At 29.4% G+C, this 228513-nt stretch carries 277 protein-coding genes and 5 tRNA genes (2 of these 282 running past the window's edge); 145 read left to right on the top strand and 137 right to left on the bottom strand.

Annotated features, from left to right (window positions below; genetic code table 11):
- Positions 1-3090, bottom strand: partial view of a transcription-repair coupling factor gene (mfd, locus tag TX50_RS04490; RefSeq protein ID WP_011132473.1) — the 5' portion only. It extends 426 nt beyond the left edge of the window; only the first 3090 of its 3516 coding nucleotides appear in the window; it begins with the start codon at positions 3088-3090; its stop codon lies off the left edge, out of view.
- Between the two features lie 74 nt (positions 3091-3164).
- On the opposite strand from mfd, the gene TX50_RS04495 reads away from it, so the two are divergent.
- Complete coding sequence (locus TX50_RS04495) at positions 3165-3875, top strand: TerC family protein (protein WP_011132474.1); 711 nt, start codon at positions 3165-3167, stop codon at positions 3873-3875.
- Here TX50_RS04495 and fmt read toward each other — a convergent pair.
- The 10 genes from fmt to TX50_RS04545 form a co-directional block, all read right to left on the bottom strand.
- A complete protein-coding gene (gene fmt / locus TX50_RS04500; RefSeq protein WP_011132475.1) occupies positions 3872-4858 on the bottom strand; it encodes a methionyl-tRNA formyltransferase in 987 nt (328 codons plus the stop codon). The two genes, TX50_RS04495 and fmt, sit on opposite strands and share 4 nt — an antisense overlap.
- Positions 4855-6207: a TldD/PmbA family protein gene (locus tag TX50_RS04505; RefSeq protein ID WP_011132476.1), complete on the bottom strand. Its 1353-nt coding sequence runs from the start codon at positions 6205-6207 to the stop codon at positions 4855-4857. The genes fmt and TX50_RS04505 overlap by 4 nt, the downstream gene beginning before the upstream one ends.
- Before the next feature lie 2 nt (positions 6208-6209).
- Positions 6210-7634: a TldD/PmbA family protein gene (locus TX50_RS04510; protein ID WP_011132477.1), complete on the bottom strand. Its 1425-nt coding sequence runs from the start codon at positions 7632-7634 to the stop codon at positions 6210-6212.
- A gap of 37 nt (positions 7635-7671) precedes the next feature.
- On the bottom strand, positions 7672-8844 hold the full coding sequence (gene acsF / locus TX50_RS04515; protein WP_011132478.1) for a magnesium-protoporphyrin IX monomethyl ester (oxidative) cyclase: 1173 nt from the start codon (positions 8842-8844) through the stop codon (positions 7672-7674).
- Between the two features lie 83 nt (positions 8845-8927).
- Positions 8928-9479 (bottom strand): DUF2996 domain-containing protein, encoded by a 552-nt coding sequence (locus TX50_RS04520; RefSeq protein ID WP_011132479.1) that lies wholly within the window; start codon positions 9477-9479, stop codon positions 8928-8930.
- Positions 9480-9555: 76 nt separating this feature from the next.
- Positions 9556-10011, bottom strand: a complete 456-nt coding sequence (locus TX50_RS04525; protein ID WP_011132480.1) for a hypothetical protein — start codon at positions 10009-10011, stop codon at positions 9556-9558.
- Positions 10012-10073: 62 nt separating this feature from the next.
- Positions 10074-12293, bottom strand: coding sequence for an RNB domain-containing ribonuclease (locus tag TX50_RS04530; RefSeq protein ID WP_011132481.1), 2220 nt, complete (start codon positions 12291-12293; stop codon positions 10074-10076).
- A gap of 73 nt (positions 12294-12366) precedes the next feature.
- Entirely contained in the window at positions 12367-12666 is a 300-nt protein-coding gene (locus TX50_RS04535; protein WP_011132482.1) for a TMEM165/GDT1 family protein, read from the bottom strand.
- A gap of 1 nt (position 12667) precedes the next feature.
- Positions 12668-12994 (bottom strand): TMEM165/GDT1 family protein, encoded by a 327-nt coding sequence (locus TX50_RS04540; RefSeq protein WP_011132483.1) that lies wholly within the window; start codon positions 12992-12994, stop codon positions 12668-12670.
- The gene (locus tag TX50_RS04545) at positions 12991-13338 is read right to left on the bottom strand and encodes a YkgJ family cysteine cluster protein (RefSeq protein ID WP_011132484.1); all 348 of its coding nucleotides are present in this window, start codon (positions 13336-13338) and stop codon (positions 12991-12993) included. The genes TX50_RS04540 and TX50_RS04545 overlap by 4 nt, the downstream gene beginning before the upstream one ends.
- A 180-nt stretch (positions 13339-13518) precedes the next feature.
- Between TX50_RS04545 and TX50_RS04550 the strand changes: the two genes are divergently transcribed.
- Entirely contained in the window at positions 13519-14268 is a 750-nt protein-coding gene (locus TX50_RS04550; protein ID WP_011132485.1) for an HAD-IA family hydrolase, read from the top strand.
- A gap of 1 nt (position 14269) precedes the next feature.
- Positions 14270-14596 carry a DUF565 domain-containing protein gene (locus TX50_RS04555; RefSeq protein WP_011132486.1) on the top strand — a complete coding sequence of 109 codons (327 nt, stop codon included), beginning with the start codon at positions 14270-14272 and terminating at the stop codon, positions 14594-14596.
- 5 nt (positions 14597-14601) lie between these two features.
- Here the strand turns inward: TX50_RS04555 and rpmF are convergent, their stop codons facing one another.
- Complete coding sequence (rpmF, locus tag TX50_RS04560) at positions 14602-14778, bottom strand: 50S ribosomal protein L32 (protein WP_011132487.1); 177 nt, start codon at positions 14776-14778, stop codon at positions 14602-14604.
- Between the two features lie 135 nt (positions 14779-14913).
- On the opposite strand from rpmF, the gene ftsH reads away from it, so the two are divergent.
- Positions 14914-16668 (top strand): ATP-dependent zinc metalloprotease FtsH, encoded by a 1755-nt coding sequence (ftsH, locus tag TX50_RS04565; RefSeq protein ID WP_011132488.1) that lies wholly within the window; start codon positions 14914-14916, stop codon positions 16666-16668.
- 834 nt (positions 16669-17502) lie between these two features.
- On the opposite strand, the gene TX50_RS04575 is transcribed toward ftsH, so the two are convergent.
- The gene (locus tag TX50_RS04575; RefSeq protein WP_011132490.1) at positions 17503-18087 is read right to left on the bottom strand and encodes a peroxiredoxin; all 585 of its coding nucleotides are present in this window, start codon (positions 18085-18087) and stop codon (positions 17503-17505) included.
- Positions 18088-18403: 316 nt separating this feature from the next.
- On the opposite strand from TX50_RS04575, the gene TX50_RS09670 reads away from it, so the two are divergent.
- Positions 18404-18562, top strand: a complete 159-nt coding sequence (locus TX50_RS09670; RefSeq protein ID WP_173027990.1) for a hypothetical protein — start codon at positions 18404-18406, stop codon at positions 18560-18562.
- Between the two features lie 6 nt (positions 18563-18568).
- On the opposite strand, the gene TX50_RS04580 is transcribed toward TX50_RS09670, so the two are convergent.
- Together TX50_RS04580 and TX50_RS09675 are read right to left on the bottom strand one after the other, a co-directional pair.
- Positions 18569-18787 (bottom strand): hypothetical protein, encoded by a 219-nt coding sequence (locus tag TX50_RS04580; protein WP_011132491.1) that lies wholly within the window; start codon positions 18785-18787, stop codon positions 18569-18571.
- 62 nt (positions 18788-18849) lie between these two features.
- Positions 18850-19020, bottom strand: coding sequence for a hypothetical protein (locus TX50_RS09675; protein WP_173027992.1), 171 nt, complete (start codon positions 19018-19020; stop codon positions 18850-18852).
- A 232-nt stretch (positions 19021-19252) separates the two neighbouring features.
- Here TX50_RS09675 and TX50_RS09680 point away from each other — a divergent pair, with 232 nt between their 5' ends.
- Complete coding sequence (locus TX50_RS09680; RefSeq protein ID WP_173027993.1) at positions 19253-19420, top strand: hypothetical protein; 168 nt, start codon at positions 19253-19255, stop codon at positions 19418-19420.
- Between the two features lie 68 nt (positions 19421-19488).
- The gene (locus tag TX50_RS09450; protein ID WP_157859389.1) at positions 19489-19644 is read left to right on the top strand and encodes a hypothetical protein; all 156 of its coding nucleotides are present in this window, start codon (positions 19489-19491) and stop codon (positions 19642-19644) included.
- 399 nt (positions 19645-20043) lie between these two features.
- Here the strand turns inward: TX50_RS09450 and TX50_RS09685 are convergent, their stop codons facing one another.
- A complete protein-coding gene (locus TX50_RS09685; RefSeq protein WP_173027995.1) occupies positions 20044-20196 on the bottom strand; it encodes a hypothetical protein in 153 nt (50 codons plus the stop codon).
- 72 nt (positions 20197-20268) lie between these two features.
- Here TX50_RS09685 and TX50_RS04585 point away from each other — a divergent pair, with 72 nt between their 5' ends.
- The 5 genes from TX50_RS04585 (at position 20269) to TX50_RS09510 (ending at position 22480) form a co-directional block, all read left to right on the top strand.
- The gene (locus TX50_RS04585; RefSeq protein ID WP_011132492.1) at positions 20269-20637 is read left to right on the top strand and encodes a hypothetical protein; all 369 of its coding nucleotides are present in this window, start codon (positions 20269-20271) and stop codon (positions 20635-20637) included.
- A 509-nt stretch (positions 20638-21146) separates the two neighbouring features.
- The gene (locus tag TX50_RS04590; protein ID WP_011132493.1) at positions 21147-21383 is read left to right on the top strand and encodes a DUF1651 domain-containing protein; all 237 of its coding nucleotides are present in this window, start codon (positions 21147-21149) and stop codon (positions 21381-21383) included.
- A gap of 218 nt (positions 21384-21601) precedes the next feature.
- Positions 21602-21751, top strand: coding sequence for a hypothetical protein (locus TX50_RS09690; RefSeq protein ID WP_173027997.1), 150 nt, complete (start codon positions 21602-21604; stop codon positions 21749-21751).
- 212 nt (positions 21752-21963) lie between these two features.
- Entirely contained in the window at positions 21964-22128 is a 165-nt protein-coding gene (locus tag TX50_RS09695) for a hypothetical protein (protein ID WP_173027999.1), read from the top strand.
- A 178-nt stretch (positions 22129-22306) separates the two neighbouring features.
- Positions 22307-22480 (top strand): hypothetical protein, encoded by a 174-nt coding sequence (locus TX50_RS09510; protein WP_162009310.1) that lies wholly within the window; start codon positions 22307-22309, stop codon positions 22478-22480.
- A gap of 3 nt (positions 22481-22483) precedes the next feature.
- Here the strand turns inward: TX50_RS09510 and TX50_RS09515 are convergent, their stop codons facing one another.
- The gene (locus tag TX50_RS09515; protein WP_162009311.1) at positions 22484-22621 is read right to left on the bottom strand and encodes a hypothetical protein; all 138 of its coding nucleotides are present in this window, start codon (positions 22619-22621) and stop codon (positions 22484-22486) included.
- 110 nt (positions 22622-22731) lie between these two features.
- Here TX50_RS09515 and TX50_RS04595 point away from each other — a divergent pair.
- A tRNA-Thr gene (locus tag TX50_RS04595) sits at positions 22732-22803 on the top strand.
- Between the two features lie 234 nt (positions 22804-23037).
- On the opposite strand, the gene TX50_RS04600 is transcribed toward TX50_RS04595, so the two are convergent.
- Positions 23038-23286 (bottom strand): DUF1651 domain-containing protein, encoded by a 249-nt coding sequence (locus TX50_RS04600; RefSeq protein WP_011132494.1) that lies wholly within the window; start codon positions 23284-23286, stop codon positions 23038-23040.
- 264 nt (positions 23287-23550) lie between these two features.
- Between TX50_RS04600 and TX50_RS09290 the strand changes: the two genes are divergently transcribed.
- From TX50_RS09290 to TX50_RS09700, 3 genes are all read left to right on the top strand, one after another.
- Positions 23551-23736 (top strand): hypothetical protein, encoded by a 186-nt coding sequence (locus tag TX50_RS09290; protein ID WP_071812976.1) that lies wholly within the window; start codon positions 23551-23553, stop codon positions 23734-23736.
- A gap of 7 nt (positions 23737-23743) precedes the next feature.
- Entirely contained in the window at positions 23744-23932 is a 189-nt protein-coding gene (locus TX50_RS04605; protein ID WP_036930458.1) for a hypothetical protein, read from the top strand.
- Between the two features lie 116 nt (positions 23933-24048).
- Positions 24049-24192 carry a hypothetical protein gene (locus tag TX50_RS09700; protein ID WP_173028001.1) on the top strand — a complete coding sequence of 48 codons (144 nt, stop codon included), beginning with the start codon at positions 24049-24051 and terminating at the stop codon, positions 24190-24192.
- Between the two features lie 107 nt (positions 24193-24299).
- On the opposite strand, the gene TX50_RS04610 is transcribed toward TX50_RS09700, so the two are convergent.
- The 4 genes from TX50_RS04610 to TX50_RS04625 all read right to left on the bottom strand — a co-directional run bounded on the left by TX50_RS04610 (position 24300) and on the right by TX50_RS04625 (position 26246).
- A tRNA-Met gene (locus TX50_RS04610) sits at positions 24300-24373 on the bottom strand.
- A gap of 514 nt (positions 24374-24887) precedes the next feature.
- Positions 24888-25370, bottom strand: a complete 483-nt coding sequence (locus TX50_RS04615) for a tRNA (cytidine(34)-2'-O)-methyltransferase (RefSeq protein WP_011132496.1) — start codon at positions 25368-25370, stop codon at positions 24888-24890.
- 3 nt (positions 25371-25373) lie between these two features.
- Positions 25374-25922 (bottom strand): bifunctional adenosylcobinamide kinase/adenosylcobinamide-phosphate guanylyltransferase, encoded by a 549-nt coding sequence (locus TX50_RS04620; RefSeq protein ID WP_011132497.1) that lies wholly within the window; start codon positions 25920-25922, stop codon positions 25374-25376.
- A gap of 9 nt (positions 25923-25931) precedes the next feature.
- The gene (locus TX50_RS04625) at positions 25932-26246 is read right to left on the bottom strand and encodes a hypothetical protein (protein ID WP_011132498.1); all 315 of its coding nucleotides are present in this window, start codon (positions 26244-26246) and stop codon (positions 25932-25934) included.
- Positions 26247-26357: 111 nt separating this feature from the next.
- On the opposite strand from TX50_RS04625, the gene TX50_RS04630 reads away from it, so the two are divergent.
- Positions 26358-26984: a cofactor assembly of complex C subunit B gene (locus TX50_RS04630; RefSeq protein ID WP_011132499.1), complete on the top strand. Its 627-nt coding sequence runs from the start codon at positions 26358-26360 to the stop codon at positions 26982-26984.
- On the opposite strand, the gene lptC is transcribed toward TX50_RS04630, so the two are convergent.
- The 5 genes from lptC to rpmG are packed head-to-tail and all read right to left on the bottom strand — an operon-like array spanning position 26981 to position 30843.
- A complete protein-coding gene (gene lptC, locus TX50_RS04635) occupies positions 26981-27607 on the bottom strand; it encodes an LPS export ABC transporter periplasmic protein LptC (RefSeq protein ID WP_080503708.1) in 627 nt (208 codons plus the stop codon). The genes TX50_RS04630 and lptC overlap by 4 nt on opposite strands.
- Positions 27600-29135: a methionine--tRNA ligase gene (metG, locus tag TX50_RS04640; RefSeq protein ID WP_011132501.1), complete on the bottom strand. Its 1536-nt coding sequence runs from the start codon at positions 29133-29135 to the stop codon at positions 27600-27602. Before metG ends, lptC begins: the two co-directional genes overlap by 8 nt.
- Before the next feature lie 59 nt (positions 29136-29194).
- Positions 29195-30379, bottom strand: a complete 1185-nt coding sequence (locus TX50_RS04645; RefSeq protein WP_011132502.1) for a ribonuclease catalytic domain-containing protein — start codon at positions 30377-30379, stop codon at positions 29195-29197.
- Positions 30380-30418: 39 nt separating this feature from the next.
- Entirely contained in the window at positions 30419-30640 is a 222-nt protein-coding gene (rpsR, locus tag TX50_RS04650) for a 30S ribosomal protein S18 (protein ID WP_002806014.1), read from the bottom strand.
- 8 nt (positions 30641-30648) lie between these two features.
- Entirely contained in the window at positions 30649-30843 is a 195-nt protein-coding gene (rpmG, locus tag TX50_RS04655; protein WP_011132503.1) for a 50S ribosomal protein L33, read from the bottom strand.
- 101 nt (positions 30844-30944) lie between these two features.
- On the opposite strand from rpmG, the gene pheT reads away from it, so the two are divergent.
- Together pheT and TX50_RS04665 are read left to right on the top strand one after the other, a co-directional pair.
- On the top strand, positions 30945-33410 hold the full coding sequence (gene pheT / locus TX50_RS04660; RefSeq protein ID WP_011132504.1) for a phenylalanine--tRNA ligase subunit beta: 2466 nt from the start codon (positions 30945-30947) through the stop codon (positions 33408-33410).
- Between the two features lie 105 nt (positions 33411-33515).
- Entirely contained in the window at positions 33516-33764 is a 249-nt protein-coding gene (locus TX50_RS04665; protein ID WP_011132505.1) for a hypothetical protein, read from the top strand.
- Positions 33765-34180: 416 nt separating this feature from the next.
- Here the strand turns inward: TX50_RS04665 and TX50_RS04670 are convergent, their stop codons facing one another.
- Entirely contained in the window at positions 34181-35194 is a 1014-nt protein-coding gene (locus tag TX50_RS04670) for a molecular chaperone DnaJ (RefSeq protein ID WP_011132506.1), read from the bottom strand.
- A gap of 143 nt (positions 35195-35337) precedes the next feature.
- Between TX50_RS04670 and TX50_RS09705 the strand changes: the two genes are divergently transcribed.
- Positions 35338-35514 (top strand): hypothetical protein, encoded by a 177-nt coding sequence (locus TX50_RS09705; RefSeq protein WP_173028003.1) that lies wholly within the window; start codon positions 35338-35340, stop codon positions 35512-35514.
- A gap of 3 nt (positions 35515-35517) precedes the next feature.
- Here the strand turns inward: TX50_RS09705 and TX50_RS04675 are convergent, their stop codons facing one another.
- Both TX50_RS04675 and TX50_RS04680 read right to left on the bottom strand, forming a co-directional pair.
- Positions 35518-36348 carry an ATP adenylyltransferase gene (locus tag TX50_RS04675; RefSeq protein ID WP_011132507.1) on the bottom strand — a complete coding sequence of 277 codons (831 nt, stop codon included), beginning with the start codon at positions 36346-36348 and terminating at the stop codon, positions 35518-35520.
- Positions 36349-36405: 57 nt separating this feature from the next.
- On the bottom strand, positions 36406-36798 hold the full coding sequence (locus TX50_RS04680; RefSeq protein WP_011132508.1) for a DUF2237 family protein: 393 nt from the start codon (positions 36796-36798) through the stop codon (positions 36406-36408).
- Positions 36799-36906: 108 nt separating this feature from the next.
- Between TX50_RS04680 and TX50_RS04685 the strand changes: the two genes are divergently transcribed.
- The gene (locus tag TX50_RS04685) at positions 36907-37128 is read left to right on the top strand and encodes a hypothetical protein (RefSeq protein ID WP_011132509.1); all 222 of its coding nucleotides are present in this window, start codon (positions 36907-36909) and stop codon (positions 37126-37128) included.
- Between the two features lie 40 nt (positions 37129-37168).
- Here the strand turns inward: TX50_RS04685 and metH are convergent, their stop codons facing one another.
- Positions 37169-40729 carry a methionine synthase gene (gene metH, locus TX50_RS04690; RefSeq protein WP_011132510.1) on the bottom strand — a complete coding sequence of 1187 codons (3561 nt, stop codon included), beginning with the start codon at positions 40727-40729 and terminating at the stop codon, positions 37169-37171.
- Between the two features lie 24 nt (positions 40730-40753).
- Positions 40754-41668, bottom strand: a complete 915-nt coding sequence (locus TX50_RS04695) for a branched-chain amino acid transaminase (RefSeq protein WP_011132511.1) — start codon at positions 41666-41668, stop codon at positions 40754-40756.
- Positions 41669-41739: 71 nt separating this feature from the next.
- Here TX50_RS04695 and cobN point away from each other — a divergent pair, with 71 nt between their 5' ends.
- Positions 41740-45477, top strand: coding sequence for a cobaltochelatase subunit CobN (cobN, locus tag TX50_RS04700; protein ID WP_011132512.1), 3738 nt, complete (start codon positions 41740-41742; stop codon positions 45475-45477).
- Between the two features lies 1 nt (position 45478).
- Here cobN and TX50_RS04705 read toward each other — a convergent pair whose 3' ends face one another.
- The 4 genes from TX50_RS04705 to TX50_RS04720 all read right to left on the bottom strand — a co-directional run bounded on the left by TX50_RS04705 (position 45479) and on the right by TX50_RS04720 (position 49242).
- Positions 45479-46126: a PHP domain-containing protein gene (locus TX50_RS04705; RefSeq protein WP_011132513.1), complete on the bottom strand. Its 648-nt coding sequence runs from the start codon at positions 46124-46126 to the stop codon at positions 45479-45481.
- Positions 46119-46685: a protoporphyrinogen oxidase HemJ gene (hemJ, locus tag TX50_RS04710; protein ID WP_036930471.1), complete on the bottom strand. Its 567-nt coding sequence runs from the start codon at positions 46683-46685 to the stop codon at positions 46119-46121. Before hemJ ends, TX50_RS04705 begins: the two co-directional genes overlap by 8 nt.
- An 88-nt stretch (positions 46686-46773) precedes the next feature.
- Positions 46774-48744, bottom strand: a complete 1971-nt coding sequence (gene uvrC / locus TX50_RS04715) for an excinuclease ABC subunit UvrC (RefSeq protein WP_011132515.1) — start codon at positions 48742-48744, stop codon at positions 46774-46776.
- Between the two features lie 9 nt (positions 48745-48753).
- Positions 48754-49242: a flavin reductase family protein gene (locus tag TX50_RS04720; protein ID WP_011132516.1), complete on the bottom strand. Its 489-nt coding sequence runs from the start codon at positions 49240-49242 to the stop codon at positions 48754-48756.
- Between the two features lie 59 nt (positions 49243-49301).
- Here TX50_RS04720 and coaD point away from each other — a divergent pair, with 59 nt between their 5' ends.
- A complete protein-coding gene (gene coaD / locus TX50_RS04725) occupies positions 49302-49781 on the top strand; it encodes a pantetheine-phosphate adenylyltransferase (RefSeq protein WP_011132517.1) in 480 nt (159 codons plus the stop codon).
- Here coaD and TX50_RS04730 read toward each other — a convergent pair.
- The 4 genes from TX50_RS04730 to dapF are packed head-to-tail and all read right to left on the bottom strand — an operon-like array spanning position 49778 to position 53690.
- Positions 49778-51007: a D-alanyl-D-alanine carboxypeptidase gene (locus TX50_RS04730; protein ID WP_036930451.1), complete on the bottom strand. Its 1230-nt coding sequence runs from the start codon at positions 51005-51007 to the stop codon at positions 49778-49780. The genes coaD and TX50_RS04730 overlap by 4 nt on opposite strands.
- 2 nt (positions 51008-51009) lie before the next feature.
- Entirely contained in the window at positions 51010-51657 is a 648-nt protein-coding gene (locus TX50_RS04735; RefSeq protein WP_011132519.1) for a DUF1995 family protein, read from the bottom strand.
- Positions 51657-52829 (bottom strand): cysteine desulfurase family protein, encoded by a 1173-nt coding sequence (locus TX50_RS04740; RefSeq protein ID WP_011132520.1) that lies wholly within the window; start codon positions 52827-52829, stop codon positions 51657-51659. Before TX50_RS04740 ends, TX50_RS04735 begins: the two co-directional genes overlap by 1 nt.
- Complete coding sequence (gene dapF / locus TX50_RS04745) at positions 52830-53690, bottom strand: diaminopimelate epimerase (protein ID WP_011132521.1); 861 nt, start codon at positions 53688-53690, stop codon at positions 52830-52832. It abuts the gene before it with no gap.
- A gap of 107 nt (positions 53691-53797) precedes the next feature.
- Between dapF and leuS the strand changes: the two genes are divergently transcribed.
- Positions 53798-56374, top strand: a complete 2577-nt coding sequence (gene leuS, locus TX50_RS04750) for a leucine--tRNA ligase (protein ID WP_011132522.1) — start codon at positions 53798-53800, stop codon at positions 56372-56374.
- A 2-nt stretch (positions 56375-56376) separates the two neighbouring features.
- Here the strand turns inward: leuS and TX50_RS04755 are convergent, their stop codons facing one another.
- A complete protein-coding gene (locus tag TX50_RS04755) occupies positions 56377-57957 on the bottom strand; it encodes a glucose-6-phosphate isomerase (RefSeq protein ID WP_011132523.1) in 1581 nt (526 codons plus the stop codon).
- A gap of 182 nt (positions 57958-58139) precedes the next feature.
- Between TX50_RS04755 and purN the strand changes: the two genes are divergently transcribed.
- The gene (purN, locus tag TX50_RS04760) at positions 58140-58796 is read left to right on the top strand and encodes a phosphoribosylglycinamide formyltransferase (protein WP_011132524.1); all 657 of its coding nucleotides are present in this window, start codon (positions 58140-58142) and stop codon (positions 58794-58796) included.
- Here the strand turns inward: purN and argC are convergent.
- A complete protein-coding gene (gene argC, locus TX50_RS04765; protein ID WP_011132525.1) occupies positions 58780-59835 on the bottom strand; it encodes an N-acetyl-gamma-glutamyl-phosphate reductase in 1056 nt (351 codons plus the stop codon). The two genes, purN and argC, sit on opposite strands and share 17 nt — an antisense overlap.
- 88 nt (positions 59836-59923) lie before the next feature.
- On the opposite strand from argC, the gene ribBA reads away from it, so the two are divergent.
- Entirely contained in the window at positions 59924-61657 is a 1734-nt protein-coding gene (ribBA, locus tag TX50_RS04770; protein ID WP_011132526.1) for a bifunctional 3,4-dihydroxy-2-butanone-4-phosphate synthase/GTP cyclohydrolase II, read from the top strand.
- On the opposite strand, the gene TX50_RS04775 is transcribed toward ribBA, so the two are convergent.
- From TX50_RS04775 to TX50_RS04795, 5 genes are all read right to left on the bottom strand, one after another.
- Positions 61654-62091, bottom strand: a complete 438-nt coding sequence (locus TX50_RS04775; protein ID WP_011132527.1) for a peptidylprolyl isomerase — start codon at positions 62089-62091, stop codon at positions 61654-61656. The two genes, ribBA and TX50_RS04775, sit on opposite strands and share 4 nt — an antisense overlap.
- A 36-nt stretch (positions 62092-62127) precedes the next feature.
- Positions 62128-62520 carry a DUF3110 domain-containing protein gene (locus TX50_RS04780; protein WP_011132528.1) on the bottom strand — a complete coding sequence of 131 codons (393 nt, stop codon included), beginning with the start codon at positions 62518-62520 and terminating at the stop codon, positions 62128-62130.
- A 34-nt stretch (positions 62521-62554) separates the two neighbouring features.
- Positions 62555-63529 carry a DnaJ C-terminal domain-containing protein gene (locus TX50_RS04785; RefSeq protein WP_036930448.1) on the bottom strand — a complete coding sequence of 325 codons (975 nt, stop codon included), beginning with the start codon at positions 63527-63529 and terminating at the stop codon, positions 62555-62557.
- A complete protein-coding gene (gene dnaK, locus TX50_RS04790) occupies positions 63480-65477 on the bottom strand; it encodes a molecular chaperone DnaK (RefSeq protein ID WP_011132530.1) in 1998 nt (665 codons plus the stop codon). Before dnaK ends, TX50_RS04785 begins: the two co-directional genes overlap by 50 nt.
- Before the next feature lie 226 nt (positions 65478-65703).
- Positions 65704-65790 (bottom strand) — tRNA-Ser (locus tag TX50_RS04795).
- A 50-nt stretch (positions 65791-65840) separates the two neighbouring features.
- On the opposite strand from TX50_RS04795, the gene TX50_RS04800 reads away from it, so the two are divergent.
- From TX50_RS04800 to psaK, 9 genes are all read left to right on the top strand, one after another.
- Positions 65841-66215 carry a 2Fe-2S iron-sulfur cluster-binding protein gene (locus tag TX50_RS04800; RefSeq protein ID WP_011132531.1) on the top strand — a complete coding sequence of 125 codons (375 nt, stop codon included), beginning with the start codon at positions 65841-65843 and terminating at the stop codon, positions 66213-66215.
- Positions 66216-66220: 5 nt separating this feature from the next.
- On the top strand, positions 66221-67069 hold the full coding sequence (locus TX50_RS04805; RefSeq protein WP_011132532.1) for an inositol monophosphatase family protein: 849 nt from the start codon (positions 66221-66223) through the stop codon (positions 67067-67069).
- A gap of 21 nt (positions 67070-67090) precedes the next feature.
- Positions 67091-68242, top strand: a complete 1152-nt coding sequence (locus TX50_RS04810; RefSeq protein WP_011132533.1) for an ATP phosphoribosyltransferase regulatory subunit — start codon at positions 67091-67093, stop codon at positions 68240-68242.
- A 149-nt stretch (positions 68243-68391) separates the two neighbouring features.
- Positions 68392-70296 carry a molecular chaperone HtpG gene (gene htpG / locus TX50_RS04815; RefSeq protein WP_011132534.1) on the top strand — a complete coding sequence of 635 codons (1905 nt, stop codon included), beginning with the start codon at positions 68392-68394 and terminating at the stop codon, positions 70294-70296.
- Positions 70297-70335: 39 nt separating this feature from the next.
- Positions 70336-70572 carry a 50S ribosomal protein L28 gene (gene rpmB / locus TX50_RS04820; protein ID WP_011132535.1) on the top strand — a complete coding sequence of 79 codons (237 nt, stop codon included), beginning with the start codon at positions 70336-70338 and terminating at the stop codon, positions 70570-70572.
- Positions 70573-70577: 5 nt separating this feature from the next.
- Positions 70578-71111 carry a peroxiredoxin gene (locus tag TX50_RS04825; protein ID WP_011132536.1) on the top strand — a complete coding sequence of 178 codons (534 nt, stop codon included), beginning with the start codon at positions 70578-70580 and terminating at the stop codon, positions 71109-71111.
- 5 nt (positions 71112-71116) lie between these two features.
- Entirely contained in the window at positions 71117-71419 is a 303-nt protein-coding gene (locus TX50_RS04830; protein ID WP_011132537.1) for a DUF2499 domain-containing protein, read from the top strand.
- Positions 71412-71747 carry a DUF3593 domain-containing protein gene (locus TX50_RS04835; protein ID WP_011132538.1) on the top strand — a complete coding sequence of 112 codons (336 nt, stop codon included), beginning with the start codon at positions 71412-71414 and terminating at the stop codon, positions 71745-71747. The genes TX50_RS04830 and TX50_RS04835 overlap by 8 nt, the downstream gene beginning before the upstream one ends.
- 64 nt (positions 71748-71811) lie before the next feature.
- Positions 71812-72075, top strand: coding sequence for a photosystem I reaction center subunit PsaK (gene psaK / locus TX50_RS04840; RefSeq protein ID WP_011132539.1), 264 nt, complete (start codon positions 71812-71814; stop codon positions 72073-72075).
- Between the two features lie 2 nt (positions 72076-72077).
- Here psaK and dxs read toward each other — a convergent pair whose 3' ends face one another.
- A complete protein-coding gene (gene dxs, locus TX50_RS04845) occupies positions 72078-73991 on the bottom strand; it encodes a 1-deoxy-D-xylulose-5-phosphate synthase (protein WP_011132540.1) in 1914 nt (637 codons plus the stop codon).
- A gap of 116 nt (positions 73992-74107) precedes the next feature.
- Here dxs and ilvA point away from each other — a divergent pair, with 116 nt between their 5' ends.
- The 3 genes from ilvA (at position 74108) to TX50_RS04860 (ending at position 76523) form a co-directional block, all read left to right on the top strand.
- Entirely contained in the window at positions 74108-75649 is a 1542-nt protein-coding gene (ilvA, locus tag TX50_RS04850) for a threonine ammonia-lyase, biosynthetic (RefSeq protein ID WP_011132541.1), read from the top strand.
- Positions 75650-75730: 81 nt separating this feature from the next.
- A complete protein-coding gene (scpB, locus tag TX50_RS04855) occupies positions 75731-76213 on the top strand; it encodes an SMC-Scp complex subunit ScpB (protein WP_011132542.1) in 483 nt (160 codons plus the stop codon).
- Between the two features lie 31 nt (positions 76214-76244).
- On the top strand, positions 76245-76523 hold the full coding sequence (locus tag TX50_RS04860; protein WP_011132543.1) for a YggT family protein: 279 nt from the start codon (positions 76245-76247) through the stop codon (positions 76521-76523).
- Between the two features lie 3 nt (positions 76524-76526).
- Here the strand turns inward: TX50_RS04860 and TX50_RS04865 are convergent, their stop codons facing one another.
- Entirely contained in the window at positions 76527-76856 is a 330-nt protein-coding gene (locus TX50_RS04865; protein ID WP_011132544.1) for a nucleoside triphosphate pyrophosphohydrolase family protein, read from the bottom strand.
- Between the two features lie 61 nt (positions 76857-76917).
- On the opposite strand from TX50_RS04865, the gene pyk reads away from it, so the two are divergent.
- The 5 genes from pyk to TX50_RS04890 are packed head-to-tail and all read left to right on the top strand — an operon-like array spanning position 76918 to position 82480.
- The gene (gene pyk, locus TX50_RS04870; RefSeq protein ID WP_011132545.1) at positions 76918-78708 is read left to right on the top strand and encodes a pyruvate kinase; all 1791 of its coding nucleotides are present in this window, start codon (positions 76918-76920) and stop codon (positions 78706-78708) included.
- On the top strand, positions 78701-79930 hold the full coding sequence (locus TX50_RS04875; RefSeq protein WP_011132546.1) for an ABC transporter permease: 1230 nt from the start codon (positions 78701-78703) through the stop codon (positions 79928-79930). The genes pyk and TX50_RS04875 overlap by 8 nt, the downstream gene beginning before the upstream one ends.
- 14 nt (positions 79931-79944) lie before the next feature.
- A complete protein-coding gene (locus tag TX50_RS04880; RefSeq protein WP_011132547.1) occupies positions 79945-80517 on the top strand; it encodes a biotin transporter BioY in 573 nt (190 codons plus the stop codon).
- The gene (gene lspA, locus TX50_RS04885; RefSeq protein WP_011132548.1) at positions 80514-80975 is read left to right on the top strand and encodes a signal peptidase II; all 462 of its coding nucleotides are present in this window, start codon (positions 80514-80516) and stop codon (positions 80973-80975) included. The genes TX50_RS04880 and lspA overlap by 4 nt, the downstream gene beginning before the upstream one ends.
- Before the next feature lie 2 nt (positions 80976-80977).
- Positions 80978-82480, top strand: a complete 1503-nt coding sequence (locus TX50_RS04890) for a GTP-binding protein (protein ID WP_011132549.1) — start codon at positions 80978-80980, stop codon at positions 82478-82480.
- 129 nt (positions 82481-82609) lie between these two features.
- Here TX50_RS04890 and TX50_RS04895 read toward each other — a convergent pair whose 3' ends face one another.
- The gene (locus TX50_RS04895) at positions 82610-83992 is read right to left on the bottom strand and encodes a pyridoxal phosphate-dependent decarboxylase family protein (RefSeq protein ID WP_011132550.1); all 1383 of its coding nucleotides are present in this window, start codon (positions 83990-83992) and stop codon (positions 82610-82612) included.
- 63 nt (positions 83993-84055) lie between these two features.
- Here TX50_RS04895 and TX50_RS04900 point away from each other — a divergent pair, with 63 nt between their 5' ends.
- Complete coding sequence (locus TX50_RS04900) at positions 84056-84553, top strand: nucleoside deaminase (RefSeq protein WP_011132551.1); 498 nt, start codon at positions 84056-84058, stop codon at positions 84551-84553.
- Here the strand turns inward: TX50_RS04900 and TX50_RS04905 are convergent.
- On the bottom strand, positions 84528-85712 hold the full coding sequence (locus TX50_RS04905; protein WP_011132552.1) for a pyridoxal-phosphate-dependent aminotransferase family protein: 1185 nt from the start codon (positions 85710-85712) through the stop codon (positions 84528-84530). The two genes, TX50_RS04900 and TX50_RS04905, sit on opposite strands and share 26 nt — an antisense overlap.
- Before the next feature lie 214 nt (positions 85713-85926).
- Between TX50_RS04905 and glnA the strand changes: the two genes are divergently transcribed.
- The 3 genes from glnA (at position 85927) to TX50_RS04920 (ending at position 88787) form a co-directional block, all read left to right on the top strand.
- Positions 85927-87348, top strand: coding sequence for a type I glutamate--ammonia ligase (gene glnA, locus TX50_RS04910; protein WP_011132553.1), 1422 nt, complete (start codon positions 85927-85929; stop codon positions 87346-87348).
- A 108-nt stretch (positions 87349-87456) separates the two neighbouring features.
- On the top strand, positions 87457-88512 hold the full coding sequence (locus TX50_RS04915; RefSeq protein ID WP_011132554.1) for a class I SAM-dependent methyltransferase: 1056 nt from the start codon (positions 87457-87459) through the stop codon (positions 88510-88512).
- Between the two features lie 20 nt (positions 88513-88532).
- Complete coding sequence (locus tag TX50_RS04920) at positions 88533-88787, top strand: DUF6439 family protein (RefSeq protein ID WP_011132555.1); 255 nt, start codon at positions 88533-88535, stop codon at positions 88785-88787.
- On the opposite strand, the gene TX50_RS04925 is transcribed toward TX50_RS04920, so the two are convergent.
- Both TX50_RS04925 and TX50_RS04930 read right to left on the bottom strand, forming a co-directional pair.
- On the bottom strand, positions 88776-89219 hold the full coding sequence (locus TX50_RS04925; RefSeq protein ID WP_011132556.1) for an ATP-binding protein: 444 nt from the start codon (positions 89217-89219) through the stop codon (positions 88776-88778). The two genes, TX50_RS04920 and TX50_RS04925, sit on opposite strands and share 12 nt — an antisense overlap.
- A 49-nt stretch (positions 89220-89268) precedes the next feature.
- The gene (locus TX50_RS04930; RefSeq protein WP_036930468.1) at positions 89269-89988 is read right to left on the bottom strand and encodes a GUN4 domain-containing protein; all 720 of its coding nucleotides are present in this window, start codon (positions 89986-89988) and stop codon (positions 89269-89271) included.
- A gap of 34 nt (positions 89989-90022) precedes the next feature.
- Between TX50_RS04930 and mnmH the strand changes: the two genes are divergently transcribed.
- Genes mnmH through TX50_RS04945 form a run of 3 tightly spaced genes read left to right on the top strand, consistent with a single transcriptional unit; the run spans position 90023 to position 92542 of the window.
- A complete protein-coding gene (gene mnmH / locus TX50_RS04935) occupies positions 90023-91075 on the top strand; it encodes a tRNA 2-selenouridine(34) synthase MnmH (RefSeq protein WP_011132558.1) in 1053 nt (350 codons plus the stop codon).
- A gap of 55 nt (positions 91076-91130) precedes the next feature.
- Positions 91131-91484, top strand: a complete 354-nt coding sequence (gene psb28 / locus TX50_RS04940) for a photosystem II reaction center protein Psb28 (protein ID WP_011132559.1) — start codon at positions 91131-91133, stop codon at positions 91482-91484.
- A 14-nt stretch (positions 91485-91498) separates the two neighbouring features.
- The gene (locus TX50_RS04945) at positions 91499-92542 is read left to right on the top strand and encodes an AI-2E family transporter (protein ID WP_011132560.1); all 1044 of its coding nucleotides are present in this window, start codon (positions 91499-91501) and stop codon (positions 92540-92542) included.
- Positions 92543-92747: 205 nt separating this feature from the next.
- Here TX50_RS04945 and secF read toward each other — a convergent pair whose 3' ends face one another.
- The 6 genes from secF to rsmA all read right to left on the bottom strand — a co-directional run bounded on the left by secF (position 92748) and on the right by rsmA (position 98434).
- Positions 92748-93665, bottom strand: a complete 918-nt coding sequence (gene secF / locus TX50_RS04950) for a protein translocase subunit SecF (RefSeq protein WP_011132561.1) — start codon at positions 93663-93665, stop codon at positions 92748-92750.
- A gap of 25 nt (positions 93666-93690) precedes the next feature.
- On the bottom strand, positions 93691-95151 hold the full coding sequence (gene secD, locus TX50_RS04955) for a protein translocase subunit SecD (protein ID WP_011132562.1): 1461 nt from the start codon (positions 95149-95151) through the stop codon (positions 93691-93693).
- A gap of 3 nt (positions 95152-95154) precedes the next feature.
- Complete coding sequence (locus tag TX50_RS04960; RefSeq protein ID WP_011132563.1) at positions 95155-96138, bottom strand: pyruvate dehydrogenase complex E1 component subunit beta; 984 nt, start codon at positions 96136-96138, stop codon at positions 95155-95157.
- A gap of 183 nt (positions 96139-96321) precedes the next feature.
- Positions 96322-96639 carry a DUF3082 domain-containing protein gene (locus tag TX50_RS04965; RefSeq protein WP_011132564.1) on the bottom strand — a complete coding sequence of 106 codons (318 nt, stop codon included), beginning with the start codon at positions 96637-96639 and terminating at the stop codon, positions 96322-96324.
- A 21-nt stretch (positions 96640-96660) separates the two neighbouring features.
- The gene (ispE, locus tag TX50_RS04970; RefSeq protein WP_011132565.1) at positions 96661-97599 is read right to left on the bottom strand and encodes a 4-(cytidine 5'-diphospho)-2-C-methyl-D-erythritol kinase; all 939 of its coding nucleotides are present in this window, start codon (positions 97597-97599) and stop codon (positions 96661-96663) included.
- 1 nt (position 97600) lies between these two features.
- Positions 97601-98434 (bottom strand): 16S rRNA (adenine(1518)-N(6)/adenine(1519)-N(6))-dimethyltransferase RsmA, encoded by an 834-nt coding sequence (rsmA, locus tag TX50_RS04975; RefSeq protein WP_011132566.1) that lies wholly within the window; start codon positions 98432-98434, stop codon positions 97601-97603.
- Positions 98435-98450: 16 nt separating this feature from the next.
- On the opposite strand from rsmA, the gene TX50_RS04980 reads away from it, so the two are divergent.
- The 5 genes from TX50_RS04980 to TX50_RS05000 all read left to right on the top strand — a co-directional run bounded on the left by TX50_RS04980 (position 98451) and on the right by TX50_RS05000 (position 101499).
- Complete coding sequence (locus TX50_RS04980; protein ID WP_011132567.1) at positions 98451-98804, top strand: hypothetical protein; 354 nt, start codon at positions 98451-98453, stop codon at positions 98802-98804.
- Between the two features lie 20 nt (positions 98805-98824).
- Entirely contained in the window at positions 98825-99238 is a 414-nt protein-coding gene (locus TX50_RS04985; RefSeq protein WP_011132568.1) for a 23S rRNA (pseudouridine(1915)-N(3))-methyltransferase RlmH, read from the top strand.
- A 120-nt stretch (positions 99239-99358) separates the two neighbouring features.
- Positions 99359-99745 (top strand): LexA family protein, encoded by a 387-nt coding sequence (locus tag TX50_RS04990; protein ID WP_011132569.1) that lies wholly within the window; start codon positions 99359-99361, stop codon positions 99743-99745.
- A complete protein-coding gene (locus TX50_RS04995; RefSeq protein ID WP_011132570.1) occupies positions 99742-101034 on the top strand; it encodes a Y-family DNA polymerase in 1293 nt (430 codons plus the stop codon). The genes TX50_RS04990 and TX50_RS04995 overlap by 4 nt, the downstream gene beginning before the upstream one ends.
- Positions 101035-101043: 9 nt before the next feature.
- Entirely contained in the window at positions 101044-101499 is a 456-nt protein-coding gene (locus tag TX50_RS05000; protein WP_011132571.1) for a hypothetical protein, read from the top strand.
- 13 nt (positions 101500-101512) lie between these two features.
- On the opposite strand, the gene dnaG is transcribed toward TX50_RS05000, so the two are convergent.
- Positions 101513-103549: a DNA primase gene (dnaG, locus tag TX50_RS05005; RefSeq protein WP_011132572.1), complete on the bottom strand. Its 2037-nt coding sequence runs from the start codon at positions 103547-103549 to the stop codon at positions 101513-101515.
- Positions 103550-103647: 98 nt separating this feature from the next.
- On the opposite strand from dnaG, the gene TX50_RS05010 reads away from it, so the two are divergent.
- Genes TX50_RS05010 through TX50_RS05030 form a run of 5 tightly spaced genes read left to right on the top strand, consistent with a single transcriptional unit; the run spans position 103648 to position 106346 of the window.
- On the top strand, positions 103648-104535 hold the full coding sequence (locus TX50_RS05010) for a DMT family transporter (protein WP_011132573.1): 888 nt from the start codon (positions 103648-103650) through the stop codon (positions 104533-104535).
- Positions 104536-104558: 23 nt separating this feature from the next.
- Positions 104559-104909: a glycine zipper 2TM domain-containing protein gene (locus TX50_RS05015; protein WP_036930434.1), complete on the top strand. Its 351-nt coding sequence runs from the start codon at positions 104559-104561 to the stop codon at positions 104907-104909.
- Positions 104910-105569, top strand: coding sequence for a Holliday junction branch migration protein RuvA (gene ruvA, locus TX50_RS05020; protein WP_011132575.1), 660 nt, complete (start codon positions 104910-104912; stop codon positions 105567-105569).
- A 51-nt stretch (positions 105570-105620) separates the two neighbouring features.
- Positions 105621-105890 (top strand): 30S ribosomal protein S15, encoded by a 270-nt coding sequence (rpsO, locus tag TX50_RS05025; RefSeq protein ID WP_011132576.1) that lies wholly within the window; start codon positions 105621-105623, stop codon positions 105888-105890.
- 9 nt (positions 105891-105899) lie between these two features.
- Entirely contained in the window at positions 105900-106346 is a 447-nt protein-coding gene (locus tag TX50_RS05030; protein WP_011132577.1) for a PAM68 family protein, read from the top strand.
- 1 nt (position 106347) lies between these two features.
- Here the strand turns inward: TX50_RS05030 and TX50_RS05035 are convergent, their stop codons facing one another.
- The 9 genes from TX50_RS05035 to TX50_RS05070 form a co-directional block, all read right to left on the bottom strand.
- The gene (locus TX50_RS05035) at positions 106348-109845 is read right to left on the bottom strand and encodes a DNA polymerase III subunit alpha (protein WP_011132578.1); all 3498 of its coding nucleotides are present in this window, start codon (positions 109843-109845) and stop codon (positions 106348-106350) included.
- A gap of 78 nt (positions 109846-109923) precedes the next feature.
- Positions 109924-111378 carry an Asp-tRNA(Asn)/Glu-tRNA(Gln) amidotransferase subunit GatA gene (gene gatA / locus TX50_RS05040; protein WP_011132579.1) on the bottom strand — a complete coding sequence of 485 codons (1455 nt, stop codon included), beginning with the start codon at positions 111376-111378 and terminating at the stop codon, positions 109924-109926.
- A 32-nt stretch (positions 111379-111410) separates the two neighbouring features.
- Positions 111411-111626, bottom strand: a complete 216-nt coding sequence (locus tag TX50_RS05045; protein ID WP_036930465.1) for a DUF1816 domain-containing protein — start codon at positions 111624-111626, stop codon at positions 111411-111413.
- A gap of 130 nt (positions 111627-111756) precedes the next feature.
- On the bottom strand, positions 111757-113043 hold the full coding sequence (rlmB, locus tag TX50_RS05050) for a 23S rRNA (guanosine(2251)-2'-O)-methyltransferase RlmB (protein ID WP_011132581.1): 1287 nt from the start codon (positions 113041-113043) through the stop codon (positions 111757-111759).
- Positions 113044-113055: 12 nt separating this feature from the next.
- The gene (locus TX50_RS05055) at positions 113056-113448 is read right to left on the bottom strand and encodes a ribonuclease III domain-containing protein (RefSeq protein ID WP_011132582.1); all 393 of its coding nucleotides are present in this window, start codon (positions 113446-113448) and stop codon (positions 113056-113058) included.
- The gene (locus tag TX50_RS09300) at positions 113445-113837 is read right to left on the bottom strand and encodes an STAS domain-containing protein (RefSeq protein WP_011132583.1); all 393 of its coding nucleotides are present in this window, start codon (positions 113835-113837) and stop codon (positions 113445-113447) included. The genes TX50_RS05055 and TX50_RS09300 overlap by 4 nt, the downstream gene beginning before the upstream one ends.
- A 39-nt stretch (positions 113838-113876) precedes the next feature.
- Complete coding sequence (gene carA / locus TX50_RS05060; protein WP_011132584.1) at positions 113877-115019, bottom strand: glutamine-hydrolyzing carbamoyl-phosphate synthase small subunit; 1143 nt, start codon at positions 115017-115019, stop codon at positions 113877-113879.
- A 12-nt stretch (positions 115020-115031) separates the two neighbouring features.
- Entirely contained in the window at positions 115032-116063 is a 1032-nt protein-coding gene (gene trpD, locus TX50_RS05065) for an anthranilate phosphoribosyltransferase (protein WP_011132585.1), read from the bottom strand.
- A 29-nt stretch (positions 116064-116092) separates the two neighbouring features.
- Positions 116093-116389 (bottom strand): DUF3288 family protein, encoded by a 297-nt coding sequence (locus TX50_RS05070; protein ID WP_011132586.1) that lies wholly within the window; start codon positions 116387-116389, stop codon positions 116093-116095.
- A 79-nt stretch (positions 116390-116468) separates the two neighbouring features.
- On the opposite strand from TX50_RS05070, the gene TX50_RS05075 reads away from it, so the two are divergent.
- From TX50_RS05075 to TX50_RS05085, 3 genes are all read left to right on the top strand, one after another.
- The gene (locus tag TX50_RS05075) at positions 116469-118214 is read left to right on the top strand and encodes an ABC transporter ATP-binding protein (RefSeq protein ID WP_011132587.1); all 1746 of its coding nucleotides are present in this window, start codon (positions 116469-116471) and stop codon (positions 118212-118214) included.
- Positions 118215-118245: 31 nt separating this feature from the next.
- Positions 118246-118974, top strand: coding sequence for a peptide-methionine (S)-S-oxide reductase MsrA (gene msrA, locus TX50_RS05080; protein WP_011132588.1), 729 nt, complete (start codon positions 118246-118248; stop codon positions 118972-118974).
- Between the two features lie 27 nt (positions 118975-119001).
- A tRNA-Pro gene (locus TX50_RS05085) sits at positions 119002-119075 on the top strand.
- Here TX50_RS05085 and TX50_RS09710 read toward each other — a convergent pair.
- Positions 119076-119234: a hypothetical protein gene (locus TX50_RS09710; protein WP_173028005.1), complete on the bottom strand. Its 159-nt coding sequence runs from the start codon at positions 119232-119234 to the stop codon at positions 119076-119078.
- 61 nt (positions 119235-119295) lie between these two features.
- Positions 119296-120096 (bottom strand): undecaprenyl-diphosphate phosphatase, encoded by an 801-nt coding sequence (locus tag TX50_RS05090; RefSeq protein ID WP_011132589.1) that lies wholly within the window; start codon positions 120094-120096, stop codon positions 119296-119298.
- Positions 120097-120185: 89 nt separating this feature from the next.
- Here TX50_RS05090 and TX50_RS05095 point away from each other — a divergent pair, with 89 nt between their 5' ends.
- Positions 120186-120464, top strand: a complete 279-nt coding sequence (locus TX50_RS05095; protein ID WP_011132590.1) for a hypothetical protein — start codon at positions 120186-120188, stop codon at positions 120462-120464.
- A 166-nt stretch (positions 120465-120630) separates the two neighbouring features.
- Here the strand turns inward: TX50_RS05095 and TX50_RS09935 are convergent, their stop codons facing one another.
- From TX50_RS09935 to TX50_RS05115, 5 genes are all read right to left on the bottom strand, one after another.
- A complete protein-coding gene (locus TX50_RS09935; protein WP_268741249.1) occupies positions 120631-120756 on the bottom strand; it encodes a hypothetical protein in 126 nt (41 codons plus the stop codon).
- 90 nt (positions 120757-120846) lie between these two features.
- Complete coding sequence (locus TX50_RS05100; RefSeq protein ID WP_011132591.1) at positions 120847-121074, bottom strand: DUF1830 domain-containing protein; 228 nt, start codon at positions 121072-121074, stop codon at positions 120847-120849.
- 78 nt (positions 121075-121152) lie between these two features.
- Positions 121153-122109 (bottom strand): kinase, encoded by a 957-nt coding sequence (locus TX50_RS05105; protein WP_011132592.1) that lies wholly within the window; start codon positions 122107-122109, stop codon positions 121153-121155.
- Positions 122106-122909 (bottom strand): mannosyl-3-phosphoglycerate phosphatase-related protein YedP, encoded by an 804-nt coding sequence (gene yedP / locus TX50_RS05110; protein ID WP_011132593.1) that lies wholly within the window; start codon positions 122907-122909, stop codon positions 122106-122108. Before yedP ends, TX50_RS05105 begins: the two co-directional genes overlap by 4 nt.
- Before the next feature lie 3 nt (positions 122910-122912).
- A complete protein-coding gene (locus tag TX50_RS05115; protein ID WP_011132594.1) occupies positions 122913-124670 on the bottom strand; it encodes a sugar phosphorylase in 1758 nt (585 codons plus the stop codon).
- A 50-nt stretch (positions 124671-124720) separates the two neighbouring features.
- Here TX50_RS05115 and TX50_RS05120 point away from each other — a divergent pair, with 50 nt between their 5' ends.
- Complete coding sequence (locus TX50_RS05120; RefSeq protein WP_011132595.1) at positions 124721-125947, top strand: glycosyl transferase; 1227 nt, start codon at positions 124721-124723, stop codon at positions 125945-125947.
- Here TX50_RS05120 and ureC read toward each other — a convergent pair.
- The 4 genes from ureC to TX50_RS05140 are packed head-to-tail and all read right to left on the bottom strand — an operon-like array spanning position 125944 to position 129238.
- Positions 125944-127653 carry an urease subunit alpha gene (gene ureC, locus TX50_RS05125; protein WP_011132596.1) on the bottom strand — a complete coding sequence of 570 codons (1710 nt, stop codon included), beginning with the start codon at positions 127651-127653 and terminating at the stop codon, positions 125944-125946. The two genes, TX50_RS05120 and ureC, sit on opposite strands and share 4 nt — an antisense overlap.
- A 5-nt stretch (positions 127654-127658) precedes the next feature.
- Positions 127659-127979 (bottom strand): urease subunit beta, encoded by a 321-nt coding sequence (locus tag TX50_RS05130; protein ID WP_011132597.1) that lies wholly within the window; start codon positions 127977-127979, stop codon positions 127659-127661.
- A gap of 2 nt (positions 127980-127981) precedes the next feature.
- Positions 127982-128284 carry an urease subunit gamma gene (locus TX50_RS05135; protein ID WP_011132598.1) on the bottom strand — a complete coding sequence of 101 codons (303 nt, stop codon included), beginning with the start codon at positions 128282-128284 and terminating at the stop codon, positions 127982-127984.
- 60 nt (positions 128285-128344) lie between these two features.
- Positions 128345-129238, bottom strand: coding sequence for an urease accessory protein UreD (locus TX50_RS05140; RefSeq protein WP_011132599.1), 894 nt, complete (start codon positions 129236-129238; stop codon positions 128345-128347).
- Between the two features lie 47 nt (positions 129239-129285).
- Here TX50_RS05140 and ureE point away from each other — a divergent pair, with 47 nt between their 5' ends.
- From ureE to urtE, 8 genes are all read left to right on the top strand, one after another.
- Entirely contained in the window at positions 129286-129750 is a 465-nt protein-coding gene (gene ureE / locus TX50_RS05145; RefSeq protein ID WP_011132600.1) for an urease accessory protein UreE, read from the top strand.
- Positions 129728-130414 carry an urease accessory protein UreF gene (locus TX50_RS05150; protein WP_011132601.1) on the top strand — a complete coding sequence of 229 codons (687 nt, stop codon included), beginning with the start codon at positions 129728-129730 and terminating at the stop codon, positions 130412-130414. The genes ureE and TX50_RS05150 overlap by 23 nt, the downstream gene beginning before the upstream one ends.
- Positions 130415-130417: 3 nt before the next feature.
- Positions 130418-131023 (top strand): urease accessory protein UreG, encoded by a 606-nt coding sequence (gene ureG / locus TX50_RS05155; RefSeq protein WP_011132602.1) that lies wholly within the window; start codon positions 130418-130420, stop codon positions 131021-131023.
- A 134-nt stretch (positions 131024-131157) separates the two neighbouring features.
- Complete coding sequence (gene urtA / locus TX50_RS05160; protein ID WP_036930312.1) at positions 131158-132447, top strand: urea ABC transporter substrate-binding protein; 1290 nt, start codon at positions 131158-131160, stop codon at positions 132445-132447.
- Positions 132448-132528: 81 nt separating this feature from the next.
- Positions 132529-133683 (top strand): ABC transporter permease subunit, encoded by a 1155-nt coding sequence (locus TX50_RS05165; protein ID WP_011132604.1) that lies wholly within the window; start codon positions 132529-132531, stop codon positions 133681-133683.
- The gene (urtC, locus tag TX50_RS05170; RefSeq protein ID WP_011132605.1) at positions 133683-134819 is read left to right on the top strand and encodes an urea ABC transporter permease subunit UrtC; all 1137 of its coding nucleotides are present in this window, start codon (positions 133683-133685) and stop codon (positions 134817-134819) included. Before TX50_RS05165 ends, urtC begins: the two co-directional genes overlap by 1 nt.
- Positions 134812-135567 carry an urea ABC transporter ATP-binding protein UrtD gene (gene urtD, locus TX50_RS05175; protein WP_011132606.1) on the top strand — a complete coding sequence of 252 codons (756 nt, stop codon included), beginning with the start codon at positions 134812-134814 and terminating at the stop codon, positions 135565-135567. Before urtC ends, urtD begins: the two co-directional genes overlap by 8 nt.
- 2 nt (positions 135568-135569) lie before the next feature.
- Entirely contained in the window at positions 135570-136280 is a 711-nt protein-coding gene (gene urtE / locus TX50_RS05180) for an urea ABC transporter ATP-binding subunit UrtE (RefSeq protein WP_011132607.1), read from the top strand.
- Between the two features lie 29 nt (positions 136281-136309).
- Here urtE and TX50_RS05185 read toward each other — a convergent pair whose 3' ends face one another.
- Positions 136310-136489 carry a hypothetical protein gene (locus TX50_RS05185; RefSeq protein WP_036930310.1) on the bottom strand — a complete coding sequence of 60 codons (180 nt, stop codon included), beginning with the start codon at positions 136487-136489 and terminating at the stop codon, positions 136310-136312.
- Positions 136490-136743: 254 nt separating this feature from the next.
- On the bottom strand, positions 136744-136914 hold the full coding sequence (locus TX50_RS09715; RefSeq protein WP_173028007.1) for a hypothetical protein: 171 nt from the start codon (positions 136912-136914) through the stop codon (positions 136744-136746).
- Positions 136915-137313: 399 nt separating this feature from the next.
- On the opposite strand from TX50_RS09715, the gene TX50_RS09460 reads away from it, so the two are divergent.
- From TX50_RS09460 to TX50_RS05205, 5 genes are all read left to right on the top strand, one after another.
- Complete coding sequence (locus TX50_RS09460) at positions 137314-137487, top strand: hypothetical protein (protein ID WP_157859390.1); 174 nt, start codon at positions 137314-137316, stop codon at positions 137485-137487.
- A gap of 62 nt (positions 137488-137549) precedes the next feature.
- Positions 137550-137945 (top strand): cytochrome b6-f complex subunit PetP, encoded by a 396-nt coding sequence (locus TX50_RS05190; RefSeq protein ID WP_011132608.1) that lies wholly within the window; start codon positions 137550-137552, stop codon positions 137943-137945.
- 84 nt (positions 137946-138029) lie between these two features.
- Complete coding sequence (locus tag TX50_RS05195; protein ID WP_011132609.1) at positions 138030-139019, top strand: ABC transporter ATP-binding protein; 990 nt, start codon at positions 138030-138032, stop codon at positions 139017-139019.
- On the top strand, positions 139020-139811 hold the full coding sequence (locus tag TX50_RS05200; RefSeq protein WP_011132610.1) for an ABC transporter permease: 792 nt from the start codon (positions 139020-139022) through the stop codon (positions 139809-139811).
- Positions 139808-140602: an ABC transporter permease gene (locus TX50_RS05205; protein ID WP_011132611.1), complete on the top strand. Its 795-nt coding sequence runs from the start codon at positions 139808-139810 to the stop codon at positions 140600-140602. Before TX50_RS05200 ends, TX50_RS05205 begins: the two co-directional genes overlap by 4 nt.
- A 3-nt stretch (positions 140603-140605) precedes the next feature.
- Here TX50_RS05205 and TX50_RS05210 read toward each other — a convergent pair whose 3' ends face one another.
- The 3 genes from TX50_RS05210 to TX50_RS05220 form a co-directional block, all read right to left on the bottom strand.
- Positions 140606-140896, bottom strand: coding sequence for a hypothetical protein (locus TX50_RS05210; protein WP_011132612.1), 291 nt, complete (start codon positions 140894-140896; stop codon positions 140606-140608).
- Positions 140872-141099, bottom strand: a complete 228-nt coding sequence (locus TX50_RS05215) for a hypothetical protein (protein ID WP_011132613.1) — start codon at positions 141097-141099, stop codon at positions 140872-140874. The genes TX50_RS05210 and TX50_RS05215 overlap by 25 nt, the downstream gene beginning before the upstream one ends.
- Before the next feature lie 488 nt (positions 141100-141587).
- The gene (locus TX50_RS05220; RefSeq protein WP_011132614.1) at positions 141588-142400 is read right to left on the bottom strand and encodes a sulfite exporter TauE/SafE family protein; all 813 of its coding nucleotides are present in this window, start codon (positions 142398-142400) and stop codon (positions 141588-141590) included.
- A gap of 137 nt (positions 142401-142537) precedes the next feature.
- Here TX50_RS05220 and TX50_RS05225 point away from each other — a divergent pair, with 137 nt between their 5' ends.
- A complete protein-coding gene (locus TX50_RS05225) occupies positions 142538-142879 on the top strand; it encodes an HNH endonuclease (RefSeq protein WP_011132615.1) in 342 nt (113 codons plus the stop codon).
- A 290-nt stretch (positions 142880-143169) separates the two neighbouring features.
- Here TX50_RS05225 and TX50_RS05230 read toward each other — a convergent pair whose 3' ends face one another.
- Positions 143170-143571, bottom strand: a complete 402-nt coding sequence (locus tag TX50_RS05230; RefSeq protein ID WP_011132616.1) for a hypothetical protein — start codon at positions 143569-143571, stop codon at positions 143170-143172.
- 176 nt (positions 143572-143747) lie between these two features.
- Here TX50_RS05230 and TX50_RS05235 point away from each other — a divergent pair, with 176 nt between their 5' ends.
- From TX50_RS05235 to rpsU, 7 genes are all read left to right on the top strand, one after another.
- The gene (locus TX50_RS05235; protein WP_036930302.1) at positions 143748-143969 is read left to right on the top strand and encodes a hypothetical protein; all 222 of its coding nucleotides are present in this window, start codon (positions 143748-143750) and stop codon (positions 143967-143969) included.
- A 34-nt stretch (positions 143970-144003) separates the two neighbouring features.
- The gene (locus tag TX50_RS05240; protein WP_036930301.1) at positions 144004-144228 is read left to right on the top strand and encodes a hypothetical protein; all 225 of its coding nucleotides are present in this window, start codon (positions 144004-144006) and stop codon (positions 144226-144228) included.
- Positions 144229-144451: 223 nt separating this feature from the next.
- Positions 144452-144955 carry a hypothetical protein gene (locus tag TX50_RS05245; protein WP_011132617.1) on the top strand — a complete coding sequence of 168 codons (504 nt, stop codon included), beginning with the start codon at positions 144452-144454 and terminating at the stop codon, positions 144953-144955.
- 75 nt (positions 144956-145030) lie between these two features.
- Positions 145031-145216 (top strand): hypothetical protein, encoded by a 186-nt coding sequence (locus TX50_RS05250; RefSeq protein ID WP_036930300.1) that lies wholly within the window; start codon positions 145031-145033, stop codon positions 145214-145216.
- A 1-nt stretch (position 145217) separates the two neighbouring features.
- Positions 145218-145613: a phosphoribosyltransferase gene (locus TX50_RS05255; protein WP_011132618.1), complete on the top strand. Its 396-nt coding sequence runs from the start codon at positions 145218-145220 to the stop codon at positions 145611-145613.
- On the top strand, positions 145610-146074 hold the full coding sequence (locus TX50_RS05260; protein ID WP_011132619.1) for a nucleoside 2-deoxyribosyltransferase: 465 nt from the start codon (positions 145610-145612) through the stop codon (positions 146072-146074). Before TX50_RS05255 ends, TX50_RS05260 begins: the two co-directional genes overlap by 4 nt.
- Before the next feature lie 89 nt (positions 146075-146163).
- Positions 146164-146340 carry a 30S ribosomal protein S21 gene (gene rpsU, locus TX50_RS05265; protein WP_002806486.1) on the top strand — a complete coding sequence of 59 codons (177 nt, stop codon included), beginning with the start codon at positions 146164-146166 and terminating at the stop codon, positions 146338-146340.
- A 138-nt stretch (positions 146341-146478) separates the two neighbouring features.
- Here rpsU and TX50_RS05270 read toward each other — a convergent pair whose 3' ends face one another.
- Positions 146479-146811 (bottom strand): helix-hairpin-helix domain-containing protein, encoded by a 333-nt coding sequence (locus TX50_RS05270; RefSeq protein WP_011132620.1) that lies wholly within the window; start codon positions 146809-146811, stop codon positions 146479-146481.
- 520 nt (positions 146812-147331) lie between these two features.
- On the opposite strand from TX50_RS05270, the gene TX50_RS05275 reads away from it, so the two are divergent.
- Positions 147332-147937: an AAA family ATPase gene (locus TX50_RS05275; RefSeq protein ID WP_011132621.1), complete on the top strand. Its 606-nt coding sequence runs from the start codon at positions 147332-147334 to the stop codon at positions 147935-147937.
- Here TX50_RS05275 and TX50_RS05280 read toward each other — a convergent pair.
- Positions 147921-149084 carry an NAD(P)-binding protein gene (locus TX50_RS05280; protein WP_011132622.1) on the bottom strand — a complete coding sequence of 388 codons (1164 nt, stop codon included), beginning with the start codon at positions 149082-149084 and terminating at the stop codon, positions 147921-147923. The genes TX50_RS05275 and TX50_RS05280 overlap by 17 nt on opposite strands.
- A 5-nt stretch (positions 149085-149089) precedes the next feature.
- Complete coding sequence (locus TX50_RS05285) at positions 149090-149917, bottom strand: hypothetical protein (RefSeq protein WP_011132623.1); 828 nt, start codon at positions 149915-149917, stop codon at positions 149090-149092.
- A 446-nt stretch (positions 149918-150363) separates the two neighbouring features.
- Between TX50_RS05285 and TX50_RS05295 the strand changes: the two genes are divergently transcribed.
- On the top strand, positions 150364-150768 hold the full coding sequence (locus TX50_RS05295) for a hypothetical protein (protein ID WP_011132624.1): 405 nt from the start codon (positions 150364-150366) through the stop codon (positions 150766-150768).
- A gap of 4 nt (positions 150769-150772) precedes the next feature.
- Here the strand turns inward: TX50_RS05295 and TX50_RS05300 are convergent, their stop codons facing one another.
- Positions 150773-151471 carry a peptidase E gene (locus TX50_RS05300; RefSeq protein ID WP_011132625.1) on the bottom strand — a complete coding sequence of 233 codons (699 nt, stop codon included), beginning with the start codon at positions 151469-151471 and terminating at the stop codon, positions 150773-150775.
- Positions 151472-151491: 20 nt separating this feature from the next.
- Between TX50_RS05300 and TX50_RS05305 the strand changes: the two genes are divergently transcribed.
- The 3 genes from TX50_RS05305 to TX50_RS05315 all read left to right on the top strand — a co-directional run bounded on the left by TX50_RS05305 (position 151492) and on the right by TX50_RS05315 (position 152942).
- Positions 151492-151953 carry a GNAT family N-acetyltransferase gene (locus TX50_RS05305; RefSeq protein ID WP_011132626.1) on the top strand — a complete coding sequence of 154 codons (462 nt, stop codon included), beginning with the start codon at positions 151492-151494 and terminating at the stop codon, positions 151951-151953.
- 427 nt (positions 151954-152380) lie between these two features.
- Positions 152381-152536 carry a hypothetical protein gene (locus tag TX50_RS09720; protein WP_173028009.1) on the top strand — a complete coding sequence of 52 codons (156 nt, stop codon included), beginning with the start codon at positions 152381-152383 and terminating at the stop codon, positions 152534-152536.
- 88 nt (positions 152537-152624) lie between these two features.
- A complete protein-coding gene (locus tag TX50_RS05315; RefSeq protein WP_011132628.1) occupies positions 152625-152942 on the top strand; it encodes a DUF3303 domain-containing protein in 318 nt (105 codons plus the stop codon).
- A 415-nt stretch (positions 152943-153357) separates the two neighbouring features.
- Here the strand turns inward: TX50_RS05315 and TX50_RS05320 are convergent, their stop codons facing one another.
- Positions 153358-153624 carry a hypothetical protein gene (locus TX50_RS05320; protein ID WP_011132629.1) on the bottom strand — a complete coding sequence of 89 codons (267 nt, stop codon included), beginning with the start codon at positions 153622-153624 and terminating at the stop codon, positions 153358-153360.
- A 105-nt stretch (positions 153625-153729) separates the two neighbouring features.
- Positions 153730-153867, bottom strand: coding sequence for a hypothetical protein (locus TX50_RS09725; RefSeq protein WP_173028011.1), 138 nt, complete (start codon positions 153865-153867; stop codon positions 153730-153732).
- A gap of 220 nt (positions 153868-154087) precedes the next feature.
- On the opposite strand from TX50_RS09725, the gene TX50_RS05325 reads away from it, so the two are divergent.
- The 7 genes from TX50_RS05325 to TX50_RS05360 all read left to right on the top strand — a co-directional run bounded on the left by TX50_RS05325 (position 154088) and on the right by TX50_RS05360 (position 159691).
- Complete coding sequence (locus TX50_RS05325) at positions 154088-154468, top strand: DCC1-like thiol-disulfide oxidoreductase family protein (RefSeq protein WP_036930349.1); 381 nt, start codon at positions 154088-154090, stop codon at positions 154466-154468.
- A gap of 108 nt (positions 154469-154576) precedes the next feature.
- Entirely contained in the window at positions 154577-154762 is a 186-nt protein-coding gene (locus tag TX50_RS05330) for a hypothetical protein (RefSeq protein ID WP_011132631.1), read from the top strand.
- 43 nt (positions 154763-154805) lie between these two features.
- Entirely contained in the window at positions 154806-155111 is a 306-nt protein-coding gene (locus tag TX50_RS05335) for a hypothetical protein (protein WP_011132632.1), read from the top strand.
- A gap of 144 nt (positions 155112-155255) precedes the next feature.
- On the top strand, positions 155256-155972 hold the full coding sequence (locus TX50_RS05340) for an MBL fold metallo-hydrolase (RefSeq protein ID WP_011132633.1): 717 nt from the start codon (positions 155256-155258) through the stop codon (positions 155970-155972).
- 265 nt (positions 155973-156237) lie between these two features.
- A complete protein-coding gene (locus TX50_RS09870) occupies positions 156238-156408 on the top strand; it encodes a hypothetical protein (protein WP_225866747.1) in 171 nt (56 codons plus the stop codon).
- Between the two features lie 70 nt (positions 156409-156478).
- A complete protein-coding gene (pepN, locus tag TX50_RS05350) occupies positions 156479-159088 on the top strand; it encodes an aminopeptidase N (protein ID WP_011132634.1) in 2610 nt (869 codons plus the stop codon).
- Between the two features lie 441 nt (positions 159089-159529).
- Positions 159530-159691 (top strand): photosystem II reaction centre N prot, encoded by a 162-nt coding sequence (locus TX50_RS05360; protein ID WP_173028013.1) that lies wholly within the window; start codon positions 159530-159532, stop codon positions 159689-159691.
- A gap of 16 nt (positions 159692-159707) precedes the next feature.
- Here TX50_RS05360 and TX50_RS05365 read toward each other — a convergent pair whose 3' ends face one another.
- The 3 genes from TX50_RS05365 to TX50_RS09315 form a co-directional block, all read right to left on the bottom strand.
- Positions 159708-159905, bottom strand: coding sequence for a hypothetical protein (locus tag TX50_RS05365; RefSeq protein ID WP_036930293.1), 198 nt, complete (start codon positions 159903-159905; stop codon positions 159708-159710).
- A gap of 102 nt (positions 159906-160007) precedes the next feature.
- Positions 160008-161180 carry a formate-dependent phosphoribosylglycinamide formyltransferase gene (gene purT / locus TX50_RS05370; protein WP_011132636.1) on the bottom strand — a complete coding sequence of 391 codons (1173 nt, stop codon included), beginning with the start codon at positions 161178-161180 and terminating at the stop codon, positions 160008-160010.
- A gap of 17 nt (positions 161181-161197) precedes the next feature.
- Positions 161198-161440 carry a hypothetical protein gene (locus TX50_RS09315; RefSeq protein WP_011132637.1) on the bottom strand — a complete coding sequence of 81 codons (243 nt, stop codon included), beginning with the start codon at positions 161438-161440 and terminating at the stop codon, positions 161198-161200.
- A gap of 150 nt (positions 161441-161590) precedes the next feature.
- Between TX50_RS09315 and TX50_RS05380 the strand changes: the two genes are divergently transcribed.
- The gene (locus tag TX50_RS05380) at positions 161591-162070 is read left to right on the top strand and encodes a glutathione peroxidase (RefSeq protein ID WP_036930346.1); all 480 of its coding nucleotides are present in this window, start codon (positions 161591-161593) and stop codon (positions 162068-162070) included.
- A gap of 117 nt (positions 162071-162187) precedes the next feature.
- On the opposite strand, the gene TX50_RS05385 is transcribed toward TX50_RS05380, so the two are convergent.
- Complete coding sequence (locus tag TX50_RS05385) at positions 162188-162859, bottom strand: hypothetical protein (protein ID WP_011132639.1); 672 nt, start codon at positions 162857-162859, stop codon at positions 162188-162190.
- 48 nt (positions 162860-162907) lie between these two features.
- A complete protein-coding gene (locus tag TX50_RS05390) occupies positions 162908-163300 on the bottom strand; it encodes a hypothetical protein (protein WP_011132640.1) in 393 nt (130 codons plus the stop codon).
- Between the two features lie 167 nt (positions 163301-163467).
- Here TX50_RS05390 and dusB point away from each other — a divergent pair, with 167 nt between their 5' ends.
- The gene (gene dusB, locus TX50_RS05395; protein ID WP_036930291.1) at positions 163468-164475 is read left to right on the top strand and encodes a tRNA dihydrouridine synthase DusB; all 1008 of its coding nucleotides are present in this window, start codon (positions 163468-163470) and stop codon (positions 164473-164475) included.
- Between the two features lie 18 nt (positions 164476-164493).
- A complete protein-coding gene (locus TX50_RS05400; RefSeq protein WP_011132642.1) occupies positions 164494-164748 on the top strand; it encodes a DUF2470 domain-containing protein in 255 nt (84 codons plus the stop codon).
- A 242-nt stretch (positions 164749-164990) separates the two neighbouring features.
- Here the strand turns inward: TX50_RS05400 and TX50_RS05405 are convergent, their stop codons facing one another.
- Positions 164991-165236, bottom strand: a complete 246-nt coding sequence (locus TX50_RS05405; protein WP_011132643.1) for a hypothetical protein — start codon at positions 165234-165236, stop codon at positions 164991-164993.
- Positions 165237-165683: 447 nt separating this feature from the next.
- On the opposite strand from TX50_RS05405, the gene TX50_RS05415 reads away from it, so the two are divergent.
- Genes TX50_RS05415 through TX50_RS05430 form a run of 4 tightly spaced genes read left to right on the top strand, consistent with a single transcriptional unit; the run spans position 165684 to position 167533 of the window.
- The gene (locus TX50_RS05415) at positions 165684-166097 is read left to right on the top strand and encodes an acyl-CoA thioesterase (RefSeq protein ID WP_011132644.1); all 414 of its coding nucleotides are present in this window, start codon (positions 165684-165686) and stop codon (positions 166095-166097) included.
- 54 nt (positions 166098-166151) lie between these two features.
- A complete protein-coding gene (locus TX50_RS05420) occupies positions 166152-166352 on the top strand; it encodes a hypothetical protein (protein WP_036930289.1) in 201 nt (66 codons plus the stop codon).
- A 39-nt stretch (positions 166353-166391) separates the two neighbouring features.
- Complete coding sequence (locus TX50_RS05425; RefSeq protein WP_011132645.1) at positions 166392-166643, top strand: hypothetical protein; 252 nt, start codon at positions 166392-166394, stop codon at positions 166641-166643.
- Positions 166644-166660: 17 nt separating this feature from the next.
- Complete coding sequence (locus TX50_RS05430) at positions 166661-167533, top strand: restriction endonuclease (protein WP_011132646.1); 873 nt, start codon at positions 166661-166663, stop codon at positions 167531-167533.
- A 5-nt stretch (positions 167534-167538) separates the two neighbouring features.
- On the opposite strand, the gene TX50_RS05435 is transcribed toward TX50_RS05430, so the two are convergent.
- Both TX50_RS05435 and TX50_RS05445 read right to left on the bottom strand, forming a co-directional pair.
- Positions 167539-167943 (bottom strand): MAPEG family protein, encoded by a 405-nt coding sequence (locus tag TX50_RS05435; protein WP_011132647.1) that lies wholly within the window; start codon positions 167941-167943, stop codon positions 167539-167541.
- Between the two features lie 669 nt (positions 167944-168612).
- On the bottom strand, positions 168613-169155 hold the full coding sequence (locus tag TX50_RS05445) for a PAP/fibrillin family protein (RefSeq protein WP_011132649.1): 543 nt from the start codon (positions 169153-169155) through the stop codon (positions 168613-168615).
- A 77-nt stretch (positions 169156-169232) separates the two neighbouring features.
- Here TX50_RS05445 and TX50_RS05450 point away from each other — a divergent pair, with 77 nt between their 5' ends.
- Entirely contained in the window at positions 169233-169517 is a 285-nt protein-coding gene (locus tag TX50_RS05450; protein ID WP_011132650.1) for a DUF1330 domain-containing protein, read from the top strand.
- 166 nt (positions 169518-169683) lie between these two features.
- Entirely contained in the window at positions 169684-169863 is a 180-nt protein-coding gene (locus TX50_RS05455) for a hypothetical protein (protein ID WP_036930287.1), read from the top strand.
- Positions 169864-169876: 13 nt separating this feature from the next.
- Here the strand turns inward: TX50_RS05455 and TX50_RS09730 are convergent, their stop codons facing one another.
- The 4 genes from TX50_RS09730 to TX50_RS05465 all read right to left on the bottom strand — a co-directional run bounded on the left by TX50_RS09730 (position 169877) and on the right by TX50_RS05465 (position 170969).
- Positions 169877-170047 (bottom strand): hypothetical protein, encoded by a 171-nt coding sequence (locus TX50_RS09730; RefSeq protein ID WP_011132651.1) that lies wholly within the window; start codon positions 170045-170047, stop codon positions 169877-169879.
- A gap of 91 nt (positions 170048-170138) precedes the next feature.
- Entirely contained in the window at positions 170139-170270 is a 132-nt protein-coding gene (locus TX50_RS09940) for a hypothetical protein (protein ID WP_268741250.1), read from the bottom strand.
- 92 nt (positions 170271-170362) lie between these two features.
- Positions 170363-170665 (bottom strand): hypothetical protein, encoded by a 303-nt coding sequence (locus tag TX50_RS05460; RefSeq protein ID WP_011132652.1) that lies wholly within the window; start codon positions 170663-170665, stop codon positions 170363-170365.
- A gap of 124 nt (positions 170666-170789) precedes the next feature.
- On the bottom strand, positions 170790-170969 hold the full coding sequence (locus TX50_RS05465; protein ID WP_036930285.1) for a hypothetical protein: 180 nt from the start codon (positions 170967-170969) through the stop codon (positions 170790-170792).
- 246 nt (positions 170970-171215) lie between these two features.
- Here TX50_RS05465 and TX50_RS05470 point away from each other — a divergent pair, with 246 nt between their 5' ends.
- From TX50_RS05470 to TX50_RS05480, 3 genes are all read left to right on the top strand, one after another.
- The gene (locus TX50_RS05470) at positions 171216-171398 is read left to right on the top strand and encodes a Nif11 family protein (protein WP_011132653.1); all 183 of its coding nucleotides are present in this window, start codon (positions 171216-171218) and stop codon (positions 171396-171398) included.
- Positions 171399-171486: 88 nt separating this feature from the next.
- A complete protein-coding gene (locus TX50_RS05475) occupies positions 171487-172242 on the top strand; it encodes a PAP/fibrillin family protein (protein ID WP_011132654.1) in 756 nt (251 codons plus the stop codon).
- A gap of 135 nt (positions 172243-172377) precedes the next feature.
- Positions 172378-172692: a hypothetical protein gene (locus tag TX50_RS05480; RefSeq protein ID WP_036930282.1), complete on the top strand. Its 315-nt coding sequence runs from the start codon at positions 172378-172380 to the stop codon at positions 172690-172692.
- A gap of 272 nt (positions 172693-172964) precedes the next feature.
- Here TX50_RS05480 and TX50_RS05485 read toward each other — a convergent pair whose 3' ends face one another.
- Positions 172965-173318, bottom strand: coding sequence for a hypothetical protein (locus tag TX50_RS05485; protein ID WP_036930280.1), 354 nt, complete (start codon positions 173316-173318; stop codon positions 172965-172967).
- 178 nt (positions 173319-173496) lie between these two features.
- On the opposite strand from TX50_RS05485, the gene TX50_RS05490 reads away from it, so the two are divergent.
- The 4 genes from TX50_RS05490 to TX50_RS05505 all read left to right on the top strand — a co-directional run bounded on the left by TX50_RS05490 (position 173497) and on the right by TX50_RS05505 (position 174921).
- Positions 173497-173700, top strand: a complete 204-nt coding sequence (locus TX50_RS05490; RefSeq protein WP_036930278.1) for a hypothetical protein — start codon at positions 173497-173499, stop codon at positions 173698-173700.
- A 281-nt stretch (positions 173701-173981) separates the two neighbouring features.
- Positions 173982-174233, top strand: a complete 252-nt coding sequence (locus TX50_RS05495) for a hypothetical protein (protein ID WP_011132656.1) — start codon at positions 173982-173984, stop codon at positions 174231-174233.
- Positions 174234-174293: 60 nt separating this feature from the next.
- The gene (locus TX50_RS05500; RefSeq protein WP_036930277.1) at positions 174294-174506 is read left to right on the top strand and encodes a hypothetical protein; all 213 of its coding nucleotides are present in this window, start codon (positions 174294-174296) and stop codon (positions 174504-174506) included.
- 7 nt (positions 174507-174513) lie between these two features.
- Positions 174514-174921, top strand: a complete 408-nt coding sequence (locus tag TX50_RS05505; protein WP_011132658.1) for an OsmC family protein — start codon at positions 174514-174516, stop codon at positions 174919-174921.
- A gap of 195 nt (positions 174922-175116) precedes the next feature.
- Here TX50_RS05505 and TX50_RS05510 read toward each other — a convergent pair whose 3' ends face one another.
- Positions 175117-175323 carry a hypothetical protein gene (locus TX50_RS05510; protein ID WP_036930275.1) on the bottom strand — a complete coding sequence of 69 codons (207 nt, stop codon included), beginning with the start codon at positions 175321-175323 and terminating at the stop codon, positions 175117-175119.
- 132 nt (positions 175324-175455) lie between these two features.
- Between TX50_RS05510 and TX50_RS09470 the strand changes: the two genes are divergently transcribed.
- On the top strand, positions 175456-175641 hold the full coding sequence (locus TX50_RS09470; protein ID WP_157859391.1) for a hypothetical protein: 186 nt from the start codon (positions 175456-175458) through the stop codon (positions 175639-175641).
- Between the two features lie 195 nt (positions 175642-175836).
- On the opposite strand, the gene TX50_RS05520 is transcribed toward TX50_RS09470, so the two are convergent.
- Positions 175837-176220, bottom strand: a complete 384-nt coding sequence (locus tag TX50_RS05520; protein ID WP_036930333.1) for a DUF1499 domain-containing protein — start codon at positions 176218-176220, stop codon at positions 175837-175839.
- Positions 176221-176358: 138 nt separating this feature from the next.
- Between TX50_RS05520 and TX50_RS05525 the strand changes: the two genes are divergently transcribed.
- The 5 genes from TX50_RS05525 to TX50_RS09745 all read left to right on the top strand — a co-directional run bounded on the left by TX50_RS05525 (position 176359) and on the right by TX50_RS09745 (position 177954).
- Positions 176359-176649, top strand: a complete 291-nt coding sequence (locus TX50_RS05525) for a hypothetical protein (protein WP_011132660.1) — start codon at positions 176359-176361, stop codon at positions 176647-176649.
- Positions 176650-176997: 348 nt separating this feature from the next.
- Complete coding sequence (locus TX50_RS09735; protein WP_173028016.1) at positions 176998-177144, top strand: hypothetical protein; 147 nt, start codon at positions 176998-177000, stop codon at positions 177142-177144.
- Between the two features lie 171 nt (positions 177145-177315).
- Positions 177316-177456, top strand: a complete 141-nt coding sequence (locus TX50_RS09740) for a hypothetical protein (RefSeq protein ID WP_173028018.1) — start codon at positions 177316-177318, stop codon at positions 177454-177456.
- A 9-nt stretch (positions 177457-177465) separates the two neighbouring features.
- A complete protein-coding gene (locus TX50_RS05530) occupies positions 177466-177714 on the top strand; it encodes a hypothetical protein (RefSeq protein WP_011132661.1) in 249 nt (82 codons plus the stop codon).
- Between the two features lie 93 nt (positions 177715-177807).
- Entirely contained in the window at positions 177808-177954 is a 147-nt protein-coding gene (locus tag TX50_RS09745) for a hypothetical protein (RefSeq protein WP_173028020.1), read from the top strand.
- An 8-nt stretch (positions 177955-177962) separates the two neighbouring features.
- On the opposite strand, the gene TX50_RS05535 is transcribed toward TX50_RS09745, so the two are convergent.
- Positions 177963-178751, bottom strand: a complete 789-nt coding sequence (locus tag TX50_RS05535; RefSeq protein WP_011132662.1) for a metal ABC transporter permease — start codon at positions 178749-178751, stop codon at positions 177963-177965.
- Between the two features lie 56 nt (positions 178752-178807).
- Here TX50_RS05535 and TX50_RS05540 point away from each other — a divergent pair, with 56 nt between their 5' ends.
- Positions 178808-179203, top strand: coding sequence for a Fur family transcriptional regulator (locus TX50_RS05540; RefSeq protein WP_011132663.1), 396 nt, complete (start codon positions 178808-178810; stop codon positions 179201-179203).
- A 35-nt stretch (positions 179204-179238) separates the two neighbouring features.
- On the opposite strand, the gene TX50_RS05545 is transcribed toward TX50_RS05540, so the two are convergent.
- The gene (locus TX50_RS05545) at positions 179239-179988 is read right to left on the bottom strand and encodes an ABC transporter ATP-binding protein (protein WP_011132664.1); all 750 of its coding nucleotides are present in this window, start codon (positions 179986-179988) and stop codon (positions 179239-179241) included.
- 138 nt (positions 179989-180126) lie between these two features.
- Here TX50_RS05545 and TX50_RS05550 point away from each other — a divergent pair, with 138 nt between their 5' ends.
- The 3 genes from TX50_RS05550 to TX50_RS05560 all read left to right on the top strand — a co-directional run bounded on the left by TX50_RS05550 (position 180127) and on the right by TX50_RS05560 (position 184054).
- Entirely contained in the window at positions 180127-181548 is a 1422-nt protein-coding gene (locus TX50_RS05550; RefSeq protein ID WP_011132665.1) for a metal ABC transporter substrate-binding protein, read from the top strand.
- Positions 181549-181634: 86 nt separating this feature from the next.
- The gene (locus TX50_RS05555; RefSeq protein WP_011132666.1) at positions 181635-182993 is read left to right on the top strand and encodes a CobW family GTP-binding protein; all 1359 of its coding nucleotides are present in this window, start codon (positions 181635-181637) and stop codon (positions 182991-182993) included.
- Positions 182981-184054, top strand: coding sequence for a WD40 repeat domain-containing protein (locus TX50_RS05560; RefSeq protein WP_011132667.1), 1074 nt, complete (start codon positions 182981-182983; stop codon positions 184052-184054). The genes TX50_RS05555 and TX50_RS05560 overlap by 13 nt, the downstream gene beginning before the upstream one ends.
- Before the next feature lie 16 nt (positions 184055-184070).
- On the opposite strand, the gene TX50_RS09750 is transcribed toward TX50_RS05560, so the two are convergent.
- Positions 184071-184244: a hypothetical protein gene (locus TX50_RS09750; protein WP_173028022.1), complete on the bottom strand. Its 174-nt coding sequence runs from the start codon at positions 184242-184244 to the stop codon at positions 184071-184073.
- Positions 184245-184860: 616 nt separating this feature from the next.
- Between TX50_RS09750 and TX50_RS09475 the strand changes: the two genes are divergently transcribed.
- Both TX50_RS09475 and TX50_RS05565 read left to right on the top strand, forming a co-directional pair.
- Positions 184861-185004, top strand: a complete 144-nt coding sequence (locus TX50_RS09475; RefSeq protein WP_157859392.1) for a hypothetical protein — start codon at positions 184861-184863, stop codon at positions 185002-185004.
- 128 nt (positions 185005-185132) lie between these two features.
- Positions 185133-185459, top strand: coding sequence for a hypothetical protein (locus TX50_RS05565; RefSeq protein WP_011132668.1), 327 nt, complete (start codon positions 185133-185135; stop codon positions 185457-185459).
- A 211-nt stretch (positions 185460-185670) separates the two neighbouring features.
- Here TX50_RS05565 and TX50_RS05575 read toward each other — a convergent pair whose 3' ends face one another.
- Positions 185671-185907, bottom strand: a complete 237-nt coding sequence (locus TX50_RS05575) for a hypothetical protein (protein WP_011132670.1) — start codon at positions 185905-185907, stop codon at positions 185671-185673.
- 126 nt (positions 185908-186033) lie between these two features.
- Between TX50_RS05575 and TX50_RS05580 the strand changes: the two genes are divergently transcribed.
- The 5 genes from TX50_RS05580 (at position 186034) to TX50_RS05600 (ending at position 190567) form a co-directional block, all read left to right on the top strand.
- Positions 186034-187479, top strand: coding sequence for a circularly permuted type 2 ATP-grasp protein (locus TX50_RS05580; protein ID WP_011132671.1), 1446 nt, complete (start codon positions 186034-186036; stop codon positions 187477-187479).
- Position 187480: 1 nt separating this feature from the next.
- Positions 187481-188437: an alpha-E domain-containing protein gene (locus tag TX50_RS05585; protein WP_011132672.1), complete on the top strand. Its 957-nt coding sequence runs from the start codon at positions 187481-187483 to the stop codon at positions 188435-188437.
- Positions 188434-189294 carry a transglutaminase family protein gene (locus TX50_RS05590; RefSeq protein WP_011132673.1) on the top strand — a complete coding sequence of 287 codons (861 nt, stop codon included), beginning with the start codon at positions 188434-188436 and terminating at the stop codon, positions 189292-189294. Before TX50_RS05585 ends, TX50_RS05590 begins: the two co-directional genes overlap by 4 nt.
- A gap of 197 nt (positions 189295-189491) precedes the next feature.
- Positions 189492-189965 carry a hypothetical protein gene (locus tag TX50_RS05595; RefSeq protein ID WP_036930329.1) on the top strand — a complete coding sequence of 158 codons (474 nt, stop codon included), beginning with the start codon at positions 189492-189494 and terminating at the stop codon, positions 189963-189965.
- Positions 189966-190048: 83 nt separating this feature from the next.
- The gene (locus TX50_RS05600; RefSeq protein WP_011132675.1) at positions 190049-190567 is read left to right on the top strand and encodes a pentapeptide repeat-containing protein; all 519 of its coding nucleotides are present in this window, start codon (positions 190049-190051) and stop codon (positions 190565-190567) included.
- A gap of 11 nt (positions 190568-190578) precedes the next feature.
- Here the strand turns inward: TX50_RS05600 and TX50_RS05605 are convergent, their stop codons facing one another.
- The gene (locus TX50_RS05605; RefSeq protein ID WP_011132676.1) at positions 190579-190938 is read right to left on the bottom strand and encodes a hypothetical protein; all 360 of its coding nucleotides are present in this window, start codon (positions 190936-190938) and stop codon (positions 190579-190581) included.
- 203 nt (positions 190939-191141) lie between these two features.
- A complete protein-coding gene (locus TX50_RS05615) occupies positions 191142-192011 on the bottom strand; it encodes a carbohydrate kinase family protein (RefSeq protein ID WP_036930325.1) in 870 nt (289 codons plus the stop codon).
- A gap of 41 nt (positions 192012-192052) precedes the next feature.
- On the opposite strand from TX50_RS05615, the gene TX50_RS05620 reads away from it, so the two are divergent.
- Positions 192053-192421, top strand: coding sequence for a DUF2834 domain-containing protein (locus TX50_RS05620; protein ID WP_036930268.1), 369 nt, complete (start codon positions 192053-192055; stop codon positions 192419-192421).
- Between the two features lie 20 nt (positions 192422-192441).
- Here TX50_RS05620 and TX50_RS05625 read toward each other — a convergent pair whose 3' ends face one another.
- A complete protein-coding gene (locus tag TX50_RS05625; RefSeq protein ID WP_011132679.1) occupies positions 192442-193671 on the bottom strand; it encodes an MFS transporter in 1230 nt (409 codons plus the stop codon).
- A 2-nt stretch (positions 193672-193673) separates the two neighbouring features.
- Between TX50_RS05625 and TX50_RS05630 the strand changes: the two genes are divergently transcribed.
- The gene (locus TX50_RS05630; RefSeq protein ID WP_011132680.1) at positions 193674-195236 is read left to right on the top strand and encodes an alpha/beta hydrolase family protein; all 1563 of its coding nucleotides are present in this window, start codon (positions 193674-193676) and stop codon (positions 195234-195236) included.
- On the opposite strand, the gene TX50_RS05635 is transcribed toward TX50_RS05630, so the two are convergent.
- The 10 genes from TX50_RS05635 to TX50_RS05680 form a co-directional block, all read right to left on the bottom strand.
- Positions 195233-196255, bottom strand: coding sequence for an ABC transporter permease (locus TX50_RS05635; protein WP_011132681.1), 1023 nt, complete (start codon positions 196253-196255; stop codon positions 195233-195235). The genes TX50_RS05630 and TX50_RS05635 overlap by 4 nt on opposite strands.
- Positions 196248-197819, bottom strand: a complete 1572-nt coding sequence (locus tag TX50_RS05640) for an ABC transporter substrate-binding protein (RefSeq protein WP_011132682.1) — start codon at positions 197817-197819, stop codon at positions 196248-196250. Before TX50_RS05640 ends, TX50_RS05635 begins: the two co-directional genes overlap by 8 nt.
- A gap of 21 nt (positions 197820-197840) precedes the next feature.
- A complete protein-coding gene (locus tag TX50_RS05645) occupies positions 197841-198101 on the bottom strand; it encodes a hypothetical protein (protein WP_011132683.1) in 261 nt (86 codons plus the stop codon).
- 62 nt (positions 198102-198163) lie between these two features.
- Positions 198164-199465 (bottom strand): homoserine dehydrogenase, encoded by a 1302-nt coding sequence (locus tag TX50_RS05650; protein ID WP_011132684.1) that lies wholly within the window; start codon positions 199463-199465, stop codon positions 198164-198166.
- Between the two features lie 35 nt (positions 199466-199500).
- Entirely contained in the window at positions 199501-199926 is a 426-nt protein-coding gene (locus TX50_RS05655) for a SufE family protein (RefSeq protein WP_011132685.1), read from the bottom strand.
- A 37-nt stretch (positions 199927-199963) separates the two neighbouring features.
- Positions 199964-200521, bottom strand: coding sequence for a 5-formyltetrahydrofolate cyclo-ligase (locus TX50_RS05660; protein ID WP_011132686.1), 558 nt, complete (start codon positions 200519-200521; stop codon positions 199964-199966).
- Between the two features lie 9 nt (positions 200522-200530).
- On the bottom strand, positions 200531-201004 hold the full coding sequence (ruvC, locus tag TX50_RS05665; RefSeq protein ID WP_011132687.1) for a crossover junction endodeoxyribonuclease RuvC: 474 nt from the start codon (positions 201002-201004) through the stop codon (positions 200531-200533).
- 4 nt (positions 201005-201008) lie between these two features.
- Positions 201009-202097 carry a magnesium chelatase ATPase subunit I gene (gene bchI / locus TX50_RS05670; RefSeq protein ID WP_011132688.1) on the bottom strand — a complete coding sequence of 363 codons (1089 nt, stop codon included), beginning with the start codon at positions 202095-202097 and terminating at the stop codon, positions 201009-201011.
- 263 nt (positions 202098-202360) lie between these two features.
- Complete coding sequence (locus tag TX50_RS05675; protein WP_152556133.1) at positions 202361-203110, bottom strand: RNA methyltransferase; 750 nt, start codon at positions 203108-203110, stop codon at positions 202361-202363.
- Entirely contained in the window at positions 203110-203493 is a 384-nt protein-coding gene (locus TX50_RS05680; RefSeq protein WP_036930265.1) for a c-type cytochrome, read from the bottom strand. Before TX50_RS05680 ends, TX50_RS05675 begins: the two co-directional genes overlap by 1 nt.
- Positions 203494-203548: 55 nt before the next feature.
- Here TX50_RS05680 and petG point away from each other — a divergent pair, with 55 nt between their 5' ends.
- On the top strand, positions 203549-203668 hold the full coding sequence (gene petG, locus TX50_RS05685) for a cytochrome b6-f complex subunit V (protein WP_011132691.1): 120 nt from the start codon (positions 203549-203551) through the stop codon (positions 203666-203668).
- Here the strand turns inward: petG and rsmD are convergent.
- The 4 genes from rsmD to TX50_RS05705 all read right to left on the bottom strand — a co-directional run bounded on the left by rsmD (position 203654) and on the right by TX50_RS05705 (position 206579).
- Positions 203654-204241, bottom strand: a complete 588-nt coding sequence (gene rsmD, locus TX50_RS05690) for a 16S rRNA (guanine(966)-N(2))-methyltransferase RsmD (RefSeq protein WP_011132692.1) — start codon at positions 204239-204241, stop codon at positions 203654-203656. The genes petG and rsmD overlap by 15 nt on opposite strands.
- 15 nt (positions 204242-204256) lie before the next feature.
- Positions 204257-204874: an imidazole glycerol phosphate synthase subunit HisH gene (hisH, locus tag TX50_RS05695; protein ID WP_011132693.1), complete on the bottom strand. Its 618-nt coding sequence runs from the start codon at positions 204872-204874 to the stop codon at positions 204257-204259.
- A 9-nt stretch (positions 204875-204883) separates the two neighbouring features.
- On the bottom strand, positions 204884-205207 hold the full coding sequence (trxA, locus tag TX50_RS05700; protein ID WP_011132694.1) for a thioredoxin: 324 nt from the start codon (positions 205205-205207) through the stop codon (positions 204884-204886).
- Between the two features lie 208 nt (positions 205208-205415).
- Positions 205416-206579 carry a GuaB3 family IMP dehydrogenase-related protein gene (locus TX50_RS05705; protein ID WP_011132695.1) on the bottom strand — a complete coding sequence of 388 codons (1164 nt, stop codon included), beginning with the start codon at positions 206577-206579 and terminating at the stop codon, positions 205416-205418.
- 179 nt (positions 206580-206758) lie between these two features.
- Between TX50_RS05705 and gyrA the strand changes: the two genes are divergently transcribed.
- The gene (gene gyrA / locus TX50_RS05710) at positions 206759-209362 is read left to right on the top strand and encodes a DNA gyrase subunit A (protein ID WP_011132696.1); all 2604 of its coding nucleotides are present in this window, start codon (positions 206759-206761) and stop codon (positions 209360-209362) included.
- A 24-nt stretch (positions 209363-209386) separates the two neighbouring features.
- On the top strand, positions 209387-210598 hold the full coding sequence (crtL, locus tag TX50_RS05715) for a lycopene beta cyclase (protein WP_011132697.1): 1212 nt from the start codon (positions 209387-209389) through the stop codon (positions 210596-210598).
- Positions 210599-210603: 5 nt separating this feature from the next.
- Here the strand turns inward: crtL and TX50_RS05720 are convergent, their stop codons facing one another.
- Complete coding sequence (locus TX50_RS05720) at positions 210604-212187, bottom strand: glycoside hydrolase family 57 protein (protein ID WP_011132698.1); 1584 nt, start codon at positions 212185-212187, stop codon at positions 210604-210606.
- A gap of 236 nt (positions 212188-212423) precedes the next feature.
- On the opposite strand from TX50_RS05720, the gene TX50_RS05725 reads away from it, so the two are divergent.
- Together TX50_RS05725 and TX50_RS05730 are read left to right on the top strand one after the other, a co-directional pair.
- Complete coding sequence (locus tag TX50_RS05725) at positions 212424-214064, top strand: 2-isopropylmalate synthase (RefSeq protein WP_011132699.1); 1641 nt, start codon at positions 212424-212426, stop codon at positions 214062-214064.
- 90 nt (positions 214065-214154) lie between these two features.
- Complete coding sequence (locus tag TX50_RS05730) at positions 214155-214547, top strand: hypothetical protein (protein ID WP_011132700.1); 393 nt, start codon at positions 214155-214157, stop codon at positions 214545-214547.
- Between the two features lie 11 nt (positions 214548-214558).
- Here the strand turns inward: TX50_RS05730 and TX50_RS05735 are convergent, their stop codons facing one another.
- Complete coding sequence (locus tag TX50_RS05735) at positions 214559-216031, bottom strand: HDIG domain-containing metalloprotein (protein ID WP_011132701.1); 1473 nt, start codon at positions 216029-216031, stop codon at positions 214559-214561.
- A 74-nt stretch (positions 216032-216105) separates the two neighbouring features.
- Between TX50_RS05735 and folD the strand changes: the two genes are divergently transcribed.
- From folD to TX50_RS05750, 3 genes are read left to right on the top strand one after another with little or no spacing between them, the layout of a single operon-like run.
- Positions 216106-217002, top strand: a complete 897-nt coding sequence (gene folD / locus TX50_RS05740) for a bifunctional methylenetetrahydrofolate dehydrogenase/methenyltetrahydrofolate cyclohydrolase FolD (protein WP_011132702.1) — start codon at positions 216106-216108, stop codon at positions 217000-217002.
- A 37-nt stretch (positions 217003-217039) separates the two neighbouring features.
- Positions 217040-217942 (top strand): polyprenyl synthetase family protein, encoded by a 903-nt coding sequence (locus TX50_RS05745; protein ID WP_011132703.1) that lies wholly within the window; start codon positions 217040-217042, stop codon positions 217940-217942.
- 14 nt (positions 217943-217956) lie between these two features.
- Entirely contained in the window at positions 217957-218436 is a 480-nt protein-coding gene (locus TX50_RS05750; protein WP_011132704.1) for a divergent PAP2 family protein, read from the top strand.
- Here the strand turns inward: TX50_RS05750 and TX50_RS05755 are convergent.
- From TX50_RS05755 to TX50_RS05770, 4 genes are all read right to left on the bottom strand, one after another.
- Positions 218433-219827 (bottom strand): cobyrinate a,c-diamide synthase, encoded by a 1395-nt coding sequence (locus tag TX50_RS05755; protein ID WP_011132705.1) that lies wholly within the window; start codon positions 219825-219827, stop codon positions 218433-218435. The genes TX50_RS05750 and TX50_RS05755 overlap by 4 nt on opposite strands.
- A 10-nt stretch (positions 219828-219837) precedes the next feature.
- A complete protein-coding gene (locus tag TX50_RS05760) occupies positions 219838-221139 on the bottom strand; it encodes a glucose-6-phosphate dehydrogenase assembly protein OpcA (RefSeq protein WP_011132706.1) in 1302 nt (433 codons plus the stop codon).
- A 7-nt stretch (positions 221140-221146) separates the two neighbouring features.
- Complete coding sequence (gene zwf / locus TX50_RS05765) at positions 221147-222670, bottom strand: glucose-6-phosphate dehydrogenase (protein WP_011132707.1); 1524 nt, start codon at positions 222668-222670, stop codon at positions 221147-221149.
- 113 nt (positions 222671-222783) lie between these two features.
- Positions 222784-223896 carry an FAD-binding oxidoreductase gene (locus TX50_RS05770; protein WP_011132708.1) on the bottom strand — a complete coding sequence of 371 codons (1113 nt, stop codon included), beginning with the start codon at positions 223894-223896 and terminating at the stop codon, positions 222784-222786.
- Positions 223897-224078: 182 nt separating this feature from the next.
- Here TX50_RS05770 and TX50_RS05775 point away from each other — a divergent pair, with 182 nt between their 5' ends.
- Positions 224079-224615, top strand: coding sequence for an SRPBCC family protein (locus TX50_RS05775; protein WP_011132709.1), 537 nt, complete (start codon positions 224079-224081; stop codon positions 224613-224615).
- Positions 224616-224642: 27 nt separating this feature from the next.
- Here TX50_RS05775 and TX50_RS05780 read toward each other — a convergent pair.
- Both TX50_RS05780 and TX50_RS05785 read right to left on the bottom strand, forming a co-directional pair.
- Positions 224643-224715: transfer RNA gene (locus tag TX50_RS05780), tRNA-Glu, on the bottom strand.
- 41 nt (positions 224716-224756) lie between these two features.
- Positions 224757-225875, bottom strand: a complete 1119-nt coding sequence (locus TX50_RS05785; RefSeq protein ID WP_011132710.1) for a histidine kinase — start codon at positions 225873-225875, stop codon at positions 224757-224759.
- A 106-nt stretch (positions 225876-225981) separates the two neighbouring features.
- Here TX50_RS05785 and TX50_RS05790 point away from each other — a divergent pair, with 106 nt between their 5' ends.
- Positions 225982-226524 (top strand): hypothetical protein, encoded by a 543-nt coding sequence (locus TX50_RS05790; RefSeq protein WP_011132711.1) that lies wholly within the window; start codon positions 225982-225984, stop codon positions 226522-226524.
- Between the two features lie 68 nt (positions 226525-226592).
- A complete protein-coding gene (locus TX50_RS05795) occupies positions 226593-227033 on the top strand; it encodes a hypothetical protein (RefSeq protein ID WP_011132712.1) in 441 nt (146 codons plus the stop codon).
- Between the two features lie 5 nt (positions 227034-227038).
- Here TX50_RS05795 and TX50_RS05800 read toward each other — a convergent pair whose 3' ends face one another.
- Positions 227039-228034, bottom strand: a complete 996-nt coding sequence (locus TX50_RS05800) for a ribose-phosphate pyrophosphokinase (RefSeq protein WP_011132713.1) — start codon at positions 228032-228034, stop codon at positions 227039-227041.
- A 249-nt stretch (positions 228035-228283) separates the two neighbouring features.
- On the opposite strand from TX50_RS05800, the gene malQ reads away from it, so the two are divergent.
- Positions 228284-228513, top strand: partial view of a 4-alpha-glucanotransferase gene (gene malQ / locus TX50_RS05805; protein ID WP_011132714.1) — the beginning only. Its footprint extends 1291 nt past the window's final position; 230 of the gene's 1521 nt are visible here — the first part of the coding sequence; its start codon is at positions 228284-228286; its stop codon lies beyond the right edge, outside the window.

Genomic DNA, 228513 nt, shown 5'->3' on the forward strand with positions numbered 1-228513 from the left:
TTCTCGGTTTAATATCCATGTTCCTGGTATAAAAGCATTAATTGGCAAATCAACTTGCGTATCATTGACTTCTGGTACTTCTTGACCATTTATTTCTGAGATTGCTTCATGAAGCATTTCAATATATAAGTCATATCCTATGGCATTAACTTTTCCACTTTGCTCTTCGCCTAATAAGCTCCCAACACCTCTTATTTCCATATCTTTCATGGCTAGTTGATATCCACTTCCTAGTTCAGAGAAATCTTTTATAGCCTTTAACCTTTGCTTAGAGGCTTCATTAATTTTGTTTATATTTGGATAAAATAGCCATGCATGAGCTTGTATTCCACTTCTTCCGACTCTTCCACGTAATTGATAAAGTTGTGAAAGACCAAATTTATGTGAATCTTCGATTACGATTGTGTTTACTCTAGGTATATCTAATCCGCTTTCAATAATTGTAGTGCAAATCATTAGATCAACCTCGCCATTATTAAATGCAATCATTGCATTTTCAAGATCTATTTCATTCATCTGTCCATGAGCGACAATGTACTTTAAATCTTTAAACATATTTTTTAATTTATTAACCGCTTGATCAATATCAGATATTCTTGGAAGAACATAGAAAATTTGACCACCTCTATCAAGTTCTTGACTTATCGCAGTTCTGATTACATCCATATCAATTTCAGATAAATACGTTTTAATCGATCTTCTAGATGGCGGTGGAGTATTTAATAAACTCATTTGTCTAAGGCCAGACAAACTCATATACAGAGTTCTTGGGATTGGTGTGGCTGAAAGAGTTAAAACGTCAATATTTGTTTTTATATTTTTTATTTTTTCTTTTTGCCTAACTCCAAATCTTTGTTCTTCGTCAATAACAAGTAATCCTAAGTTTTTAATTTCGATCTCTTTTCCTAAAATTTGATGAGTAGCTACAACTAAGTCAATTTTATTATTTTTTAAACCATTATAAATATCTTTTTTCTCAGTATTTGTTTTAAATCTGTTCAGTAGAGAAACTTTTATTGGGTAAGGAGAAAATCTATTATAAAAAGTTCTCCAGTGTTGTTGAGCTAAAATTGTTGTTGGAGCAAGTAAGATTACCTGCTTACCAGATGTAATTGCTTTAAAAATTGCTCTTACGGCTACTTCTGTTTTTCCGAACCCGACGTCTCCACAAACTAATCTATCCATTGGCTTATCGCTTTCCATATCAATTTTTACTTCTTTAACAGCTGTTATTTGATCTGGAGTAGCTTGATAAGGGAATGACTCTTCTAACTCTTTTTGCCAAGGCCCATCTTCTGGGAATATATGACCTTTAAGTTTTTCCCTTTTTGCGTAAAGTTTTAAAATGTCTAAGGCAACTTTTTTTATTATTTTTCTATTTTTATCTTTTATTTTTAACCATTCTGTGCCTCCTAATTTATTTATTCTAGGCTTTATTTTTCCACTAGATCTATATCTGTTTATACTCCCAAGTTGATCAGCTGCAACGCTTATTTTTCCATCAAGATAACGAATGACTAAGTAGTCTCTTGATTCACCGGTAATGTTTATTTTTTCTATTTTTAAAAATTGTCCAATACCATGGTTTTTATGAACTATATAATCTCCTGGATTTATTTTATTTACATTTATATTTGAATTTACACTCCTTTTTCTTTTTCTTATAAATACATTATTAAATAAAGCTTGCTGAGAAAATAATTCTTTGTCTGTTATTAGAATTACTTTCCATATCGGCAAATAAAATCCTTCTATTTCATAATTATTTTTATTTTTAATAATTACTGGTGTCGAATTTTCAATTAACTTATGCGCGCTTTCAAGATCGTTGGGTTTGTCTAAGTAAGTTGTATTACATTCATGCTCAAAAAATAAACTTTTTGTTCGTAGTGGCTGCGCTGATAATATCCAGACTTTATCTTTATTTAATATAAATTTATTTATTTCTTTTGAAAGTTTGCCAATATGTTTAGAAGAGGTATTAATGCGTTTATCTGACAAAAGAAATCTATTATCTAAATTTCTTTTTGACTCGAATTCATATAAATTTATTACATTATAATTACTAAAAGTTTTTATAATTGATTCAAATTTTTCGTGAAGATTAGATTTAACTTTTATATTTATATTATTAGATTTTAAGTTGTTGGCGATTTCATCTTTATGTAGTTCAAAATTATTATCTGATTCAAGACACCAATTATTAGAAAATTTATTACATTCCTCTTTTTCGTCGATGACAATTAATGTTTCTTTATTTATGTAATCTAATAGGTTTGATGGATGTTCCTCAATTACCCCCAAGTATCTATCAAGATTATTCTTAGTTGTTATTTCTTCTGAATTAAATGTACCTTGTTCTGATAAATTTTCTAAGCTTTTTCTTATTAATAAATTAAAGCCGACTTGTACAATTTCAACCTTATTAACACTATCTAATGTTCTTTGTGATACTGGATCATATTCTCGTATTTTATCAATAATATTATCAAAGTATTCTATTCTTACAGGCAGTTCATTATTAACTGGATAAATATCAATAATTTCTCCTCTTCTACTCCATGACCCTTCTTGCGAAGTTAAATTTTCTTTATTATAGCCGAGTAAAACTAACTTTTTTGTTAACTCTTTTATGTCTAGTTCATTTCCCTTAATTAGTGTAAATATATTTTCCTTAAATTGATTAATTTTAATTAAATGAGGTTGTAGGGATCGTTCAGTTGTTATTATTATGTTTAATTCTTTTCTTTCTTTTTTAATAATTTTAGAGATAACTGATAACTGTGAATATTCAGTCTCCTTTGACCTGTTAATTGAAGCATATGGCAAATTTTCACTTGGAGGATAATATAATACATTTCTATTATCTATACTATCGAAATATCCATACCATTTGTAGGCAATTTCCTCGTTAGGACTTATAAGTAAGATATCTTTATTTTCTTTATTAGCAATACTATTTATAATAATTGATTTTGCATATCTACTGGAGCCAATGATGTTTAGTTCATTATTATGTTTAATTCTTTTTACTAACTCTATTATTATTTGTGAATTTGAAATATAACTAATTAATGAATTTAAACTCATTTATATTTAATTAACTTGATTACTACTTAAGGTTATATTATATTATATTTTACAAAGATTGTGAATAATAATTAATGGATTCTGCTGCAATAAATTCCTTTATACCAACGCTTGATCAAGTTGATAGTTGGTCAGAAATTTTTACACTTTTACCTATCTTGATTATTTTAGAATTATTGCTATCGGCAGATAACGCGATTGCTTTGGCATCGCTTACTAAATCTCTTGATAGTCCTTTATTAAGATCTAAAGCTTTAAATATAGGCATAACTATTTCTTTATTATTCAGAATATTTCTTATTCTCCTATCAAATATTCTTCTGAAATTTATAATAATTCGCATATTTGCAGGTTTATATCTTATTTATTTATTTATATCAAATGTGTTTTTTAATAGCGAGTCCGACACTCAAGAAACAGACAATGATAAAAAGAATAATAATTTTAAATTTCTAAAGATTGTTGCTTTGCTTTCTTTGACTGATTTCGCCTTTTCAATTGACAGCATTACAACAGCTGTTGCTATAAGTGATCAATATATTCTTATTATTTTTGGAGCAATTATAGGTGTATTAGCATTACGATTTACTTCAGGTATATTTCTTAATCTTTTAGAGAAATTTGTAAGATTAGAAACTGCTGGTTACATTGCTATATTAATTGTTGGGATAAAGCTTCTTCTAAATACATTAATTACTGAGACAATTCTTCCAGATTATTATTTTTATATTTTGATATTAATTTCTTTCATTTGGGGTTTATCCAAAAGGGATCAAATAATTTAGTCAGAAAAATTTTCTCCAATTACAGGATTTAATTGTTGTATCAATTGATTTTGACTTGATACTTTTTTACCTTCTAGTTTTGCTTCTAATAAAAGAATTGGATCAGTTTTTGTTGTTATGATAATTCCTACATTTTTTATAAGTCCAATTATTAATCCAGGTTTAAATACATTACTTAAAATTTTATAATTTTTATTGTGTATTTCATGAGTTGTTAGGATCTTTATTTTTATTATTTTGAGGTTTTTCCTTTTATAAGTTGTATTGGCTCTTGGGTATAAGGCATTTATTTTTCTATAAATATCAGTTGCAGAATTTTCCCAATTTATTATGTAATCTAATTTGTTAATCATTCGTGCATATTTTAATTCTCGTTTAAAATCTGTTTGTTTTTTAAGTAAAAGATTAATATCTCTATTTTTATTTTGTTCTATATCTGATATCGCTCTCAAAAATAACTCTGATGATAAATCACTTAATTTTTTAGTTAAGGTTTTAAGATTATCATTATTCTCAATTTTAATTTGTTTTTCAACTAATACGTCCCCAGTATCTAATCCTTCTTCCATTCTCATTATTCCTACACCAGTTATTTTGTCTCCCTCTAATATTGACCATTGAATTGGTGCAGCACCCCTCCATCTTGGAAGTAGTGATGCATGTGCATTCCATGATTTGTATTTAGGAATATCCAATATCGCCTTGGGTAATATCTTTCCATATGCAATTACAATAAAAAGATCACAAGATAAATCGTTAAGTATGCTAATAAATTGAATATTTTCCTTTATTGTTTCTGGTGTAAATACTGGAATATTTTCCTTAGTAGCATATTCCTTCACTGGTGATGATATTAACTTATTACCTCTAGATCTTTTTTTATCTGGTTGGGTAATTACAGCAACAATATCATGATCTGATTTCTTTAATACTTCAAGACTTTTAACTGAATATTCAGGCGTACCCCAAAATATAATTCTCACTCGTCACCGGTTATAGATAATTCATTAATCCATACATGTGGAGAAATTCCACTTGTAGTTAATTCTTTTTCATTTTCAATATTTATTATATTTTTTAGAAGATACTTTATATCTCCTGCTACAGTTGCTGATTCAATTGAACGTTTTTCCCCATTTCTATAAAGCCATCCTTCAAAAGGAAGAGAGAAGGAACCTTGACTAGCTTTAACTCCTGCATGAATTGCGTTTAATTCTTCAATATATACAAAATCTCCTTGATAATTTGTGTGTACCAAAAACTTGTTTAAGTTCGAACATTCATTAGATTTTTCAATTACTAACCAATCTGGAGAAACTGATACTTTTGAACCAAGTCCAGCATGCCCTGTGGGTATGGTATTAAAAATTTTTGCAGTTGATTCCGAATGAAGAAAGTTTTCTAATTTACCTTTATTAATTAACATCAGTTTTTTTGTTGGAGTCCCTTCACCATCGAATGGTGCAGAAGATATATTTTTATCATTAAGCCCATCATCATAGATATTCAAAGCTGGAATTGAAATCAATTCACCAATCGAGTTTTTATCTGAAAGACTTACACCGTCAATAATACTTCTAGCATTGAAGATAGAACTAAATGCATTCATTAACGTTAGAAATGCTTCAGGTGATAGACAGATTAAATACTTATCTGTTTTTATTGATGAGTAATCTAAATGTGCAATTGTTTTCTTTGCTGCTTCTTTGATACAGGATTCAATATCAATGTCTTCAACACCGTATCCTAGTTTCACTGAACCTGAACTACGAGGTTTTTTATCTTGTTCTTCTGCTCTCGCATATAAATATATAGCAGCTTGACTTTTACTATAATTTCGAAATGCTCCATCACTATTGGCATAAATTCTTTCATAAAAACTTTCTGACAATCCGTTGTAAGGAATAGATTTAATAGCCTCATGACTATCGATTAGCTTCGATTCAGCCTCTCTGAGAATTTTAAGCAGCTTTTTTATTCCTAACGGATTTTTTTTATCAACTTCTTTTACATGTATAGGATCTTTGGCTAAGGGAGAAAAATCAGTAAATTCATTTTTGTTCCCAAATTCTGAAGCAATATTTGCTTGTCTTAAAGCTTTTTTAATACCTGTTTCACTTAGATCACTTGTGGTAGTGATACCAACTAAGTTGTCTTTATTCCAAACTCTTAAAGTTATGACCTGTTTTTGAGATGCTTTTAACTGTTTCGCTGCTCCTCTATCAACTTGAACAGAATAATCATTAGAAAAACTAGCACCGTAATCCCATTTATCAATGTTTAATAAATTTGCAGCCTTTGATATTTGAGTTGTTATTTCTGTAGGATTCACTTTTATCTCCCACCTACTGTTATGGAATCGACTTTAATATGTGGCTGACCTACTGTTACATTAACGCTTCCGCTGACTGAACCACAAAAACCAGGAGCTAACTCTAAATCATTTCCACACATAGATATTTTTGGCATTACTTCTTTCGCGTCACCTATTAATGTTGCTCCTTTTACTGGTTTAGTTAGTTTACCGTTCTTTATTAAATAACCTTCCTCAACAGCGAAATTAAATTGGCCTGTCGCTCCTACACTTCCACCACCCATTGACTTACAGTAAAGACCATCGCTAATACTATTTATTAATTCTTCTTTAGTGAATTCACCTTTAGCTATATAAGTGTTTCTCATTCTTGATGCAGCAGCGAATGAATAATTTTGCCTTCTACCACTACCAGTTCTTTTGTGACCAGTCCTTAATTCACCAGCCCTGTCAGAAAGAAATTTCTTTAATATACCATCTTTAATAAGTATTGATTTTTCTGGTTCCATTCCTTCATCATCAATTGATAATGATCCGTAAGACCCTTCAGAAATGCCCTCATCTATTGCCGTCACAGATTCGTGAGCTATTTTTTCATTCAACTTATCACTAAATGGAGTTGTTCCACGTTCAATCTGAGTTGTTTCAAGTAAGTGCCCACAAGCCTCATGAAATATAACACCACCGAATTTATTAGCTAATACAACTGGCATTTGTCCAGCCTGAACATAATCTGCATACAACATATTCATTGAACTTTCATAAACTTCATTTGAAGCTTTTTCATGATCCCATAATCTAAATTCATTAGGGATTCCATGCGATCCAAATCTTCTACTACCGTTCGATCTATATTGAGCGTCATTAGCAATTATGTTAAGTCCTACCGTTTGATGCAGTCTTATATCAGTAGCGTAAGTTCCATCACTTGAAGCTATTATTACTTCCTGCCAATTTCTTGCATAACTACCTTTTCTAACAACTACTTTCTTATCCTTTTTTAATGATTTAGTGCTAAGTAATAATTTTTCGCTTACTTCATTTATTGTTGGCACTTCATTCAGATAATTAATTTTTGATTTACTATAGTCTTTTAGTTTTTCAAGTCCATTAAAAATTAATTTATTAGTTTTTTTAGAGATATCTAACATTTCGATTGCTTGAGAAATAGATCTCATTAATCCATGTTTCGACAAGTCATTAGTACTCACAAACCCATCTCTCTTGTCTTTAAATATTCTTATTCCAGCTCCTCTGCTGAATGATGGACTAACATTTGTAATAAAATCTTCTTCTGCGAGAACACTTGAATTATCAGAGTTTTCAATAAATAATTCTACAAAATCAGCACCTAGAGATATGCCATAGAAAATGACTTCTTCAAGAAGTTTTTTATTACATTCACCAAATCTAATTTCGGAAGATTTAATACTCGCAGATACCATTTGAATCTTATAACTTTAGCTCTTTGTTAAGATCAGATTATCTAATTGATGGTTGAAAATCATCACTTTCAAGAGGTTTTAATAAGTATAGTCTTATCAGTTGATAACCGTTTGAAATAAAGATGGGTAATTTAGATAATACTTTAATTACATTTGGATTTTCTTTCTTATCTATCTCTGATAAGCGAGTACCATTCTCAACTATTCTGTCTAATCTTTTGTAAAAAGATTTATCATATACATTTAAAACAACAGGAAATACTTTGGCGGAAGTTTCATTTGTTTTGTTAATGACAAATTGGTCATACTCTCTAGCGTTTAAACCTAGTGCTCCATAAAAATTTCTCTTGGTCCCAAGATCTCTTATGTACATAGTTGCAAAAACAGCTAGTAGAAAAAACCTAGACCATAATTTAGAAACTATAGGATGATTATTTAAAAAATATCTAAATCTATGGTAATAATCAAAAATTGGATGTTTCAGGGTATAACCAAAGATCTCAATTTTCTGGCTTAAACTTTTAACCGTTCGAGGTTGTGCTTTCATTAATGCATCAAAGAAATCACCATGCCTATTTTCATCTTGACACCAATTTTCAAAGAAATTAAATAATGGAAAAATTTTACCACTAGGATTTTTTTCAAGGTGCCTATAAATTGCTATATATCTCCAATATCCAATTTTTTCAGATATATAAGTAGCATAAAAAATTGCTCTTGGAGCAAAATAAGTATAATCCTTGTTGGCTGTTAGAAATCCTAAATCTAACTGTAATCCGAAGTCATTCATTGACTTATTCAAAAATCCCGCATGCCTTGCTTCATCCCTCGCCATATGAGCAAAACATTCAGCAAGAAGTGGATTTTTGTCTTTTATCCTTTTACTTAATTCTTTGTATAAGAGAAAGCCTGAAAATTCTGAAGTACAACTTCCTTCCAGAAAATCTACAAAAAGTTCCCTGGTTTCAGCATCTATTTTATCTGCCGCCCCCTCAAATTCTTTATTTCGTACAAAGTGATGCCTATTATAATCTTTTCTAAATTCTTCACATATTGCCTCCAATTCATCTTCATTAATTGATAAATCCATTTTTTCCATAGCTTCAAAATCAGTCGTGTAAAAATTTGGAGTTAATATCGTATCTTTTGCAATATCCTTCCCTCTATTAACAGATTTTTTATTATTTGATTCAATAGTTTGTTGTGCCATTTTCTCTATTTCACTTCTACTATTATTTACTATTTATTGTATTTTTGAGTAAAAAGTTAACTAGGTGTTATTCTTTCATTTTTTTAATTAATACCAATTAATTTTTGTCCATTTAATCTTTGCAGAATTCTAGAGATAATTAATTTAAGGGTTATTCTTTTTTCATCTATTAAAAACGATTCAATTACACTTGGTTTCTGATCAGATTTGCATAATGAAATACTTTTTAACGAGCTTATATCGTCTTTTTCAAATGATAACCAAAAGTTGCAAATGTCTTTTATTTCGCAAAAAATAACCCAGCATTTATCGCCAGCAATTGGTCTTGATGTGTTTTTTAAATTTATATCTGCAACTTCTAATCCTCTTACTTTAAATTCCTGAATTATGGAAGGTAATAAATGATCATTAATAAATTCATTAAAAGGTTTTTTTTCAATTGGAAGTTCCTTTTTTGGTTTTATTTTTAACGGTATTGAATTTTCGCCCCCAACTTTTTGTTTATTAGAATCTTGTGAATTTGCATTAATTAATGTAGATGTTTCTTTTGGACTATCAATATCAATAATATCCTTTTTTAAAGGATCATCTTCCCTTTTAATACTTTCTTCTATCGATTCTACATTTTCTTCCATATCAACAATTTAATATTATGTTAATTATAAATATAATCTAACCTGTTTTTATCAATATTTAAATTTAACCATATTTTTACCACTCAGATTCATTATTGTTCCAATCATCATCATATTGTGAATTATTAATTTTCTGGTTTCTATCTTTTAATTCATTCTCACCATTATTTTTAATAACACGATAATTAACAGAAATTGTGGGTTGAGGCTCTCGTAAATCTCTCTCAGGAGCAACCTCTAATAGTTCATCATCTTCTCTTTTTTCTGAATAATCATTATCATCGGTTCTTTTATCATAACTTTCAGATATAGTTTTAGTTCTAATGTTATCGCTTAGTGTTGTGTTTAATATAGAACTCATAAATAAACCTGAAATAAAGGAAATAAATATTAATCTACCTATTGTTACTTCTTGAATATTCCAAATGAAATATCTAAACGAAGTTTTTTGTCTGTTATTTATTAATAATAAAATTTGAATACTAACAATTAAAAAAATAATTAATATTAAACTCTTTTTTTTATTATTCATTTTTAAAGTAAGTTATCTTTGATATCTGAATAGAAATTTGATAACTAATAGATTTTCGATCACTAAACTATTTCAAGGTCAATTTGATATTTTAGAATATCTACTTTAATAATTTTGATATCTATTACATCACCTATCTTGTATGAGTTTTTGGACTTTCTTCCAATTAATAGATTTTGCCTAGATCTATATTCGTACCAATCATTACTAAGAGTACTTACATGTACTAAACCTTCAACATATAATTCTGGAATCTCTACAAAAAATCCATAACTTTGAACTGCCATTATTAAACCACTATATTTATTTCCTATAAACTTTTCGGCTTTTCTTACTTTTTTTATAGTTATCATATTAGATTTAAACTGTCTAACTTTATTCTTATACTCATTAATTTTATCGATCATTACACTATTAAATAATAAATCTAATGATTTTAATGTTGATGAATTATACAAACGCCAAGTAACATTTTCCCAAGATTCTTTTTCCATAATATTTATCAAATTACCACCACTACTTTTATTTCTTTTCCCATTAATTATCATATTATAAATATTATATTGATTCATTAAATTAGTAAAATCAAATGAGGGTAATGTCCAAGGTGAAATAATATTTTTAGAATCATCTATAGTATTATCATTAGAAATTAATGTTACTTCATTATCCCTAACAACATTAAATAATATTTTATGCAAGATTCTTTTTTTATTATCATCAGTGCATAACTCAACTAATTTCTTAAATGATAGAGTGCCATTATCATTAAGTTCTATATTACTATCAATTAATTCTGAATTTTTTATAATTTCAGTGACATTTATATAATCTAATTCTTGAGAAATATATGATGCATTATTCAATCCATAATTATTTGAATGATTGAACCATATTGAATTCGCCTCGTACAACAAAGGTGAAAGATATGTTTGGATGTCATTATTATTTAATGGTTCAAAATATTCCTTTGAGAACTCAGCTGGGTTGTGAACTAATATTTCTTTTAATGATTCAATATTATTATTCGACTTCGGTAATTCAATTTTCCCATCCAATAATTGATTCTTTCTAAATTCATTTGAGATTTCTATTATTTTATCTAAATCTTCTATGTAGTCTTTAATTGGTTTAAGTATTCTTGAGGTGATTCGAGCTTTACTTTTTCTAGTTAGAAGAGCATCTATATGTTGATTTTCCACTAACAGTGAACATTTTACTTTTGTTAAGTGGAACGACCAATTAATTATTTCATTCTCACTATTCATTTCTATACACAAACTAATAGCATCATTAATTTCGTTTATATTAAATTTTGCAGCATTACATATTTCATCACTAAGATAGTTTTGCCATTTTTCTAGTAAGGGAAATGACTCAAATCTATCAAAAAATATTTGTAAGGATTTTTTATTAATTAGATCTAATCTTTCTGCAATTGTATTGGTATGTATCCAAAGTTTATAGGAATTGTTTTTAATTTTATCTATTTGAAAAATTGGCAGTATTGGCGAATTTTCAGTTTCCCAACTTTTGAACATATAAGAATTTTTACTTGATAGATCTAGTCTTTGCTGTTGATTGCTAACAGTAAGCTTTGGATTTTGAACGTTAGCAATTCTATGAATATTGCTTTTGGATAATACGAAATCTGTATCAAGCTTTTCGTTGTTATTTAATGTTAATTCCTTTATGACATGACCATTACCTTCTTGTTGGGCAATTGGAAATAAATCAATTTCAATTTTTACTATATTTTTATTAATAGGATTATATTTATATTTTTCATCTTTTTTGGGAAGCTTGATTTTAGCTAAAATTCTGTCATCAATAGGTATTCCATAAACTTCGTCTTTAATTATTTCGACTTTTGCTAATAGTATTTGATTAGTTCTTTCAAGTATGCAATCAACAACCCCTTCAGGTGATCTTCTTCTTACACCATCTTTGATTATTCTTACTAAAACTTTATCTCCATTCCATGCATAGTTTAGTAAATTTTCTTTTATATAAATATCTTCATTGTTATTTTCTCTAACTGCAAAGCAATAACCCTTGCTACTGCATCTAATTTTAGCAACTAAGTGATTACTCTCTTTGACGTTGAAATATTCATTATCTTTGTTTTTATTTATTATTTCAAGTTCTTCTAATGCTCGCAATGCTATATCTAATTTGGCCTTGTCAGTTTTTTTTGATAAATTTAATAATCTGCATAATTTCTTATATTCCAAACCTTCTTCCTGGTTTAAATTTTCAATTATTGAAGAAGTTGAAAACATAATATCTTTTAATTAGCTGATAACATATATTCATATTATATCTTGCTTTTTAATCAAAAAACGATTTAATATTTCATTGATTATTATCATTTTCTTTTGATGTAAATGAATTTACGAATAGTCTAATACCAATAATAAAAAAGGTTATAGATGCTATCGATTTTAAAATGATTTCTGGTAAAAAATTTGATATTGATCCGCCTGCTAGCGCTCCTACTAAACTTGCTAAAACTAGAGCTGATGAGGAACCTAAAAATACCGCTAGAGGTTTATTGGATGTCCCACTCATCGTTAACGTAGCTAATTGCGTTTTGTCACCTAGTTCGGCAATAAATATTGTTATGAATGTTGATAGTAGTAAACTTAAAATCATTTTAAAATACGGGTTTTAAAATGTCATAAGCTAAAAATATACTTATGATCATCATTAATAAACCTGTAAAAAACGCAAATTTGTTTGGAGATATTTTATTTGACAACCATTTTCCAATTAATACACCTACTAGGCTAGAACTTATTAAAGCTATTGAACTTCCGATAAAAACAATAATTGGTTTTCCAGACTCTGCAGATAACATTAGAGTCGCTATTTGAGTTTTATCTCCCAATTCAGCGATAAAAATAGTAGTAAAAGTTGTTATAAAAATAGATGAAAAATTCTTTTCAACATTTTTGCCTTCTTTTTCTAGGTTAATATTCATTTTCTTGAAATAGCAGATTTAAAGTCCTTCATTTGTTCACTTTTGCTTCCATAAATAGAAGATATATGTTGTGTACAACAATCAATTAGGAATTTATCACCATTTATTAAATACTTTTTGAATGCTGAAGAAAATTCATTTACACGGCAGAAATGTGGTCTTGATTCATAAATCATGCATTTTCTGCTTGATCTATCAAGATATTTACACCATCCGTCTTTGCTTTTCATGGAATTTATTAATGCTATATCTTTGTTACTAAGTACACCTGATAAGTTATCTCTATCATTTAAATCTAAATGGCAACAAGCTCCACAATTTTCTATACAACTCCATGACTTCATAATTTAATTCAATCTTGTAACGTATTGGTACAGTTGAAAGGTTTATTTGTAAAAATAGTATCACATCATATAATTATTCACATGGCAACCCTTATTCCTTTAGCCGTAGTTGCGTTAGCTGGACCTGCAATAATTGCGCTTGTTTTTTTTCGCAAATAAAAATATATTCTTTAACTCTTAGTGACTTACCTTGAGGGTGTTTATTGGGATTTAGATGGAACAATTGCTAATACTGAATTAGAAGCTCATTTGCCAGCTTTCAATTTTGCTTTTAAGGATTTCAATCTTAATTGGAATTGGGATAGATCTACATATTTAGACCTTTTAAAAATAAATGGAGGTAAAAATAGAATTTCTTATTATTCAAAGTTAATAAATAAATCTTTGAATAATAAAGAAGTAAAAGAAATTCATGAACGAAAACAATATCATTATATTAATTATGTAAAAAAAAATAATGTGGTATCACTTAAAACCGGTGTATATAGATTAATTAAGGAATTAAAGAAAAAAAAAGTAAGACAATTTGTGGTTACTTCTAGCTCTAAGAATCAAGCCAAACTTATAATTAATCAATTATTTATAGAATTTAATCCATTTGAATTTATTATTTCAAGTGATGATGTTCACTTTCATAAACCAAACCCTCTACCTTATTTAAAAGCGATGAAATTAAGCGGTATAAAATTTAATAAATCTATAGTTTTTGAAGATTCTATTCCTGGGCTTAAATCATCTTTAGCAGCTAAATTACCCACTATTTACGTTCCTTCAAATATACCTGCGGTTATGGAGAAGGATATGAATTTAGACTGTTATGTAGATAGTCTTGGAAATGAAAGTTGTAAGGCTAATGTTATTAAGGGACCTGAACTTAATAATAATTATGTTGATTGCGCTTATTTGGAAAAATATTTGATGACATTTTAAAATGCAAAAAACAAAATTTTCAAAAATTAATGATCAATTTAATAATTTATTGTTTGGTTTTTTAAGCTCTTCTTGGAAATCAAAATCTATTAATGTTATTTCTGTATTGACAGGTTATTTTTTATTTGCAAATTTTGCTACAAAATTCATATCTGAAGGTAAAAATGAATTAATAATGGTTCCTATAATAATATTAATTATTGAACTTATAATTAGAATTAGGCCACCTGCTGGTTCTAGTTTCTTTAACTTGTGGTCAATAATTGATAAGGCTCGAATTGGAGCAACTTATGCTGTGATACTTGAGGCTTTTAAACTAGGTTCTTAGCAAAATTATTCTTCACTTTCCTCTTCTTCGTCAATAGGATATACAAATCCTTGTGCTTTACCTGTTAAAACAGATTTACCTAGTGACATTGCTTTTTGAGCAGCTAATGCTGCTTTACCTTTCCAAACAGCATGTCGATGATTTCTCTTGCTCTTTGATTTTTTCTTCTTTGGAACAGCCATACTAATTTCTTATATCCTTCTATTAATATAACCTTTCAATGGTTATCTCTCAAATATTTGAGTATATTTGTTTTAAATAATGCAATTCTTAATCTGAGCTTTTAAGCTTTAGTTATTATATTTTATTGAAGATTAGTGTTCTTTAAATCAAATTTCTCATATTCAGATTCTAATAAGAGTTATTCTGATCTCTTATTAGAATTAGATTCGGGGAATATACAATCTATATATTTCTATCCTAGAAAAAGGGAAATAGATGTTTTGTATAAGAATGGGAACAAAGAAAAAATACCTATACTTTATAACGACCAACTTATTCTTGAAAAAGCATCAGAAAATAATGTTGACCTAACCATTAATAACAGTCGTAAAGAATCTTCAGCGGCCAATTCGTTTGCATCAGTGGGCCTTTTTTTGATTTTTATAATAGCCATTGTTTTAATATTGAAAAGTACTTCAAAACTAGCCTCAAAAGCTTTAGGTTTTGGTAAAAATAAATCAAAATTTGTCACCATTGATGATGTAGAAACACGATTTGATGATGTTGCTGGTGTTCCTGAAGCCGCGGAAGAATTAAAAGAGGTTATTAAATTTCTTAATGAACCAAAAAAATTTACTGATCTTGGAGCAAAAGTTCCTAAGGGTGTTCTTTTAATTGGTCCTCCTGGAACTGGTAAAACATTATTAGCTAAAGCTATTGCAGGTGAGTCCGGTGTTCCTTTTCTCTCTATTGCCGCATCAGAATTTGTTGAACTATTTGTTGGTGTTGGTGCAAGTAGAGTTAGAGACTTATTTGAAAAAGCAAAAGAAAAGTCTCCTTGCATAATATTTATAGATGAAATTGATTCTATTGGTAGACAAAGAGGTTCGGGGATCGGAGGAGGTAATGATGAAAGAGAACAAACCCTTAATCAGCTTTTAACAGAATTAGATGGATTTGCAGATAATTCTGGAATAATTGTTATTGCCGCCACAAATAGACCAGATATCTTAGATTCAGCTCTTTTAAGACCGGGACGATTCGACAGAAAAATTGAAGTCATGTTGCCTGATCTAGATGGCAGAAAAAAAATACTCTCAGTTCATTCTTTATCTAAACCTCTTGCAAAAGATGTGGATTTGTCATATTGGGCTACAAGAACAGTAGGTTTTTCTGGCGCTGACTTAGCAAATTTAATGAATGAAAGTGCTATACATTGTGCTAGAGAAGATTCTAAATTAATTACTTATTCTCATATAGAAAATGCTTTAGATAAAGTTACTCTTGGTCTTCGTACTTCTATTATTTCTTCTCAAAATATGAAAAAGATTATTGCATATAACGAAGTTGGACGTGCCATTGTTTCCGCGGTTAAAAATGGTGTTGATTCAGTAGATAAAATAACAATTCTTCCGAGATCTGGATATTTAGGAGGATATACAAAAATTAATCCAGACGAAGATATCGTATCAAGTGGATTAATTTCAAAGAAACTATTGTTATCTAAAATTGAAATAGCATTGGCAGGAAGAGCTGCTGAAATAATTGTATACGGTAAAAATGAAATTACTCAATGTTCATTTAATGATATATCTTATGCAACAAGCATTATTAGAGAGATGGTAACTAAATATGGATTTTCTATAATAGGACCTCTATCTCTTGAAGATGGAGGAGAAATGTCAATTGGAGATGGTTTTGTTAGGAATAAATCTACAATAGCTGATAACACTTACTCCAGAATTGATAATGAAATTATAAATATTTCTAAAATTTCTTTAAATAATGCCATAAAAATTATCAGTAATAATCGCATTTTATTAGAAAAACTAGTTGAACTTTTATTGATCAAAGAAACTGTTGAGAATAATACTTTTAAAAAAATAACTTTTGATTTATTAAAAGTGTGATTAAATATATTTAATTTATATAAAACATTTTTCCTTGATAATAAAATTTAGTCTATTAAGACTATCCATAATAATTTTATTAGTAATACTTTTTCCATTAGCTCAAAAACAATGGTTAAATTTATACTTGTTTGATATTAATAATTTATCTATTTATAAACTTTTATATTATTTAAGTGGATTAATTGTCCCTATTCTTGTAATAATAAATTCATTAAATAAGTTTACTTATTATAAATTTAATTTTCATAAAAAAAATAATAATTATTCTGATATTAGTGGTAAATCTTTATTCATAATAACTCTAGTAATATTAAGTCTACTATCAATCCTTATATCAAATTATATTTTTATAAATTTAAAAATTATTTTGAATTTATTAATGATTAATAATGAATATTTAGTTCAATATGATATTGATAAACAAATCTTATTTATTGTTATTACTTCTATTTTCTTAATATTTAAAAAAACTAAGTTTCTTCTAAAAAAAATAATATTAACAAATTTTTTTATATTTTCTATTATTAATTGGTATTCACAAATTAATAATTCTTCTTTAAATAATGTGATTCCATTTAATATTTTTAAATTTGAAAATATAAACTTTGTAAATATAAACTTTGTAAATATAATCTTTCTTCTAGCTATTGAAACGATGTTTTATCTATGGTCATACATCTCATATAACTCCTATCTAAGTGATTGGAACGTCCCAAGACCATATAAGAAGGAGGTCACACCAATCTTTAATGTTATTATTTTTTATTTATTAGTTATTTTATATTATTCAATACTCTTTAAATAGAAAAGGTACTAAATTATATTTTTGACTTAAAGGGCAGAGAAATATTCTTTACTTCCTTTTGGATCTTCTAGCATTGTTTTCTCCCCTGGAGTCCAATTTGCAGGACAGACCTCATCAGGATTGGCTGCTACATATTGATAACCCTGAAGTATTCTCAGTGTTTCATCAACATTTCTCCCTACAGGAGCTTTATTCACTGTCGTGTGCATTACAATTCCTTCTGGATTAATAAGAAATAAACCTCTATCAGCTTCACCATCATCATTAAGTACGTTGTAAGCTTGGCAAATTTCTCTTTTCAAATCTGATACCAAAGGATAGTTAATATCACCAATACCTCCTTCATTTCTTGGTGTTTGTATCCAAGCTAAATGGCAATGTTTGCTATCAACAGATACTCCAAGAACTTCAGTGTTTAAGTCAGAGAATTTATTAAATTCATCACTGAATGCGGTAATTTCTGTTGGACAAACAAAAGTAAAGTCTAATGGATAGAAAAACAAGACAACCCATTTACCTTTATAACTTGAAAGCGTAATGTCTTTAAATTCTTGATCATAAACTGCCGTTGCAGTGAAATCTGGGGCTTCTTGACCAACTCTTAAACTCATGAATTTCTATTCCTTTTTTGAAAAAATTAAGGTCTTAATACACCTTAAATTTATTATAATTTTAATGTTTATAATATAGCAAGTAAATCTCTAATATGAATTCATGAAATGGCATCATTCCTTAACAAGGAAATTTACAATAATGAACTATTCTAAATTAATAAAAAATCTTAAAAGAGAATTTATCAAATACCCCATTAATAGAGATATTGATAAAAGGAGTAATTAATAATTAAATCTTCCTCTTTAAAACATCAATAGATATAAAAAACATCATTAAGCTTTTTTGCTTAAACTTCTAAGACATTTTAAAAATATGACAAATTACATAGATAGGCTTAAAGCAAAACTCAAAATTAAAAAATTTGATCCTGACCAACCAATAAATGCCTGGTTATTTGTCTTGATATTAAATATTGTCGGTTTTGCCGGTTACTTTTATTTAAAAATAAATGATATTCACTTAGGAGACTGACTATTTTTATCTAATCTCTTTTTTAATTGATCTACAAAAATTTTTATATCTATCGATTCTTGTTAAGTCAGGTAAAGTCCAAATTAACTCTTTATCAAATAAAGGACCATTCCATTCTTTAAACTCCTCTCTAATTGAATCACTATTTAGTTTGGAAAGTTTTTTTGTTCTTTTCTTTAAATCTTTCTTAATTACTCTAATGTTTACATTTATATATTCCCTCATAATAAATATATGACTTTTTTTAATTTAACATTAAATGTGTCAATTAAACTTATCAGTAACTATTAAACGTTTTGAACTGCTTGGAATAATCCAAATGAATATCCTCCTATTAAAATCCAACCTAAAACACTTGATATTATAGTGGACCTCCTATTATGTCTTCGTAACGCATTCTCAATCATCTCGTTTACTTCATCTCTGCTTATGGAATCAGAATTTGAATTTTTATTCATTAATTTTATTTTCTAGTATAAGGGAAATAAATATGCAGTGAGTTTAACCCCTTTGATTTGTGTTTAATATTAGCTAATGGACTTTGTTATTGATATCTCTAAAACTAATAATAGATGAATTTTTATTCATTTAATTAATTATTTCATTGAAGATTTAATTTCAAATGTACATACACGCAAATAAATAACTAAAATGAAGTTTTAAATGTTTTATTAAATTTGGTACCAAAATATGAATGTTAATGATGCATCTGTTCTTGAAATGATAAACAGACTTATTGCTTCCGATAGATTAAATAAAAACCAAATTCTCCAATTAGTAAACCTAGCAGCAATTTCAAATAATATTAATGAATTAGAAGAAAATATGAAATGGGAAACTTTAAAATCTAAATATTAAAAAAATATAAAAAATAATATAATTAGTTCTCAAAATAAATATTATTTAATCAGAAGTAAAGCTTGAAAATGAATTCTAAAAATATACAAAAAAAAATATCTCGGAACGAATATCTTGACGTATTGAAGGGTTTAAATTCTTGTGAAGTAAGCAAAGCTAGCGCTGAAATAATGCTCGAACGATTTTGTAACGGAAAAGAAATTGATTTTCCTTTTTCTCAATAATTAGGATTTATTAGTAGTCAAGATTTCTTTCGGAGCTATTTGAAAATAAGATTGTTTATCGCTGACTTTAACTTTATTAATAATAAAAACTGTTGATATTACAAAAATTATAATTATAACTAGATCCCCTACAGTTAATCCTCTCTCCTTTAAATTCATAACATTAATTTTAATTATTTTTATTATAACTGAGTTGTTTATCTAATTTTACTTGAATTATCGATAGTTTACTTAATATAAATAATCAATATAAGATGAACTATAAATATATAACTTATTTACTGATTAATATTTAACCGAGCACGCACTTTAAATAACATATGGATGATATTTAATTTCTAATTGAGACTGCAGAAACAATTCGTGATTTAAAAATTTGAATTTTGTTTAAATAACTTTTTAAAAACTTTCTTTCAGAATATTTAATAACTTTGTCCGTTTAACGTAGTTTTCTTTTTCCCATAAACTAGTTACTTCATCATTATTAATTGGTTTTGATTCATAAGCAAAATACCAGAGTATAAATCCAATTGGTATTATTAATATTTGCATTTAATTTAAGTTGACTTAGATTTAATATAGTGCAACACTAATAATATGCAAGTGTTACAATAAATTTTTTATATGCCCACGCAAAGAAGAAGAATTGGTTTTTTACCAAGATCGGAAGTTCAGAATATAATAGACAAAATTTGTATTATTAATAAATTAAGTCAATCAAAAGTAACTGGGATATTGGTTGAAGAAGCACTAAGGTCTAGAGGGGTATTAAATACCTCTATTAAAAAGCTATCATACGAATTTTATAGTAATAACGGTGATGCATTATCAATTCCTAATAAAAAATATAACAACGAAATACCAATGGTTGAAGATAACAATCATTTAGATGATGAATCTATAAATGATGAAGTTCAAATGATTAACGACTATATTGAATTTAAGTTTTTTAAAAATATAATGAATAGAAATAAAAGCAGGATAAAGGAATAGTGTTACACTTTATTAGAAAAACTTGAGCATTAATTGAACATGGGACTTGGGGCCTAAGAACCCTCAACCACTTGGAACAATTTAGCTATAGCCAATAAAGAAGGTAAGTAAAAAAATAAGTTCGTTGAATTCGTGATGTTTTATTCTTTGGATGATTGACAGTAGATCTAAAATAAAAAAGTAATTAAGATCTTTTTATGGATAAAAGATTTTTAGCTGAAAAGATAATGACTCTTCTCATTTCATTAATCTTCTAATGAATATTTCTCCCCACTTATTAATAGATGTTGGAATACTAAGTACTGCATTGACTATAACTCTTGTATTGAGAGCTAAAGGTAACGCAGCAAGAAAAGAGCGAGAAACTAAATGATTACTAAAAAAGAGGAAACCGAATACGAAAAACCTAAATTATTTAGGTTTTGGAATTTTCTAATCTATGGAAGTTTTTTTGCTATTGGTGCTTTCTTAGTTTATTTATATTCGGCTTATATTTTTATAAATAAATAATGGAACATTGGCTGATAAATTCAAGTAGATCAGAAGTTAAGAGATTTATAAAGAACGATAAGAGTATTGATAAAGTATTCGAGTATATGTTCATTGATTCTGGAAAAATAGTTGGAGTATTAGGGAAAGAACCTCCAGTTATTACTACAACAGTTTCTGTAGATATAGATTTAGCTAGAGAAATTTATGAAAGATTACTTTCTCAAGGTTGGCGTAAAACAAAAGTAGTTTGGTAATAAATAATCATTTACCTCCTTTAATAATTGTTCATAAGTGTGAGTTTATAGATTTGTGAATTGAACTTTGTACGGGTTAAGGAACGACAAGGTTCGGGAGTAGGTACGTATAAATACTTAGTGAATAATTAAGACTTTCTAGAGTAATTGCATGGTTGTCATGAGACTGCCGCGGAAGCTGTAGAAATCAACCATACTTTTTACATAAAGGAATAAATATGACAGACCCAATTCTCTATCTTTCAATGATTTTAGGACTTACTGGAGTGTATGTTTTAATCTCATCTTTTGGAGATGATGACGATGATAGTAATGATGATGGTGAAAGATATATCTACAACCTTGAATACGTAAAAGTAGGAAAGTAGATTGTACTAATTAATGATTGATACATTAATTAAGGCATAACTTATCTATCATTGAGCTGACATAAATAGCTAAGAAGAGGTAGTGATATTTAGAGATTTCTGCTCTCACGGCTAGATAGACCTAGTGTTATTATAAATTAACGTTCATCCTAGTAATATCTGGACGCATGACATGGAAATAGGGAACGGGATTTCCATTAACTGCAAAGGTCATGAATAACCTCGTACTCATTAGAGAAAAAATCAAAAGAGCTGCAAGGCTTAATAAAGCCAAACTTCTTGCTACAAAAAATGGAGAGATTACTCCTTATAATCCTACTATTTTTGAGCTAAGACAAAAGCAAGCTTGCAAAGATATTGAAGCGTTAAATTCTTAATTTGAATTTATTACTTTCATTCGACTGGAAGGGGTTTTATAACCCCTTTTTTATTAGTAATTTTGCTTGATAATAAAGCAAATATTGTAAAGCTTATTACGTGCAACACTTTTCCTATTAAAATAAATTCTAGAAAATTACAATTAATTAGAGAATAATCTTAAGATTGCTATCCTTATTGGAAGATGGCACTACTTTACTAATGAAGGAATTACAAGAAAATACTATTGATCAAATAAGAACCCTTCTGAGGTATTTGAGTGAAACAGATCTATTAAAAAACAAAGATATTCTTATGTGTTTAGATGTAATAGCGAGAGAGTATGGAGGAGAAGTCGTAGATAAAAATTAAATATTAATATCCGATTTTATTTTTTGGATCAGTTATGAAAATAATAAGATTAAGAACTAGATTGGCAGGAAAATTAAGTGGCTTTAGAAGAAGTAAAACCATTCCCTGAGTTACATTAAAATCCATACCTTCTTTGGTCATATTTGTATGATGCCAAAAACTATAAATTGTATCTAGCTGTTCTTATTAAAACTATAGATTTATATTATGGTTGTATAACATAGTGCAATAAAGTATTAGTTATGTTCGATGCCGATATAGCTCAGCGGTAGAGCAACTGTCTCGTAAACAGTAGGTCATCGGTTCAATTCCGATTATCGGCATTTAAATTTCAGGTATTAGTAGTAATTGATTTTCGATATAAAGTAATACTTAATTATCTCTTTTTTTTTTAATTTTCAAAAGCTAAATCTTTTATCAGCAATATGAAAAATAAAATAATCCATAAACGGGAGCAGTCTAAATACACTTAGAGCTACTTAAGCTCATGCCATTTTAGGAGCTTATGTTGTTATGACTGCCAACTTTTGGAGTAATGCAAGTAGTACTAAAAATTTTTAAAAATAGCTCTTAAATATACTGGTCTTCCTCCATCCGTCCTCCAATAACTGCTTATATTCCTTTCTTGCATCTTCAATGGATTCTACTCTTGAACCTTTGATAACTGGTTTACTTGATCTTTTATATACACAAGCATATTTAATTTCCATTGCATTAATAGTGGGAGAAGGTTTACTAACATCCTCGAATGGCTTAAATATTTTTATTCGATCTCTCTTCTTATTTATTAAAGTAAATTCCTCCATATGAAGTTTGCTGAAATTAGCCCTCTTTATTTTTATAGCGATAGACTTTTAGAGTGGCAAGACAAGTCTCGTTTGAGATAGTCAAGAGACTCAAAAATAATAATTTTTTCTTGCTTTCTCGCGATCAGCATTTATTTTATCCATTTAAAAATTCAGTTGTTGATCCTCAATCCGTATATGGGAGTACCTCAAACCGTACATTTATTTTAGTCTGATGATTAGTCTTCCTAGTTAGAACATAGTAGTAGCAGTCATGAGTTCAAAATGTCCTCAACACCAATCAAATCTTGTAAAAAATATGTACTAAGTTACAAAGATTCATCAAACAGTACACATCAATTAGGATTCTATGCTCGCGATGCTTACGATTGCCTGATTCTTGCAAGAGAATTTAATTCTTACGTTCATGATCATCCACGATCGGTGGTCAGAATCCAACAAAAATTTTGAGATTATTATGAATTTAAAAACATCACCATCCGCAATTCAAGATAAGAAATTAAGGGATCTTGATCTTGCAAAAGAATATCCGACTCTTAAAGATTTAATGAAAGAACAGGGAGTTTCAAATGACTTATCAGATTACTGGGATAATGAATGTGAATTGAATCCATCCAACCCACATTGCTTGGAATACGACGATTAGCTCAATAGCGATCAGCCTCTTACTTAGTTCATATCAATTATTTTAGTATTTTCTACTTATTGAAACTAATAATTTTTCTAACTAGAATTCTAAAAATTATAAATTTGGGGAAATTTATGAGTGGAGATTATGAGACATTAGAAAAGAATCAACCTAAGATTTCTTATTTTAAAAAAAGATCAGAAGATACTACTTTATGGTTAAATGAAATGATTAATAAGATTGAAGATATGAAGAACAAAGTATCTGATGCTGCTTAATAAATGACGAATAAAGTCTAATCTCTTTTATATCTTTTCTTTTCCTTCAAATAAATGTAAGAAAAAATCTAAGATTAAAACTATTAACATCAAAAAGTTCATTAAAATGTCAATGGGCGGATTTGAACCGCCGACCGCGACGATATGAATGTCGTGCTCTAACCAACTGAGCTACATTGACGTGAATTATATCTTACTATTTCATTGCATTATTGAGCAATTATTTATTTAATTTCGACTGAATCAAAAAGTATATTTTTAAATTATTTTTTTTCAATCTTTGATATTTCTTTAAATATACGTCCATATCATTTCTAATATTATTCGCTGCTTTTACATTGTTTAGATGTTTCCATTCTTTTTCTGTAGCTTATCCCATAGCCCATGTATGACATAAATACATACTGACTGCTAATGAGTACCGTCTTCGTACTCTCTCAGTTTATCTCAGGTTCAGAAGCAATCTAATCTTGAATATAACTTCTATTCCTTTCATTTAACAATCCACCAATTGTAGTCTTTTTACGCAAATTCCTAAATAAGTTTGTCTGTTATCAAGATCCCATTGAATTGTATTATTTAATTAGCATATTAGTATTGCCTAGAATTCTAAAGTAATACTTATGATATTGATGAAATTATTCTAGTAAATGATATTTATCTATCCAACCTAAAAAGTTCAAGCATGAGTTGCCTTAGTTAGCATTTTTAGAATTTATCTGTTTATAAGCTTCATATATAGCTATTCCACACGCTACGGATAAATTTAGACTCCTTACACCTTTGGGATCATTATTCGATAACGCCACTTTGGGCATAAATATTGATATTAATGAATTACTAGCGTTAATAATATTATTAGGTAATCCAGTGTCTTCCCTACCAAATAATAATATATCGTCTTCGTGAAATCTAAAGTCTTTCAAGTAAACCCCATTTTTTTTGCTAAAGGCAATAATTCTTTTATTTTTTTTTGAATCTTTAAAGTTATTAAAGTTAGAATAATTTTTTAATTTTACTAACGGCCAATAATCTAGACCAGCTCTTTTTAAATATTTATCTTCTAATTTAAAACCTAAAGGCTCGATTAAATTTAATGTGATATCAAAAGCAGCACAAGTTCTGGCTATACTCCCTGTATTTTGAGGAATCCTTGGTTCAAAAAGTGAAATTTCCAATTTCTAAGTAGGTATTTCAATACTTATGTTATCTAGTTTTATAGCTCTACCATTCAAAGTAAGCCAATTCTCTAGAGAAATCTTAGTAATTCTTTTTTGAAGATCTCCAAGCCTCTCTATATATTTATTACCAATTTCATATTCTGAAACCAGACTCCAGCCTACTTGCTCTCCAACAATTAATGTTGTTTTAACCCTCATTACTAAAAGATCTAAAAGTGAATTAATCATTTTTTCCCATTCCTCATCATTTTTATTGATGCTCTCCATTATAAAACCGCCAATAGAATCAATCAGAATTGGACCGTTTTCATTTTTTAATGTATTAATTAGGTTATTTGTCTCAACTAATCCCCACTCCTTTGGCCTTCGTTTACGATGATTATTGATCTTTTTTTGCCAATTAATATCTTCGGGTCTTGATTCAGATAATGCTATGTATGTTATTTTACTAATTTTTTTACCCAAATATTCAGCAAATTGGCTCTTCCCACTCTTTGTACCACCGGTTATAAATATGATATTAGACGAAATATTATCCTTGACTTCCATAAAAAAATGTTATTTAGAGAAATACCACCATGTTGCAAGTGGTATTAATGTAGCCGCTACTAATAAGCCAATAACAATATAAATTGATGTTGATGAACTCTCGGCGTCAACATCCCTCATTGCATTAAAATTTGGATCCACTACTGGGTTATCAATAGAAGAAGGTTGACTTTTTTCGTAATTAATAATTGTTTTTTGTTGACCCACTATAAATAAATCACCAACGTTATTAAAACTTTCTGCATAAGTACTTATTGGTAGTGCAATGAAAAGAAAACCTATCATTACAATTGAAAAAAAAGGTTTATAAATAATTTTTTTCATTTTAGTTTTAGATTAATTATATAATAATAAACTATAAGCCTGAATTTCTTTGATATAAAAATCAAATATAATTATTAGAACTGATTTTTAAATTTACTATATTATATTTTCATGAATTTTAATGGTAAAACGTTAATCATTATTGGTTCTATTCTCTTTTTCTTTCAATTAGGGAATTTTTTTTCAATAGATTCAATTTCCCCAGCATTAGAAAGAGCACAAGTATTATCCGCTATATCATCTGTAATTATTGTATTAATAGGTTTTTTATTTAAGCAATTTAATCCAAATTTAGGAGATAAAGTTAAATTAAAAGGTGAAAATAAATTTATATTCGAGCCTGATATACCTCGGGATATTTTAGATGAATTGGCATGGGGCACAGAAGCAATATTAACTTCAACAGCCGCGGCTACGGTATTAATTCATAATGATGGTAAAAACATCTTAAAAAGAGGTATCACAACGAATAATGTTTTTAAACCTGGTGAAACTTGTAATAGATCTTTAAAAGATATGAAATTAATTTCATTAGCAAATACAAAATTTTATCCAGGAAGAGATGAATTTTTCAGTTTCTGCCCAAACGTACCTTCCATCTTAATAATTCCAATAAATAGTAAATCTTTCATTTTAATAGGAGGATGGAGTTATAGATGTTTTACTAAGTCAGATGAAAAATGGATTAATAATTGGTCTAAAAAAGTAAATAATATATTTATAAAAAATAGTTTTTAATAATATATTTTAGAACGAACTCTTGCTTCTTTTGATTTGAAATTTACAGATTTATTATCAATATTATAGTAAGCATTCTCAGAGTTGATTTCATATCCACTATCTTTGATATTGTCTTTAAATTTATATTTTACAGGATTAAAAAATTCAATAATATTGGTATTTTTTTTTAAAATTGCTTTATTCGAGCTTAATGTTACTAGACTATTTTCAAATTTAACATTTCCTATTAATAAATACTCAGAACTTTGAATATTCCAGGTAAAACTATTAGCTGTTAATTTATCCCCTTCTTGAATAATAGTTTTGACTAATACATTACCATCTAATTCTAATATTTTATTATTATTAGATAATTTTGAATTATCTGAATTTATTATATATTCAAGATTATTATCTTTGAATAAATTTATTGTTGTTTCTTTAAGATCAAATGAATTTCTCTCTTTATCGTAGTTAGAATGTGGACTTTTAATTGAAATCAATTTTTCTCCCTCTTTAGAGAATATATTCATATTCAAAGTATTAATACTTTGACTTAAATATTTCTCGTCTATTTCCTTATTCTTACATCCAATAATTATTATTGGTAATATCAGAAAAAGTTTATACCATTTATTCATATTCGAGCTTTTCTATTACTGGATTTGGTGCTGGTAAAATTGATTCATGTATTAATTTACCCCAATCTAATTGCTTTTTCCAAGATCCTTTTTCGTTATATAATAAACCGAGTTGCTGATCAATTTTTGAAGATAAATTAGGTAATATAGGTAATAATAATAAGCCAACTATTCTAGTACTTTCTAAAACATTATAAATAATATTGCTTACAAGAGGTATATTTTTTTCATCTTTAATTAATGTCCAAGGTTGTTTTTCATTAAGATACAAATTTGTATTAATTGCAAGACTAAGGATTACATTAGCTGCTAAATCTAATTCATAAGAATTAAAATGTCTAAAATAATTCTCAACTGTCTTTTTTGCATATAATTCCAGAGAATTATCTTTACTTAACATCTCATTACTTGGAACTCTATTATCAAACCATTTTCTAGACATCGAAGAGGTTCTATTTAATAAATTTCCAATTGTATTTGCCAAATCGTTATTGATGATATCCACGAATCTTTTATTTTGAAAATCACCATCTTGCCCCAATGTAATATCTTTTAGTAGATACCATCTAACAGCTTCTTTACCGTATTTTGATAATAAAATATCTGGATCTAATACATTTCCTAAGCTTTTACCCATTTTTTGTCCTTCTCTAGTAAGAAAACCATGACCATAAACCTTTTTAGGCACTTTCATACCGGCGGAAATTAGCATTGCAGGCCAATAGACTGCATGAAACCTGAGAATATCTTTACCTATTAAATGAATATCAGCAGGCCAACCATTATCAATTGATTCATCTAATGACGGTTCTTTCATATCAAGGCTTATCGCACTGACATAACCCAGCAAAGCATCAAACCAAACATAAAAAGTATGGTTATCAATATCTGGGACTGATATACCCCAAGATACATTTGTTCTTGATATTGAAAAATCTTTTAAACCTTTAGATACGAAATTGATAATTTCATTTCTTCTTTCTTTTGGCTGGATAAATGCAGGCTCTTTAATAAGTTCCTCTATTTGTGATTGATATTTTGACAACTTAAAAAAAAGATTTTCCTCATTTTTCCATTCCAAAGTTTTTTGATGAATAGGACATTTATGGGTTGGTGAATTATCTGGATTATCTTTAAATTCTTCACAACCAACGCAATACCAACCTTTTTGGACTCCCATGTAAATATCGTCTGATTTTTTTACTCTGTTGTAAAATTCTTTAACTATATATTCATGTTTTTGGGAACTTGTTCTTACGAATTTATTGTGTGTTATGTCCCAATTCTTCCAGTTTTGCTTAAATATATCTGAAATTTCATCACAATGAAATTGAGGTTCAACTCCTTTATTTTTTGCTGTTCTTTGAATCTTTAGACCATGTTCATCTACTCCGGTAATAAATATCACATCTGCTCCTGTAAGCCTCTTATACCTTGCTATTGAATCACAAATCAAAGTAGTATATATACTACCCAAATGAGGTTTATCGTTTACATAATATAACGGTGTAGTAATTACAAAACTCATAATATTTTTTCCTTATAATAACAATTATAAATTGTACAATAGGTCAGTAAAATTTTTATCTAGTGAATAAACTCTAATAAATTATTATTACTTATATTATATTTAACTTTATATATTTTATTAGTATAAGTTTCTACAGAAATAAAGAGTACAATCAATAGTTCCAATGAATATTCTGGAAAGTATACTAAAGCAATACCTTTTTTATTATTTATCCATTTTATAAAGATTATTTTATGGGATGTTTTTATTTCATTCTTAAAGAATATATTTAAATATTTTAATTTATCATTTTTGTAAATATTATTATTTTCTAATTGTTTAATTTTTGTGATATCTATTAATTCATTAATCTTATTATGACTTAATCTCTCAATATTATTTATATTATTAAAAACTTGTCTTTGAACAATTAAATCTAAATATCTTCTTAGTGGAGACGTACATTGAGTATACTTAAGTAGACCTAACGATTCATGTTTATTAGCCTTAGTAGTTATATAACTTTTACCCATATATTGCTTTAATATTGAATATTTTATATCACTATCTTTGTATCTTTCTAATATCTCTTCTGCATCACAATTGATTTTATGAGTTCTGTAGGGAGTAGCTATATTATTTTCAAATAAATATAAACTAGTGACATAACCCATTAGTATCATGGATTCAGATACAATGGAATGAGAAATACTTTTTTGTATATTAATAATTTCTACATTACCATTTTTAATATTAATTTTATAACCTGGAGTATCAAAAATAATTGCTCCTTGTTTCTTTCGATAATTAATACTATTAAGTAGTAAATTCTTAATTTCAACTATCTCAAATTCTTCTTTAGGTTCTAATTCAATAATTTCTTCTGCATCTTCATATAATAATTGATATTTTGGTTTTATTTTTGCCTCTACTATTTCATATTTATTAATTGAACCATCATCATTAAAGATAATTGAGGCACTTATTGTATCTGAAATTTTATTTTGATTTAAATTTGCTTTTTCTATAATTTCAGTTGGCAGCATAGGAATATATTGATTAATTAAGTAGAGGCTGCTACTTTTACTTCTTGCATCAATATCAATTTTTGAATCTGTTAAAAATAATTTGCATGGATTGCTAATATGTATCCATAATTTTTTTTTGTTTCCTTCAAATAATTCCAGGGAAAAAGCATCATCAACTTCTTTTGGATCCTTGGAATCAATTATAAAAGTTTTTAAATTAGTTAAATCTCTCAAATATTTAAAATATTATTCAAATAACTATTATTTATAAAATTATCCTTCAGGATTCACAAATGGCAATAAAGCAACAATTCTTGCTCTTTTTACTGCCAATGTTAAATCTCTTTGTTGTTTGGAGGTCAATCCAGTCATTCTTCTTGGTAATATCTTTCCTCTTTCAGTTATGAATTTTTTAAGAAGCTCAACGTCTTTATAATCGATTGGGTCACCAGGTTTAATTGGGGATAATTGTTTTTTAAAAATGGAATTTGGCATTGTTTTTCTTATTTAATTTCTTTGTGAATTGTCATTTTGTTTAGATGTGGATTGAATTTTTTAAGTTCTAATCTTTCAGTAGTATTCCTTTTGTTTTTTTCAGTTGTATATCTGGAAACACCATTAGATCTCCTTGGTTCTGAACTTGTTCTAGCTTCAGTACATTCTAAGGTTACGACAACTCTTGTACCTTTTTTCGCCATTTTGATTAATACGTTGTTGTATAATTTTCTATTGTACAACTTCAAGAAACTATTTTGCATATATTTGCTTTTCTTTTAGTATCATTAGACAAAAATAATAAATGAAGGTCTCTCAGAATTGGTTGAAATCTCTTGTAGAAATAAATACTACAGCACACGATTTATCGGAAAAATTATCAATAGGTGGTTTCGAAGTTGAGTCACTTGTTGATTGTTCAGAAAATGTAAAAGGTATAGTTCTTGGAAAGGTTTTGTCAGTAGTTAAGCATGAGAATTCAGATAAGTTATCTATATGCATTGTTGACATCGGAAGGTCTAATCCTTTACAAATTGTTTGTGGAGCAAAAAATGTAAAACAAAATATATATGTTTATGTAGCTACTGTTGGTACACATTTAAGTGCGATAAATTTAACTATTAAAAAGAGTGAAATAAGAGGTGTTTCTAGTGAAGGAATGATTTGTTCGCTAGAAGAATTAGGAATTGAAGATACTAGTGAGGGTATCGCCATTATTGATGAGGATATAGCTTTAAATCATAATTTAGGGACATCAGGAGCTGAATTACTTGATCTCAACGACTACATCTACGATTTAGCGATTACTGCAAATAGACCTGATGGCATGTCTGTAGTTGGAATTGCAAGAGAAATATCTGCTCTTTTGGAAACTAAGTTAAACTTTCCAGGTTTAAAAACTAGGTATAAAACAAATGTTTATAAAAATTTTAATCTCTGCCCTGAGGCAATCTCAAAAAATTGTCTTTATTCAATAAGCAATATTGAGTCTGTCAATGGGAAGCAATTATCTCCGGGATGGCTCAAAGATCGTTTAGATAAATCAGGGATTAAATCTATTAATCTTTTGGTAGACATAACTAACTACATTCTTTTAGAACAAGGACAACCATTACATGCATTTGATAAAGACAAATTATCTAATTTAATTGGCCGAAAGGTTTCATATGAGGATTTCTCGGTTAGAAAGGCAAATAATAATGAAAGTCTTTTGTGTTTGAATGGCGAGAATTATAAATTAAATGAAAATATAACTATCATCGCTTGTGACGATAAACCAGTCGCTATAGCAGGTGTAATTGGTGGTTTGGAAACAGCTGTAAATGAGGACACTTCTTCAATTTATCTTGAAGGAGCAGTTTTTAATCCTGTTATTATTAGAAAATCATCTAAAGTAATAGGAATTAGAACAGAATCAAGTAGCAGATATGAAAAAGGAATTTCCTATAAAAATACTTTAGATTCAGTTACCCGCGCTATTAATATCTTAGAAGAATACTTTAATATTACGAGTCCAATAATTAATACTTCCACTGAGCTGGATTTAAAAAAAATATTAATACCTTTGAGAAGGGAAAGAATTAAAAAAATACTTGGTCCAATTGTAATTAGAAATGAAAATTACGAGAATAATAGTAAATTGGAAAAAAGATATTTAACAGATACAGAAATAACAGAGAAATTAAAGCTAATAGGATGCACTTTAAACATAAAGGAATATGGATGGGATGTAGAAATTATTCCCAACAGGTCCCAAGATTTATTACGAGAAATTGATTTAATAGAGGAAATTGCAAGGTTAATCGGTTATGACATGTTTGATTTGAATTTACCAAATCCCATAAAACCAGGAAAGCTTTCTTCATTTCAAATAGCATTAAGGAAATTAAAAACCGGATTAATAGTTAATGGATTTAACGAAGTATTGTCTTATTCTCTCGTTCCAGAAAGTAAGAATAATTTAATAAAGATTTCAAATCCATTACTGTTGGAAACAAGTTGTTTAAGAGATAATATTTGGAAAGAGCATATTAATATATGTAATCAAAATATCAAGTCAGGACATGAATATTGTTGGATATTTGAAGTTGGAAATATTTTTCATAAAAAACCTGATTTTTCACAAGAGGAAATTTTAAATGGAGCTATTTATGGAAATAATAAATTTGAACAATGGTTAGGCTCAAATAAAGATAATAATATGACTTATTACGAGGCCAGAGGAAAGTTAAAGGAAGCATTATCAATATTAAATTTAAATATAGAAGATAAACCAACTGATACTATAGATTTTCTTCATCCAGGCAGATCATCTAGATTATTTACTGAAGGTAATGAAGTTGGATATTTTGGTGAAATCCATCCAAATTTAATTTCTAATAAAATAGCATTAAAAAAAATGTATTTATTTAGTTTAAAAATAAACAGTATCTTACAAGCAAGCACTAGAAAAAATAAATGGATAACAGTTTATAAACAATTCCCAACAGTTCCCAAAATGGAGCGTGATATTAATTTTATATTCAATAAAAAATACTTAGTAAGTGAGATAATTTCACAAATAAAAAAATCTGGTACAAAATTATTGGAAAATGTTAATTTAATTGATGTTTATGATGATGATAGTTTTGGTAAAGAATTTATAAGCTACACATTTAGATTGTCTTATAGAGATTCTGAAAAAACATTATTAGATTCTGACATAGGATATCTTCACGATAGTGTTGTTGAAATAATTGAAAAAAAATTCAGCACTAAATTAAGAGATTAATTGTATTGCTATTCTCGTATTAGACTTATTATTAGTCTGCATATAAGTCTTAAATGAGACGTATAGTATTCGTGTAAATCTAAACCATCATATATAATAGTACTCATGATTAATATTATCTCATTTTTGTTATCCTCTGTGCTTTGGGTACAAGTTCCTCAATGGTCGGATGATTGGTCCAAATGTGCTGTCGATGTCCCTGATTCTTCATGTCATTGGTACATAACAGCCCCAGATAATACATTTGGAGATGGATTTGACTGGGCAAGCGCCCCTTGGTTTGACGCTAACGGCTTGAGCGATGTTCCTAGCATCGAAAAGGAAACAGCTCTTCAAAAGCTGCAAATAAAGTAGTACTGTCTTTAAGGCAGCACATCATAACTTAAACTTAAGTTATATCAAGGTCTTTTGAATAAAAAATTAGGACTGGACAAACAAAGGACAATAAATAATAGAATTAGTATGTATATATTGTCTTATATAAGATTCATCAATAGACTATTCATAAGTCCAGGATAAGATTAGTAATACTTTAAAAAATTTTTATTCAACTCTTCTACATAGGAAGGGGTTGGGAACTGTGTTTTATTAAGTCTTATATAAGAATTTTAATACAGCCTTTTTTTAATAAATATGCATCATTTGATATGCATTTCTCATAAAAGCAAGAATTACTTAGCCAGAAATATTTTATTTAATATTAAATCTTTTAAGTCTTATTTAAGACTTTTATTTAGACCTGCTTCAAGTCTTATGTAAGATTATTAATACTATTGTCTATACATATTTTTAAGTAATTGATATGCATCATTTAATTTCCTCATCTCATCAGTAGATCCACCAGAATCTGGATGGGTTTCTAAAGCTTTAATTTTATATGCTTCTCGTATTTTATTTAATGTATGTGCTGACCCCGCGGCGGTGGATAACTTTAATAATTTTAGAGCTCCATGAACAGTCATTGTTGAATCAAGTGCTTCAAATGAATTTCCTTTATTTTTTCTTTTAAACCTACTTATAAATCTTCTTACTAATGTTGGGACCCTATTTATTAAATCAGATGTTGCAAATGGATCTTCTAATACACCTATCATTAAAATAACTAACTCTAAGGAAGGAGTTTGTTTTATCCAAAAAGGGCATAAATCCGACATTAATTTATTTGCAGCACTCCAAGTGAATGGCAACTGCTCGGTTCCATCAATATTTGGCCAAATATCTATACAAAACCAATCAATAGATGCTTCTACTACTTGTTCATTTGGAATTGATCCATATAGGTTTTTCCAATGGCTTATAATTTCAATCCGACATTTAATTAAATCATTTTCCTTAATTGTATTAATTTGAATATCATTAATTTTTTGTTTTGTCTTTTCAATATTTATACTTCTTCTCAGATTTTTAACTTTTTTTCCAACAAAATTAGGTAGGTTGATGTTTAAGTTTGGTTTTTCAATAACTTCTTTATTATTTAAAAGAAGTTTTTCTTCGGATTCTTTACTATTACTCTCATCCTTATCAGATTTAATAAGGACTAAAGCACTCTTTTCATCAAAGTTAGAGTATTCATTAATATCCCCCTTTTCGCTGTAATCAATTGTCTGTTGTTGACTTTTAGGTAATAATTCTTCTTCTTGAAGAATTTCTGTAAGCAACTTTTCTATTACAGGACCTCTTGCTCTAAAACCCCATTCTTTTCGTAATTGATCAAACCTAGAAACTAACTCTTCTGGCAAATCAATTGAAATTCTTTTTGTATTTGAATTCTCAGAATTACTCAATTAATCTTTTTTTTTATAATAGAACAAAAATATTAATTGTATTCATATTATGAAAGTCTAAATAATTATATTGTCTTTAAATCAAAATCTTGCTTTTTATAAGTCACGTCTCAACAAGATAAATTTTTATAATAAAAATAAAAATGTTTTACTGTAACTTTAAATCCTCAGAAGAAAAAAAGTCTTTTTATCAAAAAAAGAAATTAGAAATGCTTAACTATATCAAGGATTCACTTGAAAGAAAAATTGCATCAGTAAGTGCTTCAATAGAAGTTCTAGAAAATCAAATTTCCAGAGACAAAGTTGAAGTTAGTAATTAATTTTCAGACAAAATTTTCAAGAAGTTTCTCTGGTCCATATTTCTTTAAATAATTAATATTAGATTTTTCTGTGACTAGTAAGTATCCTGCAAAACCCAACCCATTAACACTAAAGCCATGGACGTGATCATATTTTCTTTTAATTATGGCTATCCAATTATTTGTAATTAAAATATTGTAAGGAAATCTTGGTTTTTCATCATCAATTGGATTTCCTAAACCAATTTTGTTTGAAAGTTCTAAGTATAAATTATAAATATTTATTGAATTATTTAAAAAGTTAAATTTTGAGACAACAGTATTTTTCTTAAGCTTGCTATCTTGATCATTATTATTTTCAAAATCTAAAAACCACTTCTCTCTTGGACAAATAATTTCACCATGATCTCTTCTTAAAAGCTGAAAATGCCTATGAGGTTGACTTGCTCCTGCTATGGGAGAACTATTAAAAAACCATAGGCCACTTGTATCTTCATTTACCATTTGTATAGCTATCCAATCATTAATATCTAACCATCCATCTTGAGGTCTCCAAGTATTTGTTATTAGTAAAATATGACCTTTTTGTACAGGATATTTATTTAGTATTAGTTGATGATTAGTTCCAACTTTGTCAACTTCAAGTATCTTATCCCATGGGTTAAATGGATTCTGATTTGGACCATAATTATTTTTTTTCGTAAATCTTGAAGTATCAAGTTCTCTAATTATAAAATCATTTTTATTGTAATATTCCCTAGTTACAACAGTCGTTTTTAAAGGAAATAAGCCGTTATTGGTAATAGATAAATGAGTTTGATCTAATGCTTTAACCCAATATTTTTCATTTCTCATTTATATAAATAGAAATAAAATCTCATAATCATTTTAAAAAACATAATTAATTTGGAATTATTTTTTATTAAATTGATATTCTTTTAATTTTTCTAACGATACAGATTCTAAAACTTTTATATTTGTTGCTTCTAAAATAACCATAGGTGCTAAGCCATCAAGCAATGCCTGTCTCCACCTATCTAAACAAATACACCAATGATCTCCATCCTTCAAGCCTGGGAATGAATACATTGGCATAGGTGTTATTAAATCATTACCTTGAGACTTACTATATTTAAGGAAATTATCATCCATTATGCAGCAAATTGAATGATTTCCTCCATCATTTGAATCGTATTTGCAATATCCATCTCGAAACCAACCTGTAAGAGGTTTGCAACTGCATACCTCGAGCTTTTGTCCTAAAACATTTAAATGTTCATTATTTTTTTGACTTTCTTTATTCATTTTTAGATAATTTATTTAAATAATAATAAATACTCATACATTTCTTAAAAAAGGGTTGACGAATATGGGGGGTAAAGAGGTAATAATTTTAATAAGGTTTTTTTCATTATGGATTGGGACTTCACTGAAAACATAGCATTTAAATCCCTAATTGAAGCTTTTAAAGAATGTGATGAAACATCAGCAACTGAATTCTTGGCGAGTGATGGGGCATCATATTATTTAGAATTAATTCAAGACGCTGCGGGTGATGGCATCGATATAAGTGATTCTGAAATTATGGAAGAACTTCAAGAAGAAATTATAGATTATCTTGAAAATAATCTATAATCTATTATCTATAATCTATAATGTATAATTTATAATTTATTTAGGCACTAAAATATTTTGCTTTTGAATGAAGTGAAATTATAGCAGTAGTACTTTGTTCAGGATGTAATTGCTCTGATTCATCCATTGTTAAATTAATCCTTTTTGTATCCAATAATGATAACTGTATATTTGAATCAGAAACTTTAGGACAAGCTGGATAACCAAATGAGTATCTAGCTCCTCTATATTTTTGAGCTAATATATCACGGTTATTGTTTGGCTCATATGATTTAAATCCGCATTCAATTCTTACTATTGAATGAACATATTCTGCAAGAGCTTCTGCTAATTGAACGGTTAAACCATGAAATATTAAATAATCACTATATTTATCAGCTTTAAATAATTCTTGGGAATATTCGCTAGCTATTTCCCCCATTGTTACTGCTTGCATTGGAAATATATCTACTGGATCATTATTTTTAAGATCACAGTAAAAATCTGCAATACAAAGATTATTTCCCGATTTTTGTCTAGGAAAGTTAAATTCAGAAATTCTTTTATTTGATACATTATCAAAGAGATAAATACTATTATCATTCCTCCCGCAACGGAAGTAGCCATAGACTACTTTTGGTGAAATTAAGCCTTTATCTAAAATAATATTAATCCATTTTTCAAGTAATGGATTTGCATATGAATCTAAATAATTATTGTATTCTTCTACTGATTGACCTTTATTTTTTTTAATTTGCCATTGACCACTAAATAATGCTTTTTTATCTAGATAAAAAATTAGTTTGTCAAAGTCTATTTCAATATCTTGAAGAACTCTAGTTCCCAAAAATGGAGCCTTTATAGGTTCCTCTTCCTCTACAAAATTAGATCTATTAAAATTCTCAATTAATTGAATACTTTTGGTTTTTTCAAAATTTTTATTTAAATTTTTATCTTTAGCGGAAGACCTTGGGGAAGCTAATTTAATTTGAATATCATCAGTATTAGTAAAACCATTTTCATTAGACCAATTGCCCTTCTTTTTACTATCCATATAGTCATTCATAAATTGTAAATCTGTAAAAGCATCTTTCCCATACAAAATTTTACCTTTATATATCTGACTACAATCTTCATTCACAAATTTTGGAGTTAATGCTGCACCTCCAAGAATAACTGGAACATTAATTTCAGCATTGTTAAATGCTTCTAAATTATCCTTCATAAATGCTGTAGATTTAACAAGTAAACCACTCATAGCAATACAGTCTGCTTTATGTTTTTTTTGTGCATCAATAATCGCTGAAACATCTTGCTTAATTCCAAGGTTGATTACATCAAAACCATTATTTGAGAGAATTATATCAACTAAATTTTTACCTATATCATGAACATCTCCTTTAACAGTTGCTATTAGTAATTTTCCGTTAGATATTTTTTCATCTACTGTTTCCATATGAGGTTCAAGCACTGAAACAGCAAATTTCATTGTTTCCGCTGATTGCAATACAAAAGGTAATTGCATTTGGCCGGATCCAAATAGTTCACCGACTACTTTCATTCCATCTAATAAATAAGTATTAATTATTTCAAGTGGTTTGTACTTTTTAAGCGCATTATTTAATTGTTCTTCTAAACCTATTTTTTCCCCATCTACAATATGGTTTTTAAGTTTTTCTTCTAAGGTGAGGTTTTTGTTTGAAGTAGATCCTTTTTTAAAGTCACTGATTGTTATATCTTGGAATGCTTTTGTTAGTTCAACTAATGGATCATATATACATATTTCATTTTCGAAATTTCTTCTGTCATAAATTAAATCTAAACATAATTTTTTTGTTTCCGCAGATATTTTTGAAAGAGGCAATATTTTATTTGGTGCAATAATCGCTGAATCTAATCCTGCCTTTATACATTCATCGAGAAATATTGAATTTAGATTAATTCTTGATAATGGTGAAAGCCCGAAACTAATATTAGATATCCCTAAAATAATATGAATATCTGGAAAGCTTTTTCTTATTTTTGATATAGCTTCAATAGTTGCTTTAGCATTTAATCTATCTTCTTCAATTCCAGTAGATATTGGCAATGCTAGAGGATCAAAAAATATCTCATAATCAGCGAGGCCACTTGATCTAGTTTTAATTAATGCTCTTTTTGCAATGTCATATTTTTTCTGTGATGTTCTTGCCATTCCATCTTCATCAATAGTTCCAATTACTATTCCAGCACCATAATCTAATGCAAGTCTTAAGACCTGATTAAATCTGTCATCTCCATCTTCGTAGTTTGTTGAATTTATAATGCATTTTCCTCCTACAGTCTTTAATCCACTTTCCATTTTATCTGCTTCTGTTGAATCTATCATTAATGGAAGATTTATATTTGTAACTAATCTTGAGGTAATTTCTTTCATATCTTTAACTCCATCTCTTCCTACATAATCAACATTGACATCTAGTATGTGAGCATTTTCTTTTTGCTGTTGTTTAGCAATTGATAGCAGGCCGTCCCAATCATCTTCATTTAGTAATTCCCTTACTTTTTTTGATCCACTAGCATTTAAACGTTCTCCAACTATTAATATTGAGTTATCTTGTTTATATGGAACTGCGTTATATATAGAAGCTGCTGAAGGAACAAAATTTGTTTTTACAGTAGGAAGTCTTTTATTTATTTTTTTATCAACTATTTCCTCAATGATTGATGATAAATGCTTGATATGTTCAGGAGTAGTACCACAACATCCGCCAATAAGTTGTACGTTAAAATCATAAATAAAGTTCATTAACTGCATTTTCAACTCCAATGGAGTTAATTTATAGTGAGCAACACCTCCTATATTTTCAGGTAATCCTGCATTAGGTATACAACTAATTGCAAAAGGTGAATTTTCAGCTAAATACTTAATATGTTCTTTCATTTGAACTGGACCAGTTGCACAATTCAGTCCCAGAATATCAATATTGTATGGCTCTAATATTGTTAATGCAGAAGCTATATCTGACCCGACAAGCATCGTTCCTGTGGTTTCCATAGTTATGGATATCATTATTGGTAATTCAATATTCCTGTTTTTAATAACTTCTTGAGAAGCAGATAATGCTGATTTTATTTGTAAAACATCTTGGCATGTTTCAATCAATAGAAGGTCAATACCTCCGTCAATTAGACCATTTATTTGTTCTTCATATGAATCTTTAAGCTTATCAAAACTAATATGACCTAATGTTGGTAATTTTGTAGTTGGCCCAATTGATCCAGCGACAAATCTAGGAGTATTAATAGATGAAAATAAATTTGCACATTTTTTAGCTATCTGAGCTGCTTTTTTATTGATTTCATAAGCTTTATTAGAAATACTATATTCGTCTAAAACAATAGATGAAGCACCAAATGTATTGGTTTCAATTACATGACAACCTGCTTCAAGAAATGAATTATGTACTTGTTCAACAGTATTAGGAGAGGATAGAACTAAGTTTTCATTGCAACCCTCTAAATCATCTCCACCAAAATCATGTGATGATAAATTTAAATTTTGAAAAGAAGTACCTGTCCCACCATCGAAAATAATAATTGGTTTATCATCTCTATTTAAATAATTTCTAAATGAAACCATAATTTAAAAGAAAAAAAATAAAAATTAACTAATATCAATGCGTGTTATCCAATCATCATAGTCTTGTGAACGGCCTTCCGTTATTTCGATAAGCTTATTTTTCAATTTTGTCATTATGGGACGATAATTATTAATATTTGTTGATTCTATTTGCTTTACAGGTGTAATTTTAGCTGCTGTACCAGTTAGAAATACTTCATCAGCAATAAGTAATTCTGTTTTATCAACAGGTCTTTCAATAACATTTATACCAAACGATTTCGCCAATTCAATAACACTAGCTCTAGTAATTCCTTCTAGGATGTCTTGATCAACTCCTGGAGTAATCAGTTCACCATTTCTTACTATAAATAAGTTCATTCCACTAGCTTCACTTACTTTACCACTAGAATTTAACAGCAATGCTTCGTCAAATCCTGATAAACTAGCCTCTGTTTTGGCTAATGAACTGGTAATGTAAGCACCGCTTATCTTACCTCTTAAAGGTAGAGATCTATCTTCTTGTCTTGTCCAACTACTCATCCTACAAGACACACCATCGGGAGATAAATAGTCTCCTAGTTCAATACAATAAATGAAGAAATCAGTTTCTATATTATGTAATCTTGGAGCAATACCTAAATCACTTGTATAAACAAAAGGCCTTATGTAGATCGGTTTTGAAGGTTTATTTTTTTTTAATATTGTTTTTAGTGCATTAAATATATATTCTTCAGATATTTCTGTTAAAAGCAATCTTGCACTTTGAGATAACCTTTTTACGTGTTTATCTGTTCTAAATAAAAGAAATTCATCCTTATTAGATGGATTTGGAATAGCTCTCATTCCTCCAAAGGCTGCTGTTCCATAATGAAGTGCATGAGTTGCTATTGACACTTTTGCATCTTTAAAGGGTATACACTTACCTTCAAACCAGGCATATGGAAGAAATTCTTGCATATTTTATTTTAGAAATGAGTTAAAATTGTTCTAACTTACTTAAGTATTCTAAACCTAATTGTTATATATAAATGCATAGGATATTAAATATTGCTGGAAATGAAAATAATAACGTTGATTTAATTGAACATCCTAAAGCTGATTTTATATTTATCACAAGCGTAAAAGCTGATATTAATATAATTTCTGATTTAATTGAAGATAAAGAATTTCTTTTATTCCAGGATAATTTTAGAGCATTAGAAATTTCAAACCTAAATACATTCGCACAAATAGATAATTATTTTTTAAAAACAATAAATTATGCAAAAATAGTTGTTTTAAGATTGTTTGGTGATAAAGGGACATGGAGTTATGGACTTGAACAATTAATAAAATGGAAAGAAGTAAATCTTAATAAGACTCTTTTAATTCTTTCTGGAACTGATGAAGAGGATTTATCACTAAATGAATTAAGTAGCGTAGATTTAGATACTTCATTAAAAATTAGTAAACTTCTTAAGTCAGGAGGAAAGGAGAATTATCGAAGATTTCTTTATTGTTTAAGTTATCTATCATCTAATGAAACTAATATTCCACAAAAATATATCTCTAACGTCAGTTATCCAGATCCTTATCAATATGATTGGAAAAATGAAAAAGGATTAAAGGTTGGAATAATTTCTTATAAATCATTGTTTTTAGCTAATGAAATTGAATTATCAAATGAATTAATATCTCAACTAAGGTGTAATGGTTTGTCACCTAAAACAGTATTTATTTCAACTTTAAAAAATTATGATGTTCAGAAGGAATTGATTAATCTTTTTAAAAAAGAAGATATAAGACTGCTAATAACAACTACCTCTTTTTCTTCCTCGCTTAATAGTTCTAATGAAAATATAGATAATAATTTGAATATCTTTAAATCACTTAATCTTCCAATCCTTCAAATACTCTCTTCTAATAAATCCAGAAATAATTGGTTGCACTCATCAACTGGAATGAATCCAACAGATTTGTTAATGCAAATAATTATTCCAGAATTTGATGGACGAATTACAACAAAACCTTGTGCTTTTAAAGAGGTTATTTCTGTAAATAGAACCTTATGTAGCAAAATTACAAGTTACAAAGTTGATTTTGGAAATATTAAATGGATAACAAAACTTACAAATAATTATCTAAGACTAAATAATTTAAATAATTTTGATAAAAAGATATCATTAGTAATTGCAAATTATCCTGTAAAAAATGGAAGAATTGGAAATGGAGTCGGTTTAAATACTCCGCAGTCTGTCCTTAATATTCTTTATTGGTTAAAAAATGAAGGTTATGATCTTGGTTCTGGAGAATTACCTAAAAATTCATCAGAACTAATTTCGTTACTTATAAAAACTAGAACAAATGATATTGAATCTCAAAATAATAAACCTCTTGATTTTTTATCATTAAATGAATACTTAGAATTTTGGAACAAACTATCCCTTAAACCTAAAAATCTTATCGTTGATAGATGGGGTATTCCATCTAATTCTCAAGATTTAGAAAAACAAGGTTTTTCGATTAATGGTCTTTTATTTGGAAAAATATGTTTACTAATTCAACCTCAAAGAGGTTACGATATTGAATCTAATAAAGATATACATTCTCCAGATCTACCACCACCCCATAGATATCTAGCCCAATATTATTGGATTGAAAGTAAATTTGATTCGAATGCTATTTGTCATATAGGTAAACATGGCACTATTGAATGGTTACCAGGAAAATCTATAGGACTTAGTGATGAATGCTTCCCGAGTATTATTTGTCCACCAATTCCAAATATATATCCATTTATTGTTAATGACCCAGGAGAAGGATCGCAAGCAAAAAGGCGAACTCATGCAACAATAATTGATCATCTAACACCTCCTTTAGATAGATCTGATTTGTATGGAAAACTCTCGATTTTAGAAGAATGTTTAGACGAATACTATGAGGCTAAGTTATTAAATTCTAAGCGAATAAACATTATCGAAAAATCTATATTAGAAATTATAAAAAATGATTTTAAAGATATTATATTTTTTGACGAATCAAATAAAATTGAAAAGATTGACTCATATCTATGTGAACTAAAAGAATCACAAATAAGAACTGGTCTTCACATTTTTGGAACTAGACAAAAATTTATAAATGAAATTAATTTAATCATAAGTATTGCAAGAGTTCCAACTTCAAAACGTAGTGGGATAATCCAATACATCGCTTCAAATCTTAATTTAGATTTAGATCCATGGACTAATAACTATGATCAAGTTCTTAGTGATAACGATAAAGAAATTATTAGTAATTATTCAAAAGATAATATCAATAGCTTTAGAAGAGCATTAGAATTTATAGAAAATCAAGCAAAATATTTAATTTATCATTATTTTTACAAAGACCAAATAACTCTAAATGAATTAGAAATATTAGAAAATAAAAATATATTATTATTATTTAATGTAGGTAAAAAACATAAAGATTTTTTTAATCTAATTCATAAAGAAATATTAGAACCTATAGTTAAATCGACCATAAATGAGAAGGCATCATTTATAAATGCTTTAAATGGAATATATGTAAGTAGCGGACCATCAGGAGCTCCAACACGAGGTAAAACTGAAGTTCTACCTACAGGTAAAAATTTTTTTTCGATTGACTCCAGAGGCTTACCAACAGAATCGGCATGGATTGTTGGATGTGAATCAGCTTCTCAAATAATTGATTTATATAAACAGGATCATGGACAAGACCTTAAAAAATTAGCAATTTCTGTATGGGCTACATCTACAATGAGAAACGGAGGGGAGGATGTTTGTCAAATATTGTATTTACTTGGCGTAAAACCCATTTGGGATGGTCCTTCTAGAAGAGTCATTGATTTAGAAATAATTCCTTTAAGTATTCTTAATAGACCAAGAGTTGATGTTACTTTAAGAATCTCGGGTATGTTTAGGGATGCATTTCCTCAATTAATATCTTTAGTTTACAAAGCTGTAAAATTAGTTTCTCAACTTGACGAAGATAAAAAATTAAATCCAATTTCAGCATCTTATAAAGACGGAGATTCTTTAAATCGAATTTTTGGTTCTGCACCTGGATCATATGGAGCTGGATTGCAAGAACTTATATCTAATTCTAGTTGGGAAAATAAAAATGATTTTGCTGATTCTTATTTAAACTGGAGTAAGTGGATATATTCTGATGGAAATGAACCTATCGAAAACAAAAAAGAATTAGAAAAAGCGCTTAAAAATATTCAAGTAGTTATTCATAATCAAGATAACAGAGAACATGATATTTTGGATTCTGATGATTATTATCAATTTCAAGGAGGAATATCATCAGCAATAAATAAACTACAAGGCAAATTTCCCGAAATATATCATGGTGATTTATCAAAATATCGTTTATCTAAAATAAATAAATTAAGCTATGAAATAAATAAGGTTATTAGGACAAGAGTGCTTAATCCAAAATGGATTGATGGAATGAAGGAAAACGGATATAAAGGTGCCTTTGAGTTTTCTGCAACGCTCGATTATTTATATGCTTATGATGCCACAACGGAAATCGTATCTGATTGGTGTTATACCCAAATATATAATTCTTGGATATGTAATGAGAAACTTAAAAAGTTTTTTATCGAGAATAATCCATGGGCCTTAAGAGATCTATCCCAAAGATTTCTTGAGATTATTAATAGAGAAATGTGGAATGACCATACTCCAGAAATATTAGAAAATTTAAAAAAGATTGTTAATATGGCTGATGCCAACATTGAGAAAAACGAATACTAGTTTATCTGCCCAATAATGAATATCCATGACTATCTGTTCCGCAGGTTTTAAGCATATTAAGGCTTTCTGTTATTTTATTTATCTCTGAACATACAAAATTACTTGGTTGCCATCTTTCTCTTAAATCATAATCGTACCAAACCTCAATCCCATCAACTCCCTGCTTATTAGCTTCAGGGATAAGTTTATAAAAGGGAATTCTGTACCTCGCTGGATGTGCAAGAAAAGATAACCCTCCTGATAATCTGATTGCTTTTGTTACCGAATTGATGTGTAAATCATTCCCAATTGGGGACTCACCTTGAATATAAGGTGTTAGATTTGTACTTTTTATATTAATTCCTAATCCAATAACGTGAACTAAGCATCCAAGAAGTAAACAATTTATTTCAATTCCTGAAATTAGTTTAAAAGAATCAGTTGGATATTTTTCAAGTATATTATTTTGTTCAATAAAATCATGTGCTTTAACAGTGTGATGATCTGTTATGGATATAAATTTTATTTTATTAATAAAGGCTTGATCTAATAATTGTTCTGGATCAAAGCTCCCATCACTAAATTTCGTATGACAATGAAAATTAACTAAGCCTGGACAGCTTTCTTTATTTATATTTGCTGTTATTTTTATTAAATCTTGCTTATCCATTCTTTAGAGATTCTTCATTTTTTTTTCTGATCTTTGCATATAACTGAATAGATAAAAGCATAAATATTATTAGTCCAAATACACTCCATGTCGCAATACTGGTGGGGAAATTATTTTTAAAAATAACTAATAGGACAATTACAAATAACAATAATGTAGGAAGTTCATTTAGTAATCTAAGGTTTTTTGCAGATATTTTTGAAGTACCATTCTGTAAAGAGTTCATTATTTTATAACAGTAAACATGATATATGACTAAGCCCAAAACAAAAGAAATTTTTATCTGAAGCCATTTTTCGCTGAGCCATCCAGGTTGCATAATTACTAAACAGATAGCCATACTTAAAGCCAGTATCATTCCTGGAGTAGTAATAATATTTGCAAGCCTTTTTTCCATCAAGGAATATTGATCATTAAACGCAATCTTCAAATCATCTTGCATGGTTCTTGACTCTTCATGATATATAAAAAGCCTAACTAAATAAAAAAGGCCAGAAAACCATACAATTACACCAATGATGTGAAGAGACTTAAACCATAAATATGCTTCTGATGACAAATTAATAAAATATAATTCATAAACTATTACCAATATAAATACTTATTTAATAGTGAATAATTTTAAATTTATAAAAATTAATCAATATTTATAACTCATTAAAGTAATTATAAATATCATTTGCTGAATGCATACCAAGACCTTTAACTTTTGAAAGTTCTTCTCTGCTTGCAATTCTAATTGCATCAATTGAATTGAAATGCTCAAGCAAATCTTTAATACGTGAAGGTCCTAAACCTGGTATTTGGGATAATTGAGATCTATTCATTCGAGCAGATCTTTTATTTCTATGAAATGATAATGCAAATCTATGTGCTTCATCTCTTACTCTTCGAAGTAATAGAAGTCCTTTTTGATTTTGATCAGTATCAAGAGATTTTGAAAAACCTGGTATGAATATCTCTTCATTTTTTTTGGCTAAAGAACATATATTAACTTCTTCATGTAAATCTAATTGTGTTAATGCCTTCAATGCTGCATTTAATTGTCCTTTTCCGCCATCTATCATAATCAAATCTGGCCAATCCGTTAGAAGATCATTTTCTAATGTACTTTTTTTCTTATCTTGTAAGGAACTAATGTCTCCACCATCAATTTTAAATTTTGACCATTTTTTAAATCTTCTGTATATAACCTCATAAATTGAGGCAAAATCATCACTATGCCCAATAAATATATTCGGATCTTTAATCTTATATTTTCTATAATTTTGTTTGGATGGAATACCATCTATAAAGACTACTTGTGATGCTACAGGATCTGTTCCTTGTATATGACTAATATCATATCCTTCAATTCTTCTAGGCTGGTTAGTTAATTCAAGTATTTGAGTCAAGTCTTCTATTGAAGATTCATTATCTTGAATTCCATTTAATATCCTCTCTAATTCTAATTTTGCATTTTTTAAAACCATTTCAACAGTTTCAAACTTTTTATTTCTTTTTGGGATAATTAACTTAACCTTTTTCTGCCTTAATTCACTTAACCATTCTTCAATTGTATTATGTTTTGGAAGATTAAATTGCAATAAAATTTCTGATGGTATTTCAACTCCTTCAACATTAATGTAGTGCTCTTCTAATACTCTTTGTAGTATCTCTGTCTCATCACTATTATCAATTTTTTGAGTATATCCAATTCTTCCTATTAATTTACCAGACCTCATTTGAAAAATTTGAATACTAGAGATGTTATTTTCAGAAACAATGCCAAAAATATCTCTATTAATTGATGAGTCTGGTATCGATATTTTTTGAGATTCAGTTAATAATTTTAAACCTGAAATTTGATCTCTTATTTTAGCAGCATTTTCAAATTCTAAATCATTGGAATATTGATTCATTTTTCGTTCTAGAAAAACCTCTAGATCATCGTTCCTTCCTTGGAAAATCATAGATACTTGCTTCATAGTTTTTTTATAATCTTCTGAGGATATTATTTCTTGACAAACACCTGGACATCTCCCAATTGAATAATTTAAGCAAGTTCTATCTTTATAAACAGGACGAGGTCTTTGTCTTAACGGAAATATTTTTTTTATTATGAATAATGTTTTTCTTAATAATCCAACATCAACATAAGGTCCATAATATCTATCAAAATTATTTCTATTTCTCCTTTTTCTTGTTATAAAAATTCTTGGATATTGTTCGCTCCATGTAATGCAAAGATATGGATATTTTTTATCATCTTTTAATAGAATATTAAAATAAGGTTTATTAGTTTTAATTAAATTTGATTCTAAATTTAAAGCTTCATACTCGCTATCTGTAACTATAATTTCTATTTCAGTTATTTGTCTAACCATTAGACTTAATCTGGGTGACAGTTCAGCATAATTATTAAAGTAACTACTGACCCTATTTCTTAGTGTTTTAGATTTGCCTATATAAAGTAAATTATTATCAATATCTTTAAAAAGATAACAACCAGATGACTTTGGTATTTCAGATAATCTTGATTTTAATAAGTCCTTATTTTTAATAAGTTTATATTCAATTTTAAAATTATATTTTTTATCCAATACTTTAGTAGAAACTTTTGTTGAAGGATTAATCATCTATAATTTCTAACCTCCGTAGTTCCATCCCGTAGAATTTAAATTTAACGAATCAACATCATTATTTAAATAAGCAGATAAAACTTCACCAACAAAAACTGTATGATCACCATACATAACATTTCCTACAACCTTACATTCGACACCACCAACACTATCAACTAATATTGGTAATCCAAATTCTCCCAAATTAAATTCGACAGATTCAAATCTTCCTCCAAGGGCTTTTTGTGGTTTAAAAAAGACGGCTGCTAAATCCTTTTGATCACTTTTCAGAACATTTAAAGAAAACGTTCCAGTATTTTTAATTATTTCATGACTGGATCCTTCAGCTCTTACTGCCATAACAACTAGGGGAGGGGTAAAGGAACCTTGTGTAACCCAGCTAGCAGTAAAGCCATTTACTTCATTAGTCTCATCATCTTTCACTCCGCAAATAAACAATCCATGTGGAATTTTTCTTAATAAGATTTTTTTTGCTTCAAGATTTAATGTCATAATTGATTTAACTAATATACATATTTTAACCAAATATTATTTCTAATCATAATTAAATTATGAAAATACTTTACCCAGGTACATTTGATCCTTTAACAAATGGACATCTAGATTTAATACAAAGAGCTGAAAAATTATTTGGAAATGTAGTTGTTGCTGTTCTAGAAAATACTAGTAAAAAACCAACCTTTAATCTTAATAAAAGATTAGTACAAATAAAAAATGCTGTATCTCATCTATCAAATATCAGTGTTATTTCCTATGAGGGTCTCACAGTCGATTGTGCAAAAGAAGTTAACGCAAATTTAATATTAAGAGGGCTAAGAGCTATGAGTGATTTTGAATATGAACTTCAAATAGCACATACAAATAAATCTCTTAATACTGAAATAGAAACCATTTTTCTTTCTACTAATACAAACTATAGTTTTTTAAGTAGTTCCTTGGTTAAAGAGGTTGCTAAATTTGGAGGTGAAATAGATCACATGGTACCTGATTCCGTAGAAAGAGATCTAAAGAATTATTTTAAAAAAGATTAAACACATTCTTCCAATTTATATATGTTTTTTAACAGGGTAAATGTCTTATCCCTATCTATATTTTCTGAGTTTTGGATAATACTTATAACTATAGGTTTCTCATCCTTATATAGATATCCTGATAACGCAAATACATTTGATAGAGTACCTGTTTTCCCAAAAAACTTACCTTGTAATTCTGAGTTTATAAATCTCTTAGCTAAAGTTCCTCTAACCCCAACAATTGATAGTGAAGACTTGAAGGTACTAAAGTTTTTTGCATATTTCATCTTATTCAAAAATTCTGATATTAATTTTGTTGTCACTCTATTGTTTCTAGAAAGACCACTTGCATCTGAAAAAGTCAAATTATCAACTTTTAAACCTCTGTTTTTCAACCAATATTTTAATGTAATATACTCATTCTCATTCCAAGAATTTGATGCATTTTTAAAAAGTGATTCTGCCGTGAAGTTATGACTTTCGGAATTTGCTAATGTTATCAACGACAATAGTGGATTAGAAGTAATTGTATCCAATTCAATATATGAATTCAAATAATATTTTTCAGAATTATCTACAATGTCTATATTTATTGATGCATATGGGAATTTTTTAAAAATATAATTTTCTATAGTCTTTTTTAAGTATTCAATATTTTCATATTTACTCTCATTGCTATTTAATGCCAAGGTTGTAATAGGAGCTCCGTAATCGTATTGCTTATCAATATTTGTCCAACCTTTTGGCCAATAATATTTAGAATCTATTTCTAAGATATTTAAATTGATTTTATTACTGTAAGTGATATTAGATAGTAATTTATAAATATCAGAATAGTTAAGATCTGGATCTCCTTGACCTAATAAATAATATTTATCATTACCCTTTCTAAATATTGACGTTTGAAAACTTCTTGAGGGTTTGAATTTATTTAATACATATGCTGTGCTAAATAACTTTAAATTTGAAGCTGGTATTCTTAACATATCATCATTATATGAACTTATAAGAACACCATTCTCATTAATAATGGATACGCTAAAAGTCTTATCAAGCGATTTAAATAATAATTCATCATACTTTATACACTTTTTGTTATTCCTAATTATTGCTGGAGAATTAAAATATATGTTATTTAATAATTTACTTTTTTGAGTATTTAATAAATTCCATATTAAAAGGGGAAAACTTAATAAGCCAAAAATTAAAATTATATAAAAATAAAATTTTCTAAAAACTTTCAAAACTATAAATTTACAAAAATAGTTTCATTATCAGGTCTCTCTTCAAATTCTTTTTTAAATAAATATCTTTTATTAATTTCTTTAAAAAGTAACCAATTATTTGGATAAGAATGCATTAATGCACCATTATCAATTGGTTGAAGAAAGTAAACGTTATACCAAGTTTTTACAAAGTTTTTTCTTCTTTCTCTTATTACACTTCCTATCCCAATATTTGCATCTTCAAATTTTGGATTTAAAGAATAATGCAAACCTTTAAAGTTATCACACATTGGTTCGAATGTATCAAAATCGTAAGGTTGAGGAAGTATCGATATCAAGATTGATTCATCTTTATCGACATAAATGGATTCATTAAAACCTTTAAATGTAAAAATATTTTCTTTAATATCTGGATAATCCCTCTGAGCCAAAGCTACAGCTCCTGGATCAGAATAAGTAATAAAAACATTTTTTTTTATTTTTTTATTATTATAATAATTTGCAAGAATCTTATAAATAGTTATACCTATTTTATTAAATTTCAATCCCTCGAAATTAAATTCAACAGTAAATCGAAAACTTGATAGTTTTAAACTAGAGATTATTGAATTTTCAAGATTTTTTAAGGCATCATTAAGATCCTTAGGTAACACATAAATAGTATTCATTAGAATTTTTTTATACAAATTTGAATTAGTTTAAATAATCTATCTATATCAGACTTCTTATTCATAGATCCTAAACTAACACGAATGTTTGAATAAAGTTGATTACTATCATATCCCATATTTTCAAGAGTAAGACTATGTTTTCCTGAGGAGCTAGAACATGCACTACCACTACTTATAGCTACATTATTATCAGACATATAATTAATAACTTTATAAGCTTTTATTGGTTCTAATTTCTTATTAAATAAAAGAAATGATATGTGATTTGGAAGTCTTTCAGTACTACTACCTGTAATTTTAATATTTGGATTATTAGTTATTTTATTTATAAAATATTTACTAAGCAGTACTTTTTTATTATTTTCGAACTCGGCATTATACGAATTGAATTTAATTCTTCCCTTAATATTTTTTATTGACTGATACATTCCGGCTATTAATGGCAAAGGAGTTGTTCCTTGTCTTATTGAATATTCTTGAGAAAGTGAAATATCATTATTTTTTAATAACAATCTAGATTTTGAATTCGTCAATAGCAATCCTATGCCTTTAGGACCCCCAAATTTATGTGCGGATAAACTTAATAGATCACAGTTAAGTTCTTTCCAATTAAAAATACCGTTATTTAATATCTGTGTCCCATCGATATGAAATAAAATATCAAATTCCTTGCATTTAGTTCCAACTAATTGGACAGGTTGTAAAGTGCCTACTTCACTCTGACCCCAAATAAGCGAAACAAGATTTGTGTTATTTTTAATTACTTCATTAATGTTTGATATATTTATAATTCCATCTCTATTAACTGGCCATTTATAGATTTCCCACCCTTTTCTTTTTAGCTTATTTGCTGAAATTATTGTGGCTTGATGTTCAACATTAGAGATAACAACTCTTCCACACTTATATTTATCACTAAGATTACTAAATACTAATGATGTCGATTCTGAAGAGCCTGATGTAAAAACAATATCTTCGGTATTTGCATTTAAAATCTTTGCTATTTTAAGTCTTATTTTCTCTAAGTATGTCGCACATCTAATTCCATATTTATAAGTTGAGGATGAATTACTCCAATAGTTTTTGTATGTAGAATTTATTTTATTTAATACATTCTTAGATAATGGAGTAGTAGATGCATTATCAAGATAAATATACTTATTGTCCATCTACTTTAGAATATATGTTCCAGAAAAAACTTTTTTTGCATTACCAGTCATCAAAATTTCATCTTCTGATCTAGACCAATTAATTATAAGATTACCTCCTGGTAGATTTATTACTGTTTTTGAATTACATAAACCTAGTTTGTATGCTGCCACATGTACAGCACAAGCTCCTGTTCCACAAGCTAATGTTGCTCCTGCTCCTCTTTCCCATACACGTACGTTAATATTATCTCTATTTATTATTTGGGAAAAATGAACATTTGTTTTTTCAGGAAATAATTCATGTTTTTCAAACACTGGACCTAATAGTGAAAGTGATATTTTAGTGATATCTTGAAGAAAAAATATCAAATGTGGATTTCCCATCCCCACGGCATATCCCTGTTGTTCAAAATTCTTTTCTTTAAAGAGGCATGAAGGAATTGAATTGATTTTTGTATCTATTTTTGTTGGAATGGATTTAGTTTCTAATATTGGTTTTCCCATTTTTACAGTAATTTCGCCATTATTATATTGAGCAATTTTTATACCAGCTTTTGTTTCGATCCTATATTCAGAAACGCTATAAGAACCTTTATTGAAATTGTGTAGATATTGAACTAAACACCTGATACCATTTCCACACATTTGTGCCTCCGAACCATCTGAATTATAGATAATCATCTTTGCGTAATTATTTCTATCAGGTTCCAATATGAAAATTACGCCATCACCACCTATACCAAATTGTCGATCACATAAATTTTTTATATCGATTTTTTTATCAGATAGAAATTTTTTGTAAATATTACTATTTCTGGAATCAATTATTATAAAATCATTGCCATTACCATGATATTTTTCAAATATTATATTGTTCATTTAATAATATCTATCTAATAAATTTTAATTATAAAATAAAGCTTTTAACAATCTATTTCTTTTTATAGAATCAATATTAAAATAAAATTTTACTAAATCTAAAATAAGTGATTACTTCTGAAAATACAGATAACAGAGCAACTAATTTATATAAACCATCTGATATAGAGGGTAAATGGCAGAAAATCTGGGAAGACGACAACTTATATAATACAGATGAGCAAGCAAGTAATAAAGAAAAATTTTATGCCTTATCCATGTTTCCCTACCCTTCAGGAAACCTTCATATGGGTCATGTGCGAAATTATGTAATAACAGACTTAATTGCACGATTTCAAAGATTTCAGGGCAAAGTAGTGTTACATCCGATGGGTTGGGACGCATTTGGTTTACCTGCTGAGAACGCGGCGATAGAAAGAGGAATAAATCCTGATAAGTGGACTAAACAAAATATCGCTCATATGAAATCACAATTAAAATTATTAGGTCTTTCTGTTGATTGGGATAGAGAATTTGCCACTTGTGATGAAAATTATTATGTATGGACTCAATTTTTATTTTTGGAATTACATAAAGCTGGTCTTGTTTATCAAAAGGAGTCTGAAGTAAATTGGGATCCGATTGATAATACTGTTTTAGCCAATGAGCAGGTTGATTCAGAAGGCAAATCATGGAGATCTGGAGCGATAGTTGAAAAGAAACTTTTAACTCAATGGTTTTTAAAAATTACTGATTATGCAGAAGAGTTATTGCAAGATTTAGAAAAATTAAATGAGTGGCCTGAAAGAGTTAAGATAATGCAGGAAAATTGGATTGGTAAATCAATAGGTACAAATATAAATTTTAAAATAAAAGAATTTAAAAAGGAAAAAATACAAGTATTCACAACAAGACCTGATACTTTATTTGGGGTAACTTATTTAGCAATATCAGTTAATCATCCATTAATTAAAAAAATATCTGATAATAAAATTTTAAGTAAACTAGAAAATTTAAAAATCTATTTACAAGAAAGTAAAGATAAAGATCAAAAAAAAATTGGTATTCCAACAAATTTAATAGCTATAAATCCAATAAATTCAAAGGAAATTCCTATCTTGATAGCAAGTTATGTTCTTGATGAATATGGAACTGGAGCTGTTATGGGAGTCCCAGCACATGATGAAAGGGATTTTGAATTTGCCAAAATCAATTCTATTGATATTAAACAAGTAATTATTAAGGAAAAAGATAAAATTACCAGCCAATTAACTAATGCTTTTACGGATAATGGTTTTTTAATCAACTCAAATAATTTTGATGGCTTAAATAATAGTGATGCCAAAAAACATATTTCAGAACATGGTGAACGAAATGGATGGGCTGAAAATAAAATTCAATTTCGTTTGAGAGATTGGTTAATTTCTAGGCAAAGATATTGGGGATGTCCAATTCCAATTATTAAGTGTACTAATTGTGGTTCTGTTCCAGTAAATAAAAAGGATATTCCAGTTAGATTACCAAATGAGATTAAAATATCCTCTAATAAAATTAATTCTCTAGGTAGTAATCAAAGTTGGATTAATACTACATGTCCAAAATGCGGTAATTTGGCGAGTAGAGAAACGGATACTATGGACACCTTCATGTGTTCATCATGGTATTTTTTAAGATATCCTTCATCAAAATCTTTAACAAAGCCTTTCGAAAAAGAAAAAATTAATAAATGGTTACCTGTTGATCAATATGTTGGAGGTGTAGAGCATGCAATTTTACATTTGCTTTATGCAAGATTTCTTACCAAAGCCTTAAGGGACAATAATCTTTTTGATATTGATGAACCATTTAAAAGGCTCTTGACACAAGGTATGGTTCAATCTGCAGCTTATAAAAATTCAATAACTGGAAAATATATCTCTCCAACTGATATTAAAGATATAACTAATCCAAAAGATCCAAAAGACAATTCAAAACTTGAAGTTCTTTTTGAAAAAATGTCAAAGTCAAAATATAACGGTATAGATCCTGAATCTGTAATAAAAAAATATGGAGCAGATACAGCAAGAATGTTTATTTTATTTAAAGCCCCTCCTGAAAAAGACCTCGAATGGGGAGATTCTGATGTAGAAGGTCAATATAGATTTCTATGTAGAATATGGAAACTTTTCTTAGATTACAGTAATAATGATATTACCCATGAAGCAGATAAACTTAAAAAAGAAAATGAAAGTTCATTATTAAAGTCTATAAATATTGCTATAAAAGAAATTTCTAATGATATAAAAAACAATCAATTTAATACAGCAATATCAGAATTAATGAAGTTTTATAATTCAATATCCTCGAACTTAAATTATGTAAATAAAGACTTAAGAAGAGAATCTCTTATGAAATTTTGTATATTATTAGCACCATTTGCTCCTCATATTTCCGATGAAATCTGGCATTTAATTGGTAATTCAAAATCTGTACACCTAGAAAAATGGCCAGTATTCGATGAAGATGCTCTAAAGGAAAATAGCTTTGAATTAGTAATTCAAATAAATGGAAAAGTAAGAGATAAAATTAATGTAGAAATTAATATTTCTGATGATGAAATTAAGGAAAAAACATTAATTAGACCTAATGTAAAAAAATGGATTGATAATAAAACAATCAGAAAAATAATAATTGTAAAAGGCAGAATTATAAATATTGTCGTTTAGTATTAACTAATTTTTTTAATTCTTATTGTACTTGGCTTAGACCAGTCTCCATTTATAAGATAGTCATCATTACCAAAACACATCTGACGAATTATAAAAAATATTGGCTCAGCTGATGAATTCCTTAGAAGAGAAGTAATTTCTTTGATTGACAATTCTTCGCCATTATTAAATATTTCTGTTACTTGTTTTTGATAATCAATTATTTCCGCGGCTGCTTTTTTACCAGCTTCTACACCAGGTTGATCATAAGCATTTATATCAACTAATTCTGCGTAAAAAGAAACAGCTCGCTCAAATAGAGCAATTAAGGCACCTAGTGTTAAACAACTCAACTTATCCAAGGTGATTGTTATGCTTTGCCTATTTTCGTTTGATAGTGCAGATCTTGTACCTTGTAAAAATCCTGATAAAAATTCTTTAGGATTTTCAGAGTCAAAATAGAAATTACTATTAGGTGTATCAAGTAACTCTATAAAAACACAAAAGAAATTATCAATACCATCTCTTAACTGCTGAACATATGCATGTTGATCAGTAGAGCCTTTATTACCAAAAACAGATATTCCTTGATGTACGATTTCACCCTTCCTATTAAACTTTTTACCTAGAGATTCCATAACTAATTGTTGAAGATATTTACTAAATACTTGCAACCTGTCTCTATAAGGTAATACAACCATATCTCTCTTACCTATTCCATCACCAGAAAAAAACCATGCTGATGATAGTAAAGCAGCAGGATTGTCTTTAATATTAGGTATCCGTGTTAAGTCATCCATTATTGCTGCACCTTTAATAAATTCAGAAACATCTCTATTAATAAGAGCTAAAGGAAGTAGGCCAACTGAGCTAGTAATACTGGTTCTGCCGCCAACCCAATCAGGAAGATTAAATATTTTCAGCCAATTCTCAAGTTGTGCTTTTTTATATAATTGACTATCTTTCATTGTTATTGCTATTGCGTTTGAGTTCCAGTCTAAATTTTTATTTTCTACATGCTTTTTAATTATATTCATTGCTATTTTTGGTTCAGGTGTTCCACCTGACTTACTTACAACAACAAATAATGTAGTAGCCAATTTATCAGATAATTCATCTAATTTCTCACTTATTAAAAATGGATCAATATTATCAATGTATGAAAAATTCAATCCACAAGAATTCTCTTGCAAGGCTTCAGTTATTAATAATGGACCTAAACCGCTTCCTCCAATACCTATCCATAAAACGTTAGTAAATTTTTGATTTTTATTATTTGTGATTTTACCCTCTAATATCTTTTCTCCAAATTCTGAAATATCTCTAATCTCATTATTGATTGCATCCTTTATAAGATTACTTGGAGCAACAGATGGATTTCTTAACCAATAATGTCCAACTTGTCTTTTCTCATCAATATTTGAAATCGCGCCAGCTTCTAATTCTTTAAGGGCTGAAAAAACCTTTTTAAATTTATTTTCTAAAGATGATATTTGGTCGAGAGTAAAATTTATTTTACTGATATCTAACCATATATTTACTTGTTTATCAAACCAAAGGTAGTTGCAATATTTATCCCATGAATTAAAGTCATTATTCATTTTATATTTTGACTATTTTCTTATTTTGTTTATTATATCTAGTTTATTCTTCGTAAATACTAATCATTTCAATTTATTTAGTTATATTATTTTTAGATCATAATGTTTGTGAATTTTAATAAATACTATTAGGGGTTTTTTTTATTTATATCTCATTTATTATTCAATAAAAATATCAGCTTTTGGATAAATCATTCAATTATTTAATTTCACCTGAAATTTCACAACTTAGAGAATTTTCACCAAAATTAAAAATAGCAATTTTAGCTTCAGGTGAAGGATCAAATTTTCAAGAATTAATTGATCTCTCCAATTCAAATAAATTTGATATCGATATTAAGATTTTAATTACAAACAAATCAGAGGCTGGCTGTATATCAAGAGCTAAAAACTCTAATATCTCTTATAAAGTAATTAAAAGTTCTGATTATGAAAATAAGGATTATTTTGAGAATGAAATTATTAATACAATAAAAAAACAGGATATAGAACTTGTTGTTATGGCGGGTTGGATGAAAATTATGTCATCAAAATTTGTTAATGAATTTAAGAATAAAATAATAAATATTCATCCTTCATTACTTCCTTCTTTTAAAGGAAGTAATGCAATTAAAGAAGCTATAACAAATGATGCCAAGATCACAGGTTGTTCAGTACATTTTGTAGAACCAGAGGTTGATAGTGGTCCCTTAATTATGCAAGCAGCATTAGCCATTTCGGATAAGGATAATTTAGAGACAATAACTCAGAAATTACATATATTGGAACATAAAGTATTACCACTCTCAATTTCTCAGGCTGGATATATTATCCGGAATAAATTTATGGGTAATGATTAATCATTTCTAACCCATTATTTATTGGCAATCCAGATATTAGATTAAGATTTTGTATAGCTTGCCCTGTTTGTCCTTTTATTAAATTATCTATTACTGATAAAATAATTACTCTTCCATTTCTAGTATCAACTTTGACAGAGAGATGGATTTCATTTGTATTCTTAACCCACTTGGTGGAAGGATAAATATCAACTGGTAATACTCGAATATGCGAGTAGTTTCTATAATAATTTTCTAATATAATCCTACAATCAGAAGAAGTTAAGCCTGGATCCCGTAATCTTCCATATATTGTCGAATGCATACCTCTTGTCATTGGTATTAAATGAGGAGTGAATAGTAGTTCAATATCATTACCAGAAATAAAACTTGCAATTTGTTCTATTTCTGAAGTATGTCTATGATTTATTAGTCCATAGGCAGATAGACCATCTCCACATTCAGAGAATAATGATTTTTGATTTGGTTCTCTGCCTCCACCTGATGTACCACTTTTTGAATCTATTACTATACCTTCATTATCAATAATCCCTTGGGATAAGAATGGATTAAGAGGAATAAGAGCAGATGTTGGGTAACATCCAGGGGAGGCGATTAATCTTGCTTTAGATATGTCATTGAAATTAATTTCAGGAAGACCATAAACTGCTTCCTTACATAGATCATCGTCATCTCTCTTATATTTTTTCGCTTCATTAGAGTATATATTTTTCCATTGATCAAGAGACTTATACCTATAATCGGCTGATAAATCAATTACTTTTACTCCTTTCTCTAATAAACCTCTTGTTAATGTAGATGAAATTCCATTAGGCAAGCAAAGTAAAGCCACATTAGCTTTATCGGCGATTCTATCTATTGATATTTTTTCAATTAAATTGTCAGACTCTAAATTTATGAATGGAAAATTATCGCTCCATTTTGTTCCGGAAGATTTATTACCTCCTAAATAAGAAATTTTATAATTTTTATTACTCTTTAATAGATTTACTGCTTGTATCCCCCCGTAACCAGTGGCACCAACTATTGCAACATTCATTTCTCTTGATTGGCAGACTTTAAGATAGGATTATAAGTGTTGACAAAAATAATAATTTAAACACTTTTTTCTATATTGAATAGTAATAATGAAAGAAACAAGTCCCAAATCAAATAATGGAACAATTGTGGATAATAACGAAAATTTTAATATAGAATTTGATCCCATAAGCGATGCATTAGCTGCCATAAGAAATGGAGAATGCATAATTGTTGTTGATGATGAGAGAAGAGAAAATGAAGGCGATTTAATTTGTGCCGCTCAGTTTGCAACTCCTCAACAAATTAATTTTATGGCAACAGAGGGTAGAGGTTTAATATGTTTAGCAATGCAAGGAGAGAAGTTAGATGCCTTAGATCTTCCTTTAATGGTTGATAGGAATACAGATGAAAATCAAACTGCATTTACTATTTCAATAGATGCAGGTCCTGAGAATAATGTAACTACTGGAATATCAGCAGAGGATAGAGCTAAAACTATCCAAGTTGCAATAAATCCTTCAACTAAGCCAGAAGATTTAAGAAGACCAGGACATATATTTCCACTAAGAGCAAAAAAAGGAGGAGTATTAAAAAGAGCTGGACATACCGAAGCAGCTGTAGACATTGCTGCTATGTCTGGTCTTTATCCTGCTGGTGTGATTTGTGAAATTCAAAATCCAGATGGTTCAATGTCAAGACTTCCACAACTTAAGCAATATGCAAAAGAATGGGGCATGAAGCTAATATCCATTGCAGACCTAATCAGTTATAGATTTCAAAACGAAAGATTTGTTTATAGAAAATCTGACGCAATCCTCCCTAGTATTTTCGGTAATTTTAAGGCATATGGATACATAAATGAACTTGACGGTTCTGAACATATTGCACTAGTAAAGCAAAAGTCAAATAAATTGAGTGAACCAGTATTAGTAAGGATGCATTCAGAATGTTTAACCGGTGATGCTTTTGGATCACTACGTTGTGATTGTAGACCCCAGTTAGAGGCCGCGTTAGCAAGGATTGAAAAAGAAGAAGAGGGTGTGGTTGTTTATTTAAGACAAGAAGGAAGAGGTATTGGTTTGATTAATAAATTAAAAGCATACAGTTTACAAGATGGTGGTTTGGATACTGTAGAAGCAAATGAAAAATTGGGTTTTCCTGCAGACCTAAGAAATTATGGAGTTGGAGCACAAATATTAACTGACCTTGGGATCAAAAAGTTAAAACTACTTACAAATAATCCTAGGAAAATTGCTGGATTAGGTGGATATGGAATAGAAGTTACAGAGAGAGTCCCATTAGTGATATGTCCTGGAGAGCATAATTCTGAATATCTAAATGTTAAGAGACAAAAACTTGGACATATGTTGGAAGAAGAAAAATTAAATTCAATAGATATAGATCCTTATATTGCTATTTTCCTAGATGGTGACTATAAATCAATAGATTTAGTTCCTATCAAAAATAAAATAATTGAATTCTGCGAAAAAAATAAAATAAATATTATGTTAGAAAGCTCTCCTAGACTATTAGCATTTTGGAATAGACCTAAATTAGTATGGAAAATATTGCATGACAAAAACAGAGAAGATTTCACTATTAACGATAATGAAATTAATAAGATTGAAATTTTTATTAAATTTTTATCAGAATATAATAAAAGTTCAAAAGTAGGAATTATCGTATCAAAAAATATTCAACAGGCTTTACATCCAAAAAACAGTATTAAATTAAAAAATACCAAGTTTTCAATAAAGAATGAAGAATTACACTCATCCACTAGGAAATTTAATCTCGATAAAGAAACGTTCAGTATTATATTTGATAAAAAATTATCTTAAACTAAACTGGCTTTAATAATTTTTGAGCCGTTTGTTAGTTTTAAAACAATATCCATATCGTCTGTTTTTCCAAAAACAGTATGTACTCCATCCAAATGAGGTTGTGCCTCATAAACTATAAAAAATTGACTCCCACCTGTATTTTTTCCTGCATGAGCCATTGATAGCGAACCTTTTAGATGTTTATTAGAATTGATTTCACAATTAATTTTATATCCTGGTCCACCTGTTCCAGGCATGCCTGAAGATCCTGCACGTGTGTTAGGGCAACCACCTTGAGCCATGAAACCTGGGATAACACGATGAAAGGCTAATCCGTCATAAAAACCTTCACTAATTAGTTTTGTGAAATTATTAACTGTATTAGGCGCGTCATTAGAAAATAATTCAATATTTATATTACCAGCATCAGTTTCAAATAAAGCTTTTGTCATTGTGAGTTTAATTATCTATAACTTTTATTTTAAACGTTAGAGAAGCTTTTCAAGATTCTCCTTAATGGAATTTAAATCTATATTTTTATCTATATTTTCTTCTCTACATTCTTCTTCGTTCCAAGTCTCCACTTCTAAATTTTTTTGAGGAGGAGAAATTAGTAATCTATCCTCTGCTGTTTTTGGCACAAAATTTTTCTCAACCAATTTACATTCATAATCTAGTTTTGTACAAAAATCTCTAATTTCATCTATCGAAATCATTTCTACTGTAGGCAATGGGAAATCCTGAGCCTCTAAAAGTCCACAGTAACGTTCAGCATCATCTTTTTCTTCAAACATTAGAACTATAGTCCTACCTTTTAACTCTATTGAATGTATTCCTTCTTTCTCTGTACCGAAGTTATAAAGTAAAACATAAATATTCATAAAAACTTTTTTAAAATTATTATATATTATTTAACTATTCATCTGATAGTGATAATTCTTGAAGTCTGGTATATAAAGCTATTTCCTCATCATTTATATCAGCAGGAATAACAACCAGAATTTCTACAAACTGATCTCCAATATTATCTCCAAAACTCAATCCTCTGCCCTTAAGTCTTAACAATCTTCCAGTTGAAGACTTTGGAGGTACTTGAAGAGTTACATTTCCATCAAGAGTAGGAACTTCTACTGCACATCCAAGAAGGGCGTCGGGGGGAAATAACTCTAATTTATAAAGAACACGTAGACCATCTATACGAAGTCCATTTTCAGTTTGGACTTTTAATTGTAAATAATGATCTTTTCCACCTTTTGCAATATTTTCTAATCTCAATCTCCAACCATCTCCAGCGAATGGGGGAGTATCAACTTCTACAACAGTTTGATCTTCTAATTCTATTAATATGGATGCACCACTCAGAGCTTCATCCGGGGTTAATTCGATAATAGTTTCGATATCTTGATGAAGCTTTACAGGTGGTGGTTCTTCTGGAGATCTTGCTGGATAGTCGTAACTATTAAACTCTTCTTCATTAAAAATTGCATTAGGCTTTTCATCTTCATAAAAATCAGAGGTTTGATCATAGCTTTCATTATCTAATTCAGATTCGTATTCAAATCCAAATAGAGAATTAAGATAATCTTTAAATTCAGGAAAACCTGTGCTGTATTTATTATAAATTTCTTCATTAGAAGAATTAGAATCTATAGATTTAACTCGTCTGACAGGATCACGTAAGAATTCGTAAGCTTCATTAATTAATTTAAATCTATCCTCAGCATTTATATCATTTTTATTTAAATCAGGATGCCATTTTCTCGCTTCCCTTCGAAAAGCTTTTTTTAGTTCAATATCGTCGAATTTAGAAGATAAACCTAAAATCGACAAATAGTCTTTTTTAGAGGAAGTAGTCATTGTCCCATGGATCGTCATCCCTAGAGTTACCATACCTTGAATTTCTAGAATTACTATTCATTTGATTGTCCCAAGGATCATCATCCCAATAATCATCTGAAAATAATTCATCTTTTAAAGAGCCAAAGGTATTTTTAATTCCTTGTAATGGATTACTATCAACTTTCTTCTCCGCAGCAAATCTTCTATTTAAACCAAAAAGGGCTTCTTGCAAAGAACTTACAGAAATTTCTAATTCTTGAGGATCATCATCATCTATAAATTCTTCAACATCTTGAATTGCAAGCTCTACCGCCCTCTGTTGTCGCTCTGCTCCATATGGTCCAAATTCTAAGGAAGCGTCTCTTAATCTTCTCTCTGCTTGAGCAATTAGTGTAAGTGCATTATTTTTTCTATCAATTACTGATCTTTTTATCCTGTCTTCTGTTGATTTTGACTTTGCCTCAGCGATCATCATATTAATTTCTTGTTCATTTAAATTCGAACCTCCGGAAATACTTACTGTTTGTTTTCTACCTGTAGTTCTATCAGTTGCACTGACTTCTAACAATCCATTTGCGTCAATATCGAAAGCTACTTGTACTTGGGGAATCCCTCTAGGTGCGGGAGGTATACCTGACAATCTGAATTTTCCTAACGATTTGTTTTCTGAAGCCAGTGGCCTCTCGCCTTGTCTAACTTGCACAACTACTGATGATTGATTAGATTCCGAAGTACTAAAAACATCTGATTGCCTTACTGGTATAGGGGTATTACGTGGAATAAGAACCTTCATAAGTCCTCCAATAGTCTCTAATCCTAGGGACAAAGGAGTTACATCATTTAAAAGTAAATCACGTAAATCTCCACTAATTATTCCAGATTGTATTGCAGCACCAATTGCAACAACTTCATCAGGGTTTACAGATTGACATGGCTCATTAGGAACAAGAGTTTTAACTAATTGTTGTACCATTGGTATACGAGTACTTCCACCAACAAGGACGACTTCATCAATTTGTTCAGCATCCCAACCAGAATCTTCTAAAGCAATTTGAACAGGTTCAAGCAATCTATCGAGAAGATCATCAGATAACGATTCAAATAATTTCCTATCGAATTCCTCTTCAATATGTAATGGTCCATCATCACTTGTAGTAATAAAAGGTAAAGAAATTTTAGTTTTTTGTAGTCCTGACAATTCACATTTAGCCTTCTCAGCAGCTTCTGTAAGTCTTTGAAGAGCTTGCCTATCTCGTCTTAAATCAATCTTATGTTTCTCAAGAAATCGTTCAGCAATCCAATCTACTATTTTGGAATCAAAATTATTACCTCCGAGTTGAGTATCTCCACAGGTCGCTTTTACATCAAAAACACCATTAGATATCCTTAACAATGAAACATCAAAAGTCCCTCCACCTAAATCAAAAACTAGTACGTTATTAGAAGAGCTTTTTTCAAAACCATAGGCTAATGCTGCTGCTGTTGGTTCATTTAAAATTCTATCAACCTTTATCCCCGCTAACACGGCAGAATCCTTTGTAGCTTGCCTCTGAGACTCATTAAAATAGGCAGGTACAGTAATTACGGCAGAATCAATCGTGTCTCCTAAATAAGTTTCTGCATCATTAATTAATTTTCTTATTATCGAACTTATTAACTCTTCAGGGGCATACTCACGCTCTGTAAATGGACTTAGTATTCTAACACTACCTTTATCATTAGATTTTACATTATACGGAACAGAAATACTTGTTTCATCAAGTTCATCCCAATCTCGTCCAATGAATCTTTTTAAGTTATAAAATGTATTTTTAGGATTTAAAACAAGTTGCCTTCGAGCCTGATCACCAATAACAATTTCGGAGTTTTTAGTGAATCCAACTATTGAAGGGGTTGTTCTTGTACCCTCTGAATTTGCAATTACAACGGGGCGGCCAGCTTCTATAACTCCTACAACGGAGTTAGTAGTACCTAAATCAATCCCAACTATTTGCCCCATAGTATTACTTGATTAATTAAAAGTTATCCTTAACTAATAATTTAATCAATTTAAATTCTCTGTTATCTACATATAATAATAAAAATCTATTAATTTCAACTTTATTTAAATAAATAAATTCATTTACTTATTTTTTTTCTACTTTTAAAAAATACATATAATTTATAAAGTATTGATTAGTTAAAATTCTAATTGTTATTTTATATCTCTATCAATTAAAATGAAACGGAGAGAGAGGGATTCGAACCCTCGATAAAGTTGCCCCTATACAGCATTTCCAGTGCTGCGCCTTCAACCACTCGGCCACCTCTCCTTAAGATTTATATTTTAGCCTTTTAATATCCCATTATTGAGGAAAGTTACTTGAAAAAGACTTTTAAAGTCACTATTACGAATAAAGAAACTGGTAAAATTTATCAGGAAAATATTAGTGATCAAGAATATATACTAAAAGAGTTTGAAAAAAAAGGTTTAAGACTTCCATTTTCCTGTAGGAATGGATGTTGTACAAGTTGTGCGGTAAAAATCATTTCGGGTAAGCTTGATCAACCAGAAGCAATGGGAGTATCTCAAGATTTAAAAGATAAGGGTTATGCTCTTCTTTGTGTTGCGAAAGTAATAGAAGATATTGAAGTCGAGACTACCTATTATGATGAGGTTTATGATTTACAATTTGGCCAATATTTTGGTAAAGGAAAAACGAGAAAAGCTCCTCCCTGGGAATTTGAGGAAGATTAATTATTATGCTTGAAATTCAAGAATTTGAAGAAATCAATTCAGAAAATGATTTAATTTTTCTTACTAATATAGCTAAAGAGAGTGCTCTTATAGGTAATGAAATTCTAATTAAAAATTATAATAAAATTCAAACAATCACTTCAAAGGGGAGAAAAGGTGATTTAGTTACCAACGTAGATTTAGAAGTAGAAGAGAAAATTAAGGAGTACTTAACAATTAAAACTCCCGAAATTTCTATTCATGCGGAAGAATCAGGAAAATTAATAAAGACTTCTCAATTAACTTGGTGTATTGATCCATTAGATGGAACAACTAACTATTCTCACGGTTATCCATTCTTTGGAACTTCAATAGGTCTCTTATATAAAAATAATCCTATCTTAGGTGCTATATCAGTACCATATTTAAACGAACTTTATTCTGCATGCATAGGGAAAGGTTCATATTGCAACGATAAAAAACTGATGGTATCAAATGCTAATTCTCTTATCGATAGTCTTCTCGTAACAGGTTTTGCATATGATAGGTTTGATACTGAAGATAATAATTATGCAGAATTTTGTTACTTAACACATAAAACTAGAGGAGTAAGGAGAGGAGGTGCAGCGGCTGTTGATTTAGCATTTGTTGCCTCAGGGAAAGTAGATGGATATTGGGAAAGAGGTCTAGAAATATGGGATTTAGCTGCTGGTGCTATTATTGTTAAAGAAGCCGGTGGTTCCGTATCTGATTACCCTAACGGTGAATTTAATCTTAGCTCTGGAAGAATATTGGCTTGCAGTCCAAGACTTGAAGAAGAGCTAAAAATGGAATTAAGCAAAGTCACTCCTCTTAATAAACAACTTTACACTTAAGAATGAAATTATCGTTTTAAAATGAGTGATATTAAAGAATTTAATTTAATAGATGTAAGGAATAATTCCTCAATTGTTAATGATTTAAATAATGTATATAAGTTGTGGGGTTATGAAGAAATTTCACCTTCATTTATTAATAATCTTGAGACAATCAAAGGTAGAGAAGTAATTGATGGGGATGAACTTATTGGAATAGTAAGTAATAGTTCATTATGTTTAAGACCAGAAATGACAACATCAATTGTTAAATTAACATCCACAAGATTATTAAATAAGAAGAGACCAATAAGACTTTTTAATAGTGGTATTGTATTTAATAAAAAACAAAGTTATAAAAATACTTATAAATTTCAAGAAAATTTACAAAGCGGGATAGAACTAATTAGTTATGACACTCAATACCCTGAGATTGAGGTGATTAATATATTATTTGATGCAATTGATAATATCAATTTAATTGATAGTTGTAATCTAACACTTCTTGTTAGTACAACAAAAATAATGGATTTAATATTATTCAATTATAAAAATAATAATTATGAGGAGATTAAAAAATGCATGGTAAATTTAGATCATGAATCACTGGATAAATTAAATATTGACAACAATGATAAAGCAATATTGAAGGAATTATTATTTACCAGAGGGGAACCTGCAATCATACTTAAAAAGCTTAAAAATATTTATGGTAATAATAATGTGATTGAGGAACTTGACTGTTTATTTAATACTTTATCAAAAATTTCAAAAAAATATAATATAAAAATACAACTTGATCCTACTTATCAACCTCATCTTAATTTATATGCAGGTATAGTTTTTCAACTTATTTGCGATAATAAAAATGTTAAAACCATAATTGCAAAAGGTGGTAGATATGACGAATTAGTAAGATATTTTAATCCTAATGAAAAAATAATTAATGGAATTGGATTCACAATTTCTATAGATAATTTAAGAGAATTGATAGTTGAAAAATCTCAAACTAAAAAGAAAGTGTTGCTGTTATTTAAAAATTCTTATTTATTAGATAAAGGTATAAATGAGCAAAAAGCATTACAAAAAAAAGGGATAATTACAATACTATATTTGAATCCATGTAATGATAATTCTAAAGCCAACATTCTTATGAAAGAACATAATTGTACTGAAATTCAATGGATTAAATAATTTTTCGCTTTGAGATTTATAAAAAAAAATGAAATTTGAATAAGCAACGACAATATAAATTTTTAGTACGGACAATACTCCTAATTAAACTTGATTAACCTTAAAATAGGAAATAAAATCTAATAGTTCAAAAAAAAAAAGAAATTAAAATGGAAAAAGGTGAAATTAGAATAAATACCGAAAATATTTTTCCAATAATAAAAAAAGCTGTATATTCTGATCACGAAATTTTTTTAAGAGAACTCGTTAGTAATGCTGTAGATGCAATTAGTAAAAGAAGAATGGCCTCAATGGCTGGAGATTGTGAAAATTGTGATGAACCTCAAGTAAAAATTACTATTGATAGGGAAAAAAATATCTTAAAAATTTCTGATAATGGTATTGGAATGAATGATGAAGAAATAAAAAAATATATAAACCAAGTTGCTTTTTCTAGTGCTGAAGAGTTTCTAACGAAATATAAAAAAGATAATGACGAATTTATAGGACATTTTGGATTGGGTTTTTATTCTAGTTTTATGGTCGCAGATAAAGTCAATATTTTAACTAAATCAGCCATAGGTAATAGTAAAACTTTTAATTGGTCATGTGATGGCTCACCTAACTTCACATTAGAAGAATCTGAAAGAGATTCAGTCGGAACAGATGTAATCCTTCATTTAATGGATGAAGAAAAAGAATTTATAGAACCAGAGAGAATTAAATCGCTTATTAAAAAATATTGTGACTTTATGCCTATAGATGTTCTATTAGAGGGTGAAACAATTAATAAGAAAAATCCTCCATGGAGAAAACAACCTAGTGAACTAAAGGATGAGGATTATATTGAACTATATAAATATTTATATCCTTTTCAAGGAGATCCTCTTTTATGGATTCATTTAAACACAGATTATCCATACGACATACAAGGTATTTTGTATTTCCCTAAATTATCTGGAAGAGCCGATTGGGAAAAAGGCGAAATTAAACTATTTTGCAACCAAGTATTTGTAAGTGACTCAATAAAGGAAATTGTACCTAAATATCTATTACCCTTGAGAGGTGTAATTGACTCTACAGATATACCATTAAATGTAAGTAGAAGTGCATTGCAAACTGATAGAAAAGTCAGATCTATTTCATCATTCATTTCAAAAAAGATTGCTAATAAGTTAAAAGACTTAATAAAAAATTCGCCTGAATTTTATACGGAAATTTGGGATTCAATTTCTGCCTTTATTAAGATTGGAGCCATCGAGGACGAAAAGTTTGCTGATCTTGTAGAAAATAGTATTATTTTTGAGACAATTATAAATTCTGATAAAGACGTAAAAAAATATCTCGATGATAAATCTCTTATTAAATCTAAAGAAAAGTTTTACACAACATTATCAAATTATAAGGAGAGAAATAACATAGTCGATTCCAAAAAAATTATTTATTGTTCTGATGTAATTGGGCAATCTAGTGCTTTAAAAATTTGTTTATCCGACAACAAAGAAGTAATCAAATCTGATCCTTTAATAGATGCACAATTTCTTCCATGGATAGAAAATAAAAATGAAAATTATCAATTTCAAAGAGTTGATTCTGAAATAAATGAGCTTGAAGATAAAGATTCAAAAGAAATAGTTGATAAAGATGGCAAATCAAACACAGATAATTTAAAGGATATTATTTCTAAAGCATTAAATAACGATAAAGTTACAGTAAAAGTTCAATCTCTTAATAGTAAAGAGGCTCCTCCAGCAATGATATTGTTACCTGAACAAATGAGAAGAATTAACGATATGGGGGCATATATGGAACAAAAAATGCCAGGATTACCTGAATATCACGTCTTATTAATTAATAAAGAACATCCACTCATTGCAGGATTAAATAAAATAACTGGTAATAAAATTATTCTTGATAAAAAAGACCCAGTTGAAAATCCATTAGCATCAAAAATTGCTAATCATGTTTATGACATGGCGAAATTAAGTGTAGGAGGATTAGATCAAGAACAAATTATAAATTTGCAAAATAATAATGCTGATTTAATTTCAGATTTACTTAAAACATCAAAATAAGTATTGTGTTAAAATTAATAAATATATTCTCCAAATAATATGTCTAGGGTTTGTGAACTGACAGGTGCAAAAGCTAATAATGGAATGGCTGTTAGTCATTCGCATATACGTACTAAGAAATTACAACAAGTAAATCTTCAAAAAAGGAGACTTTGGTGGCAAGAAGGTAAAAAGTGGGTAAACATAAAAATTAGTACTAAGGCATTAAAATCAATACAAAAGGTTGGTTTAGATAAGGTTGCCAAAACAAATGGAGTGGATCTCAATAAGTTCTGATTTTGATGAAGAGTTTGTTTGGCCTTTTTGTAATATTAATATCGTTAATTTTTAATCTTAAATCTGCAATTGCTTTTGATTATGCTCCTGAGATAGGAGATTCAGCTCCTAGTTTCCATTTAGAGGGAATAAACAAAAGTATTAAATCAAAAAAAATATGGGATTCGAATGAATTAATAGGTAAATGGATAGTTTTATATTTTTATCCTAAGGATTTTACCGCTGGTTGTACTCTAGAAGCTAAAGGATTTTCTCAATTAAAAAACGACTTTTCTAAATATAATGCTGAAATAATAGGAATAAGTGCTGACAATCAAGATTCACACGACAGTTTTTGCAGTGAAAAATCAATAAATTACACATTATTATCCGACCCCAATGGTACTATTAGTGCAAAATATGGTTCCTGGATTCCTCCTTATTCCGATAGGAATACTTTTTTGATTTCACCAGAGGGAAAAATAACATACAGATGGATAAGTGTTTTACCAATCAATCATGCAAAAGAAGTACTTAATATATTAAAGAAAAATATATAAATATTTTGCACGAACTTTCATTTGGTACTTGGTTAATTCATATCAGCTCAGTAATAGAATGGATTTATGCAATTTTTATAATAAACAAAATAAGTAGCTATAAAAAACTAGAGCTTTATTACTGGTTAAGTCTCGCGATGATACCTAATTTAATTGGAGCTATGTGTGCAATTACTTGGCATATTTTTGATAATCAACCTGAATTATATGGCTTAGTTACCCTTCAAGGGATTTTCACCTTTATAGGGAACTCAACATTAGCTATCGCTACTATTGCAATTTATAAAAGAACAGAATCCTATGAATGATTTTTTTTTAAGATTTCTAAATTACTTATCAAGATTTGATAATACAGCCTTATTTGCAGCATCTATAATTCCATATTCGATTTTCTTATATTATTTATACAAGATAAAGTCATTAAATAAATTAATCAAAGTTGGTTTTTCTTTAACTGTATTATTTGTATTTATAACCATAGTAATTTCGATATATTCTCTTACTTACTATCAAAGAACTCTTGTTGAAGTTGACTTACTTCATGGTTCAGCAGAATTTTTCTTAACTTTAAGCGATTTTGTTATTTTACTTGGCTTTATAAAGATGTTAAATCGTCTAGAAGTAAATAACTCTTAAGACCTTTTACAATTATGTGATTTATTGCTCGAAATAAAGGAGAATATAGAAAATAACATTTTTTATGCTTACTACATTATTTGCAGCAGCGGCTGCTCCCGCAACATTTGAATGGTCACCAAAATGTGCCATCGTAATGATTGCATGTAATGTTTTTGCTTATGCAATTGCAAGAGCCACAATAAGAAAACCTAATGAAGGTTTTGAAATTCCTAATTCACAATTCTTTGGTGGTTTAAGTCATGCTTCTGTCGTAGGAGCTAATTGCCTAGGACATATCTTCGGAATAGGGGCAATACTAGGATTAGCTTCTAGAGGTGTATTGTAAAATTATTCAACGGTAATTTTAGAATTTAATTTTGCTAAATTAAATTTGTTAATAATTTTTTCTGCCATCTGATCAGGTGTAAGTCCTAATTTTTCTTTACTCTGATCAGGTGATGCATGATCTACAAGTACATCAGGAATACCAATTCTTAAAACTGGTATATTTATATCATTATCGTTTAACATTTCAACAATAGCCGAGCCAAATCCTCCAACTAATGTACCTTCTTCCATTGTTACTACCTTTTTAAGTTTTCTTACTAACGGTATTATTAAATCTTGATCAAGAGGTCTAACAAATCTAGCATTAATAATACAAGCACTAATGCCTCTATTTTTTAGTAAGTTTGCAGTTTCAGTAGCGGATTGAACCATTGAACCATAAGCAATAATTAAAACATCATCACCTTCTTCTAAAATTTCTCCTTCGCCTATCTTCAAAGGCTCCCATCCCTCATCCATTACTGCTACACCTAAACCTGAACCTCTTGGAATGCGAAGTGCTGTAGGTCCCTTGTAATTAATAGATGTAATTAACATTCTTTGAAGTTCAGCTTCATCTTTTGGAGCCATTAAAACAAAATTAGGAATAGCTCTCATATAGCTAATATCATATTGACCCTGATGAGTTGGACCATCGGCACCAACTATTCCTGCTCTATCTAAAACAAAGGATACAGGTAGATTCTGAATACCTACATCATGAATTAGCTGATCAAAAGCCCGTTGCAAGAATGTACTGTAAATAGCAACTACAGGTTTAAGACCATCGCAAGACATTCCAGCTGCTAATGTAACTGCATGTTGTTCAGCTATTCCTACATCTATATATTGTTCTGGAATATTTTTTTGTAATAAATCTAGTCCAGTTCCAGTAGCCATCGCTGCTGTAATTCCTATAACCTTACTGTCTTGCTCGCAAATTTTTAAAAGCGTTTGACCAAATATTTTACTATAACTGACTGGTTTAGGCTTACTTGATGGAATTGATTTACCAGTCGTAAGATCGAATGATGATTGAGCATGGTACCCTACTTGATCTGCTTCTGCATATGGATATCCTTTCCCTTTTGTTGTAACAACATGAACCATTACTGGTTTTTTAAGTCTATGAGCAGCATTGAAAGTATTTATAAGATTAGAAATATCATGTCCATCAATTGGTCCCATATACGTAAAACCAAGTTCTTCAAAAACTGCTCCAACTTTTGGTACAGCTAAACGTCTAACACTTCCTTTTATATTTTTTAATTCTTCAGGTATATCTTTACCTATAAGAGGAATATTTTTAACACTTTCCTGAACACTATCTGACAAAAATTGTAATGGTGGACTTAGTCTTACTCTATTTAGATATGTAGAAAGAGCTCCAACAGGAGGAGATATTGACATATCATTATCATTCAGAACAACAACTAAGGGAGTATTTGGCAAATGCCCCGCATGATTTATCGCTTCTAAAGCCATTCCCCCAGTTAATGCTCCATCACCTATAACTGCAACGCATTTATGATCTTCCCCTTTTCTATCTCTTGCAATTGCCATTCCTAGCGCAGCTGATATTGATGTACTTGCGTGACCTGCTCCAAAGTGATCAAAATGACTTTCACTACGTTTTAGATAACCAGCAATACCTTTTTGTTGACGTAAAGAGTCAAACTCATTGAAACGTCCAGTAATTAATTTATGAGGATAAGCCTGATGACCAACATCCCATACAACTTTATCAAAATCAAGATCTAATGTTTGATATAAAGCAAGTGTTAATTCAACAACGCCTAGTCCAGGCCCTAGATGTCCTCCACTTGTTGAAACCACCTCCAAATGTCTCTCTCTAATCTGACAGGCAATTTCCTCTAATTGTGATACCGTTAAACCATGTAATTGATTTGGATGGCTTAACTCACTTAAAAGCATTATTTAAAAATATTTACTTACCTAATCTAAAACGTTAAGGTGCAAATTGAGTAATTTTTTTGAAATAGATTATGTAATGTTTTATTAGGTTAATATTTAATGCTAAAAATATAAATATGGAAGATTATTTAAAAAAAATACTTCAGGCTAAAGTTTATGAAGTAGCTAAAGAAACACCTTTAGAAAAAGCAAATAATTTAAGTAAAGCACTTAAAAATAATATTTATTTGAAAAGAGAAGATCTTCAAGATGTATTTTCTTTTAAAATAAGAGGTGCCTTTAATAAAATGAGACAATTACCACAATCACAACTTGCTAATGGAGTCATAACATCAAGTGCTGGTAATCATGCACAAGGAGTAGCACTAAGTGCATTGAAATTAAATTGTAGCGCAACTATATTAATGCCAATAACTACTCCTTTAGTAAAAGTAAATGCTGTTAGAAATTTAAAAGCAAAAGTTATATTATTCGGTGATAATTATGATGAAACCTATAAGGAAGCATTACGCCTTAGTGAAGAAAATAATTTATGCTTTATTCATCCATTCGATGATCCTGAAGTAATAGCTGGCCAAGGAACAATTGCCATTGAAATAGAAAAACAAGTCAAAGAACCACCAGAAGCAATATATGTTGCGGTTGGAGGAGGAGGTTTAATAGCTGGTATTTCTTTATACATAAAAAATATTTGGCCACAAGTAAAAATAATTGGTGTAGAGCCTGAAGATGCTGATGCGATGACTAAATCCCTAAATAACTCAAAATTAATAGAATTAGCATCAGTTGGTCAATTTGCTGATGGCGTAGCAGTAAAAAAAGTTGGAGAAAAAACCTTTGAAATCGGAAGAAAATATATCGACAAAATGATAACTGTAAATACTGATGAAATATGTGCCGCTATTAAGGATGTTTTTGAAGATACCAGATCAATCCTAGAACCAGCTGGAGCTCTATCTATTGCAGGAATGAAAAAGGATATATTCGAATCTAAATACGCAAACAAAAATATGATTGCCATCGCATGTGGTGCAAATATGAATTTCGAAAGACTACGATTTATAGCAGAAAGATCTGCACTTGGAGAGTACAAAGAAGCAATGTTTGCCGTTGAAATACCAGAAAAAGCGGGCAGCTTAATTAATTTCTGTAGTTTGTTAAATAATAGAAATTTAACAGAATTTAGCTATAGGATGTCCAATTCAGTTAATGCTCAAATATTTGTAGGAATCGAGGTTAATGGAGTAATCGATAAAGATGAACTATTACAAGAATTTAGGAAATCAAATTATCCTTTTATAGATATAAGTAATGATGAATTATCTAAAAATCATCTAAGACATATGGTAGGTGGTCGTTTGCCTCAAAAATTCACCGTACTTGAAAAATCAAAATATATTGAATTGCTATATAGATTTGAGTTTCCAGAAAGGCCAGGAGCATTAATAAATTTTCTAAAAAATATGAAATCAAATTGGACAATAAGCATCTTTCATTATAGAAATCATGGTTCTGATGTAGGAAAAATTGTTATAGGAGTATTAATAGATCGTGCTGAAATTAATTACTGGAATAAATTTGTTGAATTCTTAGGATATAAATACTGGGACGAAACTAATAATCAAACATATAAATTATTCCTTGGTGCATCTGATTAAAATAAGGTAACTTGGGAAAGAATTAGGTATTAAAAAATTAATAAAGTTGATCTAATTACAAAAAAATTAACCGATATAAGTTTGGTTACAAGAGTTGAGGCTGTTCTTTATCTTAAAGGTAGACCAATATCAAAAAAAAATCTTTCAGAAATTACTAATGCGGATATTAATTCTATTGACAAGGCATTAAGGGAATTAAAGGAAAAATACTCAAACACAAAATCTGCAATAGAATTAAATGAAATTAATAGTTGTTATTGTCTAGAGTTAAAATCAATTCTAAATGAATTTGTGGAAGATTTATTACCATCTGAATTAAGAACATCAGAATTAAGGACACTTGCAACAATTGCAATTAAGAAAAAAATACTGCAATCAGATCTTATAGTTTTAAGAGGGTCAGGAGCCTACGACCATATAAAGGAATTAACAAATAAAAAATTTATTATTAAACGTAAGCAAAAAGATGGTAGATCTTATTGGCTATCATTGTCTGAAAAATTTTTTCAAACTTTTGCTGTAAGCAATGAATATTTATCGCAAATAGGCGGCAATAAAAAGTAAATGTTACAATTAGCTAAACTACTTGAAAATAATGTTGTCTGAGATTTTTGCGGTTTTAGGTCAAACCTTATCAATTTATTCATTTATTTTGATCATTAGGATATTACTTACATGGTTTCCTGGAATAGATTGGAGTAATGGAATATTATCAGCATTAACGTCAATAACAGACCCATATTTGAATATATTTAGAGGAATAATTCCTCCAATTGGTGGCTTTGATATTTCATCGTTGTTAGCTTTTCTACTTCTTAATGTTATCCAAAACCTTATTACTAATCTTCAATATGCCAGCTTAGGATATGGTTAAAATTTAACGATCATCTCCGGAACCAGAAATTTTACCCTTAGCTGCTCTTAACTTCAATTTTTCTAAATTTTGTAAAGCAACTTCTTCTAATTCGAAATTGAATTCATTGCAAAGATTAGATATATACCATAGAACATCACCTAACTCTTTTTTTATCCCTTTTTTAGATTCTTCATCAAAAATACCTTTTTTATCTCTAATTACTTTTTTTACTTTTTCTGCAACTTCACCAGCTTCTCCAACTAATCCTAGTGTTGGATAAATATTGTTTGAGCCTAAATTTGGATATTGGGCTGTTAAGCGAGCTTGCTTCTGATAAGTTTTAAAATCCATAGATTAAATAACTAACTTTATGTATGTTAAATTTACTTATATCTAGCAATATTATTTATATATGTCGAATATTGATTTAAAAAGGAGAACCAAGATTGTTGCAACAATTGGACCAGCTACTCAATCAGAAGAAATTATTACTGATCTTATTAAGGCTGGAGTCACAACATTTCGATTAAATTTTTCTCATGGCGATCATAAAGATCATCAAGAAAGAATACAAACCATAAGAAAAGTTTCTGAAAAGCTAGATCTAGATATTGGAATACTTCAGGATCTTCAGGGTCCTAAAATAAGATTAGGAAGATTTAAAGATGGTCCTGTAAAAGTAAAAAAAGGAGATAAATTCTCATTAACTTCCAATGAAGTTGAATGTACAAAAAGTATAGCTAATGTTACCTACAACAAACTTGCCCAGGAAGTAACTTCAGGTAAAAGAATATTGTTAGATGATGGAAAAATTGAAATGATTGTTGAAAAGGTTGATATAGGAAATAATTTATTAGAGTGTAAAGTAACTGTTGGAGGAGTCCTTTCTAACAACAAAGGTGTAAATTTTCCAGATGTACAATTATCTGTTAAAGCTTTAACTGATAAAGATATAGAAGATCTTGAATTTGGATTAACTGCTGGTGTTGATTGGATAGCTCTGAGTTTTGTAAGAAATCCGTCTGATATTAATGAAATAAAAAATTTAATAAATAAGAATGGACATTCAATTCCTGTTGTAGCCAAGATTGAAAAATTTGAAGCAATAGATCAAATAGATTCAATATTACCTTTGTGTGATGGGGTTATGGTTGCACGAGGAGACTTAGGAGTTGAAATGCCAGCAGAAGAAGTCCCTCTTTTACAAAAAGAGTTAATTAGAAAAGCAAATACACTAGGGATCCCCATTATTACCGCCACACAAATGCTTGACTCAATGGCATCAAATCCAAGGCCAACTCGCGCTGAAGTAAGTGATGTAGCTAATGCAATTCTTGATGGTACAGATGCTGTAATGCTTTCAAATGAAACAGCTGTGGGTGATTATCCAGTAGAAGCTGTTGAGACCATGGCGACAATTGCTAGAAGAATTGAACGTGATTATCCACTAAAAGCAATTGAGAGTCACCTTCCTAGTACTATTCCAAATGCAATAAGCGCCGCAGTCAGCAACATTGCTAGACAACTTGATGCTGGGGCAATAATCCCTTTAACCAAATCCGGTTCAACAGCCCGTAATGTGAGTAAATTCAGACCTCCTACTCCTATTCTTGCTACCACTACAGAGCGATGTGTCGCGAGAAGATTGCAATTAGTATGGGGAGTGACTCCTTTATTAGTCAAGAATGACGATAGGACTGCAAAAACATTCAGTATTGCAATGCAAATAGCACAAGAACTAGGGATTCTTAAGCAAGGAGACCTGGTAGTTCAGACTGCAGGGACACTAACAGGTATAAGTGGTTCGACTGATCTAATAAAGGTTGGGTTAGTAAGAAAAGTGGTAACTCGAGGAATATCAGTAGGGGAGATAGGTGTAACTGGCAAAGCAAGAAATATAAAGACTAATCTTGATTTATCATTGATTTCTCCAGGTGAAATTTTATTTGTACCAAAAAATATCTTAATGGATTTACCTTTCACCAAAATAATTACTGGAATAGTTACGGATGAAAATATAGATGAATGCTATAAAGTATTCAAAAAAAATAATATTAAGATATCCACTATTTGTAATTTATCTGCTATTGACAATCTTGTATCGAACGGGGATTTAATAACGTTACAACTCAATGAAGGGGTTGTTTATATGGGGCAGATAGAAGACGATGAGGATGCACTAGATAAATATAAGTATGTCTAGGAATATATCTCTTAAAGAAGCCTTTAATATGGCTGGTAAAACTTTAGTTTCAAACAAATTAAGAAGTTCTCTTACTATGCTTGGAATAATAATAGGTAATGCATCAGTAATAACACTTGTAGGATTAGGGAGAGGAGCTCAAACTCTTGCCAAAAATCAATTAAGTAATTTAGGTGCAAATGTTTTATTTATTGTTCCAGGCAATAACGATACCCGAAGAAGAGGTATATCATTTCCAAAAAATCTTGTTTTAGAAGATTCAATTGCAATTAACAATCAAGTCCCGAGTGTTAAAAAAGTTGCACCACAAATCTCTGCAAATGAAATTGTTCAATCAAATTCAAAAAGCCTAAATATTTCAATTGCTGGTGTTACTCCTGAATTTCTTGACGTAAGAAGTTTTGAGGTAGATGAAGGAAGATTTATCTCCCAAAGTGACGTAAATTCAGCTAGAAGTTTTGTTGTAATTGGACCTGATCTAAAGGAAGACTTTTTTAAGGGAAACACTGTAATTGGAGAAAAAATAAGAATTAAAGATCACACCTACGAAATAATTGGAATTTTGAAACCTAAAGGTGCTGTTTTTGGTAGCAATCAAGATAAAAACGCATATATACCTCTTACTACAATGGTTAATAGAATAAGTGGAAAAGATCCTACCTATGGAGTTAGCTTAAGTTTTATAAGTGTGGAGGCTACTAGTAAAAACAAAACTAGTGCTGCAAAGTTCCAAATTACAAATTTATTGCGTCAAAGACATAACATCGTAAGGGACGATGATTTTGCAGTTAGATCTCAAGAAGATGCATTAAATATCGTAACAAACATTACAAGTGGTCTTACATTTTTATTGGCAGGTATAGGTGCTGTCTCTCTTATTGTTGGAGGTATAGGAATAATGAATATAATGCTTGTTTCTGTAAGTGAAAGAACAGAGGAGATTGGTTTAAGAAAAGCAATAGGAGCGAAACAATCAGATATTCTTATACAATTTTTATTTGAGGCTTTAATTTTATCTACTATTGGAGGTTTGGTTGGAACAACAACCGGTTTGACAGGGGTATTTCTTCTAGGAGTAATAACTCCGTTGCCAGCTTCGGTAGGAATAACAACAACGTTGTCAACAATGATTATTTCAGGTTCAATAGGATTAATCTTTGGAGTGTTACCAGCCAAAAGAGCCTCACAATTAGATCCAATTGTTGCTCTAAGAAGTTTGTAAATTTTTATTAGTAAATGCTAAATGTTAGTAAAATTATTGAGGTATTTATAAGTCTCCAAATAATTATAATTTCTACATTTATTCCTGTTTTTTTCTATATTCCTTTTACTAATAAACTTATTGGGTCATTTGAAATGCCTATTACATGGCAATTACCTTCAATCGTAATAATTACCTTAATATTTACCGGTAAAATAGTAATAAAAGCATTTAGTATCTATTTAATAATTGGTTTGTTTTTTATTCCAGTATTTGACCAGGGAGGTTCATTAGGATATTTATTAACTCCAAATTTTGGTTATTTATTAGGAATGTATCCATTAATCAAAATAATAGATATTTTAAATAAAAGAAAGCAAATGATTAAATATTATGACCTTTTAAAATACGGAATATTAGGAATATGTAGTATGCATCTTATAGGTATAATTTATAACTGCATTCTATTTTTAAATTATAAACAATCGGAAATACTCTTATACAATATTTCAAAATACTCATTAGGAAAACTTGGATATCATTTGTTAATGCTCACACCTATAACTGTACTGTTTAAGATTTTCAATAAGAACAGATATCAAAGATGATGTTAAATATAAAAAAAAATAGATTTTATTATATTTTATTATCTATTTTAATTATTCTATCTGATCAATTTACAAAACATATTATCGAATTAAATCATACATCTTATATAAATAAAGATCTTGTATTTTTTAGTATTGAGTACGTAAAAAATTATGGAGCAGCATTTAATATTTTAAACGGTAACAGAATTTTTTTATCCACACTAAGTACAATAATAACGTTATGTTTAATATATTTTATTTTATATAAAAAAAAATTAGATAATTTAGCTTTATTAAGCTATAGCTTTATTTTGGCAGGTACGATAGGAAACGGAATTGAAAGAATTACAAAGGGTTACGTTATAGATTTTATTAATTTAAAATTTATAGATTTTCCAGTATTTAATATTGCCGATATATCTATAAATATTGGTCTAATTATTATTATATATGGACTTATTAAAAATAAACGATAATAATGTACCATTTTCTTATTAAGAACTATAGATATTTATTAATTATATTATTTCTTTATTTATTATTGACGTTATTTAGAAATATTTTAAATATTTATTCTATTTTAATCATTGTTGTTATTTTACTAATTTTTTATTATAAAAACAAAAGATTATTCAAAAAGATTGCTTATAAAATAATATTTAAGCAACAAAATAGTTTTTCTTTTAGAAATAAATATGGAGCTGCAAAAAATAGTCTTGAAGCAATAGATGAAATTAATAAAAAAATATCCAATAAAATATATGGAGATTTATTGAAATATGAAAAGATAAAGCTTGAGAAACAGTTCAAGCATGGAGACTATAACGTAATATTATTTGGTGCGGGATCCTCTGGAAAAACTTCTATAGCAAGAGCACTATTGAAAAATTTAATTGGAAAGATTTCCCCAACAATTGGGACTACAAAAGATATAACAAGTTATAAAATTAGAATTCCAATCTTAAAAAGAAATATAAATATAATTGATACGCCTGGATTATTTGAAGCTTCTAAAGAAGGTCAAGAAAGGGAGGACTCTACAATAATGGAGGCATCAAAATCAGATCTCATTCTTTTTGTAATTGATCAAGATATCAATAAATATGAACTCTATCTAATTAGAGAATTACTAAATTTGAAGAAGAAAATAATTATTGTTTTAAATAAATGCGACTTAAGATCAGAAAAACAAAATAATTTTATTAGAGAAAACATTATCTCAATTACATCTACAAAATATATTAAATTATCAGTCATAAAAACTATTGCTACATCAAAAGTCTTCTCAAGCAATTTAGTAGACTCATTAAAAATAACTCCTGATGTAAGTAATCTATTTAAAGAGATAATAGAAACACTTGATGCTAATGGAGAAGAATTACTAGCTGATAATATTCTTTTTAGATGTAATAAATTAGGCCAAATCAGCAAAAATGTAATATCGGAGCAAAGAAATTTAAGTGCTAATAAAATAATAAATAAATATACTTTGATTACAGGAGGAGTAATACTGTTAAATCCTTTGCCCGTTGTAGATTTTATAACAACAACATCTGTAAATGTTCAAATGATACTTGAAATTTCGAAAACATATGATTTCAAGATAACAAAAAATGAAGCAGTCGAATTATCAAAATCATTATTAACAACTCTTGCAAAACTTGGCATTTTGAAAGGTGGACTTAGTGTTATTACAAACGCATTAGCTTCAAATTTTACAACAATATTTATTTCAAAATCATTACAGTCCATAACCGCATGTTGGTTAATAAAAATAGTAGGTTTATCAATAAAAAAATATTTTAATAATGGAAAAAATTGGGGAGATGGTGGGATGCAAGAAGTAATTGAGGATATTTACAAATTAAATAAAAGGGAAGATATCCTAAATAATTTCATTAGAGAAGCAATAAATAATATAAGAGTTTACGATGATTCAAAATCTCAAAGAAAATTGCCGCCATATTTGCAGAGTGACTAATTATTTGATTGTTTAAGAAAGATCTAAAGTCAAAAACAGTAATTAATAGTAAATATAAAATACAAATTAATATTGATATAAAACCCGTTATTACCGCTATTAATTTTGATCTACTAATTTTCATAAGAATTAATTTAATAATTTCAAAAGATCATTAATATGAGATTCACTTGTATTGTAATTCCCAAAAACTGCTCTTAGGTAATATCTATTTTTAAATAGAGGCCTAGAAATCATAAAGTTCTTTTTAAGAAGATTTGTTCTTTTATTTAAAGTCCAGGAATCTGATTCGTTTTTATTCATACCCTTTGGTAAAAAGGAAATTATATGCAAAGGACCAGAATATAAATCATATTTGTATGTATCTAAATTATTCTCGAAGAATATTCTTCTCTTAATTGATGAATTTAATACATCCTCTATTCCTCGCATTCCCAGAAATCGCAAACCTAACCATAGTTTGATAATTTCAGCGGGTCTAGAACCTTGTATTCCTAGTTCACCTCTATTAAAGAAATTGTTTTCATTAGAAACGTAAGGTAACCCTGTAGAAAATGTATTTTTAAGAATTTCAATATTTGAAACTATTAAAAGGGATGAAGTTTTTGTAATTCCAAGTATTTTTTGTGGATTAATAGTTATTGAATTCGCGAGATGAACATTAATAATTCCATTGATCGGTATATTAGTAATTGAAAAAATGCCTCCTATGGATCCGTCAATGTGTAGCCAAATATTTCTTTCATTACAAAATTTACTGATTTTATCAATTGGGTCTATTGCTCCACGAACTGTTGTACCAAGAGTGGCGATAATAGCAAATATTCTTTTACCTTCAATAGAACATTTATCAACAGTCTTTTTAAGGTCAATCATATCCATACATCCATTTTTATCTGTTTTGACTTTAATTAAATTATTTTTTTCAAGACCCATAATTCTAGTACATTTTTCAAATGATGAATGAGCATCTTCGCTAATTAAATAAACGGCCTTTGGATTAGTTTCAAGTCCGGCATAGTTTCTTGCTGTGACCAACGCATTTAAATTACTTAAAGTCCCGCCACTGGCTGCAACGCCACCTGCTAAATCCGAAAAACCTAGTTTTATTGAAAACCACTTGCAAATTGATTCCTCAAGAAGAGAAATACTTGGTGATAATTCATGTGCGAGAAGATTATTATTTAAGCCAGCAGCAATTAAATCCCCCAAAATAGAAATAATTAATGGTGGAGGGTCTAGATGAGCAAGGGAACCTGGATGTACTGGATTAAAAGAATTATAAATAAGACTTTCAATCTCAGAGAATAAAACATCAAAAGACTTTCCCTGTTCTCCTGGAACTGAACATACAAAGTTACTATCGATGGGTATAGGACCTAATTTATCTGAATCTGAAAACCATTTGCATATGATCTCAGAAGTTCGGTTGAGAAGTATAAGCAAACTTTCGTTACTTCCAGAAGATGTTGGAAATAGATTGTTTTGATTATTAATTGAATCAGAAGTCATTCTTTAAAATAAATATTAATTAGGTTATTTATAATGCTTATAAAAAAAAACGTAATTGATAAAATGAACCAAAAAACTATAAATCGGCATAGAAAAATTGAGCACTTAGATTATCTTAAATGGATGAAATTCATTTTACGAAGATCAGAGGAAGTAGGTAAGGTTGAATTACCAATTACAGCAGTAATAATAGATGAGAATGGAAGATGTATTGGTAGAGGAAGTAATAAAAGAGAAATTAACAATGACCCTTTAGGACATGCAGAATTAATAGCTCTTAGACAAGCTTCATGGATTAAAAATGATTGGCGATTCAATGAATGCAGCATAATTGTAAATTTAGAGCCTTGTACAATGTGTGCTGCGGCATTAGTTCAAGCAAGAATGGGTCAAGTTATATATGGTACAAAAGATGATAAAAGAGGCGGATTCGGAGGCACTATTGATTTATCTAAGCATGAAAGCGCACATCATAAAATGAAAGTAGTAGGAGGAGTTTTAAATCAGGATTGTAAAAATAATATTAAGTTATGGTTTAAAAAGATGAGGAATCAAAAATAGAAAACTTCTTTAATTCTGTATCAAATAAATTTAATAATCGATCAACATTCTCTTCATTAGAGTTAAACCCCATTAATCCAATACGCCAAACCTTACCAGACAATGCACCTAGTCCATTTCCTATTTCAATACCAAAATTTTTCAAAAGATGATTTCTATATGCGTCTCCATCTACTGCGGGAGGAATTTTCACTGTTGTCAGAGTAGGTAACCTAAATTCACTGGAAACATGTAGGTCCATTCCTAAACTTTCTAATCCCTTCCATAATTTGATTGCATTAGAATTATGTCTTCTCCAAATATTTTCTAAGCCTTCATTAGCGATTAAGCGCAAACCCTCTCTTATTGCAAAATTCATATTCACTGGAGCAGTATGATGGTAAACACGATCAGATCCCCAATATCTATTCAATAAGGATAAATCTAAGTACCAATTTGGAACTTTAGAAGTTCTTGCACTAAGTTTATCTTCTGCACGTTTGTTCATTGTGAAAGGACTAAGTCCAGGAGGGCAACTTAGACCTTTTTGGCTACAACTATAAGCAAGATCAATTTTCCAATCATCAATAAAAAGTTCTAGAGCACCTAATGATGTGACAGCATCAACTAAAAACAAACAATTATTCTTTCTGCATAAATCACCTATCCCTTCAAGAGGTTGTAATACCCCAGTTGATGTCTCAGCGTGGACAATAGCAAATATTACAGGTTTTTTAGTTTCTATTTCATATTTTATTTCTTCAAAAGTAAACGCTTCTCCCCATTCTTTTTCAATTACTGAAACGTCCGCATTATATCTCGATGCCATATCAACCAAACGATCCCCAAAATATCCTTTTTTTGCGATTAGAATTTTTTCTCCAGGCTCTATAAAATTAGCAATAGATGCTTCCATAGCTGCGCTACCTGTACCACTCATAGGTAGAGTTATTCGATTATTACATTGCCATGTATATCTAAGTAATTTTTGTACCTCGGACATTAACTCTATATATGCCTCATCTAAATGCCCAATTGGATTAAGTGCTAAAGCCTTAAGGACTTCGGGATTAGCATTTGAAGGACCAGGTCCTAATAAAAGTCTTGAAGGAACATAAGTTTTATCGAGATGAGGTAGATTCTCTTTATTTAAAGTTGAAATGAGTTTTGTTTCGGTCAAAAACTTTTAAAGCATTACTTTTAAATTAAACTAATTTACCTACTAAAGCGAAGAATGTTTAAAGAAATTCATCCAATTTAAATATTTAAGTTAACAATTGGTAAACATATAACTTGAAATACTCAAAGAACCCAGCAAGTGTTGAAAAAAGTTACCTTTGATACATAATTAGATTCGTCAAGTTATTAATTTTATTGGAGGTATAAATAAAGTAATGGCCAAGTCTCCCCAAGACGTTTTAAGTCAGATTAAGGATGAAGGAATTGAACTCATCGATCTAAAATTCACTGACATTCATGGTAAATGGCAACATCTAACCTTGACATCTGACATGATTGAGGAAGAATCATTCACTGAAGGTCTTGCCTTTGATGGATCATCTATAAGAGGTTGGAAAGCGATTAACGCATCTGACATGTCTATGGTTCCAGATTCAAGTACCGCATGGATAGATCCTTTTTATAAACATAAAACCTTAAGCATGATTTGCTCTATTCAAGAGCCAAGAAGTGGAGAACCCTATAATAGGTGCCCAAGATCATTAGCTCAAAAGGCATTAAAATATTTAGATTCCACAGGTATAGCGGATACTGCATTTTTTGGACCAGAGCCAGAATTCTTCTTATTCGATGATGTTAGATATGACTCTAAAGAAGGAAGTTGTTTTTATAGTGTAGATACTATTGAAGCTCCCTGGAATACTGGTCGAACAGAAGAAGGTGGAAACCTAGGTTATAAAATTCAATACAAAGAGGGCTATTTCCCTGTTGCTCCTAATGACACCGCACAAGACATAAGGTCTGAAATGTTATTGCAAATGGCTGAATTAGGAATTCCAACTGAGAAGCATCATCATGAAGTCGCTGGAGCAGGACAACATGAACTTGGTATAAAATTTGATTCCTTAATTAGCTCCGCTGATAGTGTTATGACATACAAATATGTTGTAAGAAACGTAGCCAAAAAATATGGGAAAACAGCAACATTTATGCCTAAACCTGTATTTAACGATAATGGAACAGGCATGCATGTTCATCAGAGTTTATGGGAAAGTGGTCAACCTCTATTCTATGGCGAAGGATCATATGCAAATCTATCTCAGACAGCAAGGTGGTATATCGGAGGTATTTTAAAACACGCTCCATCATTCCTAGCATTTACTAATCCAACAACTAATAGCTATAAAAGATTAATTCCAGGTTTTGAAGCTCCGGTAAATCTAGTTTACTCAGAGGGTAATAGATCAGCAGCTGTAAGAATCCCTTTAACTGGACCTAATCCAAAAGCTAAAAGATTAGAATTTAGATCAGGTGATGCACTTGCTAACCCTTATTTAGCATTTTCTGTAATGATGCTAGCTGGTATTGATGGTATTAAGAATCAAATTGATCCTGGTGATGGAGTTGATGTTGACTTATTTGAATTACCAGCAGAAGAGCTATCAAAAATAGATACAGTTCCGTCATCTCTTAACGATTCACTAAATGCACTTAAAGCAGATAAAGATTATTTATTAGCTGGAGGGGTATTCACAGAAGATTTTATTGATAATTTTATCGATATGAAGTACGAAGAGGTTCAACAATTAAGGCAGAGGCCCCACCCTCATGAATTTTTTATGTACTATGACGCTTAAGTCAAAGTAAGAAATTTAAAAATTTTAAAAGATCTTTTTGAGATTTATCACAAATAATTCTCAAATTGATTTTTTTTTTGTTGGAATATATTTAATTAACAATAAAAAATGGTAAAAGAACAAATTTCAAAAATTGCATATAAAACACTTCAACAAGGAAAAAGTATCGCTGGATTAGCTCATAAAGAATTAAGTACAAGAATCATGAATTTCGTACTACCGGATAATAAGCTTGGTAATCTTACAATAGATAAAAAACTTTTGGTCGATATCCAAAATTCAATGGATCGTCTCAGAGAAGAAGATTGGAATGATGCAGAAAAAAATATATATCCTCAGAAATTATTATTTGATGAACCTTGGCTGAGATATTTAACCCAATATCCAAAAATTTGGCTGGATATGCCAAACACATGGGACCGAAGAAGAAAACAAAATTATAAAGATCTTCCTAAAAATATAGAGAATGAAAACTACCCAAAGTATTACTTAAGAAATTTTCACCATCAGACAGACGGTTATCTTTCTGATTTTTCGGCGAGTATTTATGATTTACAAGTAGAAATTCTTTTTAATGGAAGTGCCGATGCCATGAGAAGAAGAATAATTAAACCCCTTAAGGAAGGATTAAATAATTTTGGTAATAGAAAAAAAAGTTCATTAAAAATTCTTGATGTTGCTACAGGTTCTGGTAGAACACTTAAACAGCTAAGAGGTGCATTCCCTAAAGAAAAAATTATAGGGCTTGATTTGTCTGGATCATACTTAAAAGAAGCTAGTAGATTTATTTCAAATCTAAATGGTGATTTAATAGAATTGATTAAAGGTAATGCTGAAAATTTACCATTTGAAGATAATAGTATTCAAGGAATTACATGTGTTTATTTATTCCATGAATTACCTAGAACAGTAAGAGAAAATGTCTTAAAAGAATTCTTCAGAGTACTTGAACCGGATGGAATATTAATTCTTGCTGATTCAATACAAGAGAATGATTCACCTGATTTTATTCAGATAATGGAAAATTTTTATAAATCATTCCATGAACCCTTTTATTGTGATTACATCAAAGAAGATATAACTTCTAAAATAAAAGATATAGGTTTTAATAACATAAAATCAAATTCATTTTTCATGACTAAAGTATGGTCTGCTATAAAATGAAGAAATAATAAATAACTACTATGGATAATCTGGATGAAGATACTATTCAACTTGCCCAAAAACTTAATAATAAGTTAAAAATAGATCACCTAGATTGGCACAAACTAAAGGGGAAAAAATTAAATAGATCAGCAGAACTTATATCAGCCGCATTATGCCAATTACTAATTTCAGAGAATGAGAAGGATACCATAAAATATTTGGAAGAAAGTTTAAAATGGTTAAAAGGAATTAATGTAGACAGTCCATGTCCAAGTAAACATTCATCTTTTTAAGGCTAATTGGAGCCGATTACCCTTATTACTCCATCTAATATCATCGAAACATTCATTTATTATATAAAGACCCCGCCCATTAAATGAAGTAAATTTTTTAGGTAATTTATATAATCTTTTTTTTATTTCTAAACCATTACCTTGATCTTGAATTTGCCATACACACCAGTTAGGAGTAATGATTCTTCGAACTCTAATCGATTTATTAGGATCTAGTTTGTTGCCATGCGTAACCGCATTTATAAGTGCTTCATGTAAACCTAGTTTTATGTTGTAGCTGTATTGAGAAGTATTTAAAGGTTCTAACAATAAATCAACAAAATCATTTAATTGTAGTGAAGAATTTAATTCAAAATTAGACCAGTTAATTGCTGGTTTATTAAGTAAATCAATAATAAAATTTAAAAGAATTTTGCCCTGAAAAAAGGACATAACTTTATATCTATATTAAGAATATTTTAGCTTATCAAATAGCTCTAGATCAAAGAATATTATTATGCCTCAATGAAATTGCTGGATGTCTGAGAATTGAATCCATAAGTCTTACTCCCCTAAGTTGATTAATTAATGGCATATGTCCTTCAGGAGCTTCTAATGACCAACTAAATGAACTTGGATATCTAGTCCAATATCCATCTTTTTTCCATCCTATCTTTGGCCATAACAATTCATATTTTTTTCCAACTGACTTAAGAAGTTTAGCTTGTATAGAAAAACCAAACCTGCCATTTGAATAAATTGTCCATAATCTATCAATCGTTTGAAGATCAGTGCCTGACATATTATTGACCTCACTATAAAAAACATAACCACGATTTTCAGCAAGCTTACCAGCTAGTTTTCTTAAATATGAACTGGTTAATCTATCAGCATCCTCAAAGTTTTGTTCTAATAACCTCAACTGTAGTTCTTCATAGTTAATATCTTTATCTGAAGAAGTAAAAAACCAATTATTGTATTTTTTATCATTAAAAAAAATTGGTTTATGTTTTTTTAATACTTGAAGTAACCAACCAGCAGCCCAATCATCTCCTTTCTGATCAAAATCATCAAATATTTTCTTTCCAATCAAAAATATGTTTTCGACATCTGATTCAATATCAGATAATAAATTTATTCTTTTCCGTTGATTTGATTTTACAAAAATATTAACTAAATTTAATGTACTCTTATAATGGTCTTCTTGATCTTTGTTTGTCATTTCTAATAAATCCATTTAATTTTTAAAACTATCCATGAACTCCAGAAAAGAAGAACTAGAGAAATTCAGGAAGTTAAATGGCCCACTTATTGATGTTAGGAGTCCAGGAGAATATTATAAAGGACATATGCCAAATTCTATAAATATTCCGTTATTTGATAATGAAGAGAGATCGATAGTAGGAACTGTATATAAAAATTACGGTAGACAAGAGGCAGTAATAAAAGGTTTGGAATTTTTAGCCGTAAAAATTGAAAATATTATTAATAAGTTATTTGAAGTTATAAATGATCATCAATTGACAAGTCATAATTCACAATTTAGTGATCCCACCTTAAAAATCTACTGTGCCAGGGGTGGAATGAGATCTCAAAGTTTATGCTGGCTTTTAGAAAAATACAATCATAGAAGTGTTACTTTAAAAAATGGCTATAAAAGCTACAGAAAATGGACTTTAGATAGCTTTAATAAAAAATGGGAAATAGTTGTTATGGGAGGAAAAACTGGAACTGGTAAAACTAAAATATTAAAATTACTTCGTGATAATAATTATCAGATCATTGATTTAGAAGGGTTAGCTGGCCATAGAGGAAGTACTTTTGGCGGACTAGGCATGAAAGCACAACCTTCAAATGAACAATTTGAAAATACCATCGCAGAGGAATTAAAAGGTTTTATAAAAAATAAGAAAATATTCGTCGAAGCTGAAAGTGCAAATATTGGAAAATGTAAAATACCTCATGAGTTTTTTAGTCAAATGAAATCAGCAGAGAGAATTGAAATAAAAAAAAGTGAATCAAATCGTTTAGAGGAATTAATTAAAACATATAGTATTTTTGAAGAAAAAGATCTTATAGAAGCTGTTTTAAGAATAAAGAAAAGATTAGGTCCACAAAGAACAACAATTGCAATCGAGTCAATTAAAAATAAAGATTGGAAATCGGTTTGTAAGTCTGTTTTAGAATATTATGATAAGTGCTATGACTATGAAAAAACAGGGGCAAGTAATATTAAAATATTAGATATGACAGATATCTTTGACGATCAAACAACATTGAGATTAATAAATGAATATATGAAATCATAAATTTTAACGAAATATGCTTTTATTATCTACAATATAAATTAACTTTTAAACTATTATGGCAGAAAATAACTTAGCAAAAATTCAATTTTATGAAGGAACTGATGAACCAGTTGTTCCAGAAATTAGATTAACGAGAGGTAATGATGGAACTACTGGACAAGCAATATTTATATTTGAAAAACCTCAAGCATTATCTTCAGTTGCAGATGGTGAGATTACAGGAATGAGAATGATTGATGCCGAAGGAGAAATATTAACCAGAGAAGTTAAAGTCAAATTTGTTGATGGTGAACCAATGTTTTTAGAGGGAACCTATATATGGAAAACCAAATCTGATTTTGATAGATTTATGAGGTTTGCTAATAGTTATGCCAAATCAAATGGATTAGGATACTCTGAGAAGAAGTAAATAGATTATGAAAATTGAATCGTTCCTTCTATTTTAAATTTTCTGTTGTAATAATAAGCTTTTTATTAGTATGGACCTTGAGGGATTTCATTCTTTTAATTATTTGTTCATTAGTAATATCGAATGTAGTTAGTAATTTATGTTACCAAATACAAACCATTTTAAAATTACCAAGATTTGTTTCCTTATTGATTGTTTTAGTTGGAATATCATTCATGATATTTGCTATTTCTATCATTGTATTACCCCCATTCATAAGAGAATTTAATGAAATATTAATAGATATTCCAAATGGATTATCAAGAGTTAATGAATTGGTCAACTCTAACCTAAATAAATTTAACGATCTAATTTATGGTAAAGAATCTGAGAGGATAGTAAACATTTTCGACCTTGTTAATGATGTAGTTCCAATTCCAGATGGCGCTACTATTGCCAAAGCAATTCAAGAAAGTTTTATAAATATAATTAATTTAGCTGGAAACCTCGGATCTGGATTTATAAGAGTAATCTTTGTATTAGTTGTAAGTTTTATGATATCCATTGAACCAAAAGCTTATAAAGAGGGAGTGCTCTTTATGATTCCTAAAGTTTATCGAAATAAATTCAGGATTATATTAGATAAGTGTAATATTGCATTAACAAATTGGACTTTTTCTATAGTGATAAGTTCAATATCAGTAGGTTTATTATCTTTAATAGTTTTATCAATTTTAGATGTTAAATATGTAGTTTCAAATGCAATTATAGCAATGATCTTAAACATAATTCCTAACATAGGACCAGTTTTAAGTGGAATATTTCCTATCTCAATCGCACTTTTAGATAACTTTTGGAAACCAGTAGCTGTTTTTGGGGCTTATATTGTAATTCAAAATATAGAGAGTTATATAATAATGCCCTCTATATTGAAGAAGAAAACAAATTTACTTCCAGGATTAACATTAATATCTCAATTTGGATTTACTTTCATCTTTGGTCCTTTAGGATTAGTATTATCTTTGCCAATTGTAGTAGTAACACAAGTATTAATTAAAGAGCTAATTAATGATAATTAAAGACTTTTATTTAGTTAATTTCCTATACAAATATGGATAAGAAAAAAGTACAAAGAAGGAAAGAGGATGTTTAGATAATGCAAAATATAAGGAATTAAATGTAAAATGATCTATTAGTATTCTTAATTCTGTAGATAAATCAATTAACACTAAAGAAAATAGAAGAATTAGATAGTAATTTATTTTCATTAAATTACTCCTTAGTTTAATCTTTAATTAGAAATGAAGGTGCTAGTAATATACTTGAATAACTACCTATTAAAATTCCTAGGGTCAAAGATACAGAAAACCAAAATAGCGAATATGAACCAAAAATTATTAGTGTTAGTAGAGGTATTAATGTTGTAATACTAGTAAAAAATGTTCTTCGAAAGGATTCATTAACAGAAATTTGGATTATTTTATTATAGTTATCTGAATCTTTCTTTAAATTTTCTCTAATCCTATCGAAAATTACAACTGTATCATTTACTGAATAACCAGCAATTGTTAATAAAGAAACGGCAAACAAACTATTTACCTCAATAGACAATAGGACACCTAACCAAGAAAAAATTCCAAAAACAATAAATAAATCATGGAATAAAGCTAATAAAGCAAACAACGCATATTTCTTGTCAAATCGAATAGATATGTATAAAGATATTGCAAATAAAGAAACTAATAAAGAGGTGGCACAATTTGTAAGAAGTTTTTTGCCAAGTTTTGGACCTATTATTCTAGAGTTTTTACTGTCATAATCTAAAGGACCTAAAATTTTATCAACATTAGATATCAAATCATTTGATTCTTCAATAGTTAAATAAGGAGTCCTAATAGAAATTAAACTATTATTATTTTGAATTTGTAATTTAATATTATTTAGAAGATTTTTATTATTTGAAAAACTTCTCAGTTTTTCAATAACTAAATCAGGGGAAATATTTTCACATACTTCTTTACAACTCCTCTCAATTCTTAATTCATTACCACCAATAAAGTCCATTCCAAGATTAATAGGTTTTTTGAATGAAGTGTTAAAAGTTGAATATAAGATTCCTATTAAACTTAACAAAATAAGAAAAGATGAAAATCCAAATATTTTATTTTTATTTTTAATTAAATTAAAACTAAATGATGTCATGAATTAGATAATTAATAAATTAAATTTAAAGGGGATTAGATTTACTTAAATAAAGATTTTTTTGTCTTAAAGATTGATAAGTAGTTAAAAATCTTAAAATAGTTTTGGAACAATTTAATGAGGTAAATAAACTTATAACAACACCTAGACCAAGAGTTGCAGCAAAGCCCTTTACAAAATTAGTTCCTAATAAAAACAACACAAAACAACTTACAAAGGTTGTAATATGTCCATCGATAATAGACGAATTAGCTCTTTGAAACCCACTATCAATTGATCTTATAAGAGTATTTCCATTTATAAGTTCCTCTCTAATTCTCTCAAAAATTAAAACATTTGCATCCACAGCCATACCAATGCTTAAAATTAATCCAGCAATTCCAGGTAAAGTTAATGTCACTGGTATTAAAGAATAAAGAGCCAAATTAAAAAAACCATAAAAAATCAAGGAAATAACAGAAACAAAACCTAGAATTCTATAGTTAAAGATCATAAATATTCCAACAAATATCAATCCACAAATAGCAGCATAAAGACTCTTAACAATATTTTTTGAACCAAGTAAAGGACCAATAGTATTAGTTTCAACAATTTCAATAGGTAAAGGTAAGGAACCACCCTTAAGTTGAACTTCTAATTCTCTGGCGTTTTCAGCTGTAAAATTTCCACTTATCGTTGCTGATCCCCCCGTAATACCAGTATTTATGAATTGACTTCCAACACTAGCTTCACTAATAGATTCTCCATCAAGAACAATAGACAAAAGTTTATCTGTGCCTGCAATGGATTTTGTAATTTCAGCAAATTTTTCACCACCATCATTACTAAAGGATAATGATACCTCCCAATTATTATTAGTTTGCTCTTGCCTTCTGCCAGCATTTATTAAATCCTTGCCTGATAAGTCAGTTTTATTGAATAGATTAGCAATTTCATTACTTATAAATTTTTTAGTTTCGACCAATCTCTCAAATAATTGCTGATTATTAGAAGAATAATTTATATCATTTTCAATTTCAGTAAGATTGTCTATAAGAAGTAAAGACTTCTCTTCCTTTCGTTTATCACCAATTTTGAATTGTTCAATTAAATCATTAATTTTAAATCTCTGCAATTGCAGATTTTTTAATTGAGAATTTGTATTTTCTTTTTGAGTTCTAAATTCTAATAAAGCAGTTTTACCTAATATCCTTGATGCAGACAAAGGGTTTTGTTCACCTGGTAACTCCAAAATTAATTGATCACGTCCTAATGTTTGTAAATTAGACTCTGCTACTCCTAAATTATTCACACGTTTATCTAAAACTGCATTGACAGCATCTAATTCATCTTTTGAAACTTTCCCCTCTTCTTTAATCAATTGAAGAGTTAGTTGAGAACCTCCTTTTAAATCAAGACCTAATTGTAGTGGGAAATTAATTAATAAATAAATAGAAAAAGTCAGTAGAAAAATAATAAAAAAAAGCCAACCTTGCCTTCTTTTCATTTCTTAAATACTCCCATTGATTACTTCTTCGACTTTTTCAACTATTTGATGTGGTTGAATTATTGTTAAATTTTCTAAATTTCCATTATAAGGAGTAGGAATATCCTGACTAGATAATCTTATAGGTCTAGTATCAAGATCATCAAAACACTCTTCGGTAATCAAAGCAATTAATTCTGCTCCAATACCTCCAGTCTTCATACACTCCTCAACAATAATTACATTATTAGTTTTTTTGATTGATTTTGAAATTGTTTTCATATCAAAAGGTTTTAAACTTATCAGATCAATTAATTCCACGTCAATATTTTTCTTATCTAATTCCTCAACAGCCTTTAAGCAATGATGTCTCATTCTTGAATAAGTTAATATAGTAATATCTTTACCCTCTTTGACTAAATCAGCTTGATCTAAAGAACATATATAATCTCCTTCAGGCAATTCCTCAGATAAATTATATAAAAGGACATGTTCAAAAAATAGAACTGGGTTATTGTCCCTTATAGCAGCTTTCATTAATCCCTTTGCATTAGTAGGAGTGCTACAAGCAACAATCTTAATCCCAGGAACTGCGTGAAAGTATGCCTCTAATCTTTGACTATGTTCAGCGCCTAATTGTCTACCTACACCACCAGGACCACGAACAACTGCGGGTATTTTATAGTTACCGCCACTGGTATATCTGAGCATACCCATGTTGTTGGAAATTTGATTAAAGGCTAATAGTAAAAATCCCATATTCATACCTTCAACTATCGGTCTTAATCCTGTCATGGCTGCACCAACTGCCATACCAGTAAAACTATTTTCGGCAATTGGAGTATCTAAAACTCTTAATTCTCCATATTTTTCGTATAGATCCTTAGTGACCTTATAAGAACCACCATATTGACCTACATCTTCTCCCATAATGCAAACGTTTACATCATTTGCCATCTCTTCATCAATTGCTTCTTTCAAAGCAGTAAATAATAAAGTACTAGCCACGAGTAATTTCCTAATTAATCATATATATAAATTTATACCATCAAGGTTGAATTAGCCTCCTTCGGCAAAAGTTATGAGTAGTAATATTGACAAAATCATTCCTGGAGAGAGCAAAAGTATTAAAAGGCCTAAGTCATGTAAAGACATTAAAAAATAACAATATTATTTAATAATATTAGGATTTCAATTTTTTTTAATCAAAAAACTTCGAATAAATACAATAAAAAGACCTAATCCTATAAACGCAAAAGAAAAAGTTAATAAGAAGGACAATCCAATAATTAATGTATTAATACTAGAAGATATACTTTGAACAATTTCAGATGAGTTTGATGGTTTATGGAGTGAAAAGTAAATTGCAATTTTATTACTTATAAAATAAGAAGATATACAAAGGAGGAAACTTGTTAATGAGCCAGTTAAAAAACTTAGGGGACCTTTTTCAGGAGTATTTTGATTTTCAATATTGACTTTATTAATTGATGTTTGTTCATTATTCATTATTAATAGAAAAAATTTTTTTTACAATAAGGTAATACCGCTATTAATTAATTTACAGACCCACGCTTCAAATCCATTATTATTAAACATTTTATAATTTTGTTCAAAAACTTCATTAGCTATATTTATATCTTTAAAAAGAGCAAAACATGTTGGACCAGATCCACTCATTGAGTATGATAAACAATTTTGCAAATTTGAAAGTAGATATAATGCTTTCTTTACAGAGTTATTTTCTCTCTCAACAATAACTTGTAAATCATTTTTTACATTTATCCTTTGTTCTGATAATTTGAAATCATTGAATCCGTTTACTCTTAAATCATTTCTAATTTTGTTTGTTTTCTCAGTTTCAGTAAAATATTTTGGACAAAATTCTTGACTATATTTTTTATAAGTATCTACAGTTGAAATTGAAATATTTGGGTTTTTTAAAAGAATTACGCCAAAGTCAAAATTAGAACTGTATTTCTCAAGAATTTCTCCCCTTCCAAAACAAAATTGGCATCCTCCTTCTATAAAAAAAGGTACATCTGAACCAAGTTTTGCCGAAAGTATAAAAATAGTTTCGTAATCAAGGTCCAAATCCCATAATTTATTAAGTCCAACTAACGTTGCAGCTGCATTACTAGAACCACCAGCTAAACCAGCACCAATAGGAATATTCTTTTTTAAAAATATATTAGCCCCTAATTCTTTATTTTTTGACATGTCCTTTATATAATTCGCCGCTTTTATTATTAAATTATCTTCATCTAGAGATAGATCTTTGCTATTAGACTTTAACTTAATTTCGCCAATTTGATTATTCTCAAATTCTATATAATCAGATAGATCAATGTTCTGCATTATCATCGCTAATTCATGATATCCGTCCTTTCTTTTTCCGATGATTTCAAGATGGAGGTTTATCTTTGCAGGTGATTTAACACAAATCTTAGTTGTAGATAATTTTGACATTTTACTGGTTCTTATTTGTTATTTTAATACAAGCCTCTGCAAGCTTAATCCATTTATTAATTGAAATATCCTGAGGTCTTGAATTAAAGCATATTTGAGATGATTCTGATAATTTCTCTATCTCTTCAGCAGAAAGTATTGAATTAAGAGTGTTTCTTATCATTTTTCTTCTAGAATTAAATGAAATCCTAAGAAGTTTATCTAAATATTTCTCTAGTTTAATATCTAAACGCATCTCTGGTCTCAATGGTTCAAAAACAACCAAAGTAGAAAACACTTTTGGAGGTGGGTCAAAAGAAGATGGAGGTACATCACATATTCTTCTTATGTTAGAGATGAGTTGCATTCGCACACTCATAGCTCCTGCATTCGTATTTCCATCCTTAGCTAAGATCCTATCTACAACATCCTTTTGCATTAAGAAAATTATTTTATTGTAGTTATTCTTGCTAATTATTCCTAATCTTCCTACAAAAATATCCAATATTGGGCCTGTAATATTGTATGGGATATTTGCGATCACTTTTGTGATTTTTTTATTTATTGAGTCAAGATTTGTTGAAAGAATATCTCCTTGTTGAAGAGAAAAATTTTTATCATTTCTAAATTTATTATTTAAAAGGTCAATTAAATCTTCATCTAACTCGATAGCATGTAATCTACTAATTTTTGAATCTAATAATTTCGATGTTAAAGCTCCTCTTCCGGGACCAATTTCTAGAATAAAATCTTTTTCTTCCAGTTCAGCTACTTCTTTGATTTTCTCTAATATCAGATTATTAACCAACCAATGTTGTCCAAATCTTTTTTTTTGATGATGGTTCTTAAAATTCATCCAAAATAGAAATAATATGTTTAAATTAAATGTACATCTTATATCTTTACTAAATAGTATGGGCTTATCAAAAAAAAATTTAGGTAAACTCAATACTTTTATTAAAAATAATAATTTAGTTAGCAACAATAACTCAATTGAAAAACCTCAAGAATCCAACAATGCTTCCAAAGTTGAAGACCCTTCCAAAATTTTTTATTCTATAATTGATAACTCCGATAATATAAATGAGACATCAGCTGCAAATCAATTATTAAAACAAAGTGAGGACGTTTTTCATAATATAAATTCTAGAAAAACTAATACATCAGAGAATCTATCGACAGAGGAAGAACTATATGACGAATTTAATTATCTTCTTGATGAATAAAGAAATTTTTCTTTTTTTCTATGCTTCAAACTAACAGATTATCAATAAATGCTATTGGTAAAATAAAAAAAAATTGGATAAGAGAAGGAATTAATCAATACAAAAAAAGAATGCCTGATCTTATTATTAATGAATCTAAGAGTTTTAATATTGATAATATTCGAGTTAATAATATTATTATTTGCCTTACTGAAGAAGGTCAATCCTTTAATTCAATAGAACTAACTTCCTTACTTTTAAATTTTAAAAATAAAAAAATTAATTTTCTTATTGGGGACGCAGATGGAATCCCTTCAGATATTAAAGATAAATCAAATCTTCTACTAAGCCTCTCTCCTCTTACTTTTCCTCATGAACTTGCAAGATTAATTCTTATTGAACAAATTTACAGAGCTATTTCTATTTCTAATAATTCGCCTTATCATCGCGCCTAAACAGAAGATTTAAGATTAATACATAAACCTCTTAAGACAACCACAATTTTAAGTTTTTAATATATAGTATATATGTACTATTAAAGAATTTCGTATTCTTCTGATTTAACTTTTAAAAAGGTGAAGATTCCATTATTAAGTGATTCGGTCTCAGCAGGTTTTCCCTCTCCTGCAGATGACTATGCTGAAGAAAATATTGATTTGAACGAGCATTTAATATCTAATCCTTTTAGTACTTTTTTTCTTAGAGTCAAAGGCGACTCAATGATCAATTCAGGAATTAAAGATAAAGATTTAATAATAGTAGATAAGAGTCTAACTGCTAAACCAGGAAATATTATTATTGCGATGATAGATGGAGAATTTACTATAAAAAGATTATCCATAAAAAATAATGAATTATATTTAAAAGCAGAAAATCATAAATATCCAGACTTCAGTTTTAGAAATCATATTGATATACAAATTTGGGGAGTTGTAATCTATTCAATACATAGTTACTTATGAAAAGTAAAAGCTCAAATACTGAAGCAATAGCTCTTATAGATGCCAATAATTTCTACGCATCGTGCGAACAAAGTATCAACCCCAATTTAAGGAATAAACCAGTAGTAATATTATCTAATAACGACGGATGCATTATCGCAAGAAGCCCTGAAGCTCGTGCTTTGAAAATAAAAATGGGAATTCCTTATTTTAAAGTCAAAGAAAGTTTGAATAACTTAGGAGTTGCAGTCCTAAGTTCCAATTATTCGCTCTATGGTGATATGAGCAAGAGATTAATGAATTTATTAAAGGACTATTCTGAAGAGATAGAGATTTATTCTATTGATGAAGCCTTTATCTCAATTCTTAGACCTAAAGATAAGAATTTAAATCCTTGGGCAAGAAAAGTAAGGTGCTTAATATATCAAAATCTAGGAATAACATTAACAATAGGAATAGCAGAAAACAAAGTAAGAGCAAAAATTGCTAATAATCTAGCTAAGAATATAGATTCTTCCGCAGGAATATTTGATTTAGCTAGGATCTATAATGATAATGATTACTTAAGAAAAATTAGTGTAGAAAAAATATGGGGTATTGGTAAACAAACATCTAATTGGTTACAAAGCAAAGGGATTAAAAATGCAAAAGAATTCAGAGATATGGATGAAGATGAAATAATTAAGAAATTAGGGATCATAGGGAAAAGATTACAAATGGAATTAAAAGGTAATAAATGTCTTCCGATAGAAATAATTAAGAAGCCAAAAAAAGAGATTCAAGTAAGTAGAAGCTTTGGAAAACCAATCACAAAATTAGAAGATTTAACTCAAGCATTAGCAATTTATGCAATAAAAGCGTCCGAGAAAATGAGAAGTCAAAGCTTAAAATCATCTGCCATTACTATATTTGTAAGAACTAGTCATTATTCAAATCATCCTTATCACAAAAGTGCTTATAAAAAACTTATAAATGCAACAGATAATACAAGTACTATTTTAAAAACAGTACTTGCATTATCTAAAGAAATTTATACTCCGGAATATAAATTATCAAAAGCTGGGGTTTTGATGCAGGATTTAACTAATTGCAAATATTTACAGCAATCAATTATCAATTACGAATCTCAAGAGGAATCAAAAAAATCAATCCGTCTTATGAAAACAATTGACTCCTTGAATAAAAAATTTAATAATGAAGTAATTACATGGGCAATTACAAAAAAACCACAAGAATGGGCAATGAATAGAAATTCATTAAGTTCTGGATCTACAACAGATATTAGAAAAATTCCAAATATAATGATATAAGAATGGAATATGGAATTTATATTATTTTTAAGCAAAATCGATAAAGAGATAATAGAGCTGATCAATAAGTCAAATAATTCAATAGAAGAAAATACAGCTCTTTGTACTATTGATAAAAAATTTGTTGGTTTTTACAAAAGAAGAGAAAAAGTGATAGTTATTTGCACCGAAAATGCTAAAAAATTAGGAGGATATAAAGAAGGCGAACGTCATGATAATCACAAAACAAATCTTTATATAAGAAGAGCTTTAAGGCATGAGACGACACATCTAGTCCAGTCATGCAATAACAATAAACCTACAGGGATAATAAAAAATATAGAAGATAAAATTCATTCAGGAAAATTAAAAGCTTTAAATTCCTCAGTACAATTATCTGGAAATTATTCTAAAGAGTTAGAGGCTTATGTTATGGAAGACAAGCCAAGAAAAGTAAAAGAGATAATGAAAAGTTATTGTTTATAAATTCTTAAAAAATTTATTGGTTAGAAGAAAAATTCCCACAACGTTGTTTATCAAGAAAATTGATATGTTCTCTTTCTAGGTAATATAATTCTTGAAATTTTATAGCATCAGAGTTTAAATCTTTGAATACATCTTCAATCTCTTTATTAGAATCTGTAGGTTCTAAGGAAGAATTATCGATTAAAATAGAAATACAGTTTTCCAAAGTTTTTAGTCTTTGCGAACCCCAGGATTCAATAAGATGTCTACATCTTTTTAATGATTTATATCTTTCAAGAAGTGATAAAGTACCCAGAAGATTATGTTTAGAATTTTTTAAAGTGGTTAAAAATAATTCATCTGGATTAATAAAAGTATTGATTTTATTTGAGACTTCTAAATCATTAAGAGCTAAATGATCAGGCAATAATGAAATCAAGTTTATTGAAGTAAATTCATTATTTAATTGTTTATTATTGGGATCTTTCAAATCATCTAAATAATTTGCACTTAAATTATTTACTTCTATTGTTGAAATAGATTCCCAAACAAGACGAATGTATTCAGTATTGAAGATGTTAATTTCTCTTTTAAGTAATTCTTCACGAATAAAAAGTCTATGTTCAGGGCAATGCAAATAGTAATAAATAATCTCTGATTCATTTTTTTCACGCTGACTAACTTCACTTGGTTGTTCAAATTTTTTTGATCTACCATGCCAACGAAATCCTTTAACTTGTTTTCTTAAGTCTTCTTCAAATTTAATAGCTAATCTTGCTTGACCCATGCTTAATCTTTCAGAGACTTTTTGCAAATAGTGAGTTCTTGTAGCAGATTGAGGAAATTTGCTTAATAACTTAACTAACGAAGAAATAACGTTCTGAAAAATATCAGATTTAGATAAGTCTTTATTATCAAAAATCTGATCAATCTCCCAATCAATCCAAAAAGAAGCATTATCTATTAAATTAAAATAGTCTTCTGGTGTATTTTCTTTAAGATACTCGTCAGGATCTTTTGATGATTTTATTTCTAGGATTTTTAAGTTTATTTGATCGTGAAGAGATAAACTTTCAACTTCGTTTATAACTCTTTTTGTAGCTAATCTTCCTGCATTATCAGAATCAAAGTTTATTATTATATTTTTACTATCAGTACATCTACAAAGTTGTGAAATCTGATATTTGTTTAATGCCGTTCCAAGAGAAGCGACAGAATTAGTAATTCCTTTTGAATGAAGTGAAATAACATCGAAATAACCTTCCACTACCACTGCCTTGTCTCGTTTTCTAATATTGCTGGATGCTTTATCAAAAGCAAACAACATTTTACCCTTCTCAAAAACTTCAGTTTCGGGAGAATTTAAATATTTAGGTTCCTGACCATCAAGAGATCTGCCTCCAAAAGCAACTACACGCCCTTGCATATCAAAAATAGGAACTATCAATCTATTTCTAAAGCGATCGTAAACCTTATCAGTATTATCCTTTGAGACAACAAGACCTGCACTTAAAATTAACTTTAAAGGAAATTTCTCAACTTTTGAAAGATAATTGAATAAATCATTCCATGAATTAGGAGCATAACCTAATTCAAAATCATTAATATTTTTAATATTTAAATTTCGTTGTGAAGTTAAATAATGATGTGCCTCCTTACCCAAGGAATTATTTAATTGAGACTTAAACCATTCCTTTGTTACACGAAGAATCTTATAAAGTTCCTCTCTCCTAGATAATTGTTTTTTATATATTTCTTGCTGAGGCCCATCAACATTTATTACATTAATATCATTCTTTTTTGCAAGTGAAAGAACAACATCAGTAAAGTTATTACGAGTAAACTCCATCAAAAATTTAATAGAATTACCCCCAGCTCCACAAGAGAAACAATAATAAAATTGTTTTGCAGGAGAAACTGTCATAGATGGCTTACTATCATCATGAAAAGGGCATATACCAACAAATTCTTTTCCCTTTTTCTTTAATACAATATGTTCAGAAATAACATCTACAATATCTGCCTTATCTTTAACCTCCTGAATAGTTCTTGGATGTATGGAAGGTCCCATTTATTTATTTTTCTAAAAAGAATTCCTAATAATCATTTTGTTATAGGTCAAATTTTTAAAAGAATCTACTTAATTTCACAATAAAAATATTTTTAGTAATGCTTATAGAATTTTTTAATCAAAAGAATAATTCATTTAAAAAAGTAAATTTAATATTGGCATCGTTTTTCTTCAGCCTCATGACTGTTTGCGTAAAAAAAATCGATACAAGAATACCTATATATGAATTAGTATTTTTTAGATCATTATTAAGCTTGTTCATTACCTCTATGATAATAAACAAAAAAAATTTAAATCCCTGGGGAAAGAACAAACCATTACTAATTTTAAGGGGCATCTTAGGGACGATAGCTTTGGTTTGTATATTTTATGCTATTAAAAATATGCCTTTAAATATTTCTACTGTTATTCAATATACATACCCTATATTCATATCTATTTTTGCAGGAATTTTAATTAATGAAAAGATTAATAAAAATCTGATTATTGCATCCATAACAGGATGGTTAGGAATATTAATAATCTTAAATCCCTATCAATTATCGAGTTTAAACATTGAGTTAGATAAATTTACGGTATTAATAGCATTTCTTGGTGCTATATCAACAGCCCTAGCTTACATAACTGTAAAAAAACTATCATTAACAGAAGATATTTTCATAATAATTAAATATTTTCCTTTAATATCCGTAATAACATTATCTCCAATTGTATTTTTCAATTGGGTGACACCAAATATTAATGATTTAATTTGGATATTAGGTATAGGAATGTTTACCCAAGCTGGACAAACATTTTTAACAATTGGATTAAAGAAATTACCAACCTCAGAAGCGGCTAGGATAAATTATTTGCAAGTACTTTTTGGCTCTTTATGGGGAATCCTGTTCTTCAATGAACTAATAAATATTAACTTTATTGTTGGTGCGGTACTTGTTTTGTTAGGAACTATTATATCTACTAGCAAAAAACTAAAAAAGATTTAAAATTAAAAAAAAGTATGTTTCTAATGAAATTTTTCTTATTAGCATTTTTCAGTCTTTATCCATTTCTCCAAGTAAAAGCATCAACTCCTAAATCTGTAACATGCACTAGGACTGAATATAGGGAAGAATATATTCCCGGTACAAAATCAAGTCCTGGTTATGTAAGAAATTACGAAATTGATGTTGAAATTCCATGTGGAGGAGAAAAGGCCAAAAATATTGATGACAATGACTGTAGTGAGGGATCAGTAATAGGCGGACTACTTGGAGCTGGAATAGCTCTCTCTTCATCTAGAGGCAAAGATAGATTTTGGGCTGTCCCAGCAGGAGGCACAGCAGGTGCTCTAATTGGATGTCAGGTGGATGGTGGTTAATTGATTAGTTGGATAAAGGGAGAATTAGTAAGTTCATGGCAAGCTAATAATAAATTTTATATTTTAGTAAACTGTCAGGGATTAGGTTATGAAATTCAGACCCTAGAATCAGTATTTTTTGATATCAATTCAAATAAGATTTCTGAAAAGGAAATAATCCTCTGGCTAAAACATATAAAAAAAGAAGATTCTGATATGCTCTTTGGTTTTAGCACCAAGGACCAAAGAGATTTCTTTATTCAAATTTTAAATATTAAAGGTATAGGCTCCCAAATCGGGATGTCTTTATTAAATAAATTTTCCTTAAATCAATTAATTACGGCAATATCTAATAATGACAAAAAATCGATTAGTACTGTTCAAGGTATTGGGCAAAAAATGACTGAACGAATAATCCTTGAGCTGAAAAGTAAGGTAATTAATAAAGAAATTGAAAAAGAGAATTTAAATATAAATAATTTCCTAGAAAAAAATAAAGACTTAGATTCAATTTTTAAAGATATTGATTTAACACTTCAATCTTTAAACTATTCTAAGAAAGAAATTAAAAACCTATTTCCAAAACTTATTAATAATATTAAAAATTCATCCTTAGAAAAAGAATCTATTTCTTTTGAAAATTTATTAAAAGAAGCCATGAATTATTTAGACCATAAATAGTAGTAATTTAGACCAGTAACGTAGTAATATGTCTAAAGGTAGATAATTTTCATGACTCTAGATACAGCGGAAAAACAGAAACTAATTGAATCGCATCAAGTACATGCAACAGATACAGGATCTGTTGAGGTGCAAGTTGCTATGCTTTCTGAAAGAATTTCAAAATTAAGTGACCATCTACAGGGAAATATTCACGATTATGCATCAAGACAGGGCCTATTAAAAATGATAGGAAAAAGAAAAAGGTTACTATCATACATAAAAGGTAAAAATCCCCAAAACTATCAAGATCTAATTAAAAAAATTGGAATCAGAGGATGATTTCCATTGATGAAGAAAAAACAAGCTAAAAAGAAAAATCTTTCAAAAAAGAAAAAAATATCTGAGGTCGATGCCTTTAGAAATATTGAAAAGAAAGTTCCATCATTAACCCAAAAAAGCAAACAATCTAGCGGTATACCAAAATATGTAGCTGACAGAATGGCTAGGAGAATCTTTTTTACGGCTGGAATACCAACAATTATGGGTATGTCAGTGTTTGTTATAAGTTATATAATCGTCACAAGAAATATTGCTGAAATTCCTCCTTCTTCAACAATAGCAATATCAGCATTATTCTTTTTATTAGGACTAGGGGGGTTAAGTTTTGGAATATTATCTGCTAGTTGGGATAAAGAACCAGGAAGTTTTTTTGGTATAGAAAATATCCCCTTAAATATTCAAAGAGCAAAGGCTGCATTTAAACCAGCATCTCAAAACTTTGATGAGAAAAAGTAAATTATGCAATCATAGATTTCAAATTTACTTGAAAAGACTTATCAGAGAGTAATTTCGAAACACCAAGAATATCTCCAACACAAAATTGATCTCCAAACTTAACATAAGTTATAGAGTCATTATTTCTAACAGCAGCTAATACTGGAATTTTAATTCCACATTTATCTCTATCTGGTTTAAATTTAACTAAACAATCTCTTATTGTGTTTTGAATTCTTATATCTGAGGCTTGGGAACTATCAAGATTAATGACAAGTAACTTTAAGTTATCAATTTCTCTGCAGTCATCAATAATTAATTGAGTCTTATCACTTTTTTTATCAATAGTGCCCCAGACTAATAGTCTTGTATCAGTAAGTAAAAATTCAGATAATCGACAATACGTTTTAGGGAATACTATTGCCTCGCAACTTCCAGAAAGATCTTCAAGTTGCACAATAGCCATTCTGTCGCCTTTTCTTGTAGTAATTTGCTTTAATTCTGGAATCATTCCAACTAAAGAGACTTTTGTTCTGTCGTGTGAGTTTTCTAATTGAGAGATACTTATAGGAGAAACAAGTTTAGCTGGCTTTGCAAGATGTTTTAAAGGATGATCTGATAAATAAAAACCTAAAAGTTGCTTTTCTAATTTAAGCTTTTCAATTAAGGAGTAATCTTCAACTTTAGATCCTTGAGATAAAGAAAATTCTTTGGTATCGTTTTTACTAATTGAATCAAATAAATTTCCTTGTCCAGAAATCCGATCACGATTACGTGAGGATGCCCATTCCATAACATATTCAAGATCTGAAAAAAGTTGAGCTCTATTATTATTTTCAGAGAATTCATCAAGGGCTCCACAATGAATTAATGATTCTAGATTCCTTTTATTTAAAATATTAGAGGGTAAACGATCGCATAAATCAGAAAATGATTTGAAAACTCCTAGTTTATTACGATTATCAATTATATTTCTTATAGCTGAATCTCCGAGATTTTTAATAGCTGATAATCCAAATAAAATTTGATCCTTTTTAATAGTAAAATCAATTCCCGATAGATTAATACTTGGTGAAATGACTTCTATTCCCATGGAATAACAATTAGAAATATATCTCTGCATTTTGTCACTTGAACCAGCATTAACACTTAGAAGAGAAGCCATATAAGCTACTGGATAATGTGCTTTTAAAAAAGCAGTTTGGTAAGTGACAGCTCCATATGCAGTGGAATGACTTTTATTAAAACAATACTCAGCGAATAAAACCATTTGATCAAAAAGATCATTAGCAATTTTTTTATCTACACCTTTTTTACAGGATCCTTCAATGAAAATATTACGATGTTTAACCATCTCAGATACTTTCTTCTTTCCCATTGCTCTTCTTAACAAGTCCGCATCCCCAAGCGAATATCCTGCCAAATCTTGAGCAATTTTCATAATTTGCTCTTGATAAACCATTATTCCATAGGTTTCAGTGAGAATAGATTCAATAAAAGGATGAGGAAAATCTATTTTTTCACTCCCATTTTTTCTATTGATAAACTTTGGTATGAGACCAGCATCAAGAGGTCCAGGCCTATATAAAGCCAAAATAGAGGAGATATCTTCAAGAGAATTTGGCTTAAAGTCTTTAACAACTTGTTTCATCCCAGATGATTCCAATTGAAATACCCCTTCTAAATCTCCTCTTCCAATAAGATCAAAAGTTTTATTATCTTTTGGAGGTAATTTGTCGATATTTATTTTTTGTCCTGTGGAACTTTCAATTAAAGATATAGTCTTATCTATCATTGTAAGATTTTTAAGGCCTAAGAAGTCCATTTTTAATAAGCCTAACGATTCAATATCATCCATTGAATATTGTGTAATTATTTGTCCTTCATTATTTCTTTGTAGTGGTACGAGCATATCTAAAGGATCAGATGCTATTACAACTCCTGCGGCGTGAACACCATATGTTTTATTAGTACCCTCAATTCTCAATGCCAAATCAATCCATTTTTTTACCTTGATATCTTTTAAATATTTATCCCTAAATTCAGGACTAGGAGATTTTTTATCAATCATTTCATTCAGCTTATAAGGTTTCCCCCTTACAACTGGTATTAACTTTGCTAACTTATCTGATTCTCCATAAGGGATATCTAGTACTCTTGCAACGTCCTTTAATACTGCTTTTGATGTCATTTTATTAAAGGTAATTATTTGCGCAACTTTATCTTCGCCATATCTATTGGTTACATAATCAATAACTTCATTTCTCCTGTCAATACAAAAATCTGTATCAATATCAGGCATAGATTTTCTTGCTGGATTTAAGAATCTCTCAAATAATAATCCATGTTTAACTGGATCAATGTTTGTAATTTGAAGAGCATATGCTACGAGTGAACCTGCAGCAGAACCTCTGCCTGGGCCAACAGGTATAGAGCTATCTCTAGCAAATTTTATATAATCCCACACAACTAAGAAATAGTCTGGGAAACCCATATCATCTATTATTTTTAATTCTGAAGTTAACCTTTTCTTGTAGATTTCATCGATTTCATCAAGATTATTTTTATTAAGCCTACTTAAAAGACCCTGCTTAGTTATTTTGGTCAAAAATGATAAGGAGTCAGTCTCCTCTTTTAAAGGGAACTTTGGCATTCTATAGGTACCGAACAACTCAAATTCCTCAATCTTTTGTGAAACCTCAACCGTATTATTTATTGCTTCTTTAATAGATTCTTTATCAATATGATCGTTAAAAAGTCTTAGCATTTCATCTTCACTTTTAATATATTCTGTTCCCGTATATCTCAATCTTTTTTCGTCACTTATTAATTTTCCCGTAAGAACACAAAGTAAGGCGTCATGAGCTTCAACATCCATGTTTGAGATATAATGAGCATCATTTGTAGCAATAACTTTAATTTGGTGCTCTTTACCGATTCTTATTAATTCAACATTTACAATTCTGTCTTCGATAGAACCATGGTCTTGTATTTCTAAATAAAAATCATCTCCAAATATTCTCTTATACCAAACAGCAGTATTCTCAGCGACATCAATCCTTCCTTTTAAGATTGCTTGAGGAATCTCTCCACCTAAACATGCTGTTGAAATAATAAGACCATCATTATATTTTTCTAAAAGAGATTTATCAATACAAGGTCTAGAAAAGATACCTCTGCCCCTCATACCATTAAGATGGCTAATCGTTGTTAACTTTACAAGATTCTTATAGCCTGTATGATTTTTGGCTAATACTACCAAATGATATCTTTTTTCCTTTTTTGGTTGAGGATCATCGATGGAACCATTGATAATGTACATTTCATTACCAATGATTGGTTTTATACCCTTACTTTTGCATTTTTTTACTAAATCAAGAACGCCATACATTACTCCATGATCGGTCAAAGCAATTGAATCCATGCCAAGTTCACAAGCTCTATCAACAATTTTCGAAACTTGACTTGCTCCATCTAGAAGGCTGTAATCGCTATGATTATGTAGTGGAACAAAACCCATATTTAATTAATTTATATTTACAAGATAGAGAATATTTTAAAAAATTCTATATTTTACTAATACAAATTAATTATTAATTCAAATTTCAATATTAGGTTTAGTATTCATTACTTCAGCATCTTTTTCAAATATATTAGCAACATTCAATATTCGATGCTCCTCCAAAACATTTCCGATTAATTGAAGACCGATAGGTAAGCCCTTTTTATCAAATCCACATGGGATGCTGATAGCTGGGAGTCCAGCAAGATTTACTGGAACAGTTAAAAGATCAGACAAATACATTGATAAAGGGTCATTTACAAAATCACCTTTTAAGAATGCAGTTGTAGGACATGTGGGGGTCAATAAAACATCAACTTCATTAAAAGCATTATCAAAGTCACTTCTAATTAAAGTCCTTACTCTTTGAGCTTTCTTGTAATAAGCATCACTATACCCTGCAGACAAAGCATAGGTACCAATCAAAATTCGTCTTTGTACTTCATCCCCAAATCCTTCAGCTCTACTCTTACATATCATTTCTAATAAATTAGACTCACCTTCTGATCTGTATCCGTATTTAACCCCATCATATCTTGCTAAATTAGCTGAAGCCTCACATGGAGCAATAACATAATAAGTTGCTATACCATCATTAAATCTTGGACACTTTATGTCGTGAATTTCAGCACCCAAAGATCTGAATCTCTCAACACTAGATAAAACTGATTCCTTAACTTCAGGATCAAGTCCTGGATGGTCAAAACATTCTTCGATAATGCCTATTTTAATACCTTTAATAGATTTATCTAGATCTGACAAGTAATTAGGGACTGGTTTGTCAAGACATGTTGAATCAAGATTATCCTTCCCAGAAATTGAATAAAGGATCTCAGCAGCATCAGACACAGTATTTGTAATTGGACCTATTTGATCAAGAGAACTTGCAAATGCAATTAGCCCCCATCTGCTTACTCTTCCGTATGTGGGTTTTAGGCCTACAACTCCACAAAAAGATGCTGGCTGCCTTATGGAGCCTCCAGTATCTGAACCAATAGCGGCTAAGCATAAACCAGCTGCTACTGAAGCGGCACTACCACCAGAACTTCCCCCAGGTACTCTATTTACATCCCATGGATTTGATGTCGTACCAAATACGGAAGTCTCAGTCGAACTACCCATTGCAAATTCATCTAAATTAGTTTTTCCTAAACAAATACCGCCTAATGACCATAATTTACCTGAGGCAGAAGACTCGTATGGAGAAACAAAGTCTTTAAGCATTTTACTTGAACAAGAGGTAACAACTCCCTTCGTACAAATATTATCTTTGATCGCAATCGGTATACCCGCAAGCGAAGGAAGTTTTTGATTATTAGTAATTAATTTATCAATATTTTCAGATTGAGAATTAGCAATTTTTTTTGTTAAACAAGTATATGCATTTATTTTTGGATTTAATGAATCAATTTTTAAAAAGAATTCGTTTACTAATTCTTTAACTGAAGCATTCCCACTATATATTTCCTTTCTAAAAGAATTAAAGTTCATATCAAAATCGAAAAATTAAATAGAATTAGTTATCAAACAGTTAATGGTTCTTCTTTATTACATCTAACAATTTTGTGTTTAATATCTTTTGAACCCTCGTCTGAAAGATCAGTAAGAAATTTTTCTAGATTTTCGTTAAGACCTCGTTTTGTAAGAAATGGACCATACCAATAAGTTACTGAAGGGGTTCCAGTTTCAACTTTTGCCCACCAAGCTAAACCAAGTTTGTTACCTAAATTTCTAATCAATTTTCTTGGCCTTCTTTTAAAGACCATAAATTCTTGTTAAATTCTATACAATTTCTTACTATTTATTCAAGTAATTTTGATTAATTAAATAAATATATATCGAAATAATGATATTTACTAGATAATTAAATTAATTATTTGATAGATAACACAAGGAAATAGCAGCGGCTACGGATGCATTCAAGCTGGAAGTTTTACCTTTAAGAGGAATTTTAAGTAAATAATCACATTTTTTTTGGACTAGCAAAGAGATTCCTTTATTTTCTGCTCCAACTATTACAACAACAGGAGCTTTTTCCTTAAATTCTGAAATGGGAACTTGACCATCTCCAGACAAACCAATAATGATAAACCCCTTTTTCTTTAATTCATCAATAGCTCTATTTAGATTTACTACTCTGCTTACAGGTATATGCTCTAGTGCTCCAGCCGCAACTTTTGCAACAGTTCCAGTTAAACCTGCAGATCTTCTTTGTGGAACAATAATACCTTTGCAATCAAAAGCTTCTGCTGATCTAATAATTGCACCAAAGTTGTGAGGATCTGTCACGCCATCCAATGCAACAATAATAGGATTAGAGGATTTACTTTTCGATATATCAATTAATTTTTCTAAAGATATTGACTCGGTAGAAGCATGTTGTAAAGCAACACCTTGATGAACGGCTCCGGATGTTAGTTGTGAGAGTCTAGACCAAGGCACCTCTTCTATTAAAACACCTTTTGACTTAAGGTCTTTTAATAATAGGTAAAATTTTTCTGAAGAAAAAATTTCAGAAGTACACCAAATTCTATTGATTGGTCTTTCACTATTTAAAGCAGCAAAAACAGAATGCTTACCCCAAATCCAGTCTTCATAATTTCTTTCATTTGGACTCAATTGAAATTTTTTTGAACTGTTTTCAGAATAATTTTCAGTTTGTTGAGCGTTAGAGGAAAATCTCGTTTGTGATTGATTAAAACTATTTCTAGGTTTTTCTTTTGATTTCAAGTAGCTGTATTCGTTACTTTTAATAGCGCCTTTTCTTTCGTAATCGTCTCTTCTTTTAAAATCGTCTCTTCTATTAGAATCATCTCTTCTTTTAAAATTATCTCTTCTATTAAAATCGTATCTCCTATTTAAATCGTCTCGGCTTTTAAAATTATCTCTTCTTTTAGAATCATCTCGCCTTTTAAAATTATCTCTTCTATTAAAATCGTCTCTCCTATTTAAATCGTCTCTTCTATTAGAATTGTCTCTTTTATTAGAATTGTCTCTTCTATTAGAATTGTCTCTTCTATTAGAATTGTCTCTTCTATTAGAATCGTCTCTTGTATTTAAATCATTTCCTTTTTTAAAATTATTTTTTGATTGTGATCTTCTATTTTCTGTATCATTCCTTTTTGTTGAATAATTATTTTTAGTAAAGTTTTTCATAAATCTTATAGCTTATTTACACTCTAGGTATTCAAAAAATTTAGACAATCTTTTAGGGTCTTTTAGAAATAACCAACCAACTAAAGCTTCAAAACCTGTTGCTCTTGAATAGATAGCAGGATCTGAAGATTTTGGAAATCGCTTTGTTTTATTTCTAGCTCGTCTTATTAAATTAATTTCAAATGAATTTAATAAATGTTCAATTTCATCTAATGCTTTTGATTGAGCTTGAGCTTTTACTTCATTAACAACTGAAAGATGAAGATCTCTTGATTTTAATGGAATATGAATATGGCGTAATCTTTGATGTAACTCCCAGACAGAATCCCCTAGCCAAGCAAGTTGAATAACACCTATCTCATCAGGAGAACCATCAGGAGCAAGATTTTGTATCCAATAATTCAATGCTTCAAATAGACCAAGGCTTCTTGAAGAGTAGCTTTCAAATTAAGAAAGTCTGCTAATCTTACTAGTTTTATAGTTTGAGCAACTCTAGAATTTCCAACTACAGAAAACCTTAGTTTAAGTTTTTTGCATTCCTTGGAAGTTTGAACAAGGGCACCTAAACCGGATGAATCAAGGAAATCTATTTTACTTAAATCAATTACAAATGAAAGAACTTCTTTTTTAAGGGTATTGGTAATAAAAGTTTTAAATTGTTTTTCAGAAAATGCGTCTAATTGCCCTTTTAAAGTAAAAACAATTATATTTGCCTTTATTTCAATGTTGCCTCTTAAAGAAACAGTTAACTTTTGGAAATCTTCTATGGTTAAATCCCTCCCAAAAAAATTAATTTACTAAATGTAATTATCAAATCAAAAAGAATCAATATGTCAACATCTTTCTAACATTAGAGAAACAAATTTTTCAAATAAATAATCTGAATCATGAGGCCCAGGACTTGCTTCTGGATGATATTGAACACTAAATATAGGCTTATTTATAAGTTTCAATCCGGCAACAGTTTTATCATTAAGATTCAAGTGGGTTATTTCAACTAATTCAGTGGACAAAGAATTTGGATCTATAGCAAAACCATGATTCTGACTTGTAATTTCAATATTATTATTATTCATGCCACAAGGATGATTTAATCCACGATGTCCAAAAGGTAATTTATAAGTTTTTCCGCCTAATGCCAAACCAAATATTTGATGACCGAGGCAGATCCCAAACATAGGAATTTTCCCATAATTAATTAGTAATTTAGCTAAATTAATTCCATCAAGTACAGATGAAGGATCCCCTGGACCATTTGAGAAAAATATTCCATCAGGATCATGACTTAAAACATCTTCAAAAGAAGAATTTGAAGGCAAAACCAAAATTTCACATCCATGTGAAGCTAATCTATTGAGAATTGATTTTTTAATACCAAAATCAATCGCAACAACTCTGAATTTATTTATATTTTTGTGGATTTTTTCTCTTACATCAAAATCAGTCATTGTAGTTGCTTTAAAAATATAATTTTTCTTTGTTGAAACATCTTTGGCCAAATTCAAACCTTGCATATTGGGAGTATTAGAAATAATTTCAAGACAACTATCTAAATCATTTTTTTCACTAGTGATAACTCCATTCATGGAACCATTCGATCTTAAAATTTTAACAAGAGCTCTTGTATCAATTCCATAAAGTCCAATAATATTTTTTTCAATTAGCCACTGATTAAAGTTTAATTTAGATCTCCAATTACTATTATTATTTGAAAAATTACGCACAATAATACCTCTGACAGAATTATCTGATTCTGAATCTTCGAAATTAATTCCTGTATTTCCAATCTCAGGATAAGTAAATGTAATGATCTGGCCAAAATAACTTGGGTCAGAGATTACTTCCTGATAACCAGTCATACCAGTATTAAAAACAATTTCACCAACAGTTGAACCCATCGCACCAAATGAATAACCAGTAAAAGTAATCCCATTACTCAAAACAAGTTTTGCATTTTTCTTAAAAAGATGATTCATTAATTAAATTTATTATGATTCAAGGTAGTTTTTCAAAAGTAAAAATTTATTCCAAGGCTCTGCTTTACTCATAGAGAACAAAGCTTTTTTAAATCCCTTTTCAATATCATCTTCAATTCCTGCAACCCAGAGTACTAATGCTGTATTTAAAGCGACTACATCCAAATGAGCCTTTTGACCTGAACCATTCAAAACAGATTTTAATATGTCTTCATAAGAGTCATCATTTGATACGATTAAATCTTTATTTGAAGTGTTTTGATAATTAAAGTCAGAGACATTTATTTTTGAATGTTTAAGCTCACCTTTATCTACAAATATTATTTTATTATCTCCTTCTAACGAAGCCTCATCTAGACCACCATAGCCATGAACAACGATTGCTCTATCCATTTCCATTCTGCTCAAAGCTGAAGCCATAGGATTAAGTAATTCATCAGAAGCAACCCCTAAAACTTGAGCATTAGGTCTTAAAGGATTTACTAATGGACCTAGTTGGTTAAAAACAGTTCTTATGCCAAGAGCCTTTCTCAAAGGAGCTAGTTTAATTAATGATTTATGCCAAACGGGAGCAAATAAGAAAGTTATCCCAATTTGATCTATTGAAGAAATAACCTTTTCTAAAGTGGAATTTAAATTAATCCCAAGATTTAACAAAACATCTGCCGAGCCAACTTTTCCACTAGCACTTTTATTTCCGTGTTTTGCAATATTTACACCACATGATGATGCGACAAAAGCAACAGCAGTAGAAATATTAAAAGTATTAGCACCATCCCCCCCAGTTCCACAAGTATCAACCATAAACAAATTGGGTCGTTCGACAGGTAATTTACAAGCATTTAAGAGTACATCTGCCATAGATGATAATTCAGTTCCTGTAGCTCCTTTAGCTCTCAATGCACTCAAAAAAGCACCTGTTTGAACCTCCAATATTTCATCATTTAGCCATCTTTTCATCAAAGTATTTGATGTCTCAGCATCAAGATCTTGCCCATATAGTAACTGGTTTAGGATTTCAGAATTTGTTTTAATAATAGACATTTATCTTTAGTGGATTTAAAGTTAGTAGCTCAATTAGAAGTATCAAAACCGGAACCAACTAAATCTTTATTCGTATTTGAAGGTCTAAAATTATTTGACCATAATTTCTTAGTCTTTTCAAAAAGATTGTCCTTTGTTATTTTCCAAAATTTTAGTGTTTTTTCAATATCCTCTTTGATCTCAATTTCACCAGGAAAATCATCATATCTATTAATTAATCTAGCTAAATTAATCAAGTCAAAATCTTCAGGCATATCTTTTGATATAAGAGAGTCTATAATTTTTTTATCAGTTGCATGGAGAGGATGAGTTTGTTCATTGCTCATAATAAAAAAGAAATCATTTATAAAACTAGCTCACATATTCGAAAATGAAACATTATCTTAATCATATGGGAATTTTTAAATGAAGAATCTTAAATTAAAAGTCATATTTAAGTATTTAAAACCTTACAAAAAAGAATTTTTATATGGTGGGATAGCTCTCCTAGTAGTGAATATTTTGAGCATTCTGATACCTTTAGAAGTTAAAAACATAATTGATCAACTCAAAGATGGATTTTCCTCTAGTTTCGTTATATCAAAATCATTATTTCTCATGTTTCTAGCAACATGCATGGGTCTTATAAGATTATTTTCAAGGCAAATTGTATTTGGTATAGGAAGAAAAGTTGAAGTAAATCTTCGTCAAAAATTATTTGACCATTTACTAATTCAAGACCCTGATTGGATACAAAAAAAAGGTAGTGGAGATATTATCAGTAGAGCTACTAGTGATGTAGAAAACATTAGAAGACTCTTAGGTTTCACAGTTTTAAGTTTATGTAATATCGTTCTAGCTTATTCTCTAACAATTCCTTCAATGTTATCGATTAATAAAACATTGACAGTAGCTGCATTAATGATATTTCCAATGATATTAGTAATAGTTAGTTTGTTTGGAGGAAGAATGGTAAGTCAAAGAAAAATTCAACAAGAATCACTTTCCAAACTAAGTGATTTGATACAAGAAGATTTATCAGGGATAAGCGCTATAAAAATTTATGCACAAGAGGAAGCTGAAAAGAAACAATTTAATAATTACAATAAGGTTTATCGCAATTCAGCTATAAAGCTCGCAAGAACAGCAAGTACATTATTCCCACTATTGCAAGGTATTTCTTCAATTTCATTATTGATACTTTTAGGTCTAGGGACCTCTCAACTAGAAAACGGATTTATCACAATTGGTGGACTAGTTGCATTGATATTATTTGTTGAAAGACTTGTATTTCCAACAGCTCTATTAGGATTTACATTAAATACTTTTCAATTAGGACAAGTAAGTCTAGATAGAGTTGAAGAGATATTTCAGAACAATCCAAAAATTACTGATAAACCAAAAGCTAAATTCATAAAGAAAAAAGTTAAAGGTACAATTGAGGCAAAGAATTTAAAAATAAAATACGAGGGTGCAAAATTTAACTCCTTAAATAGATTAAATTTCAAAATTAATCCTGGAGAACTTATTGCGATAGTTGGTCCAGTAGGCTGTGGAAAAACAACATTAGCTAAATCATTAGGTAGAACTATTGAAATACCCGATGGACAATTATTTTTAGATGATATTGATATTACGAATATTAAATTAAGAGATTTAAGAAAACACATTGCTATAGTTCCTCAAGAAGCATTCTTATTTACATCTACAATTTCTGAAAATTTAAAATTTGGAGATCCAAAAGCTTCAAGAAATGTAGTAAAAAATAGTGCAGTAAACGCAGGATTGATAGATGATATTAATAGTTTTCCAGATGGTTTTAAAACAATTGTAGGTGAAAGAGGTATTACACTGAGTGGTGGTCAACGCCAAAGAACAGCATTAGGAAGAGCACTTTTAGTTGATGCTTCTGTAGTGGTACTTGATGATGCGTTGGCGAGTGTAGATAATAAAACTGCCGCGAAAATTATCGAGGAAATGAGAGCAAACAAAAGTAAAACCATATTGATGATTAGTCATCAATTATCTGTGGCAGCAACATGTGATAGGGTACTAGTAATGGACCAAGGTAAAATTGTGCAAGAAGGGATCCATAAAGATTTGATTACAACAAATGGACTATATAAAAATCTTTGGGAGAGAGAAATAGCTACCAATAAAATAGTTAGTTGAAAAAGAGTATTAATTAAATGCATACCTAAAGATGTTTGAATTTCTTAAAAAACTTATGACAAATAATGAATCAGTTTCAGCAAAGGAAACAAATTTCCTCCACAGAATATTAAATACTGATATAAAACAGGAACCAAAATCTCAAGAGGATGAAATAATATTTGGTTGTGGATGTTTTTGGGGTGCAGAAAAATGTTTTTGGAAACTTCCAGGAGTTATTACAACTTCCGTTGGTTATGCCGGTGGAGAAAAGAATAACCCTACTTACTATGAAGTCTGCTCTGGTATTACAGGTCATGCAGAAGTCGTTAGGGTTGTTTGGAATGTTAATGAAATAGATATTAGTGATTTATTAAAAATGTTCTGGGAATGTCATAATCCAACTCAAAAAAATAGGCAAGGTAATGATATGGGAACACAATATAGATCAACAATTTACTATAAGAACGACATTAATAAAGACAAAATTTACTCAAGTAAAGAAGCTTTCCAAAAAGAACTTTATAAAAACAATTTAGGAATCATAGAAACAGAGATTAAAAAAATTGACACTTATTATTACGCTGAAGAATATCATCAGCAGTATTTAGCAGTAGAAGGTAGTAGACAATATTGTTCTGCATCTCCTACAAAAGTAAAGTTAGGAAGTTTCAATAACTGTAATTACAAACTTCCAACAAAAACATGGGATAATTTTAATTGGGACATCGATAAATGTGTATTGAGATCTAACAATAATCCTATAGATATTAACAATTAAAAGCCTTTTATATTTATAGTAAAAATACGGGGCGTAGCGCAGCTTGGTAGCGCACCACTTTGGGGTAGTGGGGGTCGTGGGTTCAAATCCCGCCGTTCCGATTAAGATTCAGTATCGTCTTTGTTTATTAGTGATTTGTACAACTTATAAGAACTTATTCCAACAGCCATAAAAGTAAATGAAGAAAAAATTGTACATATAATGATTGTAAGATTTGAAACTTCAACCTCTCCTAGTTGATATGATAAAAAAAAAATCATCCGTAAAATATTATTTAAAAAACACTAACATAGAAATGTTGATTTGATTTAATTTAAATTCCTATAAATTGAAAAGAATCAAGATTCCGAATATTAAACGATAATAAACAAATATTTTGAGTCCATGAGAGGAAACATACTTTATTAAAAAATTGATGGCTAATAGAGAAGAGAAGAAAGCTGTAATTAATCCAGCAAAAAGAGGAAGGAATGGAAATGTTGAAAATTGATTTACTGCACTAAAAAACTCAACAAAAGCTGCTAACGAGATTGAAGGAATACCAAGAAGGAATGAAAATTTAGCTGCATCTTTTCTATTCCATCCAGATAAAAGAGCCATAGAAATAGTGGCTCCTGAACGAGATACTCCAGGAACAATTGCAAAGGCTTGAGCAATTCCTATATATAAGTTGTTTGGATATTTATGATTGTTTAAATTAATTGATTTCTTAGTAGAAATATCTGCAAAAAGCATTATTAAAGACATTAATATAGACACTAAAGCTATTGAAAGATTTGAACGTAAAAATGAATCAGAGAATCCTGGAACAAATAGCTTTATAATTACACCAATAAAAACAATTGGAATTGTACCTATAAAGATAGATTTATTTAATTTATTAAACAAAAATGAATAACTTGGTTTTCTAGAGTTTGTATTTTTGTAATTAGAAATACTTTTCCTAAAATACCAAAATATTGCAAAAACACTTCCAATTTGTATAATTGCAGAAACTGAGGAACCAGGATCATCCATTCCAAATAATAGAGATATGATTTTTAAATGAGCAGTACTACTTATAGGAATAAACTCTGTTAAACCTTGAATTATTCCATAAAAAATATACTTAAAAAATTCCAATAGTTTATATTCAAAATATTTCCAATAATAATATCAATTAAAAATAATACAATTTACATTATCAGAAGAAAAGCTAAGGTATTAATATTATGAAAAAATTTGTTTTTAAAATATTAGTCTTCGTAAGTCTTTTTATTTTTCCTGATTATGTAAAAGCAAATTATTGGCTAGTGATTGGAACTTACAGACAAGGACCAGGAGGCAGACCTGAGGTAAGTGGAATAACAAGCCCATCTTTGCATACTATTCCAATGAAAGATATGGAAACATGTGAAAAAGCTGGGAATAAAATTTCTAAAGAAATTTATATTCCTGTCTGGCAATTTGATAATAAATGGACTTGTATATATAGCGGAAACATTAAATAAAATTATCTTTTCACATCGTGAGCACAACCGTCACCTTTATAATTTTCACTTTCGTAAAAATCATTTTTTGTCCCAAAATAGGCTGTTAGTAATACGAAAGGCATACTAATTATAAAAAGTACTACAGTAAGATCCATCTTAAATAGGTATATTTAATATTTTTATATTAATAATCTGTAGGTCCTTTCAATCCCAGATAAAAAAATGCTCCAAGACCTATCAAAACAAGAACACCGGCAATAGCGGCTGAAGGTACAAATCCTCCTATGGCAAAAGAAGCAAATTGGATCATTATAAAAATCAAATTTATATCAATTATATCAATAAAAATAACCTAGATCGCTAAAAATTCTGACTCGAAGACAATTAAAAATCAATAAAGTTAGGCAACTAGAGTTGCATCTTCATTTTCAGAAGAAATTCTTATCCTTTCTTCTAGTTTAGGACCATATAATTCATTACCCCAAATTTCAACTCTAGAATCGTTAGGAGCCGTAAAAGATAAAATATCCGTCGGAAATAGCACTCTTTCTAAAAAAAAGTTAGAAGGACCTATACATCTCAAAACGACCATTCTGGAGCCTTCATTTTTATAAGAAAACTCAACCATATAAAGAAATTTTAATTGACTCTAATTAAACACTAAATAAAATGATTTAAAATGTATAAAAAGCAACTAAATAAAAAATTATTTAGAAATTTGTTGATTTAATCCTACCCTAACTAACTTTCTTTCTTGATTTATCATCAATAAAACATCCGAGTTGATATCGTCAAAACTTTTATGTGGTATTGAAACATTTAACATTCGAAGAAAATTACTCAAATTATCACCTTTAAGAGAACTTCCACTTTTAAAGTGCATACTTTTTTCTTGATTAGATTTCCATTCGTTCAAATATTCAAATTTCAAAGGTTTTAAATGCCAAATTTGATCAATCATATTCCAAATGTCTAAATATTGATCTAAATTATTTTGTATTTTATTTCTGTAAGAAGATTCAAAAACACTTAATGGAGGTGAAAATTTTTCAGAATTATCCAAATCTATAGATAAAGGTTTTACACCTAAAAACCATCCTTCAATTATCAGCAAATCAGGAGATTCTTCCCTCCAATGAGCTCTATCACCAAGACCTTTTCTTAATGATTTATCAAAAACAGGTACATTTAATTGCCCATCAGTTTTCCATTTAAGTAATTTCTCTTTCATTAAATCAATCGAGTGACTGCCAGGAAAACCTCGGGATACATTCCATGGATTATTTTTAATAGCAAATTCCATTTCTTCAGAAGGTAGATAAAAATCATCAATAGAAATAACAGATAACTTAAATTTTAATTTTAAAGATATACTTTCCAACCATTTACCTAAAGTAGTTTTCCCTGTACCAGGTAAAGCGGATATTCCAATAATTTTTCTATCGGGAGATTTTTTATTCAATTTATATGCTTGAGATAAAAGGGGTAAAGCCAATCCCCAAATCCAATCATCTTTTACATTATCATCCCAAAAATTATTAATTGAAAGCATCTCTTTCTTAAGATTCCAAAAAATAAACCATTCATCCAAAGAACTCCAGCCAATTTGAGAAATTAATTCTTCAAAATCATCCAATGGAAATTCAATATTTAAATCATTCATCGTTTATTTAATACTAAATTATTTATTAACTTATTTATTTCACTTTTCCAACCATAACCATTTGGATCAGTCGCTAAGGTAAAGCTATATTCGTTTAATTTCTCTATTAATTTTAAATTTGGTCCCCCAGGACCAGGAATTACAATTTTGTAATCTGAATTTAATAATAAAGGTAAATCATTAGGAGAATCTCCTAGACCAATAATTTTAATATTTGGATTATTTGAATAGTTCTTGAGTGCATTTATTGCTTTACCCTTGTTTGAATTAATTGACAACATATGGCTCATCCTGTTGCCTCTGAAAATTTCTACACCAAATCTTTTACAACAAATATTAATTTCTTCTTCTTTGTTTTCTGGAGGATTTAAGAATGGCATACTCCAGTGTCTATCTCTCATTAAATCAAGAGAGTGGCCTTTTAATCCAGTTAGTTCTGTTGCCTCTTGGTCGGAAATATTATTGAGTGGTTGTAAATTATAATTAATTTCATTAGAAATACTAATTAAAATATTTTCAAGTATTTCGTATTTTTCTCCAAGAATAATCTCCCCATTAACTCTCTTTAATGTTTCACCATGTATGGCCGCACCATTTTCAACAATATATGGATCAGTTAAATTAAGTTCCTTTCTAATAACCTTAACCTCAGCAGCGGTTTTACTGGTACATAATATTACTGGTATAGATAATTCCTGAAGTAATTTTATAGTTTCTTTTGCTGGAGTTAAATCATAAGAATGATCCATTAATGTTCCATCAACATCACTAACGACCCATAAGGAAGAAAAATCAATCATCAATCAAAAACCAAGCCAAATAACTTGAAAGGGATCAAGTTCAATATTATTAGAATTATATTTATTAGATGTAAGATAATCCTGCATATTTAAATCATTTTTAATCAATTTATTAAATTCATAATCAATAAACCTGTAATTAATTTTATTTTCGGTCATATTATGAATTGTGAAAACAGCTTTTGAACCAATACCTCTTTTTAATGCAACAATATCAGCTCTATTTTTAGATAAACATTCCATATGCGATTGAGGATGGAATTGGGGTAATTTGGCTCTAACATCCATTGCATGTCGGAGGTATTTAAGATTTTTATTAGCGTTAGATTCAGGATTATTAAAAACAGCTGCTAGTTTCTCTGACTTAAATTTTTCTCTATTCAAATCTCTTCTTTGACCTGTCATTGAAAAACTTTTTATATCATTTTCTGAAGCTAGCAATGCTGGTAGATAAAAAGCAGGAACGCCTTTTAGTGACATAACAAGTAATTGAGTTAACAAAAACCTTTCATATTGATAACGATTTGAATCCCTACCAGGATCTTCCATAGCGCTCCACCAACTAATATTTAGTTCATAAGGTTTATCTTCTCCGTTCGATAACCTTCTATGACTTACTAGACCCCCTCTTTTCTCACAATTAATCAATAAATCTTTAATTCTTTGTTCATTCATTAGACCCTCTAAAGCCCTTAATCCCACCCCATCATGAGAAGCAGTGAAATTAAATAGCGTTGTAGTTTTGGGTAACTCTGGCCAATCACAAATCCATGCATTTAAAATATCTGCTCTTGAACTAATTATTGCTTCTAAAAGAAGAGGTGGCAGAGGGAAATTATAAGCCATGTCCGCCTCATCTTCTGGTAATAAATAAGAGAGGTTTTCCTTCTGTGGAACATTAGTTTCAGTAATTAATACGCCATCCTTAAGAAGGTCATTTAAAAGTATTCTTAAAATTTTTACTATTGAATGTGCTTTTGATAAATGCAAACAAGTTGTACCAGGCTCCTTCCAAATAAAACCTACAGCGTCAAGTCTTAACCATTTAATACCATTTGATAAATAAGTAATAATCAAGTTAAGAAACTCTATTGTCATTTTGGGATTAAGCCAATTCAAATCAATTTGATCTGGACCAAAAGTTGTCCAAACTTGTTTTTGTCCATCGTCTGTATTTATTTGGGAGAATAAAGATGAACTTCTTGGTCTGATAACATTTTTCCAGTCAAGATCTTGTGAAGGAGAAAAGACATTAGATAATCCGGGTTCTTGACATTTAATAAATTGCTGAACCCATGGATGAGATGAAGAAACATGATTTAAAACTAAATCAGCCATTAAATAATGTTTATTAGAGATACTTTTTAAATCCTCCCAACTACCAAATTTTTCTTCTAAAGACGTATGACTTGACACAGCAAAACCACCATCACTAGTTGATTTAAGAAATGGAAGAATATGAACTACTTTTGATAAACTCCCAAAATTTTTACTTAGTAATTCTCGAAGCGTTACAAGTGTAGTTTCTCCTTTTTTATAAACCCCATCGGCATAGGTTATTAAAACAGCAAAAGATTCATCCCACTTTTTATCTTCACTTATTTCTTCATAACGAGATTTCTCTGAGAAATTATCTAAAATCTGCAATAATTGATTACAAATTAAGTTAAGCTCTTCAGTAGTATGCTCCTTATAAATTGTTTCTAGCAATTTACAAAGCCTTAATCTATCAAATTTTTTCTTTGAATCAATTTGCGTCACTTTGAAGAAATCATCGAAGTATTAACACTATTCTGCACATCAAATAGAAAATGGACTTTCAACAAGGATTAATCACAACAATACATGAATATGGTGTCACTAAGGATCTACTTAGAGAATTAAATAAACGTCTTAAGAAAAGATCTACAGCAATATTAATTCCGTGTCTATATGAAGAATTTGAACGCCCAGCGCTAAAAGACATTAAAGAAGTTTTAAAAAATCTTACCGGATTAAATGAATTAGTTATTGCTCTATCTGCAAAGACTGCAGATCAAGTAAAGTCTGCAAAGTCATTTTTTGATTCAATGCCATTCCCTGTTCATATTCAATGGACAAATTCTCCATCTGTAATTGAACTATTAAAAAATCAAGAAAAAAATGGATTAGAACTTCTTGGAACTCCAGGAAAAGGATGGGCCGTATGGCAAGGAATAGGGGTTGCTACAAGACAATCTGACGTAGTTGCTTTATTTGATGCAGACATAAGAACATTCACCCCTTTATATCCATCAAGAATGATTCTTCCCTTGTTAGATGAATCATATGGAATTTCCTATGTAAAAGCCTTCTACAGTCGATTATCCCTAGAAACAAATCAATTACAAGGAAGAGCAACGAGATTATTTGTAGGTCCTTTATTGGCAAGTTTGGAGCAGTTAGTTGGCAATGGACCATTTTTGCAGTATTTACAATCCTTTAGATATCCTCTAGCTGGTGAATTTGCATTTACAAAAGATTTAGCTATGAATTTAAGAATTCCATGTGATTGGGGATTAGAGATAGGTCTTCTATCAGAGGTTTATAGGAATGTCAGAACTTCAAAAATAGCTCAAGTAGACCTTGGATTATTTGATCATAAACATAAAACTATAGGATTATCTTCCAAGGAAGGTCTTCAAAAGATGTGCACAGAAATTCTATCTAGTGTCTTAAGAGGACTTATGGAACATCAAGCTCAGACTCTAACAAGCACTCAATTATCTACACTTGAAGTTCTTTATAAAAGAGTAGGAGAAGATAGAGTTAAACAATTTGGACTAGATTCTGCAGTTAATAAGCTTCCATATGACAGACATGAAGAGGAATTGTCTGTTCAAAAATTTGCAAAATTATTAAGACCTGCCACTCAAGGTTACTTAGCAAATCCAACAACTCAACAACTTCCTAGTTGGTCAAGAGTTCTTTCATGTGAGGATAAGCTTCAAGAAGATTTAGCAAATGCAGGATCTAAAGAAATAAATACAACTAAAAAAGAATTAATTAATAACTATTAAAGTAAAAAATATTTTTGAGCCATCGGTACTTCTTCAAGAGGTTCACAAGAAAGTAATACTCCATCAGCGAATACTTCATAAGTTTGTGGATCAACTGTGATATTTGGTAATTTATTATTCAATTTTAGATCTAATTTATTAATTGATCTTGTGTTTTCTACAGCCAAACAATTTTTTTGTAAAGAAAGTTTGTTAGGAATATCAAGCTCGATTGCATTTTTACTCAAAAAAGTAAACGAACTTTTTAAAAGTGATTGTCCATAATTCGCAAACATAGGTCTACCATGAACAGGTCCTGGCGTTGGAATTGAAGCATTTGCATCACCCATCTGAGACCAAACTATAGAACCTCCTTTGACAACTAGTTCTGGCTTAACACCAAAAAATGAAGGTTTCCACAAAACCAAATCTGCTATTTTACCCTTTTCTATAGAACCAACAAACCTATTAATTCCATGAGCAATAGCTGGATTAATAGTAACTTTAGAGATATATCTTTTAACTCTATAGTTATCATTTCTATCAGAATCTTCAGGTAAAGGACCTCTTTGCACTTTCATTTTATGCGCGGTTTGAAAAGTTCTTGTTATTACTTCTCCAACTCGTCCCATAGCTTGTGAATCACTTGCAATAATTGAAAAAGCTCCAATATCATGCAAAATATCCTCCGCAGCTATTGTCTCCCTCCTAATTCTTGACTCTGCAAATGCAATATCTTCTGGAATTTTTGAATCTAAATGATGACAAACCATTAACATGTCAAGATGTTCTTCAAGAGTATTTTTGGTGTAAGGCCTCGTGGGATTAGTACTACTTGGTAAGACATTATTTTCTCCACAAATTTTAATAATATCTGGAGCATGGCCACCCCCTGCTCCTTCGGTATGAAAAGTATGAATAGTTCTACCTGCAATGGCAGCTATAGTGTCTTCAACAAACCCTGCTTCATTCAAAGTATCAGTATGAATACATACTTGAACGTCTAGAGTATCTGCAACATTAAGACATGAATTTATCGTTGATGGGGTTGTACCCCAGTCTTCATGTAATTTTAAACCGCAGGCCCCAGCATTTACTTGTTCAAAAAGATTTGTCTCATTAGATGAATTTCCCTTCCCAAAAAAACCTAAATTAACAGGAAATGCTTCGGCAGATTGAATCATACGAGATATATGAAAAGCACCTGGAGTGCAGGTGGTAGCATTTGTTCCGGTAGCTGGCCCTGTTCCACCTCCTAACATAGTTGTCACGCCAGAAGCTAATGCAGTTTCTATTTGTTGAGGACAAATAAAATGTATATGTGTATCAATAGATCCTGCAGTAAGAATATGTCCTTCACCAGCTATTACTTCAGTAGAAGAGCCAATAATAATATTTATATTATCTTGTATATCTGGATTTCCAGCTTTACCAATTTCATAAATTTTTCCATCTTTCAATCCGACATCAGCTTTTACTATTCCCCACCAATCGACTATTAAGGCATTTGTTATTACTGTATCAACAGCTCCATCCTCTCTGGTTACTTGAGACTGGCCCATCCCATCTCTGATAACCTTACCCCCTCCAAATTTAACTTCATCTCCATAAGTTGTAAAATCCTTTTCTACTTCAATTATTAATTCTGTATCTGCAAGTCTTACTCTATCTCCCTTTGTAGGTCCATATGTTTGAGCATAAGTTTTTCGATTAATTTTATAGGACATAATATTTAAGAATCTAAAGGACCATTAATTAAAGCATTAAAACCGAAGGCATTTCTATAACCTGAATAAGGTATCAGTTTTACTTCTGTAGTATCTCCAGGTTCAAATCTAATAGCAGTTCCTGCAGGAATATCTAGACGCATACCAAGCGTAATTTCTCTTGTAAAAATTAAAGCTTTATTAGTTTCGAAAAAATGATAATGAGATCCAACTTGAATAGGTCTATCCCCAGTATTAGAAACAGTTAAAGTCTTCGCATTTTTACCAGAATTTAATTCAATATCACCATCTTCAGTAATTATTTCTCCTGGTATTAAATATTCCATAGTTAATTAATAGGATTGTGAATAGTTACCAATTTAGTACCATCTGGAAAGACAGCCTCAACTTGAACTTCATCGACCATTTCAGAGATGCCATCCATTACTTGTTTTTTACTAAGCCAAGTTGTCCCTTCAGACATTAATTGACTAACACTTTTGCCATCTCTTGCACCCTCTAAAACTTGAAAGCTTAAGAAAGCGACTGTTTCCGGATAATTAAGTTTTAGACCCCTATTAAGTCTTCTTTCAGCTAGTTGTGCAGCTGAAAAAATTAATAATTTATCTTTTTCTTGAGGTGAAAGATGCATAAATAAAAATTAATCTAAAAATTGTCTTTAAAAAAGTTCTAAATGAACATAATTAGTAATTTAAAGATCTTGCAAAGGCCATACACCTTGATATTCTGGCTTACAAAACCCACAAACAGTTCTTATTTGTGTCCAAATAGAAAAAAAACATTTTCTTGCATCTTGTGATGAAGTACCTAAGAATCTTATTGATAATCCATTTTCTAAAGTTCCTAAAGACAAATAATTATTATTTTCTTTAAAAATTATTTTTATTTTTTCTTTTAAGTAACTTATTTTTGTTATGGGAAATTCTTTTTCACATATCCAAATTAAAGAACCAAAAACTGGCTTAAAATCCATTCCACTTTTAGCTTCAAAACTAAATTTAGTTAATTCAATTTGATCTACAAATTCCCAATCATCACATAAATTTCCATTCCTCATAATCTCTAATTTTGATCTAAAAACGCCGCTCTCAATTGATTCGCCTGCAGAAGATCTTCCAAGTCTTATTAAATCTGTAAATAAAAAACTAGAGTTATCCGAAATCTTTATATTAAATTCCTGAGAATATAATCCGTTTGCAAAAACAATGGTTTCTTGTGGGAGGTACTCTAAATGAGAATTATCAAGAATACTTATCTTTGTTTTCTGCGAGGAAAAAGTCCCTTCAGGATTAATTTTTGATCTACCAACTGATCCATATACTTTCTGAGCTGAAGAGGTGGTTAGTAAAACTTTCGAATTAATTCCGATATTTGCTTCAAATTCAAGCAAATCCCCACCGACAAGTCCTCCTGCAGTATGAAGTATAGGTAAAATACATCTGCCCTCTTGGTCATAACTGCATTTTAGTAATTTATAGGGAGATGTAAATTTAGATTTAAAGATTGTTTTATCGTCTTTCCCAGAACTTGATTTATTATTAAAAAAATTTAAGAAACAATTACCTTCCCAAGAAGATTTAGCCATAATTGTTTTCTTGATTACTCTATTTAAGTTACTAAAAATATTTTGTTATGAGCAATAAAAAAGAAATTGTTGTAACTGATTGGATTAAGCAAAATTGCCATGAGGGTAATTTTTTAAACCTTACACTAAGTTCTGATCAAAGAAGAGTCTTCAGGGGAAAAAGAAAATCAGATTGTAATCAAGAACTTCAATTACAATTACCAAGAGAGGGGAAATTGAATGATGGTGATATCCTTCTAACAAATCAAAAAAAACTCTTTGTACAAATCATTGCGCAAAAAGAAAATTTAATAAAAATTACTGCTAAAACGAGCATAGAGCTTATAAAAGTTGCTTATCACCTTGGAAATAGACATGTGGAAATTGAGATTAATGAAAATATCTTATTTACTAAAAGTGATTACATAATTGAGGAATTGCTTAGGAACTTTGATGTTGTTTACTCAAAAGTTGAAAAAAAGTTTTTTCCAGAAATAGGAGCTTTTCATCATGAAAAAAAATCACTTAGTTAAGTATTTATTAATTAGTCCAAGTTTACCTGTAGGAGGTTTTTGTTATTCTGAGGGATTAGAGAGTTATTTGAAAATTAAGAATTTAGAAGAACCAGACCACATAAGGAATTTAATAACAAATGAATTAAAAATTGGGCAAATTAGAATTGAAGCAAAATGTTTAATAGAATTTTTTGATATTTTTGTAGAATTAAAAATTGCTAATAATATAAATAAAAACAGAAGAAGATTATTGAGTTTAGATAAATGGCTATTGTCTTTTAGAGATACTGTTGAGATAAGAGATCAACAAACTCAAATGGCTAAATCACTTTTTGAATTGACTAAAGAATTTGGATTTGAATATTTATATGAAAAAAATAAAAATATCTCTTGGTCTTTGGCATGGAGTTGGGCTTGCTTCTCTTTTCAAATAAATAAATTAGAAATGATCGAAAATTTTATATATGCATGGACTGCGAATCAACTTAGTGCTGCAATAAGACTTATACCCATGGGTTCAATAAAAGCACAAACTATTCAACTTGAGTTGTTGGATTTAATCTCAGAAGTTTCCCAAGAAATTGTAGACAGTAATATCAATGATCTTTATGTTGGGAATATAAGCTTATCTATGGCTCAACAAAACCATAATGATTTATATACAAAACTTTTTAGAAATTAATTTATGAGCAGCAAATTAAGAGTAGGAGTTGCGGGCCCAGTAGGCTCAGGGAAAACAGCATTAGTTGAAACTTTATGCATAGCTCTTAAAAAGAGATATAAAATAGCTGTTGTTACTAATGACATTTATACAAAAGAGGATGCTAATTTTCTCATAAAGAAAAAGATTTTAGAGGAAGGGAGGATTGTTGGAGTAGAAACTGGTGGTTGTCCTCATACTGCAATAAGAGAAGATTGTTCACTTAATAAAAATGCAGTAATGGATCTTGAAAACAAATATGATCCATTGGATTTTATTTTTGTTGAAAGTGGAGGAGATAATCTTGCGGCAAGTTTTAGTCCAGAACTTGTAGATTTATCTATTTACGTGATTGATGTATCGGCTGGGGATAAAATTCCGAGGAAAGGAGGTCCAGGCATTACAAGATCTGATTTGTTATTAATCAACAAAATTGATTTAGCTGATATGGTTGGTGCAAATTTAAATATTATGCAAAACGATACAAATATGATGAGAGATGGTAAACCATGGTTTTTCACAAATCTTAGTTCCGGCAGTGGTGTTGATAACGTTATTAAGTATCTAGTCGCTCAAATACCAAACATTTAAAGTCAAAAAAATAATCAGACGTTTTATATTGGATTCAACAAAATGTTACCTATGCTACAAAACTAAATCCCACTCGTTTATAACTTTTACTTTATCCCCCCAATGTGGGTCAATTACCTAATTTAAACGAATTCATGAGAATTTCAAGGCGTATTTTGGCAGGTTTAGCTACTGCCTCTCTTGCCGTTTCAGTTACTTCCTGCGGAGGAGGTTCAGACACTTCCGGAAGTTTCGATGACACAGTAACTGTTGGTATCTTACATTCCCTTTCAGGAACAATGGCCATATCTGAATCAACTCTTGTTGATACCGAAAAAATGGCAATAGCAGAAATAAACGCAGCCGGCGGAGTAACCGTTGGTGGAAAAAGCTACAAAATCGATTACATCGTTGAAGATGGTGCTTCCGACTGGCCAACATTTGCTGAGAAGTCTAAAAAATTAATCGACCAGGATGGTGTTCCAGTTGTATTTGGTGGATGGACATCTGCTAGTAGAAAGGCAATGCTTCCTGTGTATGAATCAAAAGATGCATTCCTTTACTACCCAATTCAGTATGAAGCTCAGGAATGTTCAAACAATATTTTCTACACAGGTGCTTCACCAAACCAACAATCAGAACCAGCTACTGATTTTATGTATAAGAGATCTCCTGCCGCTGGAAAGCCATTTTTCCTAGTTGGTTCAGACTATGTTTTCCCAAGGACATCAAATACAATTACCAAAGAACAACTTAAATCACTTGGTGGAAAGGTTGTAGGTGAAGATTATTTACCTCTAGGTAATACTGAGGTTGCTCCTATTATTTCCAAGATCAAAAAAGCATTAGCACCATCTGGTGGTGGAGTAATTATCAACACACTTAATGGTGACCAAAACGTTGCTTTCTTTAAACAGATTCAGGATGCTGGGATTACTCCAAGTAATGGATATTATGTAATGAACTACTCTATTGCAGAGGAAGAAATTAGTACTATTGGGCCTGAATTCTTAGAAGGCCATTATGGTGCTTGGAACTACATGATGTCTATCGACACACCTGAATCCAAGAAATTTGCAGCTGATTTTAAAGCTCTATATGGAAGTGACAGAGTAGTTGCCGATCCACAGGAATCTGCTTACAACATGGTTTATTTATGGAAACAAGCAGTTGAAGATGCAGGCACATTTGAGAACAGTGCTGTTAGAGAAGCTCTAGTAGGACAAACATTCGATGCTCCTCAAGGACCAGTTGAGGTTATGCCTAACCATCACCTTGCTCAAACAGTAAGAATTGGTTTAATCAAGCCAGAAGGTGGATTTGAGATTCTTGAAGAAACTGATGGAGTTGTATACCCACAAGCATGGAACCAATTTGAACCTAGTTCAAAAGGTTATGCATGTGACTGGACAGACCCATCTAAAGGAGAAAGATATAAGCTTTAATTTCAAAGCTTACTTCTAAAGAGAAGAGGAGGCTTAATGCCTCCTCTTCTTATATCCACTTAAATTTTCTTCTTATTAAAATTGGAATTGCTTCTTGATAGTTTATTCAACGGTATAGCGATCGGATCAGTTTTACTAGTAGCAGCTTTGGGCTTAGCTATTGTATTTGGTTTGATGGGTGTAATCAATCTTGCACATGGTGAACTAATGATGCTAGGTGCTTACACAACATATGTAACTCAATTAATTTTCAAACTCCCACTATTAAAACCCTATTACAACGCTTACGTTATAGTTTCTATATTTTTTGCATTTATTGTCAGTGGAGTAGTAGGAATACTTTTAGAAAAAACTGTAATTAGAAAGTTATACGGAAGTCCATTAGAAACTTTACTTGCAACATGGGGAGTAAGCCTTATTCTTCAACAGTTTGTCCGCAGTGTTCCTTTAGCTTATGGGACAGGACTAGTAATAAGTCTCATAATAGGTTTATTTCTACCATCAGTATTTTCATCAAAAGTAAAAGAGTCTATAAATTTTAAATATGTAAAATTTAGTTCATGGATATTTGCAGCTTTAGCGGGAGTTCTCTCCGGTAATTTAATTTCATCTTCAGTTAGCAAATTAAGTCGAGCTAGTGCAAGAAATGTGGATGTCACGGCTCCAGCTTGGATGAGGGGTCAGGTTGAAATCCTTGGAACAGCTTTCCCAAAAACAAGATTAATGATAATAATAATTACTTTAATATCTGTGATTGCAATAACTTTATTTTTGAATCAAAGTGCTTGGGGTATGAGGATAAGAGCAGTAACTCAAAATAGAGAAATGAGTGACTGTCTTGGAATTTCAACAGAAAAAGTTGATGTTCTTACTTTTGGAATTGGTTCTGGATTGGCAGGTGTAGCAGGAGTTGCTGTATCTCTTTTGGGATCGGTTGGGCCTAATGTTGGAGGAAATTATATAGTTGGGTGTTTTATGGTTGTAGTTTTAGGAGGTGTAGGGAACCTATTGGGTACAATTTTTGCCTCTTTTGGAATAGGAATAATGACTGATTTAATTGGAGCTGGTCGCCTTTTATCAATATGGCCTGATATGCCTCTACCACTATCAAATACAATTAATTTCTTTGCAACTACCAGTATGGCTAGAGTTATGATTTTTGCGTTAATAGTAATATTCCTGCAATTCAAACCTACTGGTTTATTCCCCCAGAAAGGAAGGATGGTTGAGAGTTAATGGAATTTAAAAACTTAAAACTAAGCAAAAAAACAACTTTTGTTATTTGGGTGCTCATTATTGCTTTTATTATCGCAGCTCCATCAATTCTTCCTGTTTTCAGATTGAACCTTCTTGGTAGATATTTATCATTAGCTATTGTTGCTTTGGGTGTAGATCTAATTTGGGGATTTACTGGTTTATTAAGTCTTGGTCAAGGTATATTTTTTGCTCTTGGGGGTTACTGTGCAGCAATGTATCTACAGATAACAAGCTCTTCTGAATTTCCAAATAATATTCCAGAATTCTTTGGACTTTATGGCGTAGATAATTTACCATTTTTCTGGGAACCATTTAGATCTCCAATCTTTAGTTTATTTGCAATTTGGGTGATACCTGCATTAGTTGCAGGAATACTTGGATTTCTTGTTTTTAGAAACAGAATAAAAGGTGTGTATTTTTCAATACTTACCCAAGCTGCTCTTTTAGTATTCTTTAATTTCTTTAATGGACAACAAAAACTTATTAATGGTACTAACGGATTAAAAACTGATGTAACTCAACTTTTTGGACAAATGGTTGGTTCAGAATCAATCCAAAGAATGTTTTTTTGGTTTACAGCCTTATTAGTTATTGCGGCATGGTTTTTTTCAAAATGGGTAGTAAAAGGAAGATTTGGGAATATTCTTATAGGGATCAGAGATGACGAACCAAGAGTAAGATTCACAGGTTATAATCCTGTCTTATTTAAAACAATAATATTTTCTATAGCAGGAGGTTTAGCAGGAATATCGGGTGCTTTGTACACGGTTCAATCAGGAATAGTATCCCCTCAATTTATGACAGTTCCATTTTCAATAGAAATGGTTATTTGGGTTGCAGTGGGAGGAAGAGGGACTTTATTGGGAGCAATACTTGGAGCAGTCTTAATAAATTATGCAAAAAGTTTAGTAAGTGAAGCTTTACCGGCAAGCTGGATGTTTATTCAGGGTGGATTATTTATTCTAGTAGTTACAGCATTACCAGAAGGTGTTTTAGGATGGGTACAAGGAGAGGGACCAAGGAATCTGCTTCAAAAACTTGGTCTGAAAAGGAAAATCGAAACATACCCAAGTCTAGAAATAAAAAATGAAACGGAGGGATTAAAAAATGAATAAGAATACTAATTCTTTATTAAGCCTAGAAAATATAAGTGTAAGTTTTGAAGGATTTCTAGCATTAAATGATCTAAACCTTAGCTTAAAAACAGGAGAATTAAGAGCTGTAATTGGTCCAAATGGGGCGGGGAAAACAACATTTCTAGATGTAATAACAGGTAAAGTAAAACCTACTAAAGGTGATGTTTTTTTTAAAGGAAAATCATTAATAGGAAGAAAAGAACATAAAATTGCACGTTTAGGTGTAGGAAGAAAATTTCAAAGCCCAAGAGTATTTGAAAATCTAACTGTTAAAGAAAATCTTGAGATATCAGTAAGTACTCCTAAAAGTCCTTTAAATCTAATTAATAAAAAAATTAAAAATGATCAATTAGATGAAATAGAACATTTAATGAAAGTCATAAATTTATCAAAAAAAATCAATTCAAAAGCCGGTGCATTATCACATGGTCAAAAACAATGGTTAGAAATAGCAATGTTACTAGGTCAAAAACCGGATTTAATGCTGGTTGATGAACCTGTGGCAGGGCTTACAGATGAAGAAACTGATTTGACAGCAGATTTATTAAAATCATTATCTGGAGAAAATACTGTTGTTGTTATAGATCACGATATGGAATTCATAAGAAGACTTGATAGTAATGTTTCAGTTCTCAATCAAGGAACAGTATTATGTGAAGGTACAATGGATACTATTCAAAATGACAAAAGGGTAATTGATGTTTATTTAGGAAGACCGGAGGAATAACAATGAAAAATCTACTAGAAGTAAAATCATTAAATACCTATTATGGGGAAAGCCATATCCTCAGAGATGTAGATTTAAACCTTAAATCTGGAGAAATGATCTGTTTAATAGGTAGAAATGGAGTAGGGAAAACTACTTTATTAAAATCATTAATAGGGCTATTAAGGGCAAAGAAAGGAGAAATAAACTTTATTGGAGAAAATATAAATAGAAAGGCGCCACATCAAAGAGCTAGAAAAGGAATGGCATATGTTCCTCAAGGAAGAGAAATAATACCTTATCTGACTGTTGAAGAAAACTTAATGTTGGGAATGGAATCGCTTCCTGGAGGCTTATCTAAAAATAAAAATATTGATTCAAGTATCTATGATTTATTTCCTATTTTAAAAGACTTTCTATCAAGAAAAGGAGGAGATCTGAGTGGAGGGCAACAACAACAACTTGCAATTGCGAGAGCACTATTAGGTAAACCAAAATTATTGTTACTAGACGAACCTACTGAAGGAATTCAACCAAATATAGTATTAGATATTGAAAACGCTATAAATCTCATAATTAAAGAAACTGGTATCGGAGTTTTATTAGTTGAACAGCACTTACACTTTGTTAGGCAGGCAAGTAGATATTACGCGATGCAAAGGGGAGGAATTGTTGCAAGTGGCCGTACAAGTGAATTAAGCCAAACAGTTATTGATAAATTTTTAAGTGTATAGAATATAACTTTAAAATATCTATTTAAATATCACTTTTCGCATCTAATTAAATCAATCCTGTTAGGATGTGCATTTATATATTTATTAAACTCCATAGCCAATGTTCTTGCTTCATAAGAATCTAATGCATAAAAACAATTTTCTAATCTAAGATTTTGAAAGTCTCTATAATAGACAGTGTATGGTTTTAAAAAAGGTTTGTTATTCATATAATTTTAATACTATTTCTTTGGATACCTTAACCATGCATAAATTAATTAATTAAGAGAATATGTTTTGTTGCTTTCAATATATAAATCGTCAAATACGTATAACAACTATTCAAAGTTTTCAATTAGGGTTTAGTCTTTTTTTCCTTGCTTTTTGTTTGTTTCCCTTCAATTAAGAAAACAAACTTTGATAAAATTCCACCAAAGAAAGGAACCCAAAATTTTTCATAAAAATATTTCATAATTAAGAACTATTATGCAACACTAATATATTCTTCACTATCCATGTTCTTTAATGAGTCTAGATCTATCGAATTAAAAAGATACTGCATTAAAAGAAGATCAAGCTCATTATTTAATAAATTAACCTCCGAAGAGAGTAGATCATCAATAAAATAATTAAAGGTTTCCAAATCATTATTCATGAAAATAATCTATATTTTTGATAATTATTAATCATATAAAATATAAAAGCTAATTAAATTTTAAAATCAAAATATTAATAAAGAATTTTTTAAATTTATATTTTTGAAATGCCAGTAAATTTTAAAAAGTTAAATAAATTTTTAATTAAAAGAGGATACCATTATAAATCCTTTTGAATAATAAATTTAAACTCAATACGAACTATTAAGCCAACTAGAATTAAAAAAATGCCTAAATATGAATTTAAAGAGAGATCCAAATTAATAATTTTTGATTAAATATATATTAGCCTATGAAATTAAATCATCAAATCTTGGATTTAATCTCAGTTAAATAAAAATAATTTATGAGCATTTATATCCAATTAACGAATAAACTAAATATATAAATTAAATTTGATGAATAAAATTTCATTCTCTATGCAGGAATTTTTACAAAAAGATCTTAGTTCAAGCTTATTATCAATTTCAGTATTATTGGGATGGCTAGGAATAAGTTTTGTTTTCCTAAGAATATTAGCGATAATAATTAAAAAAATATTAGAAGCCGTATTCAAAAGCTCTAATAAATAATAACAAGAACTTATATTTAAGTATCACAATAATAAAAATATTATAGGTATAATAACTTATAAATGACAATCCTAGATAAAGTAAAAATAGGAAACACGGTTAAGGTTAATCTAGAGCTTTCAAAAGATCGATTAACTAAAGAGACCATTGAAGCAATAAACATTTCATCAGAATGCACTATAAGTGACTTCAAAATTACTGATGGTATGGGTATTGGAGTATTTTTAAACTTATCAAATGGGAAAAATGAGTGGTTTTTTGAAAATGAAATTCAAATTCTTGATGAGCAAGGCAACATAATAGAAAATGAAGTAAATAAAAATAAAATTTTAGAAAATAATTTTAGATTGAATGCAATTAATAATATTAATTATGAATCTAAGTTTAAATCCAGTGAACTTTTAAACCCGATTAATTTTATAACTTGGCTTATTGTTTCATTAAAAGATATTTTTTAATTGATTTTAATATTCAACTAAATAAATAAATTTAGATTTTTAAAATTTATAGAATCCAAAATTAAAACTTACTTTTCAAATAATATGGAAGAGAATATTATTCAGGTTGAAAATTTATCAAAATCATTTGATATCTCATCAAAAGAACCTGGACTAAAAGGTACACTTAAGCATTTTTTTAAAAGAGAAAAAAAAAGTATTGAAGTTATAAAAAATATAAATTTCGGAATAAAAAAAGGAGAAATAGTAGGGTTTCTTGGGGCTAATGGAGCTGGGAAAACAACCATTCTTAAAATACTCTGTGGTTTAATTCACCCAAGCCAAGGTCGGTTGTCGGTTGCAGGTAACCTGCCTTATAAAAGAAGGTCTAATTTTCTGAAAAATATAACTTTAATAATGGGGCAAAAACAACAGCTAATTTGGGATCTTCCTCCAATAGAATCTTTTTACTTAAATGCCGCAATTTATGACATAGAAAAATTTGAAGCTAAAAAAAGAATTAAAAAGTTGTCAGATATGCTGGAAATTGAAAAGGAGCTTTATATACCTGTTAGAAAATTATCTTTAGGTCAAAGAATGAAATCAGAATTATTAGCAGCTTTAATACATAAACCAAATATATTATTTTTAGATGAACCGACACTAGGCCTAGATATTAACGCTCAAAGGAATCTTAGAAAATTTCTGCAAATTTATAATAAAGACACAGATGCAACAATTTGTCTAACTAGTCATTACATGAAAGATATTACATCTTTATGCAAGAGGGTATTATGTATTCACGAAGGTTGTCTTACATATGATGGGAGACTGGAAAGACTATTAAAAAAAATATCTCCTGTTAAAGATATACTAATAATTTGCAAGACGGATAAAGATGCTAAAGAACTAAGCAATTCAGGATTAAATATTAAAAATCAAAATCAAAAAGAAATTACAATAACAATTAAAAAAGATTCTATTAAATCTACTTTAAATAATATTCTTAACAAATTTGAGATCGAGGATCTATATATAAATGAGCCTCCAGTTGACGAAATAATTGGAGACATTTTAGTGAAGGAAAAAGTATAAATGTTTAATTTAAATAAAAATAAGCTAATAACATTATTAAAAGTACAGTACTCAAATATGTTGGAATATAGAGTAGAAATAGCTTTATGGGCAATATCAGGAATAATACCTTTTTTCATGCTCAATATATGGACAAACAATAACTTAAATGAATCTATTAACTTAAGTAATGTAATGCTCTCAAGATATTTTTTGAGTGCGTTCTTTGTGAGGCAATTTTCCGTAGTTTGGGTTGTCTTTACTTTTGAAGAAGACGCTCTCTTGGGTAAAATTTCCCCATATCTAATTCAACCTTTAAACCCATTTTTTAGATACTTTGCTCAACACATAGCAGAACAAATAACACGCTTCCCTTTTGCCATAATAATTGCGTTAATTTTTTTTCTAATAAATCCAGAAAGTTTATGGATACCAAACTTAAGTCTATTTTTATTAGCATGTTTTTCTACATTTTTTTCTTTTCTAATTCAATTTCTGATTCAATCAATTATTGCTTGCTTCTGTTTTTGGACAGAAAAGGCTTCTTCAATAGAAAGATTGTTATTTATCCCAACTTTATTCCTTTCAGGACTTTTAGCCCCAGTAATATCATTCCCAGAATATGTGAAATCATGGATATACCTAACCCCATTCCCTTACTTAATTGATTTTCCAGCAAATATATTATCTGGAAATAATACAAACATAGTTTCTGGATTTTTTATGCAGATATTTTGGATTTCAGTTCTTTTCCCAATATTTAAAAGGACTTGGTCTCTTGGAACAAAAAAATATACAGCGATGGGTTCATGAAAATAAAAAAATATATAAAAATTTATTCATTATTTTTAAGTACTTCTATAGCCTCAGAATTGGAATATAAGACTAACGTAATAATTGACTTTATTACTGCAATTTTAAGCTTAGTAGGGAGCGTATTTTTATTAACTATATTTTTCCAAAATACTGATAATATCGGAGGATGGAATTTTGAACAAGCCTTAATTATTCAAGGGATATATACAATTTTAAATGGAATTACTAATACATGGTTCAATCCAAATCTTACAGAAATAGTAAAACACATAAGAGAAGGAACCTTAGATTTTGTTCTTCTAAAACCCTTAGATAGTCAATTTTTTATTTCCTTAAATAAAATAGCACCCTCTGGATTTTTAGAAATAATATTAGGTTTTGCTCTACTATTTTATTGCATAGGTATTAATCAAATAAATATAAACTTAAGTTTTTTATTATCTTGCCTTACAACATTGTGTTGTTCTATTTTAATTCTATATAGCTTATGGTTTTTAATCTCAACAACAACTATTTGGTTTGTAAAAACATGGAATGCGACAGAAGTCTTACGTTCTTTTCTTTATATAGGAAGATTTCCTTTAAATTCATTTTCATTCTCATTAAGGATATTCTTTAGTATTTTTGTTCCAATTGCATTCATAACGACAATTCCTTCTGAAGTTTTCCTAGGTATTGCACTACTATGGGAAATATTATTAGAAATAATTGTTGCTGTAATATTTTTTTTAGTTTCAAGAAGATTTTGGTTATTTGCCCTAAAATATTACACTTCAGCTTCTAGCTAATTTTTAATTAACAATTTCTCGACATAAATCCCACATTTTTTGCTTAGTATTTAAATTAGTTAATTTTGATAATTTTTTGAAATTTAATGATGACTTTTCAATGGTAAGTAGGCGACAAATATAATTTATTTCATGATATCTTGAAATCGTTCCAAGTTTAATTGAAACATTAGAAAGGATTACTATTAGTGAAAGAAGAGCAAATATTAATAAGAAAGAAAAAGAAGAATTCCTAAGGTCATCATTTTGAGTTTTAACTTCGAATTTCATTATTCCATAATATGCTGAGGACACTTAATAGCTGCAATAGCAATTGCCGCGACTTTAAAATTATCTGATTTCTCAATTACTTTTTTAACTTCTAGTGGACCAAACTTCTCACTTGCATCACTATAAGAAAGAAGTAAAGATTTATAATTATCATGACCTACATTTCTATATTCACAGAAGTTATCTCCAACATAATTTAATAGTGTAAGTAAAGTTAATTCGATCATTAAATTTTAAATTATTAATCACTTTTACGAATAATACATTGTGCAGAAGCTTTAACAAGCTTATTAAGCTAATAAATTTCTAAATTTAAATTTTTATTATATTGAATAAACCTCATAATATTACAAAATATTATCTCAATTGCAAGACTCTTTAAAAATTCATTTAGGAAGCACTATCTGTAGTGTCATAGATCCACAAATAACGCGCTACCGATGGGGGGGGTTGCATTTTTAATTAAATTGGATTAAAAATAAGATTCCCCATCACCTGGCCTCACAATTGTGAGGCTTTTTTTTTTACGTAATGATATTCGGGGAGGACAAAATAAATTTGGTACAAAAGTATTTTTTAATACAACTTCAATCTAAAAAGATAATTAATCTTTTTTAAAATATTCTTCAAATGAATTTTTCACTATTAACAGCTACAGCAGCAGTGGGACTTTTTTTAACTACAACAACTGTTCTGGCATTTGCCATAAGTTAATTTATATCAAAGAACGAATTGACTTTACTAACAAACTAACTCCTACAAGCAGGCATACAACTGTAAATGTATTTTTAATGAGTTTATTCCCTTTTAAATTAGACATATGAGCACCAAAATATCCCCCCGCAAAAGATCCCAAAATAAGAATTACTAATATATCTGTAGGTATATAACCAATTTTGCTGAGAAAATAGGCCCCTATAGCATTCCAGAAAATACCTACTGTAAAAAAAGTTAAACTAACAGCTCTAAGAAAATCCATCTTAAAAATTTTAATTAATAAGAAAGTTACTAACAAACCAGTTCCTGAAGAGACAGAACCGTTAAGGATTCCAATAAAAAAAATAGGAATAATAAACTTTAATTCTAGTTGGGAATTGATAATATTATCTGTTGAATTCAAACCTAAACTAGGTTTACAAAAAGAGTATATAGCTAAGACTATTGAAATAAATCCTAATATTAAAAATAGATATTGCTCAGAAAGGAATTTCACAATATTTGAACCCAAAATAACTCCTGGGGTTCCAAAGAATAAAATTTGCCATAAAACAAAAATATCATTTCTAATATATTTAAAATTTCTAATTGATCCACCTAAACCCAAAGCAACCGTGGCAACTTTATGTGAAGCAAGAGCTTGATAATAAGGTAAACCAAATAAAATCAAAGCAGGTAATTGAATTAATCCAGCGCCTCCTCCAGAAATGGCTGAAAATGTATTTGATAAAAAAGAAATTAAAAAAATTAAAGCTTTGTTATAAAAATAAAAATCACTATCAATTGTTAAATATAAAAAAGTAATTAACATTAAATATAATTCTTACTTTAAAAAATATCTTCAATTATTAGATATTAACATTACATATTTATAAAATAGTTTGAAATTTTAAGTATCTTCAGAACTTAAGAAAAACTGTTATTATTGGCATAGTTATCAAGACGCTTATGCATAAGCAAGATGCAATTTACCTTGATCAACTTTGCCCTAAAATTAGCAATAAAAACTGGAGAGATTCTCTTCATAAATTAACAAATAATACTTGCATTTATTGCGGTAATCCATCTGAATCTCTTGATCACCTATATCCAAGGTCAAAAGGAGGAGAAACTATCACAAAAAATTGCGTTCCATGCTGTTTATCTTGCAACGGAAAAAAATCTGATATAGAAGTACTTAAATGGTACAGGAGTCAAAAATTCTATGACCCAAGAAGATCAATGGCAATTAGAGCATGGTTTAATAATGATTTAAAGTTGGCTTCTGTCTTATTAAATTACATAAAATAATTTATTATTTTTAATTCTCTTTAAATTAATTAAAGTAATCTTTTATCGAATTTAATTCAAAGGATTATTTAAATATTATTTTTTATTATAAAAAAATAGATTTTTTCAACTCGACTAAATCATTTTTAAAGAAAAAAATGGTAGAAAATTCTTCTTTCCACATTATAGGGGATTCAATAACTTTTCTTTCTGGAGATTTTACCGAAAATATCAAAGCAAAGACTACGATAATAGTGCCAAAAAGAATTATTATTAAATTTTTATCCGAAAGATTATTCATAAAAAATCTTTTAACTAGATAATTTCTTATCAGGAGTTGTCTTATCATAGATTTCTAAAAAATATGAATTAAAGTAATCTATGCCTTCTTTACCGATCAATCCAAAAGACCAACCGCAATCGTTTATAACTTTTATAGAAATTTGATTAGCCAAATCTTCTTTTTCAATCCATTTTTTTTGAGGATTATATGAAAATGAAACAATATTTTCTGTTTTAACTATAGCGGATGTCATGGCTTCATCCTTGGACAATCCATTTTGTATTGCATTACAAAACTTCTTTGAAAAATTTTTTGATATCCTACTCTGAAGAAGACTTACTGTAGGGTCAGAAGTATGAGATGCAAATGTACTTAAAGGAGATAAGAAAACAATCGCGAAAAATATAAAGCTAATTAAAAGTCTAGACAATTCGCTTTTTCTATTACTATAAATAGTATAAATAATAATATTTAAATATTTACAAACTTAAATAGTAAATAAATTTCTTTGAAATAGTTTTAATTTAGATTTCAATTTATTAAATAAAAACAATTATCGATGGAACTTAGTAATAGTATTTATTAAGTAAATTTTGTTTTTATTATATGGACCGTTTATTATTGACACTTCTTTTCTTTCCCGATTGGACAAACGGATTACCTTCTGATTTTTTAATACTCCATTTTTTTGTTGGAGCGGCGATTTTTCCATTTAATATGATACACGCTAGAGCAAGAAAATTTGATGCTAAAAATCCTGAGGAGGCAGCTATAGGATATAAAAATTCAAATAATACAGTTTACTATGGTTATGAAGAAGTCAACTAGATGCAAGTAAAAGTAGTTAATTAATTACACTTTAATGAAAATATTTTTAAAATCAGGGATAGATCTCAAAATCTTTAGCCCTACCGAACCTATCGGGATTATTATCTTATTTATAGGATTGATTTTCAGTGGAATGATTTTTTATATTATTTACGCTGTTAGCACTAATAAAGAATCATTAGAAGATACAAAAATAAGAACTGAAAGAGAACTTATTCAACAAGAGAAGATTGGAAAATTGTTTCCTAAGAAAAAATAGTCCTTAGAGTTTTATTTTTAAGTAACTTTAAGTTTATATACATTACTAATTGATCAAGTGGGTCATTAAACATTAGTCTTAACTCTTTCTTGCTAAACATCGTAAAACCTAATAATATCTATACTTTTTCAAAATCGCGAGAATAAATTTAACATGATTTAGTGGTAAAGCTATTTTATTTTTTGTTCTTTAATGTTAAAACTGAATAGAGAGATTATTATTTTTGGAAACTAGATATTTATTTCTGTTTTTAGCTAGTGGAATAGTAAATGATGAAGGTTTTTGGCTGATTGGAGTCAAAAATAGTGACTTAAAAATACTTGATGATGAAACTCTTTTGGAATGTCATAGAAAAGAACTAATAGGACATGAATCAGCTAAAGATATTCTTAATGCAATAAACTTGAATTTAGATAATTTAATGAATGATTTAAAAAATAATGATTTCTCATTAGATCAACCTCCAAAAGGGATTTCATTTAATATTCCATTAAACTTTTTAGAAAGTATATTTGATTTCTGGTTAGAAAAATATAAGGATAAGCAATTATGGGAAATCTGTCTTGGTCTTCTGAAAATCAGAAGAAGAGTATCATTATCAAATTTAATTAAGAGTGAGAGCATAACAGGAGATTCAAAAAAATTTGCGATGGAAATCGAAAATCTACATAAATATCAGCCTAATATGATAAAAAATAAAGGTTCAAATGAGCCAATGTGGAAATAATTTCATATTTTTGAAATAAAAATGTTTACTTATTTAATATTCAAGTAAAAATAAAATATATTTATAAATAAAAATATGAATAAACCATATTCATTTAATGAAGAGCAAATGAATGGAATAGTTGAAGAAATATATACAAATATAGTAAAAGAATGCGAAAAATTAAAAAAAGAGACCAATTGTCCTAACGAACAAGTAGTAGCCTTATTAAGTGTAATTGCCTCAAACTTTGCTCCAATAATTGAACATAAAAAAAATTAGAATGACAAAGTATTTTACATGGGGCGAATTTGATAAGAGTGTTGATTATATTGCTAATCAATGCAAAAAACTTAAATTATCAGGAATATATGGTGTTCCCAGAGGTGGCCTATGCCTTGCAGTAGCTTTGAGTCATAAATTAAATGTTCAGTTAATTGAAAAGCCCTTAAAAAGTTCACTTATAGTTGATGATGTTTATGAAACTGGGATGACATTAAGTAATTTTAAAAATATTGAAGGTGTTAATATCTTTGTCTTAGTTAGTAAAAAGAAACCTATTTGGTGGAAGACCGTAAATTTATCTCTTAAAGAAGAATGGATAGTATTTCCATGGGAAAATAAAGAAAATGAGCTTAAAGATGAAAAAGAATACAAAAGTAAAAGGAGGCTAAAGTGAATAAAAAGAAATTATATTTAGCTAATCCATATGGGTTTTCAAAACAAACTAAAAATCTATTACCTGAATTCATTAAAATATTTCAAAATTTAAATGTCGAAGTTTATGAACCTTTTGAGAGAACAAAGCATTTAATTACAAACAAAAATAATTGGGCTTATGACCTAGCAAAAGCAAATTTCAACGATTTAAAGTCATGTGATTGCATTTTTGCGATTGTTAACGGTAACCCTCCAGATGAGGGAGTAATGGTAGAACTAGGAATTTCTATTGCGCTTAATAAAGAAATATTTTTATTTAGGGACGATTTTAGAAACTGTTCAGATAGTGATCAATATCCTCTAAATTTGATGTTATTTGTAGGCCTATCTAAGGAAAGTTGGTCAAAGAATTATTTTGAATCCATAGAGGATATACTTAACCCAAAGAAGAGTTTTCTTAATTGGGCAAAAAGAATATAAGAATCTTCCAATTTATACTTAAAATATTGAGTTATAAAAATCATTAAAAGATGCGTTAAAATGATATAATTATTTTTATTTAGTAAATTTTGACTCAAGTTACTGTCGGAGAAAATGAGGGAATAGAATCTGCCCTTAGAAGATTTAAAAGGCAAGTCTCAAAATCAGGGATATTTGCTGATTTAAAGAGATTAAGACATCATGAAACTCCTATTGAAAAATATAAGAGAAAATTACAACAAAGAAGAAAAGCAAGAAGAAGATAATTTATAAGATTACAATTAATTTTAATTTTTTAAATATTGGAAATTTATAATTGAATAATAAGAAAAATTAGAAAACCATTTATTAACTTTTATACAATTCAATAGTCAATCTTTATAAACATTAATGTTAATATTTTTTTATTTAATATTCTTTAGTTTCTTAACAAGATTGATTCCAACTCCAGGAACAGCAAGAAGAACTTCATCTTTTGCAGAAGTAATAGACTTTGGAGTTTTAAAACCAGCCTTATAAAAGGCCTCTGCACTCTTAGCTCCTACACCAGGAATAGCTTTAAAAGATTCTATTATTTTTTTCGAATCATCTTTCTTTGTTTTAGATTTAGGGGCCTTAGAAGAATTTACAGACTTCTTCTTGGTTTTAGATACAGTCTTTTTAGGGAGAGTAATTTCTGTAGAGGTCTCGTTCTTAAATAGAATTGATTTTAACTTACTTAAAAATTTAGTAATCATTTATTAAAAAATTAGATAATTTACTAAATTCTACATTTCAATAAAAAAAAATTAATTATTTATTTATTTATTTCAAACAATCAATAATAATTTTAAAAAGAAATGATAGAAATTAATTTTTATTTACATCTATATTAAGTCATATTTTTATTTATGATGCAAGTTAAAAATTAAATGCGGAACTATATATTTATTTTTAAAGTTCATATTTAATTTATTGATCTAATCCAAGAATGCAATAATAAATTTATTTTTTACAGTTTAATAATTCAAATTAGATATTTAATTGAAAATTAGGTATTTTTATAATTTAAGTTAAAAAATCCTTTGAATTAATTTTACATATCCTTACTCTACTAAAAAAAAAAACCCGAAATTTAATTTCTAAGATAAAAACAAATTCAATCATATTATTAAGCTAAAACCAAACCAAAATTTAATAATAAATTGACTTATTAATTTTTTTTTACTTAACTATTATGAGATACATTTCTTCAATCTTATTCAACTGATTTTGAATATGCAATTAATAGTTATTAGTGGACCATCTGGAAGCGGAAAAACTACACTATCCAAAAGGATTTTAAAAAAAATTAAAAATGGAATAATATTAAATACAGATAATTACTACAGAACAGGTATATTAAGTCAATTATTATCACGAACATTAACTTCGTATTTTGACAGAAAAATAAGTTTCAACATTGGATTATTTAAAAGAGATCTAGAATTTATTGTAAAAAACGGATTTTCTGATTTCTATTATATATATAATTTCAAAAGTAAATCTATAAAAAAAGTATATCAAAATACTAAAAATATAAGATTTCTTATTATAGAAGGAATATTTGGACAGGAAATATTAAAAACCCTTTCAAAAGAAAATTGCCTTTTAATTAAATTAAAAGCTAATAAACAAACTTGTTTGAATAGAGTAATTAAAAGAGACTTTTTAGAAAGAGGGAAAAGTAAAGATCTTGCAACAAGAGACTTTATAAAAGCATGGGAATTATTTCATAAAAATAAAAAGAAATGTAATTCAAGAAATTATTTCAACACAATTGTCATTAGGAAGAAAAGTGATATAGACCTTCTATTAAAAAAAATAATTAATATAGTGAACTAATCTTATAAGACAATTTTAAAGCACTCAATATTGCACCTTCAATCCTACCAAACCCCTCTAAATCGAACCAATCACCACAAAAAGCTATATTAAATTTATCACAAACTTGCAAATTTTCAGGTATTCCTAAACCAGATGGTTGAGATGCTCTCCATATCATTATAGAAATATCCTGATAATCTATTAGCTTATTTATATAAGAATTTTCATCGAATATTTGATTGAATTTATTTAATAAGATATTTTTAAATTTCTTTTTATTTTTGCATTGAAAATATTCAGTTATAAATTTTTTATCTCTAGTATGTATGACAATACCTATTTGATTATTAATTTGTTTTTGAAATATAATCCTTTCAAATTTAAATTTTTCTTCTAGAAGATTATTTAAAAGGAAATACCTAAATCTATTCTTATAGTTATCTTTATAACTATAATTGGATTTTGTATAAATCAAAAAAGTTAATCTTTGAACATATTCTTGCTTATTAAGAAGATTTAAAATTGCATCAATTTTTTTATCATTATTTATTGGAATAGCGTCCCTCAATGGTATTTGATTTATCTTCAAAATATCTAATGATCTTTTATGTAAAATTAAATTACTTGAACATACAAGAAATTTCGCCTTAAATTTATAGCCATTTTTTGAGGTTAAAATCCAATAATTATTTTCATATTTTAATTTGACTATTAAAGTTCGAAAGAAAAAATCAACTTGATTTTTCAAATTATTATGATTAATTATATTTCTTGATAAATCAGTCATAGAAGAGCTTGAAGTATAATTTTTGCAACTATGAAAATCGCAGCTTATTATTTTTTGATCACTAGGATCTTCATATAATTCAATTAAATCAGAAGGATCTGATTGGATAATTTTTGAATCTAATAATTCCTGAATGAAAGCTTTCAACAATTGATTATTATTACTGTTGCAAATATTGAAATTAGGGGAACCATGATTGAGTTGCCACCCACTATTACTAATACTATTTCTTGTACTAGAACGTCCTCCAAGATTTCTACCATTTTCTATTATCGCAATCCTACCTTGATAGCCATTTTTCAGATGAAAAGATGAAAAAACACATGAAGATATTCCCCCTCCAATAATCGCGATATCATAAAAAGTATCATTAATCATAATTATTATGTTGTTTTTATTTTCATTAAAGAATAAAGATCTTGTAATTTTTTTATTGAAGAACATTCAGTTTCAATAATTGGACAAATATTATTATCAAGATAGATTTCAATTAAATCTTTTGTAAATGTGTAAAAATCATCTTGAGAATAAAGATACTTATCTGAAATAAAAACCCCTTTCCATGGACGAAACTTAAATCGGGAAATAAATTCCTTTGATGGAATTAATAAGCTTCCGAAAATTTTCACATTTTTATCTTTACTATCATATGAATTATTCAGAAAAGAATCTTTTAAAAAATTAATTTCTTTTTCAAGTAATTTAATATCAGTTCCAAATTGAAGCCAGATTGATTTAATTAATCTAGAAGAAAATTTCTTTTTTATTCTTTCTCTTTCTCCACAAATATTGTAATGATTTTTCAAGTAAGGGTTATAAGCAACTCCTATATTAATATTTAAATTTTTTTCATTTTTAAAATCTTTCAATACATCTAATACTTCAAAGTTTTTTTTCTTATTAGATCCTGAAACTAGTAAAATTTCCTTATTTTTATAAAACTGACATTTTTTAATAAAATTTAAAAACTCTAAATATGAATATTCTCTATTCTTTGTATATTGATGATAAAGACTATAATGATATGTGACATCTAAATTTTTATAGTTTTCACCAATATATTTTATAGTCTCATTTAGGAAATCTTTTTTAATTCCCCCTTTGCATGGGATATTGATTTTATTAATATTGTTGGATATGCAAAAATTAAGTTTATTTTCTAATTGAAAACTATTTTTAAAAGATAATTCGAATCTTAAATCATTTAACATGTTCCAATTATAAAAAATTTATAAGTAAAAAGAGTTAACGAAAGCATGCTTCAAATACAACTCTTATTTTTAATTACTATTTATTCTATTACCTTTTAATATGTAATTTGGAGAAACAGCTAAAGCAGCCTTTAAAGAGATTTATTCTTTGGAAGATTTTTCAATCATATCTTTAAAGCATTTCCAATTGTTAGGTATAACTATCCCTGGCCAAGAGGTCCATAAACCTAAAACTAATCCTGATAATAATAAAATTGAAGTTCTAATATGAAAAACAATATAAATATTATAAAAGTAATTATATTTTGTAGAAAATAAAGATTGGAACAACTTACAAAAAATTACCTTATATTTTTGTATTTTTATTAATACAATTATTCTTATTAAATGAAATATATGAAGAGGTCGAGGGGTTAGAATAATCTAAACAAGATTACAAAAAAAATATGGCAAGTCAGGATTATCTAATTGCAATTGCATTAATAGAACAAAATAATATCAGGGCCATGCCTTTAGGTGGGAAAGAGATTAAAGAAAAACTAGAAGAAGAAGGTAATTTAATTAAACTTGGGGAAGAAGTAATTCTAAATCTTCTTTTAAGAGTTTTCCAAAGAAGTGATGAAGGAGCCTTAAAAAGAGTATCCGAAGATAAAGGCCTACTATTAGTTCATATGCATCCAAAAAGAATGCAGAAAGAACTTCCATTTATAAAATCTGAATGGATAAGAGACGGTGATACAACACAATTTTTAAAATATTTAGGTAATCTATCAAAAGAAATATGGACAGCTTCTTTAATCAAATATAAGGGTCTGGAATTAGTATCAATAGCAAAAAACGAAGATATATAGCTTTTTATATACAATCATAATTTTTAAAATATTCTTTAATTAATTCATTATTTTCGCTAGATATTTTTATACACTTCTTTTTATTTCCAAAATTAATTGATACATAATTAAAATCATTTTTAATATGCAAGGCACAATTGCCTTCTATACAAATACAAGAATCAATTCTTTGGTTTTTAATTATTTTTTTAACGAAAGGTTCTCTTTCTTTTTCCTCATCATAATGAGGGCATGCTATCCCCTTTATTATTCCTAAAGTATTTATTAGCTCTAATTTATCAGAGAAAGAGTCCGTAATTCCTTGATCAAACCAGCATATCGCGCCAGCACTGACACCACTCATAATTATGCCTTTTTCATAAGCAATTTTCAGAATATTCTGCAGATCCCATTCTTTCCAAACCGCCAACATACTTTTTGTATTTCCTCCTCCAACATAAATAATATCTTGGGATAGAATTTTTTTTTCCAAGTTTTCTGTTCTTGAAAAGAAATCAAGATGACTAGTTATACAATTTAATTTTGAAAAAGCTCTATAAAAATTTAATTTATATGAATCATTATCTCCTGATGCAGTAGGAATAAAACAGATTTTTGGGCTTTCCTTTTTAACTAATGACGTAATATATTTCTCTATCTTAAGTTCACCTAAGGACCTTCCAAAACCTCCACCTCCAATTGCCACAATATTTTTATTTGACATTGCAATTTGAACTCAACACAATGAATTTAAAACAAATTACCCAAAAAGATCAACTTGATTTAAAAAAAATATATTTTGATTCAATAATTTCTATCGATCAGAAAATTTATACTTCAGAACAAAAAAGAGCTTGGGCAAGTCAAGCCTGGGATAATAAATATTTTAATTTAACCTTAAAGGAAGGTAAAGGATGGCTTATTAATGAAAGAGAGAAGATAATTGCTTTTGCCTCAAGATATCCAAATAATAGAATTTCCCTTTTATATTGCAGAGGAGATTCACAAAGGAAAGGTTATGGGACAAAGTTACTCAAAAAAATAGAAAAGGAAGCCATAAAAGAGGGTTTACCTTGCTTAACAACAGAGGCAAGCTTAATTAGTTATAAATTATTTCTAAAAAATAGCTGGAAAATAATTCGTAAAGAAAAAATAATTATCAAGAATATAACATTTGAAAGATATAAGATGATAAAAAATTTTTAATTGCTTAAATAAAAAAATGAGTAGCAGAAGCAAAAAATTATTATTATTGCAAAGATCCCTTATTTGGTTTTTATATTTATTCTCAGGTTACATACTCTATTCAAAAAAAGGATATTTATTTTCTATATTTATTACCTTCGCAAAGGTAATTTATCCATTATCAATTTTTTGGTTACAAATAAGGATAAAAAGGAGTGAAAAGTTCTTACCAATAGATTCAGCCATGAAAACATCCCAATTATGGTTCAATCTATTGCCTGTTCTAGCATCCTTTATTACCGTAGTCTTAAGTATATTAAATACAATTTTTTATCTCATAGATAAGGTTATTTAGATATTAAGGCTAAAAAGACAAAACATTATGTAAATAAAATTGCTATTTCAGATAAATTGCTTAAATTTTAAATAGTAGTAAATTATTTTTTTCATGCAAAACATTACGTTTAAAGGAAATGTTAATTTTGATAATCAAAAGGAAGAATTGAACGAAAATGAATTGTTCTCTCTAAAAATTACTGACAGTTTATATAAAAAAGATATTGGAAAATTCCTAGAAATATTATCATCTCATTTCATCCCGTAAAAAAATCCCTACATGATGTTCAAATTAAAACAGTGCAAGAAATAAGTTTGTTTTTGACAGATAATATATTTAAATAATAAAAAATCTAATGCAAATGTATCTTGCGGATTGTCAATTTCCAGATATTGATAATCAGGTTAAGGCCTATAAATTATTTGTAGAGGCATGGGAGAATGGCGAAATGGCTAAAGCTGACAAAACTGCAAATTTTGAAATGCTCTTTAGAGTACATGCTCCTGGTGAAGGAAGAGTAGTTTGTTTGTGTAAAGCTTATAGTGATAAGGAAGTTTTTGAACATTTCGCCCCTTGGAGAGCAAAATTTGGAATTCATATGGAATTTACTCCTGTGACCAGTTGTCAAAACATTGTGGATTATCACAAAGACTTATTTAAATCAATGAATTAATAACCTATTAAATTTATTTTTTAATGTGAAAAAATCATTCTCAAGTATTATTAATAAAGATAAAAATACATCTTTATCTAAAAAATTTCCTAAAAAAGAAGATAATGAAAAATCAAAACCATTAATAATTTTCGGAACTATTGTTTCATTATCTTCTATATTTTTGCTCCTTTATACAATAAATAACAAATTTGGCTGATATGAGTAATTTACACAATTACTTTTATCTTGTATTTGATTTATATTAGTAAAAAATGACTAATTTTTATGGCATTTGAACAGGGTGGAATGGCTTCAGGCCTTCTGATTATCGCAGTTTCAATCGTTTTTGCTGCTGGATTTGGTTTTTTAGTATTACATTTTGTACCCGGAACACCTTTCTAATAACATTATTTATTAATTAGTTTGATCAATATTATATGTTCACTGTTTCAAGATCTTGCACAGTGTTATCTTCTTCAGTTTTATTTTTGACTCTATAAGCATAAATTAGTGAACCTAGCGCAATAGATGTAGAAGCTAATATTCCTGAAATAAGTATCAAAGCAAACAGGCCACCTATCAAACCCCCTTTTAATCTAAGTAAATTAGACTTTATGAGAAGAATCAAAAGAAAAAATGTAGTAGCTTTGAGAGAAGTTATTTTAATTAAAGCTAGAGGAGCAAAAGGGTTTAATAACATTTAATTTTTTGTATATTTATAACTCTAAAAAAAAATTCTTAAAAACGCTAAAAAAAAAGACTCAAAAAGAGTCTTTTAAAATTAAAATTCAAAATTATGCATTATTTATTCCTCAGTATCAAATTTGCTAAGGTTTGGTCCAGCGACTAAACCAACAAGCCCAAAGAGGACTAAAGAACCAATCCCAACACCTGCGGCCCAAGGATTAAAACCGCCAATGGCGAATGAAGCTAAAAAATTCATGAATTTTTAAAAACAATTATCTCGGAGCTAGCATACAGAATTATTGAAGGGAATATACCCAAATTGAGACATTTCTTTGTAATTCGAAAGTAATTCAATGAAGGGATGGTTTTGTTGCTAAATAAATATTTGACAAATGTAATACTTTACTTTTAAGTCTTTGATGGACAACAGGTCACCAACTTTTCACTTAAGATTAAATCATGGAAAACTAATCGTTATGAATACAAATTTAACATTTATATATGATGGAGAATGTCCTTTTTGTAATCATTTTGCAGAACTTTTAGAGCTTAAAAGTAAAATAAATAAAATTTCTATTCTCGATGGCAGAAAAAATCCCAAAATAATTAAATCTCTTTTAGAGAAAGGTTATGACATCGATAGAGGAGCAATCCTTCTTAAGGATGATGACATATTTCATGGGGCTGAAGCAATAAATAAAATATGTAATCAAATAAATAACCCTTCTGGCAAACTTTTAAAACTCTTATCAAATATCTTTAAATCAAACAAAAGAACGAATTTATTGTTTCCCTTTCTTGTAAGAGCAAGAAGATTAGCCTTAATTGCAAAAGGTGTGCCAACTTCTTTAGTTTGAAAAAATGATTCCCCTTAAATTAATAAATGACATATTTTTAAGCTTATTTGTGATTAGAAGATAATTTATTATTTCTTAGCTAGAACATATAAGTAATATCTAAAAGTAATGATAGAAAACTTCAATCCATTTTTATCTTTAGGTGGTAAAGATCAGAAAATAAATCATATGGCAGAAGCTGCACTAGAAATGAACTTAACATGCAATGATTTAAAAAAAGATCTTGATTTAACTGATGGGGACGTTATTGATATGTTGCAATTAGTGATGGATGGGTTTAAAAATAGAAATTAAATAAATAATCTCACTGAAAAATTTAGTTTTCCTTAAATTTTTAATGAAAAGTATACAAATTGAATTTTCAAAATATGAGTCAGTAAGTTCATTATGGTCTGAATTGATAGAACATCATGGGTTTGAAAGAGCTAAAAATATTGTTTCACAAGCTATAGATTTACAAAAAATGAATGGCAATAAAAATGTAACCATGCCAATTATATTTTCAGGGACTGGAGGATTAGCATTAATTCCTATTAAATCATTAAAAGAAAAAACTTTAAAGAGTAAATCAAAAGAAAATCAAGTACTCATATTTAATCTCAAAAAGAAATCATTTCAAATATTAAATGAAGCTAAACATTAATAAATTTTTTGAAAACCATTTAATAAAACAAATTAGATTGGAAAATATCTCATCACAGAATTAATTGATATACCAAACCCATAGAAAATTTTTACTCAATATTTACAAATTTTATTTATAGTCTATTTATGTTTACAACGAATAATGACTTTTGAAGCCAAATATCTAGGTTCAAACGGTTGGTTGATCAAATTTGATAAAACTAACTTAATAATAGATCCCTGGCTTACAGGTGATTTGATATTCCCTCCAGGAGAGTGGTTTTTCAAAGGTTCACTAGATAATGAAATTTTAATTGAGGAAGACATTAATATAATTTTATTGACGCAAGGCTTACCCGATCATTGCCATGTTCCTTCATTAAAAAAGTTTAAAAAAGATATTGATATCATCTGCTCCAATAGTGCAAAAGGAATTCTTGAAAAATTAGGCTTTACTTCGATCAAAGTTCTTAAACCAAAAGAAAAAATCATGCAAAAGGAACTAGAAATAGAAGCTACTGCTGGTGCTCCCGTACCACAAATAGAAAATGGATACATAGTAAAAGACTATAAAGGAAAGGGTTTCTACATAGAACCACATGGTTATCTTGATGAAAACGTTAATTCTCAAGAATTAGATGCAGTCATAACTCCAATAATTAACCTTGAACTTCCTCTTGTTGGATCTTTTGTAAAAGGGGCCGATGTGCTTCCCAAATTAATAAAAACTTTTAATCCAAAATATATACTTTCAAGTACTGCTGGAGGAGAAGCAAAATATACAGGCCTTTTAAACAAATTTATATCAGTTCAGGAATATGCAGAAGAAGTAAAATGTAACCTGGTAAATTTAAAAACTATGGATTCTGTAAAAATTTAGATATGTTTAATAAAGAAAATTTATAACTATATCGTTAGTGCTTATAAACTAATAAAATAGAAAAAGATAAGGGTTATCTAAAATTTATTCATTATTTTTTTCAACAATTTGTCTTTTTGCACTAAACACATCCTATTTTTGTGACAATATTAAGCTCGATTTAGTAATTAGAAATAATATTAATGGGGATTTCTCAATAGTTAAAACCATCTCTGAAATTGAACCTGGAGCATTTATTAATATAGATTGGAATAAAAAAAAACTAATGTTACCATATTCTCTGAGAAAAGATTATTTATCATTTACGGATAGAAAATGGGATTGGAGATACGAAATAAATCAAGAGGGATTGGTAAAAGATAAAAATCCGATATTGTATGAGTTACTTCCATCTGGAATAATCAAAGATCATATATGTCAATTAGGAAAAACCTAATTATTTTAATTTATCATGCACATAATACTCTCTAATAAATTATTTAGTTCAGAGGATTAATTAAATAAAGATGCTTAACGTTTCAGACAATAAGAACAATAATCAATATATAAAACTGGAGGATTACAAACCCTTTGATTATGAAATACCTAATATTTTTTTGGATTTCATAATTGAAGACAAAAGAGTAATTGTTAAAACCGAACTAGAATTCATTAAAAAGAATATTAATATAAATTCCCTTATTCTTGATGGGATAGATATATTTGTTGAAAAGATATATTTAGATGAATCTTTATTAGAAGAAAATAACTATTCAATACAAAAAAATAGATTATTAATTAAACCCATACTCAAAGAAACTTTTACCTTAAAGATTGTGGGAACAATTAAACCAAAGGAGAATTTTTCACTTTTAGGAATGTATGAAAGTAATGGAATTATTACTACGCAATGCGAAGCAGAAGGCTTTAGAAGAATAAGTTACCATTCTGATAGACCTGATATTTTAAGTAAATACAAAGTAAGGATCGAGGCTAATAAGGAAGATTTTCCTGTTTTACTTTCTAATGGAAATCTAGTCAAAGCAAATGATCTTAAACACAGAAGGCACGAAGTGATATGGGAAGATCCATATCCTAAACCCTCATATCTTTTCGCTTTAGTTGCAGGAAAACTGAACTGCATAAAAGATAACTTCAATACTAAATCTAATAAAAAAGTAGAAATAAATATTTACGTGGAAAAAGGTGATGAAAAATATGTAAAACATTCAATCAATTCATTAAAGAAGTCAATGAAATGGGACGAAGAAAAATATAATCTTGAATACGATTTATCTTTATTTAATATTGTTGCAATTAGGCATTTCAATATGGGAGCGATGGAAAATAAAAGCCTCAATATTTTTAACTCAAAATTAATACTTGCAAATAAAGAGACTACGACTGATGAAGAGCTAGAGCGTATAGAAGGTGTAATCGCTCATGAGTACTTTCATAATTGGACGGGGAATAGAATAACTTGTAGAGATTGGTTTCAATTATCCCTAAAAGAGGGTTTAACAGTATTTAGAGATCAGGAATTTACATCAGATCTTCATAATCGTTCAATAAAAAGACTTGAGGATGCAAAATTCTTAAGAAAAGCACAATTTAGAGAAGACTCCGGTCCAACATCACATCCAGTGAGACCTGAAAAATATTTAGAGATAGACAATTTTTATACAACTACTATCTACGAAAAAGGAGCAGAAATAATAAGGATGCTTAAAACATTAGTAAAAGAAGAAAACTTTAATAATGGTTTTAGTAATTTTATTTCTACCTATGATGGGAAAGCAGCAACTATTGATCAATTTGTTAATAAGATTTTAGAAAATAACAAAGAAATAAATAATGAAAAATTTAAAACTTGGTATAAACAAAATGGAACTCCACTAGTTAAGTTTAAAAGAAAATGGGATAAAGAAAAACAAATCCTTAAAATACAAGTCTCGCAAATAAATTCAAATAAAAAAAATCTTTATAACGATTTACCTCTAATAATTCCTATTAATATTGCAATATTCTTGAATAGTTATGAAAAAATAAAAAAGACACTTATCTTAAAAGAAAAGGAAGAGGAATTCACTTTAGAAAATATAAACTCCAAATTTGACAGCCCAATAATTTCTTATTTTCGAAATTTCTCAGCTCCCATTAAATGGGAAACAGATACTACTTTTGCAGAGAAATTATTAATACTAGAATTTGAAACTGATTATTTTACGATATATGACACGATAAAAGGCATATATAAAAAAATAATTTGCAAAAGAATATATGAAGAACCCGATATTAATATTGAAAATAAATTAATAACAACATTAAGATCAATAATAAGGAATAATAAAAGTATAAATTTATCTCTCTTATCTGAAATACTTAGTATCCCAACTTTCTCTGAAATAGAATCAGAGATCAAGAAAGTTGATCCATTAAAAGTTTATAAAACTATTGACGACTTAAATTATCTTTTTGGTACAAAATTAAAAGTAGAACTACTGAATAAGCTTAAAGAAATTGATAAAAACATTACTAAATTATGGCCTGAGGGTAAGGATGAAAGAAAACTAATAGAAACAATATGGAGGTTACTTTTACATAGTAAATATGAGGGAATTAAAAATAAAGTAATTAGTTATATAGATAGTAATTCAATGACTCTTTCAAAAGCTGCTTTGAATGTATTCACCAGGATTAATTGTCCGGAAAGAGAATTAATTTCAAATATTTTTTTTAATAAATGGAAACACAATCCAGTAGTCTTAGATAATTGGTTCTTTTTTAAAGCATCTATTGAGATAAATAATAATCAAAAAAATATTGAAGCTCTATTTAAAAATGAATATTTTGATGTCAAATCACCCAATACTTTAAAATCTATATTAAATGCATACGTAACAAGAAATTCATTATTCCACTCCAGAGATGGATCAGGTTATAAATACGTAGCAGATAAAATTCTAGAATATGACAAATCAAATCCAATAGTAATTTCACGTTTTTTAAAAATATTTAGTACTTTCAGGCAATATGAAAATCCTTATAAAAGAAATATAATTAAAGTTCTTGATTACATTAAAAAAAATAAACTCTCACCAAATACAAGAGAAATTATAGATGCAATTTTAAATTAATAATTATTCTATTTATATAAACTTATAAGTAGTATTATTAAAATCCCAATAATAATAAAAAGCAAATATATCTTTTGAGAGATTTGTATTTTAAAATTACTAAATCGATCTTTTTTATATTCTTTATCCCACTTTTTTTTTACGTAATTATTAGTTACAAATTTGTTAGGTCTACCACAGAATAGGCAAGTAGGGGCTGTTATTGAGATTAAATTCTTACATTGTGGACATTTTTTTTGCATCATAATTTTTTTATTTTAGCAAATAATTTTTGAATATTTCTTATTAAAAACCATATATAAAAATTTCTCTTAAGAAGAAAAATATTAAAGATTATTTATAGATAATGATTCGAGATTAATTAAATTAAGTTTCAAAAGAATACTTAATTAAAGCTAATAAATAATGTGGAATATAATAAATTATTATTTTAATTTTTACATGTTTGCAATTGCATTAGGATTAGGTCCTATAGAAACAATTACAATAGCAATATCAGCTACAGTTTTTATTTCTGCTTTTACATGGGTATCAATTAAAGGTGATTTAAGAGAACTTGCAAACGAACTAATTGATGATAATAATCAGAAAGAAGAAAATTAATTATTTCTATAAATAATTAATTATGTAGCCTTGGATAATCAATAATATGTCTTATTTCCTTAAGGGATGCTCCATAAATTCTATTACCATTTAAATTAACTCCTTTCCATTTTTCTTTTTGGTTAAAAGTATCGTTATTACAAGAGTTATGCCCAAAAGAATGCTTATCATCCCATGTCAAAGTTATATCCCAACCTTTATAGTTCTCTATCATAGAAAAAAATATTAATACATTCAAATATTACATACAAAGACAGAAAACAAAAACGAAGGAAATAAGTAGTTTTTTTATAATATTTATTTAATATTCTATAAATTAGGAAACAATTTTTATTTTAAGTGCTGACTTGTCCGCATTTTCTCTAGCAATATTTAGGTCATCATCTGTTGAAAGGACTACCCCCATTCTCCTTCCTTTCTTTGCTGTTGGTTTCCCAAATATTAGAACTTTAGTATTCTCTAGTTCTAATGCCTCGTTTAGTCCAGAGTATGAAGGAGTATTAGATTCTTTATCTGATATTATTACTCTGGTTGCTGATGGCTTTAATAGTGAGATATTTGGTATAGGTAGATTTAAAAAGGCTCTTAAGTGTAATTCAAATTCGTTTATGTTTTGACTAACTAAGGTGACCATTCCTGTATCATGAGGCCTAGGAGATAATTCTGAAAATATAACCTCTTTGCCTCTAACAAAAAACTCAACCCCATATATACCTGAACCATTTAAATTGTTTAATATTTTTGTTGTCATTTTTCGGGCTTCATTAATCAAGGATTGATTCATATCCAATGGTTGCCAGCTACATTGATAATCTCCTTTGTATTGTTCATGACCTATTGGCTCACAAAATATATTCTCTCCACTAGTTTTTCTAATAGTTAAAAGAGTAAATTCATAATCAAAATTTAAAAATTCCTCAAGTATTACACCAACTATTTTTCCTCTTGAATTTTTCAAGGCATCATTCCAAGCTAATAAAAGATCCTCTTTCCTATTAACTAAACTTTGACCTTTACCTGATGAACTCATTAGAGGCTTTATCAAAAGAGGGAATCCAATTTCAGATGACTTTATTTCTAGCTCATCAACATTAAAAACATAACTAAATTTTGCAGTTTTTATATTTAATTCTTTAGATGCCAGGTCTCTTATTTTATCCCTATTCATAGTTATTTCAACAGTTCTAGCATTAGGAACGATATTTATTCCTTCATCTTCCAATTCCTTTAAAGCTTCAATTGATAGTGCTTCAATTTCGGGTACTACAAAATCAGGATTGAGTTCTTTTATCTTTTTTTTTAGTATTTCCTTATCACTCATATCTATGACAAAAGAATTATCAGCTAATTGCATCGCAGGTGCATTTTCGTATTTATCAATAGCTATTACTTCTAGGCCTAATCTTTTAGCTTCAACCACTAATTCTTTTCCAAGTTCGCCACTGCCAAGTAATAATATTTTCTTGGGAATAAATTTAAAGCTGCTCATCTCTAAATAAATTTATGTTATTTATTATCGTCAGATAGCTTGTTAGAGAGTTTATCTTCACTTTTATTAGCTTTTAAATTAGACAAAAAAGAATTATTTCCGAACCAATCATTTTGCTTCATTCCTCTTGTAATTGAAGTTGAAATAGCACCAAGAAAGAAAAAAGCCATCATTACCCAAAGGATTCGTTCTAGAGCAATTGAAGGCGAGAAGCCCTGTCCTGATTTAATAATTTCAGTAAGAGGGTCTAAGGGGTCCAAGTTAATTTTTAAGTATGTTATTTTATTATATAAGTTGAGTAAAAACTTTTTACTAAAAATTACAAATAAAAATAATAGGCAAATAAGGTCTTTAAAAAACGCAAAAACATTTTTTCAATGTTATCTTCAATAGATAAATTTCTCAAACTTATGGTAGTAGATGTCCAAAACACAACCGTTGTTTCAGCAAATGGAGAAGCGAAAAAACTTGGCCAATATTCAGGAAATGTAATTTTGATAGTAAACGTCGCCAGTTATTGCGGTAATACTGCTCAATATAAGGATCTCCAAAAGCTTCACGATAAATATTCAAAAAAAGGTTTAAGGATTCTTGCTTTCCCTTGTAATGACTTCGGGAATCAAGAGCCTGATTCTCTTACAGAGATAAAGAACTTTTGTTCTACAAAATATGGTGTTGAATTCGAAATTATGGAAAAAGTACACGCGAAAGGTAATACTAGCGAACCATATACAACACTAAATAATGTTGAACCAAAGGGTGATGTTGAATGGAATTTTGAAAAATTTTTAATTGGCAAAGATAGTAATGTGATTGCAAGGTTTAAACCTGGTATTCAACCATTCGATGAAAATTTAATTGCCGCAATAGAAGTAGCAATAGATTCTTAATTTGGTATTAATATTAAAAATTTTTTTACCAAATAAAACCAAAAGGCTGTAATTATTTTTGAAATTTTATAATTAAATGAATATATATAGGATTATTTATTCTTAATTATCATTGTTTTAGCTTTTTTTGAATTTAGGTTTTTTCCTTTTTGTCTTTGCTTCTACTAACTCTTCTTTAACTTCAATTACCTCTGGTTCCTCTGACTTTGCTTCTACTAACTCTTCTTTAACTTCAATTACCTCTGGTTCCTCTGACTTTGCTTCTACTAACTCTTCTTTAACTTCAATTACCTCTGGTTCCTCTGACTTTGCTTCTACTAACTCTTCTTTAACTTCAATTACCTCTGGTTCCTCTGACTTTGCTTCTATTAACTCTTCTTTAACTTCAATTACCTCTGGTTCCTCTGACTTTGCTTCTACTAACTCTTCTTTAACTTCAATTACCTCTGGTTCCTCTGACTTTGCTTCTACTAACTCTTCTTTAACTTCAATTACCTCTGGTTCCTCTGACTTTGCTTCTACTAACTCTTCTTTAACTTCAATTACCTCTGGTTCCTCTGACTTTGCTTCTATTAACTCTTCTTTAACTTCATTTACCACTGATTCCAAATCTAATTGCGATCCTGAATTTAAATTTTCTTTAGAAATTTCCTCTTTATTACTAAGAAGAAACTTTAATAAACGTTGGAATAACAACCAACCTTTTTCTACTCTTTTTGGTCCCAAAATTATAAGAACAATAACTGATATTACAAAAATTGCTGGAGAATTTAAACCTAAAAAATTCATCAATTTCAAACATTCTGAATTTACTTTAGTACATCATAAAAATTAAGGCTAATTATTTTCAAAAGTAGGTAAATAAAGCTCTCTATTTGAAGCAATAATACCTTCTTCTTTAAAGAAAATTTCTAATTCTTTTAAATCGTTTATATTAATTTTATCTCCGCAGTTATCTAAAATATTATTAGAAGTAAACTCCCAAAGGTCATTTAAATATTGATCATCGTCTGGGAAAGCTACAAATTTTAGATATGTATTATTTAAAGCATATTCACTTGCAAACTCAGAGTCTAATCCCTCATTTTTAGCATCACAAAAAACTTTAGCAAACCTTTTACCTACAGAAGTTTGAGCACTAGACAAATCAAGACTTCCTTGAATTGCATAAACATTATTAGGAGCAAAAAAAAGAAAAATTTGAAGAAAAATTGATAATAAAAGGATCAAAAATACAGCACCTAAAAAATTTAACCTTTTTTCAATTTAGCAAAAATAGTAACTAATTAAGAGAATAAAAAGAAATCTAATTAAATTTTTTATTAATAAAAAACAGAATCAAATGAATGTTAATTATTCAATCTATAGTGAATATATCAGAAGTGGATTTTTACATAATGTCTTCAATTATAAAATTAAGAGGCAAAGGTGTATCGAGAATAATAAATAGTAAAGTAATGTTGTCTCCTCTCGCAGGAGTTACCGATAAAATATTTAGAAAATTAGTAAGAAAATGGGCTCCAGAATCTTTACTATTTACAGAAATGATTAATGCGACAAGTCTTAAACATGGATATGGCACTCAGAAAATAAAACAACTTGAATTAGAAAAAGGTCCTATAGGTGTGCAGATATTTGATAATAGGCCCTTTGCTGTTTCAGAGGCTGCAAAATTGGCAGAAGATTCAGGTGCATTTCTAATTGATATAAATATGGGCTGTCCAGTAAAAAAAATCTCAAGAAAAGGGGGTGGAAGTGCCTTAATTAATGATCGCTTATTAGCTATTGAATTAGTAAAAAGAGTTTCAAATGCTGTAAAAGTACCTGTTACAGTCAAAACAAGGCTTGGTTGGGAAAATAAAGAAGAGAATATAGAGGAATTTCTATTAAGTCTTCAAGATGCAGGAGCTGAAATGATAACCTTACATGGAAGAACTCGAAAAGAAGGCTTTTCAGGTAAAGCAGACTGGGAAATGATTGGAAAAATTAAAGAGCTTTTAGAAATACCAGTAATTGCAAATGGAGATATTAAGAATCCTAAGGACGCTTATAATTGCTTAAAAAAAACAAATGCTGATGGTTTAATGATTGGGAGAGGCATACTTGGTTCTCCCTGGAAAATAGGAGAAATAGATTATGCAGTTAAAGAAATTAAAGGTTTTGAAGAACCAAATATTGAAGAAAAATTGTTATTGATTATTGAACATTTGGATGAACTTATAAAAGAAAAGGGCAGTCATGGTTTATTAATAGCCAGAAAACATATTTCATGGACTTGTAAAAATTTTCCAGAAGCTACAAGTCTTCGAAATAAATTAGTAAGAGCAATAGACGCCAATGAGGTTAAAGAATTAATAAATAAAGCGATTAAAACTTTAAATTATGAAAAAAAAATATTAACCTGAAAATAATTAAATTTTAAAATGAAAATAATAAGTTCAAAGACGAGTCAAAGAGTTTGTAAACATATGAATAAAGATCACATTGGATCTGTACATAAATATCTAAAATATTATGGAAAGATTTCAGAATTTAAGGAAGCTTATTTGGAAGAAATTTCCAGTCAATTCATGAAAATTAAATATGATGATAAGTTTGCAATTATAAATTTTAAAAATGAAATCTCAGAAGATGAAATTCATGGCACATTAGTTTCGATGATAAAAGAAATTGAATAAATTTCTTGAGCCATCTTCGTAAAAAAAGAACATCTAAGAATTTCTCTCATAGTAATCCGAAATTTTTTTACATTCTTCAAACGTAAGCATACTCAATCTTGAACTTGCATTACATTTTAAGATTGCACATACAGCCAACAGATCAGAGCTGTCAACATTGAGTGCTTCAGAAAGCTCTATAACTCTAAGACCCTTCAATATTTTTACTTAAAAGAGGATTGATAAAAACATTGTACTTCGAATTAATGTGCAGCATTTTTTCCTAAACCAGCTATAAATGGGAAAGCTTGCTCGTCGCCAAAAATATCTTCATTAGAAGTTATAGGGATATCGCCTTTATCCTTAATATCACTTTTAACATCACTAGATTTTGATTCCATAGATATATCATTACTTAATTCGCCACCAATTTCATCGGCCAAGCAATTACTAAAACTAAAACAAAAGTAACTAATAAAAACAAATGAAATTAAAATAATGTTTTTCATAAAAAAACTAATAAAAAAATATTCTCTTACAAAAATAAATTTTTGAAAAAAATTTTTCTTATATTAAAACAATTCTAAATATATAAATTAATACAAACTATTTATTTAATTTATTTCTATTCTTGAATCTTACCAAGAAATAAATTCCAATCATTATAAGAATAGCCATTGAATATTTAAAAAGGAAAACATAAACGACATAAACTAAGAAAGGGAACAAGCATGCTCTTTTAAAATTAATTTTTTGAGTTGAGTTCATTTTTTCCCAATTTAAATATTCTCTCCACTGGAATATTTTCTTCATTTTTCTTTCTTTATAATTTCGATTAAACATAATTTTTAAAATATAATTTTTTATTTTTTTTTATTTTAATTAATAAAAACCAACTTCAATAACTATATTTTTATTATAAATATACACATATAAATTTCAAAATTTTAATCTAAATGAAAAAAATTTGGAAAATTGAAAAGTTAGTATTACCACAACATTCAGATCACGCTGGGGTTATGTGGCATGGTACATATTTTGATTGGCTTGAAGAAGGAAGGATCAATGCACTTTCAAAAGCAGGTTTAAATTATGTTGACCTTACAAAAAATGGTTTTGACTTACCTTTAATAGATACTTCAATAAAATATATATCACCCTTATTTCTTGGAGATACTGTAACAATAGAAACTATATTTGAAATAAGCAAAAGTCCAAAAATAAAAATCCATTCAAAATTCATTAACAAAAGCAAAACAATTTTGACCATAGCTAAGGTTAATTTGGTTCTAATAAATAAAAAAAGTTTTTCTATTATAAGGAAAAGGCCTGATTTCATATCAAAAGCTTTTTTAAAATTAAACGGATAAGATTATAGTTAGCTAATTTATTAATTAATTAGAGTAATTAAATTCTTTTCACTAATGAAGGATATATTTCTTGTCTTGGATTCATATCAATATCAAATGGAATCAAATTATCAGGAAACCTCTTCTCTAACTAATCTTTTTACTGAAAACAAATTTATAGGATGGCTAGGTCTTTTTATTGTATTTTTTTCAATCTTTGCAATTATTATTTTTCAGTTTCTTGAATGGGAAAGTAATGACAAAAACAAGGAATAAAAAAGACTTGAATTATAATAAATATAAACGTTTTATAAAATGGCAATTTACTTAAAAATAACAAATCCGACTGAAGTTGTAAAAAAAAAGACCTCCAAATGGTTAACAGACTTAACACCAGAAAGAATTGATCGAAAATTAGTTGAAGACGAAGTTATTAAAGGTATTATTGAACAATTAACACTTGAAGGTATTGAAGGCGAAATCTCAGCAATAAATGGTTTTGATGTAAAAAACTCTACATTAATTACAAAAAATGATTTTATAATCAGAAAAACAAAATCTTTTTAACTAAAAAATAATAAATAATGAATAATATTTTTATTATTTTAGTTTCTTTAATTTTGTTATTTTTGATAACTATATTAAAATCTTTTCTATTAAAAAAAAGAAAAGATAAATTAAATGATGCCTTAAATGCAAATTACTTCCTTGAAACGATAAATAGACTTATTGAAGAAAATAAATACAATCTATTGGAGGAAAGAATTAGATTAAAAGTTATTGATGCTTATGGCAACGAAGACTTGAAAAAGTGGATTGGTAATCCCCCTCTAGATGAAAAGTTAATTGAGAAAAGCATCAATAATGGTTCAAAAAGGTTAAAAGAAGGTATTCCATACTTTTGGGAAAAAGTCATTTTAAAAAAATTTTCAGGTACAGACATTTTTTTTGAAAAATGGAAAGCTTATCGCAAGATTAATCCAATTATTAATGATGAAATAATTGGTGTGAGTAGAATTTTGGAGAATGAAGACTGGTTTATATTCATAGCTAGCCAAATAGAAAAAACTTGTTTAAATTTAATAGAAAATAATACATCGAGGATTAATAATCAAAACTATAAAAAAGGAATTATATTTGAAAATCATTGTATGGAAATTCTCAAAGAGAATGGGTGGAAAGTGAAAGAAACACCTATTACCGGAGACCAAGGAGTGGATTTGATTGCCTCCATCGATAATTTAAGGATTTGTATTCAATGTAAAAATCATAAAAAAGCAGTAGGCAACAATGCTGTTCAAGAAATTTCTGCTGGTAAATTATATTGGAAAGGAACTCATGCGGTATTAGTCTCAAAATCTGGTTTTACTAAATCTGCACAAAAACTAGCTAGAGCTAATAAAGTGAAACTAATAAATGATTTTGAATTAAAAGATTTAGAAAATTTACTGATATAGTTGAATTACATAAATTGGGATATCCCTTCTTTATATAAAACAAGTGTCGTAAAAATCCCAGAAGCCCATATTAAACCTCTAGCAATAGGAATATTTAAAACATAAGCGCCAATATACAAGAAACGTAAGAGAGGATGCATCCAAGCTGCTATTAATGAGAGGTTTGAATCAGGCAAAGTAATTAAACAAAGTATGCAAGCTGGAGCATGAATAGAAATGCTTTCCCAGCAATTCTGATGACACCAAACTGCTCTTTTACCAAAGTCTGGCAATTTATCAAATAATGCTCTTGGTGCAGACATATTCTCCACAGAATAACCAGCTTTGATTCTTCCAAGAGTCAAAGGAATTGTCGATAGTAATACAACTACAACAGACAGGCAAAGGCTCCAAGCGAAAACTATTGGCATATATCTTAAATATTTAATTTAGCTTAGTAAATTACTACTTATTAATGCGGAATAATATTTAATATTTAAAAACTAATGTTTTAATTTATATTCATAAGCTATATTAAAATCCTTATGGACATTTCAAAAATATTAACAATCCTACTTGGTAGTATTTTAATTTATCTAATTTTTTTATTTTTAGGATTTAATTTAAGAAATAAAAATATAAAGGCACAAAATCTAACTAAAAAAGACAAATAATTATTTCCCACTAGAAATTTTTCATTATTTTTTTTTAATCATATTTTATGGAAATAAAAAAGATTATTAATTATATTAAATTGAAGAATTTTTAATAAAAATCTATTCTGTTTTAGCTAAAAATAATGAAAAAGATCTATAAATTTATAAAAAGTTTTTTATTTATATCATTATGGCTAATAATCTCTTCTTATTTGCAAAAATATTGGAATACATTTCACTGGGAATATATATACCTTAATTTAAGAACAATTTTTGATAAAGAGTTTTGGTTCGTTTTGGAAAGATATCTATTTGGACTTGACCTAGGTTATTGGATAGAGGAATTATTAAAATTTTTGTCATATGAAATACCCAAAGAGACCTTTAAATATGTGCCAATATTCTTTTTTTTAAAATATATTTGGATTAAAAGATAAAAATAATTTAGAGAGACGTAATAAATTCTTGAAATCTTTCAAATAAGATATTGTCTTTAATTCTTCTGAGAATAAATAAAGTTCCTTTATCACCCCTGCAAATTCTAAGATTTTTGCTTAAAAAAGTAATTTCTAACCATCCTTTTTGTTCTTTTTTAATCTTAGTTAAAGCGTTTATTTTCCTTATTCCAATATAAGGTCCAATTATTCCAGCATGAGTAAAACTAACACCAATTTTCTTTTCATTTAAAGAACTCAATTTTGCTACTATTCCTGTTCCAATAATTGAATTAATCCCTCTAGGCTTGAGTAAATTCAAACCATTTAGATTTAACGGATCAAGAATTTGAAGGTTATCAACTAGAGGAGAGTAATTTAGAAATGGAGCTTTTGAACTACTCCATCTAAGCTCCCATATTCCTTTTAACTTCTCAACATCATTGCTAAGGGTAAATTTTGATTCCTTCTCTAGTTCTTCAGCCATATTTTTAATCTTTTTTGTTTTAGGACTTGAAAGGATTAAGTCCAATAATTGTTGTTCTACATTCATTTAAAAAGATTTAAAAATAACCTGAGCAAAAATACTTACATTGATATGCTATATTCTACTGAAAATGTTTTGATTCCATGACAAAGAGTTACTGGCTTAAGAAAATATCCATACCAAATGCTGAGTTGTTTCTCGAATACATAAGGACAGTCTTGCCATGGATAAGATCTGTAGGTGGGGTTGTGGTAAAAAAAGATATTACTCAAGATTCCAACTCACACAAGTGGGATGGGGGCCAACTAGGTATAGTAATAGAATTTGAATCTAAGATAGCTGCAAAAAGAGCCTTTTATTCTGATGTATTTCAAAACTATTTGAAATCTAGAGATTTAATGGAACTAGTGACAATAAGCACTCTTTAGTATTAAAAAAATAGATCTCTCACAATAATATCTGCCGACAAAAATTAAAAAATTAATTTTCGCAAATTAAGTATTTATTACTAGTAATTATTTTTTGTAATGGTTATAACTTCATTATTTATGAAATATTTAGCAAAATCTAAGGTAATAATCAAAATTAAATTAAATGAATTACTCCACGGAACAAGAAGACTATTTAATGACAACCCCTTACACCAAAAAAATTCAAAAAAAATTTAAGGAAGTTAAAAACTTTCTTGAGAAAAATGGATTTAACTCATCTTCTCAAGGACTAATGCAGGATATTATTAGTTCTCAAGAATATATTTCCAAAAATGATTTATGAAAAAATGTTTTTTTCAAAGTGTTTTAAAATAATAAATCCCACCTATTAAGAAAGGTAATAATATCCCTAAGAATAAGAGAAAAGATTTTTTAGATTCTCCCTGTGTTATTGGAATAATTTCTGGTTCAATTGCGAATCCATTTTGTCTTCCACCGCTTTCTGTTGTATAACCTTTTTTATTCATAACTAAAAAATTTCATACGATTATCGCATGTATATTTTTTTTTATAAAAAATTTTTACATTTAGAAAAATTTTTAAATTTTCTAATAATTATTAGTTAATTTCAATTTTGGATTTTAATTTAGCAGCTTTTTTAAGTAAACCAACAATTTCTTTTCTACCATTAGCTTGTTCTGCTCTATTAATTAAATCACTATATCTTTTGGTAATTTCTCTATAGTTCATTTAAGTAAATATATTTATTTTATTATAAAAATAGAATTGAAAATTTTTTGTATAAAAGATATCAAAATCCTTTTTAAATTCTCTTAAATTATTTACCTAAACCAACCTCTCTTTTTAGGCTCTTCTACAACTTTTACTGGTTCTACTTTTTTACCAAATAATCCCTTTTTCTTTGGTTTGACATCCTCAGTTATAGGTTCTCTTTTTCTACCAAATAATCCTTGCTTCTTAGGTCTATCCTCTAAATCTTTTTTTTGATTTACTTTTTTAACAGGAGATTTGGATTGATTCTGTATTGGTTTTTTACCATCTGATAAAAGCTGATAGACAAAATATCCAAAAACACCAAAAAATCCTATTGCTTGGACTAAGGCGGTACCGATATTATCAAACATTGGCGATTCTAGTTTTTTAATGAAGTAATCTATTAATTATGGAAAAATATTTTTATAAATGCGGAATAAAAGAATTCAGATTTATGAATTAAAAATTAAGATATGAAATTTTTTTAAAATAAAACTATTTATAGTAATTAACTAGATCGATTATTAAAATCGTAAGGAGAGAAATTCCCAAGATGTATGGAGCAAAAGGATATTTATTCAAGATTTGATTTAAATTACTTTTTGAGTCCTTTTTTGCTTCTTTCTTCTCTCTTGGCGGCAATCCTAATTCTTCTCTTCTTTTTGCTTCTCCCATATTTTAAGATGTGTACTTTAAAACAAATATAGTACAGATATATATGTTTAAACAATATTTAGATCTTTGCTAAATTAGATTACAAGTTTAATTAGAAATTTAGTTAATATATTTCTATAAATAAAAACAAAATGATAGAAATAGTTTGGTCAGTAAATATAATGGTTGCAATTTTAATTGGTGGAGTTGGCTGGGTCTTATATTATATTTTCACTTACGACCAGAAATATACATCTTAATATCAAAATGGCTGAAAAAGATTTAGTAAATTTTCTAAAAAAAATAGAGCAATTAAACAAGATATCAGAATTAATTAAAAATAATCCTGTAAAAAAGAAAGAGTTGTCGGATTGTAAAAATCATGAAGAAGTAATTTGCTTAACTTCCAAATGGGGTTTTGAAATTGGCAAAAGATGGGGAGAATATTAAACAAATTAATATCCAACCAAAAAAAAATCATTTAAGTAGTACCAATACTCATAAAATAAATTAATATAGAGTTTGTGAAAATTTAATTATGACTGATATTGAGGAGATAAAAAAGAAGATATATCAAATTGCAGCTATTACTGACAGGGGGCAAAGACTGAACAAATTAATTGCACCTATGTATCAAGAGAAGTTGAAAGAGATGGGAAACCTTATAGATATTCTTGAAAGTTTTAATACGGAAGTTTCTGAAGAAAAATTATCTGGAGAGTGGGAATTAATTTATTCAACAGTTGAATTATTTAGAAGTTCACCGTTCTTTTTAGCTATAGAAAAAGCATTAAATGATGAATTTAAAAGTAATCTTTTTTTTAAACTACATCAATTACAAGTAGGATCATTTGGTCTTTCTACCATTGGAAGAATTGCTCAAAATATTGATTTTGATAAAAAAGAATTTTTATCAACATTTGATACCACAATATTTGGGCTTACAATAATTCCAATTCTTGGTTGGTTCAAGCTTCTTCCAACTTTTGGAGGAAGAGTAATAACACTTGCTGATGATTTAATTTTAGAAGATAAGGTACTTAAAATGAATTTGAAGAAAACCAAAGTCTCCAAAGTTGATGGACTTAATAAGATTCCATTGTTTAGCACGCTATTAATGGAAAGATGGTATCCAGTCAAAGAAGTATGGGAAAAATTGCCTTGGAATAAAGAATCACCTTCTTGCGAAGTATCAGTTATCTATTTAGATGAAGAGGTAAGAGTAATGAAAGATATTTATGGATCAACTTTTGTTTATATCAGACCAACAATATCCTTACTTAATTCTAAATAAAAAATCTCTTGTGATTTATCTAAGTGTTTATTACTAATAAACCAGAAATAAAAATCAGAATCAAGTAAATCTAATTAAGCGAATGTCGCGGGATTGGAATAAATGAGTTATGTTCAGAGTGAACATTTTAAAATTATGCTAAAAAATAAAGAAAAAAATTCTGTTGTAAGAGGAATATTCTTAATCGGAGGTTGGGGTTTAGGTTTAGATAGATTTTACGAGGGAGATAAAAAAGGTGGAGTCTTATCAATTATTGGATGGAGTATTACATTTTTTACTTTCCTTTACCTAAAATGTTCAGGATATGAATATGTTGATGGTGTAAAGAATTATTCAGATTATTCACCAAATCCTTTAATTGTTTTACCTTTACTAGCTGGATTGTATGGAGGGTTTCTAATTATCAAAAAGGCTTTCAGGTTAGCTAAACAATTTGAAAACGCTGAGTAATTATCTCAAAACATAGTCAAGACAATAAACCGGATCCTTTCAAATAAAATTTAAATAAAAGAATAACTAGTAAATTAACAATTACTAACGCCACTATTCCATTTCTGTTCTTTACATCTAACTTTTTAATTAAACTAGAGAGATAAAAAACAGGATTCTCAGGTTCTTTATTGTTCAATATTTTTAAAATAAAATTTAGATCAAATTATCACAATTTTTTTTTAAAACCAAAGAATGTAAAGTTCAAATTTCAGACAGATACAGCTAAGGTATTACATTATTCCTGCATTTCTCAAGAAAGCTTTACCTATATTTCCAATAACAAAAAATAAAGACAAATTAATCAAAAGAATGATTAATAATGCCAACATTTTATAGTTAGGATTTGATGAAATCCCATCAAATCCATCGTTGAGAACTCTTTTAAAAAGCGAATTGTCGTTAGTTACTGGTTTATCCACTTCTAAATCAGATTTACCTTTTTCATCCTCAATCTCTTGATTACTTGCATTTTCAAGAAATTCAGTAAATGCTTTAAAATTCTCCTCTTTATTACTTTCTTTCTTAATTTCGGAAGATGATTCAATTGAATTTTTCTCCTCAGGGATTTGCTTTGATTCTTCCAAATTTTAAATTTACGCTAGGGACATATTACACCATAAAAAAAAACCCACTCGATCAAATGAAGAGAAGGTTAGTTAAGATTAAAATTCTTGATCTTATATTAATTAATTTTGATGAGTTTTGCGATTAGAAACTTTTTACTAATCAACAGAATTTTAAAAGTAATTATTAAAATAAACTATGCTTGATTCACAAACAATAAAAACCTGCAAGGAGAATCCAACAATAAGAGACATTAAGATAAAAAATATTGAGCATGCTATTGATCAAGCAGAAATGATGATTAAAGAATCAAAAATGAATCAAGAAGAATTAAGTTTTTTGAAAAGGAAAATATCTGATTCAAGGCAGGATCTGGAGATTCTTTATTTGATGAAAATTTAAATAAATAAATGTTTTTCAAAATTAAGTTTTAGTATATTTAGAGACTTAAGAATATATTGAATAATGATTATATTAAAAAAAACAACATTATGTCAAAGAAAAGTATTTATATACCTATAAAAGTAGTTCCATATATATTTGTCTTAATTGCTGCTATTACTATTGCTGCTACTACAAATATAATTATTTAGTACTTAAGAACATTGTTTATGAATAACATATAAGATAATTCAATAGAACATATTAATTAATCAAAAAGATCAGATAAAAACAATAAATACATGAAAAATTTAAGGATAACTCTCGCTGTGATTTTTTTATCTATAGTCTTCCTTTTTAGTTTAAAAACATATCGTGATTTTGTTATTACTAATGATTTAAAAAATGAAGAAAAAATTAAATTAAAAAAATCAGCTGAAATCTTGAATGAATGTTTTGATCTAGAAAACAAAAGTAAGAGAACTATAAATGAAGCGTTGAAATTGATTGAATATTGTTTAGAAGAATTTGGATCTGAAAAAAAATTAAATTAGCATATGCTCAACTACTTATATCTTTTTAAAATAACTCACTTAGCATATATAAAAATGTTTATGGATAAAAAAAATATTAATAGATGGGAACCAACAAAAATTCAAATCGATAATATCATTCTTCCTGCCTATACCGACCTTTCTAAGAGATGTGTTTCTTATATTAATGAACTTGAATGCCCACCACAATACATAGCTGATATGTTGAGAGATTTAGCTGATGCAATAATGACTTCATATCCTGAAGTTAAAAACAATAGTTCTAATTTATAGTTTTTAAATGAGTAAAATAACATGTTCTTATTTAGGGGACTTAAAATGCGAAGCCAAACATCTCCAATCTGGGAATCTAATCACAACTGATGCACCTATAGATCATTGCGGGAAAGGTGAAAACTTCTCACCAACTGATTTACTCGCAACCTCTCTAGGCTCTTGCCTTCTAACGATAATGTCTATCAAAGCGAGATCAAATGGTTGGGAATTAAAAAATATTTATTTAGATATTGAGAAAATAATGACTAAGAATAAAGAAAGGAAAATAGCACAACTAAAAATAGATATTTATATTCCTGATGACTTATCAAAAGAAAAAATTGATTTTATAAAAAATGCTTCAGAAGATTGTCCTGTCACTAGAAATCTTTCTGAATCGCTTGATATTAAAATAAATTGGCATAACCAATAAACTTTATAAAAATAATTTTCAATTTTTAATAATACGATTATATGAAATACTTCATAGGAATAATTATTCTTTTACTTGGAATATTTATAATTACTGATTTAGCATTTAAAACTAGATATACCAGAAAAAGATTGTCCGATAAAAACAAGAATGAATAAGATTCTTGTTCTTATTAATCGATATATTAGAAATTTTTTAGGATACTTTTCTGGACTTTCTATTACTTATTTCAACCCATGATTTTTGCCTTTTGTTTAAATCTGAAATGTATGCTCGAGATTTTCTAGCTAATTGAATTTTTTTTTCTCTTTGTCTAAGTTGATTTAACTCTTGAATAGAATAGATTTTAGTATCTTTTTTATGCTTAAAAATACTTAAAAAATTAAGAAAATATTTTTTCATAGACTTAATCTACTGTCTTTTGTCATTTTGCCAATAGAGTAAAATTACTTTTATTAAATAAAAAATTTAAAATAATTTTTGATTTATTTATATTTATCAATTTTCTTATCAATTAAATCGATTAAAGGAATCATGAAATTAACATTTATACCTACAGTACACCATACGTATGTAAGACAAAATAGCAACTTTATATATAAGTTAGAGGGTAAAGTAAGAAACAATTTAAAAAAGCTGCCAACAAATAATATTAGTATTCCAATTTGCAATAATCCCTTAGCTATCCATAGAAAACCTCGTTTCCTTATGTTCTTGTAGAACCAAAAAAAAATAGCTCCAAAAATAAATAATAAAATTAGATTTATTATCATTTAAATTCTTTAATAACACCTGTTAATAATAATGCTTTGGTTAAAGGAGAATATAAATATTACATTTTTAAAATCAATTAAAATTAAAGATATTAATTGATTATCTATAAATTTTTTTGAAAAACTATCGATCTAAATGAATTTAAAACAACTTCGATTTTAATAAATCAACCCTCTTTTGATTCACACCTAGATCACCTTCACCGACTCTAGATTCAGACCTAACAAGCAATTTACGAGATTCAGGAACAAAAGATACTTCTAAATCATCAACGTATTTCATCCATTTACTTGTTACTTCAGCATGAAGATAGTCTCCATCAAGTTCAACAATTACTGATCTTGGGGTATTCTCGATAATTTCTTTAACTTCCTTAAAAGGTTGTTCGATTGAATCTACTTCCCATTCTTCTCTGACACAATGTGCTATTTCAACACACTCACTCAATTCAATGTGAGAAGCAAATGAAGCTGAGGGAAATATAAATCCTATGAATACAAAGAAACTTACAAAAAAGATTTTCATTAAAACAAGCATGAAGTTTTCTTAATCTAACTAACAAAAATAAAAATTTGATGGAATAATATTCAGTAAAATTTATATCTTATAGAAGAACTAAAAACTTCTAAGATTTAGAATTAAGTTTCAATAAATTTAAATATTTTGGAATTAACTGAATTAATAAAAGATTATATAGCCACAGAATTATTGTCTAGTACTGAACTTGACTTTCTAGAAGCAGAATTATGGGAAACCATTCAACACATTTCAGAGATAAATACATTAACAATGGCTCCAAAGGATATATGCAATAAATTAGAACTTAAGGAAAAATCTTGCTGGCAATTATGTTGTGCTGCAGTACTTGATTTTTCAAGACCTTTAAAAGAGAAAAATGAAAGAGTTGAAAATTTCAACAAATTATTAAATCAATATAACCTTTGCAGCAAATAAAAAAGACCCCTAAAGGGGCCTAAATTGGTTCTAATAAATCGAGTGTTTCCTTGTTTCCACTGATTTAATAAAACCTCTCCTACACACAATTTAAATTTCACATGATTTTATTATAGAGTAAATACTTATTGGGCAAGTATATTAATTGTCACAAAGCTAAAAACCAAAAGTACTCAAATTATTATTCGAGTACTTATTACTATCAGAAAAATGTGTGTGAGGAGTTTCTGATTCAATCAATCTACAATTATTCGAATTAAAAAAGCCACGGTATTAATCCCTATTTATATTTATTTACTTATTAAAAAATAAAACTAGAATACTTGGATTGGTACAAGATATTTTCAAATGAAAAAAAGATACAAGAAAGTAATTTACATTTTTATTGCAATTGTCCTTATTTCAATTATTGGAGGAGTTGTAAAATATTCATTTAGGTACATTGACGAGAATCCTGATAAATATATTCCTAAAACAAAGCAAATAATAATTTAATTTTTTGTTTTTTAGATTTATTAAATTATATTTGCCAATTCCCTATTGTTTAAACTTAAACTCTGAATACTTAAAAAAATAACTAGGCTTAAAAAGAAATTATTTGAGTATAAATCCACTTTCCAAAATATTAAATCTGTCTTATAAACTTCTCGATGATTGGAGGACTTTATGAAAAGAAAACATACCTTTTTTAAAAATAAAGATAATAATCTAGAAGACTTTAAAGCAAAGCATAATTATCAAATAGTTGAAGAATACTGGAGGAAAAGAAGAAAAGAATGTGAAAAAAATCTCTCTAAATTTTGCTAACCAAAAATTATGGATTTTATAATTTCTATTTTTCTAGCTTCTGTTATGTGGGTTCAAGTTCCTCAATGGGAGGCTGATTGGTCAAAGTGTGCAGTAGATGTTCCTGATACATCATGTCATTGGTATGTCGCTGCACCCGATAATACCTTTGGAGAAGGATTTGATTGGGAAAGTGCCCCTTGGTTTGATGCTAACGGACTTCAAGATGTAGCAAAAATTGAGAAAGAAAGTGTAGTAGAAAAGCTTCAAAAAAATTAGATAATATTCAATTAATAAATTACATTTTTTAGCAATAAAGTATTCATTTCTTTCTAATAATATTTAAGATGAAAATGACTTTTTAATATTTCAATGCGCTTCAAAGTAAGTTTAAAAAAAGACGGCAAAGAGTTTGATGAAGTTGTGATAGCAAACAACAAGAAAGATGCTATTGAAGTGGCTTTAAAAAACAATCCAGAAGCGGAGGTCCTTAATTCTGATTGGACATTTAAACTTTGAAAAAAGTTTTAAAATTTATTTCCAATTTTTGGAATTATTAACGAAGCAACGCAAATAACACTTATTGCAGGACCAGGAGATAAGTTAAAAACAATTGAAAGAATAAAACCCAATAGAGAAATACAAAGTCCAAAGAATGAAGATCTCATCATTGCAATCCTAAGACTTTGTGCTTTATCAAGTCCTAATAAAGTAGGTGTTGAAAGTAATGCAATTACTAAAATTACTCCAACAGCAGACATTGAACTAACGATAACTAGTGCCGTCGTGAAACTTAGAGCTAGGTTTAACAAAGACACATTTATTCCACTAGCTGAGGCGCCCTCTGGATCTAATCCGACATATACAACTTTTTCATATCCGAACGTTACTAATAAAATGAATGTTAGAAAAGCAATAATTGTTCTTAACAAATCGCCAAGGTTTGCGGTTAATAAATCCCCAAATAATACTGCCTCTAAATCAATTCTTATCCCAAGAAGTGGAATTAGTAAAACCCCAAAACCAAGCATGCCAGCAAGAATTGTATTCATAACTGCTTCATAATTTTCACTTTTTTTATTAGTTAAACTCTCCGCAATAATTGCTCCGACAAGACCACTTATAACTCCTCCAATTGAGGGATGAATACCTAGAGCTAGAGCTAGAGCTAGTCCCGGTAAAACACAATGAGAAATTAAATTTACTTGTAATAGTCTTCTATGAGTAATCAATACTGTTCCCATGGCTGGGCATAATATTCCAGAGAAAATAGTAATTATTAAAGGAATTAACCACCAGTTGTTTAAAAAAGACATTAATCGTATGATTCGTTATGATCAAAAAAGCAGGACATTAAAAGATCTTGAAAATAATGGTAACCAAGCCCGACATTACCAAAAGACAAGAGCAACTTCTTGAAGAACTTAAAAAATGTGATGATGAATTGAGTGGTCAAGAATTGCATAGGCTATTGATTATCGAAGGCAAATCCATGGGGTTGACAACAGTTTATAGAAATCTTCAAACTCTTATAAAACATGGATTGATTCGATCTAGACATCTTCCAACAGGTGAAGTACTTTACACTCCTGTTGATAGAGATATTCACCATCTGACATGTGTTCAATGTGGAGAAACCTCCAAAATGGAAGGTTGTCCGGTAAAAGATATTCATAGTCCAAAGAAAAACCCAAAAAAATTTCAACTTTTGTTTCATACACTTGAATATTTCGGCCTTTGCCAAAACTGTTATCAAGCTCAGAGTTAAATTTAAAAATATTTTTAATCACAGATATTATTCTCTTATAAAGAACTAATATTGAGATCATCCAATTTGCCTTGTATTGAATTGGGAGTTCCGGATGCTAATACTGTTTTATCTAAAACAACAACCTGATCATAACTATTGAGAGATGAGCCCCAATCATGACTACTTATAAACAGAGCTAAGCCTGCATCTGCAAGTTTACGGACTATTTTAAGAAAATCGTCTTTTGCGGGAGGATCTAATGCAGCACATGGTTCATCTAGCAGAAGAATTCTTGCAGGAGACATTAAAGTTTTAGCCAAAAGTGCTCTTTGTTGTTGTCCGCCTGAAAGAGAATCAAGTCTTCTATTTGCAAGATTTGAAATGCCAACTCTTTGCATTGTTGCTTCCAATTCGCAACATTTATTAACCCAAGACTTTGGATTTGCGAGAAGAGCCTTTATTTGGAATGGATTAGTATTTTTTGATTTTGAATATTTTATTTGACCTAATGAGACTAATTTTTCAACAGTAATCGGAAATTTCCAATTCATTGAGCTTCTTTGTGGCATAAGTGCAACCTGGGATCTAGTTCTAACTAAACTTTCACCATCAATTGTTATATCTCCAATATCAGGATTATTTTGTCCTTGCAATAATTTCAAAAGAGTTGATTTACCAGCTCCATTTGGTCCAACAAGAGCAGTCAATGTTCCTGGTTTTATTTGAACCGAAACCTTATTTAAAGCTGGCTTGCTTTTTTTTGAATAAGAATAAGTTAAATTATCTGCAATTAAAGTAGCCATTAAAGAATATATTTAAGTCAGTTAGACCTTTATTTTATCAATATTAAGGAATCCATACTTATTTCATAACAATTAATACCAAATATTGCTATGAATTATGAAAATGATTATCATTTTTAAGTATTTGAAATTTGTTTAATGTCAATTTTTAAAAAAGTAATCTTTAGTAATAAGAGATCTAATCATTCTGTTATCAAAAACTCTTTATTAGCTGGAACCGTATTATTATCAACAGTTGCTCAAGATGTTTTAGCGAAAGAAAAATCATATGTAGCTGTAGAGCCACTCACTTGCGATTTAGTAAAATCTATTGCCTTACCTTCTGATGAAGTAACTTGTTTGGTTGATAGAAAACAAGATGTACATGACTTTAAAATAACTCCAAGACAAGCTCAATTACTTAAAAGTGCGGATAAAGTTTTTACTCTAGGGAAAGAGATGACCCCAAGCATGAAAAATTGGGAGGGTAAGCCTCAAACAGTTGTAATTGGTGTAAGTGCTATAGATATAGATGATCACTCTGGGCATGATGACCATGCAGAAGGTTCATTTGAATGGGCAGGCAAATTTCAACTCTCTAAAGGTTCCTACAAATGGTCATTCGCAAAGGTAGGAGGGGAATATGCAGATCCAGCTATGAAAATGGTGATTCTCGAATCAAATGATATTGAATCTTCTGAAAAACTTGCTAAAGAACTATTAGGTTCTAAGAAGTCAATAAATAAAAAAAATAATGGGACTCTTGTAGCTAGTAATAAAGCCTATGTTCTTAATTTTGATCAAGGGAAGGAGAGTACAGTATTTAATGTAGAAATTCAAGAAGATGGCCAATATACATTCTTCACTGAACATATGCCTTTTGAGTTTGAAGCCGAAGAACACTTCTTTAAAGATTTATCTAATAGCGATGTTGAACCAATTGCACAAGTTCCAGATGAAGGCGAGGGAAATCATCACCATGATCACGGAGGATTAGATCCACATGTTTGGCATGATCCTCATAACATCAAAAAGATGGGAGAAGTTGTAAGTAAAAGTTTAAAGAAAGATATCTCTGTTTTTAATAGATCTGACAGGAAATCAATCAATGCGAGCTTTGCTTCAGTAGATTCAACACTAGAAGAACTTGATAGCTGGATTGTTGCACAGGTCTCAACAATTCCAGAATCCAACAGAGTTATTGTATCTAAACATAAAGCAATGGAATATTACGGCAATGCTTTTGGATTTGAGACTATTAGCTTACTAGATTTTATTGGTGACTCATCAAGTTTAAGACCTGACAATATTCAATCAACGTTGAAGATGCTTGATGAAGAAAATGTTAAGGCAATATTTCCTGAACAAATACCAGCTTCTAAGTTATTAAAAAACTTGAGTAGACAAAGTTCAGTTCCTTTAGCTTCTAATCAAATATTTGTTGATGGATTAATGATGACAGGGAATACAGTTTCTGTTGCTGTTCACAATACATGTACCATTGTTAATTCATTAGGTGGAACATGTGATAAGGAAGCAGGCTCCAGCATTGAAGGCAACTGGATTTCTCTACAAAATTAAACTTTTCTATAGATAACGGTTTTCATTATCTAATAATGTCTAGTATATTGATTGCTAGGCATTATTTTAATTAGATCAATTAATAGATGAGTATCAACGAAAAAGTTCCTGTTACAATCCTTACTGGATTCTTAGGCTCAGGTAAAACAACTCTTCTTAATAGAATATTAAGTGAAGAGCATGGTAAGAGAATCGCTGTTATTGAGAATGAATACGGTGAAGTTGGGATAGATCAAGGTCTTGTAATAAATGCTGATGAAGAAGTATTTGAAATGTCTAATGGTTGCATTTGTTGTACTGTTCGCGGAGATCTTATTAGAGTCCTTGGTAATTTAATGAAAAGAAGGGATAAATTTGACTACGTTTTAGTTGAAACAACTGGGTTAGCTGACCCTGGTCCTGTTGCTCAAACATTTTTTATGGATGAAGAAATTAGTTCTGAATTCACACTTGATGGAATAGTTACATTAGTTGATGCAGCTCATATTGATCAACAACTTGGGCGTAGTGATGAGAGTTCTGAACAAGTGGCATTTGCAGATGTCTTAGTCCTTAATAAAACGGATTTAGTCTCAAATGATGCTCTTGACAACCTTGAATCAAGATTAAGAGATATGAATCGAATGACTCGTATTATTCGAGCAGAGAAAGCAGATGTTCCTATTGAGACAGTTTTAAATTTAAGTGCTTTCGATCTTGACCAAATTTTAAAGCGTAGACCAACTTTCTTAGAACCTGAATATCCTTTTGAATGGTCAGGAGTTTATGAGCTTGAGCCTGGAAAATATGAATTAAAACTTGAAGAAGGGCCTGATCCTGAAATGTCCTTAGTAGCTTTTGCTAATCAAGGATTTAGTGAAGAAGAATTAAAAGAGAGTGCAGAAGCCTCTGTAAGACTTTATGCAGAAAAAGCTAAAAACTTAGAATCTGGAAATACTATTCCATATGATGAGCATGTAAGTCTTAAATTGCAAAACAAAGGATCTAAATCTTTTATTTTGGATATTGAAAAAGCGTCAAAAATTGGATTGTTCACACAACATACTGCTGAAGAATTCAATATGAAAGTGCTAAAAATAGACTCCCAAGATAATGTTAAGGAAATTCCTTTTAAAACTGAAAGAAACTGGGTCGCAGAACATGAACATGATGATGAAGTTGGATCAATTGCAATAGAGCGTTTTGGAGATGTAGATCCTGAAAAGTTGAATACTTGGATGGGAAGACTTCTTTCCGAGAAAGGAGTTGATATATTCAGAACAAAAGGGTTTATTAGTTATTCTGGCAACCCACGCCGAATAGTATTTCAAGGAGTTCATATGTTATTTACTGCCCAACCAGATAAAGAATGGGGAAATGAACCACGGAGAAATCAACTCGTGTTTATTGGAAGAAATCTAAATGAAAAAGAAATGCAAGAGGGATTTGATAAGTGCCTGATATAGAACCTTTTAGCCCTAGAGGCATGTTTCATGAAGGTTGGTCTGCTGAAGTTGATGATTATGCAATAGTTTGTGGTTGGGCTTTAAAAGGGAAACTCTTTATCGTTGGAGACGTAGTTGGAGGGCTTTATGGGTTCGACGGAGATACAGGAAAGCTTATTTGGAAACAAGATGAAGCCCATTCCGGAGGTCTTCTTGCAATGTCTATCCATCCGAATGGAGAGATTTTTGCAACTTCAGGGCAAGACGGAATAGTTCGAATATTAAATTGCAATAATGGGGAGGAAATTAAAGCCATTAAACTTGGTAAAGGTTGGGTTGAACATTTAAGTTGGTCAAATGGAGGTTTATATTTAGCCGTAGCTTTTTCCAAAAAAGTATATGTATTTAATCAAGATGGTAATGAACAATGGGGTTCAGAAGAACATCCGAGTACAGTAAGTGCCATATCGTGGTCGAATAAGAATGAGTTAGCAACTGCATGCTACGGACGCGTAACTTTCTTTGATATAGCAAACAAAAAGACTAATCAGAAACTTGAATGGCAAGGTTCACTAGTTTCGATGCAGTTAAGCCCTGATGGAGATATTGTCGCCTGTGGGAGTCAAGATAATTCGGTACATTTCTGGCGTAGATCAACTGGACTTGATGCTGAAATGACAGGTTATCCTGGAAAGCCTTCTCACCTTTCTTTTGATGATAGTGGCATGCTATTAGCAACTAGTGGTAGCGAAAGAATTACAGTATGGAGTTTTTCAGGAAATGGCCCTGAAGGAACGATGCCAGGAGAATTATGTCATCATACTGAACCAATTTCTAGCCTAGCTTTTTCTAACAAAGGTTTACTAGTCGCTTCAGGTTCAAGAGATGGTTCAGTAGTAGCTAGTTTTCTTAAAAACGACGGAAATGGGGATCCTGTAGGAGCTGCTTTTGCTGGAGATTTAGTTGGAGATATTGCTTGGAGACCCGATGACTGCGCTTTAGCTGCAGTTAATGCGAAGGGTGTTGTAACCGTTTGGAATTTTAAAGTCCGAACAAGTTCCTCTTCAAAAGGATTCAAGTAATTTCTAGCTTATAGATTTACCAATAATTAGTTTTCAAATGTCTCTCAATACAAATCACTTCGCAATCATTATCAATACCTTTTGGATGAATATCGCAATATGAAAGACATTGTAAATATTCATCTACGGGATTATTTTTATTATTATTAATATCATTATTGTGATTATTTTGAATTTTTGAATTAGTCATAAATAGATTTCCTCAATTCATTTAGGGTTAACATAAACGAGAGAGATAAGAAAAGAAATAAGCAAAACTTACTAAAAAAATAAACAAGAAATATATAAAATTTAAAGCTTAAAATAAACAAATTGATTATTACTATGGGACATTTTGGATTAAAAATCAATGCGTATAAAAACGGATTGTTTTTTTAAAAGTTTTTAATTAATTTGTGATTGTTGAGTTTTAGGAGGTCTTTCAAAATGATCGATAGCCTGCCTGCAATTTCGGAATAATTCCGAACTAATTTAATTAACTGCTCCAATTATTTTTTATTAATGTCTGAACTTACTTCTTTCGCATCGTTTAGGTGCCCTACAAGAAAAAGTTCAATTCTAGAGTCTTTGCCCCAGTTAAAAACTATTAGTTTATTAAGGTTATTTTTAGCTGAAAAATAATTAACAACAAGGATCAATGATTTAGGCTAGTTGTTAATTTTGATAGATAAAATAAGTAAGAAAATAAAAGGAGAGCTTTTAAAAGCTCTCTTTTTTATTTGGGCTAAAAAAACAAACTTTGGCATTATTATATTTTTTTAGCTATCTATTGTAATAAGAAACTTTATTTGGATAGATATAAAATAATGTCAAAAAAACTTAGATTTTTTTCTGATTTATTAGCTAGAGCTGTTAATGAAATCGAATACAAAAATGTTCTTAAAAAATTAAAGAAACAAGATCTTATAGCAGATGTAGATGATCAGAGATCACACCATTTTTATTCATAGAGAAGGGGACTAAATTGAACCATTGGTATAAATCTTTTACTTCAAAAAGCTTACTTTGGCTAAAAGTCTTATTACAAAATAAATTTTTTATATCTTTAATAATAAGAAAAATAATTTTGTTTTAATCCATGAATAATTACTATTGTCCATACTGTAATCCCAAATATCAATTTCAAAAAAAATCAACATCTGGAGAATTAATATGTGGGTTATGTGGTGACCCTCTAGTAAAAAAGCCATTGATTAAAATTAATCAAATAATTGCTATTATTGCCTCCTTATCGCTAGTACTTCCATTGATTTACACGTTTATTATTTTAATTAAAAACCAAATAAATCCTCCTAGTAGAAACTACAATGCAATTACAAATTTTATCGAGAAAAATTCAAAAACAAGATTTTATCAACCTCTACAAAGTGATTTAATTAAACAAGAATCATCATCTTCAATTTGATTTTTATAACTAGAATTATTTAACTCTTTATTCATAATTAATGGTTTAACAGATTCTTTACAATGATTTTTACATCCTCCATTAAATAAATTGTGAGCTTGTAAAAAGTGAGTATTTGTTAAAAAGATAAACAAGATTAATTTAAAAGTTTGTTTTATTTTGGATTTCATTTTTAGTAAATTATTTACCAAGCCTGGATTGATATTATCAACTAATTCCAAGGAGTGTTAATCAATCCCCAAATATCAAAAAAGAAAAATAAAATTGCAATAACAACTAAATCCCAGGCCCTTTCCCTAAAAGCCCAAGGCGCTATAAAAACTTCTCCCAAACCATGAAGTGCAGCTCCAGTAGGTAGATGATCTAAAACAAGCAAACTATGAGAGAGAATAAAAAGTAAACTCGCAAAATATCTAAAAAAAACAAATTGCCAATTGCCAGAATTCATGTTTTTTATATTTTTAAGAAATATAGTTCAATGCATAAAATATTGAAATAGATTTAGTTTATGGATATTTCTTTTTGTAGTTTTAAATACTAAATATCGTCCCAAGCTAAAGTAAAAAGTTAATAAATGAAGAGATATATGTTTTCAAATTATCGTCCTAAAAATAATTTTGATGAATACTTTAAAGATAATTTAAATTCTGCTAGAGAAATTTTAACCCCCTTATTATCTTCCCTAGATAATATGGGTTTAGAAGAACTAAACAGAAATCATTCGGCGGCCAAAAAGTTATTACTAAGACATGGAGCAACTTTTAGGCTAAACGACACAGGCTTAAAAGGTACAGAAAGAATATTACCTTTTGACCCTTTACCGAGAATAATAAGTAAGCATGACTGGATAACCTTAGAAGAAGGATTAAAGCAGAGACTTGAGGCAATAGATCTTTTCTTAGATGATATATATAATTCTCAAAATATAATTAATGATGGAATAATTCCAAGAGAATTAATTGAGAGCTCAGATGGATGGAGGCCTCAAATGTTGGGTTTTAAGCCTCCATTAAACAAATGGTGTCAAATATCAGGACTTGATTTAATAAGAGATGGTAAAGGTACTTGGCATGTTTTAGAAGACAACTTAAGATGTCCTTCTGGTGTGGCTTATTTTTTGGAGAATAGATTAGTGATGAAGAATATCTTCCCTAATCTTTTCTCAGGCAGGATAGTTAAACCTATTGATGAATACCCATCATTTTTATTAAAGACTCTCCAAGAACTAGCTGTTTGGACTGATACACCAAAAATAGTTTTATTAACACCTGGGATTTTTAATAGTGCATATTTTGAACATAGTTACTTAGCCCAAGAAATGGGTATTCAATTAGTTCAAGGTCATGATTTAATTTGTAACGATGAATATGTTTACTTAAAGACTACTTCTGGATTAAAAAGAGTAGATGTAATTTATAGAAGGATTGATGATGATTTTTTAGATCCTGTACATTTTAGAAAAGATTCATATTTAGGTGTTAGTGGTTTACTAGATGTCATGAAGGCGGGTCATGTTGCTGTTGCGAATGTTCCCGGGACAGGAATAGCAGATGACAAAATGATTTATTCATTTGTTCCTAAAATGATCAAATATTTTCTTGATGAAGAACCAATAATAAAAAATGTTGAAACCTATATTTGTTATTACGAAAAGGATAGAGAATATGTCTTAAAGAACCTTCCAAAACTTGTTGTCAAATCAGTCTCTGAAGCTGGTGGTTATGGAATGTTAATTGGTCCTCAATCAACTTCAACTGAGATAAATGAATTCTCGGATAAAATTAAAAGTAATCCCAGAAATTTTATAGCTCAACCTACTCTAGAACTTTCTACGGTTCCATCGTTATGCGATGGTGAACTTTATCCTTGTCACGTTGATTTAAGACCTTACATTTTAAGAGGAAAGGATTCATGGGTAAGTCCAGGAGGTCTTACTAGAGTTGCTTTAAAAAAAGGTTCATTAGTAGTCAATTCTTCTCAAGGAGGGGGTTGCAAAGATACATGGGTTGTAGGAAATTAGAATGCTTTTAAGTCGAGTAGCTGAATCTCTTTATTGGATTAATCGTTATTTAGAACGTGCGGAAAATATATCTCGTTTCGTGGAGGTTAGTGAAGCAATGTCTTTAGATTGTCCACCAGGCAGTGCTGAACCATGGCTGCCTTTAATTGATGCTTCAAGTGATAGAGAAACATTTGATTCTAGATTTCCTGAAAAAAAACAGGATGATGTTATTAATTTTTTAATAAGGGATCGAATAAATCCCAACAGCATAATCTCCTGTATCCAATTGGCTAGAGAAAACGCTAGGCAAATAAGGGATGTAATGACATCTGAAATGTGGGAACAAATAAATATTTTATATTGGAATCTACAAGAAGGGGAATCTATATGGGACCTTCCAAGGCAGGAGCAATTAAGCGAAATAAGAAGAGGATGTCAGTTGTTTTATGGCATTACAGACGCCACTCTTAGCAAAGATCTTGCATGTCAATTTAGTATTTTAGGTAGATTAATAGAAAGAGCTGATAAGACATCGAGAATCCTAGATGTAAAATATTACTTATTACTTCCAAGCCTAGATGAGCTTGGTGGAGTCTTGGATGAGTTGCAGTGGATTGCTCTTCTTCGTTCGGCAGGTGCTTATCAAATGTTCAGGAAAGCAGAACAAAATTCTATCCAGCCAAATTCAGTAGCACGATTTCTCTTACTAGATAATAATTTCCCAAGATCTGTTAGATACTGTTTGGATGGTATAAGTAATACCCTAAAAATGATTGATACCTCTCCAAGTTCAGATAATCCCTCAAAACTTGAGTGCATGAGGGGTTTACTTAAAGCAAAGTGGAGTTATATCAGAATTGAAGATATAATTAATGACGGACTGCATGAGGCTATTGATTCCCTACAAATTGATTTAAACAAACTGCATAATCTCATAGAAGATAAATATTTTATAAATAAAGAATTTGATCAATGAAAATTAAATATATCCATAACCTTGAATATTCCTATGAAGAATCAGTTCAATTGGGGGAACATCGATTATGTATCAAGCCCAGATCTCATGGATTTCAAAGGCTAATCAACTTTAATTTAAATATTTCTCCAAATCCTAAAATTCTTTATCCTTTACTTGCCGCCAGTGGTGAAGAGATTAATAGAATTACCTTTGAGGGATATACCGATTCATTATCTATTAAAGCAATAAGCGAGGTTGAGACACTTAAACATCCTTGCATTCTTGATGGTGTAAAAGAAAGGGACCTTACATTACCCTTTTGTAGAAGTATCATTAATAGAGATCTTCAGGGAGCTTTGGAAGGATGGATGCCAAATGGGCAGCATGATCCTTCTGCTATTGAATTAGCGCAAGAGTCATTAGCAGGAAGTAGCAATAATGCCTTATCTTTCACATTTCAACTTATAGAAATTATTCAGGATCGAGTTAAGTATACGAAAAGGCATACTGGCCCAGCATGGCCAGCAAGCAGGACTCTTAGAGAAAGGGTTGGGTCATGCAGAGACTTAGCAATGTTAATGGTTGAGTCATGCAGGTCAGTCGGAATTCCAAGCAGATTTGTTAGTGGTTATCATTTTGAAGATCCTTTACCAAAAGAATTTGAATTACATGCATGGGCTGAATTATATATCCCAGGAGCAGGATGGAGAGGGTTTGATCCAAGCGGTAAAGGATTAATAGACGAAAGGTATTTAACATTAGTATCTTCTTCAAAATCGAACCTAACAGCAGTGATTACTGGAAACTTTAGAGGCAAAACAAACCTTAAGAATAATTTGACATGGGAAATAAAGCCTTTAGAAATCTGTTATTAATTAAGGCTTTTAGTCTTTACAATTATTTTGAAGGATATTTAAAAAATAATCTTAATTATTGATTTAATAGAGGTGTTCCTTAATTTGTGTTAAATGATACGTTATCTTCAAAATTTATCTGTTTTCATTTAATTAATATTTCAAATAAATTGAACTCAACTTTAAAAATCGAACTTGCCAACCCAAACAAATCTGAAATGTTTGAATTGAAAAGTTACGAAAAATTTCGTGATACGGAAGATGTCAGATTTTTCGATATTAGTATTAATAACTCAAATTTTAGAGACTTAGTAATTCATAATGGGCCAGCTGTGAGTCCACCTAATGATAAAGAATTAGGCAATTGGCAGTTTTATATTCATCACAAACAAGAGGATAACCTTTTAGCTATTTCAGGAGGAAGAACTTTTTATCTCGTAAACTTAGGCTGGGAGTACCCTTTCTACAAAGTAAGATTAGAATCATGTGGATTAATCTTAAAAATCCCTAGAGGAACTTTTCATAGATCTGTTTCTGATGAAAATGGTTCTGTTGTTTTAAATCAAGCTATAAGAGATAAGGGGGGAAGTGTTGAATCTGAATTCAAAGTTACCAATAGCAAAGATAATAAAAAACTTCACGATTGTATAACAAATTTACAACCTAAATTTAAAATTTATAGTGTTAAATAACTTTAAAAACTTTATTCAAATTTTAAAAACAATTTAAATCATTATCTCATTAAGATAAGATAAAGAAACTGTAAAATCTCAACATGAATCGATTTAGCTTTTTAAAATACTTTTTATGTCTGACTTTTTCTTTTCTGATTTTTACCTCTCCTGTTTTTGCAGGTGCAAATGTGGCGACCAAAGGAGAGGGAGATGAGGTTCCTAGTTACGTAAGATCTAATATTACTGGTTTTGATTTTCATGGAGAGGATCTTCATTTATCCTCAATAGCAGGAGCAGTAGCAAGAGATGCTGACTTTAGCGAAGTCGATCTTCATGGAACAACATTAACTTTATCTGACTTAAAAGGTTCTAATCTTAATGGAATAGATTTAACTGATACTCTCGCAGATAGAGTGAATTTTCAAAAAACAGATTTAAGGAATTCCATTTTGATAAACATGATAGCTTCTGGTAGTAGCTTTGCTGGTGCTCAAATAGAGGGAGCAGATTTTTCTTACGCGATTCTGGATAGTGAAGACCAGAGAAATCTCTGCAAAATTGCTGAAGGAGTTAATCCAACTACAGGGGTTTCTACTAGAGATAGTCTTGAATGTAATTAAGTAGTTTAATATTAGATAAATTTTTTCTTCCCATTAATATATTTATAGATCTTTTGATCTGGATCTATAAATATTGTTTCTCCATTTAATTTTGACTTCTTAAATTTTGAGAGTCTTGCTCTATGAATATTAGATTTTCTATTTGTAATATCTTCATTATCATAAATTCCTATATTGATATTAATATCCGGATCTGAAAATGTTTTTTCATCATCTCGTGAAAAAATTTTTTCAATATTTGACTCTTTACTAAGGAGTTTCTTTTTAAATTTAGATAACTTATTATTCTTATTTTTTTTTATATTTATAATTTTTTGAATTAGTAAAATTAGAACTAAAGCACAAGCAAAGCCAATTAAATATATATTCATCTAATTTTAATTTTGAAATCAAATCCTAAATTGCTTTTAGTGGTTAATATTTCCTTTTTAAAAATCCCATAGGTAAAAATTCCAGATAAAGTTTTTAGAGATTCAAAAACCAAAAAAGAGATTAATAAGAAGAAAATCATAATTGAATCAACAAGATAACTTCTTTTTTTATTTAACAAATTATTCATCAAAAATTCACCTAACTATAATTGATAACATTTTTTATATGGTCCAAAATGTTCACTGCAATTTCTACCCATTATTTTAGCAAGATTTAAACTTTCTTCTATATTCCAATCTGAGGAAAGTCCATAAAGAATTCCTGCCGCGAAAGAATCGCCGCATCCATATGAGTCAACCTTATTTTTTTTAGTTTTAATAGCTTTATATCTACCTCCTGGGAATACTATCCCGCCATTCTCACCTTCTGTTTTGATAACATATTTTGGGTTTAATTTTAATTCATCTAAAGAAAAAACTTCTCCAGGATCAAGATTACTTCCAATTAATCCATCTAAAAATATCTCGGATTCGTTAATTATATTTAACCCTACTCTGGGCGTCGTACATAATATTTTAGCTACCCTCGATTTTTTAAATAATTCTTTATCGCCTGCCGTAATAAAAACTCCATCCATCTCATCAAGGATAGCCCAATCTAAATCATCAATATGATTAGGAGACAATCTATCTCCAATAATAGTGATAGATCTTTCGCCATCAGAATCAATTACACTGAAACCTTTTCTTGTTGGTTTATCTCGCCATCCTACATGTAATTTAATACCCATATTTTCAAGAATATTTAAACATTGCTTACCATAAAAATCATTCCCTAAAGCTGTAAAGAAATGGACTTCACTGTTCGTTAATTCCCTTAGTCTTTTAGCTATTACTGATCCTCCCCCGGCAGGATATTCTAAAGATTTTTTAGAATGAGAGATTAAACCTGGTTGAGGTAATTGATCTACTTCAATAAAATTTATCCACTCGATATGTCCAATAACAGCAAACTTTAGGTTTCCTTTTATAAATTTATAATCCTGAAAATTATAATTTTCTTCTTCAATCATAAGTTTATTAATACTATTATTAGGGTATATATCATTTGCATATGAATTCACTAAACATACTAAAAGATAATAAACAAAAACTATCTTATCTTTACCTTTTTCTATCATTCCTTGGAGCAATCCTTCCAATGATGGCAAATTTTGATTTTGCTATTGAATATGGAAATAGTTTTGACATTAAAAATTTTATTTCATTAGCAAATGCTAATCCAGCAGCTCAATCCATTTCAAGAGATTTGTTAGTTGGTGCTACTGCAGTTTTTATTTGGATAGTAAATGAATCTAAAAAATTGAATATAAAAAATATGTGGGTTGTTTATATTGGAACCTTTTTAATAGCATTTGCTTTCTCTGCCCCTTTTTTCTTATTTCTTAGAGAAAGAAGAATAATTGAAATAGAAAAAAAATAAATATTATTTATATAAAACTTTTAAAATGATTTCTTAAATATCATCGCAAACATTAAAAAACAAATAAATGAAATTACTAACCACATAATCGATGCATATCCAAAAAGATCTAGTATTCTCCCAGAAATAAATGGTCCAAAAAAATATCCCATTGCAAAACATTGTGATAAAAGTGCTAGTGCATAACCTTTTTTATTTGTAGGGGCAATACTGAAAACAACATCTGTAGATGTTGGTAGAAAGGAAGATGTGCCTAAACTTATTAAGACGATTGCAAAAAACACGAAATAAAAAGCTGCAATATTTAAATAACTAGAAATAAATAACAACAGTGAGGCGAAAGAAAAGTTGATTAAGCTAAATTTCAATCCAAATAATTTTCCTTTTTTTGATATCCATGAACCAATTGGCCATTGTAAAATTAATAATAAAATTAACTGAAAAGAAATTATAAAACTAATAACTTGTTCATTTAAGATATCTCTAATGACTCCACCCTTAACAAGATCAAGTGGTAATGTCACCTGAATTAAAGCAAGAGATGTAGTTATTAATATCACAGATAAAACTATTATGGTTGTATTTTTATTCCATCTCTTTTGATAAATTTTAACTTCATCTAAAGCCTTTTTTTGAGATTTCTCTAAAGTTTTTTTTATAGACTTTTTATTTCTTAAAATCAAAAAAATAATTGAAAGCATGCAAAATATATCATTAAAAAAAATCGATTTGAGATAAATAAAATTATTCATAAATCCACCAATAAATACTCCTAAAAATATCCCCAAAGCCTCAGAAGTTCTAACGAGGGCATAAGCTTTTCTTGTATCAATAGGTTGACAAAAATATGGGACTACAAATTCTGCAGTAGGCCAATATATCCCGGCGGCTGCCCCAATAAAAGCTTGACCAAGGATGTAAAAGTAAATATCTTTTGAAATAATTAAACAAAATCCTGCAGCGATACTTATGAATGAAGAGATAACTAAAGGATTTTGAATTTTGCCTGTTTTATTTAGATAATTCCCAGTAACGATTCTTGTTAAAGTACCTATGATTGCTGATATCGTAAAACCTAGACCAATTTCTGTTGCTGACAATCCAATATTATTAAAAATAAGGGATGTTAAATAAATCACGCCTCCTGCTCCAAATGAAGCAAAAAATCTTATTTTAGTAATTAACCTTAAATGAAAGGGAAATTGACTCCACCAAAGTTTACTTGTAATAAATTTATTCGGAATAAACACAATTGAAATTCATTTTTATACTTTTTTTAAGTTTCTTTAGTTTTTGTTCAGCAAAAGATGTAATAGCGGCTGAAAAGATAAATATCAAGTTCGAAGAGATGACAATCCCTTTAACTATAGATCAATTATTAAACTTAGAGAATTATAAGGATGATTCTACAGAAGTAATAGACTGGTTTAAGCAAAATGGTTTTTTAAAAGTATTTGAGATATCAAGATTTTTAAAATTCCCAGTTTTTAAAGAAGAAAGTTTGAACAGGCAAGTATTAAGAAGTTGGGTAGGTAACAAGATTCTTTCTGAATTAAGTAATACTATTTTGGTTCCCAATGACAAAGATGGTATTAAGGTTTTTAATACAATAGAAAGTTTGTTGGAAGTCAAAAATGAAGTTTCGACTTTGGACATCCTAAAGGCTTTACCTTCAGAAGAAATTTCATTAGATATTGATAATTTAATTTTAATAATTTCTTCATGGAAAAAGGAATTAGCAAAACAACAAAGTTTAAACCTAAAATTAAAATCATTAGAAAAAACCAATTACTCTTTATCCAAGAAAAAAATATATAAAGAGGATTCAGATCTTATAAAAATTAATAAGAAAATTTATTCGCCTCATAGAGGTGAGCCTTTAAAAATTGAATTATGGAAAAATAAGAAAACTAAATCAAATAAAGATCTAATTATATTTATGCCAGGACTTGGAGGAAATATTGATAATTTCAGATGGATTGGTATTGAATTAAGTAAGAGAGGTTGGCCTGTATTATTTATAGATCATGAAGGAAGTAATTCAGAAGCTTTTTTGGAAGTTCTCGAAGGTACTAATTCAATTCCAACAAGTGCTGACTTTTTCTTATACCGTATCAAAGATTTAGATGCAGTAATAAAAGCGCATAATAATGGGAAATTAGGATTAGCCAATGATTCATATATTTTAATGGGACATTCATTAGGAGCTTTAATAGCTTTTTTGTATGAAGGTGATTTACCTAAAGATGAATTTGAAAAGAGATGTGATTTAGCTTTAAAAGATTTTGCAATAACAAATTTATCAAAATTACTTCAATGTCAACTAAACGAAATTCCATTACCCGAAATAATCAATTCAAAGAAAGCAAATGGAATCATAGGATTTAATTCATTTGGAAGCTTAATCTGGCCAAATGAAAAAAATTCTGGGATTGAGATTCCAGTACTTTTAATTGGAGGGACTTATGATCTTATAACTCCCTTAATAAGTGAGCAATTCAAAGTGTTTTTATCTACGACTAATAATCCCTTAAATAGATTCTTGATTATTGAGGGATCAAGTCATTTTTCACCAATAAGAATCAATGATAAGTATTCAGAAAATATCGAAAATAATGATATTTTTAAAATCAATAAATCTTTTATTGGATCTAATCCTTACTCTTTTCAAAATTTATCTTTAAAAGTTATCTTAGAGTTTTTAGAAAATATAAAAAATAATGAAAGCATTAAAGTTATAAAAAATCAAACTGAAAGCAATCTTGATTTTCATCTTTTAGATAGAAAGACTTTAAAAACAATAATCAAAAATTAGTATTCAATTCGAGGATCTAATATAGCAATTAAAATATCCACAAAAAGATTTAATGAGACTATTAGTAAAGAGGTGATAATTACAATTCCTTGAACAACAGTATAATCCCGTTGGGAAATAGCTTCATGTAACCTTAAAGCTATCCCTGGCCATGAAAAAGTAACTTCAAAAAGAAGCGCTCCTCCTGCTAAAGAAGCTATTGTTAAGCCAGAAATCGTAACAATAGGCAAAAGTGCATTAGGTAAAGAGTGATTTAAGATAATTTTCCTTCTTGAAATTCCTCTGCATAAAGCTGCATTTACATAATCACTTTTAAGTGTCTTGTCTAAATTTATTCTTAAAGATCTACTAAAAATTCCGCTCAAAAGAAACCCAAGAGTTATTGAAGGTAGTGCAAGATGATATAAGCTTTCTCTTAAATAGATAAAATTATTATTTAGAAGACTATCTAAAACTAGAAACCCTGTAATTTTAGGTTGGCTATAAGTGATTGGGAACCTCCCACCAATTGGAAAAATTCTTAAATATACAGAAAATATTAATTGAGCTAAAATTGCCCCCCAGAAAGGTGGAATCGCATATGAAGAGATTCCTATTACTCTGGATATGTAATCTCCTTTTTTCCCTTTATTTTTTAAACCAAAAAAACCAAGCGGAAATCCTATAAAGATTGCAAAGATTATTGAAAAGATACCCAGTTCTAAACTCGCTGGTAATGATTTAAGAATAATATCAAGAACCGGTTCTTGAGTACTTAAAGATTCTCCAAAATTTAAGTGCAAAATATTATTAATGTAAGAAAGATATTGAATAAGAAGAGATTCATTTAACCCTAATTTATATCTAAGAATTTCTCTTGAAGCTTCATTAGCTCCAGATCCTAAAATTGCGTCAACTGGGTCTCCTGGTGCAACTCTCAACAAAATAAAAACTAATGTAGATATAATCCACAACATCAAAGGTATTAAAGAAATCTTTAATAAAGAATAATTTAAAAGTTTATTAAGATCTCTACTCATTAATGAATTTGAGATCACTCATTGAAATAATTCCTGCACCATTAAAAATAGGTTTTGAAATTTCATTTTGCGACCAAGCTTTTTGAGATGAAATCCATATTGGAATATAAGGTATTGATTCTGAAGCTATTTTCTCTATTTCAATTAATTTCGCTAATCTTTCTTTACCGTTTAAATTTTCGCTATCAAGAAATAAATCTTCTACTGTATTCGATCCCCAAAAACTTCCGCTGTAAACTGATTCTCCTTTTATACAGTTTTTACCATCTATTTCACTGCAACTTAGAAGGGGTGTTAAATATGCCTCGGGATCAGAATAAGCACCTGTCCAATCAAGAATAACCGCTGTATATATTCCTAAAGATAGATTCTTATAAATAGTTGTGGACTCTACTCCGTTGAGTTTAATGTTAATACATTCATTCAAAATATTTTTTATTTGTTCTTGCCAAGAAAGAGCAATAAGTTTATCAGCAGGTACGTTAGATCGATAAGTAAGAGGGAAATCTAAAACATTACCGTTACAGTAACCTTCTTTTTGCAGTAACACTTTTGCTTCTAAGGGATCATATTTTGGCCATAATTCTTTCTTATTTTTTTTATAAATTGGTGGAACAAGTGATCTTGAAGGTTGCCTTAATCCATAACTAACCTTTTCGCTAATGAAGTCCCTATTAAGACTTTTAGCTATAGCCAACCTTACATTAAGATTATTTAAGGGATAAGAATTTGTTCTTAGACTAATAAAACTTATTTCTGTAGCAGGACTCATTCCTTCTTTAATTTCTTTGTTATTGCTTAATAAATTTAAATTATTTCTTTGAATATCATCTATTGAATTTGATAAAAGAACATCAATTTGTTTACTTTTTAGAGCTCCGAAAAGAGAAGAAGAGTTAGAGTATCCAATAAAACTTATACCTTCATTATTAGGTTTATCACTCCAATAATTTAAATTTGGATCAATTATTTGAATTTCATTTGAAAATCTCTTCAATATATATTTACCCGTACCAACAAATTTATCATTTAAAAATTTATCAGAATAATCTTTATAATAAGTAGGTGAAATAGGTGTCAAATTTATTGATGTAAGTAAACCATTAACAGAGCTTGATGGTTTATTTAGATTAATGATTACACTGTATTCACTTGGAGTTTCTATAGATTTTATTTTATTTCCTAAGATATAATTCATTGTTCCGATTCTTTTAAATCTATCAAAAGAAAACTTTATAGCATTTGAATTAAATAAAGTTCCATCATGAAAAAGAACATTTTTTTTAAGATTAATTATTATTTGTAATTTATCCTTTGAAAAAATTGGCATTCCTGCTGCTAATTCAGGAATCAATTCTCCTTCAGAATTTAATTCATATAAAGTATCACCAAGCGAACTTAATAATTGTAGTGATTTAAGAGTACTTGCCCTAGCAGGATCTAAGGATTCAATTTTACCTGAACTTGCAACTATAATTCTTTTTGATTTAATATTAGAAACGCAAGAATATTGTGATAAAGAAATTAAAAAAACGAATAAAGCTATTAAAAAATTATTATGCATAACATTTGATTTTTCAGAAATTTACTTTTCATTAAAAGTATCAGAGCAATAGGTTTGTAGTGTAATTTGATTAAGTTCCAAGGAGAATGTCTTATTAACTTCTAAAGCGAAGGGCCACTCTCTTATCCAACAAACTTTACTCTGTGGATTAATTCCTACAACCTGAAATGTCTTTTGACTATTTTTAATTTTCACACACGCTCCTTTATAGAGGTTTTTACAGCTGTTATTAGCATCAAATTTAAAATTATTTTTAATTTCTACTAATTTTGAAAAACTCATTACATAAATACATTTCCTCTCTTTGGTTTAACAAGCTAAAGAGAGATATGCAAATGTTTTTTTCAAATACAACTTAATTGGCTAGCAATTAATTCAACTTCAGAAAGAGCATTTATTTCCTTCTTTGATTTTTCAAACTTACCATTTGAGACTTCATGTGTGATAACAACTATTTCTGCTTTATTTTGACTTGCATCTAATTGGACAATTGATTCTATTGATACATCATTCTTACCAAAGATATCTCCGATCTTACCAATCACTCCTGGACTATCTAAACAAATAATTCTGAGATAATTCTTTTTTGATATTTGATTAGATTCAATAATATGACAGTCTCTCCAAAAATTAAAAGATAATAATGGATCAATGGATTTCGTATCCTTTGTTAATGAAGACTGAAGATTTAAAATATCAGAAACAACAGAAGCAGCGGTTGGTCCACTTCCCGCTCCTGGTCCGTACAACATTATTTCCCCTAGAGGATCAGCATCTATAAGGATGGCATTATTCACACCATCAACCGTTGCCAAAGGATGAGATTTGGGGATTAGAGAAGGACCTACCCAAATATTTAGGGAAAGAGAATCATTAATGTTGATAGCATTTCTCTCAGAAAAGGCTAAAAGTTTAATTTCAAAACCTAGTTTATTTGCATATTCAATATCTTTAATATCTATTTGATTTATACCTTCTGTACTAATTGAAACTCTATTAATTTTACCTCCAAATGCCAGTTCAGAAAGAATTGAAATTTTATCAGCCGCATCGTGTCCTTCAACATCAGCAGTTGGATCAAATTCTGCGAAACCAAGTTTCTGAGCTAATTTTAATGTTGCCTCATAATCAGCTTTTTCATTTGACATTTTTGTAAGTATAAAATTTGTTGTACCGTTTATTATCCCAACCATTTTATTTATTTGATTACTTTTAAGAGATCTTTTTAAAGGTTCAATTATTGGTATCCCTCCACATACTGCTGCTTCTGTTAAAACATAGACTCCATTCTTAGCAGCTGTGGAATATATTTCATTCCCATATCTTGCAATTACCGCTTTATTAGCTGTAACTACTGATTTTCGAGCCTTTAAAGATTTCAGAATAATATCCCTAGCTATATCTGTACCTCCCATTACTTCTACAATCACGTCAACATTTGGATCTTTAATTAGTTCATAAGGATCATTTATTAATAGATTATTCTCTAATTTAGTATCCCTTTTTTTGTTGATATTTTTAACAGCTATTCCTACAATTTCTATATCTTTTAAAATTGGATGTAGGTCATTTTTCGATTTTAGGATTTTATAAATACCTTTTCCTACAGTTCCAAAACCAATAATTCCAATTTTACATTTTTGCATTAGTTATCTTTTATTGTAATTTCAATTTTATAATATTATTTCGACAAAAAATCATTTGCCTGAGACTGCATTTTTAAGAGAATATTTAAAAAACCATTTGATCTTGATGGGGTTAGGCTTGCCTTTAGACCAGTATCTTCTATAAATTTATTGTTTATATTAACGACTTGTTTTGGCGTTAATTCATTCATTCCATTTATAAGGAATGCAAGTAACCCCTTTGTTATCAAAGCATCAGAATAGCCTTCCCAATAAAGTTTACCTTCTTGAAAACTTGCTTTAACAAAGACTTCAGAAACACATCCTTGAACTTTATTTTCAGGAATTAAGATGCTATTATTTGGAACTTTCAATTTTTTACCTAACCATAAAATAAACTCATATTTTCGTTTAGGATCTTCTGCATTTTTCAGTTTTTCTACTAATTTATTTAATTCTGTATAAGTTTCTTTCTTTTCCATTGTTATAAAACTATTAAATTACTAAATTAGATTTACACTAAACTAATATTTCTTTTTCCGTAATAAAACCTGATAGAGGGATATCCCAATCAGCTCTAGTCAGAAATTTATCGCTTACACAATTAGAGGTTAAAATACCTATACATGGAATAGATCTCCAATTTTTATCTTCCCTTAATTTATCAAAATATCCTCCACCGTATCCCAATCTTATTAAGTTTCTATCAACTGAAAGACAAGGAATAAACATCATACTAATTTTTTCATAACTCAATTTATTTGAAGAATAAGGAGCTAGTATCCCATGTAAATCTTTAGATAATGGTTTCTTATCCCAGGCACAAAATAAGAGATTTTTGTTTTCTTCACATCTCGGCAAAGCTAATAAATATTCATGACCAAGACTTCTTAAATCAACTTCATTTTCAAGAGGCCAATAAATTCCTATATACTTTTTTTTTAAATCTTTTCTAAAAATTGAATCAACATATGTTTTTACATTGATTTCAACTTTTCTCATATCAAAAGCTGAACTTTTATTTCTCAAATTTCTAAAAAATTTCCTTTCGAAATTCTTTTTTTCTGAGATTTTCATAATTTATATTTAATTAAATCCTTCTTCATTTAATTTTGTAAGGGCTATGGCTAGTGCGTCTGCCGAGTCATCAGGTTTTGGTGCACGGGTTAAATTTAGGTTGTACATTACCGCTTCAATAACTTCCTTCTTTGATGCTTTGCCAGAGCCTGCAATAGTGAGCTTGACTTGAGAAGGGGCGTACTCACTAACTTTAATGCTTTTGAAAGCAAATACCATCATAATAACTCCCCGAGCCTGAACAACACTAATGGTAGTGCTAGATCTATAAAAGAAAAATTTCTCTACCGCAGCAATATCTGGTTTCCACTGGTCAATCAATGTATTGAGATCATTAAAAATTTCATAAAGTCTATCTCCTTCCCCTTTATTTTTATTAGTTTCAATTACCCCACAATCAAGAAATATCTTCTTTTCATTTTGAATCTCAATAATGCCATATCCAACTCTTCCTAATCCAGGATCAATTCCAATAATCCTCACTTTATTATTCTTGTGATGATAATTGAAATTTGGAAAGGTCTTCTTTTTCATTCAAATCGAAGACTTTACAGAATGCTTGGATGACTCTTTCTCCTGAATCAACTTGCTCTAAGGGATCTTTTCTTAATCGATGCCTTAAAGAACATGTAATAACTCTAGCTATATCTTCCTCTTGCACTTCAGTTCTTCCCTCAAATGCAGCAATTGCCCTTGCAGATCGATTAGTTACAATATCCCCCCTTAGTCCATCAACATCAAGTTCGCCACATATAGCAGATATATTTAATCTTAGATCATCATCCAATTGAACTGAATTTAATATCTCTTGAGCTTTAATAACTTTTTGCTGAAGGTCATCTTGCTGTTTCTCAACACTTATCGAGAATTCATCGGGATTATCATCAAATGAAGTTCGCTGATCAACAACTTTAACCCTTAATTCCGCATCTCTTACTGTCTTAACCTCAACGCTCATACCAAACCTATCTAATAACTGAGGCCTAAGTTCTCCCTCTTCTGGATTGCCAGAGCCAATTAAAACAAATCTTGCAGGATGTCTAACTGAAACTCCCTCTCTCTCAACTGTATTCCATCCAGATGCGGCGGAATCTAAAAGAACATCAACTAAATGATCGTCGAGTAGATTAACTTCGTCTACGTATAACAAGCCTCTATTAGCTTTTGCTAATAAGCCTGGTTCAAAGGCCTTAATTCCTTCGCTTAAAGCCTTTTCTATATCAATAGTTCCGCACAGTCTGTCTTCTGTTGCCCCCAATGGCAAATCAACCATTGGGACTTGTTTTTTATCTTTCTCCAAACTTTCTCCCTGTACAATTTTCTCTAAAACTTCTTTACTCTGTAAATCAGGATCTATAAGTGAACTATTATATGGATCATCTTTAACAACATCTATAGCTGGTAACAAGTCTGCTAGAGCTCTTATAGTTGTAGATTTACCAGTTCCTCTGTCACCCATAATCATTACTCCTCCAATTCTTGGATCTATAACATTTAACAAAAGAGCTAATTTCATTTCTTCTTGACCAATTACAGCAGTAAAAGGAAAAACTCTTCTTTTCTTTGTTCTATTCACAGCTTTAGTTTTACTTTATTTTCGAATGATCAATAGATGATACTTCAGAAAATGTTTTTAGTAAATATCCAAATTAAATTGAACGTTTTGACTATATTTGAGCTTATTTATATACAAATTTATTTCTTAATCTAATTTAATTTTTTAGAGTTTATTTTTTACCCTAAAATCTGACGTTTAGAATATGTTTAAAACTACAATCTTAAAGAAAGGTTTAACAAAAAATATCAACTTTTCATCAATTTTTACTTAACTTTATAAATTTACTTGCCTTTTGAATTATTTAAAAACCAGTTAATTTGGTGAACGATTCCTCTCAAGACATTAATATCATGACTTGATGTCTTCGCTTTTAATAAAAATTTTTTAAATTTACTGATTTTTGAATTAGCTGTATGTTCCAAAAGATATCCAGTTTTAATAAGCATTTCTTCTATTTCTTTAAAAGATTCATAAATTTGTTTTGATGACGCAAGGTCTAAAACTTGTAAATCTTTCTTATCATTATTTTTTGAAGATTTATTTAATTCATACAAGATTATTGAAACTGCATGAGAGAGGTTTAAAGAAGGATAGTTTTGAGAAGTTTTAATATTAAGAATCTTATGTGCAAAAAGTAATTCATTATTACTTAATCCTCTATCCTCTCTTCCAAATAAAATACCTAAATTATTAATCTCAACAAAAGATGAAATCCATTTTGATATGTCCTCAGGAGATTCACATTCAATATCATTACTTAAATCAATCCTTCCAAACGTGGCAATGACCAAATCACAATCAAAAATTGCTTGCTCAATGCTATTAAAAATTTTACAATTATCAATATATCTATATCCTTTAAGAGCCATTTTTTTTGCTTCTAAGGAAAAAATATCACATTTTGGAGAAACAATCCTTAATTCATTAACATCAAAATTAGAACATAATCTTGCGATACTTCCAACATTTAAAGGTCCATTTGGTTCGACCAATACAACGTTCAAGTTAAGTCTTTTTTTCTTCAAATTTATTACAAGCTATGTAAATACGTTAATAAATTAGACATGTTTTGAGGATCAATTTCAAAACTTGGCATAGGAGGGGTAACTCCCTCAATAACTTGTTTTATGATTTCTGCATCATTTAAACGCATGGTTATTGATTGTAAATCTGGTCCAACTAATCCTCTAGCAGTAATACCATGGCATCCAACACAATTCATTTTAAAGAGAGTATCTCCTTCTTTAACAGAACCGTTGAGTTCAAGAGTTTTAAGAATATATGTATTATTTTCTTCATGATTAAAATAAAAGAAAGAGCCACTAATTAATAAAATCATACAAACAATAAAAACCCGTTTCCAGATTTTTGTTTTCAAAGTTTTTTCTGCTGCAGATGATGAAGATGTTGTCACAAAAAAATGTCTCTGTGTCACAATTGTGAATGAGAAATGAAAAAAATGCCAGCAAATGATTGAACCTCTTTTATGTGGAATAGTTTTAGGATTAGTTCCAATAACCCTTCTAGGATTATTTGTTAGCGCGTGGAATCAATATAGGAGAGGATCAGGAATGTTAGATATGGATTAAAAAAGTCAATTTTGATTGACCATAAGTCCTAACATCATAAATATTCCAGAGAATATTCGTCTTAATATCCATATCTAATGAATGTTCGCAGATAACAATAGTACCTTTCTTTATAAAATTACAATTAAATATTTGATTTAATACTAATTCATGGTAATTAGCTCTATATGGGGGATCTAAAAAGATAAAGTCAAATTTTATTTTATTAAAATCATTTGAAGAGAAGATATTCCTCTCAGTATTTGGCTTAGTCCAAATTAATACATCTTTGCAAATAACTTCAATATCATTTTTTCGATTATCTATATTTTGCAATGAGTGAAGATTTTTTAAACATATTTTTGAATTGTTTTTATTTTTTTCAATTGCAACTATTTTTTTTGCTCCATGATTATAGGCTTCACAGGACACAGCACCTGTTCCGCTAAATAAATCTAACCAATTAGAATTTTCTACAGTATTTTTCAAAATATTAAAAATTGCTTCCCTAACCATTAAGGTTGTTGGCCTAGTATCAATATTTCTCGAGCTTTCAAGCCTTCGTCCTCCAATTAACCTCAAATTTGTTTTCATATATCACAAATCAAATTATTGAATACTCTTAATCCATCGACGTAAAAGTTTTTCACCAGTTTTCCCTGATTTTTCAGGATGAAACTGGCAAGCCATTAAATTATCTCGTTCTATCATTGCTGTTAATTTTTCAGAACCATAACTAACATTTGCAGTTATTAAATTATTATTCGATGGTACCGCATGATAAGAATGAACAAAATATACCCAATTATTTAATTCATCCACTTTTAATAAGCTATTTTTTCTTGTAGGAAGAAGTTCACACCAACCAACATGAGGGATTCTTTGATCAGACAATTGAGGGATTTTTTTTATTTGGCCCTTTACTATTCCAAGTCCATTAATTGTACCTTCATCACTTGATTCAAAAAGTAATTGCAATCCAAGACAAATCCCTAAAAATGATTTACCACTTTTAATCCAATTTTTAATATCAATTATTAACTCTGTTTTACTGAGATTATTAATAGCAGGATCAAATGAACCAACTCCTGGAAGTATTAATGCTTTACAGTCTTTTATTTGATGATTATTTTTTATTAAAATTATTTCTTCTTCAAGGCTTTCTAAGGCTTTTGTTACGGAATGTATGTTACCCATCCCATAATCTATGAGTCCTATTTTAGCCAAAACCTTATTTTATAAGTGTTTTGATAAGGTACTTGAAAGAGTCGCTTTTGGTACTGCTCCAACAACAGTATCAACTTTTTGACCACCTTTGAAGATCATTAAAGTCGGGATACTTCTGATTCCATATTGACTTGCAACATTTGGATTCTCATCTGTATTTAATTTAAATACTTTGATTTTACCTTCAAAGTCTTTCGAAATCTCCTCTACTACTGGTGCGACCATCCTGCAAGGTCCGCACCATGGAGCCCAAAAATCAACTAAAACTGGCAGATTACTTTGCAAAACTTCTTTGTCGAATGAAGAATCAGTTACGGCGGGGGCTGATGACATAATTTAGATATTCCTTTAAGAAAATTTAGCAAGCTATTCTTTTAAGTGATGATTTCATTACAGATAAAAACATATAAGTAACAAAACAGACTTAAAAAAGCCCGATAAATCGGGCGATTTGGTGTGTGAGGAGTATGGGGTTTCCCCCATGTATTAATGATAACTCCTAAATAGAAATTTTTTCCATATGAAGAGATTAGATTTTATGTTATTTACCCATTCCAAGTCGTTGGGCTTTTTGATAAACCTTACCCTCTGTCAAGAGAGATGGTGCAATAACAATTTCTACTTTTTGCATTTCTTTAATATTTTTAGCTCCAAGAGTACTCATGGATGTCCGTATAGCTCCAATTAAATTATGTGTCCCGTCATCAAGTAATGCCGGTCCTTTTATGATTCTTTCTAAAGAACCTGTAGAGCCTACCTCAATTCTTGTACCTCTTGGTAAAATTGGACTAGGTGTAGCCATTCCCCAATGAAATCCATTACCTGGGGCACTTGATGATTTGGCTATAGGGGAACCAATCATTACAGCATCAGCGCCACAAGCAAGACATTTACAAATATCTCCACCAGTAATAATTCCTCCATCAGCAATTATGGGGACATAACGTCCAGTTTCTTCAAAATAATCATCTCTTGCTGAACTGCAGTCAGATATTGCTGTTGCCTGAGGGATTCCGATGCCTAAAACCCCTCTGGAAGTACATGCAGCTCCAGGACCAATTCCCACCATAAGGCCTGCTACACCTGCTTTCATAAGTAGATCTGCAACTTCATAAGTTACACAGTTTCCAGCAACAACGGGAATTTTTAAAGATTTACATAGACTTTTAATATTTAACGTCTCTTTTCCTTCCATACCTAAATGCTCGGTTGAAACTACTGTTCCCTGTAGAAAAAATAAATCTATTTTTGATTTGACAAGTATTTCTTTAAATTTAATAGCAGCTTGAGGAGTACCACTTAAAGCGGCTATCCCTCCTTTTTCTTTAATTTCATTAATTCTTTTAATTATTAGATCTTCTTTTATAGGTTCACTATATATTTTTTGCATAAGAGGAACGAATTCACTTTTCCCAACAGATGAGATTTGACTTAATATTTCTTTTGGATTTTCATATCTAGTTTGAATACCCTCCATATTAAGAACACCAAGAGCTCCTAACTCTGAAAGCTCTACAGCTGTATCTACATCAACCACACTATCCATTGCACTCGCAATAATTGGAATTTCTCTTTTAACATTCCCAATTGACCAAGAAGGATTAGTTAAATCATAATCTAGAGTTCGAGTCCCAGGAACTAACGCTATTTCATCAATACCATAAGCTCTTCTAACTTTTTTGTTTAAACCAATTTCAATATTCACAATTTTTTTATTTATTCTGATTAAGTTAACAACTAAAGGGGTAATAAGCCAATAATTATTGAAAAACAAAAGAGTTTTTTTATTATTTGTGTATAAATGTGAGTATTTGAAAATTAATTATTAGCTTTTTTTTATTCATTCTGACAATCAGGGATTATTATTAAATAAAGATCTTTTAAATGTCTGATATTGTTGATTCTGAGAATTCTGGTTTGAGTGAAAATAACGATCGAATCATTCAGACTGATTTAAGAAATGAGATGTCACGCTCTTATCTAGAGTATGCGATGAGTGTTATCGTCGGACGTGCTCTCCCTGATGCAAGAGATGGATTAAAGCCAGTTCATAGAAGGATCTTATATGCGATGTATGAGCTTGGTTTAACAAGCGGTAGGCCATATAGAAAATGTGCGAGGGTAGTTGGAGAGGTTTTAGGAAAGTACCATCCTCATGGAGATACTGCTGTTTACGATGCATTAGTACGTATGGCACAGGATTTTTCTATGAGAATGCCATTAATTGATGGACATGGGAACTTCGGGTCCGTAGATAATGATCCACCTGCCGCGATGAGATATACAGAATCACGTCTTCAATCCCTAACAGATGAAAGTTTACTCGAGGATATTGAATCTGAGACTGTGGATTTTTCAGATAATTTTGATGGTTCACAACAAGAACCAAATGTTTTACCAGCTAGGATCCCCCAACTCCTTTTAAATGGATCATCAGGTATTGCTGTTGGAATGGCAACTAATATACCCCCGCATAATTTAGGAGAATTAATCGATGGTCTTAAAGCTATAATCAAAAATCCCTCAACAGAAGATAAAGAACTTTTTGAATTAATTAAAGGCCCAGATTTTCCAACTGGAGGCCAGATACTAGGAAGAGATGGTATCAAAGAGACCTTCAAATCTGGGAAAGGGTCAATAACTATGAGAGGGGTTGCAGATATTGAACAAATCAAATCTCCTGGAAGAGCAGAAAAAGATGCCGTAATAATTACTGAGCTTCCATTTCAAACTAATAAAGCAGCTCTTATAGAAAGAATCGCAGATCTAGTAAATGAGAAAAGATTAGATGGGATATCAGATATTAGAGATGAAAGTGATAGAGATGGGATGAGAATTGTAATTGAGCTTAAAAGAGATGCCTATCCTCAAGTTGTTCTAAATAATTTATTTAAAATAACACCTCTACAAAATAACTTTAGTGCAAACATTTTAGCTCTTGTCAACGGAGAACCTACAACCCTTTCTCTCAGAAAAATGCTAGATGTATTTTTAGAATTTAGAATTGAAACAATCAAAAGAAGAACAAGTTTCTTGTTAAGAAAAGCAGAGGAAAGAGATCACATTATCAAAGGTCTTCTTTTAGCACTTAACGCTATGGATAACATTATAAATTTAATAAGATCTGCAAAAGATACGAATTCAGCAAGAGAACAACTGCAAAATGATCATGAATTATCTGTAATTCAAGCAGATGCAATTTTACAAATGCAATTAAGAAGATTAACAGCTTTAGAGGCAGATAAAATTAAATCAGAACATGATGAACTTACAAAAAAAATTACAGATTACAAAAATATATTGAATGATAAAGAGAGAATAAATGAAATTATTCTTGAAGAGCTTAGTAAAATAGATGAAAGATTTTCATCTCCGAGAAAAACAGAGATTCTAAATTTAGGCGGGGGGCTAGATGATATTGACTTAATAGCCAATGAAAGATCCGTTGTCTTATTAACTACAGCAGGATACTTAAAAAGAATGCCTGTAAGTGAATTCGAATCTACAAGCAGAGGATCCAGAGGTAAAGCTGGAACAAAGAATCAACAAGATGATGAAGTTAAATTATTTATAAGCTGCAATGACCATGACACTCTTCTACTTTTTAGTGATCGAGGGGTAGCTTATGCACTTCCAGCATATCGAGTACCTATGAGTAGTAGAACAGCTAAAGGGACTCCCTCTGTTCAACTACTCCCAATACCAAGAGAAGAACAAATCACTTCTCTTGTTTCAGTAGATTCTTTCGATAACGAGTGTTATTTATTAATGCTAACCAAAGCTGGATTTATAAAAAGGACTCCACTATCTGCCTTTTCAAAAGTACGTTCAAATGGTTTAATAGCAATTAATCTAGAAGAGGGTGATGCTTTAACTTGGGTTAGATTATCAACAGAAGGAGATAGTGTCTTAATCGGGTCAAGCAGAGGAATGACAATTCATTTTAGGTTAGATACTAATGAATTAAGACCTCTTGGGAGAACTGCTAGAGGTGTTAAATCAATGAACTTAAAAGAAGGAGATAAACTTGTTTCAATGGATGTTTTAAGTTGTGACCTGGTTGATCAATTAGCAAATCTTGAAGAGGAAGATATTGAAAATGAGAATGAGGAAGATCTTGAAAGTAAATCTTCAAATGGACCATGGATTTTAGTAGCAAGTGCTTTTGGTCTTGGGAAAAGAGTTCCAGTTACAAAATTTAGATTACAAAAACGTGCAGGTATGGGACTAAGAGCAATTAAATTCAGAATCAAAGATGATTCACTCGTCGGCCTTAAGGTTCTTGGAGAAGGTGAAGAATTACTTTTGGTTACAGAAAGAGGCGTAATTGTAAGAACTAATGCCGATAAAATCTCTCAACAATCAAGAGCTGCTACAGGTGTAAAGTTACAAAGACTAGATGATGGAGATCATTTATCCGAGGTTGTGTTGGTTCCTCATGAACAAATTGAAGAAGATCAATTAATTTCGAATGAAGAAGAAACTTAACAACCTTTAGATTAGAAAGTTCTTATGGAAACACTTGATATTTTGATATTAGGTTCTGGGCCTGCAGCATTATGTTTGGCTTCAGAATTAGCCAAACAAAATCTTAATATCAAGGGGATATCAACAAAATCTCCTTATGAAAAATGGGAAAATACATATGGGATTTGGGCGTCTGAGTTAGAAGAATTTGGTTTAGTGTCTTTGTTATCTCATAGATGGTCAAAAACTGTAAGTTATTTTGGAGATGGAATAAAGGACAAAGGTAATAGTCCCACAAAACATTATTATGATTATGGTTTGATTAATCAGGAAGCTTTCCAAAATGAACTTTTGAAGACCTGCAAAGGTATTCAGTGGTTAAATGAAACTGCGAAATTAATTAAATCAAAAAACAAGATTTCTGAAGTGATTTGTTCATCAGGGTTAAAACTAAAGGCAAGATTAGTCATTGATGCAAGCGGACATAAGAGTAAATTTATAAAAAGACCATTTTTAAAAGAAGTCGCACAGCAAGCTGCTTATGGAATCGTCGGTAAATTTTCTGCTCCTCCTGTAAAAAAAGATCAATTTGTTTTAATGGATTTTCGTTCTGACCATTTAGAGGATGAAGAGTTGTTAAAATCTCCCTCTTTTCTTTACGCAATGGATTTAGGGAGTGAAACTTATTTTGTGGAAGAGACATCACTAGCTAGTTATCCTTCTTTTTCACAAGACCATCTAAAAAAAAGACTTTTAAGTAGATTAAATAACAAAGGTATAAAAGTAGTAGAAATTTTTCATGAGGAGAATTGCTTATTCCCTATGAATTTACCACTACCATATAAGAATCAATCGGTTCTTGGTTTTGGAGGGGCCGCAAGTATGGTTCATCCCGCATCTGGATATATGATTGGTTCTCTATTAAGAAGAGCTCCACTTCTTGCTAAAAAATTAGCAATCTTTTTGAAAGAACCAAACTTTAGTTCACTTGAATTAGCCACTAAAGGATGGTCAGTCTTATGGCCATATGAATTAATTCAAAGACATAGGCTCTATCAATATGGACTCAGGAGATTAATGAGCTTTGATGAAAGTAGATTAAGATGTTTTTTTTCTAATTTTTTCAAATTGTCAACGGAAGAATGGGTAGGTTTTCTAACCAATACTCTTCCATTACCTAAATTGATTTATGTAATGAGTAAAATGTTTATAAATTCACCTTTAAAAGTTAAGCTTGGGATGTTAAAGATAAAATGAGATTCTTATAATTGCCAATCTTGAATTCTTATATTAGGGAATATGTTATCTTCTTCTTCAATATTTTTGAGAAATTTATAATCAATAAAAGATTTATTTTCTAACATCTCAATTAATTTCCAGAATCTAAAAAGATGTCTATCAATCCTTTCTTTAGCGAGTTCAGTTGTAGTTCCCGCCTTTAAAATGAAACTCCAATCAGAGGATTCAGAAAGAAGTAACTCTCTTGCTGCTTGCTTTAATAATCTTATAGAGAAATCATCATTAAATTTATTACTGGATAATTCAACAAAAACAGAACCCGCTTTTGTTATTTCTGGAACTATCCATGCGTTTTTATCATTAAGCCAGTAATTATGAAATCCGCCCTGACCCCAGCTTGAAGGAGATGGATCACAAATTTGAAGGTTAGGATTTTGGAGAAGAATTTCCCTTAGGTTTGTAAGCTTAATGAAATATTTTGTAGATCTTTTAAGAATATTTTCAATAAATCTTGGTCCTTCATACCACCAATGTCCAAATAGTTCAGCATCAAATGGAGCAATTAACAAAGGTTCGAATGATGCGGATAAAGAAAGTTTCTTTAATTGTTTAGATCTTGATAAAAGATAATTGTCTGCATGTTCTTCAACTTTTTTTATAGCCTCATCTTCTACATAAAATTCTTTTTTGCCTAGTGAACAATTATTGTTTGTAATTCTATGAAATTTCAATCCTAAAGGCCTGCTTGTTGGAATTCCTTTTTTTTGTAGTTCTGTGGAAGATAATTCCCACCCTAAGTCTTTATGAAATTCTCTATAAACTGAATTCCCTGGGTATCCTTCTCTTGAGGACCAAACTGGCAATGTTGATTCACTATCTCTCCCAAAAAAAGCTATCCCTTTTTTTGAACAAATAGGTGCATATACTCCATACCTTGGCCTTGGTGATCCATTTAAAATCCCATGACCGTCTAAAACTGCATATCTAATTCCACAATTAAGTAATATTTCATCAAGTTTTTCATAATAAGCGCACTCAGGTAACCAAATCCCTAATGGTCTTGTTCCAAAAATAACTTTATGACTTCTTATTGCAGTATTTATTTGACCTAAAACTGTTTCAGGGTTTTCTCTAAGAATTGGTAAATATCCATGTGTTGCCGCACAAGTAAGAATATCTAAATTTCCAGTCAAATTTAAATTTTTAAATCTTTCAACTAAATCTCCAGAACATTTTTCCCAATATAAATAATTATTTTTAATATTTCTCAGAAGAAATTCAGATGCAGCTTGTTCTTTTTTAGATAAATCATTCAAAAATTCTATTCTTGTTTTTATCCAGGATGAGTATTTCTTTTGAATTTGTTTATTTTGAAGAAGTGACAATAAGGTTGGAGATAAACTGAGGGTTAATTTTGTATTGCTTGTATCTTGCTTTTTGCTTGATTCCATTACTTGAAGTAATGGAATATAACATTCGAGTATTGCTTGGAATAACCAATCTTCTTCTAAGGAATTTTTTTCATTTTTTCTAACAAATGGGAGATGAGCATGTAAAACTATTGCCAATCTGCCTAAGTAATTTTTATTAGGGAGAGGCCCATTCATAGTTTTTAAAGATTATGGTTGAAATTCGTTATAAAATATTAAAATTTACTTTTAGGCAAATATTCAATTATTTAATTTTTTAGAATAATACTTTATTAATCAAATATAAAAACTTTTTATTTATAATTTTTTAACCAAAAATAATAAGTTTTTGATTCCTATAGACAGGTAATATTTATCCGTATCTAGTAATTTTTTTTTAATTAGCTTAATATAGAATTAATTGTAATAAATTAATGTCCAAAGATCCTGGCAGAATATTGATCTTTGATACAACACTGAGAGATGGTGAGCAATCCCCTGGCGCGAGTTTAAATCTTGAGGAAAAGCTTGCAATTGCCCATCAACTTGCAAGATTAGGAGTAGATGTTATTGAAGCAGGATTTCCATTTGCTAGTCCTGGAGATTTTAAGGCCGTAAATAAAATTGCTGAAGTAGTTGGTGGAGAAAATGGTCCAATAATTTGTGGTTTAGCCAGGGCTTCTACAAATGATATAAAAGCTTGTTATGAAGCTATAAGCCCAGCCCCTAAAAAAAGAATTCATACATTTATAGCCACTAGTGATATACACCTAAAACATAAACTTAGAAAAACAAGATCAGATGTTCTTTGTATAGTTCCTGAAATGGTTAGTTATGCTAAATCGTTAGTTGATGATATTGAGTTCTCTTGTGAAGATGCCTCAAGGAGTGATCCTGAATTTCTTTATGAAGTAATTCAACTAGCGATTACATCAGGAGCTACAACTATAAATATTCCAGATACAGTTGGGTTCACAACTCCAAGTGAATTTGGGAAGCTTATTTTTGATATTAATAAAAATGTTCCAAATATTGATGAAGCTATTATTTCAGTTCATGGTCATAATGATTTAGGTTTAGCTGTAGCTAATTTTTTAGAAGCAGCAAAGAACGGAGCTAGGCAATTAGAGTGCACAATAAATGGGATAGGTGAAAGAGCAGGGAATGCCTCTTTAGAAGAGTTAGTAATGGCATTACACGTGAGGAAAAGTTTTTTTAATAGTTTCTTTGGAAGAAGTTCAGATTCACCGACTCCATTAACAGCCATAAGAACAGAAGAAATCACAAAAACTTCGAGATTAGTATCTAACTTAACTGGAATGAATGTTCAGCCTAATAAGGCAATTGTTGGAGCAAATGCTTTTGCTCATGAGTCGGGAATCCATCAGGATGGTGTACTAAAAAATAGACTCACATATGAAATTATTGATGCAAAAACTGTTGGTTTGAATGATAATAAAATTTCATTAGGGAAACTTAGCGGAAGAAGTGCCGTAAGAGCAAGATTGGAAGAGATGGGATACGATTTAAGTAGAGAAGACCTGAATGATGCTTTTGCTCGTTTCAAAGAACTCGCTGATAGAAAACGAGAAATTACTGATAGAGATTTAGAAGCTATTGTTAGTGAACAGGTTCAACTTCCTGAATCTAAATTTCAACTAAGCCATGTTCAAGTTAGTTGCGGCAGTACATCAAAGCCTACCGCGACAGTAACTCTTATAAATACAGAAGATCATACTGAAGATACTGCTGTCGCAATAGGTACTGGACCTGTTGATGCGGTTTGCGAAGCGCTAAATGCATTAACTAAAGTTCCTAATGAATTAATAGAGTTTTCAGTAAAATCTGTAACGGAAGGAATAGATGCACTAGGGGAAGTTACTATAAGAATTCGTAACAAGAATAAAATATATTCAGGCCATTCTGCGGATACAGACGTAGTTGTTGCTGCTGCGAATGCTTTTGTTAATGCTTTAAACAGGCTTGTATTTTCAGAGAAGAAAAACTCTATTCACCCCCAATTTGATGATTTAGAAAATCCTAAAAATAAGGTACTATCAAATCCTAAAAAATAGTTTAGTTTTGGGATTATTAAGTTTAGCCAAAAACTAGTAGCCTAATAATGTAGATTAAAGCTTTAATTTTAAATTTAATCAACTAAAATAATGAGAGATAAGGTATTAGGATATTGGACTCTTGCATGGGTTGGTTTGATAGGTAATATCATTGCTTTACCCATAATCGCTTTAATAGTAAGTTATGGACCTCCATTAAAAGTGGCTAATATAACTCTAGCTATAAGTGTTGGCTGGCCTGCTGCAATAGTTGGAATAGTATCTGCTTCTGCTCTTTTAGCGGAGAAGAAATGGGGTATTACCTTAACTCTAGTATCTCTTTCAATGATAATTTCTGGAACAGCTCCATATTCTATTTTTCGATTAGTCGCCCTTAAAGATATTTTTGGAATTGGAGGTTTTACACTTATGTCCTCTTTATTTGGAATCTTAGCTTTAATATATTGGTGCAATCCGAAACATCGAAGAAGTATTAGATTATAAAAAATATTAGATTAAGAGAAAGTGTTATTTATTGTTGTTGGATATTGAATTCTTCTATGTCTAATTCTTTTCCAAACATTTAAAAAAGATTTTTTTATTAGAAAAATTTCTCCCTTGGAAAGATCACTATCATTTAACTGACCATCAACTTGCCTTGAATAAAATATTTTGGATATTGTTTCTATTGCTTCAGAATCAGAAGCATTAATATCCATTGCTCTTAAGGCCGCTTCACATCCGTCGGCAAGCATCAAGATAGCAGTTTCTTTGGATTGAGGGATAGGACCTTTATATCTAAAATCACTCTCATTAAAATTTAATTTTTTCTCTTCAGCTTTATTAAGAAAATATCCCATTTTAAGAGTTCCTTGATGTTCTGGGATGAAATTAGCTATTGGTTTTGGTAATCTATTTTTTCTTGCAAATTTCAGTCCTTCATCTACGTGGGCTTGTAAAACCTCTGCGCTTTTTAAAGGATCATCAATTTCATCATGTGGATTAACCCCACCATCTTGATTCTCAATGAACCAATTTGGAGCATGTAATTTCCCAACATCATGATATAGAGAACCTGTTTTGATAAGATCAATATCACCTCCAATAATTCTTGTCGCCTCTTCAGCTAGACCACATATCAACAAAGTATGTTCAAAAGTTCCTGGGGCTTCAATAGAGAGTCTTCTAATAAGAGGTTTTTCTTTATCAGCCAATTCCAATAATCTTGCCTTTGTTAACAATCCAAATACGGACTCAAAAATAGGGATAAATAATATTGTTATGAGCATTATTATTGCCAATAACAGAGAATCAGAAAATATTTTGCCATTTGAAGTAAAAATTTCTTGGTTATCCAAAAAGGAATATTCCTCATTTCCAATTAGTAACCATTGAGAAATCAATGCCCCGATTGGAACAAATATTGAGAGTTGAAGTAACTGAGCTCTACTCCTTATTCTTCCGCCAAGAACTGAAACAAAACATGCGCAAATCAATGTTATGAGTAGAAGATAACTATTAATATTTGTCAGAGACTCTGGCCAACTTAGGCTTGCTATTGAGACCCAAGCTAAAGCAGTTATGGTTCCCATACCTTGAGAAATAATTAAAGCAGGAGGTATGATGATTGATAAAGGACTAAATCCTGATCCAAATATATTTTTTATCATTTGAACAAATAATAGTAGTGAAATAATTAAAAGGATTTGTCTTGAATTAATATTTGGATTTTCTTTTCTAGAAACTAGTATTAAAAATCCGCAAGTAAATAAGACTTCACTAAAATTAATGCCCCAAGACAAAAAATCTGAACCTTCTAAAGGTTGAACAAGAAGAATTTCATAGGAAGATATTATGGAGATAACAATACATATTAGGAAGATAATTAATTTATCTATTTTTGAAATTTGAATAGGATTCTGTGAAGGGAATTGACTTCTGTTCCATAAGTTATTTAATTTTTTTATAATTCTTGTTGTATTTTGCACAGAATAGAATTAAATCGAATTGATTAATTTAAAATTATAGGCATGCTAGGAGTAAAAAGGAGAAGTTTTTCTAAATGTCATTAAAACTAGATGGTAAAAAATTATCCCTAGAAATAGAAGAAAGATTAAGAAATTATATTCTTACTAATAAAACAATTGCAAAAAGAAATCCTGGTTTGGCTGTAATAAGAATTGGCGAAGATCCCGCAAGCGGAGTTTATGTAGGTAACAAAGAAAAAGCTTGTTCAAGAGTTGGAATAAAGAGTTATATTTTTCATCTAAAAGATACAGTAGAGCAAAAAGAAGTTGAACAATTATTAAATAAATTAAATCTTGATAATAATATTGATGGAATGTTATTACAACTTCCCATATCAAAGAAATTTGATGAACAAAGATTGATAAGTTTCATTAATCCAGAAAAAGATGTAGATGGATTAAATGAGCAAAATATTGGGAAGTTAGTAAAAAATGAACAGGCAATGAGATCTTGCACACCAGCTGGGATCGTAAATTTACTAAAATCTCAAAATATTAAAATTGAAGGAAAAAAAATTGTTGTTATTGGAAGAAGTTTGTTAGTTGGGAAACCCCTATCTCTTATGATGTTGAATCTTAATGCGACGGTGACAATAACTCATTCAAAAACTATAAATTTAAATAAAATATGCAAAGAAGCAGATATATTAATCGCTGCCGCAGGAAAACCTAACCTCATAAACTCAAGTTTCGTTAAAGAGGGAGCTGTAATTATTGATGTTGGAATACATAGATTAACAAGTTCCGACAAAAGCAAAACCAGATTATGTGGAGATGTATTATTAGAAGATGTCATTCCCAAAGTATTTGCATACACCCCCGTCCCTGGGGGGGTTGGACCAATGACAGTAACAATGTTACTAGTAAATACTATTTTCAGCTGGCAAAAACAATTTGGTTTATCATCAACTCTTAATGACCTGCTGCCATAAAGCTAACGATGCAGAAAAACATTACTCAACGTAAAAAATGACAGAAGTTATAAATAATATTCCAGATTTTGAAAAATATCTAACAGACACAAAAAAAGTCGTCGAAGAAGCTCTTGATTTCTCATTAGGCCCCGAGAACCCAGAAATCCTTAGGGAATCAATGAGATATTCTCTCCTGGCTGGAGGAAAAAGGATACGTCCAATTTTATGTCTAGCTTCTTGTTCACTAGCAGGAGGTGAACCCTCTCTAGCAGTTCCTACAGCAGTTGCCATAGAAATGATTCATACCATGTCATTGATTCATGATGATTTACCTGCGATGGACAATGACGGCTTTAGAAGAGGAAGACCTACTAATCATAAAGTTTACGGCGATGCAATAGCTATTCTGGCTGGTGATGCATTACTAACGAGAGCCTTTGAAATGGTCTCATTAAGAAGCCCTGGCGTTGATTCCAATAGATTATTAAATGTAGTTGGAGAACTTTCCCTTGTAGCAGGAGCACCCGGACTAGTTGGTGGTCAAGTTGTTGATTTGGAATGCGAAGGTAAAGAAGTTGACCTCGAAACCCTTGAATATATACATCTTCATAAGACCGGTGCATTATTAAAAGCCTCTGTCAGAACTGGAGCAATGATTGCAGGAGCTAATGAAGAATTATTAAATGCCCTAACTACTTATGCAGAGGGTATTGGTTTAGCATTCCAAATAATAGATGACATCCTTGATTTAACTTCAAGTAGTGAGAAACTTGGTAAAACAGCAGGTAAAGATCTTTTAGCAGATAAAACTACTTATCCCAAATTACTTGGGATGGAAGAATCAAAGAAAAAAGCTTTCGATTTAGTGGACCAAGCTAAGAAAGCAATTGAGCCTTGGGGTTTAAATGCAAAATATTTAATCTCCTTAGCTGATTTCATTACAAATAGAGATAGGTAAAGAGTTTTTAACTTATGTCAGAATTTTCAGCTTTCTTCGATAATTCAGTTCTTTTCTGGAGTTTATTAGCTTGTTTAATAGCTCAATTTTTAAAAATTATATTTAATTTCTTTGCAACAGGAAAGGTTAGATTTGAAATTATGTTTGAAACAGGAGGGATGCCCTCAAGTCATTCTGCTTTAATAACTGGGGCTACATCAGGAATAGGTTTTCAATTAGGCTTTGATAACCCAATATTTGCATTAGCTATTGCACTTTCACTCATTGTTATGTACGACGCAAGTGGGGTTAGAAAATCAGCCGGTATTCAGGCTGCAGAGATTAACAAACTATCAAAAAAATTAGATCCCAAATCTCAAGTTGCTTTAAAAGAAACTCTTGGTCATACAAAATTTGAGGTTATTATAGGAAGTCTTTTAGGTCCAATAATCACATTACCAGGAATTGTGTTTATAGGTTCTCCTCTCAACATAATTGATTTGATAATAAATTAAGCATCTTGAGAATAATTAACTTGTGTAGCATCTACGAAGTTTTTTGCAGCTTCTTGGCAACTTGGTAAATGTAAATGAATCCAACTTGCATGTAATTTTTTATCTGACCAACCTTCTTTTTTAAATTTAGTCTCCCACGATTTAATTTCCCATGGAGAAAATAATTGGCTATGATTCTCATTCTTTTTTAAATCAAATTCTGAGGAGGCTCGTTCAACTTCCCAATAATGAAATTCATGCCCTCTAATTGTTTGATTTTGTTTAATTATTGGAGTATCTTTTAAACCCTTTATATATCTATAACCTACCGACAAATTACTTTTTTTAGACTTAAAAGGTAATATTCCGCTCATTTTATGATTAATACCATTTTCATCTTTAATTAGGTCTCCTAAGATCATCATTCCTCCACACTCTGCATAAATAAATCCTTTTTTACGGAATTCTCTTAATGACTTTAAGCTTTTATCTGAATCACTTATATGACCAGCATATTTTTCGGGAAACCCTCCTGGAATAATTAAAGATGAAGCCTCATTTGGAATTTCTTCATTATTAAAAATGCTCCATGGAATTAGTGGAATTCCTATTTCATCAAGAAAATCCCTCGTTTCAGGGTATTGAAAATGAAAGATTTTGTCCTCTGCAATTACGATAGGTTTCTTTTTATTTATTTTAAAATCTTTACAACTATTGGTATTTAATATATTTTTTTTTGAAGGAGATTTCAGAAATTTACATAGAGAAACAACATCAAGATTTTTTTCAGCAAAACCTGCAAAATAATCAACATCAATTTTTCTATCACTATCAAAGGGAGAAATTAAACCTAAATTAGCCTTGTTAACATTTATTTTTGAATCGGAAGGTAAAAACCCAAGGATTTGGATATCCTCATTTTTAAAAACTTCTGTAATTAATTTTTTATGTCTATCTGAATTCACGTTATTAAATATAATTCCTTTTATTGATAATTTATTATCAAAATCTCTAAAACCTCTAAATGTTGGAAGAAGAGAGGCTACTTGACCTTTAGCATTAACAATAAAAATTATTGGAGTATCAAGAAGTTTGGCAACATTTGCAGTACTTGAATAAGAAGTTGCACCTAATCCATCAAAAAGACCCATAGCTCCCTCTATCAATGAGAATTCATATTTCAAAGAATGCTTTAAAAAATTTTTTTGAACCCATTTTTCACCACTTAAAAAAATATCCAAATTCCGACAAATGGGTTGGCCAATTGAACTAAGTTGTTGTTGATCAAGATAATCTGGTCCCACCTTGAAAGTTTGTATTTTTATCCCTTTTGAAAAAGCCCAACAAGAAATCAAAAGAGATAAAGTAGTTTTCCCACTATCAGTTGAAGGAGAAGATATTACACAAGGCATTTAATTTCTTTTATTTATTAAAACCATTAAATATTTGAACTGCGACCTTAATAGCATTTTCAAAAAGTGGACTAGTATTTCCTCTACTACTTCCCAATAACTTACTTACATCAGATTCTGATGAAGAAAAAGAGTTTGGAACAACTTGCTCTATTAATTGCATATCAGCCATACCTCCAGCTTCAAGTCTCATACATTCAACAGATTCACACCCAAGAATTACACAAGTATTGTTTTTACGAACCTCACTAATTTTAGAAATCAACCTTAATCCAATAACTTGGCCTGAATGAATACTTGGATTTCCCAAAGGTACAGGGTTTATACATGTCAAAATATTCTCGCCATTCTTTCTTTTAAATTCTATTTTTATTAAATCTCCATGTTTATTTATTTTTGAAAATACCCATTCTAGTTTGTCACTAATCCACGAAATTAGAAGTAAAGCTTGAAGAAAATTACCTTCTGCTATATCTATATCAATATCTGAAATATGTTCTAATATAGGTCTCCTGGATGGAGGATCAAAAATCATTGCTAATGATTCACGCCAACTTTTAAGTCTTACCCAATTTAAATCATTAATAGCCTTATTTGATTTTATTGATTGATAGAGGATTTTTAAGCATCTTTTGGGCGACCCATTTGCACTATCAATAATTAACCTAATACCCTGATCTGTGAAAAAATTAAAAATTTCTTGTGATTCATCAAGGCTGCCATTCCACCATAACCAAATAGGTAAATCTTTAATAGATAGGTCATCAATAATTTTCAATCCTTTATTGTTAATAGAATTAGAGTCACCCCTTATGACGACCAAATCGCCACAGATAGGTTGAGTTATAGTGTTATCACTAAGTGGGCAATATGCAGATACAAAAGTTTTTATCTCTGATTCTTTATTTAAAGTTGGTGCTAAGGTAATTAATCTTCTAGGATTTAAAGTGCTTATTGAAGATTCAAAGAATTGCCCTCTTAAGTCTTCGTAATCTTTATTTAATAAATTTTCCTTTAACAAAGTCAATAACTCTTCACTATGTATAGAAGTAGTATGTGATAATCCTTTATCTATAATTAATTTTTTAGCAACTTTTATTATCTCTGGACTTAATGTTCCAGTAATTGGTCCACTTATTAAGCCTGATTTAACTAAACATTGTTCAAGCCATGCAGGCTGCCAGACCATCAAAGTAAAAGTATTTGCTCCAACACTTTCTTCATCTTCAGAAATCCATAATTGATTTAAATAATTAGATATTTCTTGATGAGGTAGTTCTAATGGGGTTTGAAGTGTTAATTGAGGTTTCATTATAAAATTAGGGTCTGCGCCAAAAAATATTATCTTTGGAAAGTAATTGATCTGATTCAGGAGGTCCCCAAGTCATTGATTCGTATTTATGAATAGGTAACTTCCAAGGAGCGTCTTCCATTAATTCTATTAATGGTGTATAAAGTTTCCAAGCAGCTTCTACCTCATCACTCCTTGTAAACAAGGTAGGATCTGAGAGCATGGCATCAGCCAACAACCTTACATAACCTTCGTCAGAAGGCTCTCCAAAAGATTCATCGTAAGAAAATTCCATTTCAACTGGTCTTGCTTTCATCCCAGATCCAGGTGATTTGACTTCAAATTTAAAAGTAGCTCCTTCATTAGGCTGAATCCTAAGAATAAGCTGATTTGGCGCAGGATTAATTATTGTTGATTCAAATAAATGTACTGGGACATCTTTAAATGTTAATACAATTTCCCCAAGTCTTTTCGGTAGTCTTTTACCTGTTCTTAAGAAGAAAGGAACTCCTTGCCATCGCCAATTATCAATAAATACTTTTGTTGCAATATAAGTTTCTGTTGTACTGTTCAAATTTACTCCATCTTCATCCCTATAACCTTTAAGTCTTTTAAGACTATTACCTCCTTGTGCATACTGACCTCTGACACAGCAATTCCAGGGTTCATTCTCATCGGCAAGTTTTGAAGCTTGAAGAACTTTTGCTTTTTCATTTCTTATTGCCTCAGGTTCAAATTTACCAGGAGGCTCCATCGCTGTTACAGCAAGCATTTGAGTTAAATGATTTTGGAGCATATCTCTTAAAGCCCCAGAGCTTTCATAATAACCAGCTCTATCTTCAACCCCAACAGTTTCCGATGATGTTATTTGAACACTTGAAATATAATTCCTATTCCATATAGGTTCAAAAATAGTATTAGCAAACCTCATAACAAGTATGTTTTGAACAGTCTCTTTCCCCAAATAATGATCTATTCGATATATCTGACTTTCATCTGCACAACTTTGAACGATCTTATTTAATTTCTTCGCACTTGAATAATCTCTTCCAAAGGGTTTTTCAATAACGATTCGACTTTTCTTCGGATCATCTAGTAATCCAGCAGCCTTTAGAGCCTTACATCCACTTCCATAAAAGTTTGGAGATACTGATAAGTAAAAGGTGTTATTTCCATGTGTAGCCTGTAATTTATCAATCTCATTTAATCTTTTGGAAAGTCTTACTACATGATCACTTTGCTGCAAATCAACTGGTTCGTAGAATAGATAATTTGAAAACTGTTCCCATTCCTTTTCATTGTCAGATATTTGATCAGCTAACTTACCCTTCATTTTTTCCTTAAAATCTTGATCACTCCAAGGCCTTCTTGCACATCCAACTATGGCGAATTCACTTGGGATCCTTCTTTGCAGATAAAGTTCAAATAAGGCAGGTATAAGTTTCCTATGAGTAAGATCTCCACTAGCTCCAAATATTATTAGGCATTGTGGAGATATCACTCTTTCTTGTCGCAAACCTAATCTAAGAGGATTACTTAAGGTTGAGGACATATCTTTTTATAAGTCTTATATAGATAAAATCGTCTTTTTTGGACTAATTAGCTACATTTTGTGTCTAAACCAAAAAAGTCTTTAATTTATTAAAAAAATTTTTATAGGAATATTTAATAAGTTTCTACGTGCCACCTACCAGCTTTTTTTAATTGTGGTCTTAACTCTGACCAATTTAATCCCTTCTCTTCAGCTGCTTTTGTCATAGCTTCATCTATCCCAGGTTCCATTCCTTTTAGACCACAAAGATAAATATGAGTTTTTTCATCTTCGATCATATTGAAAATTTCATTTGCAGATTCTAAAACTCTATCTTGAATATACATTCTCCCCCCTTTTGTATTTTGTTGCTCACGACTAATGGCTTTAGTATATTTAAAGTTATCTGGATATGTTTCAAGATATCTCTGTAGATCTTCCTCGTATAACAAGTTAGCTGATTTAGGAGCACCCATAAATAACCAAGCTTTCCCCTTGAAATTCCATTTATTTTTTTCTTTTTCAGTAGCTTCAAACATTCTTCTTAGATAAGCTCTCATAGGAGCTATACCCGTACCAGTAGCTAACATAACTATATTTGCATCTTCTTCATCAGGAAGTAGCATTTCTTTTCCTACAGGACCTGTAATCTTTACCTTAGCTCCTGGCTTAATATCACACAAATAAGAAGAGCAAACACCATTAATAGTTTCACCATCTTTTTCATACTGTAGTTGCCTGACACAAAGAGAAACGGTATTACCCTCGAAATCATCTCCATGTCTTGTACTAGCTATTGAATAAAGTCTTAGTTTATGTGGCTTACCATTGGCATCTTCACCTTCAGGCATAATACCAATACTTTGTCCCTCTATATAGTTTAAAAAAGGATCGCTTTCTTTAAGGTCAAATGTAATGTGATTTACTCTTCCAATAGCACCTTCTTTAAGAAGACTGTAGTTGCCAGTCACAGTTCCTTCAAATGGAGTCTTTGGTCTATATATATTAACTGGGACATCAGCATGCTTTTTCTTCAAAGGCTTCTGGGATGCAACCTTTGCAGCATCTAATGATTTCGATTCACTCTTAGATTCCACTACTTTTGCCTCAGTTTTTTTTGATTTATTTGCTTCTTCAAATTTTATAGCCCTTTTATTAAAAAAAGTCATTATGAGATAAAAAACTGATATAACAATTGGAATATGAGCTAATCCACCTGCGATAACTTTTGCTTGTGAGTAAACCATTTTTTGAACTTATTTATACTAAGAGATTATCAATTTGTATATTAATTTGTATGTGTTTTATAAAAATGGTTACGTTTTGAGATCGGAATATTTAATTATAAATCTTTCCATTTTTAAATTTTTATAAATTTTATCGGTATAGTTACACAGGAATAATTTTTTATTTAATAAAAAATTCATCTATGAATAATTCTCAAAGATCAGTAACTCATTCTCAAAATGGTGATTATAGGACAATTGAGCAGACCATGGAAAAGCTTTCTGGAGGAACAAGAAGGCTTGCTGCTCAGTTAACTACTTCTGCGACTTTCAACTCACTATGGAATGTTCTAACTGATTATGACCGCCTAAATCTCTATATCCCAAATTTGTTATCTAGTAGAAAAATTTATAAAAATAATAATAATGTTCATCTAAAACAAGTTGGTGCTCAAGATTTCCTTGGAATGAAATTTTCTGCGGAAGTTACTATTGATTTATTCGAAGAGAAAGAACTTGGTTTATTAAAATTTAGTCTAATTAAAGGAGATTTCAGAAGATTTGAAGGGAGCTGGAAAATTAAAAAAATAAAAGACACTTCAAAAAACTCATTAATTTATGATCTGACTGTACAAGGTTGTCAATGGATGCCAATAGGAATGATAGAAAAAAGGTTAAAAAAAGACCTTTCTGAAAATTTGATTGCAGTAGATAAGCAAGCAAAAGCCTCAATAAAATAAATAATTAAAATTTTGAAAATTAATTTATAGCCCCAAGGGGATTCGAACCCCTGTCGCCTCCGTGAAAGGGAGGTGTCCTAGGCCTCTAGACGATGGGGCCAAGGAAATAGCTTAATAGCTAATAAAAAATTAGGAGTAAAGCTATCCTTTCGTCAAGTGTTGTTGATCTTTGTTTTGGCCTTGCCACACTGGAACAGTAAAATGAAAGCATGAACCTTCACCAACTTCTGATACAACCCATATTCTCCCTCCATGAACTTCAACAATTCTTCTGCAAACAGATAGGCCAATACCAAATCCTGATGTTCCCTCAGATGTCTGTGGCAATCTAACTCTATCAAGAAATATTCTTTTTTGCTCACTTACTGGAATTCCAGCACCTTTGTCACAAATCGTTATTTCTACCCATTGATTTGTTTTATGAATCAATGTAATTTTAATTCTTCCAGAATTTTCTGAAAATTTAAGGGCATTTTCAATTAAGTTTAAAAATACCTGTCTCATTCTTCTTTGATCTGCATATACGCTTGGGAGATCAGATGGTATGTCAGTGTCAATTTCTATCTTCCTTAATCTCCAAAACTTTTCTAATTCAAGAATTGCCTCAGCACTTATGTTTCCTAAATCAATTTTTTGAGGATTAAAAAGAGCTTCCCATTTAGTTGTTCCAACCTCAAGAAGATCTTGAGATAAAAGTTCAATTTCTTCTAAACGTCGTTTAATTACGTCTTGCAATTTTTTTATATCAATTTGTCCTAGTTTTTGACTTTGAATAGCAAGAGTTGCTGCCGTCAGTGGCGTTCTCAATTCATGTGCAACCATTCTTAAAAGTCTTTCTTGTGATTCAATTCTTTTTGTAAGTGTTTCGTTTTCTTGTCTAAGAACCAATAATTCTTCCTCAAGGAGAAACTCTTTTTGGGTTCTGATTGAATCTATTTTAGAAGGTTGAAGATTAATACCTAAATCTTTTGTAACTCCTTCTTGTTTCCATCTAGGCAACCAAGTCTGCAACTGAACAAAAATATTACTTCCTGCAAATATTTGCTTTGGAGCTGGTGAAACCTTAATAAGAGCCGGAATAGCAACCAATCTATGCAATTCAAGCAGTTCAGGTTGTTCTGTCGGTTCAGAAATCTGAAGAGAAATCTCAAACTCGCAGTCATCAGACTCTAAATAAGATAGTAATAATTTAAGATCGCCTCTAGAAAGATGATTTCTAGCAGCTACTAATATTAATTTTAATTCTTTTTTTTCATTCAAATCATTTGCCCAGAATTTTTGATAAGCTGTTTTTGCTTATAAACACATTAAGATATTTATATATATTTTACAGTTAAGCTATCAAACATATAGACGATATTTAGAAATGGTTGCTAATATTCAAAACAATAATAATAATTACAGTGGATATACTTCCCCTGAAGTAAGCATAGATAGTAATTTAAAAAGATGGTTTTCTCGTAATATTGGACTTTGGAAATCCAATAGGACATATTTTCTCGAAGAAGAAAGGAAAACTTACAACCTTTGCATGTTCATAAATATTGAGTCTCTTGAAAATAAAAAAGAATGGGAATCTCATTATAAATTCACTTGGTATCCAGAAAAGAAATATAGTTTTTTTGATGAACATCCCAAATATAGAGAAAGAGGAGAAATGCAAGCATTTATAAAGGACCACCAATTAATAAGAGAAAAATTTTATTTAAGTGATATTGATGGAATATCCAATATTAAACAAGTTGATGAACATGAAATGATTTTCGAATCATCTTATGAAGATTGGTACATTCTTGAACACACAAGACTTATTGAGGGAGATAATTATAGATATAGAGTTATATATTCATGGAACAAAGATAAACTTAAAATAGTAGAGAATCATCATGAAATAAAAATTATTACATAAATTCTTTTAGCCTATTAAGTTTAAAAATAAAAAATGTTATCTTTAAAAAGTAAATTAAAAAATAATTTATGCTTATAAATTTGTATTCAAAAAAATTTTTTAAAATTCTAACTCTTCCTATATTTTTATACTTAACTTTTTTTGACATAACAATATTCAATAAAGAACTAAAAGCCGACAAGAAATTACAAGCGGCTACCGAGAAAGATCTTTTCTTATATAGGCAAATGGGTGCCTCTTATCTTTGTATTGCTACAAATGCTGAAGTTGATTTTGAGAAAAGTCTTGGAATAGCTAGTGCTACTTTCGCAAATGTAATTATAGGAAAGCATGAGGGCGTTATTAAAGAGTTTGGAACTGAAAAAATTGACCAAAAAAGATTATATAATGCTGGAACTTTTCAGATTGTGTCAAGTGCTCTAAATATTTGTCCTAAAAACATTCCTAAAGAAGTAAAAAATAGTTACGAGGAAAGATTAAAAGAGCTTATTAAACAAAATAAAAAATAAATTTATTATCTAAACATAGAGCTAACCGAACTTTCTTCATGAATTCTCCATATTGCCTCTCCTAACATATTTGCTACAGAAAGTACTTTTAACTGAGGAAATTCGTAATTATCAATAACTGGAATACTGTTAGTAACTATAACTTGTTCAAATAAATCTTTTGAACTTAACCTTTCATAAGAGGGTGGAGAGAAAACTGCATGAGAAGCACACGCAAAAATTCTCTTTGCACCTTCTTTTTTTAACAAATTTGCTCCGGAACAAATAGTACCTCCAGTATCAATCATGTCATCTATAAGAATAGCCGTTTTTCCCTTAACTTCTCCAATAACGGTCAAACTCTCTGCGATATTATGAGCAGATCTTCTTTTGTCAATAATCGCTAATGGAGCATCACTCATTAATTTGGCAAATGCTCTTGCTCTGGCTACTCCACCCACATCAGGAGATACAACAACAACTTCCTCCAACTTTAGAGACTCAAGATAATCAATTAAGACAGGAGATCCATATATATGATCGCAAGGAATATCAAAATATCCTTGTATTTGAGCTGAATGTAAATCCATGGCAAGAACTCTATCCACACCTGACTTCTCAAGTAAATTTGCTGTAAGCTTTGCTGTGATTGACTCTCTTCCTGAAGTTTTTCTATCCGCCCTTGCATATCCAAAATATGGAATGACCGCTGTAATTTGTCTAGCTGAAGCTCTTTTACAAGCATCAACCATAATCATCAACTCCATTAAACTATCGTTGACAGGAGCGCATGTAGGTTGAATAAGGAATACATCACAACCTCTTATAGATTGTTGAATTTGAACATAAAGTTCCCCATCAGCAAATCTTTTAGATACTAAGGGAACATTTTCAATCCCTAAATATGATGCAATTTCTTCAGCTAATTTAGGATTAGAAGTTCCACTAACTAACCTCAATCTACTATTAGTTAGATTAAAAGTCGGTTCTTCATTATCTACTGCCGTGATAAAACTTGTCACGAAATTAGCTTTAAAAATCTACTAATATCGTAGTACCTAATATTAATTTGGCAAAAATTAATTAACTTATTTATCTTTCATAGTTAAAAGAACAAGGTTTGAATATTAAATATTCCGAAATATATAATTTTGAAAGTTATAAGTAAATACAAGAAACATCAAAATTTATTTGTTAAATGATATATATTTAATTATTCTTAATTTTAGATAATAATTGATAAAAGAATTATAAAAAATCACCTTATATTAATGAGTTTAAAATCAGTTCTAAAAAATAAATCGTTAGGTATACTTGTTCATCCTTCAAGTCTTCCCGGAGGTAGTTACTGCGGGACCTTTGGAGAAGGCGCTAAAGATTGGATTAAGAAGCTTTGTAAGTATAAGATTAATCACTGGCAATTCTTACCTCTTACTCCAACAGATTCAACTGGATCTCCTTATAGTTCGCCATCCAGTTTTGCGTTAAATCCTTGGTTTCT

Source organism: Prochlorococcus marinus subsp. pastoris str. CCMP1986 (genome assembly GCF_000011465.1).
GTDB lineage: Bacteria > Cyanobacteriota > Cyanobacteriia > PCC-6307 > Cyanobiaceae > Prochlorococcus_A > Prochlorococcus_A pastoris.

Coding starts and splice junctions, on each gene's coding strand:
- urtD (WP_011132606.1), top strand. CDS start 134,812: ATGAATAAGAATACTAATTCTTTATTAAGCCTAGAAAATATAAGTGTA.
- TX50_RS09675 (WP_173027992.1), bottom strand. CDS start 19,020: ATGAATAAAAATTCAAATTCTGATTCCATAAGCAGAGATGAAGTAAAC.
- TX50_RS04625 (WP_011132498.1), bottom strand. CDS start 26,246: ATGAAAAAAATTATTTATAAACCTTTTTTTTCAATTGTAATGATAGGT.
- TX50_RS04985 (WP_011132568.1), top strand. CDS start 98,825: ATGCTTCAAACTAACAGATTATCAATAAATGCTATTGGTAAAATAAAA.
- pyk (WP_011132545.1), top strand. CDS start 76,918: ATGTCGAATATTGATTTAAAAAGGAGAACCAAGATTGTTGCAACAATT.
- TX50_RS05640 (WP_011132682.1), bottom strand. CDS start 197,819: ATGCATAATAATTTTTTAATAGCTTTATTCGTTTTTTTAATTTCTTTA.
- dnaK (WP_011132530.1), bottom strand. CDS start 65,477: ATGGGGCAAATAGTTGGGATTGATTTAGGTACTACTAACTCCGTTGTA.
- TX50_RS04535 (WP_011132482.1), bottom strand. CDS start 12,666: ATGATTTTAAGTTTACTACTATCAACATTCATAACAATATTTATTGCC.
- gyrA (WP_011132696.1), top strand. CDS start 206,759: ATGTCTGATATTGTTGATTCTGAGAATTCTGGTTTGAGTGAAAATAAC.
- TX50_RS09475 (WP_157859392.1), top strand. CDS start 184,861: ATGTCAAAAAAACTTAGATTTTTTTCTGATTTATTAGCTAGAGCTGTT.
- TX50_RS05480 (WP_036930282.1), top strand. CDS start 172,378: ATGCTAAAAAATAAAGAAAAAAATTCTGTTGTAAGAGGAATATTCTTA.
- pheT (WP_011132504.1), top strand. CDS start 30,945: ATGAAGGTCTCTCAGAATTGGTTGAAATCTCTTGTAGAAATAAATACT.
- purT (WP_011132636.1), bottom strand. CDS start 161,180: ATGAGCAGCTTTAAATTTATTCCCAAGAAAATATTATTACTTGGCAGT.
- TX50_RS04695 (WP_011132511.1), bottom strand. CDS start 41,668: ATGCAAGAATTTCTTCCATATGCCTGGTTTGAAGGTAAGTGTATACCC.
- crtL (WP_011132697.1), top strand. CDS start 209,387: ATGGAAACACTTGATATTTTGATATTAGGTTCTGGGCCTGCAGCATTA.
- TX50_RS04740 (WP_011132520.1), bottom strand. CDS start 52,829: ATGGACAATAAGTATATTTATCTTGATAATGCATCTACTACTCCATTA.
- TX50_RS05540 (WP_011132663.1), top strand. CDS start 178,808: ATGGTAACCAAGCCCGACATTACCAAAAGACAAGAGCAACTTCTTGAA.
- TX50_RS04520 (WP_011132479.1), bottom strand. CDS start 9,479: ATGGAAGAAAATGTAGAATCGATAGAAGAAAGTATTAAAAGGGAAGAT.
- TX50_RS05565 (WP_011132668.1), top strand. CDS start 185,133: ATGAATAATTACTATTGTCCATACTGTAATCCCAAATATCAATTTCAA.
- psb28 (WP_011132559.1), top strand. CDS start 91,131: ATGGCAGAAAATAACTTAGCAAAAATTCAATTTTATGAAGGAACTGAT.
- TX50_RS04805 (WP_011132532.1), top strand. CDS start 66,221: ATGCTTGAAATTCAAGAATTTGAAGAAATCAATTCAGAAAATGATTTA.
- TX50_RS04585 (WP_011132492.1), top strand. CDS start 20,269: ATGCCCACGCAAAGAAGAAGAATTGGTTTTTTACCAAGATCGGAAGTT.
- TX50_RS04510 (WP_011132477.1), bottom strand. CDS start 7,634: ATGGTATCTGCGAGTATTAAATCTTCCGAAATTAGATTTGGTGAATGT.
- TX50_RS04605 (WP_036930458.1), top strand. CDS start 23,744: ATGAATTTAAAAACATCACCATCCGCAATTCAAGATAAGAAATTAAGG.
- TX50_RS05460 (WP_011132652.1), bottom strand. CDS start 170,665: ATGTTTGATAATATCGGTACCGCCTTAGTCCAAGCAATAGGATTTTTT.
- metG (WP_011132501.1), bottom strand. CDS start 29,135: ATGAGTTTTGTAATTACTACACCGTTATATTATGTAAACGATAAACCT.
- TX50_RS04705 (WP_011132513.1), bottom strand. CDS start 46,126: ATGGATAAGCAAGATTTAATAAAAATAACAGCAAATATAAATAAAGAA.
- TX50_RS05185 (WP_036930310.1), bottom strand. CDS start 136,489: ATGAATAACAAACCTTTTTTAAAACCATACACTGTCTATTATAGAGAC.
- TX50_RS05505 (WP_011132658.1), top strand. CDS start 174,514: ATGAGTAAAATAACATGTTCTTATTTAGGGGACTTAAAATGCGAAGCC.
- cobN (WP_011132512.1), top strand. CDS start 41,740: ATGCATAGGATATTAAATATTGCTGGAAATGAAAATAATAACGTTGAT.
- TX50_RS05195 (WP_011132609.1), top strand. CDS start 138,030: ATGGAAGAGAATATTATTCAGGTTGAAAATTTATCAAAATCATTTGAT.
- trxA (WP_011132694.1), bottom strand. CDS start 205,207: ATGTCATCAGCCCCCGCCGTAACTGATTCTTCATTCGACAAAGAAGTT.
- TX50_RS05280 (WP_011132622.1), bottom strand. CDS start 149,084: ATGATTAATGATACTTTTTATGATATCGCGATTATTGGAGGGGGAATA.
- TX50_RS05470 (WP_011132653.1), top strand. CDS start 171,216: ATGGCTGAAAAAGATTTAGTAAATTTTCTAAAAAAAATAGAGCAATTA.
- TX50_RS05335 (WP_011132632.1), top strand. CDS start 154,806: ATGAAAAGTATACAAATTGAATTTTCAAAATATGAGTCAGTAAGTTCA.
- TX50_RS05795 (WP_011132712.1), top strand. CDS start 226,593: ATGCTTATAAATTTGTATTCAAAAAAATTTTTTAAAATTCTAACTCTT.
- TX50_RS05340 (WP_011132633.1), top strand. CDS start 155,256: ATGACTTTTGAAGCCAAATATCTAGGTTCAAACGGTTGGTTGATCAAA.
- TX50_RS05550 (WP_011132665.1), top strand. CDS start 180,127: ATGTCAATTTTTAAAAAAGTAATCTTTAGTAATAAGAGATCTAATCAT.
- TX50_RS05755 (WP_011132705.1), bottom strand. CDS start 219,827: ATGCCTTGTGTAATATCTTCTCCTTCAACTGATAGTGGGAAAACTACT.
- TX50_RS04665 (WP_011132505.1), top strand. CDS start 33,516: ATGATTAATATTATCTCATTTTTGTTATCCTCTGTGCTTTGGGTACAA.
- TX50_RS04995 (WP_011132570.1), top strand. CDS start 99,742: ATGAAAAGTAAAAGCTCAAATACTGAAGCAATAGCTCTTATAGATGCC.
- TX50_RS04540 (WP_011132483.1), bottom strand. CDS start 12,994: ATGAATATTAACCTAGAAAAAGAAGGCAAAAATGTTGAAAAGAATTTT.
- TX50_RS09695 (WP_173027999.1), top strand. CDS start 21,964: ATGAATAACCTCGTACTCATTAGAGAAAAAATCAAAAGAGCTGCAAGG.
- TX50_RS05385 (WP_011132639.1), bottom strand. CDS start 162,859: ATGAATTTTTTAGGTTTAAATTCTCCAGCAATTTTTGTAATATCAGTT.
- secF (WP_011132561.1), bottom strand. CDS start 93,665: ATGACATCATTTAGTTTTAATTTAATTAAAAATAAAAATAAAATATTT.
- msrA (WP_011132588.1), top strand. CDS start 118,246: ATGTTTGAATTTCTTAAAAAACTTATGACAAATAATGAATCAGTTTCA.
- TX50_RS05275 (WP_011132621.1), top strand. CDS start 147,332: ATGCAATTAATAGTTATTAGTGGACCATCTGGAAGCGGAAAAACTACA.
- TX50_RS05205 (WP_011132611.1), top strand. CDS start 139,808: ATGAAAATAAAAAAATATATAAAAATTTATTCATTATTTTTAAGTACT.
- TX50_RS04865 (WP_011132544.1), bottom strand. CDS start 76,856: ATGGATTTTAAAACTTATCAGAAGCAAGCTCGCTTAACAGCCCAATAT.
- TX50_RS04755 (WP_011132523.1), bottom strand. CDS start 57,957: ATGAATAATGACTTTAATTCATGGGATAAATATTGCAACTACCTTTGG.
- TX50_RS05620 (WP_036930268.1), top strand. CDS start 192,053: ATGAATTCACTAAACATACTAAAAGATAATAAACAAAAACTATCTTAT.
- TX50_RS05255 (WP_011132618.1), top strand. CDS start 145,218: ATGACAAAGTATTTTACATGGGGCGAATTTGATAAGAGTGTTGATTAT.
- TX50_RS05100 (WP_011132591.1), bottom strand. CDS start 121,074: ATGGTTGAGTTTTCTTATAAAAATGAAGGCTCCAGAATGGTCGTTTTG.
- pepN (WP_011132634.1), top strand. CDS start 156,479: ATGCTTAACGTTTCAGACAATAAGAACAATAATCAATATATAAAACTG.
- zwf (WP_011132707.1), bottom strand. CDS start 222,670: ATGTCCTCAACCTTAAGTAATCCTCTTAGATTAGGTTTGCGACAAGAA.
- TX50_RS04600 (WP_011132494.1), bottom strand. CDS start 23,286: ATGGAGGAATTTACTTTAATAAATAAGAAGAGAGATCGAATAAAAATA.
- TX50_RS04875 (WP_011132546.1), top strand. CDS start 78,701: ATGTCTAGGAATATATCTCTTAAAGAAGCCTTTAATATGGCTGGTAAA.
- lptC (WP_080503708.1), bottom strand. CDS start 27,607: ATGAATAAATGGTATAAACTTTTTCTGATATTACCAATAATAATTATT.
- argC (WP_011132525.1), bottom strand. CDS start 59,835: ATGAATGTTGCAATAGTTGGTGCCACTGGTTACGGGGGGATACAAGCA.
- TX50_RS05030 (WP_011132577.1), top strand. CDS start 105,900: ATGAAGAAAAAACAAGCTAAAAAGAAAAATCTTTCAAAAAAGAAAAAA.
- TX50_RS05605 (WP_011132676.1), bottom strand. CDS start 190,938: ATGAATATATATTTAATTGGCTTTGCTTGTGCTTTAGTTCTAATTTTA.
- urtA (WP_036930312.1), top strand. CDS start 131,158: ATGAGAATTTCAAGGCGTATTTTGGCAGGTTTAGCTACTGCCTCTCTT.
- TX50_RS05400 (WP_011132642.1), top strand. CDS start 164,494: ATGAAAATAATAAGTTCAAAGACGAGTCAAAGAGTTTGTAAACATATG.
- TX50_RS04675 (WP_011132507.1), bottom strand. CDS start 36,348: ATGAGAAATGAAAAATATTGGGTTAAAGCATTAGATCAAACTCATTTA.
- TX50_RS05150 (WP_011132601.1), top strand. CDS start 129,728: ATGAAAAAAAATCACTTAGTTAAGTATTTATTAATTAGTCCAAGTTTA.
- TX50_RS05140 (WP_011132599.1), bottom strand. CDS start 129,238: ATGGCTAAATCTTCTTGGGAAGGTAATTGTTTCTTAAATTTTTTTAAT.
- TX50_RS05475 (WP_011132654.1), top strand. CDS start 171,487: ATGACTGATATTGAGGAGATAAAAAAGAAGATATATCAAATTGCAGCT.
- TX50_RS05655 (WP_011132685.1), bottom strand. CDS start 199,926: ATGGAAAAGAAAGAAACTTATACAGAATTAAATAAATTAGTAGAAAAA.
- TX50_RS05435 (WP_011132647.1), bottom strand. CDS start 167,943: ATGCCAATAGTTTTCGCTTGGAGCCTTTGCCTGTCTGTTGTAGTTGTA.
- rsmD (WP_011132692.1), bottom strand. CDS start 204,241: ATGAAAACAAATTTGAGGTTAATTGGAGGACGAAGGCTTGAAAGCTCG.
- TX50_RS09750 (WP_173028022.1), bottom strand. CDS start 184,244: ATGACTAATTCAAAAATTCAAAATAATCACAATAATGATATTAATAAT.
- psaK (WP_011132539.1), top strand. CDS start 71,812: ATGCTTACTACATTATTTGCAGCAGCGGCTGCTCCCGCAACATTTGAA.
- TX50_RS05295 (WP_011132624.1), top strand. CDS start 150,364: ATGGCAAGTCAGGATTATCTAATTGCAATTGCATTAATAGAACAAAAT.
- TX50_RS04810 (WP_011132533.1), top strand. CDS start 67,091: ATGAGTGATATTAAAGAATTTAATTTAATAGATGTAAGGAATAATTCC.
- ispE (WP_011132565.1), bottom strand. CDS start 97,599: ATGTCAAAATTATCTACAACTAAGATTTGTGTTAAATCACCTGCAAAG.
- TX50_RS04530 (WP_011132481.1), bottom strand. CDS start 12,293: ATGTTTTCAACTTCTTCAATAATTGAAAATTTAAACCAGGAAGAAGGT.
- TX50_RS05730 (WP_011132700.1), top strand. CDS start 214,155: ATGAGAGATAAGGTATTAGGATATTGGACTCTTGCATGGGTTGGTTTG.
- coaD (WP_011132517.1), top strand. CDS start 49,302: ATGAAAATACTTTACCCAGGTACATTTGATCCTTTAACAAATGGACAT.
- TX50_RS04720 (WP_011132516.1), bottom strand. CDS start 49,242: ATGACATTAAATCTTGAAGCAAAAAAAATCTTATTAAGAAAAATTCCA.
- TX50_RS05615 (WP_036930325.1), bottom strand. CDS start 192,011: ATGATTGAAGAAGAAAATTATAATTTTCAGGATTATAAATTTATAAAA.
- TX50_RS04835 (WP_011132538.1), top strand. CDS start 71,412: ATGAATGATTTTTTTTTAAGATTTCTAAATTACTTATCAAGATTTGAT.
- TX50_RS05070 (WP_011132586.1), bottom strand. CDS start 116,389: ATGAGCAATGAACAAACTCATCCTCTCCATGCAACTGATAAAAAAATT.
- TX50_RS05365 (WP_036930293.1), bottom strand. CDS start 159,905: ATGATAGAGAACTATAAAGGTTGGGATATAACTTTGACATGGGATGAT.
- TX50_RS05425 (WP_011132645.1), top strand. CDS start 166,392: ATGGCAATTTACTTAAAAATAACAAATCCGACTGAAGTTGTAAAAAAA.
- TX50_RS09935 (WP_268741249.1), bottom strand. CDS start 120,756: ATGATCCAATTTGCTTCTTTTGCCATAGGAGGATTTGTACCTTCAGCC.
- TX50_RS05750 (WP_011132704.1), top strand. CDS start 217,957: ATGTCAGAATTTTCAGCTTTCTTCGATAATTCAGTTCTTTTCTGGAGT.
- TX50_RS05510 (WP_036930275.1), bottom strand. CDS start 175,323: ATGAAAAAATATTTTCTTAATTTTTTAAGTATTTTTAAGCATAAAAAA.
- TX50_RS05575 (WP_011132670.1), bottom strand. CDS start 185,907: ATGAATTCTGGCAATTGGCAATTTGTTTTTTTTAGATATTTTGCGAGT.
- TX50_RS05105 (WP_011132592.1), bottom strand. CDS start 122,109: ATGAATGATTTAAATATTGAATTTCCATTGGATGATTTTGAAGAATTA.
- dapF (WP_011132521.1), bottom strand. CDS start 53,690: ATGAACAATATAATATTTGAAAAATATCATGGTAATGGCAATGATTTT.
- TX50_RS05545 (WP_011132664.1), bottom strand. CDS start 179,988: ATGGCTACTTTAATTGCAGATAATTTAACTTATTCTTATTCAAAAAAA.
- metH (WP_011132510.1), bottom strand. CDS start 40,729: ATGGTTTCATTTAGAAATTATTTAAATAGAGATGATAAACCAATTATT.
- TX50_RS05790 (WP_011132711.1), top strand. CDS start 225,982: ATGGTTGCTAATATTCAAAACAATAATAATAATTACAGTGGATATACT.
- ureG (WP_011132602.1), top strand. CDS start 130,418: ATGAGCAGCAAATTAAGAGTAGGAGTTGCGGGCCCAGTAGGCTCAGGG.
- htpG (WP_011132534.1), top strand. CDS start 68,392: ATGGAAAAAGGTGAAATTAGAATAAATACCGAAAATATTTTTCCAATA.
- TX50_RS04775 (WP_011132527.1), bottom strand. CDS start 62,091: ATGACAAAAGCTTTATTTGAAACTGATGCTGGTAATATAAATATTGAA.
- TX50_RS04525 (WP_011132480.1), bottom strand. CDS start 10,011: ATGAATAATAAAAAAAAGAGTTTAATATTAATTATTTTTTTAATTGTT.
- uvrC (WP_011132515.1), bottom strand. CDS start 48,744: ATGATTAATCCTTCAACAAAAGTTTCTACTAAAGTATTGGATAAAAAA.
- TX50_RS05250 (WP_036930300.1), top strand. CDS start 145,031: ATGAATAAACCATATTCATTTAATGAAGAGCAAATGAATGGAATAGTT.
- TX50_RS04980 (WP_011132567.1), top strand. CDS start 98,451: ATGTTTAAATTAAATGTACATCTTATATCTTTACTAAATAGTATGGGC.
- secD (WP_011132562.1), bottom strand. CDS start 95,151: ATGAAAAGAAGGCAAGGTTGGCTTTTTTTTATTATTTTTCTACTGACT.
- TX50_RS09715 (WP_173028007.1), bottom strand. CDS start 136,914: ATGAATAATGATTTGGAAACCTTTAATTATTTTATTGATGATCTACTC.
- TX50_RS09670 (WP_173027990.1), top strand. CDS start 18,404: ATGACAAATTACATAGATAGGCTTAAAGCAAAACTCAAAATTAAAAAA.
- TX50_RS09940 (WP_268741250.1), bottom strand. CDS start 170,270: ATGAACTATAGAGAAATTACCAAAAGATATAGTGATTTAATTAATAGA.
- TX50_RS05720 (WP_011132698.1), bottom strand. CDS start 212,187: ATGAATGGGCCTCTCCCTAATAAAAATTACTTAGGCAGATTGGCAATA.
- rpmB (WP_011132535.1), top strand. CDS start 70,336: ATGTCTAGGGTTTGTGAACTGACAGGTGCAAAAGCTAATAATGGAATG.
- TX50_RS04825 (WP_011132536.1), top strand. CDS start 70,578: ATGAAGAGTTTGTTTGGCCTTTTTGTAATATTAATATCGTTAATTTTT.
- TX50_RS05215 (WP_011132613.1), bottom strand. CDS start 141,099: ATGATCGAATTAACTTTACTTACACTATTAAATTATGTTGGAGATAAC.
- glnA (WP_011132553.1), top strand. CDS start 85,927: ATGGCCAAGTCTCCCCAAGACGTTTTAAGTCAGATTAAGGATGAAGGA.
- rpsR (WP_002806014.1), bottom strand. CDS start 30,640: ATGCCAAATTCCATTTTTAAAAAACAATTATCCCCAATTAAACCTGGT.
- TX50_RS05270 (WP_011132620.1), bottom strand. CDS start 146,811: ATGATTACTAAATTTTTAAGTAAGTTAAAATCAATTCTATTTAAGAAC.
- TX50_RS05135 (WP_011132598.1), bottom strand. CDS start 128,284: ATGCATCTTTCACCTCAAGAAAAAGATAAATTATTAATTTTTTCAGCT.
- TX50_RS05770 (WP_011132708.1), bottom strand. CDS start 223,896: ATGGTTTACTCACAAGCAAAAGTTATCGCAGGTGGATTAGCTCATATT.
- TX50_RS05285 (WP_011132623.1), bottom strand. CDS start 149,917: ATGTTAAATGATTTAAGATTCGAATTATCTTTTAAAAATAGTTTTCAA.
- acsF (WP_011132478.1), bottom strand. CDS start 8,844: ATGGCACAACAAACTATTGAATCAAATAATAAAAAATCTGTTAATAGA.
- TX50_RS05000 (WP_011132571.1), top strand. CDS start 101,044: ATGGAATTTATATTATTTTTAAGCAAAATCGATAAAGAGATAATAGAG.
- TX50_RS05010 (WP_011132573.1), top strand. CDS start 103,648: ATGCTTATAGAATTTTTTAATCAAAAGAATAATTCATTTAAAAAAGTA.
- TX50_RS09730 (WP_011132651.1), bottom strand. CDS start 170,047: ATGAATAAAAAAGGTTATACAACAGAAAGCGGTGGAAGACAAAATGGA.
- ilvA (WP_011132541.1), top strand. CDS start 74,108: ATGGAAGATTATTTAAAAAAAATACTTCAGGCTAAAGTTTATGAAGTA.
- TX50_RS04965 (WP_011132564.1), bottom strand. CDS start 96,639: ATGAATAATGAACAAACATCAATTAATAAAGTCAATATTGAAAATCAA.
- ribBA (WP_011132526.1), top strand. CDS start 59,924: ATGAAAGAAACAAGTCCCAAATCAAATAATGGAACAATTGTGGATAAT.
- TX50_RS04895 (WP_011132550.1), bottom strand. CDS start 83,992: ATGACTTCTGATTCAATTAATAATCAAAACAATCTATTTCCAACATCT.
- TX50_RS09460 (WP_157859390.1), top strand. CDS start 137,314: ATGAATAAAATTTCATTCTCTATGCAGGAATTTTTACAAAAAGATCTT.
- TX50_RS04780 (WP_011132528.1), bottom strand. CDS start 62,520: ATGAATATTTATGTTTTACTTTATAACTTCGGTACAGAGAAAGAAGGA.
- carA (WP_011132584.1), bottom strand. CDS start 115,019: ATGAATCATCTTTTTAAGAAAAATGCAAAACTTGTTTTGAGTAATGGG.
- TX50_RS09870 (WP_225866747.1), top strand. CDS start 156,238: ATGTTACCATATTCTCTGAGAAAAGATTATTTATCATTTACGGATAGA.
- TX50_RS05495 (WP_011132656.1), top strand. CDS start 173,982: ATGAAAAATTTAAGGATAACTCTCGCTGTGATTTTTTTATCTATAGTC.
- TX50_RS04545 (WP_011132484.1), bottom strand. CDS start 13,338: ATGAAGTCATGGAGTTGTATAGAAAATTGTGGAGCTTGTTGCCATTTA.
- TX50_RS09690 (WP_173027997.1), top strand. CDS start 21,602: ATGACAGACCCAATTCTCTATCTTTCAATGATTTTAGGACTTACTGGA.
- TX50_RS04630 (WP_011132499.1), top strand. CDS start 26,358: ATGAATTTTAATGGTAAAACGTTAATCATTATTGGTTCTATTCTCTTT.
- TX50_RS05360 (WP_173028013.1), top strand. CDS start 159,530: ATGTTTGCAATTGCATTAGGATTAGGTCCTATAGAAACAATTACAATA.
- TX50_RS05190 (WP_011132608.1), top strand. CDS start 137,550: ATGACAATCCTAGATAAAGTAAAAATAGGAAACACGGTTAAGGTTAAT.
- TX50_RS05330 (WP_011132631.1), top strand. CDS start 154,577: ATGATAGAAAACTTCAATCCATTTTTATCTTTAGGTGGTAAAGATCAG.
- TX50_RS05405 (WP_011132643.1), bottom strand. CDS start 165,236: ATGAAAAACATTATTTTAATTTCATTTGTTTTTATTAGTTACTTTTGT.
- ureC (WP_011132596.1), bottom strand. CDS start 127,653: ATGTCCTATAAAATTAATCGAAAAACTTATGCTCAAACATATGGACCT.
- TX50_RS09735 (WP_173028016.1), top strand. CDS start 176,998: ATGAAAAAAAGATACAAGAAAGTAATTTACATTTTTATTGCAATTGTC.
- TX50_RS05320 (WP_011132629.1), bottom strand. CDS start 153,624: ATGTTATTAAACCCTTTTGCTCCTCTAGCTTTAATTAAAATAACTTCT.
- TX50_RS05095 (WP_011132590.1), top strand. CDS start 120,186: ATGAAAAAATTTGTTTTTAAAATATTAGTCTTCGTAAGTCTTTTTATT.
- TX50_RS05500 (WP_036930277.1), top strand. CDS start 174,294: ATGGATAAAAAAAATATTAATAGATGGGAACCAACAAAAATTCAAATC.
- TX50_RS04495 (WP_011132474.1), top strand. CDS start 3,165: ATGGATTCTGCTGCAATAAATTCCTTTATACCAACGCTTGATCAAGTT.
- TX50_RS09680 (WP_173027993.1), top strand. CDS start 19,253: ATGAATGTTAATGATGCATCTGTTCTTGAAATGATAAACAGACTTATT.
- TX50_RS05725 (WP_011132699.1), top strand. CDS start 212,424: ATGTCCAAAGATCCTGGCAGAATATTGATCTTTGATACAACACTGAGA.
- TX50_RS05535 (WP_011132662.1), bottom strand. CDS start 178,751: ATGTCTTTTTTAAACAACTGGTGGTTAATTCCTTTAATAATTACTATT.
- folD (WP_011132702.1), top strand. CDS start 216,106: ATGTCATTAAAACTAGATGGTAAAAAATTATCCCTAGAAATAGAAGAA.
- TX50_RS05220 (WP_011132614.1), bottom strand. CDS start 142,400: ATGTTAATTACTTTTTTATATTTAACAATTGATAGTGATTTTTATTTT.
- TX50_RS05635 (WP_011132681.1), bottom strand. CDS start 196,255: ATGAGTAGAGATCTTAATAAACTTTTAAATTATTCTTTATTAAAGATT.
- TX50_RS05130 (WP_011132597.1), bottom strand. CDS start 127,979: ATGGAATATTTAATACCAGGAGAAATAATTACTGAAGATGGTGATATT.
- urtE (WP_011132607.1), top strand. CDS start 135,570: ATGAAAAATCTACTAGAAGTAAAATCATTAAATACCTATTATGGGGAA.
- TX50_RS05420 (WP_036930289.1), top strand. CDS start 166,152: ATGAAGGATATATTTCTTGTCTTGGATTCATATCAATATCAAATGGAA.
- TX50_RS09720 (WP_173028009.1), top strand. CDS start 152,381: ATGCAAAACATTACGTTTAAAGGAAATGTTAATTTTGATAATCAAAAG.
- TX50_RS09725 (WP_173028011.1), bottom strand. CDS start 153,867: ATGAATTTTTTAGCTTCATTCGCCATTGGCGGTTTTAATCCTTGGGCC.
- TX50_RS05600 (WP_011132675.1), top strand. CDS start 190,049: ATGAATCGATTTAGCTTTTTAAAATACTTTTTATGTCTGACTTTTTCT.
- TX50_RS04735 (WP_011132519.1), bottom strand. CDS start 51,657: ATGAATACTATTTATGTGTTACCTAAGGATCTTAATGATGCCTTAAAA.
- dnaG (WP_011132572.1), bottom strand. CDS start 103,549: ATGGGACCTTCCATACATCCAAGAACTATTCAGGAGGTTAAAGATAAG.
- TX50_RS09470 (WP_157859391.1), top strand. CDS start 175,456: ATGAAATTAACATTTATACCTACAGTACACCATACGTATGTAAGACAA.
- TX50_RS04685 (WP_011132509.1), top strand. CDS start 36,907: ATGGATTGGGACTTCACTGAAAACATAGCATTTAAATCCCTAATTGAA.
- TX50_RS05235 (WP_036930302.1), top strand. CDS start 143,748: ATGGACCGTTTATTATTGACACTTCTTTTCTTTCCCGATTGGACAAAC.
- ureE (WP_011132600.1), top strand. CDS start 129,286: ATGAGCAATAAAAAAGAAATTGTTGTAACTGATTGGATTAAGCAAAAT.
- TX50_RS04930 (WP_036930468.1), bottom strand. CDS start 89,988: ATGACAAACAAAGATCAAGAAGACCATTATAAGAGTACATTAAATTTA.
- TX50_RS05580 (WP_011132671.1), top strand. CDS start 186,034: ATGAAGAGATATATGTTTTCAAATTATCGTCCTAAAAATAATTTTGAT.
- TX50_RS05120 (WP_011132595.1), top strand. CDS start 124,721: ATGGACTTTCAACAAGGATTAATCACAACAATACATGAATATGGTGTC.
- TX50_RS09450 (WP_157859389.1), top strand. CDS start 19,489: ATGAATTCTAAAAATATACAAAAAAAAATATCTCGGAACGAATATCTT.
- TX50_RS05445 (WP_011132649.1), bottom strand. CDS start 169,155: ATGAATGTAGAACAACAATTATTGGACTTAATCCTTTCAAGTCCTAAA.
- TX50_RS09740 (WP_173028018.1), top strand. CDS start 177,316: ATGAAAAGAAAACATACCTTTTTTAAAAATAAAGATAATAATCTAGAA.
- TX50_RS05585 (WP_011132672.1), top strand. CDS start 187,481: ATGCTTTTAAGTCGAGTAGCTGAATCTCTTTATTGGATTAATCGTTAT.
- rpsO (WP_011132576.1), top strand. CDS start 105,621: ATGACTCTAGATACAGCGGAAAAACAGAAACTAATTGAATCGCATCAA.
- TX50_RS09685 (WP_173027995.1), bottom strand. CDS start 20,196: ATGCAAATATTAATAATACCAATTGGATTTATACTCTGGTATTTTGCT.
- TX50_RS05035 (WP_011132578.1), bottom strand. CDS start 109,845: ATGGGTTTTGTTCCACTACATAATCATAGCGATTACAGCCTTCTAGAT.
- TX50_RS05775 (WP_011132709.1), top strand. CDS start 224,079: ATGAATAATTCTCAAAGATCAGTAACTCATTCTCAAAATGGTGATTAT.
- rsmA (WP_011132566.1), bottom strand. CDS start 98,434: ATGAATTTTAAGAACCATCATCAAAAAAAAAGATTTGGACAACATTGG.
- TX50_RS05075 (WP_011132587.1), top strand. CDS start 116,469: ATGAAGAATCTTAAATTAAAAGTCATATTTAAGTATTTAAAACCTTAC.
- TX50_RS04555 (WP_011132486.1), top strand. CDS start 14,270: ATGCAAAAAACAAAATTTTCAAAAATTAATGATCAATTTAATAATTTA.
- TX50_RS09290 (WP_071812976.1), top strand. CDS start 23,551: ATGTCCTCAACACCAATCAAATCTTGTAAAAAATATGTACTAAGTTAC.
- TX50_RS05760 (WP_011132706.1), bottom strand. CDS start 221,139: ATGAAACCTCAATTAACACTTCAAACCCCATTAGAACTACCTCATCAA.
- TX50_RS04925 (WP_011132556.1), bottom strand. CDS start 89,219: ATGTCCTTTTTTCAGGGCAAAATTCTTTTAAATTTTATTATTGATTTA.
- TX50_RS04860 (WP_011132543.1), top strand. CDS start 76,245: ATGTTGTCTGAGATTTTTGCGGTTTTAGGTCAAACCTTATCAATTTAT.
- TX50_RS05490 (WP_036930278.1), top strand. CDS start 173,497: ATGCTTGATTCACAAACAATAAAAACCTGCAAGGAGAATCCAACAATA.
- mnmH (WP_011132558.1), top strand. CDS start 90,023: ATGAACTCCAGAAAAGAAGAACTAGAGAAATTCAGGAAGTTAAATGGC.
- TX50_RS05660 (WP_011132686.1), bottom strand. CDS start 200,521: ATGAAAATCTCAGAAAAAAAGAATTTCGAAAGGAAATTTTTTAGAAAT.
- TX50_RS09700 (WP_173028001.1), top strand. CDS start 24,049: ATGAGTGGAGATTATGAGACATTAGAAAAGAATCAACCTAAGATTTCT.
- TX50_RS05530 (WP_011132661.1), top strand. CDS start 177,466: ATGGATTTTATAATTTCTATTTTTCTAGCTTCTGTTATGTGGGTTCAA.
- TX50_RS05200 (WP_011132610.1), top strand. CDS start 139,020: ATGTTTAATTTAAATAAAAATAAGCTAATAACATTATTAAAAGTACAG.
- TX50_RS04900 (WP_011132551.1), top strand. CDS start 84,056: ATGAACCAAAAAACTATAAATCGGCATAGAAAAATTGAGCACTTAGAT.
- urtC (WP_011132605.1), top strand. CDS start 133,683: ATGGAATTTAAAAACTTAAAACTAAGCAAAAAAACAACTTTTGTTATT.
- TX50_RS05555 (WP_011132666.1), top strand. CDS start 181,635: ATGAGTATCAACGAAAAAGTTCCTGTTACAATCCTTACTGGATTCTTA.
- TX50_RS04575 (WP_011132490.1), bottom strand. CDS start 18,087: ATGAGTTTAAGAGTTGGTCAAGAAGCCCCAGATTTCACTGCAACGGCA.
- TX50_RS04920 (WP_011132555.1), top strand. CDS start 88,533: ATGGATAATCTGGATGAAGATACTATTCAACTTGCCCAAAAACTTAAT.
- TX50_RS05465 (WP_036930285.1), bottom strand. CDS start 170,969: ATGGGAGAAGCAAAAAGAAGAGAAGAATTAGGATTGCCGCCAAGAGAG.
- rpmF (WP_011132487.1), bottom strand. CDS start 14,778: ATGGCTGTTCCAAAGAAGAAAAAATCAAAGAGCAAGAGAAATCATCGA.
- trpD (WP_011132585.1), bottom strand. CDS start 116,063: ATGTCTATTATTAAAACAAATTCTGAAATCCTAAACCAGTTACTATAT.
- TX50_RS05590 (WP_011132673.1), top strand. CDS start 188,434: ATGAAAATTAAATATATCCATAACCTTGAATATTCCTATGAAGAATCA.
- TX50_RS04580 (WP_011132491.1), bottom strand. CDS start 18,787: ATGAGGGAATATATAAATGTAAACATTAGAGTAATTAAGAAAGATTTA.
- TX50_RS09745 (WP_173028020.1), top strand. CDS start 177,808: ATGCGCTTCAAAGTAAGTTTAAAAAAAGACGGCAAAGAGTTTGATGAA.
- rpmG (WP_011132503.1), bottom strand. CDS start 30,843: ATGGCGAAAAAAGGTACAAGAGTTGTCGTAACCTTAGAATGTACTGAA.
- TX50_RS09515 (WP_162009311.1), bottom strand. CDS start 22,621: ATGACCAAAGAAGGTATGGATTTTAATGTAACTCAGGGAATGGTTTTA.
- TX50_RS05520 (WP_036930333.1), bottom strand. CDS start 176,220: ATGAAAATCTTTTTTGTAAGTTTCTTTGTATTCATAGGATTTATATTT.
- TX50_RS04620 (WP_011132497.1), bottom strand. CDS start 25,922: ATGGAAGTCAAGGATAATATTTCGTCTAATATCATATTTATAACCGGT.
- TX50_RS04880 (WP_011132547.1), top strand. CDS start 79,945: ATGCTAAATGTTAGTAAAATTATTGAGGTATTTATAAGTCTCCAAATA.
- TX50_RS05745 (WP_011132703.1), top strand. CDS start 217,040: ATGACAGAAGTTATAAATAATATTCCAGATTTTGAAAAATATCTAACA.
- TX50_RS05380 (WP_036930346.1), top strand. CDS start 161,591: ATGGTAGTAGATGTCCAAAACACAACCGTTGTTTCAGCAAATGGAGAA.
- TX50_RS05430 (WP_011132646.1), top strand. CDS start 166,661: ATGAATAATATTTTTATTATTTTAGTTTCTTTAATTTTGTTATTTTTG.
- TX50_RS05225 (WP_011132615.1), top strand. CDS start 142,538: ATGCATAAGCAAGATGCAATTTACCTTGATCAACTTTGCCCTAAAATT.
- TX50_RS05315 (WP_011132628.1), top strand. CDS start 152,625: ATGCAAATGTATCTTGCGGATTGTCAATTTCCAGATATTGATAATCAG.
- TX50_RS04590 (WP_011132493.1), top strand. CDS start 21,147: ATGGAACATTGGCTGATAAATTCAAGTAGATCAGAAGTTAAGAGATTT.
- lspA (WP_011132548.1), top strand. CDS start 80,514: ATGATGTTAAATATAAAAAAAAATAGATTTTATTATATTTTATTATCT.
- TX50_RS05415 (WP_011132644.1), top strand. CDS start 165,684: ATGAAAAAAATTTGGAAAATTGAAAAGTTAGTATTACCACAACATTCA.
- petG (WP_011132691.1), top strand. CDS start 203,549: ATGATTGAACCTCTTTTATGTGGAATAGTTTTAGGATTAGTTCCAATA.
- TX50_RS05305 (WP_011132626.1), top strand. CDS start 151,492: ATGAATTTAAAACAAATTACCCAAAAAGATCAACTTGATTTAAAAAAA.
- TX50_RS05455 (WP_036930287.1), top strand. CDS start 169,684: ATGAATTACTCCACGGAACAAGAAGACTATTTAATGACAACCCCTTAC.
- TX50_RS09705 (WP_173028003.1), top strand. CDS start 35,338: ATGTTTTACTGTAACTTTAAATCCTCAGAAGAAAAAAAGTCTTTTTAT.
- TX50_RS05595 (WP_036930329.1), top strand. CDS start 189,492: ATGTTTGAATTGAAAAGTTACGAAAAATTTCGTGATACGGAAGATGTC.
- TX50_RS05015 (WP_036930434.1), top strand. CDS start 104,559: ATGAAATTTTTCTTATTAGCATTTTTCAGTCTTTATCCATTTCTCCAA.
- yedP (WP_011132593.1), bottom strand. CDS start 122,909: ATGATTGATTTTTCTTCCTTATGGGTCGTTAGTGATGTTGATGGAACA.
- rlmB (WP_011132581.1), bottom strand. CDS start 113,043: ATGAAAAACTTTACTAAAAATAATTATTCAACAAAAAGGAATGATACA.
- TX50_RS04785 (WP_036930448.1), bottom strand. CDS start 63,529: ATGGTAACTCTAGGGATGACGATCCATGGGACAATGACTACTTCCTCT.
- TX50_RS05650 (WP_011132684.1), bottom strand. CDS start 199,465: ATGCAAAAATGTAAAATTGGAATTATTGGTTTTGGAACTGTAGGAAAA.
- TX50_RS05300 (WP_011132625.1), bottom strand. CDS start 151,471: ATGTCAAATAAAAATATTGTGGCAATTGGAGGTGGAGGTTTTGGAAGG.
- TX50_RS05450 (WP_011132650.1), top strand. CDS start 169,233: ATGACAAAGAGTTACTGGCTTAAGAAAATATCCATACCAAATGCTGAG.
- TX50_RS04680 (WP_011132508.1), bottom strand. CDS start 36,798: ATGAATAAAGAAAGTCAAAAAAATAATGAACATTTAAATGTTTTAGGA.
- TX50_RS05325 (WP_036930349.1), top strand. CDS start 154,088: ATGAATACAAATTTAACATTTATATATGATGGAGAATGTCCTTTTTGT.
- gatA (WP_011132579.1), bottom strand. CDS start 111,378: ATGAACTTTAATTCTTTTAGAAAGGAAATATATAGTGGGAATGCTTCA.
- TX50_RS04915 (WP_011132554.1), top strand. CDS start 87,457: ATGGTAAAAGAACAAATTTCAAAAATTGCATATAAAACACTTCAACAA.
- TX50_RS05240 (WP_036930301.1), top strand. CDS start 144,004: ATGAAAATATTTTTAAAATCAGGGATAGATCTCAAAATCTTTAGCCCT.
- dxs (WP_011132540.1), bottom strand. CDS start 73,991: ATGCTTTTAAGTGAGTTAAGCCATCCAAATCAATTACATGGTTTAACG.
- dusB (WP_036930291.1), top strand. CDS start 163,468: ATGTCTTCAATTATAAAATTAAGAGGCAAAGGTGTATCGAGAATAATA.
- TX50_RS05645 (WP_011132683.1), bottom strand. CDS start 198,101: ATGAGTTTTTCAAAATTAGTAGAAATTAAAAATAATTTTAAATTTGAT.
- TX50_RS04890 (WP_011132549.1), top strand. CDS start 80,978: ATGTACCATTTTCTTATTAAGAACTATAGATATTTATTAATTATATTA.
- TX50_RS09710 (WP_173028005.1), bottom strand. CDS start 119,234: ATGATTTTTTTTTTATCATATCAACTAGGAGAGGTTGAAGTTTCAAAT.